Annotated in this window: 180 protein-coding genes, 4 tRNA genes and 7 pseudogenes (2 of these 191 running past the window's edge); 83 read left to right on the forward strand and 108 right to left on the reverse strand. The window is 65.0% G+C overall.

Annotated features, from left to right (window positions below; translation table 11 throughout):
• The 9 genes from AC1D02_RS12710 to AC1D02_RS12750 all read right to left on the reverse strand — a co-directional run.
• On the reverse strand, positions 1–129 hold the beginning of the coding sequence (locus tag AC1D02_RS12710; protein ID WP_477317340.1) for a peptide chain release factor 3. Its footprint begins 1,524 nt before the window's first position; the window shows 129 of its 1,653 coding nt (coding positions 1–129); its start codon is at positions 127–129; its stop codon lies off the left edge, out of view.
• A gap of 94 nt (positions 130–223) precedes the next feature.
• A complete protein-coding gene (locus AC1D02_RS12715) occupies positions 224–778 on the reverse strand; it encodes a GspH/FimT family pseudopilin (RefSeq protein WP_477317342.1) in 555 nt (184 codons plus the stop codon).
• Positions 775–3,852, reverse strand: a complete 3,078-nt coding sequence (locus tag AC1D02_RS12720) for a pilus assembly protein (protein ID WP_477317344.1) — start codon at positions 3,850–3,852, stop codon at positions 775–777. The genes AC1D02_RS12715 and AC1D02_RS12720 overlap by 4 nt, the downstream gene beginning before the upstream one ends.
• Before the next feature lie 17 nt (positions 3,853–3,869).
• A complete protein-coding gene (locus AC1D02_RS12725) occupies positions 3,870–4,409 on the reverse strand; it encodes a pilus assembly PilX family protein (RefSeq protein ID WP_477317346.1) in 540 nt (179 codons plus the stop codon).
• The gene (locus AC1D02_RS12730; protein WP_477317348.1) at positions 4,406–5,839 is read right to left on the reverse strand and encodes a PilW family protein; all 1,434 of its coding nucleotides are present in this window, start codon (positions 5,837–5,839) and stop codon (positions 4,406–4,408) included. Before AC1D02_RS12730 ends, AC1D02_RS12725 begins: the two co-directional genes overlap by 4 nt.
• Positions 5,836–6,402, reverse strand: coding sequence for a type IV pilus modification protein PilV (gene pilV / locus AC1D02_RS12735; RefSeq protein ID WP_477317350.1), 567 nt, complete (start codon positions 6,400–6,402; stop codon positions 5,836–5,838). Before pilV ends, AC1D02_RS12730 begins: the two co-directional genes overlap by 4 nt.
• Before the next feature lie 2 nt (positions 6,403–6,404).
• Entirely contained in the window at positions 6,405–6,806 is a 402-nt protein-coding gene (locus tag AC1D02_RS12740) for a type IV pilin protein (protein ID WP_477317352.1), read from the reverse strand.
• Between the two features lie 152 nt (positions 6,807–6,958).
• Positions 6,959–8,299 (reverse strand): sensor histidine kinase, encoded by a 1,341-nt coding sequence (locus tag AC1D02_RS12745; protein WP_477317354.1) that lies wholly within the window; start codon positions 8,297–8,299, stop codon positions 6,959–6,961.
• A complete protein-coding gene (locus AC1D02_RS12750; protein WP_477317356.1) occupies positions 8,296–8,961 on the reverse strand; it encodes a response regulator transcription factor in 666 nt (221 codons plus the stop codon). Before AC1D02_RS12750 ends, AC1D02_RS12745 begins: the two co-directional genes overlap by 4 nt.
• A gap of 257 nt (positions 8,962–9,218) precedes the next feature.
• Here AC1D02_RS12750 and AC1D02_RS12755 point away from each other — a divergent pair, with 257 nt between their 5' ends.
• Positions 9,219–10,028: a Crp/Fnr family transcriptional regulator gene (locus AC1D02_RS12755; protein ID WP_477317358.1), complete on the forward strand. Its 810-nt coding sequence runs from the start codon at positions 9,219–9,221 to the stop codon at positions 10,026–10,028.
• Here AC1D02_RS12755 and AC1D02_RS12760 read toward each other — a convergent pair.
• The 11 genes from AC1D02_RS12760 to AC1D02_RS12810 all read right to left on the reverse strand — a co-directional run bounded on the left by AC1D02_RS12760 (position 9,925) and on the right by AC1D02_RS12810 (position 20,386).
• The gene (locus tag AC1D02_RS12760; protein WP_477317360.1) at positions 9,925–11,457 is read right to left on the reverse strand and encodes a sensor histidine kinase; all 1,533 of its coding nucleotides are present in this window, start codon (positions 11,455–11,457) and stop codon (positions 9,925–9,927) included. The genes AC1D02_RS12755 and AC1D02_RS12760 overlap by 104 nt on opposite strands.
• A gap of 101 nt (positions 11,458–11,558) precedes the next feature.
• Positions 11,559–12,194: a response regulator gene (locus AC1D02_RS12765; RefSeq protein ID WP_305511621.1), complete on the reverse strand. Its 636-nt coding sequence runs from the start codon at positions 12,192–12,194 to the stop codon at positions 11,559–11,561.
• Between the two features lie 145 nt (positions 12,195–12,339).
• Entirely contained in the window at positions 12,340–12,744 is a 405-nt protein-coding gene (locus AC1D02_RS12770) for a MerR family transcriptional regulator (protein ID WP_477317363.1), read from the reverse strand.
• 6 nt (positions 12,745–12,750) lie between these two features.
• A complete protein-coding gene (locus tag AC1D02_RS12775) occupies positions 12,751–13,098 on the reverse strand; it encodes an integration host factor subunit alpha (RefSeq protein ID WP_477317365.1) in 348 nt (115 codons plus the stop codon).
• Positions 13,099–13,217: 119 nt separating this feature from the next.
• Positions 13,218–15,644 carry a phenylalanine--tRNA ligase subunit beta gene (gene pheT / locus AC1D02_RS12780; RefSeq protein WP_477317367.1) on the reverse strand — a complete coding sequence of 809 codons (2,427 nt, stop codon included), beginning with the start codon at positions 15,642–15,644 and terminating at the stop codon, positions 13,218–13,220.
• A gap of 27 nt (positions 15,645–15,671) precedes the next feature.
• Entirely contained in the window at positions 15,672–16,688 is a 1,017-nt protein-coding gene (gene pheS, locus AC1D02_RS12785; RefSeq protein WP_477317369.1) for a phenylalanine--tRNA ligase subunit alpha, read from the reverse strand.
• 126 nt (positions 16,689–16,814) lie between these two features.
• Positions 16,815–17,174, reverse strand: coding sequence for a 50S ribosomal protein L20 (gene rplT / locus AC1D02_RS12790; RefSeq protein ID WP_305511629.1), 360 nt, complete (start codon positions 17,172–17,174; stop codon positions 16,815–16,817).
• A gap of 26 nt (positions 17,175–17,200) precedes the next feature.
• Positions 17,201–17,398 (reverse strand): 50S ribosomal protein L35, encoded by a 198-nt coding sequence (gene rpmI, locus AC1D02_RS12795; RefSeq protein ID WP_099416965.1) that lies wholly within the window; start codon positions 17,396–17,398, stop codon positions 17,201–17,203.
• 237 nt (positions 17,399–17,635) lie between these two features.
• Positions 17,636–18,160: a translation initiation factor IF-3 gene (gene infC, locus AC1D02_RS12800; protein ID WP_477317895.1), complete on the reverse strand. Its 525-nt coding sequence runs from the start codon at positions 18,158–18,160 to the stop codon at positions 17,636–17,638.
• Positions 18,161–18,200: 40 nt separating this feature from the next.
• Entirely contained in the window at positions 18,201–20,108 is a 1,908-nt protein-coding gene (gene thrS, locus AC1D02_RS12805) for a threonine--tRNA ligase (protein WP_477317372.1), read from the reverse strand.
• A 201-nt stretch (positions 20,109–20,309) separates the two neighbouring features.
• Positions 20,310–20,386: transfer RNA gene (locus AC1D02_RS12810), tRNA-Val, on the reverse strand.
• 201 nt (positions 20,387–20,587) lie between these two features.
• Here AC1D02_RS12810 and AC1D02_RS12815 point away from each other — a divergent pair.
• Both AC1D02_RS12815 and AC1D02_RS12820 read left to right on the forward strand, forming a co-directional pair.
• On the forward strand, positions 20,588–21,517 hold the full coding sequence (locus AC1D02_RS12815) for an NAD(P)/FAD-dependent oxidoreductase (RefSeq protein ID WP_477317374.1): 930 nt from the start codon (positions 20,588–20,590) through the stop codon (positions 21,515–21,517).
• A 5-nt stretch (positions 21,518–21,522) separates the two neighbouring features.
• Positions 21,523–22,029: a DUF6265 family protein gene (locus tag AC1D02_RS12820; protein WP_477317376.1), complete on the forward strand. Its 507-nt coding sequence runs from the start codon at positions 21,523–21,525 to the stop codon at positions 22,027–22,029.
• Here the strand turns inward: AC1D02_RS12820 and AC1D02_RS12825 are convergent.
• The 7 genes from AC1D02_RS12825 to AC1D02_RS12855 all read right to left on the reverse strand — a co-directional run bounded on the left by AC1D02_RS12825 (position 22,016) and on the right by AC1D02_RS12855 (position 28,435).
• Positions 22,016–22,393, reverse strand: a complete 378-nt coding sequence (locus tag AC1D02_RS12825; RefSeq protein ID WP_477317378.1) for a GYD domain-containing protein — start codon at positions 22,391–22,393, stop codon at positions 22,016–22,018. The two genes, AC1D02_RS12820 and AC1D02_RS12825, sit on opposite strands and share 14 nt — an antisense overlap.
• Positions 22,394–22,451: 58 nt before the next feature.
• A complete protein-coding gene (locus AC1D02_RS12830) occupies positions 22,452–23,084 on the reverse strand; it encodes a hypothetical protein (protein WP_477317380.1) in 633 nt (210 codons plus the stop codon).
• Positions 23,081–24,010: an MlaD family protein gene (locus AC1D02_RS12835; RefSeq protein WP_477317382.1), complete on the reverse strand. Its 930-nt coding sequence runs from the start codon at positions 24,008–24,010 to the stop codon at positions 23,081–23,083. The genes AC1D02_RS12830 and AC1D02_RS12835 overlap by 4 nt, the downstream gene beginning before the upstream one ends.
• A gap of 9 nt (positions 24,011–24,019) precedes the next feature.
• Positions 24,020–24,811, reverse strand: a complete 792-nt coding sequence (locus AC1D02_RS12840) for an MlaE family ABC transporter permease (RefSeq protein WP_477317384.1) — start codon at positions 24,809–24,811, stop codon at positions 24,020–24,022.
• 110 nt (positions 24,812–24,921) lie between these two features.
• Positions 24,922–27,177, reverse strand: coding sequence for a RelA/SpoT family protein (locus tag AC1D02_RS12845; protein WP_477317386.1), 2,256 nt, complete (start codon positions 27,175–27,177; stop codon positions 24,922–24,924).
• Positions 27,178–27,183: 6 nt separating this feature from the next.
• Complete coding sequence (locus AC1D02_RS12850) at positions 27,184–27,534, reverse strand: RidA family protein (protein WP_477317388.1); 351 nt, start codon at positions 27,532–27,534, stop codon at positions 27,184–27,186.
• 22 nt (positions 27,535–27,556) lie between these two features.
• Complete coding sequence (locus AC1D02_RS12855; RefSeq protein ID WP_477317390.1) at positions 27,557–28,435, reverse strand: alpha/beta fold hydrolase; 879 nt, start codon at positions 28,433–28,435, stop codon at positions 27,557–27,559.
• A 116-nt stretch (positions 28,436–28,551) separates the two neighbouring features.
• Between AC1D02_RS12855 and AC1D02_RS12860 the strand changes: the two genes are divergently transcribed.
• The 3 genes from AC1D02_RS12860 (at position 28,552) to AC1D02_RS12870 (ending at position 31,788) form a co-directional block, all read left to right on the forward strand.
• Complete coding sequence (locus tag AC1D02_RS12860) at positions 28,552–29,346, forward strand: 3-hydroxybutyrate dehydrogenase (RefSeq protein WP_477317392.1); 795 nt, start codon at positions 28,552–28,554, stop codon at positions 29,344–29,346.
• Between the two features lie 79 nt (positions 29,347–29,425).
• Positions 29,426–30,700 carry a metal-dependent hydrolase family protein gene (locus tag AC1D02_RS12865; protein WP_477317394.1) on the forward strand — a complete coding sequence of 425 codons (1,275 nt, stop codon included), beginning with the start codon at positions 29,426–29,428 and terminating at the stop codon, positions 30,698–30,700.
• Between the two features lie 2 nt (positions 30,701–30,702).
• Positions 30,703–31,788 (forward strand): hypothetical protein, encoded by a 1,086-nt coding sequence (locus AC1D02_RS12870; RefSeq protein ID WP_477317396.1) that lies wholly within the window; start codon positions 30,703–30,705, stop codon positions 31,786–31,788.
• Here AC1D02_RS12870 and AC1D02_RS12875 read toward each other — a convergent pair.
• The gene (locus AC1D02_RS12875) at positions 31,785–33,587 is read right to left on the reverse strand and encodes a serine/threonine protein kinase (protein WP_477317398.1); all 1,803 of its coding nucleotides are present in this window, start codon (positions 33,585–33,587) and stop codon (positions 31,785–31,787) included. The genes AC1D02_RS12870 and AC1D02_RS12875 overlap by 4 nt on opposite strands.
• A 195-nt stretch (positions 33,588–33,782) precedes the next feature.
• Between AC1D02_RS12875 and AC1D02_RS12880 the strand changes: the two genes are divergently transcribed.
• The gene (locus tag AC1D02_RS12880) at positions 33,783–35,084 is read left to right on the forward strand and encodes a dicarboxylate/amino acid:cation symporter (RefSeq protein ID WP_477317400.1); all 1,302 of its coding nucleotides are present in this window, start codon (positions 33,783–33,785) and stop codon (positions 35,082–35,084) included.
• 60 nt (positions 35,085–35,144) lie between these two features.
• Here AC1D02_RS12880 and AC1D02_RS12885 read toward each other — a convergent pair whose 3' ends face one another.
• Genes AC1D02_RS12885 through AC1D02_RS12895 form a run of 3 tightly spaced genes read right to left on the reverse strand, consistent with a single transcriptional unit; the run spans position 35,145 to position 42,392 of the window.
• Positions 35,145–36,608, reverse strand: coding sequence for a hypothetical protein (locus AC1D02_RS12885; RefSeq protein WP_477317402.1), 1,464 nt, complete (start codon positions 36,606–36,608; stop codon positions 35,145–35,147).
• Positions 36,609–36,627: 19 nt separating this feature from the next.
• Positions 36,628–39,219, reverse strand: a complete 2,592-nt coding sequence (locus AC1D02_RS12890) for a phospholipase D-like domain-containing protein (protein ID WP_477317404.1) — start codon at positions 39,217–39,219, stop codon at positions 36,628–36,630.
• A gap of 5 nt (positions 39,220–39,224) precedes the next feature.
• Positions 39,225–42,392, reverse strand: coding sequence for a type VI secretion system Vgr family protein (locus AC1D02_RS12895; protein WP_477317406.1), 3,168 nt, complete (start codon positions 42,390–42,392; stop codon positions 39,225–39,227).
• A gap of 163 nt (positions 42,393–42,555) precedes the next feature.
• Between AC1D02_RS12895 and AC1D02_RS12900 the strand changes: the two genes are divergently transcribed.
• Positions 42,556–43,092 carry a hypothetical protein gene (locus AC1D02_RS12900; protein ID WP_477317408.1) on the forward strand — a complete coding sequence of 179 codons (537 nt, stop codon included), beginning with the start codon at positions 42,556–42,558 and terminating at the stop codon, positions 43,090–43,092.
• A gap of 21 nt (positions 43,093–43,113) precedes the next feature.
• Here AC1D02_RS12900 and ligD read toward each other — a convergent pair whose 3' ends face one another.
• Positions 43,114–45,627, reverse strand: a complete 2,514-nt coding sequence (gene ligD, locus AC1D02_RS12905) for a DNA ligase D (RefSeq protein WP_477317410.1) — start codon at positions 45,625–45,627, stop codon at positions 43,114–43,116.
• A gap of 161 nt (positions 45,628–45,788) precedes the next feature.
• On the opposite strand from ligD, the gene AC1D02_RS12910 reads away from it, so the two are divergent.
• Complete coding sequence (locus tag AC1D02_RS12910) at positions 45,789–48,689, forward strand: VIT domain-containing protein (RefSeq protein ID WP_477317412.1); 2,901 nt, start codon at positions 45,789–45,791, stop codon at positions 48,687–48,689.
• On the opposite strand, the gene AC1D02_RS12915 is transcribed toward AC1D02_RS12910, so the two are convergent.
• The 7 genes from AC1D02_RS12915 to AC1D02_RS12945 all read right to left on the reverse strand — a co-directional run bounded on the left by AC1D02_RS12915 (position 48,670) and on the right by AC1D02_RS12945 (position 57,051).
• Positions 48,670–49,470: a hypothetical protein gene (locus tag AC1D02_RS12915; protein WP_477317414.1), complete on the reverse strand. Its 801-nt coding sequence runs from the start codon at positions 49,468–49,470 to the stop codon at positions 48,670–48,672. The two genes, AC1D02_RS12910 and AC1D02_RS12915, sit on opposite strands and share 20 nt — an antisense overlap.
• Entirely contained in the window at positions 49,467–50,066 is a 600-nt protein-coding gene (locus AC1D02_RS12920; protein ID WP_477317416.1) for a sigma-70 family RNA polymerase sigma factor, read from the reverse strand. Before AC1D02_RS12920 ends, AC1D02_RS12915 begins: the two co-directional genes overlap by 4 nt.
• A 58-nt stretch (positions 50,067–50,124) precedes the next feature.
• On the reverse strand, positions 50,125–51,528 hold the full coding sequence (locus tag AC1D02_RS12925; RefSeq protein ID WP_477317418.1) for an efflux transporter outer membrane subunit: 1,404 nt from the start codon (positions 51,526–51,528) through the stop codon (positions 50,125–50,127).
• Positions 51,528–54,704 (reverse strand): efflux RND transporter permease subunit, encoded by a 3,177-nt coding sequence (locus AC1D02_RS12930; protein WP_477317420.1) that lies wholly within the window; start codon positions 54,702–54,704, stop codon positions 51,528–51,530. Before AC1D02_RS12930 ends, AC1D02_RS12925 begins: the two co-directional genes overlap by 1 nt.
• Position 54,705: 1 nt before the next feature.
• The gene (locus tag AC1D02_RS12935; protein ID WP_477317422.1) at positions 54,706–55,884 is read right to left on the reverse strand and encodes an efflux RND transporter periplasmic adaptor subunit; all 1,179 of its coding nucleotides are present in this window, start codon (positions 55,882–55,884) and stop codon (positions 54,706–54,708) included.
• Positions 55,885–56,017: 133 nt separating this feature from the next.
• On the reverse strand, positions 56,018–56,857 hold the full coding sequence (locus tag AC1D02_RS12940) for an alpha/beta hydrolase (RefSeq protein ID WP_477317424.1): 840 nt from the start codon (positions 56,855–56,857) through the stop codon (positions 56,018–56,020).
• The gene (locus AC1D02_RS12945) at positions 56,854–57,051 is read right to left on the reverse strand and encodes a hypothetical protein (RefSeq protein WP_477317426.1); all 198 of its coding nucleotides are present in this window, start codon (positions 57,049–57,051) and stop codon (positions 56,854–56,856) included. The genes AC1D02_RS12940 and AC1D02_RS12945 overlap by 4 nt, the downstream gene beginning before the upstream one ends.
• A gap of 133 nt (positions 57,052–57,184) precedes the next feature.
• Between AC1D02_RS12945 and AC1D02_RS12950 the strand changes: the two genes are divergently transcribed.
• Both AC1D02_RS12950 and AC1D02_RS12955 read left to right on the forward strand, forming a co-directional pair.
• Positions 57,185–58,114 (forward strand): LysR family transcriptional regulator, encoded by a 930-nt coding sequence (locus AC1D02_RS12950; RefSeq protein ID WP_477317428.1) that lies wholly within the window; start codon positions 57,185–57,187, stop codon positions 58,112–58,114.
• A gap of 1 nt (position 58,115) precedes the next feature.
• Complete coding sequence (locus AC1D02_RS12955; protein ID WP_477317430.1) at positions 58,116–59,063, forward strand: D-2-hydroxyacid dehydrogenase; 948 nt, start codon at positions 58,116–58,118, stop codon at positions 59,061–59,063.
• Positions 59,064–59,105: 42 nt separating this feature from the next.
• Here AC1D02_RS12955 and AC1D02_RS12960 read toward each other — a convergent pair whose 3' ends face one another.
• The 3 genes from AC1D02_RS12960 to AC1D02_RS12970 form a co-directional block, all read right to left on the reverse strand.
• Positions 59,106–61,541, reverse strand: coding sequence for a TonB-dependent receptor domain-containing protein (locus tag AC1D02_RS12960; protein WP_477317432.1), 2,436 nt, complete (start codon positions 61,539–61,541; stop codon positions 59,106–59,108).
• 109 nt (positions 61,542–61,650) lie between these two features.
• On the reverse strand, positions 61,651–61,893 hold the full coding sequence (locus AC1D02_RS12965) for a DUF6582 domain-containing protein (RefSeq protein WP_477317434.1): 243 nt from the start codon (positions 61,891–61,893) through the stop codon (positions 61,651–61,653).
• A 190-nt stretch (positions 61,894–62,083) separates the two neighbouring features.
• Positions 62,084–63,229 (reverse strand): alpha-hydroxy acid oxidase, encoded by a 1,146-nt coding sequence (locus AC1D02_RS12970; protein ID WP_477317436.1) that lies wholly within the window; start codon positions 63,227–63,229, stop codon positions 62,084–62,086.
• 267 nt (positions 63,230–63,496) lie between these two features.
• On the opposite strand from AC1D02_RS12970, the gene AC1D02_RS12975 reads away from it, so the two are divergent.
• Positions 63,497–63,573, forward strand: a tRNA-Arg gene (locus AC1D02_RS12975).
• Between the two features lie 85 nt (positions 63,574–63,658).
• Here the strand turns inward: AC1D02_RS12975 and denD are convergent.
• From denD to AC1D02_RS13005, 6 genes are read right to left on the reverse strand one after another with little or no spacing between them, the layout of a single operon-like run.
• Positions 63,659–64,624 carry a D-erythronate dehydrogenase gene (gene denD, locus AC1D02_RS12980; RefSeq protein ID WP_477317438.1) on the reverse strand — a complete coding sequence of 322 codons (966 nt, stop codon included), beginning with the start codon at positions 64,622–64,624 and terminating at the stop codon, positions 63,659–63,661.
• The gene (gene otnI, locus AC1D02_RS12985; protein ID WP_477317440.1) at positions 64,621–65,412 is read right to left on the reverse strand and encodes a 2-oxo-tetronate isomerase; all 792 of its coding nucleotides are present in this window, start codon (positions 65,410–65,412) and stop codon (positions 64,621–64,623) included. Before otnI ends, denD begins: the two co-directional genes overlap by 4 nt.
• Positions 65,413–65,428: 16 nt before the next feature.
• Positions 65,429–66,067, reverse strand: coding sequence for a 3-oxo-tetronate 4-phosphate decarboxylase (gene otnC, locus AC1D02_RS12990; RefSeq protein ID WP_477317442.1), 639 nt, complete (start codon positions 66,065–66,067; stop codon positions 65,429–65,431).
• Positions 66,064–67,338, reverse strand: coding sequence for a 3-oxo-tetronate kinase (gene otnK / locus AC1D02_RS12995; protein WP_477317444.1), 1,275 nt, complete (start codon positions 67,336–67,338; stop codon positions 66,064–66,066). Before otnK ends, otnC begins: the two co-directional genes overlap by 4 nt.
• Positions 67,335–68,237 (reverse strand): L-threonate dehydrogenase, encoded by a 903-nt coding sequence (gene ltnD, locus AC1D02_RS13000; RefSeq protein WP_477317446.1) that lies wholly within the window; start codon positions 68,235–68,237, stop codon positions 67,335–67,337. Before ltnD ends, otnK begins: the two co-directional genes overlap by 4 nt.
• 12 nt (positions 68,238–68,249) lie before the next feature.
• A complete protein-coding gene (locus AC1D02_RS13005; protein WP_477317448.1) occupies positions 68,250–69,578 on the reverse strand; it encodes an MFS transporter in 1,329 nt (442 codons plus the stop codon).
• A 166-nt stretch (positions 69,579–69,744) separates the two neighbouring features.
• Here AC1D02_RS13005 and AC1D02_RS13010 point away from each other — a divergent pair, with 166 nt between their 5' ends.
• The 3 genes from AC1D02_RS13010 (at position 69,745) to AC1D02_RS13020 (ending at position 71,445) form a co-directional block, all read left to right on the forward strand.
• Positions 69,745–70,581, forward strand: coding sequence for a FadR/GntR family transcriptional regulator (locus AC1D02_RS13010; RefSeq protein WP_477317450.1), 837 nt, complete (start codon positions 69,745–69,747; stop codon positions 70,579–70,581).
• 47 nt (positions 70,582–70,628) lie between these two features.
• A tRNA-Arg gene (locus AC1D02_RS13015) sits at positions 70,629–70,705 on the forward strand.
• A 275-nt stretch (positions 70,706–70,980) separates the two neighbouring features.
• Positions 70,981–71,445: a KGG domain-containing protein gene (locus AC1D02_RS13020; RefSeq protein WP_477317452.1), complete on the forward strand. Its 465-nt coding sequence runs from the start codon at positions 70,981–70,983 to the stop codon at positions 71,443–71,445.
• Between the two features lie 71 nt (positions 71,446–71,516).
• Here AC1D02_RS13020 and AC1D02_RS13025 read toward each other — a convergent pair whose 3' ends face one another.
• The 4 genes from AC1D02_RS13025 to AC1D02_RS13040 all read right to left on the reverse strand — a co-directional run bounded on the left by AC1D02_RS13025 (position 71,517) and on the right by AC1D02_RS13040 (position 76,271).
• Positions 71,517–73,412 carry a sensor histidine kinase, YfiR-like protein-associated gene (locus AC1D02_RS13025; RefSeq protein WP_477317454.1) on the reverse strand — a complete coding sequence of 632 codons (1,896 nt, stop codon included), beginning with the start codon at positions 73,410–73,412 and terminating at the stop codon, positions 71,517–71,519.
• 2 nt (positions 73,413–73,414) lie between these two features.
• The gene (locus AC1D02_RS13030) at positions 73,415–73,954 is read right to left on the reverse strand and encodes a TOL_0243 family YfiR-like periplasmic protein (protein ID WP_477317456.1); all 540 of its coding nucleotides are present in this window, start codon (positions 73,952–73,954) and stop codon (positions 73,415–73,417) included.
• Between the two features lie 26 nt (positions 73,955–73,980).
• Positions 73,981–75,900 carry a TOL_0244 family TonB-dependent receptor gene (locus AC1D02_RS13035; RefSeq protein ID WP_477317458.1) on the reverse strand — a complete coding sequence of 640 codons (1,920 nt, stop codon included), beginning with the start codon at positions 75,898–75,900 and terminating at the stop codon, positions 73,981–73,983.
• A gap of 134 nt (positions 75,901–76,034) precedes the next feature.
• A complete protein-coding gene (locus AC1D02_RS13040) occupies positions 76,035–76,271 on the reverse strand; it encodes a hypothetical protein (RefSeq protein WP_477317460.1) in 237 nt (78 codons plus the stop codon).
• Positions 76,272–76,567: 296 nt separating this feature from the next.
• Here AC1D02_RS13040 and AC1D02_RS13045 point away from each other — a divergent pair, with 296 nt between their 5' ends.
• From AC1D02_RS13045 to AC1D02_RS13060, 4 genes are all read left to right on the forward strand, one after another.
• Positions 76,568–77,008 carry a hypothetical protein gene (locus tag AC1D02_RS13045; RefSeq protein WP_477317462.1) on the forward strand — a complete coding sequence of 147 codons (441 nt, stop codon included), beginning with the start codon at positions 76,568–76,570 and terminating at the stop codon, positions 77,006–77,008.
• 261 nt (positions 77,009–77,269) lie between these two features.
• Positions 77,270–78,100 (forward strand): response regulator, encoded by an 831-nt coding sequence (locus AC1D02_RS13050; protein WP_477317464.1) that lies wholly within the window; start codon positions 77,270–77,272, stop codon positions 78,098–78,100.
• 147 nt (positions 78,101–78,247) lie between these two features.
• A complete protein-coding gene (locus tag AC1D02_RS13055) occupies positions 78,248–81,043 on the forward strand; it encodes a hybrid sensor histidine kinase/response regulator (protein WP_477317466.1) in 2,796 nt (931 codons plus the stop codon).
• A gap of 147 nt (positions 81,044–81,190) precedes the next feature.
• Positions 81,191–82,168: a GGDEF domain-containing response regulator gene (locus tag AC1D02_RS13060; RefSeq protein ID WP_477317468.1), complete on the forward strand. Its 978-nt coding sequence runs from the start codon at positions 81,191–81,193 to the stop codon at positions 82,166–82,168.
• A gap of 71 nt (positions 82,169–82,239) precedes the next feature.
• On the opposite strand, the gene AC1D02_RS13065 is transcribed toward AC1D02_RS13060, so the two are convergent.
• The gene (locus tag AC1D02_RS13065; protein WP_477317470.1) at positions 82,240–82,641 is read right to left on the reverse strand and encodes a hypothetical protein; all 402 of its coding nucleotides are present in this window, start codon (positions 82,639–82,641) and stop codon (positions 82,240–82,242) included.
• A 284-nt stretch (positions 82,642–82,925) separates the two neighbouring features.
• On the opposite strand from AC1D02_RS13065, the gene AC1D02_RS13070 reads away from it, so the two are divergent.
• Complete coding sequence (locus tag AC1D02_RS13070) at positions 82,926–84,548, forward strand: response regulator (protein ID WP_477317472.1); 1,623 nt, start codon at positions 82,926–82,928, stop codon at positions 84,546–84,548.
• A 131-nt stretch (positions 84,549–84,679) separates the two neighbouring features.
• Here the strand turns inward: AC1D02_RS13070 and AC1D02_RS13075 are convergent, their stop codons facing one another.
• The gene (locus AC1D02_RS13075; protein WP_477317474.1) at positions 84,680–85,135 is read right to left on the reverse strand and encodes a hemerythrin domain-containing protein; all 456 of its coding nucleotides are present in this window, start codon (positions 85,133–85,135) and stop codon (positions 84,680–84,682) included.
• Positions 85,136–85,305: 170 nt separating this feature from the next.
• On the opposite strand from AC1D02_RS13075, the gene AC1D02_RS13080 reads away from it, so the two are divergent.
• A complete protein-coding gene (locus tag AC1D02_RS13080) occupies positions 85,306–86,046 on the forward strand; it encodes a sensor histidine kinase (RefSeq protein WP_477317476.1) in 741 nt (246 codons plus the stop codon).
• Here the strand turns inward: AC1D02_RS13080 and AC1D02_RS13085 are convergent.
• The 4 genes from AC1D02_RS13085 to AC1D02_RS13100 all read right to left on the reverse strand — a co-directional run bounded on the left by AC1D02_RS13085 (position 86,033) and on the right by AC1D02_RS13100 (position 90,259).
• Positions 86,033–87,331, reverse strand: coding sequence for an NAD(P)/FAD-dependent oxidoreductase (locus AC1D02_RS13085; RefSeq protein ID WP_477317478.1), 1,299 nt, complete (start codon positions 87,329–87,331; stop codon positions 86,033–86,035). The two genes, AC1D02_RS13080 and AC1D02_RS13085, sit on opposite strands and share 14 nt — an antisense overlap.
• 90 nt (positions 87,332–87,421) lie before the next feature.
• Positions 87,422–87,937, reverse strand: coding sequence for a hypothetical protein (locus AC1D02_RS13090; RefSeq protein WP_477317480.1), 516 nt, complete (start codon positions 87,935–87,937; stop codon positions 87,422–87,424).
• A gap of 325 nt (positions 87,938–88,262) precedes the next feature.
• Positions 88,263–89,030, reverse strand: a complete 768-nt coding sequence (locus tag AC1D02_RS13095; protein ID WP_477317482.1) for a LytR/AlgR family response regulator transcription factor — start codon at positions 89,028–89,030, stop codon at positions 88,263–88,265.
• Positions 89,030–90,259, reverse strand: a complete 1,230-nt coding sequence (locus AC1D02_RS13100) for a sensor histidine kinase (RefSeq protein ID WP_477317484.1) — start codon at positions 90,257–90,259, stop codon at positions 89,030–89,032. The genes AC1D02_RS13095 and AC1D02_RS13100 overlap by 1 nt, the downstream gene beginning before the upstream one ends.
• 232 nt (positions 90,260–90,491) lie before the next feature.
• Here AC1D02_RS13100 and AC1D02_RS13105 point away from each other — a divergent pair, with 232 nt between their 5' ends.
• The 10 genes from AC1D02_RS13105 to AC1D02_RS13150 all read left to right on the forward strand — a co-directional run bounded on the left by AC1D02_RS13105 (position 90,492) and on the right by AC1D02_RS13150 (position 100,752).
• Positions 90,492–91,028: a DUF4402 domain-containing protein gene (locus tag AC1D02_RS13105; RefSeq protein WP_477317486.1), complete on the forward strand. Its 537-nt coding sequence runs from the start codon at positions 90,492–90,494 to the stop codon at positions 91,026–91,028.
• A 14-nt stretch (positions 91,029–91,042) separates the two neighbouring features.
• The gene (locus AC1D02_RS13110) at positions 91,043–91,534 is read left to right on the forward strand and encodes a DUF4402 domain-containing protein (protein WP_477317488.1); all 492 of its coding nucleotides are present in this window, start codon (positions 91,043–91,045) and stop codon (positions 91,532–91,534) included.
• A gap of 10 nt (positions 91,535–91,544) precedes the next feature.
• Entirely contained in the window at positions 91,545–92,360 is an 816-nt protein-coding gene (locus tag AC1D02_RS13115; protein ID WP_477317490.1) for a fimbrial biogenesis chaperone, read from the forward strand.
• A gap of 10 nt (positions 92,361–92,370) precedes the next feature.
• Positions 92,371–94,956: an MSCRAMM family protein gene (locus tag AC1D02_RS13120; RefSeq protein ID WP_477317492.1), complete on the forward strand. Its 2,586-nt coding sequence runs from the start codon at positions 92,371–92,373 to the stop codon at positions 94,954–94,956.
• Positions 94,957–95,022: 66 nt separating this feature from the next.
• Positions 95,023–95,151, forward strand: coding sequence for a hypothetical protein (locus AC1D02_RS13125; protein WP_477317494.1), 129 nt, complete (start codon positions 95,023–95,025; stop codon positions 95,149–95,151).
• 92 nt (positions 95,152–95,243) lie between these two features.
• Positions 95,244–96,494: a DEAD/DEAH box helicase gene (locus AC1D02_RS13130; RefSeq protein WP_477317496.1), complete on the forward strand. Its 1,251-nt coding sequence runs from the start codon at positions 95,244–95,246 to the stop codon at positions 96,492–96,494.
• An 89-nt stretch (positions 96,495–96,583) separates the two neighbouring features.
• Entirely contained in the window at positions 96,584–97,351 is a 768-nt protein-coding gene (gene fnr / locus AC1D02_RS13135) for a fumarate/nitrate reduction transcriptional regulator Fnr (protein WP_477317498.1), read from the forward strand.
• 863 nt (positions 97,352–98,214) lie between these two features.
• Positions 98,215–99,447: a T6SS immunity protein Tli4 family protein gene (locus AC1D02_RS13140; protein ID WP_477317500.1), complete on the forward strand. Its 1,233-nt coding sequence runs from the start codon at positions 98,215–98,217 to the stop codon at positions 99,445–99,447.
• A complete protein-coding gene (locus AC1D02_RS13145) occupies positions 99,444–99,701 on the forward strand; it encodes a PAAR domain-containing protein (protein ID WP_477317502.1) in 258 nt (85 codons plus the stop codon). Before AC1D02_RS13140 ends, AC1D02_RS13145 begins: the two co-directional genes overlap by 4 nt.
• A gap of 88 nt (positions 99,702–99,789) precedes the next feature.
• Positions 99,790–100,752: a cation diffusion facilitator family transporter gene (locus AC1D02_RS13150; RefSeq protein ID WP_477317504.1), complete on the forward strand. Its 963-nt coding sequence runs from the start codon at positions 99,790–99,792 to the stop codon at positions 100,750–100,752.
• Between the two features lie 8 nt (positions 100,753–100,760).
• Here the strand turns inward: AC1D02_RS13150 and AC1D02_RS13155 are convergent, their stop codons facing one another.
• Together AC1D02_RS13155 and AC1D02_RS13160 are read right to left on the reverse strand one after the other, a co-directional pair.
• Positions 100,761–101,162, reverse strand: a complete 402-nt coding sequence (locus AC1D02_RS13155; RefSeq protein ID WP_477317506.1) for a hypothetical protein — start codon at positions 101,160–101,162, stop codon at positions 100,761–100,763.
• Positions 101,163–101,281: 119 nt separating this feature from the next.
• A complete protein-coding gene (locus AC1D02_RS13160; protein WP_477317508.1) occupies positions 101,282–103,789 on the reverse strand; it encodes a penicillin-binding protein 1A in 2,508 nt (835 codons plus the stop codon).
• Positions 103,790–103,924: 135 nt separating this feature from the next.
• Here AC1D02_RS13160 and AC1D02_RS13165 point away from each other — a divergent pair, with 135 nt between their 5' ends.
• Positions 103,925–105,337 (forward strand): metallophosphoesterase family protein, encoded by a 1,413-nt coding sequence (locus AC1D02_RS13165; protein WP_477317510.1) that lies wholly within the window; start codon positions 103,925–103,927, stop codon positions 105,335–105,337.
• Here AC1D02_RS13165 and AC1D02_RS13170 read toward each other — a convergent pair.
• Positions 105,311–107,455 carry a heavy metal translocating P-type ATPase gene (locus AC1D02_RS13170; RefSeq protein ID WP_477317512.1) on the reverse strand — a complete coding sequence of 715 codons (2,145 nt, stop codon included), beginning with the start codon at positions 107,453–107,455 and terminating at the stop codon, positions 105,311–105,313. The two genes, AC1D02_RS13165 and AC1D02_RS13170, sit on opposite strands and share 27 nt — an antisense overlap.
• A 124-nt stretch (positions 107,456–107,579) precedes the next feature.
• On the opposite strand from AC1D02_RS13170, the gene AC1D02_RS13175 reads away from it, so the two are divergent.
• A complete protein-coding gene (locus AC1D02_RS13175) occupies positions 107,580–108,785 on the forward strand; it encodes a pyridoxal phosphate-dependent aminotransferase (RefSeq protein WP_477317514.1) in 1,206 nt (401 codons plus the stop codon).
• Here AC1D02_RS13175 and AC1D02_RS13180 read toward each other — a convergent pair.
• A complete protein-coding gene (locus AC1D02_RS13180; RefSeq protein WP_477317516.1) occupies positions 108,782–109,252 on the reverse strand; it encodes an RrF2 family transcriptional regulator in 471 nt (156 codons plus the stop codon). The two genes, AC1D02_RS13175 and AC1D02_RS13180, sit on opposite strands and share 4 nt — an antisense overlap.
• Before the next feature lie 48 nt (positions 109,253–109,300).
• On the opposite strand from AC1D02_RS13180, the pseudogene AC1D02_RS13185 reads away from it, so the two are divergent.
• A pseudogene (locus AC1D02_RS13185) lies at positions 109,301–109,453 on the forward strand (SirB2 family protein); the annotation flags it as partial.
• A 28-nt stretch (positions 109,454–109,481) separates the two neighbouring features.
• Here the strand turns inward: AC1D02_RS13185 and AC1D02_RS13190 are convergent.
• Positions 109,482–110,069, reverse strand: a complete 588-nt coding sequence (locus AC1D02_RS13190) for an NAD(P)H-dependent oxidoreductase (protein ID WP_477317518.1) — start codon at positions 110,067–110,069, stop codon at positions 109,482–109,484.
• A 120-nt stretch (positions 110,070–110,189) separates the two neighbouring features.
• Between AC1D02_RS13190 and AC1D02_RS13195 the strand changes: the two genes are divergently transcribed.
• From AC1D02_RS13195 to AC1D02_RS13210, 4 genes are all read left to right on the forward strand, one after another.
• On the forward strand, positions 110,190–110,627 hold the full coding sequence (locus tag AC1D02_RS13195; RefSeq protein WP_477317520.1) for a universal stress protein: 438 nt from the start codon (positions 110,190–110,192) through the stop codon (positions 110,625–110,627).
• A 10-nt stretch (positions 110,628–110,637) separates the two neighbouring features.
• Positions 110,638–111,078 carry a universal stress protein gene (locus AC1D02_RS13200; protein WP_477317522.1) on the forward strand — a complete coding sequence of 147 codons (441 nt, stop codon included), beginning with the start codon at positions 110,638–110,640 and terminating at the stop codon, positions 111,076–111,078.
• A 122-nt stretch (positions 111,079–111,200) separates the two neighbouring features.
• Entirely contained in the window at positions 111,201–111,668 is a 468-nt protein-coding gene (locus AC1D02_RS13205; protein ID WP_477317524.1) for a hemerythrin domain-containing protein, read from the forward strand.
• Positions 111,661–112,140 (forward strand): universal stress protein, encoded by a 480-nt coding sequence (locus AC1D02_RS13210; protein WP_477317526.1) that lies wholly within the window; start codon positions 111,661–111,663, stop codon positions 112,138–112,140. Before AC1D02_RS13205 ends, AC1D02_RS13210 begins: the two co-directional genes overlap by 8 nt.
• On the opposite strand, the gene AC1D02_RS13215 is transcribed toward AC1D02_RS13210, so the two are convergent.
• Positions 112,137–112,586, reverse strand: a complete 450-nt coding sequence (locus AC1D02_RS13215) for a pyridoxamine 5'-phosphate oxidase family protein (RefSeq protein WP_477317528.1) — start codon at positions 112,584–112,586, stop codon at positions 112,137–112,139. The two genes, AC1D02_RS13210 and AC1D02_RS13215, sit on opposite strands and share 4 nt — an antisense overlap.
• A 126-nt stretch (positions 112,587–112,712) precedes the next feature.
• Between AC1D02_RS13215 and AC1D02_RS13220 the strand changes: the two genes are divergently transcribed.
• Positions 112,713–113,912 (forward strand): acetate/propionate family kinase, encoded by a 1,200-nt coding sequence (locus tag AC1D02_RS13220; RefSeq protein WP_477317530.1) that lies wholly within the window; start codon positions 112,713–112,715, stop codon positions 113,910–113,912.
• A 114-nt stretch (positions 113,913–114,026) separates the two neighbouring features.
• On the opposite strand, the gene AC1D02_RS13225 is transcribed toward AC1D02_RS13220, so the two are convergent.
• Positions 114,027–114,416, reverse strand: a complete 390-nt coding sequence (locus AC1D02_RS13225; RefSeq protein WP_477317532.1) for a TraR/DksA family transcriptional regulator — start codon at positions 114,414–114,416, stop codon at positions 114,027–114,029.
• A 66-nt stretch (positions 114,417–114,482) separates the two neighbouring features.
• Between AC1D02_RS13225 and AC1D02_RS13230 the strand changes: the two genes are divergently transcribed.
• A complete protein-coding gene (locus tag AC1D02_RS13230) occupies positions 114,483–115,217 on the forward strand; it encodes an SOS response-associated peptidase (RefSeq protein WP_477317534.1) in 735 nt (244 codons plus the stop codon).
• 211 nt (positions 115,218–115,428) lie between these two features.
• Complete coding sequence (locus AC1D02_RS13235) at positions 115,429–116,979, forward strand: sensor domain-containing diguanylate cyclase (RefSeq protein ID WP_477317536.1); 1,551 nt, start codon at positions 115,429–115,431, stop codon at positions 116,977–116,979.
• On the opposite strand, the gene AC1D02_RS13240 is transcribed toward AC1D02_RS13235, so the two are convergent.
• The 5 genes from AC1D02_RS13240 to AC1D02_RS13260 all read right to left on the reverse strand — a co-directional run bounded on the left by AC1D02_RS13240 (position 116,980) and on the right by AC1D02_RS13260 (position 124,570).
• A complete protein-coding gene (locus tag AC1D02_RS13240; RefSeq protein ID WP_477317538.1) occupies positions 116,980–119,352 on the reverse strand; it encodes a bifunctional diguanylate cyclase/phosphodiesterase in 2,373 nt (790 codons plus the stop codon).
• A gap of 17 nt (positions 119,353–119,369) precedes the next feature.
• Positions 119,370–119,657: a hypothetical protein gene (locus tag AC1D02_RS13245; RefSeq protein ID WP_477317541.1), complete on the reverse strand. Its 288-nt coding sequence runs from the start codon at positions 119,655–119,657 to the stop codon at positions 119,370–119,372.
• A gap of 144 nt (positions 119,658–119,801) precedes the next feature.
• The gene (locus AC1D02_RS13250; RefSeq protein ID WP_477317543.1) at positions 119,802–120,230 is read right to left on the reverse strand and encodes a hypothetical protein; all 429 of its coding nucleotides are present in this window, start codon (positions 120,228–120,230) and stop codon (positions 119,802–119,804) included.
• 216 nt (positions 120,231–120,446) lie between these two features.
• A complete protein-coding gene (locus AC1D02_RS13255) occupies positions 120,447–123,143 on the reverse strand; it encodes a bifunctional diguanylate cyclase/phosphodiesterase (RefSeq protein ID WP_477317545.1) in 2,697 nt (898 codons plus the stop codon).
• Between the two features lie 122 nt (positions 123,144–123,265).
• Complete coding sequence (locus AC1D02_RS13260; protein ID WP_477317547.1) at positions 123,266–124,570, reverse strand: NRAMP family divalent metal transporter; 1,305 nt, start codon at positions 124,568–124,570, stop codon at positions 123,266–123,268.
• Between the two features lie 169 nt (positions 124,571–124,739).
• Between AC1D02_RS13260 and AC1D02_RS13265 the strand changes: the two genes are divergently transcribed.
• The 4 genes from AC1D02_RS13265 to AC1D02_RS13280 all read left to right on the forward strand — a co-directional run bounded on the left by AC1D02_RS13265 (position 124,740) and on the right by AC1D02_RS13280 (position 129,866).
• Positions 124,740–125,933 (forward strand): aminotransferase class V-fold PLP-dependent enzyme, encoded by a 1,194-nt coding sequence (locus AC1D02_RS13265; protein WP_477317549.1) that lies wholly within the window; start codon positions 124,740–124,742, stop codon positions 125,931–125,933.
• 3 nt (positions 125,934–125,936) lie between these two features.
• Positions 125,937–126,488 carry an NAD(P)H-dependent oxidoreductase gene (locus AC1D02_RS13270; protein ID WP_477317551.1) on the forward strand — a complete coding sequence of 184 codons (552 nt, stop codon included), beginning with the start codon at positions 125,937–125,939 and terminating at the stop codon, positions 126,486–126,488.
• Positions 126,478–128,295: a glutathione-regulated potassium-efflux system protein KefC gene (gene kefC, locus AC1D02_RS13275; protein WP_477317553.1), complete on the forward strand. Its 1,818-nt coding sequence runs from the start codon at positions 126,478–126,480 to the stop codon at positions 128,293–128,295. The genes AC1D02_RS13270 and kefC overlap by 11 nt, the downstream gene beginning before the upstream one ends.
• A 179-nt stretch (positions 128,296–128,474) precedes the next feature.
• Positions 128,475–129,866 carry an FAD-binding oxidoreductase gene (locus tag AC1D02_RS13280; protein WP_477317555.1) on the forward strand — a complete coding sequence of 464 codons (1,392 nt, stop codon included), beginning with the start codon at positions 128,475–128,477 and terminating at the stop codon, positions 129,864–129,866.
• A 66-nt stretch (positions 129,867–129,932) separates the two neighbouring features.
• On the opposite strand, the gene AC1D02_RS13285 is transcribed toward AC1D02_RS13280, so the two are convergent.
• The 3 genes from AC1D02_RS13285 to AC1D02_RS13295 form a co-directional block, all read right to left on the reverse strand.
• Positions 129,933–131,060, reverse strand: a complete 1,128-nt coding sequence (locus AC1D02_RS13285) for an aminotransferase class V-fold PLP-dependent enzyme (protein WP_477317557.1) — start codon at positions 131,058–131,060, stop codon at positions 129,933–129,935.
• A gap of 21 nt (positions 131,061–131,081) precedes the next feature.
• Entirely contained in the window at positions 131,082–132,248 is a 1,167-nt protein-coding gene (locus AC1D02_RS13290) for a formyltransferase family protein (protein WP_477317559.1), read from the reverse strand.
• 61 nt (positions 132,249–132,309) lie between these two features.
• Positions 132,310–134,535 carry a hybrid sensor histidine kinase/response regulator gene (locus AC1D02_RS13295; RefSeq protein ID WP_477317561.1) on the reverse strand — a complete coding sequence of 742 codons (2,226 nt, stop codon included), beginning with the start codon at positions 134,533–134,535 and terminating at the stop codon, positions 132,310–132,312.
• A 126-nt stretch (positions 134,536–134,661) separates the two neighbouring features.
• Between AC1D02_RS13295 and gntR the strand changes: the two genes are divergently transcribed.
• The 9 genes and pseudogenes from gntR (at position 134,662) to AC1D02_RS13340 (ending at position 143,687) form a co-directional block, all read left to right on the forward strand.
• Positions 134,662–135,684 (forward strand): HTH-type transcriptional regulator GntR, encoded by a 1,023-nt coding sequence (gene gntR, locus AC1D02_RS13300; RefSeq protein WP_477317563.1) that lies wholly within the window; start codon positions 134,662–134,664, stop codon positions 135,682–135,684.
• A 141-nt stretch (positions 135,685–135,825) separates the two neighbouring features.
• Complete coding sequence (locus AC1D02_RS13305; protein ID WP_477317565.1) at positions 135,826–136,353, forward strand: gluconokinase; 528 nt, start codon at positions 135,826–135,828, stop codon at positions 136,351–136,353.
• Positions 136,354–136,387: 34 nt separating this feature from the next.
• A complete protein-coding gene (locus AC1D02_RS13310; RefSeq protein WP_477317567.1) occupies positions 136,388–137,704 on the forward strand; it encodes an MFS transporter in 1,317 nt (438 codons plus the stop codon).
• Between the two features lie 17 nt (positions 137,705–137,721).
• Complete coding sequence (locus AC1D02_RS13315; RefSeq protein ID WP_477317569.1) at positions 137,722–138,774, forward strand: porin; 1,053 nt, start codon at positions 137,722–137,724, stop codon at positions 138,772–138,774.
• A gap of 297 nt (positions 138,775–139,071) precedes the next feature.
• Positions 139,072–139,373, forward strand: a pseudogene (locus tag AC1D02_RS13320) (Rid family detoxifying hydrolase).
• Between the two features lie 158 nt (positions 139,374–139,531).
• Positions 139,532–140,227, forward strand: a complete 696-nt coding sequence (locus tag AC1D02_RS13325) for a winged helix-turn-helix domain-containing protein (RefSeq protein WP_477317571.1) — start codon at positions 139,532–139,534, stop codon at positions 140,225–140,227.
• Positions 140,220–141,620 carry a HAMP domain-containing sensor histidine kinase gene (locus tag AC1D02_RS13330; RefSeq protein ID WP_477317573.1) on the forward strand — a complete coding sequence of 467 codons (1,401 nt, stop codon included), beginning with the start codon at positions 140,220–140,222 and terminating at the stop codon, positions 141,618–141,620. The genes AC1D02_RS13325 and AC1D02_RS13330 overlap by 8 nt, the downstream gene beginning before the upstream one ends.
• A 53-nt stretch (positions 141,621–141,673) precedes the next feature.
• Positions 141,674–142,774 carry a branched-chain amino acid aminotransferase gene (locus AC1D02_RS13335; protein WP_477317575.1) on the forward strand — a complete coding sequence of 367 codons (1,101 nt, stop codon included), beginning with the start codon at positions 141,674–141,676 and terminating at the stop codon, positions 142,772–142,774.
• Positions 142,775–142,991: 217 nt separating this feature from the next.
• Positions 142,992–143,687: a hypothetical protein gene (locus AC1D02_RS13340; protein ID WP_477317577.1), complete on the forward strand. Its 696-nt coding sequence runs from the start codon at positions 142,992–142,994 to the stop codon at positions 143,685–143,687.
• Positions 143,688–143,747: 60 nt separating this feature from the next.
• Here AC1D02_RS13340 and AC1D02_RS13345 read toward each other — a convergent pair whose 3' ends face one another.
• Positions 143,748–145,859, reverse strand: a complete 2,112-nt coding sequence (locus tag AC1D02_RS13345; RefSeq protein WP_477317579.1) for a putative bifunctional diguanylate cyclase/phosphodiesterase — start codon at positions 145,857–145,859, stop codon at positions 143,748–143,750.
• Positions 145,860–146,141: 282 nt separating this feature from the next.
• On the opposite strand from AC1D02_RS13345, the gene AC1D02_RS13350 reads away from it, so the two are divergent.
• Positions 146,142–146,504 (forward strand): hypothetical protein, encoded by a 363-nt coding sequence (locus tag AC1D02_RS13350; protein ID WP_477317581.1) that lies wholly within the window; start codon positions 146,142–146,144, stop codon positions 146,502–146,504.
• 72 nt (positions 146,505–146,576) lie between these two features.
• On the opposite strand, the gene AC1D02_RS13355 is transcribed toward AC1D02_RS13350, so the two are convergent.
• Both AC1D02_RS13355 and AC1D02_RS13360 read right to left on the reverse strand, forming a co-directional pair.
• The gene (locus AC1D02_RS13355; protein WP_477317583.1) at positions 146,577–147,836 is read right to left on the reverse strand and encodes a glycerate kinase type-2 family protein; all 1,260 of its coding nucleotides are present in this window, start codon (positions 147,834–147,836) and stop codon (positions 146,577–146,579) included.
• A 16-nt stretch (positions 147,837–147,852) separates the two neighbouring features.
• Positions 147,853–148,128: pseudogene (locus AC1D02_RS13360) on the reverse strand (NAD-binding protein); the annotation flags it as partial.
• 351 nt (positions 148,129–148,479) lie between these two features.
• Between AC1D02_RS13360 and AC1D02_RS13365 the strand changes: the two are divergent.
• From AC1D02_RS13365 to AC1D02_RS13390, 6 genes are all read left to right on the forward strand, one after another.
• The gene (locus tag AC1D02_RS13365; protein WP_477317585.1) at positions 148,480–151,032 is read left to right on the forward strand and encodes a bifunctional diguanylate cyclase/phosphodiesterase; all 2,553 of its coding nucleotides are present in this window, start codon (positions 148,480–148,482) and stop codon (positions 151,030–151,032) included.
• Complete coding sequence (locus tag AC1D02_RS13370) at positions 151,029–152,432, forward strand: aminotransferase class I/II-fold pyridoxal phosphate-dependent enzyme (RefSeq protein ID WP_477317587.1); 1,404 nt, start codon at positions 151,029–151,031, stop codon at positions 152,430–152,432. Before AC1D02_RS13365 ends, AC1D02_RS13370 begins: the two co-directional genes overlap by 4 nt.
• A 19-nt stretch (positions 152,433–152,451) precedes the next feature.
• Entirely contained in the window at positions 152,452–156,300 is a 3,849-nt protein-coding gene (locus AC1D02_RS13375) for an AMP-binding protein (protein ID WP_477317589.1), read from the forward strand.
• Between the two features lie 25 nt (positions 156,301–156,325).
• Positions 156,326–156,904, forward strand: coding sequence for a hypothetical protein (locus tag AC1D02_RS13380; protein WP_477317591.1), 579 nt, complete (start codon positions 156,326–156,328; stop codon positions 156,902–156,904).
• A gap of 104 nt (positions 156,905–157,008) precedes the next feature.
• Positions 157,009–157,233 carry a hypothetical protein gene (locus AC1D02_RS13385; RefSeq protein ID WP_477317593.1) on the forward strand — a complete coding sequence of 75 codons (225 nt, stop codon included), beginning with the start codon at positions 157,009–157,011 and terminating at the stop codon, positions 157,231–157,233.
• 134 nt (positions 157,234–157,367) lie between these two features.
• Positions 157,368–159,968 carry a diguanylate cyclase gene (locus AC1D02_RS13390; RefSeq protein WP_477317595.1) on the forward strand — a complete coding sequence of 867 codons (2,601 nt, stop codon included), beginning with the start codon at positions 157,368–157,370 and terminating at the stop codon, positions 159,966–159,968.
• Between the two features lie 34 nt (positions 159,969–160,002).
• On the opposite strand, the gene AC1D02_RS13395 is transcribed toward AC1D02_RS13390, so the two are convergent.
• A complete protein-coding gene (locus AC1D02_RS13395; RefSeq protein WP_477317597.1) occupies positions 160,003–163,506 on the reverse strand; it encodes an indolepyruvate ferredoxin oxidoreductase family protein in 3,504 nt (1,167 codons plus the stop codon).
• A gap of 142 nt (positions 163,507–163,648) precedes the next feature.
• Here AC1D02_RS13395 and AC1D02_RS13400 point away from each other — a divergent pair, with 142 nt between their 5' ends.
• Positions 163,649–164,116: an Lrp/AsnC family transcriptional regulator gene (locus AC1D02_RS13400; protein ID WP_477317600.1), complete on the forward strand. Its 468-nt coding sequence runs from the start codon at positions 163,649–163,651 to the stop codon at positions 164,114–164,116.
• Positions 164,117–164,172: 56 nt separating this feature from the next.
• On the opposite strand, the gene paoC is transcribed toward AC1D02_RS13400, so the two are convergent.
• The 6 genes from paoC to AC1D02_RS13430 all read right to left on the reverse strand — a co-directional run bounded on the left by paoC (position 164,173) and on the right by AC1D02_RS13430 (position 170,428).
• A complete protein-coding gene (paoC, locus tag AC1D02_RS13405) occupies positions 164,173–166,362 on the reverse strand; it encodes an aldehyde oxidoreductase molybdenum-binding subunit PaoC (protein WP_477317602.1) in 2,190 nt (729 codons plus the stop codon).
• 4 nt (positions 166,363–166,366) lie between these two features.
• Positions 166,367–167,308 carry an FAD binding domain-containing protein gene (locus AC1D02_RS13410; protein ID WP_477317604.1) on the reverse strand — a complete coding sequence of 314 codons (942 nt, stop codon included), beginning with the start codon at positions 167,306–167,308 and terminating at the stop codon, positions 166,367–166,369.
• Positions 167,305–167,955 carry an aldehyde dehydrogenase iron-sulfur subunit PaoA gene (gene paoA / locus AC1D02_RS13415; protein ID WP_477317606.1) on the reverse strand — a complete coding sequence of 217 codons (651 nt, stop codon included), beginning with the start codon at positions 167,953–167,955 and terminating at the stop codon, positions 167,305–167,307. Before paoA ends, AC1D02_RS13410 begins: the two co-directional genes overlap by 4 nt.
• 211 nt (positions 167,956–168,166) lie before the next feature.
• Positions 168,167–168,451, reverse strand: coding sequence for a hypothetical protein (locus tag AC1D02_RS13420; RefSeq protein ID WP_477317608.1), 285 nt, complete (start codon positions 168,449–168,451; stop codon positions 168,167–168,169).
• Positions 168,452–168,515: 64 nt separating this feature from the next.
• Positions 168,516–169,955: an MFS transporter gene (locus AC1D02_RS13425; RefSeq protein WP_477317610.1), complete on the reverse strand. Its 1,440-nt coding sequence runs from the start codon at positions 169,953–169,955 to the stop codon at positions 168,516–168,518.
• Complete coding sequence (locus tag AC1D02_RS13430; protein WP_477317612.1) at positions 169,952–170,428, reverse strand: (R)-mandelonitrile lyase; 477 nt, start codon at positions 170,426–170,428, stop codon at positions 169,952–169,954. The genes AC1D02_RS13425 and AC1D02_RS13430 overlap by 4 nt, the downstream gene beginning before the upstream one ends.
• A 180-nt stretch (positions 170,429–170,608) precedes the next feature.
• On the opposite strand from AC1D02_RS13430, the gene AC1D02_RS13435 reads away from it, so the two are divergent.
• Together AC1D02_RS13435 and AC1D02_RS13440 are read left to right on the forward strand one after the other, a co-directional pair.
• Positions 170,609–171,502 (forward strand): LysR family transcriptional regulator, encoded by an 894-nt coding sequence (locus AC1D02_RS13435; protein WP_477317614.1) that lies wholly within the window; start codon positions 170,609–170,611, stop codon positions 171,500–171,502.
• A 2-nt stretch (positions 171,503–171,504) separates the two neighbouring features.
• Positions 171,505–171,873, forward strand: a complete 369-nt coding sequence (locus AC1D02_RS13440) for a c-type cytochrome (protein ID WP_477317616.1) — start codon at positions 171,505–171,507, stop codon at positions 171,871–171,873.
• 64 nt (positions 171,874–171,937) lie between these two features.
• On the opposite strand, the gene AC1D02_RS13445 is transcribed toward AC1D02_RS13440, so the two are convergent.
• Positions 171,938–174,802 carry an EAL domain-containing protein gene (locus tag AC1D02_RS13445; RefSeq protein ID WP_477317618.1) on the reverse strand — a complete coding sequence of 955 codons (2,865 nt, stop codon included), beginning with the start codon at positions 174,800–174,802 and terminating at the stop codon, positions 171,938–171,940.
• A 523-nt stretch (positions 174,803–175,325) separates the two neighbouring features.
• On the opposite strand from AC1D02_RS13445, the gene AC1D02_RS13450 reads away from it, so the two are divergent.
• The 5 genes from AC1D02_RS13450 to AC1D02_RS13470 all read left to right on the forward strand — a co-directional run bounded on the left by AC1D02_RS13450 (position 175,326) and on the right by AC1D02_RS13470 (position 184,738).
• Positions 175,326–177,521 carry a sensor domain-containing diguanylate cyclase gene (locus tag AC1D02_RS13450; RefSeq protein WP_477317621.1) on the forward strand — a complete coding sequence of 732 codons (2,196 nt, stop codon included), beginning with the start codon at positions 175,326–175,328 and terminating at the stop codon, positions 177,519–177,521.
• Positions 177,522–177,563: 42 nt separating this feature from the next.
• Entirely contained in the window at positions 177,564–178,292 is a 729-nt protein-coding gene (locus AC1D02_RS13455; protein WP_477317623.1) for a substrate-binding periplasmic protein, read from the forward strand.
• Between the two features lie 171 nt (positions 178,293–178,463).
• Positions 178,464–179,306 (forward strand): DUF1906 domain-containing protein, encoded by an 843-nt coding sequence (locus tag AC1D02_RS13460; protein ID WP_477317625.1) that lies wholly within the window; start codon positions 178,464–178,466, stop codon positions 179,304–179,306.
• A 53-nt stretch (positions 179,307–179,359) separates the two neighbouring features.
• Positions 179,360–180,283: a DUF4232 domain-containing protein gene (locus tag AC1D02_RS13465; RefSeq protein ID WP_477317627.1), complete on the forward strand. Its 924-nt coding sequence runs from the start codon at positions 179,360–179,362 to the stop codon at positions 180,281–180,283.
• A gap of 108 nt (positions 180,284–180,391) precedes the next feature.
• The gene (locus AC1D02_RS13470; RefSeq protein ID WP_477317629.1) at positions 180,392–184,738 is read left to right on the forward strand and encodes a DEAD/DEAH box helicase; all 4,347 of its coding nucleotides are present in this window, start codon (positions 180,392–180,394) and stop codon (positions 184,736–184,738) included.
• 60 nt (positions 184,739–184,798) lie between these two features.
• Here AC1D02_RS13470 and AC1D02_RS13475 read toward each other — a convergent pair whose 3' ends face one another.
• The 3 genes from AC1D02_RS13475 to AC1D02_RS13485 are packed head-to-tail and all read right to left on the reverse strand — an operon-like array spanning position 184,799 to position 188,782.
• Positions 184,799–185,203, reverse strand: coding sequence for a hypothetical protein (locus tag AC1D02_RS13475; protein ID WP_477317631.1), 405 nt, complete (start codon positions 185,201–185,203; stop codon positions 184,799–184,801).
• A gap of 11 nt (positions 185,204–185,214) precedes the next feature.
• Positions 185,215–185,859, reverse strand: a complete 645-nt coding sequence (locus tag AC1D02_RS13480) for a hypothetical protein (RefSeq protein WP_477317633.1) — start codon at positions 185,857–185,859, stop codon at positions 185,215–185,217.
• Positions 185,822–188,782, reverse strand: coding sequence for a hypothetical protein (locus tag AC1D02_RS13485; protein WP_477317635.1), 2,961 nt, complete (start codon positions 188,780–188,782; stop codon positions 185,822–185,824). Before AC1D02_RS13485 ends, AC1D02_RS13480 begins: the two co-directional genes overlap by 38 nt.
• A 327-nt stretch (positions 188,783–189,109) precedes the next feature.
• Here AC1D02_RS13485 and AC1D02_RS13490 point away from each other — a divergent pair, with 327 nt between their 5' ends.
• On the forward strand, positions 189,110–189,991 hold the full coding sequence (locus AC1D02_RS13490) for a cupin-like domain-containing protein (RefSeq protein ID WP_477317637.1): 882 nt from the start codon (positions 189,110–189,112) through the stop codon (positions 189,989–189,991).
• A gap of 278 nt (positions 189,992–190,269) precedes the next feature.
• Positions 190,270–192,591, forward strand: coding sequence for a molybdopterin oxidoreductase family protein (locus tag AC1D02_RS13495; protein ID WP_477317639.1), 2,322 nt, complete (start codon positions 190,270–190,272; stop codon positions 192,589–192,591).
• 63 nt (positions 192,592–192,654) lie between these two features.
• Here the strand turns inward: AC1D02_RS13495 and AC1D02_RS13500 are convergent, their stop codons facing one another.
• The 3 genes and pseudogenes from AC1D02_RS13500 to AC1D02_RS13510 all read right to left on the reverse strand — a co-directional run.
• Positions 192,655–192,855, reverse strand: coding sequence for a DUF2905 domain-containing protein (locus tag AC1D02_RS13500; RefSeq protein ID WP_477317641.1), 201 nt, complete (start codon positions 192,853–192,855; stop codon positions 192,655–192,657).
• Positions 192,856–192,964: 109 nt separating this feature from the next.
• Positions 192,965–193,321 (reverse strand): hypothetical protein, encoded by a 357-nt coding sequence (locus tag AC1D02_RS13505; protein WP_477317643.1) that lies wholly within the window; start codon positions 193,319–193,321, stop codon positions 192,965–192,967.
• A 213-nt stretch (positions 193,322–193,534) separates the two neighbouring features.
• Positions 193,535–193,804, reverse strand: a pseudogene (locus tag AC1D02_RS13510) (type II 3-dehydroquinate dehydratase); the annotation flags it as partial.
• Between the two features lie 83 nt (positions 193,805–193,887).
• Here AC1D02_RS13510 and AC1D02_RS13515 point away from each other — a divergent pair.
• On the forward strand, positions 193,888–195,039 hold the full coding sequence (locus AC1D02_RS13515) for a trans-sulfuration enzyme family protein (RefSeq protein WP_477317645.1): 1,152 nt from the start codon (positions 193,888–193,890) through the stop codon (positions 195,037–195,039).
• Positions 195,040–195,086: 47 nt separating this feature from the next.
• On the opposite strand, the gene AC1D02_RS13520 is transcribed toward AC1D02_RS13515, so the two are convergent.
• Genes AC1D02_RS13520 through AC1D02_RS13530 form a run of 3 tightly spaced genes read right to left on the reverse strand, consistent with a single transcriptional unit; the run spans position 195,087 to position 197,018 of the window.
• Entirely contained in the window at positions 195,087–195,512 is a 426-nt protein-coding gene (locus AC1D02_RS13520) for a DoxX family protein (RefSeq protein ID WP_477317647.1), read from the reverse strand.
• A 17-nt stretch (positions 195,513–195,529) separates the two neighbouring features.
• On the reverse strand, positions 195,530–196,222 hold the full coding sequence (locus tag AC1D02_RS13525; RefSeq protein WP_477317649.1) for an alpha/beta hydrolase: 693 nt from the start codon (positions 196,220–196,222) through the stop codon (positions 195,530–195,532).
• Between the two features lie 10 nt (positions 196,223–196,232).
• Positions 196,233–197,018 carry a dioxygenase family protein gene (locus AC1D02_RS13530; RefSeq protein ID WP_477317651.1) on the reverse strand — a complete coding sequence of 262 codons (786 nt, stop codon included), beginning with the start codon at positions 197,016–197,018 and terminating at the stop codon, positions 196,233–196,235.
• Positions 197,019–197,123: 105 nt separating this feature from the next.
• On the opposite strand from AC1D02_RS13530, the gene AC1D02_RS13535 reads away from it, so the two are divergent.
• Positions 197,124–198,008 (forward strand): LysR family transcriptional regulator, encoded by an 885-nt coding sequence (locus AC1D02_RS13535; protein ID WP_477317653.1) that lies wholly within the window; start codon positions 197,124–197,126, stop codon positions 198,006–198,008.
• Positions 198,009–198,017: 9 nt separating this feature from the next.
• Here AC1D02_RS13535 and AC1D02_RS13540 read toward each other — a convergent pair whose 3' ends face one another.
• From AC1D02_RS13540 to AC1D02_RS13550, 3 genes are all read right to left on the reverse strand, one after another.
• A complete protein-coding gene (locus AC1D02_RS13540; RefSeq protein WP_477317655.1) occupies positions 198,018–198,704 on the reverse strand; it encodes a pentapeptide repeat-containing protein in 687 nt (228 codons plus the stop codon).
• A gap of 165 nt (positions 198,705–198,869) precedes the next feature.
• The gene (locus AC1D02_RS13545; RefSeq protein ID WP_477317657.1) at positions 198,870–199,397 is read right to left on the reverse strand and encodes a lipocalin family protein; all 528 of its coding nucleotides are present in this window, start codon (positions 199,395–199,397) and stop codon (positions 198,870–198,872) included.
• A 120-nt stretch (positions 199,398–199,517) separates the two neighbouring features.
• A complete protein-coding gene (locus AC1D02_RS13550) occupies positions 199,518–200,942 on the reverse strand; it encodes an MATE family efflux transporter (RefSeq protein WP_477317659.1) in 1,425 nt (474 codons plus the stop codon).
• Between the two features lie 168 nt (positions 200,943–201,110).
• Between AC1D02_RS13550 and AC1D02_RS13555 the strand changes: the two genes are divergently transcribed.
• The 4 genes from AC1D02_RS13555 to AC1D02_RS13570 all read left to right on the forward strand — a co-directional run bounded on the left by AC1D02_RS13555 (position 201,111) and on the right by AC1D02_RS13570 (position 205,863).
• Positions 201,111–201,596, forward strand: a complete 486-nt coding sequence (locus AC1D02_RS13555) for an SRPBCC family protein (RefSeq protein WP_477317661.1) — start codon at positions 201,111–201,113, stop codon at positions 201,594–201,596.
• Positions 201,597–202,103: 507 nt separating this feature from the next.
• Positions 202,104–203,027, forward strand: coding sequence for a hypothetical protein (locus AC1D02_RS13560; RefSeq protein WP_477317663.1), 924 nt, complete (start codon positions 202,104–202,106; stop codon positions 203,025–203,027).
• A 197-nt stretch (positions 203,028–203,224) separates the two neighbouring features.
• Positions 203,225–203,770 (forward strand): hypothetical protein, encoded by a 546-nt coding sequence (locus AC1D02_RS13565; protein ID WP_477317665.1) that lies wholly within the window; start codon positions 203,225–203,227, stop codon positions 203,768–203,770.
• 263 nt (positions 203,771–204,033) lie between these two features.
• Complete coding sequence (locus AC1D02_RS13570) at positions 204,034–205,863, forward strand: DUF885 domain-containing protein (protein WP_477317667.1); 1,830 nt, start codon at positions 204,034–204,036, stop codon at positions 205,861–205,863.
• 464 nt (positions 205,864–206,327) lie between these two features.
• Here the strand turns inward: AC1D02_RS13570 and AC1D02_RS13575 are convergent.
• From AC1D02_RS13575 to AC1D02_RS13590, 4 genes and pseudogenes are all read right to left on the reverse strand, one after another.
• Positions 206,328–206,828: pseudogene (locus tag AC1D02_RS13575) on the reverse strand (IS21 family transposase); the annotation flags it as partial.
• On the reverse strand, positions 206,750–207,088 hold the full coding sequence (locus AC1D02_RS13580) for a hypothetical protein (RefSeq protein WP_477317669.1): 339 nt from the start codon (positions 207,086–207,088) through the stop codon (positions 206,750–206,752). The pseudogene AC1D02_RS13575 and the gene AC1D02_RS13580, both read right to left, overlap by 79 nt.
• 219 nt (positions 207,089–207,307) lie before the next feature.
• Positions 207,308–209,464 carry an ATP-binding protein gene (locus AC1D02_RS13585; protein WP_477317671.1) on the reverse strand — a complete coding sequence of 719 codons (2,157 nt, stop codon included), beginning with the start codon at positions 209,462–209,464 and terminating at the stop codon, positions 207,308–207,310.
• Between the two features lie 87 nt (positions 209,465–209,551).
• Positions 209,552–210,721, reverse strand: a complete 1,170-nt coding sequence (locus tag AC1D02_RS13590; protein ID WP_477317673.1) for a pyridoxal phosphate-dependent aminotransferase — start codon at positions 210,719–210,721, stop codon at positions 209,552–209,554.
• Between the two features lie 396 nt (positions 210,722–211,117).
• Between AC1D02_RS13590 and AC1D02_RS13595 the strand changes: the two genes are divergently transcribed.
• Positions 211,118–212,290, forward strand: coding sequence for an FIST signal transduction protein (locus tag AC1D02_RS13595; protein WP_477317675.1), 1,173 nt, complete (start codon positions 211,118–211,120; stop codon positions 212,288–212,290).
• Positions 212,291–212,296: 6 nt separating this feature from the next.
• A complete protein-coding gene (locus tag AC1D02_RS13600) occupies positions 212,297–213,985 on the forward strand; it encodes a hybrid sensor histidine kinase/response regulator (RefSeq protein ID WP_477317677.1) in 1,689 nt (562 codons plus the stop codon).
• Positions 213,986–214,088: 103 nt separating this feature from the next.
• Here the strand turns inward: AC1D02_RS13600 and AC1D02_RS13605 are convergent.
• From AC1D02_RS13605 to AC1D02_RS13615, 3 genes and pseudogenes are all read right to left on the reverse strand, one after another.
• Positions 214,089–214,175: pseudogene (locus tag AC1D02_RS13605) on the reverse strand (hypothetical protein); the annotation flags it as partial.
• Positions 214,176–214,473: 298 nt separating this feature from the next.
• Positions 214,474–214,644: pseudogene (locus AC1D02_RS13610) on the reverse strand (Arm DNA-binding domain-containing protein); the annotation flags it as partial.
• A gap of 1,573 nt (positions 214,645–216,217) precedes the next feature.
• A complete protein-coding gene (locus AC1D02_RS13615) occupies positions 216,218–217,252 on the reverse strand; it encodes a hypothetical protein (RefSeq protein WP_477317679.1) in 1,035 nt (344 codons plus the stop codon).
• Positions 217,253–217,388: 136 nt separating this feature from the next.
• Here AC1D02_RS13615 and AC1D02_RS13620 point away from each other — a divergent pair, with 136 nt between their 5' ends.
• The 4 genes from AC1D02_RS13620 (at position 217,389) to AC1D02_RS13635 (ending at position 225,900) form a co-directional block, all read left to right on the forward strand.
• On the forward strand, positions 217,389–218,000 hold the full coding sequence (locus AC1D02_RS13620) for a hypothetical protein (protein WP_477317681.1): 612 nt from the start codon (positions 217,389–217,391) through the stop codon (positions 217,998–218,000).
• Between the two features lie 526 nt (positions 218,001–218,526).
• Positions 218,527–219,753 carry a Shedu immune nuclease family protein gene (locus AC1D02_RS13625; RefSeq protein WP_477317683.1) on the forward strand — a complete coding sequence of 409 codons (1,227 nt, stop codon included), beginning with the start codon at positions 218,527–218,529 and terminating at the stop codon, positions 219,751–219,753.
• Positions 219,734–220,564, forward strand: coding sequence for an abortive infection family protein (locus AC1D02_RS13630; RefSeq protein WP_477317685.1), 831 nt, complete (start codon positions 219,734–219,736; stop codon positions 220,562–220,564). The genes AC1D02_RS13625 and AC1D02_RS13630 overlap by 20 nt, the downstream gene beginning before the upstream one ends.
• Before the next feature lie 47 nt (positions 220,565–220,611).
• Positions 220,612–225,900 (forward strand): sacsin N-terminal ATP-binding-like domain-containing protein, encoded by a 5,289-nt coding sequence (locus AC1D02_RS13635; RefSeq protein WP_477317687.1) that lies wholly within the window; start codon positions 220,612–220,614, stop codon positions 225,898–225,900.
• 290 nt (positions 225,901–226,190) lie between these two features.
• Here the strand turns inward: AC1D02_RS13635 and AC1D02_RS13640 are convergent, their stop codons facing one another.
• The 5 genes from AC1D02_RS13640 to tilS all read right to left on the reverse strand — a co-directional run.
• The gene (locus AC1D02_RS13640; protein ID WP_477317689.1) at positions 226,191–226,727 is read right to left on the reverse strand and encodes a hypothetical protein; all 537 of its coding nucleotides are present in this window, start codon (positions 226,725–226,727) and stop codon (positions 226,191–226,193) included.
• A 333-nt stretch (positions 226,728–227,060) separates the two neighbouring features.
• Entirely contained in the window at positions 227,061–228,281 is a 1,221-nt protein-coding gene (locus tag AC1D02_RS13645) for a tyrosine-type recombinase/integrase (protein WP_477317691.1), read from the reverse strand.
• A 141-nt stretch (positions 228,282–228,422) separates the two neighbouring features.
• Positions 228,423–228,515, reverse strand: a tRNA-Ser gene (locus AC1D02_RS13650).
• A 98-nt stretch (positions 228,516–228,613) separates the two neighbouring features.
• Positions 228,614–229,861, reverse strand: coding sequence for an aspartate kinase (locus AC1D02_RS13655; protein WP_477317693.1), 1,248 nt, complete (start codon positions 229,859–229,861; stop codon positions 228,614–228,616).
• A 121-nt stretch (positions 229,862–229,982) separates the two neighbouring features.
• On the reverse strand, positions 229,983–230,686 hold the 3' portion of the coding sequence (gene tilS / locus AC1D02_RS13660; protein WP_477317897.1) for a tRNA lysidine(34) synthetase TilS. It continues 613 nt past the right edge of the window; 704 of the gene's 1,317 nt are visible here — the last part of the coding sequence; its start codon lies off the right edge, out of view; it ends in the stop codon at positions 229,983–229,985.

The following is a 230,686-nucleotide window of genomic DNA, read 5'->3' on the forward strand; positions in this document are numbered from 1 at the left end:
GCCCGCGTCGGGGTGCGAGATGATGCCAAATGTGCGGCGACGTTCGACTTCGCGGGCGATGGTCGCGGCGGATTTGGGAGTAGGTGTGTCGGAGAAGTCCGGCGTTGTCAGATCAGAATCGGTGGCCATAATCGAGCCCATCAAATGGCCCTTGCGAGAAAACCCTCAATTTTACCGATTTCGGCGCGCACCGGGTTAACTGATTGCCCCCGCCGGGGCAAAATCAGCCGCAAGTCGAGGCGGTGGTCTTGCTCAGCTGGGGACGGCCGGTCGCGCTGATGCGTACCTGGCGCTGCTTGGTCACCACCGACGGGGTCGCGCGGCACAGCGTCAGCAGCGCCGCGGCGGCGCTGCTGCCCGAGGGATCGAAGGCGATCGCGGCCTGGCCGGCCGCCTCGGTCGCCTTGTAGCCGCCGGCAATCGGGCCCTGGGCCTGGATCACCAGGGTGCCGGCGCCGGCCGGGTCGCAGTAGGCCAGGTCGGTCGAGCGGCACATCACCAGCCAGCCCTGTTCCCAGCCGCCGGTGCCGCAGCTGGTGCCGTTCGACGACACGCACATCGTCACCACGGCGTTGCGCTTGATCGCTTCGGCGCGCGCGACCATTGCACTGGACATCAGGCTGCTGGCGTAGTTCGACAGCCTGGTCGAGACGATCAGTTCCTTGAAACCAGGCGCGGCCATGCTGGCCAGCACGCCGGCGATCGTCAGCGCGACCAGCATCTCGATCAGCGTGAAGCCTGTTTGCCGGGCGCGGCCGGCTGCGCGCAGCGTGCTCATTTCTGAATGTACCAGTAGACCCGGCGCTTGGCGTTCTGATTGATCAGGCTCGACGGCACGCCGTTCTCCCGCGCCTGGATCGACGATTCGGTGCCGCAGCCGATGCACACCGATTTCTTCACGCTGCAGTCGCCGTTCATGCACACGTCGATTTTTTCAGGGGGCGGCGGCAGGCCGCCGCCCATCACGACGGCGTTGCAGGTGCCGTCGATCGGGCGCGCGGTCGCCACGCTCAGGTTGTACACGTGCGTGGTTCCCAGGTTGGAGGTGCAGGCGCCGGGCGTCGGCACCGCCGGCATGTGGGTCGAGAAGGTCGTCACGCCAAAGCGCGTGGCGGCCGGGGTGACCACCTTCTCGCCGCTGCGCAGGGCCAGGTACCAGCCCTTGCCGGCCGGCGCCGCGCCGCTGGCGCCGCACACCCCGTCGACCGCGCCGACCGGCGCCAGCGAGGCCAGGCAGATCAGCGACTGCCCGGGGCAGTTGGTGGCCGCCTCCGAGGCGAGCCAGGTCGCATCGGCCGGCTTGTCCTTGATCTTGAAGAAGAAGTTGGCCACCGTCGCCGTTTGCGGGAAATAGGCGGCGCCCAGCGGCTTTTCGCGGTCGCCCGATCCGATATAGATGCTGACGCTGCCGTCCGACTCGACGATCACGCTGGGGGCGAACATGAACTTGCGGTTGTTGGCGCAGCTCGTCGCGGTGGCGCAGCCGAGCGCGGCAACCTTGGTAATGGTCCAGTCGGCCGGCGCCGCCGATTCGATGTTGACGCGGTATACATTGCCGCCCAGGTCGGAGGCATACGCGTATTTGGCCAGCCCATTGGCGCCGGGCACGATCTTGACGTCGCCGACGACGCCGCGGTCGGTATTGAGCGAGGTCAGCACCGTGCCGGTGGCGGCGTCGAGCACGAAGATCTTGTGGCCCTTGCTGCCGTTGGTGCAGGTGTTGGTGTCGGCGTCTTCGCATTCATCGTAGCCGCCGCCGGTGATCAGCATCGGCGTGACGCCGGCGAAATAGCCGGCCGCGCGCACCGGCTGCGGCGACGACCAGGTCTGGCCCATGCCGCTGGTGCCGCTGGTGCATGAGCTGTCGGTGGTGGTGTTGCAGCCGGCTTTCCATTTCAGCGCCGGCGCCGTCGCATCGCTGACATCGAAGGCGTACAGCGCGCGGCCGCCGCGCCGCATCGCGGCGAACAGCCAGGTCGTGGTGGTCGAGCCCGCGGTGGTCTTGTAGGCCGACAGCGGCCCGTCGATCGCGTACGGCTTGGCGGCGCCGCTGACCGTGCCGCCCACCTGGGGCGTCACGCTGACCAGCTGGGTATTCGAACGCAGGCGCTTGATGTTGCCGAAGAATTCAGGCGGCATGAAGGCCCACAATTCGGCGCCCGCCGCCGTGCTGCCGTAAGCGGCGCTGCGGTTGCCGTTGACGGCGTGCAGCATGCCGTCGTTGCTGCTGTAGAACACCACGACGTCCGAGCCGTAGCTCAGCGCCAGCGGGTTAGAATGGATGACGTCCCCGTGCGCCGATGGCCGCATCTCGGTCGCCGGCTTGGACAGTTCGCCGTCGACGTTCTGGCCCTTGGACCAGCTGATCAGCGCATCGCGCTCGGTGGCGTCGGCCGCGCCCAGCAAGGCGGTGGTGGCGACCGCGCTGTCGAAGTTGACCAGCGCGTTGCAGTTCGACGCCGAACAGCTTTTGACCACGCGCGAGGCCGGCGTTCCGGCGCGCAGCATGTAGGCCTGGGCGCCCTTCTCGACGATGTTGCCGTCGGGCGTGTTGGAGTTGGCGTACAGGTCGGTGGCCGAGCCGGGCGGAATGCACTTGCCCTTCGGATCGTTGATCCAGTAGGTATCGGTGGCCGTTTTGACGGGCGTCCAGAAGCTGCGCGCGCATTCGGCCACGAAGCCGGTCTGCGCATTGATCGCGCTGGCGTCGTCGGCGTCGACCAGGTTGTAGGTGCCGCCCAGCTTGTACTGTTTCAGGTTGCCCATCCAGCGCGGCTTCGAGTCCGGATCGGGACGAAACATGCCGACGAACAACTGGTTCAGGTAGGCGCCCTGCACGTTCGCGCTGGCCGGCAAGCTGACCGCGGCAAACACGCTGTTGACCGACTGGATCTTCGACAGCGCGTTGTTGATCGCCTCTTCGATCTTGCCGGTGCCGGTGACGTCGGTGACGGCCGTGTAGTTGCTGATGCCCGACATGCTTTTGAGCAGCGCGGTCCAGCCCGGCCCCTGGCCGGAGCTGCCGGGAAGCACGTCGATCGAGTACGTAACGATGCCCTGCGGGCTGCTGCGCATGAAGCGGGCCCACTCGTCGGCGGGATTGGACTGCGAACCGCTGGGCGACAGGTTGATGGTGCGGATAGCCGCTGTGCCCGCCGCTCCGCCGCCGGCGGCGGCGGCCAGCAGGTTGTTCGCCACCGTGTCCTGCGAGTTGCTTTCCTGGTTGGCGCCGTTACTGATGTAGATGATGTAATTCTTGCCGCAGCTGCCGCTGGCGATCGGCGACTGGTAAGTGGTGGCGTTCATCGACGCCAGCGCATTGCCTGGCAGCGCGTAGATGGCCTTGCTCTGGCTGGTGCCGGCGACGTTGGCCAGGTAGTCGGTCTTGACCTTCTGGTTGCCCGAGTACGGCGCGCGGCCGGCAAAATACGCATACGCCTCGGCCATGGTCACGCCGGACGCGCCGCCGTTGCCCTTGTCGGCCAGCTGGTCCAGGTTGCGCACCAGCGCTTCGTACTTGGTCTTGTTGTCCTCGGTCATGGTACGGATCGCCGCCCGCACATAGCCGCCGTCCATGCCGGAGTTGCCGGTACCCGATTCGGTCGACAGCATGATGCCAATGTTGAACTTGTTCGCCGGGAGATTGTGCAGGGTGTTGGCGATCGCCGCCCGCTCGATGCTGAAAGCGGTGTTCCAGTTCGCGGTGTTGTCGATGATGAACAGCACGTTCGGCAGGTCGGCCGCGTTGGTGCTGCCGATGTTGGTATAGAGGTCGAGGTCGGTCGCGGGTGCGGTCAGCTGGACACCCAGCAGGCCAGCGGCGATGATGCTCTTGGTGATCACGCGTTTCATGGAATTCCTCTGTAAGATCAGGCGCACGGCGTGCCGGCCGCTGGTGGACAAGCGACATCGCACTGCGCTTGCGAGATCGTCCGGCTGATGCCCTGGTGCAAGCGCACTTGCGTGCCCTTGCCGGTGGACGAGGCGGCCACGTCCCATACCACCGAGTACACCTTGGTCACCGCGGTGCTGGCGCAGACGGTCGAGCCGTCGAGGTTGGTGACGCAGTCGCTGCCGGCGTCGCCCGACGCGGTGGTCGCGGTGGCCTTGATGCAGACCGGCGCCGCCACTTCGACCGTGTAATCGGTGACGCCGTTGTTGTCGATGTCGACGTCGATATGGTCGGGCGTCGGCGTACTGCTGAAGTCCCACGAGCCGACCACCTGTTCGAGCGCCTTGTTGCCGGCCGCCAGCGCCTCGTTGCGCGACTGCATATTGCCCACCGCCTTCAGGTTCGAGGTGCTGAAGCGAAAGGCCATCGTGACGGTCAGCGTGATGAGCACCAGCATGATCATGCCGACGATCAGCACCGCGCCGTGCTGGTCGGCGGGCTTGCGGATGGTCTTCATTGCGAGGTCTCCCGGCGCCCTGAAATCGTGGTCAGGCGCACTGTGTTGGCGAACAGATGGCGTTTGTAATGGTCGTTAAACGGGCCCAGCACGCTGGGACAGGTGCCGTCGCTCTGCACCGAGGCCATGCAGTAGGTCTTGGTGTCGGTGAAGCCAGGCGTCGCTTCGGTATTACGTACCAATACGTAGAACTTGGCCGCGACCGCGTTCGCCAGCTGGTCCGCCGTGCAAGGCGACGCCGTGGTGCAGCGCACGTACAGGTCGGGATTGCCGTCGCCGCGGTTGGTCGGCAGCGTGTTGCGCACAGGATCGGTGTTCGCCGCGCAGGTGGCCGGGTCGACCTTGGTCACCGCCGCGCCAAGCGCGACCGCGGTATTCAGGCCGCAGCGCGTGACCTTGTTGTCGATGCCGATTTCCACGGCGAAGCCTTCGACGCCTTCGACCAGTGCTTCGGCCGGCTGGTGCGACAGCGCGACCGTCGCGCCCGGGTCGAACGAGGACCGCACCAGGGTCGGAATGCCGTCGCCGCTGGCGTTGGACCAGGTCCGCACGTAGTACATGGTGGAGACGAATTTGCGCTTGTCCGCCGTCGCGGCGGTCGAGCAGTCGGCGCCGCGATTGTGCAGCGTGAAGCCGCTGGTGCCCAGCACGTCCTCGGCGATCGCGTAGGTCGAGGTCGAGTCCGGCAGCGGACTCCACGAAGCGGAGACGGTGGCGACACCGGTGGCGCCGTTGTAGGCGCTGATGGTGCGGCTCTGGCCCGCCCCCGCGCCGGACACGATGCGCACCGTCATGCCGACATAGGCGTTGTTGGAGGCCGAGGTGGTGTTCGAAGGAGCCGCCGGCGCCAGCGCAATCGTCAGTGCGGTATTGCCGGCCGGCTGGACTTGGCCAGCGGCCGCGCTGGTGCACAGCGAGGACTGGAAATACATCTTGCCGCTGACGTCGGTGTCGCAGCCGCTCGTGCCGGTCACGCAGGTGGAGGCGTGGCGCACCACCAGCACGTCGGTCGAGGCCTTCTTGTCGGTCAGCGTGCAGGTGCCCGGGGCGGCGTCGCTGCTTTGCAGGGGGATGCCGATCAGGGCGTTGAGGTAATCGCCGGTCCAGTTGGAAGCGCTGTACGCCAGGCAGGGATCGGGCGGCGCCGACGGCGTGTCGCCGGGGGTGCCGCCCCAGTTGACGTCGTCGAACTGCGGCACGAAGGTGCCCCAGAAACCGGCGTGCACGAGGTCGCTTTCGAGCAGCTGGATGGCGAAGCGGCCGTTCTCGATCTGGCTGTTCGATTTCGCCATCTCGTTGTTGGAGCCGGAGATATTGACGAACATCGCCGACAGCGCGACCAGGATCAGCAGGCCGATGGTGATCGAGATCATCAGTTCGACCACCGAGAAGCCGCGCTGCAGGCGGCGTGCGAAGGAGTGGCGGGTCATAGCGGAGCGATGCGGACGATGGTGGTGACGGCGCGGCGGCAGCGGTCGCTGACGCAGCTCGAGCCGGCGGCGCCGTTGTAGGCGTCCTTGCCGCATGCGACGCTGGCCGGCGGCGCCGACACGGCGGCCATGCCCTGCCAGGCGACGGTGACGAGGTATTCGTTGCTGTTGATCGATTCGATGCAGCCGCGCCCGCCGATCATGTTGCCGACCTTGTTGGTGTTGAGTTTTTCGGCGGCGCCCTGCAGCGCGCTGCACCATTCGCGCGCGTCGTTCTGCTGCAGCGTGGCCGTGGCCGACGGGCAGCTCATGCCGGCGCCGAGGGCGCTGGTGGCGCCGGTGACGTAATCGGCGGCGAAATTGCGGTTGGCTGACAGCCGGTTGGCCATGTCGTCGAGCAGGATCATGGCCTGGGCGCGCTGGTAGGCTTCCATCTCGGACAAGTGCAGGCGCGCCTGCAGCCCGGCCAGGCCCAGCAGGCCGACGGCCAGCACGACGATGGTGACCAGCACCTCGATCATCGAGGTACCGCGCTGGCGCGCCGGAGGATGGAGCGTCATCATGGCTACCAGTTGGCCGCCGGCGTGCGGGCGCCGGTGCTCGACAGGGTCAGGACGCCGTCGGCGGCCTGGCCGCCGGTGCCGGTGAAAGTGATCAGGTAGGTCGGCGCCGGATCGGTGGCGATGGTCACATCGTAGCTGTAATTGGCCGCGACCCGCGCCGGCAGCGCCCAGCCGTTCGCCACCAGGGTGGCCTTGTCGGCGTACACCCGGTTGGCGAGCAGGAACTGCTCCTCGCGGTTGGCGATGTCGAGCATGACGGCCTGGGCCTCGGCGCGCTTGGCGCGCACCACGTACCTGCCGTAGGCCGGCAGCGCCACCGCCGCCAGGATGCCGATAATGGCCACGGTGACCATCACCTCGATCAGGGTGAAACCGCGCGCTGGCTTGAATAGGGTTCGCTTCATTGCGTGCTTTCCGTTGAAAACAAGCGGCGTGCCGGCGCCGGATTGTCGTGCGGGTTAATATTTCTTTAGCGCAATAATAGACGAGAAAGCTGACGCGATCCTGAGTAATTCCTGACAAAATGCTGACAATGATGTTTTAGGGCAACAAGAGCCTAGGCGACGGGCGGAAAGCGCACCAGGAACTGTGCGCCGCCGCCGGGACGCTCGTCGATCGCCACCCGGGCGCCGTGGGCGGTGGCGATGTCGCGCACGATCGCCAGGCCCAGGCCGCTGCCTTCGGTCTGGACGTCGAGCCGCACGTGGCGCGCGAATACCCGCTCGCGGCTGGCGGCCGGAATCCCGGGGCCGGAATCCTCGACCACCAGCCAGCCCTTGCCGGGCCGGCCGCCGTCATGGCCGCAGCTGACCGTCACCGCGCCGCCGGCCGGCGTGTAGCGCAGCGCGTTGTCGATCAGGTTGTCGACCAGGTCGCGCAGCAGGAAGCGGTCGCCCTTGACCGGTGCGCTGCCCAGCTCGAAGCCGAGGTCGATGGACTTTGCCCCCGCCTGTTCGACGAAATGCTGGACCGATTCCTGCACCAGCTGCGCCAGGTCGATGGTTTCGAGGCGCTTGCGCTCGAAGCGGCTCGGCTCGGCCCGGGCCAGCGACAGCAGCTGGTTGGTCTGGCGAATCATGCGCGCCGTCGCCAGCTGCATCAGGCTTAGCGAGCGCGCCGATTCCGGGTCGGCGCCATGGCGCGCGGCCATCCACTCGAGCTGCAGCTGGATGCCGGCCAGCGGCGTGCGCAGCTGGTGGGCAACGTCGGCCAGGAAGTCGTGCTCGGCGCGCGCGCCCGCCTCCACCTTGCCGAGCAGTCCGTTGAAGGAGTTCACCACCGGGGCCAGTTCGTACGGCACGTCGGCGTCGATCGGGGTCAGGTCCTGGCCGTCGCGCCCATTCAGGTTGCTGCGCATGCGCCGCAGCGGCAATAATGCGCGGCTGGCCGAGAACCAGGCCAGGCCGACCAGCGCGGCGGTAAACAGCAGCGCCAGCGGCACCATCGCGCGCACCGTGGCCGCGCGCATCAGGCGGCGCTGGCGCACGGTCTTGGCCACCGCCACCTGCACCGTCTCGGCGCCCACGCGCGCGCTGCGCTGGGCCACCCGCACCGCTTCGCCGCGCATGGCGGCGTCGAAGGTCCCGGCCGCCAGCGCCGGGAAATCGGCGTCGCCCGCGACCAGCCGGCCGTCGGCGCCCCGCACCACAAAATAGAGGGCGTCGTTGGGGTCGGCCCGCAGCAATTGCTCGGCCGGCTGCGGCAGGTCGAGCGTCACGCCGCCGGGGCCGGCGACCAGGCGCGCGGCCAGCGCCGCGGCGGCGTCGCCGATGGCCTGGTCGAACGCCTGCTGGGCGGGAATCCAGGCCAGCAGGTAAGCCAGGCTGGCGCCGGCCAGGTTGAGCACCAGGATCGGGCCGATCAGCCATTGCAGCAGGCGCACCCGGATACTGGTCATGCGCCCTGCTCGACCATGTAGCCGAAGCCGCGGATGGTGCGGATGGTGACGCCGGCGTCGGCGATCTTCAGGCGCAGCCGCGAGATATACACCTCGACCGCGTTCAGGGTGACGTCTTCGCCCCACGGCAGGATCGCGTCGATGATCTGCTGCTTCGACACCACGCGGCCGGCGTGCTGCAGCAGGTATTCGAGCACCGCCCATTCGCGCACCGACAGGTCGATGATGCGTTCGCCGATGCGCGCGCGGCGCGCTCCCGTGTCGAGGCGAAGCGCGCCGAACGCCAGCAGCGCCGGCGGCGGCGCGTTGCGGCGCGCCAGCGCCTTGATGCGCGCCACCAGTTCGGCGGTGGCGAAGGGCTTGACCAGGTAGTCGTCGGCGCCGGTCTCGAGGCCGCGCACGCGGTCTTCGACGGCGTCGCGCGCGGTCAGCAGGAGCACCGGCAAAGCGCTGCCGCGCTCGCGCAGGCGCCGCACCACTTCGAAACCGTCGATGCCGGGCAGGCCGATGTCGAGCACGGCGACTGCCGCCTCGGTCGCCTGCAGCGCGGCGTCGGCGTAGAGGCCGTTGCCGAGCACCTCGACGCGCATGCCGTGGGCTTGCAGGGTACGGGACAGCCCGTCGGCCAGGACCGCGTCGTCTTCGACCAGGAGAACGTGCATGGGCGCTATATAAGAGGTGGCATGAAAGCGCTCATTATGCGGCATAACCGTTCTCGTTCCCAACTCTTCCCCGGGGGAAGGCTGGGCTGCTCTAGTAGGACTGGGCTTACAACGCGTTATGCTGCCAGCCTACACAGGGGCGACTGCTAATCTTATGTTCGCCAACAGACCAAACCTTTAATCTTCTTACATCGCGATCGGCAAACAAAACAGCGCCAGAATCGTCCTGAAGTAATGAAGAGATAAAGAGGATAAAAATGAACAGCACTCAACTTGGTACCGCTCAGAAGGCACAATCGGTAAACCAGATTCCTGGCGCCACGCCGGAATTCAAAGTTGGGTCGAAACCGGTGGTCAGCTATAGCGGCACGCAGCAGAACGAATTGCTCGCCGCACTGCCACGGCAAGACCTGGAAAAGCTGTTCGAGCACCTGGAACTGGTTGCCCTGCCGTTCGGCAAGGAGCTGTTCGAGTGCGGCAGCAAGCTGGAAAACGTCTACTTCCCGACCACCGCGATCGTCTCCCTGCTGTACGTGATGGAAGACGGCGCCACCACCGAAATCGCCGTGATCGGCCATGAAGGCGTCTGCGGCATGTCGCTGTTCATGGGCGAGCGCGCCACCTGCAGCGCCGTGGTCCAGAGCGCCGGCTACGGCTACCGCCTCAAGGCACAGTTCCTGCGCGACGCCTTCAACCAGGGCGGCGCCCTGCCCCAGCTCCTGATGCGCTACACGAACGCGCTGTTCGCCCAGATGGCCCAGAACGCCGTCGGCGGCCGCCACAGCTCGATCGAACAGAAGCTGTGCCGCTGGCTGCTCGACCGCCTGGACCGCTCGCCATCGAACGAACTGAAGGTCACGCAAGAGCTGATCTCGATCATGCTGGGCGTGCGCCGCGAAAGCATCACGGCAGCGGCCGGCAAGCTGCAGGAAGACGGCCTGATCACCTACCGCCGCGGCAACATCACCGTAATTGACCGTCAAGGTCTTGAGGAATATGCGGGCGAGTGCTACAAGGTAGCGAAGACGGAATATGACCGCCTGCTGGAAGATGTGGCGGCGCGTTAATTGATTCAGGCGGCGCCGGCAAGTCCGGCGCCGTGTAAGGCATCGTCGTTCCCGGATCGGCCAGCGGTATCGTCGCTTCCACGCAAGTGCCGACGTCGTTGACGCCGCGCTTGACGCACAAACTTCCCCCCAGCAGCAAGGCGCGCTCGCGCATCCCCAGCAAGCCATGCGACTTCGGTTCCCGCGCCGCGTCCTGCGAAATCCCCACCCCGTCGTCGATCACTTCGAGCAGCAGTCCGTCGCCTTCGCGCACCAGGTGCACGATCACGTGGCGCGCACCGGCGTATTTGGCCACGTTGTTCAAGGCTTCCTGGACGATGCGGAACACCGCGATCGACTGCATCGGGCCCGCGGCATCGACCTCGCCGTCGACCAGCGCCTCGCAATCGAGCCCGGTCAGCTGCGCGTATTCGACGCAATAACTGTGCAGCGCGGCCGCCAGACCCAGGTGGTCGAGCAGGCTGGGACGCAGGTTCTCGACGATGCGGCGTTTCAGCTGCACCGTGTCGACCAGCGTCGCGCGGGCGCGCTCGAGCATCGCCGCCAGCGGCGCGTGTTCCGGCTTGAGCCGCTCGGCGACGGCGTTGATGTCGATGCTGATGGCGGTCAGGTTCGCGCCCATCTCGTCGTGCAGTTCGCGCGCGAGGCGCGCCTTCTCGTCTTCCGACACGCTGATCAGGTGGCGCGACAGCACCGACAGCTGCTCGGTGCGCAGCGCCACCATCGATTCGAGCGTGTCGTTGGCGTTCTGCAGGGCGCGCTGCGCCACCACGCGCGAAAAAAAGCTGCGGCGGATCAGGCGGTAAAACAGCAGGATCACGAGGATCGCAACCAGGTTGATGCCGATGCCGAGCACCACCGCGTTCTGGTACTCCTTGTAGAAGGCGGCGCCGCGCGCGGCCAGCAGGTCGTGCTGTTCGCGCGCGATGATCATCACCTGCAGGCGGATCTCGTCCATCATCGACTTGCTGTCGGCCGTCTCGGCGATCTTGACGATGTCGGCCAGGCCGCCGACCTTGTACACGGCCAGGGTCTGGTCCATGCCGGCCAGCTTGCGGTTGACCAGCGTGCGCAATTGTTCGAGGTTCTTCAGCTGCGCCGGGCTGTCGGCCAGCAGCGCGCGCAACTGGCTGAACTGGGCGTCGATCTCTGCGCGCGCGGTGCGCATCGGGCCGAGGTAGCTTTCGGAGCCGGACAGGAAATAGCCGCGCAGGCTGTTTTCGGCATCCATCACGAGCACGTTGAGGTACTGGACTTTTTCGCCGACGCGCGCGCTCTGGCTCTGCATCTCGTTGGCGCCCTTGAGGGACTGGAGGTTGTGCGCGAGGCTGAACCCGTTGACGATCAGGACCAGCACGCAGACGAGGCAAAGCATCGTCTTGTAGAACGGCAGGCCGGGTTTCAGTGCGGAATCGGTGGTGAAGTACATCCTCGGAGTCCTTTCACGCGGCAGAGCCTCTCTGCTGGCATTATAGACCGAGGAATCGGCGCGTGCGCGGCCAGATTGGCCGGCAGCGCCGTCTCGCCTGCTTAGTCGAGCAGGTTGTTTTTCATGGCGTAATAGGTCAGGTCGCTGTTCGACTGCAGGCCCATCTTTTCCATGATGCGGGTGCGGTAAGTCGACACCGTCTTGATCGACAGCGACAGCGCCACGCCGATGTCCGACACGGTCGCGCCCTTGGCAAGGCGCAGGAACACCTGGAACTCGCGGTCCGACAGTTCGGTGTGCAAGGCGGTGTTCGGATCGCGATCGAAACTTTGCGCCAGCAGTTCGCCGACGGTCGAGGAGACGTAGCGACGGCCCTGGTACACGGTGCGCACGGCGGTCTTGAGTTCGTCGGCTTCGCATTCCTTGTTCAGGTAGCCGTTGGCGCCCATCTTGAACAGGTTCAGTGCGTACTGCTGCGCCGGATAGCCGGACAGGATCAGCACCGGCAGGTTCGGCTGGCCCTGGCGGATGGTGCGCAGGATGTCGATGCCGCTCTGGTCGGGCATGGCGATATCGAGCAACAGCACGTCGCAAATCTCGCGGCGCGCGATGTCGAGCGCCTCGCGCCCCGTTGCGCCTTCGGCGACGACGGTGAAATCATCGCCCGAGGTCGAAAAAATCTGCTTGAAACCTGCTCTTACAATCTGGTGGTCGTCACAAATGGCAACGCGTATCATTGTCTTCCCTTAATTTTTCCTGAGCCAGGAAAGAGTCCGGTGCGTTCTTAAGGCCCGGTACTTCGCATGCGTTGGGTCAGCAACACTACAATAACAATATTCTATCACCCCGTGGGCAAGTGTAACAGCCGCTTGCGCGACCCGCTTACACGCCCCGTTCGAGCAGCGCCAGCAGCGCGACCAGCTCGGCGCGGATCAGGCCGGTGTCGGCGTCCGGCGCGGCGCCGTCGAAGCGCTCGTCCGCCTCGTCGCTGAAGGACGGCTCGGCGGCGCCACGGCTGTCGAGCTTGTTGCGCGCGCCGCTGATGGTGAAGCCCTGCTCGTACAGCAGCTCGCGGATGCGGCGGATCAGCAGCACTTCATGGTGCTGGTAGTAGCGCCGGTTGCCGCGCCGTTTGACCGGCTTTAGCTGGGTGAATTCCTGTTCCCAATAGCGCAGCACGTGCGGCTTCACGCCGCACAGTTCGCTCACTTCGCCGATGGTGAAGTAGCGCTTGGCCGGAATCGGCGGCAGCACGGCGAGATCGGTCTTGCTCAAGCGATCGTTCATGGATTATCAGGCGGCCTTGGCGAGCGGACTGGTCGCTTCGACCATGCCCTTGAGTTTCTGGCTCGCGTGGAAGGTGACGACGCGGCGCGCGGTGATTGGAATCTCCTCGCCGGTCTTCGGATTGCGGCCCGGCCGCTGCGGCTTGTCGCGCAGCTGGAAGTTGCCGAAGCCCGACAGCTTGACCGCCTCGCCGCGCTCGAGCGCATTGCGGATCTCGTCGAAGAAAGTCTCGACCATGTCCTTGGCTTCGCGCTTGTTCAGCCCGACCTGCTCGAACAGCAGCTCGGCCAGCTCGGCCTTGGTGAGGGTCGGCAAGTCCTTCTCGGCTTCCTGGCGGGACTTCGCGACCAGCATTGCCCTATGCAGGTCGGCCGCCAGTGCCGATTGAAGTACCGCCGAATCAACGTCGTTGTTATTAATTTTCCAGCCCTGCCTTATATCTAGCGAATGTGTTGGCGATTGCTCTTTGGCAATCAGCCGCGCATCGTTGCGTTGTGTTTTTGCTTTGCGGTGTCGGCCATCGCCGCCATCAGCGCGTCGACGACATCGTCCTGCAAGGTGCTTTGAGTATCTTGCAAGCTAAAGCGGAAAGCAAGACTTTTTTCGTCCGCCTCCAGCCCTTTGCCGCGATATTCATCAAACAAAACAATGGCTTGCACGATGTTTCCGGCTGGATTTACCTGCTTCTCGGCAATAAATGCGTCGATCAGATCCTGCGCGGCGACATTGTTTTTGACCACCATCGCGAGGTCGCGGGTCGCGCCAGGGAACTTCGAAATATCGGCGTGCTTCGGGACTGGGCGTTGCTGAAGCGCAACCACATCGACCTCGAACAGCACCGGCGCCTGCGCCAGCTCGTACTTCTGCAGCCATTTCGGATGCAGCTCGCCGATGAAGCCGACGGCCTTGCCGTCGAGCTCGACCGCGGCCGAGCGGCCCGGGTGCAGCGCCGGATGCTCGATTTTCACGAAGCGCAGCGGCACCGGGGCGAACATCGCTTCCAGGTCGGCCTTGACGTCGAAGTAGTCGACCGGGCGCGCGGCCATGCCCCACTGCTCGTCGAACGCCGGGCCGTAGGCCATCGCGGCCAGGCGCTTCGGCTGGTCGAAGCCGGCGATCGACAGCGCGCCGTCGACCGCGTACGGATTGCGCTGGAACACGGCGCCGATTTCGAACATGCGCACCCTGCCCGCCTTGCGGTTCAGGTTGTAGCGCACGTTGGCCACCAGGCTGCCGATCAGCGACGAGCGCATCACGCTCATCTGGCTGGCGATCGGGTTCTGCAGCTTGATCTGGTCGTCGTTTCCGGAGAAGTCGGTTTCCCACTGCGATTCGACGAAGCTCATGTTGACCACTTCCTGGTAGCCCAGGTCGGCCATGCGATGGCGCAGCGCGAACAGCGAGCGGGTATGCTCCGGCGCGATGATCATTTCGCTGGCCGCGACCGGCGGCCTGGCCGGGATGTTCTCGAAGCCGTACACGCGCGCGACTTCCTCGATCAGGTCTTCCTCGATCTCGATGTCGAAGCGGTACGACGGCGCCTTCACCGCGAACTGGCCCGGCTCTTGCGTGAACGCGAGGCCGAGGCGACGGAAGATGTCGGCGATGACGTCGTCGGTCAGGGGCACGCCGATCACCTTCTGGGCGCGCGCGGTGCGCAGCACCACGGGCGAGCGCACCGGCAGGTTGACCGACTGGTCATCGACCGGGCCGACCACCGTCGATTGCGTGCCGCAGATCTCGACGATCAGCGCGGTGATGCGCTCGATGTGCTCGACCGTGGTGGCGTAGTCGACCCCGCGCTCGAAGCGGTGCGCCGCATCGGTCGAAAAGTTATAGCGCCGTGCGCGGCCCTGGATCGCGTTCGGCCACCAGAAGGCCGCTTCCAGGTAGATGTTGGTGGTGTCGAGCGTGACGGCGGTGGCGTCGCCGCCCATGATGCCGGCCAGCGATTCGATCTGGTTGTTATCGGCGATCACGCCGACCCAGTCGTCCACCGACACCGTGTTCCCGTTCAGGAGCTTCAGCGTCTCGCCCTTGATGCCCCAGCGGATATCGAGGCCGCCGTGGATCTTGTCGAGGTCGAACACGTGCGACGGACGGCCCACTTCGAGCATCACGTAGTTCGAGATGTCGACCAGCGCCGACACCGAGCGCTGGCCGCTGCGCTCGAGGCGCTGCACCATCCACGCCGGCGTTTTTGCTTTCGCGTTCAGGCCGCGAATGACGCGTCCGGTGAAGCGGCCGCACAGATCCGGCGCGCTGATTTTCACCGGCAGCACTTCGTCGCCGTTGACCGGCACGATGCGCGTTGCCGGCAAGGTCATCGGAGTGCCGGTCAGCGCCGACACTTCGCGCGCCACGCCCAGCACCGACAGGCAGTCGGCCTTGTTCGGGGTCAGCTTGATGGTGAATTTGAGGTCGTTCAACGACAGGTAGTCGCGGATGTTCTGGCCGACCGGCGCATCGGCCGGGAGTTCCATCAGGCCGCTGCTCTCTTCCGACAGCTTCAGCTCCTTGGCGGAGCACATCATGCCCTGCGACTCGACGCCGCGCAGCTCGCCGACCTTGATCTCGAACGGCTTGCCGTCCGCGCCGGGCGGCAGCACCGCGCCGGCCATCGCGCAGATCGCCTTCATCCCGGCGCGCACATTGGGCGCGCCGCAGACGATGTTGAGCATGGTGCCGGTGCCGACGTCGACCTGGCAGACGTTCAGGCGATCGGCGTTCGGGTGCTTGGCCACTTCCAGCACTTCGGCCACAACCACGTTCGAGAACGGCGGCGCGACGGCTTCGACTTCTTCGACTTCCAGGCCCGACATGGTGAGCATGTGGGACAGTTCATCCGACGTCATCGCCGGATTGACCATGGTGCGGAGCCACTTTTCGGAAAATTGCATATGCGTGCCTTGCTGCGAAAAAGGTTATTAGTTGAACTGCTTCAGGAAACGCAAGTCGCCTTCGTAGAACAGGCGCAGGTCGTTGATCCCGTAGCGCAGCATCGTCAGGCGCTCGAGGCCGGAGCCGAACGCGAAGCCGATGAATTTCTCAGGGTCGAGGCCGAAGTTTTTCACGACGGTCGGATGCACCTGGCCGGCGCCCGACACTTCGAGCCAGCGGCCCTTGAGCGGACCGGAGCCGAACGCGATGTCGATTTCGGCCGACGGCTCGGTGAACGGGAAGTAGGACGGACGGAAACGCACCTGCAGGTCGTCGGTCTCGAAGAAGGCCTTGACGAAGTTCAGGTACACGCCCTTCAAGTCGGCGAACGAGATGTCCTCGGCGATCCACAGGCCTTCGACCTGGTGGAACATCGGCGAGTGGGTAGCATCGCTGTCGACGCGGTAGGTGCGGCCGGGCGCGATCACCTTGATCGGCGGCGTGTGCGTGCGCGCGTAGCGCACCTGCATCGGGCTGGTGTGCGTGCGCAGCAGCAGCGGCTTGCCGGTGCTGTCGTTGCCCTCGATGTAGAAGGTGTCCTGCATCGAACGCGCCGGATGGTTCTCGGGGCTGTTCAAGGCGGTGAAATTGGTCCAGTCGTTTTCGATCTCGGGGCCGTCGGCCACGTCGAAACCGATCGAGCGGAAGATCTCCTCGACGCGCTCCCAGGTGCGCATCACCGGATGGATGCCGCCGAGCGAACGGCCGCGGCCCGGCAGCGTGACATCGATGGCTTCGGCGTTCAGGCGCTGCTCGAGCTGGGCGTTGGCCAGCGCGTCGCGGCGCGCGGTGAGCGCGGTTTCGATCCGCACCTTGGCGGCGTTGATCAGGGCGCCCTGCGCCTTCTTCTGATCCGGGTCGAGCTTGCCCAGGCCCTTCATCTGTTCGGTGATCTGGCCGGTCTTGCCCAGATATTTGGCCTTGGCGTTTTCCAGTGCTGCAGCGTCTTCGGCGGCGATAAAGTCAGCCTGCGCGGTGACGACGAGTTGTTCCAGGGAGTCCATGCGTTGTTTTTTCCTGTCTGGCGCGGCGCGAAAGGTGCGCCACAATCAAAAACGGGGCACAGGTTTGAACCTTTGCCCCGCTCTTTTCACGCCGTCCGAAGACGGCGCTGCTGACAACGACCGTGCTTACGCGGCGATCTTTGCCTTGACGGCGTTGACAATCGCGGCGAAGGCCGGCTTGTCCATCACTGCCATATCGGCCAGGACTTTACGGTCCAGTTCGATAGCTGCCTTCTTCAGGCCGTTCATGAATACGCTGTACGTCACGCCATGCTCACGGGAAGCGGCGTTGATACGGGCGATCCACAGGCGGCGGAAGACGCGTTTCTTGTTGCGGCGATCGCGGTAAGCGTATTGGCCAGCGCGCATGACTGCTTGCTTGGCAACGCGGTATACCTTGCTGCGGCGACCACGGTAGCCTTTAGCTTGTACAAGAATTTTTTTATGGCGGGCACGAGCTGTAACCCCACGTTTTACTCTAGGCATAGTAACTCCTTAGTTTGTAAGTGAGATTAAGCGGTTGGCATCATACGCATGACGGACTTGACATCCGCGGCGTCGACGTTCGTGATTCCGCGCAACTGGCGCTTGCTCTTGGTCGTTTTCTTGGTCAGGATGTGACGTTTGAAAGCGTGGCCCGATTTAACGGTTCCACCTGGACGCACGCGAAAACGCTTCTTCGCGGAGCTTTTGGTCTTCATTTTAGGCATTGTAGTTCTGTCCTTGCGGACAGCTCCAGTAGAGGATTGCAGGTGGCAGCAACGCGCTGCGCTTAGATGCCTGCTTTCACATAATTCCTTCCGGTGAGGGAGGGAAGCCGGTGATTGTAGCACGATTTGCCGGACAGTTGGCAAGGGCCACAATGACAAAGGCGAGTGAGAGACTCACCCGCCTTCGCTGTTACGATACAGTTTTTTACCGGCAAGCCAGAAAAATGTATCGCAATCTTAGATCTTTTTCTTCTTCGGCGACAGGATCATGATCATCTGGCGGCCTTCCATCTTCGGAAACTGCTCGACCTGGCCGTACGGCTCGAGGTCGGCCTTCAGGCGTTCGAGCATGCGGAAGCCGATGTCCTGGTGCGCCATCTCGCGGCCGCGGAAACGCAGCGTGATCTTGGTCTTGTCGCCTTCGTCCAGGAACTTGATCAGGTTGCGCAGCTTGATGCCGTAGTCGCCATCGTCGGTGCCCGGGCGGAACTTGACTTCCTTGACCTGGATGATCTTCTGCTTCAGCTTCGCTTCGTGCGCCTTCTTCTGCTCCGAATACTTGAACTTGCCGTAGTCCATCAGGCGGCAAACTGGTGGCTGCGCGGTCGGCGCAATCTCCACCAGGTCGACGTTGGCTTCTTCGGCCAGACGAAATGCTTCGGCCAGGCTCACAATGCCGAGCGGCTCGTTTTCCACCCCGGAGAGACGCATTTCGGGAGCGGTGATTTCGCCATTGATGCGATGCGACTTGTCAGTAGCTATGGTGTTTCCTTTAAAAGTCTGATGATTCGGCCGCGCTGAATCAAGCTTTGGATGCGATCTCTTGCTTGAGACGCTCCACGAGGGCATCGACGGACATTACGCCCAGGTCGACATTGCCACGTGCTCGCACGGCCACAGTGTTGGCATCCCGCTCCTTGTCGCCTATCACCAGGATATACGGCAGTTTTTGGACGGAATGTTCACGTATTTTATAGGTTATTTTCTCGTTCCGCAAATCAGCGTGAACGCGGAATCCCGCTTTGCGCAACTGGTCCGCGACATTTTGCGTGAATTCGGCCTGCGCGTCCGAGATGTTCAGCACTGCAATCTGCACCGGCGCCAGCCACAGCGGCATCGCGCCGGCATGGTGCTCGATCAGCATGCCGATGAAGCGCTCCATCGAGCCGACGATCGCGCGGTGCAGCATCACCGGCACCTTGCGCGAGTTATCGATCGCGACGTATTCGGCGCCCAGGCGGCCCGGCATCGAGAAGTCGACCTGCATCGTGCCGACCTGCCATGGGCGGCCGATGCTGTCCTTCAGGTGGTACTCGATCTTCGGGCCGTAGAAGGCGCCCTCGCCCGGCAGCTCGGTCCACTTGACGTCGCACGAACGCAGCGCGGCGCGCAGCGCTTCTTCGGCCTCGTCCCACACCTCATCGGAGCCGATCCGGTTGTCCGGTCGCAGCGCGATCTTCACGTCGATGTTCTCGAAGCCGAAGTCCTTGTACACCTCCATCGCCTGCGCGTGGAAGGCGATCACTTCCGGCGCGATCTGTTCTTCGGTGCAGAAGATGTGGCCGTCGTCCTGCGTGAAGCCGCGCACGCGCATGATGCCGTGCAGCGCGCCGGACGGCTCGTTGCGGTGGCACTGGCCGAACTCGCCGAAGCGCAGCGGCAGGTCGCGGTAGCTCTTCATGCCGGCGTTGTAAATTTGCACATGGCCCGGGCAGTTCATCGGCTTCAGCGCATACGAGCGGTTTTCCGACTCGGTCGAGAACATGTTGTCGCGGTAGTTCTCCCAGTGACCCGTCTTCTCCCACAGCGTGCGGTCGAGGATCTGCGGCGCCTTCACTTCCTGGTAGCCGTTGACCTGGTACTTGGTGCGCATGTACTGCTCGACCTGCTGCCAGATCGTCCAGCCTTTCGGATGCCAGAACACCAGGCCCGGCGCCTCGTCCTGGAAGTGGAACAGGTCGAGCTGCTTGCCCAGCTTGCGGTGGTCGCGCTTTTCCGCCTCTTCCAGGTTGTGCAGGTAGAGTTCCTGGTCTTCTTTTTTGGCCCAGGCAGTGCCATACACGCGCTGCAGCATCTCGTTCTTCGAGTCGCCGCGCCAGTAGGCTCCGGCCAGCTTCATCAGCTTGAACACTTTCAGCTTGCCCGTGGACGGCACGTGCGGGCCGCGGCACAGGTCCGTGAAGCCGCCTTCGGCGTACAGCGAGACGTCCTCGCCGGCAGGGATCGACGCGATGATCTCGGCCTTGTAGGCTTCGCCGATCGACTTGAAGTAGTCGACCGCCTCATCGCGCGGCAGCACGCGGCGCGTCACCGGCTCGTCCTTCTTCGCCAGTTCGGTCATCTTCTTTTCGATGGCGGCCAGGTCGTCCGGCGTGAACGGGCGCTTGTACGAGAAGTCGTAGTAGAAGCCATTCTCGATCACCGGGCCGATGGTGACCTGCGCGTCAGGGAACAGCGACTTGACGGCGTAGGCCAGCAAGTGCGCCGTCGAGTGGCGGATCACGTCGAGGCCTTCCGGGTCCTTGTCGGTGATGATGGCCAGGTCGGCGTTCTGCTCGATCAGGAAGGAGGTATCGACCACCTTGCCGTCGACCTTGCCGGCCAGCGCGGCCTTGGCAAGGCCGGCGCCAATGCTGGCGGCGACCTGGGCGACCGTGACCGGGCCGTCGAATTCACGGGCGGAACCATCGGGAAGGCGGACTGAAACCATGCTGTTCTCCATGTGGCGCCTGGCGCCGAAATTACTGACAATTATGAGGGTAACAAAAATGCAGACGAAAAAAAACGCGGACTAGCCGCGTTTTTTCTTTTCAAAGAGCGAAAGAATCCACCTCGACTAGCGTCGCTGGAACAACTCCGTCGTAGTTCGCGGTGTCATAACCATGGTGCCTTTCTCGCTCTTGCTAAATTCTGGTGGGCGGTGAGGAATTCGAATCCCCGACCCCTTGGATGTCGACCAAGTATTCTAACCAGCTGAACTAACCGCCCGAAGACCAGCATTATAGAGAGGCCGAACGATTATGACAAGGGGTTTTATGTCTGTCGCTCCCGAAGAGGCGCGAAGCCATGCTGAACCAGCAGGGACGCGCCGCGTTTTTCGGACGCTCACCAGGGGTTCCCGCCTCCGCGGGAACGACTGGCAATAGCAGCAGCGCGACGCGACGGCCAACGCTCCATTATTATTTAGCAATGACTCCTACCACTCCTTCCCCAGACGTCCATGACACCCTCATCATCGGCGGCGGCCCTGGCGGCTTGACCGCGGCGATCTACCTGCGCCGCTTCACCCGCAAGGTTGCCGTCTTCGACAAGGGCGGAAGCCGCCTCAGCCTGATCCCCGTCTCGCACAACTATCCCGGCTTCCCGGAAGGCGTGGCCGGCGCCGAACTGCTGGCCAGCCTGCGCGAGCAGCTGCAGCGCTACGGCGGCGCCGTCACCAATGCGGAAATCCATAGCCTGCGCATCGAGGACGGCACCTTCGTCGGCGAATACGAGGGCGGCGAGGTGCGCGCGCTGACCGTGCTGATCGCCACCGGCATCGTCGACACCGGCCTGCCGATCGAGAACTGGCGCGAAGCGGTCGCCTGCGGCGCCGTGCGCCTGTGTCCCGTGTGCGACGGCTACGACGTGATCGACAAGCGCATCGCCGTGGTCTCGTCCGAAAAGAACCCGATCGGCCACGCCATGTTCATGCGCAGCTTCAGCGAAGACGTGACCCTGTTCGACCGCAGCGAAGGCTCGATCATCAGCGATGAGGAATGCCAGCAGCTGGAAGCGGCCGGCGTGACCTACGTGCGTTCGCCGGTGCGCAAAGTGGCCATGAGCGGCGACATGAAGCCGATCCTCAACACCGGCGACGGCAAGGTTCACGAGTTCGACGTGATGTATCCGATGCTGGGCGAGACCGCGCAATCGGATCTTGCAGCGGCGCTGGGCGCGGAGACGGCCGATTGCGGCGATCTGGTGGTCGACGATTTTCAGTGCACCACCGTGCCGGGCATGTATGCTGTGGGCGACGTGGTGCGCGGCCTGAACCAGATCAGCGTGGCAGCCGGCCAGGCGGCGGTTGCCGCTACGCGCATCCACAACACGCTGCCGTGGACACTCCGCCAGAAATGAGCGCGATGAAAAAGACCGTCCTCTGCATCCTGCTGTTCGCCGCGGCCGGCGCGGGCGCCCAGAACAAACTCGACCAGCTTTCCTGGCTGGCCGGCTGCTGGATGCAGGAAGGCGCCGAAGCGGGCACCGCCGAACAGTGGATGGCGCCGGCCGGCGCCACCATGGTCGGCATGGCGCGCACGGTCAAAGCCGGCAAGACGGTCGAATTCGAATTCATGCGCATCCACACGGCGCCGGACGGCAAGCTGCAATTCACCGCCCTTCCCTCCGGCCAGAAGGAAGCGACCTTCACCGAGATCCGCCAGGACGACGCGGGCGTCGTCTTCGAGAACCTGGCCCATGATTTCCCCCACCGCGTGATCTACCGCCACGAGAACAACAAGCTTATGGCCAGCATTGAAGGCGTGCGCAAAGGCGCCGCGAAAACCATCGCCTTCCCGATGCGGCGCGTCGCCTGCGAGCGCTTAGTAGTGGAAGCGGACAGCTTACCCGAACCGGTCAACTCTGTTTGAGATGCCCGCCCTCGCCTTCCCAGTTCACTTCTTCGGGAGGCAGGTCGTGGCCAGGCGGACGGTAGCGGCTCGATTTCTTGATCGCGACATCGATTTCCGCGGTCGTCATCAGCACGACGATCCTGCAGGCGGCGGCGCCGGCGGCGTTGACCTTCATCGACAGCGCGGCGGCGGAGCTGTTGTCGGGCAGTTCGCCGATGATGAAGACATCCTGGTCGCCGAACGCGTAATGCATCGACTCGACTTCGCCGCCGAGTGAGCTGAACAGTTCGTCGACAGCCGCGCGGCGCCCCGTGCCACCCTCCTTGAGCAGGCCGGCGATGCCTTCGGCACGGTAGCTCGCTTCGATCAGATATTTGGCCATGGCAACCCCCTTCCGCATTCGAGAGAAGATGGCCTATTCTGGCACTCTTTTCAAACGGTCAGCGCGGCGTTGCCAGTGCGATGCGGCGCTCGATGCGCGCCAGTTCCGCCGCGTCGCCCGCTGCCCTGGCGCGCTGCGAGGCTATGCCCAGCCAGGTCAGCAAAGGCCGGCGCCAGCCCTGCGCCGACGCGGTCTCGGTCGCGGTAGCGATGTCGCCCGGCGCGATGCGGCCGGCCTGCAGCATCGCACCCGCCGCGACCAGCCGCGCCAGCGGATCGGCAATCGCGGCCAGCGATCCGGCGCCGCGCGCGATGGCCTGGTGCTGCGGCGGCAGCAGCGCCGTATCGAGCCCCTGCCAGCGGCCGGCCAGGTAGGCCGCGTACGCGCGCTCGGCCGGCGTGGCGTCCGCCGCCAGCGGCGCGAAGCCTTCGCATTCGCCGACCACCACGCTGGCGGTGTAGACCGCGCAGCGCACCAGCTCAGCGTGCGCGACCAGGTCGGCGCGCCCGGTGCTGGCCATCTCGGTGCGGGCCCGGGCGAAGTCGTTGGCCGCGAGGGCGCTGTTCCCCTTCAGGTATTCGTCGGTGAAGTTCTTCAGCGAGTCGGCGGCGTTGGTGCGCCAGGACGGCTCGACAGGCTTGCTCGCGCATCCGGCCAGCGCCAGTGCAGCGCACATCAGGATCGTCTTCATGGCAGTTTCAGCTCCGTCTTTTTGGCGAATGGCCACTTGCGGTTGATTTCATCGACCAGGCGCGTGACCTTGTGCAGGCTGGCGTCGACTTCGGCCCGCAGCGCGCCCAGGTCCTCGGTCGCCACGCGCGCGTTCTTGCCCACCGCCTGCGCCTCGACCAGCACCGCATCGACTTTCTTCAGCGTCACGCTGGCGTCCTTCAGCAGCACGTGCAGCTGTTCGACGGCCGCTTCGGTGTCGTCCATGACACCCCTTTTGCCGAATACGCGCTGGTCGGCCTTCGCCAGCAGCGCGTTGACGCGATCGAGCGTGAGCATCAGTTTCTTTGCCTCCTCGTCGCTGCCGAGCGCGCCGCCGAGCAGCCCGTACTTGCCGGCCAGGCGCCCGGTTGCGGTCTGCACATTGGCCAGGCTGGCGTTCAGCGCAGAGTCGCTGCGCGTCATCGCGTCGAGGTTTTCCAGCAGCGCGCGGGCGCTGGCCACCAGCCGCGGGATTTCAGCGGCGGTGTCGCCGCGCAGCACGGTGCGCGTGGCGCCTTCCTCCAGCGGCGGATCGGTGAGGATGCCGCTGAACGCCTTGAGCCGGGTCTCGCCCACCAGCCCGCGCTCGAGGGTAAACACGCTGGACACGCGCAGCCACTTGGCGTCCTTCCTGGGCACGTCGACCAGGATGCGCGCCTTGCCGTCCGGCGCCAGCTCGACCTGGCGCACGCGCCCGACCGGGAAACCGGCAAAGGTAATGTCCATGCCGGGGATGACGCCTTCCGAATCTTCCGACACCAGCACCAGGCGCTGGGTCGGCTCGAACACGCCGCGCGCGTACATCACGTACAGCAGGAAGGCCGCGATCAGCGACACCATCAGGATCAGCAGGATCACCGCCTTCACTTCGACGTGAGGCAGCGCCTCGGGATTCGGCTCGGTCATGCGCGCTCCTTAAAAGTATTTGACGGCCAGCGACGCCGCTTCGATCACGAACAGAACGAACAGCAGGCGCACGGCGCCCGGCTGCATGGTGGAGCGGTCGGCGCGGCCGGTACGCTGGATCTCCAGGATCGCCGCCGCTGGAATCACGGCCACCGCGAGGCCGAACATGATGGTCTTGAGCGCGAAGCCGATCGACACGGTCGGCTCGAACACCCGGCCGACGGTGCGGGTGTAGTCGTCGACGCCCCATGGCGACAGGCCGTAGACGTTCAGGTAGGCCAGCACCAGCACCAGCATGCTGCTCACCAGGGCCAGCGTCAGCACCGCGCAGGCGTTGCCGGAGACTTCGGCGACCAGGTCGCGCCGCAGCCGCCAGGTCGTGCCCGGCGACTGGTCGGCGGCCAGCGGTTCCAGCGCGGTGGCGTTGAATGCGAGGCCGGCGCGCAGCGCGACGAACAGCGCGGCCGACAAGGGAATCAGTTCGAGCACCAGCACGCGCACCACCATTTCGAGCGCGAAGCGCGACAAGCCGTAGCTGACGGCGGTGACCAGGACGATGCGGATGATGACCAGGCTGACCAGCGCCGACAGCGCGCTGAACCACGGCAGCACCTGCCAGGCGCCGAGGTAGATCTGGCGCGCGGTGGCGGCTCGGTGCGCGCGCGTGTAGGTGGAGGGTGTGAAGGCCAGCACCAGCGCGATGGCGCCGAGCAGGAACATGCGCCACCAGCTGGCCGCCCAATGCGCGGCGAAGCCGAACCAGTGGCTTGGCTTGACGTAGAGGAGGCGGATCAGGCGCATCCGCCTATGATACAGCCCGCACCGTCGTTCCAGCGAAGGCTGGAACCCATGCTGAACATGAATTCGAAGTCAGCATAGGTTCCTGCCTCCGCAGGAACGACGTTCCTTGTTCAATTGCGCCGGGCTTCCTGCACGCCGCCCACTTCCATGATCGCCGCGAGCGCCTTCTGCAGCTGCGAGGTCGACCCGATTTCGGCGGTGAAGGTCATGCGCGCCTGGCCCTTGGCGCTTTGCGTGTTCACGCCGGTGACGTTGATCTTCTCGCGCGAGAACACCTCGGAGATGTCGCGCAGCAGTCCCTGGCGGTCGGCGGCGAGGATGAACAGGTCGACCGGATACACGGTGTCCTGGCCGGCGCGGCCCCAGTCGGTGTGGATCACGCGTTCGGGCGCCTTGGCGCGCATCTCGGCAAAGTTCTTGCAGTTGGCGCGGTGGATCGACACGCCCTTGCCGCGCGTGACGAAGCCGACGATGCTGTCCGGCGGCGCCGGCTTGCAGCACTTGGCCAGCTGCGTCATCAGGCCCTCGGTGCCGACCACCAGCACGCCCGACTTGGCGCCCTGGTCGACGCTCGATGCGCGGCTGGTGCGCACCACCACTGCATCTTCCGGCTCGGCCGGCTCGCCCGTGTCGTGCAGCGCCTGCTCGACGTGGCGCAGGCTGAACTCTTCCTTGCCGACGGAGACGAACAAGTCGTCGACCTTGTTGAAGCCCAGCTTCTGCGCCAGCGCTTCCAGGTTGACCGCGGTCTTGCCTTCGCGCTGGAGCGATTTTTCGACCATCGCGCGGCCATGCGCGAGCGTCTCTTCCAGGTCGATCGCGTGGAACCATGCGCGCACCTTGGCGCGGGTTCGGGTGCTGACCGTGTAGCCGGGACTGAGCCAGTCGCGCGACGGGCCGGCCGTGCCGGGAGCGCCTTTGGCGGTGATGATCTCGCAGGTCTGGCCATTGCGCAGCGGGGTATTCAGCGGCACCATCACGCCGTCGACGCGCGCACCGCGGCAGCGATGACCGACTTCGCTGTGCAGGTGGTAGGCGAAGTCGATCGGCGTGGCGCCGGCCGGCAGTTCGAGCACGCGCGCCTGCGGGGTCAGCACGAAGATGCGGTCGTCCAGGTTGGTCGACTTGAGCTTTTCGACCAGTTCTTTTTTCTGCGCGTCCTCCTGGCCGACCACGGCATCGGCGACGTCGGTCTTCCAGGCCAGCAGCTGGCGCAGCCAGGCGATCTTCTCGTCGTACTTCTGCCCCTTGAAGTTGGAGCCGCCCTCCTCCTTGTAGCGCCAGTGCGCGGCGATGCCGTACTCGGCGAAGTTGTGCATCTCCTGCGTGCGGATCTGCACTTCCAGCGGGCGCCCGTCGTCCGCCGTGACCACCGTGTGCAGCGAGCGGTAGCCGTTCGGTTTGGGCCGCGCGATATAGTCGTCGAATTCGCTCGGGATCGGGGTCCAGATGTCGTGCACCAGGCCGAGCACCGCATAGCAGGTTTTCTCGTCCTCGACGATCACGCGGAACGCGCGCACGTCGTACAGCGCAGTAAAATCGAGCTCCTTGCCGCGCATCTTGTTCCAGATGCTGTAGATGTGCTTCGGCCGGCCGAACACCTCGGCCTTGATGCCGGCCGCGGCCAGTTCGTCTTCGAGGCGCTTGATGGCCGACTGCACGAAGCCTTCGCGCAGCATGCGCTTCTCTTCGAGCATTTTGGCGATCTGCTTGTACGTTTCGGGCTCGAGGAAGCGGAACGACAGGTCCTCCAGCTCCCACTTCAGCTGCCAGATACCGAGCCGGTTGGCCAGCGGCGCGTACAGGTCCATCGTCTCGCGCCCGTAGGCGTGGGTCATCTCGTTGAACAGCTTGATCTCGGCGAAGTAGCGCAGCGTGGTCACGCAGGACGCGAGCCGCATCAGCACCACGCGCATGTCGGTGGCCATCGCCAGCAGCATCTTGCGCAGCGTCTCGATCTGCGCCACGGCCTGCTGGGCGGCGCCCTTGCCGCGACCGGCCGGCGCCTGGCCGGCCTGCTGGCCGACGGTCAGGTCGCGCAAGCGGATAAGCTGCCGCAGGCCGGACACCAGGTCGGTCACTTCCTTGCCGAAGCGCGTTTCCAGTCCCGCCGCGGCGGCCGGATCGATCACGGTCAGCTCGAACAGCAGTCCGGCGATGCGGGTTTCGGCGTCGCTGCGCAGGAAGGCCAGCGTGCTGGCGACGCCGATCGAGAATTCCAGCGCGGCCTGGCCGGAGCTGCACAACTTGTCGTCGTAAGCCTCGCCGGCATAGGCTAGCGCCGCTTCGACGCGCGCGCCGTCCTCCGGGCCGAGGCCCTGGATCAGTTCAGCGGTAGCGCTGCCCAGCGCGGCGATTGCAACCATGTCGGATCAGCGCAATGCCGCGGTGACGCAGATCTCGACCAGGCAGGCGGGATTGGCCAGCTTCGCTTCGACGGTGGCGCGCGGAGGCGTGTGGCCGCTGGCGACCCATTCGTCCCACACTTCGTTCATCGCCGGGAAGAGCGCCATGTCGGCGATGAAGATCTGGCACATCAGGATGCAGGTCTTGTCGCTGCCCGCTTCGGTCAGCAGGCGGTCGACGTGGCCCAGCACTTCGCGGGTCTGGCCGCCGATGTCCTGGGCGGTGTCCTCGGCGATCTGGCCGGCCAGGTACACGGTGCCGTTGTGGATCGCTACTTCGGACAGGCGTTTGCCTACGTGCAGTCGGGTGATTTCCATATTCTTCTGTTCCTTTATTGATTTAACCGACCAGGAACTTGCGAGCGATCGCAATCTGATCGGCGTTGATGAAAGTCGGCGCGTGGCCGGTGTTGGGGATTTCGACCAGCTGCGGCTTCGGGCCGCGCGTGAGCATCTTCAGCGCGGTTTCGTGCGACAGCAGGTCCGACTGGGCGCCGCGCACCAGCAAGGTCGGGCAGCGGATCGCATCGTAGGCGGCCCACAGCGCCGCCTCGTCGGCCTTGGCTTTCTCGGGCGTCGAGCCGCGCAGCGGTTCGGCCAGGCCCATGTCGTAGTGGCGCACCCATTCGCCGGCGTCGTTCTGGCGCAGCACGTCGGCCGCCAGCTTGTGCCATTGTTCGTCGGTGTGGGCGCCGAATGAAGCCGACACTTCGCGCACGAATTTGGCGCCTTCGTCGAAGGTCTTGAAGCGCAGGTCCTGGGCGATGTAGTCGCCGATGCGCTTCAGCGCCGCGGGGTCGAGGATCGGGCCGATGTCGTTCAATACCAGCCTGGCGATCGGGGTGTCCGGCAGCGAGGCCAGGCCCATGCCGATCAGTCCGCCCATCGAGGTGCCGAACCAGTCGACCGTGCCGCCGTCCGAGTTGGCGGTGATTCGGGCGACCAGGGTGACCATGTCGGCGACGTATTGCGGGATCTGGTAAAGCATCGGATTGCGCAGGCGTCCCGAGCGGCCGCGGCCCACCACGTCGGGGCACACCACGCGGTAGTGGTCCGACAGCGCGGCGGCGAGCGAATCGAAATCGTCGCCCACGCGGGTGACGCCGTGGACGCAGACCAGCACCTTCTGGTTATCCGGATCGCCCCACTCCTTGTAGGCCATGCGGTGCAGGCCGGCCGGCGAGAGGCACTGGACTGATTTGATTCTTGCTGCGGTCATGCATTCTCCCGTCGTCGAAGGACAGCTTCAATTTTGTCCACATCCGACATTTTACCGGTCGTTGCGATTAAAATCTTGCTCACACCCTTAGTCCAGCCATTTTTATAGAGGAAATCATGAAAAGTAGCATGTTGAGCGGCAAGACAGCCTTGGTCACAGGCTCCACATCGGGCATCGGATTGGGGATCGCGCGCGCGCTGGCCGAGCAAGGCGCCAACGTCCTGTTCAACGGCTTCGGCGACGCGAAGGAGATCGAAGCGCTGCACACCGGCGTGGCCGCCGAATTCGGCGTGAAGACGGCGCATCACAACGCTGACATGTCCAAGCCGGCGGAGATCGAGGCGATGATGGCGTTCGCGGCGGAGAAGTTCGGCGGCGTCGATGTGCTGGTCAATAACGCCGGCATCCAGCACGTGGCGAACATCGAGGACTTCCCGACCGAGAAATGGGACGCGATCATCGCGATCAACCTGACTTCGGCCTTCCACACCTCGCGCCTGGCACTGCCCGGCATGAAGCAGAAGAACTGGGGCCGCATCATCAACCTGGCGTCGGTGCACGGACTGGTGGGATCGGCGCAGAAGTCGGCGTATGTCGCGGCCAAGCATGGCCTGGTGGGCTTCACCAAGGTGACGGCGCTTGAGACGGCGCATACCGGCGTGACCTGCAATGCGATCTGCCCGGGATTCGTGCTCACGCCGCTGGTGCAGAAGCAGGTCGACGACCGCGCGGCCAGGGAAGGCATCAGCAACGAAGCGGCCAAGAAGGCGCTGCTGTCGGAGAAACAGCCGTCGGGCGAATTCGTCACGCCGGCGGAACTGGGCGCGCTGGCGGTATTCTTCTGCAGCGCGGCCGCCGACCAGGTGCGCGGCGTGGCGTGGAATATGGATGGCGGCTGGACCGCGCAGTGATGTAAAGGGTCTGACCCGCGGGGACTAGGCGTCCCCGTCAAGACCCAGGTGTACCACTAACCCACCACCGAAAGCCTAAATGCGGATCCTGTTTCTAATCGCGCTTGCCACCCTATCCCTCGCCGCTCACGCGGCCGATCCCCGCCCCACCCTGCTCACCGCCGATCGCGTCTGGACCGGTGAAGGCGCCGCCCACACCGGCTGGGCCGTGCTGGTCGCGCAAGGCCGCATCCAGGCCGTCGGCCCCATCTCCGCGATCATCGCGCCAGCCGACGCCGAACGCATCGACCTGCCAGGCAAGACGCTGATCCCGGGCCTGATGGACCTGCATTCGCACGTGCTGCTCCATCCCTACAACGAAACCAGCTGGGACGACCAGGTGATGAAGGAGCCGGTCGCCTACCGCACCCTGATGGCCGGCCGGCATGCGGCCGCGACCCTGCAAGCCGGCTTCACCACGCTGCGCGACCTCGGCACCGAGGGCGCCGGCTACGCCGACGTGTCCATCAAACGCGCGATCGACGAAGGCATGATTCCGGGCCCGCGGCTGTACATCGCCACGCTGGCCATCGTCGCCAGCAGCAGCTATGGGCCGGCTGCGCGCAACTACCGTGGCGACATGGAGATGCCGCAGGGCGCACAGGAAGCGACCGGCGTGGACGGCGTCACGCGCGCGGTGCGCGAGCAGTCTTCGCGCGGCGCCGACTGGATCAAGTTCTACGCCGATTACCGCACCGGCATCGACGGCACCGCGCGCCCGACTTTCACGTCCGAGGAAATGAAGGCGATGGTGCAGGCGGCGCACGTCACCGGCCGCAAGGTCGCGGTGCACGCCAGCACCGACGAAGCCACGCGCATGGCGGTGCTGGCCGGCGCCGACACCATCGAACACGGTTACGGCATCAGCGAGGCCACCTTTCGCCTGATGGCCGAACGCGGCACCGCCTACATCCCGACGCTGGCCGCGCCGGAAGCGATCGGCGAATATTTTCAGAAGCATGTGCGCGGCGGCGCGCCGACGGCCGGCATGACGCAAGCGGCGCAGGCGTTCCGGCTGGCGCGCAAGGCCGGCGTCATCATCGGCAACGGCAGCGACGTCGGCGTGTTCGCGCACGGGACCAATGCGCGCGAGCTGGAATGGATGGTGCGGCTCGGGATGACGCCGACCGAAGCGCTGCGCGCGGCCACCTCGGTCGGCGCCGCCATTCTCGGCAAGTCGAAGGAGCTGGGCCAGCTCAAGCCGGGCATGCTGGCCGACGTGGTGGCTGTTGATGGCGACCCGACCGCCGACATCGCGGCGGTGCGCAAGGTCGGCTTCGTGATGAAGGGCGGCGCCGTCTACCGCCGGCCGTAACGATGGGATTGCTGACGCAACTGCGGGCAAACCGGCGCGCGGCGGGGCTGGTGGCCGAGCGTCTTGCCGCGCGCGGCCACGGCCGATGGGACGTGATCCTGCGCCTCGCGCCGCAAGCGGCGGCCCTGCGCGCCTGGCGAAAGCTGGCGTATGCGGTGAACGACGGCGTGCTCCAGCGCTCGATAACGCCTTTGCGCTTCCGGCGCTTCGTCGCCGCGCACGGCAAAGAACTGGACGGCAGCTTCTTCGTCATCGTGATGCCGGACACCCTGCACTTCCTGCTGCCTTGCCTGCGGCTGGCCGCTCCGGACGCGCGTATTGTGCTGCTGTTGAACGGCGCGCGCCAATGGGAAGCGGACCTGCTGCGCGAGCGCTTTCCGCATATGCCGCAGTTCCGCGTGGCGGCGCTGCCCAATTCGAGCGTCGGGCACGGCGCGATGATCAATCTGCTGCTGCAGTGCTGCGAGCATGACTTCGGCCTGCTCGACCACGACCTGTATTTGTTCGATCCGTCGATCTTCGCGCAACTGCGCTTCGAAGAGGACGAATTCCTGCTTTGCCTGTTCAAGGCCGCCAGCGAAGATGGCCGATGGAATTACCCGCTCACGCATTTCCTGTATTTCCGGATCGGGATGTTCAAGCGGCTGATGGAACAATATGGGGTGGGAGCGCAGGCCTATCGCACGGCGCCGGCGTCGGCGCGCAGCCGGCTCGCGAGCCTGGGACTGGGCGACGGCGAGACGATGAAGAGCTATCACGAGTTCTACGACACGCTGCATGTCCTGCTGGCTCTTGCGTATGCCGACGGCCTGGCCTTCGCGCAGGTCGAGCCGGGCATCGCCGACAGCGTCTATCACATCGGCGGCACCAGCATCGGCACCCATCACACCAAGGACCTGATCCAGCTGTACACCCACCTGCGCTTCGTCGAATTGTCCGGCGAGCCGCTGCTGCGGCGGAACTACGCGCGGCTCGCGGCGCCGTTTACGTCAGCCGACGAAGTGCATCGCAAGCTGCAGGGCACGGCGCACGACTTCCAGCAGGTCGCGCTGGTCGACCGGCTGGTGGCGAAGCTGCAAGGCGCCTAGACGCAGGACTTGCGCAGTTCCTGCACCTGCGCCTGGCGCAGCTTGTCGATCGCAATCAGGCTGTTGGAGGCGGCGAATTCCTCGTAGCGTTTGGCGGCCAGCCCGAGATAGCGGCAGGCGGCCCCGGTCTGATTGGCGCGCAGCGCCACTTCGGCGGCGCTTTGCCAGGCCTGGGCGCTTTTCCGCAGCTTCGCGATGTCGTTCGGATCTCCCTCGTACTGCGCGAGCAGTTCCGCCAGCGCCGGTTCGGCGGCGGCGAATGCCTGCGCCGCGGTGCCGCGCGGCTGGATGTGCGCTTCGAGCAGCGTGATGCGCGCGTCGCGGGCGTCGCCTTCGAGCTTGTGCAGGGCCGCCAGCGTCTGCACGGCGTCGCGGCCGTGGCGCTGCAGGTTCTGCACGTGCGCGCGCGCCAGGTCGATCTCGATCAGGCCGGCCTTCAACGCGGCGTTGGCTGGATCGGCTTGCAATTGGGCGGCGTAGGTCTTGCGCGCCGCCGCGTACTCGATTTCGGCGCCGGGGTAGTCGGTGGCGGCCGTCAGGGCGTTGCCGATCGCGGTATGGGCGTCGGCGACGCCCAGCGCATCCTGCGCGCTGCCTGCATTTTTGGCGGCGATCATTTCGCGCATGGCCAATTCCTTGCGCAGCGCGGTCAGCCCGTCCTGCGGCTCTGCCGGGGCTGCCGCCGGCAGCGCGGCCGGAGCTGGTGATTTGGCCGCGGCCAGCACCGCCGCCGCGCGCTGCTCGGCCGCGACGCGCGTCTTGTCCGATTCGAGCGCATGCCAGACCGAGGCGCCCGTGAGCCCGACCAGGGCGACGGCGGCGATGGCCATCAGCGCGCCACCTAGCGGACTGCGTTTCTGCCCGCGGCGGCGATCGACGCCCAAGGGCGCCGCTTCCACCTGCTCATTTGCGACGAAGCGTTCGAGGTCGACGGCCAGGGCGTCTGCCGATGCATAGCGGCGCGCGGGGTCGGCGTCGAGCGCCTTAAGGAGGATGTCGTCGATGTCGCCGCGCAGTTGCGCCGCCAGCTTCGCATCGGGCTTGAGAAGATCGTCGGGAGCCAACTCCGGCAGCGGCGGGTAGTGGCGCTCGGCCGCCTGGGCGACCGCGTCGGACGCGCGCATCAGGGCCGGACGCCCCTTGGCTGGAATGATGCCGGCCGCCTCCGCCGCGTTGGGCGAGCGGCCGCTCAGCAAGCCGTACAGGATCGCGCCAAGCGAATAGATGTCGGAACTGGTGGTCAGCGGCAGTCCGGCCAGCTGCTCCGGGCTGGCGAACAGCGGCGCGACAGTCCATGAGGTGGCGTCGCCGGCGTCGGCCAATATCACCTCGCCATCGGGGCGAACCAGGATATGGCCAGGCTTCAGGTCGCGGTGGATGTGCAGGTGCTGGTGCGCGTGGTGCATCGCGCGGCAGGCCTTCGCGAACAGCGCGGCGCGCTGCTTCAGGTCGAGCTTCATCTCGGCGCAGTAACGGTCGATCGGGACGCCGTCGCCGCGATCGGTCGCGAAGAACGGGATGGCGTCGGCGACGCTGGCAGGGTCTGCGACCGGGGCCACGGAAGGTTCGACCTGGCGCGGGAGCTCGTCGGCTTCATCGGTGCGGCCTTCCACCAGCTCGAGCGGCGCTTCGAGGAATTCGTCCAGCTGTTCGATGCGGGCCAATAGTTCTCGCACCAGCGCGAGCAGTTCGGGTTCGCCGGCGCACGCGTCGGCGATGAATTGCTGGCGTTCCGCAGGCGGCAGGTCGAGCGCCCGGTACAGCAGCGCGTTGGCGGGTTCATGCAAGTGTTTGATCATGGAATGGTCGCCGTTCGGGTTGCAGGACAGATGCAAGGAATCAATTTTCGTTAGCGTTGAGTATATTTTGACAATTCGAACTGCACAACCGATTTCCGCGCTGGGGGGGTGCGTTCTTGTGGAAATCCACAATTGCCGGTCGTGGCGAATTGGGTAATCATGCATACACTACTAAAACACCCACGCGAGACAGCCATGAAAAAACCGTTCTACAAAATCCTGTACGTCCAGGTCCTGTTCGCCATCCTGTGCGGCGTCCTGCTCGGCGTGTTCTATCCGAAGCTCGCCGTCGACATGAAGCCGCTTGGCGACGGCTTCATCAAGCTGATCAAGATGATCATCGCGCCGGTGATTTTCTGCACCGTCGTTGCGGGCATCGCCGGCATGCAAGACATGAAGAAGGTCGGGCGCGTGGGCGGCAAGGCGCTGCTGTATTTCGAGGTGGTGTCGACGTTCGCGCTGGCGATCGGCCTGGTCGTGGCCAACCTGATCCGTCCGGGCGCCGGCTTCAACGCCGATCCGGCCACCCTGGACACCAAATCGATCGCCGAGTTCACCGCCAAGGCCAAGGCGCAGAGCACGACGGACTTCCTGCTGAACATCATTCCGAACACCTTCGTCGACGCATTTGCCAAGGGCGAGATCCTGCAGGTGCTGCTGATCGCGATCCTGTTCGGCGTGTCGCTGTCGCTGCTGGGCGAGCGGGGCAAGCCTGTCACCAAATTCATCGACGACTTGTCGCACGCGATTTTCGGCGTGGTGGGCATCATCATGAAGGTGGCGCCGATCGGCGCGTTCGGCGCGATGGCCTTCACCATCGGCAAGTTCGGCATCTCGTCGCTGCTGCCGCTGATGAAGCTGATGGGTTCTTTCTACCTGACCTGCGGCCTGTTCGTGGTGGTGGTGCTTGGCGCGATCGCCTGGTGGACCGGTTTCTCCATCTTCCGCTTCATTTCCTACATTAAGGAAGAGCTGCTGATCGTGCTGGGCACCAGTTCGTCGGAAAGCGCCTTGCCGGCCTTGATGCGCAAGCTCGAGAAGCTCGGCTGCTCGAAGTCGGTGGTGGGCCTGGTCGTTCCGACCGGCTACTCGTTCAACCTGGACGGCACCAACATCTACATGACGATGGCGGCGCTGTTCGTGGCGCAGGCAACCAACACCGAGCTGACCATCTGGCAGGAGCTCACGATCCTGGGCGTGGCGATGCTGACGTCGAAGGGCGCGTCGGGCATTACCGGCGCCGGCTTCATCACGCTGGCGGCGACCCTGGCGGTGGTGCCGACCATTCCGGTGGCCGGCATGGCGCTGATCCTGGGCATCGACCGCTTCATGAGCGAGTGCCGCGCGCTGACCAACTTCATCGGCAACGGCGTGGCGACGATCGTCGTGTCGAAGTGGGAGCGCGAGCTCGACCACGACCAGTTGGCGGCGGAACTGAAGCATCCGTCGCATCTGGAAGAAGACAAGGAAATGTTCCCGGTGCGGGAAGCAGCTTAAGATTTTTCGCCGCTGTATGCGAAGGTGGGGTCAGGTTCGGCGAACCTGACCCCATATTTTTTATGGTTTTTTCTTCTGTTCTTCGGGGAAGACGTGGGACGCGTGCGCGCTGGTGTTGAAAGCCTTCTCGAACTCCGCTTCCGTCTTCCAGCGTTCCTTGCCGTCTGGCGTCCCGTACACCAAATCGGCATAGTCAATTGGCACCTTTCCCTTAATCAGTCTGTTTGCCCGATTCCAGCTGACTGCGACCAGCACTGGTTTGCCGGTTGTATCGATATCGTAGACCCGGTGAAACACCTGATGCGCTAGCAACGCGACATGGTGCGTGCTAAGCAGGTTGTCATCCACATCGGGCTTCGGTCCCGGGCGCGGCTGGCGCCAGTCTTCGATCGTGATGACGCGCACTACCTTTCCCTTGGAATCCACCTGTTCGTGCCGCAGCACGAATCCGTCAAGCATGTAATACCGATGACGTGAGATGTTCTCGTTTGGCCTGAAAAACTCGAATAGCTTGATGATGTGGCTGTCGACATAGGTTTGGCGCCGTCGTTCGTACTTGTAAATTAGATCCGGGTTGTCCAACACTGCTAATGGAACCGGGGGATTTGTGAACGTGTAGGTCGAACCCCGCCAATGGCCGAATGAATCCACGACTGTGTTTGCCGAATTATTCTCCCATTTCCCCAAGTTGGACCCAAAAATTACAGTGACCCCGTTTTTTGAGTCCACATCGGCATTCCCTAAAGGATCGTCGGGGCCTGGGCCCAGCCGAAACGGGCTATATTTCTCCACCCATGACCCGTCCGCTGCTCCTGAATGCCCAAGCGCCAGCAGCGTCGTCGAGTCACCCATGTAATCCGCATATTTGTATCTCCGCCAACTGTCTCGAATGTCCGGCGCGCCTTCAGGACACACTTTTGTAACGTTCGGAGCAACTGCCATAATGACCCGATTCTTCTCATCGTACCGCCGACACATCAAATCAACCGCAGCCTGGTTCGGCCGGTCGAAGAAGGCCTCGGATAAGCGCTCGAATCGCCCTTTAGCGTCGTAGAAATACATTCTAACTGCGAACACGACACTGCCAGGCGGGAATCGTGAGAGTAATTCGTGTGTTGCGATGTATTCCTTGGTGACCGGTTTAAGCCTGGCGACTATGTCCGGATCTCCTGAGCCTGGCGCCCACCAACTTTCAACACGGCACACCCGGAAATTGCCTTTGCCATCCGGCTCGTAATATGAGACTGAGTTGGTTGTCTGCGAGTCAAAGCGCACCGTCCCAGTTTTTTTCAAAAGATCGAGAGGCAAAGGGACTGGATACGCAGGATCATGCCCAATTGTCCTCCCTTCAAAATCTATTTGCTTTACCTGCGTGTATCCAACCAGAACTTTTACCTCTCGGCCCGGCGGTCGAAGCCAATGCTGCAAATCGTTGCACTCTGCCAGTGCAGGTTGCGCCGTGGAGGCTGTGATCAATGCGCAAATATCTCGAATCGCGCGGCAGGTATTGGGGAAGGTTTTCATTCGTCGTCTGTAAATTAAATTAGCCTATATCAACCGAAACCGCAGTGGCTTTGCTGGGGTCGCCACTCACGGAAGCATCCCTCCCCCAATGCAGGGGAGCTGCGACAAAAAATCCGACAACCAACCTACTTAGATGATCTATCGCCGATGCCACGTCATGCACAGTCCCATCAGCGTAAAGTTGCTGTCGCATTGCGTAACTGCGCTCGTCCAACGCGGACAATTGATGCTGGAGTAACTTCTTAGTCATAAAAGCTGGTTGTAGGGCGGGGGGAATCACGCCTCCGGCGCTTTTCCCCGACGGACTTTTCAAGTCACCTACTGGCGACCGTATTCGTTCCCTTACCCGCTTTTGGTAAGTAGCATTAGCCTTAACAGATTCCTCCCTGGTTCCCCTTGACAAGGTGTACTCGTCACGATGGAAGTTTTCCACCGACTGCGTCCACAGTTGGGTGTCCCCGACGCTATAAAGGGGCGGGTATGGCAAGGTATAGAATTTCCGGGACGCGACCTCCTCGAACTTGGTCATATGATTACGCGGCGTATGGCTAAAAACAGCCTCGTAAGCCTTCGAATTATCGAGAGCAATCTTTTGAATCGCCTTCACCACGACCGGATCGCAGGGTCGCTCGAGAATCTTTATCCAGCTAACTTGACCTGCCCTTGCTATCTTTTCCTGATCCATGATCACTCGGGGAGGGTGTGTGATGGGAGTCGGCACTAGTTTCTTCGCCCGCACTGCACGAGTAGTCGAATCGAAATAACCGGTCGCCCCCTGCTCCCCGCTGTCGACCAAGAATCCAAAATGTTTTCGCCACAGTTGCTGCCGCAACTCCCGTGCGAATTTTCGCGTTTGTACTTTGAGACCCGGCGCCCCCAAGTCCCGCAGCTCCACGCCTTCTGTGTCGACTACGACCGCCGCAATCTCGGTGTCGCCATTTCCCGTCAAGCTGCGATCGTTTGTATTCGCCGAGCCGACAATCGCTACCGCGTCGTCGACGATGATCAATTTTGAGTGAATGTAAATCTGTTCGGTGACCACATATCGTCCGATCTCCCTGGCAAAGTCCTCATCGAACGTTTTTGGATCCCGAGCATAAAGGACCGTCGCTCCGTAATTGCGCATGTTAAGGACGGTCAGATACTGAATCCACTCCTCTGGGTCACGCTTCTTTGCTTGAAGTGAACGTTTGATCCGGTTGATCAGACTTTCGCTGCCGTGCATAATTGTGGCCATCGCCAGCCAGTGCTGCTTCCACACCGCTTCCTCGCTCATCATGCCTTCCGGGTGTGTGGGAATCACGAGGTAGACATGGAAGGGGTTTGCAGGCTGAGCGCGAATATGCTGGTCAATCCGTTTCCACAATTCGTCGACGATAGCGTTCTTGAAACCGTCGTCTTCATTCCCAATCTTGCGCGAGTCGACCTTTCCGACCCGCCCAAAATTCGAGATAAAGAATTGTGTTTCGATGTAGATGTAGTTATCCGCGCTACGAATGCAGTTGACGACCGCCTCGTGGATGTTCGACTGGTGTGAATCGCACCAAGTTTTCAGTTGCGCCTGCCAGATATGACGATCGCGCCTATCCGGGTGCAACGATAGATCTTCCGGCGTGTGCCCCTCCATTCGCAAATGTGCCGAGGAAACCGAGCGGACGATCTGTACTTGGGCGCCCCCCTCCCGGCACGTTTGTGCCGCCGCCAAACGGTTCCAACCACCAATTTCATTGAGCCATTTTTCGGTAATTCGATATCGAACCAATTCGCCACGCCATTGTTGGCCGATTTCATTCAGGCGCGAATTCCAGCGCCTCACAAAATTCCGATGGATGTCCACCACGGAAGGCCCATCGATCTTCACGTGCACATCTTGCCATGGCATTCGCGGCTGACAGCCCTCGTCAAGAAGGAATTTTCCGTATGGGCTTACGAGCTCATATTTTTCGATCTTCTTACTCTCAATGGTAGTGACCTCACGCAGCTTGACCTGACACGGGTTGTACATATCGTTGAGGGCGTGACGCTCAGGATCGATGACGACATCGAACTCGGGAGTTTCCCAACGCCCGTAGCTTAAGTCGATTCCTCCAAGGAAGCCAACGCGGCCATCGACGACTACGAACTTTTGGTGGTGCGAATACTCGTGACTATCATTTTGGGCGGACGTAGAAGGCTGCGCGACAACATGTACGGACCCGGGATATTCGACTCTGTTCAAGGCATTGAGCCGATTCATCACCAAGGAGTCATAGGTGCCTGGCACGGAGTCCTTGATGGACATGTAAAGGAGAATCCGAATATGCACTTTCTTCGTGCTGATGATGTATCGGATGACATTGTGCAGACGGCCAGGGTAATCCTTAGCGCCTCGGCTGGCTAACTCGACATCGCATGCCATCTGCCAGTCTGCGATCCAGATGAAGCTCTCAGCGGCAAGCATTGCCGCGTGGATCTGTTCCATCGCCTCGCTTCCGCACGACAGCATTGATACTTTGTTGCCAGCACGCGGAATCGAAAATGGTCTTTGATAGCAGAAGTAGTGTCCGGTATCGAAGAGCTTGGTTTCGTCGTGCAAGGAAAGAAGAGATTCCGGTGGAAGCATCAGTGTCATAGTCGTCACGCCTTCGTGGCATCGCAAGGTTTTGAATCAATATGAGAGTCGAAATCGTGCTGGGCCCGTTGAGTGAAGGATTTAAGGTGTTCGTCGTCCAACTCTGACGCGGAATGAGCGTAGTTGAGTGAGTCCAGAATCCGACGCTGCCTTTTCTCTGCATCGTTCGCGGTCACACTTGTAAACGTCAGCTGAGTGGCATTCGGACCGCTCACGAGCCACACATCCCGAGGATGCTGCATGACTTCCGTCCAAATAGCCTTCTTTTGCTCGACGGTTAGCACGCAGTTTCCTTCGGCGTCGCTTGTGCCTTTCGCCAGCACCCTGCGCCAACGCTTCTCGTTCAAAACGTCCTTTTCCCTCGATCGGGTCAGTACGATGCTCCACGGTCTATCGGCTAGGGCTTTACCATGCGCCCCGGGAATGTCGGACAGCACCAGCGCGAAATTTATCTTGGCAATCGGTGGCGTGCTGTTCGGAAGAGTCGGCAGCCGGTAGCTCATCTTCGCGGGATCGTTGAATTTCTTCATGCCGGCGTGGACGGTGATTTTTCCGGGACACTGCACCGTGATGTTTCCGCCGGCGATGGTGATGTTCGCTCCGCCCGCTGTCGACAAGCTGATGCTCTTCGCGGCCGCCCAGTCGATGTGCGAGTTCGCGCTGATCACGTTGATTTCTTCGCGCGCCTGCAGCTTGAGCTGGTCCGACTGCGCCTGGTAATCGACTGCTTCCTTCGCCGCGATCAGCTGCAGTCCGACGCTGCCCTCGCCTGCTGCCACGGCGCCGGCCAGCACGCCGAGCGCCTGGCCGCACTGCGCCCGCATCTGCCCGCCCGACAGATATTGCGCATCGGCGCCGCTCATGATCGTCACCGTCTCGCCATTGGCCAGCTGGACATCCTGCCCGGCAACCAGGCCGAGCCCTGCTCGAGCGGCAATGCCGATCAGCGATGCGTTCGGGTGGGGCACGCCGCCGCCCGGAAGTTCGTGGGTGGCGGCGAACGCCGACGACATCGCCTTCAACGGCGCCGCGGCATCATCGAGCGCACTGGCATTCGGCTTGGCGGCACCCAGGTGGCCGGCAAGTTCAACCGTCAGGTGCGACTTGGCTGCTGCACTGAAACTCGCCGCAACCTTCGTCGCGTGTTGCAGCAGCGAGTTCGCCGCCGCGTTCTCTCCCGCCGGCTCGCGCGCATCGCGCGAGTGACTGATCTTGTAGCTCGAAACGAGCAGCCCGGCCCCCGCCCGCACCGCACCGTAAGCATCAGTCCGAAGTTCGGCCCCGCTGCCACGGAAGCTGCCGCGATAGTTGTCCACGCCATGGATCAGGTGTCCCAGATTGAGTTCGCTCGCGGCCTGCGTGCTCTTGAGCTGCACCCGGCCATAGCCGTCGGTGTCGTCGAACAGCAGCTGGTTGTAGCCACGACCGCCCAACTCCTTGCTGCGAATGCCCCACTGCGCCGACGGATTTCGATGCCCCGCGCTGTCGGACGAGGCGCCGTGCCACACCGGGCTGTTGCCGCCGGCGAGGTTTCCCTGCCCACCTCTGAAATGATCGTGGGCCTTTGCAAACACGCCGACGTCGCTGTTACGATCCACCTTGCCGCCGGGCGTCGGCAGCACGCCGCCTTCGCCTTGCCCGTTGTACAGCGCGCCGACGATCACCGGACGGTCGATGTCGCCCTCGATGAACTTGACCAGGACCTCCTGGCCGATGCGCGGCAGGAACTGGCTGCCTGTGCGCGGACCGGCACTACGCTGCGCGACGCGCACCCAGCAACTGACGTTCTCCTGCTGCCAGTGAAACCGAACGCGCACTCGCCCGAGGCGATCGCAATAGATTTCATCCGCGCCGTTCGGTTCATCGGATCCGTCGGCGCCGACCACAATCGCGCTCTGGCTGCCCTGCGCGGTGGGACCGAGGGAAGTCGCCGGCCGCCAGGGCCGCTCCGCCGCGATCGCCTCGAAGCAGTTGGCATAACCACTGCGCTGCGCTTGGTCGACGGCCTTGTCGAACTCGGCGAGGCCCACAGCACTCAACGATTCGGCCAGCAATTCCGCCACGCCGCCGAACAGCTTCTGCAGTCCAGTCTTCGCAGTAACCGGCAGATTATTCACCCCGAAGCTCGCGACCCGCAGCACCACGACTTCAACGCCGTCGCGATATTGCTTGATCGGGACGCCGCTGATCCCGAGCCGCGTTCCCGCGCGCAGCGTGCGCACCGTCGAGCGGCCCTGCCACATCAGGCCGCGCGCCTCGTGCGCCTCCATCGACATTTCCGCATAGCGCCGCGCCAGGTGCGAGTTCGGATAGGCGGATTCGCCGGGACAATCAAAGCTCTCGACGGCCTGCGCCTTCTTGCCGCCGATCGGGAACTTGGTCGGCACGCTGATGGCGACGGATTGCCTGGTCTTGTAGTGGTAGCTGAGCGTGGTGACAAGGGCCGGCCCGAGCGTGCGATCGACCTGAAGATACTGGATGCTGTCGCTCTTTTCCAGCGCACTCGCGGCGTGATAGCGCACCGGGCCGCTGGCGTCCCGGGGAACCGCGCACTCGCGGCTGCTGTCGGAAAACAGCACCATCCGCTCACTGCCCTCGTGCGATTCGAAACGCCACGAAATTCCCTCGGCGGCCAGCAATCGGCTGACGAAATCGAAATCGGTCTCGCGGTACTGGGCGCAATAGCTGCGCGGCATGGCGTCGGCGATGAAGCGGCCCACTTCCACGCTCCATCGCCAAGACGCGTGCGGTTGATACTTGGCGAACACCGAGTCGATGATCTCGACCACAGTGCGGTCCGCCCAGGCACGGCTGTTGGTGACCTGGCTGAGCAGCCAGATCCAGGGCGCCAGCCGCAGCCGATGGCGCGACAGCCCGCCGTCGCTTCCCAGCGTCGCCACCTGGCAGATGTGCCCGCCGAATGCAACGCGCGTGCCATCGGCCAGGCTGATTTCCAGGCTGGCCTGCCTGCCGAGCAGCGCTGGGGCGTCGAGTTTTCCGCGGGTGGACAACGCGATCACGTCGCGGAATCCGATCCCGTTCAGCGGATCGTCAGCCGCGAACGCTTCGACGAGCAGGCTGGAACGGTCGGGCAGCTTGAGTTCGTACAAGCGCGTCCGGCTGGTGAATTCGGACAACGCGGCAAGCACTTCGCCTGCAAGGGAAGAACGCATCTGGGGGAGCCTTCGCGGGTAGCGGTTCGGACAAAAAATGCCTGCCAGAAAATACTAAGCTCGGCCCCACGGCGCTGCTTGCGGGAAATCATACTTCGACGTGATTTCAGCAGGGTGATATCCTCGCATCCAGTCCGGTGAACTCATTGCTATAGGAAAACGAATGAAACGAGGAATCGACATTCAGCGACTTGCCTGTGCGTGCGCCATCGCGTTCTCAGCAATGGGAATTGATCGGCCAGCGCGAGCCACGGAGCCGTCCAACGATATTTCCAAGGCCATCAGCGATGTGCGCAGCGTCATCAGTTCGGCCGATGTCTACCTCATCTCCCGTGGCAGCATTCGCGCCTACGAGGAGAGCGATGTTGTCCGCTCCGGGTGCCGGTACGTCATCACCAACGGGACGGACTTGACCAGTCTGATCGACGTACTTGCAAGTGCTCGACTGGAAAAGGTACCAGCCAGCCAAGACGGCTATGACGCCCGGATCGTCATCCGCCTTTACCAAGGTGATTCTCGAGTTCACGCCCTCATTCTCGGACCCGACTACTCCAACGCGAACTCCAACGGCGAATATCGGTTTTCAGTCGGCGCCACCCACAGTGCGATCCCCGTCGAGGCAAAGAACGGCATCGAACGGGACCTGCGCTTCTGGGTCGCACAGCATCGGTCATTCGCGTCGAAAGCCTGCGGCCGATAGGCTTTTGATCGAACTCCCGCATCAATCCTTTTGTTTCGGATCGAACTCCAGCTTCTTCATCGCCGCATCGAGGCTGCGCGCGCTCTTGGCGTACGCCGACCAGGGCTCGTTGCCCTTGTCGAGCCGCGTATGCGCGTTGCGCACGTTCCACTGGTCGCCGGCCTTGACCGACTCCAGCTCCTCCCACGCCAGCGGCACCGAAATGCCCAGCCCCGGCCGCGTCCGCGCCGACCACGCGCAGGCGGTCGTCGCGCCGCGCCCGTTGCGCAGGTAGTCGATGAATATCTTGCCGACCCGGTTGCGCGGCCCGCTCTTGAACGCAAACCGGTCTGGCAAGGTCATCGCCATGTGGCTGACGATCTCCTGCGAGAAGTCCTTGACCGTGTCCCAGTCGTATTGAGGCTTGACCGGCACCACCACATGCAGCCCCTTGCCGCCGCTGGTCTTGAGGAAAGCCGGCAGCCCGAGCTCGTCCAGGAACGCCTTCATCAGCTGCGCCGCTTCCTGCATCGTCTTCCACTCGACGCCGTCGCCCGGGTCGAGGTCGAATACCATCCGGTTCGGCCGCTCGTAGTCCTTGCCGGTCGCGTTCTGGGTATGGATCTCGACCACGTTCCATTGCGCCGCCGACAGCAGACCGTTGGCGTTGCCGATTTCCAGCATCTCCGGATGATCCGGGTCGAGCGCCCGGTCCATCTGCTTGACGCCAGGCAGCTTGCCCACGTCCGCATGCTTCTGAAAGAACAGCTCGCCGCCCACGCCCGCCGGCGCGCGCACCAGCGACACCGGCCGCCCCTTCAGGTGCTCCATCATCAAGGAGCCGATCAGCGCGTAATAGCGAATCATGTCGAGCTTGGTCGTACCGCTCTGCTTGTCGATGACGCGGTCGCCGTTGGTCACTTTCAGGCTCGCCGGCAAAGTGCCGTGCGGCGCTTCGGGTTCGGTCTGCTGGTCCACAACTTCCTCCACATGTTTCGGCAATTCGCGCGTGATGACCTTGGCCGGCTTGTCGTCGCGCAGTCCCTGGAACACCGCGTGGCGCACCGAGCCCGACGCGGTCCACTCGGCGAAGCTCACTTCGGCGATCAGTTTGGGTTCGACCCAGTGATGCTTGCGGCCGGCCACCGCTTTCGGCGGGAACGGGCTGACATCGGTGTCGAGCTTGCTTAGTTTGGCCTTCAGGTCGCGCAGGCTCGCTTCGTTGAAGCCGCTGCCGACGTTGCCGGCATACTGCAGCACGCCGTCCTTGTCGTAGGTGCCGAGCAGCAGCGCGCCGATCCCGGTGCGCGAGCCTTGCGGATCGGTGTAGCCGCCGATCACGAATTCCTGCCGCTGCCCGCACTTGAGCTTGATCCAGTCCGGCGAACGCCGCTGCACGTAGCGCGACTCGCGCCGCTTGCCGATCACGCCTTCGAGACCCATCTTGCAGGCCGCGGCCACCAGCCCTTCCGGATCGTCGCCGAATTCCTCGCTGAAGCGCACGATGTCGGAGCCAGTATTGTCCAGGACGTTCTTCAGCGCAGCGCGGCGGTCGTCAAGGCGCACCTCGCGCAAGTCGTAGCCGTGCAGGTAGGGAACGTCGAACAGGAAATACACGATCTGGGCGGTGTCGCTGCCGTCGAACGCCAGCTGCAACTTGCCGAAGTTGGGGCGGCCGTGCTCGTCGTGGACAACGATCTCGCCGTCGTACCAGCCGTCCGGAAGCTGCATCCGCAACAGTTCCTTCTGCAGCGGCCCCAGCTTGCGGGTCCAGTCGTTGCCGTTGCGGGTGAACAGCGTGACGTCCTTGCCTTCCACGCGCGCCAGCATCCGGTAGCCGTCGAACTTGATCTCGAACACCCAGTCGTCCGGCGTGTGCGGCGGCTTGTCGACCAGCGTGGCCAACTCGGGGGCCAGCGTCTCCGGCAGGTCGGCCTTGACCGCTTGCGCCGGCGGCTGGCCGGGTTGCGCGGCGGCGGCCTTGGCCTTCTTGACCGGCGCAGGCGGCGTCTTCAGGTCCTTCACGCTGTCGGGCATTTCATCGACGAGGGAGAATTCGGCGGCGGGACGGGCGTAATCGTCCTTTTCCTTGATCAGTAGCCAGGGCTCCTGCTTCTCGCCCTTGCCCTTCATGCGGATCAGCGCCCACCTGCCGTGCATCTTGTGGCCGTGCAGCTCGAACTTCAGGTTGCCGGCGGCATAACCCTTGTGCGGATCGTCGAGCGGCTGCCAGGTGCCCTTGTCCCAGATGATCACCTTGCCGGCGCCATACTGCTTCTCCGGAATCGTGCCCTCGAAACTCGAATACGAAATGGGGTGATCCTCGACGTGCACCGCCATGCGCTTGTCGTGGGTGTCGTAGCTCGGTCCCTTGGGCACGGCCCAGCTCTTCATGGTGCCGTCGAGTTCCAGCCGGAAATCGTAATGCAGCCGGCTGGCCCAGTGCTTCTGGATCACGAACGACAGCGCGTCGGGACTTTGCTGGCCGCCTTCCGCCGGCTCGGACGTGATATCGAAGTTGCGTTTGGCCTTGTAGGCTTTGAGTGCGTCGGACATGGGCTGGCATCCTGGGACTGTAGCAGTACCGTCGAGTGTAGAGCGCGCCCCGGCGCCAGACTGTACGCCAGCTAACCATTTTTCAGCGAATTTAACCCCATTTCCGCGGCGGCAACGTTTCATCAGTAACGCCGGTCCCGTCCGGCACCCTGGAGAATCCCATGTTGATCCGCTGCCTGATCCTGCTTGGCGCCTTTCTGAGCGCGCCCGCGTTCGCTACCCGTACCACCGTTCAACCGGTCCTCGTGCAGGTAGGCCCCGGCGCCGAGCCGATCGAACTGCGCCGCCTGGCCATCCATGCCGACATCAGCGGCGGCATGGCCGAAACCACCGTGCGCATTGAGTTCTTCAATCCGAACCGGCGCGTCCTGGAAGGGACGCTGCAGTTTCCGCTGCTCGACGGCCAGCAGGTCACCGCCTTCGCGCTCGACATCGATGGCCGTATACGGTCCGCGGTCCCGGTGGAGAAGGCCAAGGGGCGCGAGGTATTCGAGGCGATCGAACGGCGCGGCGTCGATCCGGCGCTGCTCGAGACCACGCAGGGCAACAACTTCAAGCTGCGCATCTATCCGATCGCCGCCGGCGGCACCCGCACCGTGGAGCTGAAATACGCCGAAGCGCTCGTGCGCCATGCGCGCCAGTGGGCCTACCGCCTGCCGCTCGACTACGGCAAGGTGCAGGAGTTCGCGCTCGACATGAAGGTCAACGGCAAGGACGGCGCGGCGCCGGCGATCCGCGGCGGCCTGGCGGACCTGCGTTTCGAACGCGGCGTCGCCGATTACCGCGCCAGCATCACCCGCCAGCAGTTCACGCCGGAAGGCACGCTCGATATCGCGATCGAAGCGCGCGACCAGCCGCAGGTGTTCCGCCAGACCGTCGATGGCGCGACCTACTTTGTCGCCGAGATTCCGATCGACGCAGCGCCGACCCGCCGTCCCGCGCCGCGCACCATCGGGCTGCTGTGGGACAGCTCCGGCTCCGGCGCGAAACGCGCCCTCGATGCCGAACTGGCGGAGCTGGATGCTTACTTCAAGGCGCTCGGCAAGGTGGGAGTGCGCCTGGTCCGCCTGCGCGACCGGGCCGAAGCGCCTGTCGCATACCATGTCCGCAACGGCGACTGGAGTGTGCTGCGCCGCGCGCTGGAAGCGACCGTGTACGACGGCGCCAGCGCGCTGAACGACTGGAAGCCGCAGGCCGAGGTCGACCAGTACCTGCTGGTGTCCGATGGCCTTGCAAATTACGGCGCCGCGCAGGCGCCCACGCTGGGCGCGCACCAGCGCCTGTTCGCGATGAATTCGGCGGTGTCGGCCGACAGCGCGCGCCTGTCGGCGCTGGCCGAACTTAATCGCGGCGCGCTGGTGAACGTCGATCCGCAACGGCCGGGCGAAGCGGCGCGCGCGCTTCTGCTCCAGCAAGCGGGCATCGAACAAATGCGCGGGCGCGGCGTCGGCGAGCTGGTGGCGCAATCGCGCGCCGCGAAGGACGGCATGCTGCGCGTGGCCGGCCGGCTGCTGACCACACCCGGCCAGCAGCTGGTACTGACCATGTCGAACGGCGCCGAAATCGTCGTGCCGCTCGATGGCGCCGTCGCCGAACATCCGCTGGCAGGCATGCTGTGGGCAAGCTGGCGCCTGCGCCTGCTCGAAGCAGACCCGGAAGCCCATCGCGCCGAGATGGGCCGGATCGGGCGCCAGTTCCGCATTCCGACGCGCGAGACATCGCTGATCGTGCTGGACCGGATCGACGACTACCTGCGCTACGACATCGAGCCGCCAGCCGAACTGAAGCCGGCCTACGACAGCCTGAAGACGCTGCGCGGCCAGACCGCGGCGCTGGCGCGCAACAAACATTTCGACAGCGTCCTGCGACTTTTCGAACAGCGCGTAAGATGGTGGAACACCGACTTTCCGAAACTGCCGCCGAAGAAGTCCGAGCAGCAAGTGCGCACTGGCGAAACGGTCGACGCCATGACGATTGTGGAAGCGCCGGCCAGGGCACAGCGGTCGTCCAATCAGGGAATGCCGCCGCCCCCGCCCGAGTTTGCGCCCGCGCCCGCGCCCGCGCCGGCCACTGTCAGCGCCCGCGTTGACGTATCCGGCAGCAGAAGCAGAACGACAGCTTACGCAGCGACCGCCGCGCAAGCCGGCATCGCCCTGAAAAAATGGGTGGCCAATGCCCCGTACATCGAGCGTTTGCGCTCTGCACCGGCCGACAGGGTGTACGCGCTGTATCTCGATGAAAAGCCGGGGTACGCCAACAGCAGCGCGTTCTACCTCGATGTCGCGGACATCCTGATCGACAAGGGCAACCGAGACCTGGCGCTGCGCGTGCTCTCTAACCTGGCCGAGATGGATCTGGAAAACCGCGCCCTGCTTCGCATCCTCGGCTACCGCCTGTTGCAGGCCGGCGCGCCGCAACTGGCGTTGCCGGTATTCGAGAAAGTAGCGCGGCTGGCGAAGGAGGAACCGCAATCGTACCGCGACCTGGGCCTCGCGCACGCCGCGGCCGGCCATCCGCAACAGGCGATCGACACCCTGTACGAAGTGGTTGTGCGGCCGTGGGATGGCCGCTTCCCGGAGATCGAAACAATCGTCCTCGCCGAGATCAACGCGATCGTCGCCGGCGCGCGGACGCCGCTCGACACAAGCCGTATCGATCCGCGCGTGCTGAAAAACCTGCCGCTCGATCTGCGCGTCGTGATGACGTGGGATGCGGACAACGCCGACATGGACCTGTGGGTGACGGATCCGAACGGCGAGCGCTGCTACTTCGGCCACGCGCTGACATCGCTCGGCGGGCGCATGTCGCGCGATTTCACGCAGGGTTACGGGCCGGAAGAATTTTCGCTGCGACGCGCCACACCGGGCAAGTACAAGATCGAGGCGAACTATTATGGCAACCGCCAACAAGTGCTGGCCGGCGCCACGACCTTGCAGGTCAAGCTGTTCAGCGGCTTCGGCACCGCGCGCCAGAAGGAGCAGGTAATCACGCTGCGCCTGAAGGACCGGGGCGAAACGATCTACGTCGGAGAGTTCGACATGCCTAGTTCCGCAGCGCGTTGATCTTCTCGGTGGTCTCCGCCGGCACCGGGTAATCAGGGTAGGCGGCGCGGAACTTTTCCCACTCTTCGAGGGAGTCGCGCCGCAGACCCGCCTTCATCAGTTCGTCGATTGCGGCCAGCCAGGCTTTCGGGTCGGGCGAAATGGCGCTGCTGGCCGGATCGACCCGGCTGCGCCGGCCAGTCACAGTGACAGCGCGCGAAAGCTCGCCGTACGGGGCGGCCGATGCAGGCGCGGGAGCAGCCGGTGCCGGTGCGGGAGCAGCGGGCGCTGGAACCACCTGATTTGCTGCCGGCGCTACGTCCGCCACGGAAGCCGCGACCGCCACTTCGGACTTCGCTGGCGCCGCAACGCGCGCCTGGCGCGGCAACGATTTTGCGGGCGGACCCCGTCGCGTTGCCGGCTCAGACGGTGGCGGTGGCGGCGCCAGTTCTTCTATTTGCGCCGGGATGGCCGCCGGCGCGGGTGCGGGAACTGCCGCAGCCTGCTCCATCGCCGTGCGCTCCTGCCAGGCCTGGTGCGCCAGCACGCAGGCCAGAACGCTGGCAGCAATCCCTGCCGGCGCGCGCCAGCGCCACCCCAGCGGATGCATCGACGGCGCCCCTGTGCCTGGATCGTTTGCAGCGGGCGTTCGCAGTATCTGTTCCTGCGCACGCTTCAGAATCGCCGCATCCAGTTCGCTCGACGGGGACGGCTGCGGCAGCGCTTTCAGGCGGCGCGACAGATCGTCCTCGCCCTTGAGACAGGCCTCGAATTCAGCGTCGTTCATGTCTTCACTGTTCAAGCTTGCTCTCCTTGCGTTGCGTCGGCCGGCGCCAGGTGCTGACGCAGCTTCCGCATCGCGTAGCGCAGCCGGCTCTTGACCGTTTCGGCCGGCGCCGCCACCAGCGCCGCAATTTCATCGATGCTCATGCCGCTGAACTGCTGCAGCACCAGCGCCTCGCGCTGATCGCCGGGCAGCAGTGCGATGGCGCCGTGCAGGCCGTCCGCGCGGCGCCGGCTTTCCAGCGCGGCGTCGGGAGCCATTACATCCTGCGCCGCATCGGCCAGGGCGTCAAATACATCGCGGCCATCGGCGCCGGCGCCCAACTCGGCCGCCAGCACCGGCTGACTCTGGCGCAGCAGGTCGAGCAGGCGATTGCGGGCGATCTGGTAAAGGTAGGTTCGAAACGTGGCGTCGGGACGATAGACGGAGCGCGCGGAATGCAGGCTGGCCCACGCATCCTGCACGATCTCGTCGACCCATTCGGCGCGCGGCGAGCGCCACGCGATAAAGCGATACAAACCGAGTCGATGGCGTCCATACAGCTCGCGGAAAGCGAGCAGGTCGCCTTCGCGGTATCGGAGCATCAGTTGTTCATCGGTGTAAGGGGCGGCCATGTGCGGCCATTGTATTGCCAGCCCCGGCAATGCGCAATCGCCAGGGCTGGCCGACGACTTAAATGCTCCAGCCTCCGCCCAGGGAGCGGATCAGGGCCACCGTCGTCACCGCCTGGTTGCCGCGCAATTGCGCAGCGTTGCGTTCGACCAGCGCCAGGTTGCGCTGCGCATCGAGCAGGTCCAGGTAGCTCGAGCGCCCCGCCTGATAAAGCTTCCGGGCCAGGTCGGCCGAACGGCGCGCCAGCACGACGCCCGACTCCACCTGCTCCGCCTGTCCCGCCAGGATGCGCAGGCCGGCCAGGTTGTCTTCCACCTCGGCGAACGCCACCAGCACGTTCTGGCGATACGCCGCCACCGACTCTTCCAGCACCGCTTCGCTGCGCGCGACGTTTGCCTTGTTGCGGCCGCCGTCGATGATCGGCATCGACAGCAGCGCGCCCAGCATCCACGAGCGGCCACTGAGTTTCAGGATGCTCGACAGCGCCGTCGATTCGCCGCCTCCGGCAGCTGACAGGCCGAGAGCCGGAAACATCGCCGCCCGCGCCTCACCGATGCGCGCATTCGATGCGACCAGCGCGCGCTGCGCCGCGGTCACGTCGGGACGCCGCTCCAGCAGCTGCGACGGCAGCCCCGCCGGAATCACCGGCAGCAGCGTCGTCTCGAGCAGCGGGTTGGCTTGCGCGGAGAACGCGGCGGCCGGCTTGCCGAGCAAGACCGCCAGCGCGTGCTCCAGCTGCACGCGCTGCCGCTGCAGCCCGATCGCTTCGGCCCGCGCCGCAGCCAGGTCGGCCTTGGCACGCACCAGGTCGAATTCGCCGATGTCTCCGTTGTCGAAGCGGCTCTGGTTGACCTTCACGCTCTGGGCGCGCAGGTCGACGTTCCTGGCCAGCGTCGCCAGTTCCGCATCGGTCGAACGAAGCCGGAAGTAGGTCTGCGCCACATCCGCCTGCAGGGACAGCAGCACGGACTTGTAGGTCGCCTCGGACCCGGCCGCATCCGCCTGCGCCGCGCTGACGCCGGCGCCGATGCGGCCGAACAGGTCGACCTCATAGCTGGCGGTCAGCCTGGCCTGGTAGCTGCTTGCCTGCGCAACGGTCGGACTTGCGCCGCGCTGCGCGCCGACACCGGCCCCCACCTGGATGCTCCGATCCGCTTCGGCGATGCCGGCCAGCGCCCTCGCCTGCCTGACCCGCGCCGCGGCGACGGCCAGGCTGGCATTCGCTTCGGTGGCCTGGCCGATCAATCCTGTCAGCTCGGGATCGTGAAACGCGAGCCACCACTGGCCGCGCGGCTGCGACTCGGCCGGCCGCGCCACTTTCCATTGGGTGCCGTCGGGCGCCACCAGCGGCTGCTGCGATTCCTTGAACGCCGCAGGCATCGGCAGCGCCGGCACCTTCAGCTCCGGGACGGACGAACACGCGGCCAGCAGCAGCGCCGCCAGCAAAGGTGCGATCTTGATCATCAGTGGACTCCTTCAACTTGCGCGGCTACTGCCACGCTGGATTTCTTTTCAAAGCGTTTTGCAAACGTACGCAGGAGTACGTAGAACACCGGCGTCAGGAACAGGCCGAAGAAGGTCACGCCCAGCATGCCGGCGAATACCGCCACACCCATCGCATGACGCATCTCGGCGCCGGCGCCATGCGAGAACACCAGCGGCACCACGCCCATGATGAACGCGATCGACGTCATCAGGATCGGACGCAGGCGCTGGCGGCAGGCTTCGAGCGCCGCCTGCACCACGGTGCGGCCATGGTCTTCCAGTTCGCGCGCAAATTCCACGATCAGGATCGCGTTCTTGGACGCCAGTCCCACCAGCACGAACAGCGCGATCTGCGTGAAGATGTTGTTGTCGCCACCGGTCAGCTTGACGCCGACCAGCGCGCACAGGATCGACATCGGCACGATCAGGATCACCGCCAGCGGCAGGGTCCAGCTCTCGTACTGCGCTGCCAGCACCAGGAACACCAGCAGCACGCATAGCGGGAACACATAGATCATCGTGTTACCAGACAGGATGTCCTGGTAGGTCAGCTCGGTCCACTCGAAGCTCACGCCTTTCGGCAGCACTTCGCGGGCGATTTTCTCGATCGCGGCCTGCGCCTGGCCCGAAGAGACGCCCGGCGCCGGGCCGCCGTTGATATCGGCCGACATGTAGGCGTTGTAGCGCTGCACGCGATCCGGGCCATAGCTGTCCTTCACGCGCATCAGCGACGACAGGGGAATCATCTCGCCCTTGTCGTTGCGGACCTTCAGCTGCGAGATGTCTTCCGGCTTGGAGCGGAACGGCGCATCGGCCTGCACGCGCACCTGGTAGGTACGGCCGAACTGGTTGAAATCGTTCACGTACAGCGAGCCGAGGTTGATCTGCAAAGTCTGGTAGATCGTCGCCAGCGGCACGCCAAGCTGCTTGGCCTTGGTGCGGTCGACGTCGGCGAACAGCTGCGGCACATTGATCTGGAAGCTGGAGAACACGCCGGCCAGGTTCTTGTCGGCCCACGCCTTGCCCTGCAGCGCCTGCACCGCCTTGTACATCTCGTCGTAGCCGACGTTGGCGCGGTCCTCGACCATCATCTTGAAGCCGCCCGTCGTGCCGAGGCCATTGACCGGCGGCGGCGGGAACACCATGATGAAGGCGTCCTGGATCGTGCCGAGGCGCTTGTTGATCTCCGCCGCGATGGCGGCGCCGCTCTGGTCCTTGCTGGTGCGCTGGTCGAACGGTTTCAGCGTGGTGAACACGATACCGGCGTTCGGCGCGTTGGTGAAGCCGTTGATCGACAGGCCAGGGAACGCCACCGACGATTCCACGCCGGGCACCTTGGAGGCGATGTCGGACATGCGGCGGATCACGGCGTCGGTGCGGTCCAGCGAAGCGGCGTCAGGCAGCTGCGCGAAGCCCACCAGGTATTGCTTGTCCTGCGCCGGCACGAAGCCGTTCGGCACCACCTTGAACATGAACACCGCGCAGATTGCCAGCATGGCGTACACGCCCAGCGCCGCTGTCTTGCGCTTCAGGACGCCGTTGACGCCATTCTCGTAGCGCGTCGAAGTGCGGCCGAAGAAGCGGTTGAACCAGCCGAAGAAGCCGCCGAAGATCTTGTCCATTCCGCGCGTCAGCTTGTCTTTCGGCGCATGGTGAGGCTTGAGCAGCGCCGCGGCCAAGGCCGGCGACAGGGTCAGCGACGAGAACGCCGAGATCACGGTCGAAATCGCAATCGTCAGCGCGAACTGGCGGTAGAACTGGCCGGACAGGCCGGATACGAAGGCGATCGGCACAAACACCGCGCACAGCACCAGCGCAATGGCGATGATCGGGCCGCTGACTTCTTTCATGGCCTGTACCGTGGCGTCGCGCGGCGAGAGGCCGGCCTCGATATTGCGCTCGACGTTCTCCACCACCACGATGGCGTCATCGACCACGATGCCGATCGCCAGCACGAGCCCGAACAGCGAGAGCGTGTTGATCGAGAAGCCGAAGCCGAGCATCACCGCGAAGGTGCCGATGATCGACACCGGAACCGCCACCAGCGGGATGATCGATGCGCGCCAGGTTTGCAGGAACACGATCACCACCAGCACCACCAGCGCAACCGCTTCGAGCAGCGTGTGCATCACGGCCTTGATCGATTCGCGCACGAACTGGGTCGGGTCGTAGACCACGCTGAAGTCGACGCCTTCCGGGAAGTCCTTCTTCAGTTCGGCCATCTTGGCGCGAACGTCGGCGGACAGCTGAAGCGCGTTGGAGCCTGGCGCTTCGAAAATGGCAATCGCCGCCGCCGACTTGTTGTTCAGCAGCGAGCGCAGTGCGTAAGAGTTGGAGCCGAGTTCGAGGCGCGCGACGTCTTTCAGCTGCGTGATCGCGCCGTCTGCGCCGGTGCGCACGATGATGGCGCCGAATTCCTCGATCGAGGACAGGCGGCCCTGGGTGTTCACGGTCATCTGGAACTCGGCGCCTTTCGATGGCGACGCGCCGACCACGCCGGCGGCGACCTGCACGTTCTGCTCGCGGATCGCCGCGACGACGTCTGCCGCTGTCATGCCGCGCGCCGCCACCTTCTGCGGATCGAGCCAGACGCGCATGGCGTAGTCGCCGGCGCCGAACAGCTGCACGTCGCCCATGCCGTTGATGCGCGCCAGCTGGTCCTTCACGTTCAGCACCGCGTAGTTGCGCAGGTAGACGTCGTCATAGCGCCCGGTCGGCGAAACCAGGTGCACCACCATCGTCAGGTTGGGCGAGCTTTTCACGGCGGTGACGCCGATCTGGCGCACTTCTTCCGGCAGGCGTGGCAAGGCGCGCTGGATGCGGTTCTGCACCTGCGACTCGGCCTGCTCGACGTCGGTGCCGACCTTGAACGTGACGGTCAGCGCGAGCGAACCGTCAGAGGTCGATTGCGACGACATGTACAGCATGCCGTCGGTGCCGTTGATCTGCTCTTCCAGCGGCGCCGCGACGGTTTCGGCGATCACCTTGGGGTTGGCGCCCGGGTACTGCGCGCGCACCACCACCGACGGCGGCACCACGTCCGGATATTCCGAGATCGGCAGCTTGAAGATCGACAGCAGGCCGGCCACGAAAATGATGATCGACAGGACGGCCGCGAAAATCGGCCGGTCGATGAAGAATTTGGAGAAGTTCATATTATTTGTCCTTGCGGTCGGCCGTTGCCGCGGCCAGTTTGATGTCGCCGGCGCCGTCCATCGCCACCAGCTGCGCCGTCACCGGCGCGCCCGGATGCACGCGTTGCAGGCCGTTGACGACGATTTTCTCGCCCGGCTTCAGGCCCTCGCGCACCACGCGCAGGCCGTCGGCGATCGGGCCGAGCGTGACGGCGCGGTATTCGGCGGTGTTGTCGGCCTTGACGACGTAGACGAACTTGCGGTTCTGGTCGGTGCCGATGGCGCGCTCGCTGATGACGGCGGCGGTGGCCTTGGCGTGCGGGTCGCCCGACAGCTGGACCCGCGCGAACAGGCCCGGCACCAGCGTATTGTCTTCGTTGGCGAAGGTGGCGCGCATGCGCACGCTGCCGGTCGCCGCGTCGAGGCGGTTGTCGACGAATTCGAGCTTGCCCTCGTGCGGGAAGCCCTGCTCGTTGGCCAGGCCGACCTTCACCACCACCGGCGCGCCCTGTTGCGATACGCGGGCGACGCGCAGATAGGTGTCTTCGTCGCCGTCGAAGGTCGCGTAGATGTCCTTGTTCGACACCACCGACGTGAGGATCGCGGCGCCATCGACCAGGTTGCCGGTCGTGATTTCGGCTTTCGACACGCGGCCCGAGATTGGCGCCGTGACTTTGGTGTAGGCCAGGTTCAGGCGCGCCGCTTCGAGCGATGCCTGGGCGGCGCGTACGTTGGCGTCGAGCTCCTTCAGGCTGGATTGCTTCTCGTCGACCTCGCGCTGCGCGATGGCCTTGTCGGCCAGCAGGCGCTGCGAGCGGTCCAGCTCGAGGCGGGCCAGGTCGGCCTTGGCGCGCGCCGACACTGCGGCCGCTTCGGCGCGGTTGGCTTCGGCCTGGAACGGGCGCGAGTCGATGGTAAACAGCACGTCGCCCTTCTTCACCAGGCTGCCCGGCTTGAAATTGACTGCGGTGATGAAGCCGCCGACGCGGGCGCGGATGTCGACCCGCTCCACCGCTTCCAGGCGGCCGGAGAATTCCTGGGTCTCGTTGACCGGCTTTTCGAGCACCACCGCGGCGGTGACGGGCGGGCCGCCCGCTGGCGCGGCCGGAGCCGCGCTGTTGGCGGGGCCGCAGCCGTAAAGGCTGATGGCGGCCACTGCGGCGGCGATCGTGAGCATGGTGAAGTGGCGGGTGGTTTTCATGTTTTATCCCTATGAAGTGGCGATACGGTGCCCGGGGTCAGGTCCACAGGACCTGACCTCCAAGGCGAAAAAGGTAAAGCGATCCCCCGGCGCCCGGTGGGGGCGCCTGGTTCAGCGTGAGATTGGTAGACTTTTACGTGCCGGGAGATTCCAGCATCTTGAGGAATCGGGTTATCTCGGTGAGCGCGGCGGCCTTGCACGCACACTCGTTGCGCGCGCCCTCGTCCTGCAGCGGCGCCGGCTCCATCCGCTTGAGCGTGGTCGACACGCCGGCCGCGGACAGCTTGGCGGCGTACTGTTCGGCCTCGTCGCGCAATGGATCGTCTTCAGCCGACAGGATCAGCGCCGGCGGCAGGTTCTTCAGGCGGCTCGACTGCAGCGGCGACGCATACGGATGCATCCGGTCCGCGGGGTTCGGCAGGTAGCCGCGGTAGCTGGCGGCGCAGGTGTCGGCCACTTCGGCCATGCTGTCGTCCAGCTTCACGTCGCGCATCGAGCAGGTGGTGAGACCCGGGTCGAGCATCGGCATGATCAGGATCTGGCCGGCCAGCTCGGGGCCGCCGCGGTCGCGCGACATCAGCGCGCACACCGCCGCGAGGTTGGCGCCGGCTTCGATGCCCGCCACCACCAGGCGCTTGCCGCTCCAGCCAAGCTTCGCCTTGTTCTTCTTCGCCCAGGCCAGCACCGCGTGCGCATCTTCGACGGCGGCGGGGAATGGCCTGGTCGTCGCCAGCGTGTAGCACGACGCCAGCACCAGCTGGTTGGCGGCGCCGCAGGACATATGGCGCAGGAACTGGTCGGCGTCATCGAGACCGCCGCCGACGAAACCGCCGCCGTGGAAGAACACCACCAGGCTGTCCTTTTTGGAGCGCGCCGCGTCGGCCATGTACAGGCGCGCCACCAGCGGACCCTCGGCGCCGGCCACTTCGAGTTCGCGGATGTTCATCAGCGGCAGGTCGACTGCGATGTTCATTGCGCGCTTCCTTCGGCCGGCTGGTCGGCGCACGCAAGCTTCGAACCGTTGAACAGGTCATGTGCGAGTGCGTCAAAACCGAGGCTTTCGACCTGGGCGGCCTGCTGGTACGGATCGGTATAGGTCATGCCGGTCAAGACAGCGAGGCTGGCTACCAGTGCTATTACCGTAATGATGGCGTCCTTATATCGCATGACTTCCTCCCAACCGCTTCCGAAAATTGCCGGATCTCTTGATCCAGTACATGCAGTGTAATCTTGATCTACAATCTGATAAAGATGCCATTAGCGAATTGATTGTTCAGATTTCGGAACAATGCGAGGATAAATGAATAAATTGCAGGCGATGGAAGTGTTCGTACAGGTGGTCGACTGCGGCAGTTTCACCAAGGCCGCCGACCAGCTGAACCTGCCCAAGGCGACGGTGTCGACCATGCTGCAGTCGCTGGAGAAGGCGCTGTCGGTCAAGCTGCTGCATCGCACCACGCGGCACGTCAGCGTGACGTCCGACGGCGCCGCCTATTATGAGCGCTGCCTGCGTATCCTGTCGGACGTGCGCGAAGCCGAGGAGTCCCTGTCTCGCAACCGGGCCAGCCCGAGCGGACGCCTGCGCGTCGACGTGTCGACCGGCACCGCCAACGACATCATCATTCCTGCGCTGCCGGATTTCTTCGCGCGCTATCCGGACATCGCGCTCGAACTGGGTTGCGGCGACCGGCCGGTGGACCTGATCGAGGAAGGGGTCGATTGCGCGATTCGCGCCGGCACCCTGCCCGACTCCAACCTGATTGCGCGCCGCATTGGCGTGCTCAATTTCGTCACCTGCGCGACGCCGGCCTATCTGAAAGAGTTTGGACGGCCGATTCATCCGCGCGACCTGGCGGACCATCGCTGCGTGAACTATTTTTCGCAGAAGACGGGCAAGGTGTTCGACTGGGACTTCGTGCGCGGCGACGAAGAGGTCAGCATTCCGCTGCCGTCGAACCTGGCGGTGAACGACTCCACCGCTTACGTCACCGCGGGCCTGAGCGGACTCGGCGTCATCCAGATGCCGACGTACTCACTCGAACCCTACATCGGCACCGGCGAACTGGTGCAGATCCTCGAAGACTGGGGCAGCCCTGCATTGCCGGTCAATGTGGTATATCCTCAAAATCGCCATCTTTCTGCCAAGGTGCGCGTGTTCGTCGAGTGGATCGCCGATTTGTACGTCACTCACCCGCGCTTCCAGATAAAAACCGCACAACAAAAGGCCTGACATGCAAAAGATCGTTTTCCTCGACCGCGACAGCCTGCTGGCCAATGTACGCGCACCTTCGTTCGAGCACCAGTGGCGCGACTATCCGGCGACGCAGCCGGGCGAGGTGGCCGAGCGGCTGGCCGGCGCGACGATCGCCATCACCAACAAGGTGCCGGTGCGGGCGGCGGACATCGCCCGCCTGCCCGACCTGAAGATGATCGCGGTGGCGGCGACCGGCACCGACAACGTGGACCTGGCGGCGTGCAGGGAGCGCGGCATCGTGGTGTCGAACATCCGTAATTATTCGGTGGTGGCGGTGCCGGAGCACTGCTTCGCGCTGATCCTGGCGCTGCGCCGCAACCTGCTGGCGTACGGCGCCGACGTCAACGCGGGGCTGTGGCAGAAGTCGAGCACCTTCTGCCTGTTCAATCATCCGATCGGCGACCTGGCCGGCAGCCGGCTGGGCATCATCGGCTACGGCGCGCTGGGACACAAGGTGGCGCAGCTCGGACGTGCGTTCGGCATGCAGGTATGCGTGGCGACGCGCACGCCGGTCGAAGATCCGCAGGTCACCAACCTGCCGCTCGAGGAACTGCTGCGAACCTGCGACGTGATCACGCTGCACCTGCCGCTGAACGACCAGACGCGCAGCATGATCGGGGCGCGCGAGCTGGGGATGATGAAGAAGACCGCGCTGCTGATTAATACGGCGCGCGGCGGGCTGGTGGACGAGGCGGCGCTGGCGCAGGCACTGAAGGACGGCGTGATCGGCGGCGCGGGCTTCGACGTGTTGAGCAAGGAGCCGCCGGTGCCGGACAATCCGCTGCTGTCGGTGAATCAGCCGAACTTCATCCTGACCCCGCATGTGGCGTGGGCCAGCACGGGGGCGATGCAGACGCTGGCCGATATGCTGGTGGATAACGTCGAGGCGTTTGTGGCCGGGAAGCCGATTAACGTCATGGGCTAGGTCAAGATGGGGTCAGGTCCGGCGGACCTGACCCCATTAACGTTACTCCGGCGTCGGCGCCGGCGCTGGCTTCGGCTGCGGCTGCGGCTGCGTCGGCTGGGCCCCCTGTATCATCTTCATCGCTTCGCGCGCCTGCGGGCTGTCCGGATTGAGCCCAGCCGACTGCAGCGCGTTGCGGACCGCATCGTTGCCCGTCACGCCGCCGAAGGTGTAGCGGAAGCCGGCATAAAGGCGGCGCTGGTGCACGGTGGTGTCGGTGCGGTCGTGCACGATGTCGGTGTCGACGCGGAACTTCTGGCCGGTCGAATTGAGCACGTCGTTGGCGCGCATGTTGAACGACAGGCGCGGAGTCACCTTGTGTTCGTACGACAGGCTCAGCATGCCGAACGGCTCGCGGTAGCCTTCACCCGACAGCAGCTTGCCCTGGTGGAAAGCCATCAAGGTCACCACATTGGTCGGATTGATTTGCCACTGGCCGCCGCCTTGCAGCTGCAGCGATGGCGACGAGCGCTTCTCGCCGGTCAGCCCGAGTGCGCCGATCCGGTCCTGCTCGATAAAGCCCCAGTTACCGTTGAACATGAAGCGCAGATTCGGCAGCGTCACGCCGCCAATTTTCATATTCGGCGGAATCATGCCCATGACGGAAAATTCGACACCGCCGGAGCGGCGGTCGCCAAGGTTGTCCTTGGTGGTCAGCAGCGTGTTATCGCTGAGGAACACGCGGCGGTCGGTGATCACGTCCGATTCGCGCCGCAGATAGCCGCGCAGGCTGACCGGCATCAGGCCCTTGACCTTGGTTTCGTAGCCCAGTTCCAGCGAATGCAGTTTCACCGGATGCAGGCGCGGGTTACCCGAGCTGACGTAGTAATCGCTGGAGTAATTGATGAACGGATTCAGGTCGCCCGAGCTCGGACGCGAGATGCGGTCGGCGTAGGAAAAGCGCAGGTTCGTGTTCGGGTCCAGCTTGTAGGTCAGGAACAGGCTCGGCAGGTAGTTCGTGTAACGGTTTTCGGCCTGGATGTCGGTCGTGACCTGGTCCAGGTCGAGGTCGGTATGTTCGATGCGCAGGCCGCCCTTGAAGGACCACAGCTTGTTGATCGGCATTTCATACGTGCTGTAGGCGGCCAGCACGTCCTGGTCTAGCTTGAACAGGTTGCTGCGCCTGGTGTCGAGCACGCTGCCGGCGAGGAAGGTATAGCGATTGTCGGCCGACTGGCCGGTGCGCTGCCAGCGTCCGCCCGCGGTCAGGAAGCCCGGCCCGAACTTGCCGCTGTAGTCGCTGCTGAGGTCGGTCAGGCGGACCCGCGTCGTCGCATCCTGAGCGTAATCGCGGAGCACGGGCGCGCCGACGGCGGGCATCACCAGCGGCTCGTAGAGAACGGTGGAGTCGATGTTGTTCACGTTCGACGAGTGGCGCAGATCGACCTTGAGCGTGCTGCCCTCGGTGCCGAAGCGGCGCTCGAAACCGGTGACGAACTCGTGATTCAGGGCGTCGCCTTCGGTCGTGCGGCGCGTGCGGTAATCGACCACCGGAACCAGTCCGGTCCGCAAATCGCTCAGGTGTTCGTTCTGGCTGGAATCGTTGCCGCGCTTGTTCAGCGAGATCTGGGCGGTGACGGTATCGCGCTCATTGAAATTGTAGCGCCCGCCCACGCCGCCCTGGATGAAGTTAGTGAGACCGCGGCGCGCGACGTTCTGGTGCAGCCGGCTGATGGCGCCCGTGGCCGGATCGATGCGCTCGCGTGATTGTTCGGTTTCCGTCTCGTTGCCGTCGCGCCGCACATTGAGCGTGCCGTTCACCGACGCATAGCCGGCGCTGTAACTGCCGTTGGCGAAGGCGTTGCGGCGTCCGCCGGGGCCGATGTTGCCGGCCACGCTGCCATTGCCGCCCGGCTTGGTATAGCGGCGCGAAATCAGGTTGAGGATGGGACCGCCGCCTGCTTCGTTGCCGAACTCGGCGCCGGGATTATTGATCACCTGCACCGATTCGTAGTTTTCGGCCGGCAGCGCATTGATGGCGGCGGCCCGGTTCTCGCCCTGCAACTGCGCGGTGGGCTTGCCATCGACCAGCACGGTCACCCGCTCGCTGCCGCGCAGGCGCACGGTGCCGTTGGGATCGACGTTCACCGAAGGCACATTGTTGAGCACGTCACCGATCGACGAGCCGGCGGTGCTCGCATCGTTCTTGATGTCGTAGACCTGGCGGTCGACCCGGTTGGTCTCGCGTTCCTTGATCACGTTGACGACCTGGACCGGGCCGGTCGGCGCCGGCACTGTCTCCGGCGACGTTGCGCCTGCGGCCGGCTTGCCGTCGTTCTTGGTTGCCGGCTTCGCGGGGGCGGTCGCAGCAGCCGCGGGTGCGGTGGTGGCGGTGTTCTGTGCGGCGGCTTGCAGGCTGAAAGTGAGCAGGAATACGGCGGCGGCAATCGGGTTGCGGGACGCGAGTGCGCCCGGCGCGGGGGCGCGGAACATATGCATGTGAATGTTTTTAATTTGAAAGTTTAACTTTTAAGAAAGTACCACCTTTCTTTCCTGGCCGCCAGTCCCCCGACTCCGCCGTCGCCATTCCGCACCTGTGCCTGCGCTGCTATCCGTTCCCCACCACGCGCCAGTCGCCCTCGCTCATTTCAACGTTGAACTTGCGCGCGGCGGCGCGAATGCGGTCCCATGCCTCGTCGCGCTCGCTGTCCGATACCCCTTCGACCTGTTTGAAACGGGCGATGGCGTTGCGTACGTGGCTCGCGTCTTCCAACGGTTCCTTGCGCTGCTTCGGAAACGCGAAGTGTTTGGCGGAGATGTCGTTCCTGTCGTCCTGATCCAGCTTGCTCATGATGCCTCCTCGTTTTCGGTTTTTACTGGAGCGTCGCGCCCACCTTGCATTCACGACGCGGTCCTCTGCTGAACCGGAATTATGAGCTTTCAAGCGAGGGGTCGGCGCAAGGTTAAGTCGAGGCGCCTGTTGGCTGCAAGTCTTGGCCGATTTCAGTCCCGTAACCGCCTCATCGGGCGAAGGATACGATTCAGTAGGTCCCTGGCAGCAGGATGTTCTTGTCGACCTGGTTCACGTCGCGCAGGCCGCAGAACGCCATCGTCAGGTCGAGCTCGTTGCGGATGATCTCCAGGCACTTGGTCACGCCCGCCTCGCCGCCGGCCCCCAGGCCGTACAGGAACGGGCGGCCGATATACACGCCCTTCGCGCCCAGCGCCAGCGCTCGGATCACGTCCTGCCCCGAGCGGATGCCGCCGTCCATGTGCACTTCGATCTGCTTGCCCACCGCTTCGACGATCGCCGGCAGCGCGCCGATACTGGATTGCGCGCCATCGAGCTGGCGCCCGCCGTGGTTCGACACGATCAGCGCATCGGCGCCGCTCGCCGCGGCCAGCTTGGCGTCTTCGACGTCCATGATGCCCTTGATGATCAGCTTGCCGCCCCAGAGCTTCTTGACCCATGCCACGTCGTCCCACGACATGCGCGGATCGAACTGCTCGGAAGTCCACGACGACAGTGAGGACATGTCCGACACCGCGCTCGCGTGGCCGACGATATTGCCGAAGAAGCGGCGCCTGGTGCCCAGCATGCCCAGGCACCACGCCGGCTTGGTCATCAGGTTGGCGATGTTCGCGATGGTCATCTTGGGCGGAGCGGTCATGCCGTTGCGGATGTCCTTGTGGCGCTGGCCCAGCACCTGCAGGTCGAGCGTGAGCACCAGCGCCGAACACTTGGCGGCGCGCGCGCGCTCGATCAGGCGCTCGATGAAGGGGCGGTCCTTCATCACGTACATCTGGAACCAGAATGGCTTCGTGGTGTTGGCGGCGACGTCCTCGATCGAGCAGATGCTCATGGTCGACAAGGTAAACGGCACGCCGAAGCGCTCGGCCGCGCGCGCCGCGAGGATCTCGCCGTCCGCGTGCTGCATGCCGGTCAGGCCGGTCGGCGCCAGTGCCACCGGCATCGACACGTCCTGGCCGATCATCTTGGTGCGCAAGGTGCGGTCGGCCAGGTCGACCGCCACGCGCTGGCGGAACTTGATCTTGCCGAAGTCCGCCTCGTTTGCGCGGTAGGTCGATTCGGTCCACGAGCCGGCATCCGCGTAATCGTAGAACATGCGCGGCACCCGTTTCTTTGCGAGCTCGCGCAGGTCTTCGATGGTCGTGATGATGGTCATGAAGCGATCCTCGTTTGTTATGAAGTTGTGAAGTAGTAATCTACCAGAAGACGGGTGTCGGGAAAAAACTTTGCTCGGCCGGGCGATGGCTCTGGACAAGCGCGCCCCGCTTCATTACAATGCTGCTTCTTCGGAGGGCAAGCCCTCCGGTTCCAAAGCGAACCGACAACGGTAGAGCAACGGAACACCAGGCAAAGAAGTTTGCTTTCGGTTTGGCAAGTTAGCCCTTCCGGAAACAAAATGAAACTGCTAAAATGCTTGCACTGCGCGGCTGTAGCTCAGCTGGATAGAGTACTTGGCTACGAACCAAGGGGTCGTGGGTTCAATTCCTGCCAGCCGCACCAAAATTCGTAAGACGAAAGGCCTGAAGAGAAATCTTCAGGCCTTTTTTCTTTTGGGGTCAGGTCCGGCGGACCTGACCCAACCCCGTCATTCGTCGGCGATAAAGGCGCGGATGATGCTCTCGAAGTCTCGATCGGCCACCAGCCCCAGCGCCTTCGCGCGCGATGTGTCCCACGCGCCCGGCCAGCTGTTGACGATGCGCTCGATCGCCGGATCGGGCGCGAACGTGATGCGCGCGACCACTTCCGGCCCCGCCACCTTTTCCAGCGCCGCCACCATCTCGCCCACGCTCACCGAAATGCCCGGCAGGTTGATGGTGCGGCTCAGACCCAGCGCAGGGCCATCGAGCTCGTGCCCCGCGATCAGCGATTCGATCGCGCCGCGCGGCGACAGCAGCCACAAACGCAAATCAGGCGACACCGGGCAGACCGCCGCTTCGCCGGCCAGCGGCTCGCGGATGATGCCGCTGGCGAACGAGGACGCGGCCTTGTTCGGCTTGCCGGGACGCACGCTGATGGTCGGCAGGCGCAGCACGCGGCCATCGACGAAGCCGCGCCGGCTGTAGTCGTTCAGCAGCAGCTCGCCGATCGCTTTTTGCGCGCCGTACGACGATTGCGGATTGAGCGCGGTGTCGTCCCTGACCAGCGCCGGCAGCTTGCCGCCGTAGACCGCCACCGAACTGGTGAACACCACCTTGGGCCGGTGCCCGCGCAGGCGGCAGGCGTCGAGCAAGGCCCGTGAGGCGTCGAGGTTGATGCGCATGCCGAGGTCGAAGTCCGCTTCCGCCGCGCCGCTGACGATCGCCGCCAGGTGAAAGATCGATTGGGTGCGCTCGTCGACCAGGTCGCGCAGCAGCGCGGCGTCGGAGATATCGCCCGTCACCACGCGCACGCGCGGGTCGCCGAAGTCGTTGCCGGCGACGACGTCGACCAGCACCAGTTCGTCGATGGTGCGCGGCTGGCCGGAGCTGTCGCTCAGTTGGCCGCGCTTGAGCAAGGCGCGCGCCAGGCGCTGGCCCAGAAAGCCGGCGCCGCCGGTGATCAGCACTTTCATTGCGCGCCTCCCTTCGACACGGCGGCGAACCAGCCGAGGCCATCCTCGGTGCGTCCGCGCGGACGGTATTCGCAGCCGATCCAGCCGTCGTACCCCAATTCTTCCAGCACGCGATACAGGTATGGATAATTGACTTCGCCGTCGTCCGGCTCGTTGCGCGCGGGGACGCTGGCGATCTGCACATGGCCGATGCCATCGAAGTGCTTGCGGAACGTCATCGCCAGGTCGCCCTCGACGATCTGCGCGTGATAGAAGTCCATCTGCACCTTGACGTTCGGTGCGCCCGACGACTCGCGCATCTCGTGCCCTTGCGCCTGCGTGACCAGGTAGTAGCCCGGCATGTCGCGGCCGTTGATCGGCTCGATGACTACCGTGATGCCGTGCGGCTCGAACACGCCGGCAGCATGGCGCAGGTTGGTGAGGTAGGTGGCGCGGCAGACCGCCAGGTCGGCGCCTTCTGGAATCAATCCCGCCATCATGTGGACCCGTTTGGTGCCGAGCGCCTTGGCGTATTCAAGGCCCTTCTGAACGCCGGCGCGGAACTCGTCCTCGCGGCCCGGCAGGCAGGCGATGCCGCGCTCGCCGGCTGCCCAGTCGCCCGGCGGCAGGTTGAACAGCGCGTTCTCCAGCTTGTTCTCGTCGAGCCACTGCGCCACTTCCTGCGGCGTGTGGTCGTACGGGAAGAGGAATTCGACGCCGCGAAAGCCGGCGGCGGCCGCGGCGGCAAAGCGCTGCGGGAACGGATGTTCGTTGAACATCATGGTGAGGTTGGCACAAAATTTCAACATGGGGCACCTTTTGAAATTAAATTTCAAGCTTGAATGTGGTCTTGAGGTCGTCGATTTGCGCCGCGTCAAGCGGCCGGGTCGGCACGTCGCGCAGCAGCAGGAATAGCTTGGCGGTCTCTTCCAGCTCCTCGGCGGCGTAGACAGCCGCTTCGAGCGAGGCGCCGGAGACGACCGGGCCATGATTGGCCAGCAGCACCGCGTTGTGTCTGGCGGCCAGCTTGCCGATCGCCGGCCCGAGTTCCGGATCGCCGGGACGGTGGTAAGGCACGAGCGGCAGGCGTCCGATCTTCATCACGAAGTACGGCGTCAGCGGCGGGATGCAGTCGTCGTGGTTCAGGCCGCACATGCACGACACGGCAGCCGAATGGGTCGAATGCAGGTGGACGATGGCGCCGGCCTGCTGGCGCGCCTGGTACATCGCGCGGTGCAGGAACGCTTCCTTCGACGGCGGCTCGCCGCTGACCAGGCGACCGTCCCAGTCGAGCTTGGAAATCGCCGCCGGATCGAGGCGGCCCAGGCTGGCGTTGGTCGGCGTGAGCAGCCAGCCATCCTCGACGCGCACGCTCAGGTTGCCGCTGCTGCCGGCCGTCAGCCCGCGCTCGAACAGCGAGCGGCCGAAGTCGACGATCTGTTCGCGCTGTCGGTTTTCGTTCATGCGAGCTTGCTCCAGGCCTTGAGGAAGAAATCCGGGCTGCCGAAATTGCCCGACTTGAGCGCCAGCGCCAGCGGTGCGCCGCCGCCCTCTGTCATCACCGTGGTCCAGGGCACGCCGGGGTCGATTTCGGGCCCGATGCGAAGGCCGGTCGCGCCGAGCGCCTTGACGACGGCGCCGGAAGTCTCGCCGCCCGCCACGATCAATTGTCCCACGCCGAGCTTGACCAGGCCGCGCGCAATGTCGGCCAGCGCGTTCTCGACCAGGCTGCCGGCGTGTTCGACGCCCAGGTGCGCCTGGACCGCTTTCACTTTATCCGGCGTCGAAGTGGCGTAAATCAGCACCGGCCCGCGCGAGATGCGGTCCGCGGCCCAGTCCAGCGCGGCGGCCACGACATCCTCGCCGCGCGCCAGTTGCAGCGGATCGACGACGAAGGCCGGCGCCTGCTCCTTCATCAGCGCGACCTGCGCGTTCGTCGCCACCGAGCAGCTGCCCGAGATCACCGCGCGCAGGCCGCCGGTGGCCGGCAGCGCGTCGGCTGCGCCATGGCTGGCCAGCAGGCCGCGGCGCCGGAAGTTCTCGGGAAGGCCGAGCGCGATGCCGGAGCCGCCGGTGATCAAGGGCATGTCCGCGCAAGCGGCGCCGATCTGTTCGAGGTCGGCATCGGTCAGCGCATCGACGATGGCGAACTTCGCGCCTTCGGCCTGCAGCGCCGCGAAGCGCGCCTTGATCGCATCGGCGCCCTGCCCCACCACCTTGTAATCGGCCAGGCCGACCTTGCCCGCCACCTGCCGCTGCAGCACCCGCACCAGGTTGGCGTCGGTCATCGGCGTCAGCGGATGGTTGCGCATGCCCGATTCGTTCAGCAGCTCGTCGCCGACGAACAGGTAGCCTTTGTAGATAGTGCGGTTATTCGCCGGGAACGCGGGACACGCTATGGTGAAACCGGTGTCCAGCGCGTCCATCAGCGCCTCGGCCACGGGGCCGATGTTGCCCTGCGCGGTCGAATCGAAGGTCGAGCAGTACTTGAACTGGAACTGGCTGCAGCCGGCCCGCTGCAGCCAGCGCAGCGCCGCCAGCGATTCTTCCACCGCTTCGGCCGCCGGGTTGGTGCGCGACTTGAGGGCGATGACGATCGCGTCGACGTCCCGCGGCGCCGGGCCGGTCGGCACGCCGATCAGCTGGACCGTGCGCATGCCGGCCTTGACCAGCATGCCGGCCAGGTCGGTGGCGCCGGTGAAGTCGTCGGCGATGCATCCGAGATGAACGGTCATGGGCGGCTCCCTGGCAAGGTAATGCCGGGGAAGGTCTTCACCACGGCCGAATCGTCCTCGCCGCCATAGCCCGCGGCCGACGCCTGCATGAACATCTGGTGCGCGGTGGCGGACAGCGGCAGCGGGAACACGCTCTTCTTCGCGTAGTCGAGCACGATGCCGAGGTCCTTGACGAAGATGTTCACTGCCGACAGCGGCGTGTAGTCGCCCTTGAGGATGTGCGGCACGCGGTTCTGGAACATCCACGAACTGCCGGCGCTGTTGGAAATCACTTCGTACAGCGCATCCGGATCGCAGCCCGCGCGCAGGCCCAGCGCCATCGCTTCGGCCGCCGCGGCGATATGCACGCCGGCCAGCAACTGGTTGATCATCTTGACCTTCGAACCCTGCCCCGGCTGGTCGCCGAGCCGATACAGCTTGGCGCAGATGGCGTCGAAGATGCGCGAGCAGGCGTCGAAAGTTTCCGGAGCGCCGGCCGCCATCACCGACATCTGGCCGGTCGCGGCCTTGGCGGCGCCGCCCGAGATCGGCGCGTCGATGAAGCGCAGGCCCATGCCAAGCAGGCGGGCGCCCAGCGCCTCGGCGAACTCCGGCGCCACGGTGGCGTTGGCGATCACCACCGACCCGGGCTTCAGCTGGAACGCGGCGCCATTTTCGCCGAACAGCACCTGCTCGGTCTGCGCCGCGTTGACCACCACGATCAGCATCGCATCGACCCTGCCGGCCAGTTCCGCCGGCGTCGCCGCGGCGTGGCCGCCCTGCGCCACCAGCGCCCGCACCGCCTCGTCGCGCACGTCGCAGGCATGCACTTCCAGCCCGGCGCGCAGCAGCGACTGGGCGATGCCCATCCCCATCGCGCCGAGGCCAACTACCCCGACGCGGTCGATTTGCTCTGCCATCTCCACCACTCCTTATCGATTGACCATTTTTGCCGGGATGTTCAGCACGATGACGGCGCCGCCCACCAACACGCCGGAAAGCACGTACAGCGCGATGTTGGTCGACTGCGTCATGTCCTTGATCCAGCCGATCAGGAACGGGCTGGCGAATCCGGCCAGGTTGCCGACCGAGTTGATGGCGGCGATGCCGGCTGCGGCGCCGACGCCGGAGAGGAAGGATGTCGGCAGCGCCCAGAACAGCGGCGCCGAGGACAGCACGCCGGCCGCGGCGATCGACAGCGCGACGATCGCGAGGCCCGTGTTGGTGGTGCCGGCCAGCGCGCTTCCCACCAGGCCGACGGCGCCGAGCAGCAGCGGGATCACCAGGTGCCAGCGGCGCTCCATGTGCTTGTCCGAGCTGCGGCCCAGGTACAGCATCGTGACGACCGCGGCGGCGTAAGGGATCGCCGTGAACATGCCGATGTTGAGCACGCCCTTGATGCCGGCGGTCTTGATCAGGGTCGGCAGCCAGAACGTCAGGCCGTACTGGCCGGTGACGCAGCAGAAGTAAATCAGCGCCATCAGCCAGACGCGCGGGTCGGCGAACACGGCGCGCAGCGACGGGTGCACCACCTTGCCCGAGGTTTCATGGCTGATCTTCTCTTCCAGGAGCTTCTTTTCAGGCTCGGTCAGCCACTTGGCCGAGCGGATGCCGTCGTCCAGGTAGAACAGCACCACCACGCCGAGCACGATCGCCGGAACGGCTTCGATGAAAAACATCCACTGCCAGCCGGCCATGCCCGACTTGCCGGCGAACGACTCCATGATCCAGCCCGACAGCGGGCCGCCGATCAGGCCGGCCAGCGGAATCGCCGTCATGAAGGTGCATACCATGCGCGAGCGGCGCTCGGCCGGGAACCAGTAGGTCAGGTACAGGATGATGCCGGGGAAGAAGCCCGCTTCGGCCAGGCCGAGCAGGAAGCGCATCACGTAGAACTGCAGCGGCGTGGAGACGAACATGAAGGCGCCGGAGATCAGCGCCCAGGTGATCATGATGCGGGCGATCCAGACGCGCGCGCCGACCTTGTGCAGGATGACGTTGCTGGGCACCTCGAACAGGAAGTAGCCGAAGAAGAACACGCCGGCGCCGAGGCCGTAGATGGTTTCGCTGAACTTCAGGTCGCTCAGCATCTGCAGCTTGGCGAAGCCGACGTTGACGCGGTCCAGATAGGCCACGATGTAGCACAGCATGAGAAATGGCACGATGCGCCATGTGACCTTGCGGTAGACCGATGCTTCGTCGGCTCCAGCGTTGGGTGATGCAGGCCGGTCCAGCCCTGGATGCGCTCCGGTAATCGCCATCTTTGTCTCCTGATATCGGTGAAGAAATCGGCCGCCTGGTTTTTTTGCCGCGGGATGCGGTTGGCGAGTTGTATAAAATCTGATTTGCTGTATATTATTTGTATGAAGTATGCCTGTCAAGCTGTATATTTGTATAATTCGTGGTGCATACGCAAAGGAAATAACGATGGAACGAATGATGGCGCTGCCCCCTGTTGGACCCGACTTCGAACGCAGTAGTTTCGAGAACGGCACCCTGGGCGAACGCACCGCGGCGCGGCTGCTGGCCAAGATCCGCGAGGATGGCCTGGCGCCAGGCACCCGGCTGCCGTCCGAGCAGGCGATGTCCGAGCATTTCGGCGTCAGCCGCACGGTGCTGCGCGAAGCGATCGGCCAGCTCAAGGCCGACGGCATCCTCAGCAGCCGCAAGGGCAGCGGCACCTTCATCTGCAGCGACGAGCCGCAGCCCTCCCCGCTCGAGGACGCCGCGACCGAGCAGTCGGTGCAGTCGCTGCTGAACCTGATCGAGGTGAGGCGCGGCCTGGAATCGGAAACGGCGGCGCTGGCCGCGCTGCGCCGCACGCCGGGGCAGCTGGCCGAGATCGAGCACGCGCTGCGGCGCATCGAGGAAGCCGTCGCCAGCGGCGTCAGCGGCGTCGAGGAAGACGTGCGCTTCCACCTCAGCATCGCCGAAGCGACCGGCAATCCCTACTGGGTCAGGTTCACCGAAATGTTCGCGCACCCGACCCGCGCGGCGGTGAAGGTCACCCGCGCCAACGAAGCGCGGCGCGCCGATTTCTCAAGCCAGGTGCGGCAGGAGCACGAGAAAATCGTCCAGGCGATTGCGGCCGGCGATCCCGAGCTGGCGCGCAAGGCGGCCGCGGAGCACATGTTCCATGCGGCCGAGCGGGTGCGGCTGGCCGACCGCGACTTCTGGCGCGGCGAAGGCGGCGCGATGGCCCGGGGACTGAACGAAGAAAGCGGCGCGATGGGACCGGCTGGGCAGGAACAAACTCCGGGCTAGCGACAGGCTTGGCGTTTTTGAAAACCCCTGCTATAATCTTGTTTTTCGCGGCTGTAGCTCAGCTGGATAGAGTACTTGGCTACGAACCAAGGGGTCGTGGGTTCAATTCCTGCCAGCCGCACCAAAATTCGTAAGACGAAAGGCCTGAAGAGCAATCTTCAGGCCTTTTTTCTTTGTCGCTGTTCGGCATCCAATTGCCGCCGCGGATTGTCCCCTGGCGCCTGGTGCCCTGGCCCGCTTCGCCGTCGCCGTTAGCGCCGGCGGAAATAATTTCAAACAGAGTGGGTCAATTCCTACGCCATCAAGAAAAAAAATCTGATTTGTACCATTCGATTCTTCTCCTAAGCTGGGCTTCATGGCGGCGCATGGCGCGTTGGCCGAAAATCAAAGGAGACAATCATGGCGACGAATCAGAATCAAGGCAGCGACGATCGAAACAACAAGCAGTCAGGCTCTCGCGACGATGACAGCAGTTCGCGCAGCGGCAATCGCGGAGGTACCGGATCATCCTCCGGCGGCAGCCAGCAAAGCGACACCAGCAACCGGGGATTCGCTTCGATGGACCCCGACAAGCAGCGTGAGATTGCGGCAGAAGGCGGACGGGCCGCACATGCGTCAGGCAACGCACACGAATTCACCTCTGAAGAAGCACGTGAGGCCGGCAGCATGAGCCACAAGAATCAGGCCAGCCAGCAAAGCGGATCGAGCGACAGCAGCAGCAGCCGCAGCGGCGGCGGCAGTGGCGGCAGCCAGCAATCGTCCGGTTCCGGCGGCGGCCGCAATGCCACGGGTTCGGGGTCCTCTGGGTCCTCTGGATCCTCGGACTCATCGAGCGGGTCGGGATCGCAGGGTCGGTCGAAATAACCGTCGCAGCAGCGACACAAGCCGTAGCGGGGGGCGCTGCCCCCTGCAGGCCTAAGGAACTCCCTGCAAGCTCAGGTGCGCATTTTCTTGACGATGGCGCGGTTGCTGAGGATTTCTTCGATCTGCTCGAAGCGCACCGGCTTGACCATGTGGTGGTCGAACCCGGCTTCGAACGCCAGCTGGCGGTCTTTCTCCTGTCCCCAGCCGGTGACGGCGATCAGCAGGGTCATCGGGCCGCACGAGAGCTTGCGGATGCCGCGCGCCAGGTCGTAGCCGGACATCTGCGGCAGGCCGATGTCGAGGAAGGCGAAGTCCGGGCAGAAGCGCGCGGCCGCCGTCAGCGCATCCGGGCCGTTGTGGGTGATCACCACACTGTGGCCCATCGCGGAGAGCAGCGCGCCGATGCTGTTGACGAAGTCGACGTTGTCGTCGGCCAGCAGGATGCGGTAGGTCTCGCTGCTGATGAAGGCCGCCGGCATGGTCTTGGTCGGCAGCTCAGGCTCCACCACGATCGGCAGGCGCACCGTGAATTCGCTGCCGCGGCCAATGCCGCCGCTGTGCACTTCGATGGTGCCGTGGTGCAGTTCGGCCAGGCGCCGCGCCAGCGACAGGCCGACGCCCAGGCCGGCGTTGGTGCGCTCGAGCGTCGAGTCGACCTGCACGAACATCTCGAACACGTTGGCCAGCATGTCCGGCGCGATGCCGATGCCGTTGTCGGCCACGCTGACGATCAGGTTCTTGTCCTCGACCCGCGCCGACAAGGTCACGCGGCCGCCGCGGTTGGTGTACTTGGCCGCGTTGTTCAGCAAATTCGACAGGATCTGCGCCAGGCGCGTGGCGTCGCCGTTGAGGAACACCGGGCGGTCCGGCAGGTCGATCACCAGTTCGTGGCCGTGCAGCTCGATGTACGATCGCACCACTTCGAGCGCATCGTTGACCACCGCCTTCAGCTCGACCCGGCCCATCTTGATGGCGAACTTGCCGGTGTTGATGCGCGAGACATCCAGCAGGTCGTCGACCAGGCGCACCATCTGGCGCAGCTGGCGTTCCATGATGTCGGTGGCGCGCTGGGTCGCCTGGGCGTCGCCGCTGCGCAGGCGCAGGATGTCCAGTCCGGTGCGGATCGGCGCCAGCGGATTGCGCAGCTCGTGCGCCAGCGTCGCCAGGAATTCGTCCTTGCGGCGGTCGGCCACCAGCAGGGCCTGCTCGGCGCGGTGGCGCACCTGCATTTCGTGTTCGAGCGTCAGGTTGGCTTCCTGGAGCGCGTGCGAACGGCGCCCGATCTCGGCCAGCATGTCGTTGAAGGCCGTGACCAGCACGCCGATCTCGCCGCTGTCGTTGCCCGGCACGCGCAAAGTGAAGTCGCGCCGCTGCATCACTTCGCGCGCCACGTTGGTGACGGCAAGCAGCGGCCGCGTAATGCTTTGCTGCAGGCGCGAGGCGACCAGCGCGGCGATCACCAGCGCGCCCAGCATCACGCCGCCGAGGATGGTGGCGTAGCTGATCAGGCGGTCGATCAGGCCGTAGCGCGAGCGCAGGTAGACGGTGCCGAGCAGCTCGCCGTTTTCGACGATGTTGTGCACCACGATCAGCTCGCCGTGCTCGATGCGGTAGCCGGGTTTGCCGGGCTTGACCGGAAACCCCAGGTCGGCCGACGACTGCTGCGCGTAGGAGGCGAAGCGCGCGCCGGCCGCGGTGTAGACGGCGCCCGACAGGATCTGCGGGCGCACCCGCAGCACTGCCAGGTTCTGCTGCGCCGACTTGGCGTCGTTGAAGGCCAGCGCCGGCGCGGTGACGCTGGCGATGATGTCGGCCTGGGTGGTCAGGTCGTCGACCCAGTACTGCTGGAAGGTGCGCAGGTCGTACAGCAGCATCGCGATCGCGGCCGACATCAGGGCGACGAAGGTGGTCGACACCGCCATGATGATCAGTTTGCTGCGGACGGAGCCGGTATCGTGCGTCGGCATAGTTATTGTGCTCCCTTGCTTACGTGGTTCGCTACCGTCAGCAGGCGCGAACTCAGTTTGATGTTGTTCCTGTCGGCCGCGTCGAGCGACACATCGAAGCGCACGCGCTCCTCGACAATCTTGAAATTGATGATGCTGCCGGCCTGCAGGCCGTTGCCGCATTCGGTCACCAGCAGGACCGGCACCGCGGGCGCCTGGCGCAGCATGCGCGCGGCGCGCGCGCAATCGGCGCCGGCCACGAACAGCAGCTGCACCGAGGCGACGCTGTCGCCTTCGCGGAACTGCCGGACCGCGAGCGGCCGACCGTTGATGCTGCGGCCGGACGCGATGCGGCCCAGTTCGCTGGCCATGTCGTCCGATCCGGCCACCCCGATCACCAGCGGCGCGGCCGCATCGGTGAAGGCGTTGGCCGGAAACTCAGTGTACCCGAGGAACTTGTAGATGAACGCCGCCTTGACGCTGCGCTCGAGCGCCGCGGCGCCGGGCTGCGCCTGGGCGGCGCAGGCCGCCAGCAGCGCCGCGCCCAACAGCAGGCGGCGCATCAATCGCAGGGGAAATGTCGGCGCCTTCAAAATCGCATCGCCAGTTTGAGGGACACGCTGCGCTCGATCAACTGGCGCGTGCCGCCCGGCCCGAATTCGGGATGGGAGCGGTGCAGCAGGTTCTGGCCTGCCAGCGCCAGCTCCAGGCCGGCGCGCGGTTGCCATGCGAGGCGCGCGTCGAGTTCGCTGTAGCCCGGGACCGCGGGGCGCGGCAGGCCGCCGACCGCGCGCAGCATGAAGTCGGCCTGCAGGTCGTCGGCCAGGTCGTGCGACGAGCGCAGCGACCAGTAATGATGCGGATCGTTGGTGGCCAGGCCGGTGCCGCCCGAACTGTCCTGGCTGCCCGGCGCGAGGCTGGTGCGGATGTCCTGAACCACCAGGCCGGCCGACAGGCGCCAGTCGCCGCGCACATGCCAGCGGCCCCAGGTCTCCAGGCCGCGCGCATTGCCGCGGCCGAAATTGCCGAAACGGGCGCCGCCGCCGGCCAGCGGCTCGAGCGTGCGCAGGCGGTCGTAATCGCTGTAGAACAGGGTCGCGGCGTAGCTGAGCGCCCCGCCCTGCTGGCCGCGGTAGCCAAGTTCCAGCACGCGCGCCGTTTCCGAGTCGAATTGCGGGCCGCCGGCAATCGTGTAGCGCGTCGCGCCGGGCGTTGAATTGCGCGTATCGACCAGCCACAGGTCGCGGTCGATGCGCGACGGCGTGCGCACCGTGCGCGAGGCGCCGGCCCAGACCAGCTGGTCTCCGGCCAGGCTCCACGCCAGGTGCACGTTGGGCAGCGCTTCCATGCCGGTGTAGGTGTTGTGCTCGAACTTCAGGCCCAGGGTCAGGCGCAGCGTGTCGCACAGGCGGATCTCGTCCTGGGCAAACACGTTGCCCCAGTGAAGGCCGCGCTCGGCCGGCGCGAACTGCAGCACCGGCCCGCCCTCCAGGCGATCGCGGCTGTAGCGATAGCCGCCGCCCCATACCAGCTTGTGGGCGGCGCCGTTGCGGGTGCCGTGCTGGATTTCGAGGTCGACCGTGTCGAGCAGCTGGGCGCCGCTGTTCTCCTGGTCGCGCTCGGTGTGGTCGAGGTAGGCCTGCATGCGCAGTTCGGAACCATCGGCCAGGCGGCTGTCGACCCGGGCCAGCAAGTTGCCGCCGGCGATGCGCACGTCCGGCGCCGCGCCGGCGCCCAGCGCGCCCTGGTAGGCGTCGCCGCTGACGGTGACGTCGTGCGCGGCGCCGCTCCAGTCGGCCCGAAAGCCCGCCTGCTGGCGGCGCCAGTCGTTGCCGCCCGGCGCGCCGGTTTCGCTGAAGGTCTGGGACGAATCGGTGTGCTGGGCATACACACGATAGTGCCCGCTGCCGCCGAACGGCAAGCCGTAGCGCGCCGTGGCGGAGCGCGATTTGGTGCCCACGGCCGCCGCCGCCAGGCCGCCCTGGGTGTCTGCGGCCGAGCGCGTAATGATGTTGATCACGCCGTTGACGGCGTTCGCGCCCCAGATCGTCGCGCCCGGGCCGCTGATGACCTCGATGCGCTCGATGTCTTCCATCACCACGTCCTGGGCTTCCCAGAACACGCCGGAGAACAGCGGCGAATACACGCTGCGCCCGTCGATCAGCACCAGCAGCTTGTTTTCGATGGTGGAGCTGAAGCCGCGCGCGGTGACCGCGTAGCTGCGCGCGTCGTTTTGCGCCACCTGCAGGTTGGGCGCCAGGCGCAGCGCCTCGGGGAGTGTGGCGGCGCCGGCGCGGCGGATGTCGGCCGCGCTGATCAGATAGATCGAGGCCGGCGCATCGGCCAGCCGGGTTTCCTGGCGCGACACCGAGGTGACCACGATGTCGGCCAGCTGTTCCAGCGAATAGTCCAGCAGCGAGCTGCCCACCTGCCCGGTCGCACCCGCGTCGCAATGCATCGCCGCGAAGGCGACGGCAAGCAGGGTGAACGGAAGTGGCGGTTTTAGCATGGTTTCAATGGTAAAACACTTTCGGTGATGCAGATAGGCGCGCACGATGATTGAACAAACGACAAGCCGCGCTACGGAGCGCAATCATAACTTGCCTGAGAGACATTCGGCGGGTTTTCCGCTACCGTGCGAGCCTATTCCGAGTCGAAACCGTATTCGGCGGCGGCCTTGGCGGCCCACAGGGCTTCGTTGTAGCTGCGGTAGGGGCGGTCGTAGCTGTCGATCGTGCCGTCGCGGCCGATGAAATGGGTCCACCATCCATCGGCCTGGGTGACGATGGCGATGTCGCCGGGCGCGCAGTGGGACGCGATCGGCTCGTCCGGGTCGAGCAGGACAATGTTGACCTTGCGATGCTGGACGACGGTGGCCATCGGTTCCGATCAGAATGCGCCGGAGCGGCGACTGGCAATCATGACGAGAAAGCCAGATATTTGCAACTATTCGCGAACCGGATAACTGTCATCACAAATGAAAATTGGCGAATTTTGGCGCAATGCAACAAACTACGCCTGTCTCCTCTATTCTCCTCCAAGAAAATAGATTCAGCCCGCTCCCGTAGCGGGCTTTTTTTTGCCTGCGCTGGCGCACGGATGAGCGATCACAATGTTCATCGCGATCACCCCACATATCGTTGAGCCCAATTTGACGATTGCTTTCGGGGGAATCCGTGACTGACTGGCATCTGGTGCATTTGTTCGTTCCGACACTTCTTCCATTGCTTTTTCTTTGTGTTCTACGCCTTTTCCCGTTGAACAAGGTTGAAAAAGCAAGGGCCAACCCGCTTGTCGCAGTCAAGGACGGCCAGCTGTCGTGGGCGGGCCTTGGGATGTGCGTGAACGCACTTTATGAATTCCGACACCCCGCCATTGGGACGGTCGTCTCCGAATTGTGGAACACTAACACCTTCTGGCTCACCATCACACTCTTGTTATCTCATGCCGTGATTGCAGCTTATGGGCCGGTATTTCCAACCCAAAAGTCGCGCAGCACTGGGCTTCGGCATGCGATTACGCATTATCGCGTCTTAGTGGCGTCTGCCTTGCTGACCTTTGCAACTGCGTGGCTTTTCTCCGTCATTCATTTCACTACGCAGGGGTACGCAGGATAGCGGTAGGAGTAAGATGAAAAGCAGGATCAAAAGTATGGGAGTCCGATCATGACCGAATGGTTAAACAAACTTCTCAGGGATGAGGAACGTGGCCGTAACATGATCGCGTCGTTTGGAATTTGGGTCGCCATCATTGTGTTCGTGCTGGCAATCCTTAACGACTTCTTTTTCAAGTAGGGCTTGCTCGAAGTACGCGACCGGATCCGCGGGCGTTTCCAGCTTTGGTGTACGATGTCCGCTTTTCCGGTCGGCCCAAGCAATATGACGAATGAAGCACCCAAGTTTTCCGGCCTCGCAGCCGACATCGACTGGTCGCGCACTGCGCTTGGCGAGCCGGCGCAATGGCCGCACGCGCTGCGCTTGACGCTCGACATCATCCTCAATTCGCCGTTCCCGATGCTTCTGTGCTGGGGTCCGCAACGCATCGTGGTGTTCAACGACGCCTACGCCGCTTTCGCCGGCCCGAAACACCCTCCAGCACCGAGCGCCAAAATCCCGTCGATGCTGCCGGCGCCGCTGGAGGCCGCGCACGACGCGTTCGAACAGGCGCTGGCAGGCCGCCCGGCGCACGCGGCGCGCCAGACGGTGACCTTCATCATCCCCGGCGGCCCGGAAACGCGCGACTGCGACCTGCAGTTCACGCCGATCCGCGACGAGCAGCAGCAAGTGCTTGGCGTGCTTTGCGCGTTGGCGCCGGCCACGGCGGCGCCAGCCAAGGCCGCCCCTGCGCCCGCGGCCGGACTGCACATCCTGGTGGTCGAAGACAACCTCGATTCGCAGTACCTGGTGTGCGAAATGCTGCGCGCATTCGGCCACGAAAACGATGGCGTCGCGCACGCCGAGGGCGCGCTGGAAATGCTCGCCGCGGGAAGCTACAACGTGCTGTTTACCGACGTCAGCCTGCCCGGCATGTCCGGGGTCGAGCTGGCGCGACGCGCGGTACAGGCCAACCCGAAACTAAAAGTCATCTTCGCTTCGGGCTACGGCGACGCCCTGCTGCGCCAGGTCGAATTCCCCCACAAATCGCTGCAAAAGCCGTACGAGATCGAGCAATTGCAGAAAGTACTGGCGGACGTCGGCGCAACCGTGTGAATACTGGCGCCTTGTGTGCGCTAGAATCGTCCCTTACCTGAGCATGGCGCCGCCTGGCGCCAGCGGCAACTACATGACGATCGCGACGCATTACATGAGCAACCCCTTACCGTACGCCCGCCCCGTTCTCCCCGACGGGCGAGAACGATGACCGGCAGCGGCGCCGACAGCGCGCGCATGGACGGCATGCTGGAGCACCTGGCCGACGGATTCTGCGCGGTCGACCGCGACGGCCGCATCGCTTACCTCAATCGCAGTGCGGCGCAATTACTGGCCTCCTCCGAATTTTCGCGCGCGGATCTGGTGGGCCACGTGCTGTGGGACCTGCCCGACCTCGACGCCTGCGACATCGGCGAACTGACGCAAGGCGCGCCGGCCGTGATCGAGTTCTTCCACCAGCGGCTGGAACGCTGGCTCGAATTGCGCTGCTCGCCGACGCCGGACGGATCGGCCTGCATCTTCCTCGACATCACCGCGCGCAAGGCCTGCGAACAGGCGATCGTCGACGGCGGCAAGCGCCTGCACGTCGCGCTGGAAGCGGGCCGCCTCGGCGACTGGCGCTGGGACGTCCGCACCGGCTTGTTCACGCTGGGCGCCCGCGCGGCAGGCCTGTTCGGACTCGAGCCGGAGACCCCGCTGGCCTGGGACCAGCTGCGCGAGCGCCTGCATCCCGCCGACCGGGACCCCGCGCGCGCCCAGTTCGTGCATGCGATGGCGCACCGCGAGGACCTGGACGTCGAATTCCGCGTCGAGGCGCCCGGCGCCGCGCCGCGCTGGCTCTCGGTGGTCGGGCGCGCCGATTACGTCGGCCGCGACCATCACCGCAGGGTGCTCGGCATGACCGGCGTGGCGCAGGACATCAGCGTGCGCAAGAACGCCGAAGATACGCTGCGCGAAAGCGAAGACGTGCTGCGCGCGCTGGCCAACTCGATTCCGCAGCTGGCCTGGATGGCCGCGGCCGACGGCCACATCGTCTGGTACAACCAGCGCTGGTACGAATACACCGGCAAGACGGCTGAAGACATGACGGGCTGGGGCTGGCAATCGGTGCACGATCCGGAGGTGCTGCCGCTGGTGCTGCAGCGCTGGAAGGAATCGATCCGCACCGGCAATCCGTTCGACATGGAGTTCCCGATCCGCGGCGCCGACGGCCAGTTCCGCTGGTTCCTCACACGCGTGAACGCGGTGCGCGACCGCCTCGGCAACGTGGTGCGCTGGTTCGGCACCAACACCGATGTCGACCAGGACAAGCGCGTGCAGCAGGCGCTGCGCGACGAGTCGAATGTCCTCGAACTGTTGAACAGCACCGGCAGCGCGCTGGCGCGCCAGCGCGACCTGCGCTCGCTGCTGCAGACCGTCGCCGACGCCGCCACCGGCATCAGCGGCGCGCGCTTCGGCGCCTTCGTCTATAACGGCGCCGACAGCGCCGGCGAGCCATTCACGCTGACCGCGCGGGCCGGCGCGGCAAACGGCGAATTTGACCAGTTCGCCGAATCCCCCACCCAGATCGACGGCGTGATCCGCTCCGACGACGCCGGAGCCCAGCACCCGCTGCGCAGCTTCCTGTCGGTGCCGGTGGTGGCGCGCTCCGGCGAAGTGCTGGGACGGCTGCTGTTCGCCCACCCTGAAGCGGGCGTCTTCAGCGAGCGCACCGAGCGCATCGTCGGCGGCATCGCCGCGCAGGCCGCGGTGGCGATCGACAATACCCGCCTGTACGAGGCGGCCCAGCGCGCCGCCGAGGAACGCAAGGAGCTGCTCGAAAGCGAACGGCTGGCGCGCGCCGAGGCCGAACGCACCAGCCAGATGAAGGACGAATTCCTCGCCACGCTGTCGCACGAGCTGCGCACGCCGCTGTCGGCGATCCTCGGCTGGGCCCAGGTCCTGCGACGCGGCACGCGCGACACCGCCGACCTGCAGCGCGGCCTGACCACCATCGAGCGCAACGCGCGCGCCCAGGCCCAGCTGATCGAAGACCTGCTCGACATGAGCCGCATCACCTCGGGCAAGGTCATGCTGGACATCCAGACGCTGGCGCCGGCGGTGTTCGTCGACGCCGCGATCGAGACCCTGCGTCCGGCCGCCGAAGCGAAGAACATTCGCCTCGAGAAGGACTACGACCCGGAAACCGGGATGATCGCCGGCGACCCGGCGCGCCTGCAGCAGGTGATCTGGAACCTGCTGTCGAACGCGATCAAGTTTACGCCGCGCGACGGCGTGGTGCGCATCGGCACCCGCCAGGACGGTGGCAGCGTCGAGATCTCGGTGGCCGACAGCGGTCCCGGCATCGCGCCCGAATTCATCACCCACGTGTTCGAGCGCTTCCGCCAGGGCGACTCCTCGACCACGCGCCAGCACGGCGGCCTCGGTCTCGGGCTGTCGATCGTCAAGCACCTGATCGAGCAGCACGGCGGCACGGTGCGGGTCGAAAGCGGCGGCGAGCTGCCCGGCGCAACGTTCACGGTCGAACTGCCGGCGGCCAGCGCCCAGGTGCTGGCGACGCGCTCGGACCGCGCGCCTTACAGCCCGCCGGCGCCGCTGACGCCGGACATCGTGGTGCGCGACCTGTCGAACCTGAAGGTGCTGGTGGTCGACGACGAGGCCGACGCGCGCGACCTGATCAAGCGCATCCTGTCCGACTGCCACGCCACCGTCGCGACGGCGGACAGCGCGCGCGCGGCGCTCGAGTGCTTCCGCGCGGCGCCGCCGGACGTGATGATCAGCGACCTTGGCATGCCGGAGATGGACGGCTTCGGCTTGCTGGCCGCGGTGCGCGCCCTTGACGGCGGCGCGCGCGTGCCGGCCATCGCGCTGACCGCGTTCGCCCGTTCGGAGGACCGCCTGCGCGCGCTGGAAGCTGGCTTTTCCGCCCACATTTCCAAGCCGGTCGAGCCGAGCCAGCTGATCGCCACGGTCGCGGACCTGATCGTCCGGCCGGCCCGCTGAGCGAGGAATGTTGTTCCTACCGTGCTACGAGTCACTGTCCTACAAGAAACAAACCGAAGTTTGCTACACTGTTGAGAATTACCTGGCGTGGCGCGCGAGCGCCTATGCCATCCGGGTAAAGAATTTGCTCCTTGACCGAGACCCCGCATGCCGAGCCGAGAAGATATCCTAAACGCAAAAATTTTAGTGGTGGACGACTCCCCCGACAATATCGAACTGATGGAAGAGATATTGCGGGCGGAAGGGTACACCAGCGTCAGCTCGACCATGCTGCCGGAGCAGGTGTGCCCCTTGCATCGCCAATACAATTACGACCTGATCCTGCTCGACCTGCAAATGCCGGGACTGAACGGCTTCCAGGTCATGAAGGGCCTGAAGGAGATCGAGCACGGCGGCTACCTGCCGGTGCTGGCCCTGACCGCCCAGCCGAGTTTCAAGATCGCCGCCCTCGAGGCCGGCGCGCGCGACTTCATCAGCAAGCCGTTCGACCTGCTCGAAGTGCACAAGCGCATCCACAACATGCTCGAAGTACGCCTGCTGTACCGCGAGCTGGCCCAGTACAGCCGCGCCCAGCAGGAACTGGCGCTGCACGACGCCCTGACCGGGCTGCCGAACCGGCGCCTGCTGGAAGACCGCATCGCCACCACCTTGCAGCACGCCAGCCGCAATCATCACAAGGCGGCGATCATGTACATCGACCTGGATGGATTCAAGGCGATCAACGACACCTACGGCCACGCTTACGGCGACGAGGTGCTGAAGACGATCTCCAAGCGCCTGCTGGAATGCTCGCGCAAGGAAGACACGGTGGCGCGCCTGGGCGGCGACGAATTCATGGTGGTGCTGGGCGAAGTGTCCGGCCTGGCCGATGCGCACGGACCGGCGGCCAAGCTGGTCGAAGCGGTGTCCGAGCCGATCTTCATCAACGACCTCACGCTGCAGCTGTCGACCAGTATCGGCATCAGCATCTATCCGGACGACGCCGAGACGGTCGATGCCCTGATCAGCATTGCCGACTACGCGCTGTACGAAGCCAAGCGCGGCGGCAAGAACCGCTTCTGCGCGACGTCGGCGCAGCCGGCCACGAAGCCGACGGTGCCGGCCGAACTGCTGCCGCGGAATTGATGGATCGGGGTCAGGTCCGTCGCACCTGACCTTCACAACAAAAAAGCCAGCTTCGCAGCTGGCTTTTTGTTTTACTTGGCGGCCTTGGCATTGGCGGCGAACTTTGCCGCGTTCTGGTGGTCGGCGGCCGCATCGACCTTCTCGGGCGGCACTTCGATCCGCGTGATGCCCGCGTCGACCGAAATCGGGTCGCTGGCCGGGAAGGTCATCTCGACCGCCTCGTCGAGCAGCGTCTCCTTGGCCTTCTGCGCCTGGGTGTCGGTCTCTTCCTCGGCCAGCGTCTTGATCGCGCAGGCCCACTTCACGAAGCGCAGGTCGGCCAGCTCGCCGATGGTGTTCACGCCGAACGCCTTGCTCATGGCGCGCGCGTCGGCCGGGCTCACGCCGCGCAAGGCGCTGATCGGCGCCTCGATCAGCTCGCGGAAGCATTTGTCCTTGAATTGGTCGTCTACGATCGTTTCGATATTCATCATTGTGTCCTTTCAGGGTGGGAAGCCGTTCGCCATTCGTGGGCGAACTAGACATAATTCCACTATGTCACAGCCCCGCGCGGGGGTATGTGCGGCAGCGAACAATCCACACCGTTAGAACGATTCGTCTGTTCCGTTTTGACACTGGACTGAGCCGGGACTATCATGGCTGCCACACTTTCTTTCCAGTACGTACGAAACGTGCGGGCTGGCAATATAGATTCTGCTATCCTGTCCGTCGGGCTGGAGAATGGCCCACTACCGTGACCCCGTAGCGCAGGAATGACGTGCCTAAAACAGAAAAACCGAAGATCCTGGTCGTCAACGACGATGCGGCAAGCCTGCTGGCACTGACCAGTCTGCTTGACCAATGGGCTACGCAAACCAATTACGAAGTGATGGCGGCGCGTTCCGGACAGGAGGCGCTGCGCCAGGTCCTGCTGCACGACTTCGCCGTGATCCTGCTCGACGTGAACATGCCCGGCATGGACGGCTTCGAGACGGCCGAGGCGATCCATCAGCGCGCCCGCTCGGCCGACATCCCGATCATCTTCGTCACCGCCTTCCTGGCCGATGAGATCGATCGCCTGAAGGCCTACCAGCGCGGGGCCGCCGATTTCCTGTTCACTCCCGTGATCCCGCAGATCCTGCACGCCAAGGTATCGGTGTTCGTGGCGCTGGCGATGAAGAACGAGGAACTGCGGCGCCAGACCCAGAAGCTGAGCCAGCGCACCACCGAGCTGACCGCCACCAACAAGCGCCTGACGCGCGAGATGGAAGAGCGCCAGGCGGCCGAGCGCAAGAACCACGCGAAAGACGAATTCCTCGCCATGCTGGGCCACGAGCTGCGCAACCCGCTGTCGGCCATCAGCAGCGCCGCCTCGCTGATCGGCCTGGCCGGCGCCGGCCCGGACGTGATCAGCCGCGCCAAGATGATCATCCAGCGCCAGAGCCAGCACCTGTCGCGCATCGTCGACGACCTGCTCGACCTGTCGCGCGCGATGTCGGGCAAGATCCTGCTGGCGCGCCAGCCGCTCGAGATGTCGGCGCTGGTATCGGCCTGCCTCGATACGTTCAAGGCCACCGGCCGCACCGGCAATTACACGATCGAGACCGACATGAGTGCGGGCTGGGTCGACGGCGACCCGACCCGCCTCGAGCAGATCGCCACCAACCTGATCGACAACGCGCTCAAGTACACGCCGCATGGCGGCAGCATCCATATCGCGATGCGCGACGACGAGGCCAACAACCAGGTCATGCTGACGGTGCGCGACACCGGCGTGGGCATTGCGCCGGACCTGCTGCCGCACGTGTTCGACGTGTTCGTGCAGGGATCGATCACGATCGACCGCTCGCAGGGCGGACTTGGCATCGGCCTGGCGCTGGTGCGCCGGCTAGTCGAGCTGCATGGCGGCAGCGTCAGCGCGGACAGCGCCGGCGCCGGCGAAGGCAGCACCTTCACCATCCGCCTGCCGCGCACCACGGCGAAGCCGGCCAGCGTGCCGCAGTCGGCGCAAGGCCTGGACGCCAGCAAGCCGACGGTGCTGCTGATCGAAGATAACGAAGATGGCCGCGAGATGATGGCGACCATGCTGGACGCCTACGGCTACTCGGTACAGCAGGCCGCCGACGGCGTGCAGGGCGTGCAGATGGCGCATGCCGGCGCGCCCGACGTCGCGCTGGTCGACATCGGCCTGCCCGGCATCGACGGCTACGAAGTGGCGCGGCGCCTGCGCGGCAGCGACACCACGCGCCGTATCAGGCTGATCGCGCTGACCGGCTACGGCCTGGCGGACGACCAGCGGCGCGTGCTGGAGGCGGGCTTTGACGTCCACCTGGTCAAGCCGGTCGACATCAACCACCTGCTCGCGGCGATCGGCTGCGCGCACGAAGTCGCCGCCAAATAGCAAGAAGGGTTATGGTCCTGCGGACCTGACCCCGATTTTGTCGACGCCAATGGAATAATTGTTCCGCTGATTTGGATGCCGCGCCGCGCAACCCCGGGGTCAGGTCCGCCGGACCTGACCCCAACCCCGCATCACATCGTCGCGGCCAGTTCTTCCTTGCGCGCGGCCATCTCGGCGCCCAGCGCAGCCATGTCCAGGCCCGCCTTCTTCGCTTTCGGGAACATCTCGCCCTCTTCCTCGCCCACGTGGTGTTCGACCTGCTCGCCCAGCACCTTCACCTTGGCGTCGTACAAGTCGTCTTCCGGATCCATTTCCTGGATCTGGGCGATCAGGTCCTTGGCGCCGGCATGCTCGACTTCCGCTTCGTCAAGCAGGTCGGCCGCTTCCTTGCTGGCAGCGCGCAGCGCCGGATAGAAAATTTCTTCTTCGATCGTCGCATGCAAAGTCAGCGCGGTGCAGATCTTGTCGGCCAGTTTCTGCTTGCTGGCGTTGGCGCGGTCGCCCAACCCTTCGTACTGCTCGAACATCCCCTTCACTTCCTTGTGGTCGGCGGTCAGCATCGCGATGGCGTCTTGTGGCTTATTCATGGGTTCCCCTGTTGTCGGTTGGAAATGATGGCGAAAATGCCATGACTGAAGAATGCCACGCCGGCGCCTCACCGACTGTACGTCACCTAACCTATGCGCGCGTCCCGACCATGGCGACACCCCCGTCCGCACCTGATGTATGATCTGGGAAACTTTTCACAGGCCTCCCCATGACAGTACCGACAGCCCCTTCTCCAGACACGCCATCGGACCGCATGGCGGCGGCGCGTCACGACGACCTGCGCGAACTGCTCGGCCACCTGACCACCCGCTGGGACGATGACCGGCGCCTGCTGGCGCGCAAGCTGCACGACAGCCTTGGCTCATCGATGACGGCGTTGACCATGCATCTGCACCTGCTCAACGCGCAAATGCCGAAGGAGCAGGCGCTGCTCGACCGCACCGCGCAGATGAAGCAGCTGCTGCAGACCCTGATCGAAACCAACCGCGAGATGCAACTGACGCTATGGAACGACAAGCTGGAGTTCCTCGGCATCCGTGCGGCGATCAGCGAGGCGGTCGACGAGTTTCGCGAGAAGCACCAGCTGGTCGCGCGCGTCAGCCTGCCCGAACACGACACCAGCTATCCGCGGCTGCAAGGCGTGGCGCTGCTGCGCTGCCTTGAGGAAGGCTTGCGCAATATCGCCGCGCACGCGCAGGCGACCGAAGTGGACGTGATCCTCGACGACGACGGCGAGCAGGTGATGCTGACGGTGCGCGACAACGGCGTGGGCATCGGCCCGGCTGCGCTCGCGGCAGGCGCCGGCGAGCGCCACGGCCTGCGCGCGCTCCGCGAGCGCGCCGCCTACCTGGGCGGGCGCCTGACCGCGGTGCAGGCGCCGCAAGGAACGGCGCTGACGCTGATCCTGCCGCGCGAAAACGCGGCCGGCGACGCCCTCAGTGCAGCTTGACCAGCGGCGTGGTGCGGCGAATCAGGAAGCGCGCCAGCGCCAGCAGGCAGGTACGCAAGGTCCCCAGCACCGCGCGGTGATGCATCAGGTGCAGGCTCACGTACATCATGCGCGCGAAGAAGCCCTCGACGAACCAGTTGAATCCCCGTAGCGCCCCCATCAGGCTGCCCACGGAGGTGGTGCTCCCGACCGACACCAGCGAACCGTAATCCGTGTAGGCGTAGCCCTGGCGCTGCTCCGGCTTGCCGGATGCCTGCAGCAGGAAAGCGTGGCGCAGGTAGTCGGCCTGCTGGTGCGCCGCCTGCGCGCGCGGGGGCACCGGCTTGCCGTTGCGGTCGACGCAGGCCGCGCAGTCGCCGAGCGCGTAAATGTGCTCGCTGCCTTTCACGCGCAGGCGGTCGTCCACTTCGAGCTGGCCGCCGCGGTTGGTCGCCAATCCCAGGTTCGACAGCAGCTGTGGCGCGCGGATGCCGGCGGCCCACACGCACAGGTCCGCGCGATAGGCATTGCCGGCGGCGTCCCGCACCCTGCCCGGCTCGATCGCCGTCACCTTGCACTCGGTGACCACCTTGATCGCGCGCTCCTTCAGCAGCGCCAGCGCCGCGGCCGACACGCGGTCCGGCAGCGGCGCCAGGATGCGCGGCGCGCCTTCGAGCAGCGTGATATGCACGTCGCGCTGCGCTTCCAGGTGCTCGAAGCCGTAGCTCGCGTACACCCCGCTCGCCTCGCGCAGTTCCGCCGCCAGTTCGACGCCGGTCGCGCCGCCGCCGATGATGACGATGTCGATCGCGGCCTGCTTGCCGTCGCTCTTGTCCTGGTCGGCCATCGCCAGCAGGCGCAGGAGCTTGAGGCGGAAGCGCTCGGCGTCCTCGGTCGCGTTCAGAGAAATGGTGTGTTCGGCCGCGCCACGCACGCCGAAGTAGTTGGAGGTGCTGCCGATCGCCAGCACCAGCGAAACGTAATCGACGCTGCGCTCGGGCAGGACTTCGTCGCCGCCGGCGGTGGCGACGGCGCCGACCCGGATACGGCGCTGGCCGGCGTCGAGGCCTTCGAGCGCGCCGTAGACGAAGGTGAAGCCGTTGTCGTGGGCGAGCATCTGGTAGGACAGGCCCTCCTGGTGGATGTCCAGGGTGCCGGCGGCGACTTCGTGCAGCGACGGCTTCCAGATATGGTACAGGCGACTGTCGACCAGCATCACCTTCGAGGGACCGAGCTTGCGTCCCAGTTTGCAGGCCAGCTCCAGGCCGCCCGCGCCACCTCCGACCACCACGATTTCGCTGCGCAATCGACTCTCCCGTCCAAAGAAAATGGCGTGCCCGATGTTATCGAACACGCCATAGTCTACTATGCGGCGGGAAACGCCGTGCGGCGCGGCTTAGTCGCCGTGCTTGTTGTGACCGTTGCCATGGCCGTTACCGTGGTCCTTGTCTTTACCGTGGCCCTTGCCGTGGCCGCGGTCGTCGTCGCGGTCGTCGCGGCGCTCATCACGACGGCCGTCGCGGTAAGCGTCACGGTAGACCTCCTCGCGCACCACGACCGGACGGGTGTCGCGGCTGTAGTGCTGCTCGCGGTAGCGCGGCGCGTAAGTATTGTTATACCAGCCGTCCTGCACGAAGAACACCTGCTGGCCGCAGGCGTTGTAGCGCGCGCAGTGCTTGTTCCAGTGCTTGCGGTGGCCTTCCGGCACGCGCAGGTAGACCGGCTGACCGACGTAGCGCACCTGGCGCTCGACGATGACCGGCTGCGGATAATAGACCGGCGGCGGCGGGTAGCCGCCGATATTCAACTGGCCATAGAAACCCGGCTGGCCGAGATTGATGTTGACGCTGGTCTGGGCCATTGCCGGTGCGGCGGCGGCAAAAATGGTGGCGGCGATGATCAGGCTTTTCACGGTGAACCTCTTCTCATTATGTGTGCGATGGGAGGTACTTTACCAGAAGCAACAGCCTCGTCTGTACGCCAGTGCACCGATCTTACTATTCTTACACCTGCTTACACCTGAACAACTTGAACACCCCGGGGTCAGACCCGCTTTAAATTCGCCCGATTGAAGGCTGCGCCCGCGAACAAACGGGTCTGACCCCGGGAGAATTCACATGCACCGAACGCCGCCACTAACGACTGGCTCGTCGCCTGGCAAGTCAGGGTCAGACCCGCTTTAAATTCGCCGGATCGACGCCCGCGCCCGAAAATAAACGGGTCTGACCCCGCGGGATTTACATGTTGCGGAATAAGGACATGAAGGGCTGGCTCACCGCCAGCGTCTCCGGCCGCGTTTTGAGCCGCACCAGGCCGCGGCCCATCTCGTCGCGGGCAATCGATGCGATCGCCTTCAGGTTGACGATCGTCGAGCGGTGGATCTGCTTGAAAATCGCCGGATCGAGCACGTCGAGCAGCTCGCGGATCGGCTTGCGCAGCAGCGCCTCGCCCTCGGCCGTCATCACCACCGTGTACTTGGTGTCGGACTGGAAGTAGGCAATGTCTTCGACCATGATCAGGCGCGTCTCGGTGCCGGCGCTCGCGGTCAGCCACACCAGCGGCGGCGCCCGGTCGGCGGCCGGCGCGGTCCCAAGCTGGCGCAGCATCGCCGCCAGCGCCGCCGCATCCGGCCCGGCGCCAGCAGCGCGCGCCTTCAGCCGCTTCACGGTCGCGGCCAGCCGCTCCGGCGCCACCGGCTTTTGCAGGTAGTCCACCGCGCCCCGGTCGAACGCGTCGATCGCGTACTGGTCGTAGGCCGTCACGAACACCACTTGCGTGCTTGGGCTGCAGTCGGCCAGCGCGGCGGCCACCTCGAGGCCCGACAGGCCAGGCATGCGGATGTCGAGGAAGGCGACGTCCGGCTGGCTGGATGCGATCGCCTCCAGCGCCGAGCCGCCGTCCTCGCACGCGGCGACCACCTCCAGCTCCGGCCACGCCTCGGCCAGCATCTGCAGCAGCGCCTCTCGCAGCAGCGTTTCGTCTTCGGCGATCACGCAGCTGGCCATTACACGCTCCGCGGCACGGTGATGGTGGCGGCCACGCCGGCCGGGAAATTGGCGACGATGGTGAAACCCGCCGCCGCGCCGTACGCCAGGCGCAGACGTTCGCGCACATTGCGCAGGCCGATGCCCGTGCCGCCGCCCTCGGCGCTGAAGCCGCGCCCGTCGTCGGCCACCGTCACCGCCACCGAAGTCTCGAGGTCGCGCGCCAGGATCCACACCGTGCCGCCGGCGGTCTGCGGCTCCAGACCGTGCTTGATCGCGTTCTCAACCAACGTCTGCAGCATCATGGTAGGAAACGCCACTTCGCGCAGGTGCTCGGGCACGTCGATCTGCAGCTGCAGGCGCGTACCCATGCGGATCTTCAGGATGTCGAGGTAGGCGCGCGCCCGCTCCAGTTCCTCGCCGATGGTCGACAGCGCGTCTTCGGTGCGCGGCAGCGAGTGGCGCAGGTAAGTGATCAGGTTGCCGAGCATCTGGTCGGCGCGCGCCGGGTCGCTGCGCGTCAGCAGCTGGGCGCTGGCCAGCGTGTTGTACAGAAAGTGCGGCTCGACCTGCGCATGCAGCAGCGACAGCTTGGCAACAGTCAGCTCCTTCTCCGTCGCGGTCTGGCGCGCCGTGACCTGCTCGGTGCGGCGCCGCTCGGCGACGCGGCGGGCAATCGCGCGGCCCAGCGCTTCGGCGTTTTCCAGGTTGGTGCCGTAGTCGATGAAGAACCAGTCGGTCCAGGCGGCGCGCTCCGGCTCGCAGATCAGCGTGACGCTGCCGGCGTCGCCGTTCGGCGTGACCGTCATCAAGATCTGGTTGCGCAGTGTGTGCAGCGTGGTGATGTGCTTCCACGAGACCGAGTCGCCCGGATAAGGATTGACGCGCTCGACGCGCGCCCGCACCTGCAGGCTGTCGCGCGCCGATTCGACGTTGCGCACGCCGGGCAGTTCGCGAATCGCGGCGTCGACCAGGTCGAATGCCTCGCCCGCTTCGAGCGGGATCTCGATCTGGCGGCGCTGGCGGCGCGACAGGCTGGAGGCATCGACGCCGCCGGCGATCAGGCGGACCCGCCGCACATGCGAAAACGCGCCGGTGATGGTGATCGCGGCCACCAGGAAACCGGTTAATACGATGATGCCGCCGTCGCTGTGGCGGAAAAAAGTCTCGTGCAGGGCGAGGGCCAGCGCGATATAGGCCGTCATCCATGCGACGGTCAGGCGGGTAACGAAGAATGTGCTCGAAATCATGATAGTTCCTGGTGGTTGGATGATCGCACGATAGCAATCGTCCCGCATCCCGGCCGTGATTATCCGATGAAAGCCGGGTTCCGGCGACTGAAACCCGGAATCCGCGGACCAAGTTTTCGTTACGGAAACCAACTAAATGATGATAAGCAACAAAACGGGCTGCGTCCACTGCTTGCACACTGGAAACCTGTCGAGCACTAGCCGACCGATACCCAACTACCAGGAGCCATTCGTGCAAAAGCAAATCCAGAATCAGCGCAGCATCCTTCGACTCGCCGTCTTCGCGGCCTGCGCGCTGGGCGCCTCCGGCAGCGCCTTAGCGGCCAACGCCACCGCAACTTCCAGCGCCACCGTGGTCAGCCCGATCGCGATCACCAAGGCAGCCGACCTGGCGTTCGGCAAATTTGCCGCGCCGGCCGCCGGCTCGGTGACCATCAGCACCAGCGGCGCGCGCACCATCGGCGGCGGCGTGGTGGGAGTCAGCGGCGGCACGCTTGCCGCGGCGCGCTTCGACGTCACCGGCGACACCGGCGCGACCTACAGCATCGCGCTGTCCGGCACGACGGTGCTGACCTCCGGCTCCGACACGATGGCATTCGCCACCGTCAGCGATCTCACGGGCGCAAACGCCATCACCGGCAACGTCGCCAGCGGCACGCTGACGGGCGGCGCCCAATCGGTCTACGTGGGCGGCATCCTGACGGTGGGCGCGAGCCAGCCGGCCGGCAGCTACACCGGCACCGTCATCGCGACGGTGGAGTACAACTAGCACCGCACGCCCCGATGAGCCAACGCGCCGGCCGCTTGCGGCCCGCCGCCTTCGCAGCGCTGCTGGCACTCGTGCCCGCGGCGCGCGAGGCGTCGGGCCAGTCGGCCATTGTGCTGTCGAACACCCGCGCCCTCGAATTCGGCCGCTTTGCCGCGGGCAGCGGCGGTGCCGTCACGATCGCTCCGGCCAGCGGCGCGCGCAACGGCAGCGGCGGCGTGCTGCTGCTCGCCTCTCCCACTGCGGGCCAGGCCAGCTTCAACGTGTCGAAAACCGCCGGCGCCACCAGCCAGGCCATTTCGATCTCCCTTCCCGCCGATCACTCGGTCACGCTGTCCGGCCCCGGCGGCCAGATGGCGGTCACCAGCTTCGCCGCGGCGCCGGCCGCCATCGCCCTCGTGCCCGACGCCGGCATGACGCTGTCGGTCGGCGCCACCCTGGTCGTGCCCGACCGCCAGCCGGGCGGCAGTTACGCTGGCGCCTTCAACATCACCGTCAACTACGAGTAAGGAATCGATCATGGCTATCCCATCCATCGTCCGCGCCGCCCTGCTGCTTTGCCTTCTGCTGGCCGGCCAGGCGCGCGCCGACCTGATGCTGTTTCCGACCCGCGTGGTGTTCGACAAGAACTTGCGCGCGGCCCAGGTGGAGCTGATCAACAACGGCAGCGAGCCGGCCACCTACCGCCTCAGCCTCGTGAACCGGCGCATGGGCGAAAACGGCGAATTCCACCCGGTCGACACGCCGGCCGCGGACGAACTGTTCGCCGAGCCGATGCTGCGCTTCTCGCCGCGCCAGGTCACCGTGCAGCCGGGCGCCTCGCAGACGGTGCGCCTGATGCTGCGCAAGCCGGCCGAACTGCTTGAGGGCGAATACCGTTCGCACCTGCAGTTCGACCGTCTGCCCGACGCCGCCGGCGGCGCCAGCATCGAGTCGAAGGCGGCCGCCGCGGACGGCATCGACGTGCAGCTGACCGCGCTGGTCGGCGCCTCGATGCCGGTGATCGTGCGGCACGGCGCCACCAGCGGCAGCGTGACCCTGTCCCACCTCGAGATGAGCGGCAAGACGCTGTCGATGCTGTTCGAGCGCAGCGGCAACGCCTCGGTCTACGGCGACCTGACGGTCAGCTTCACGCCGCACGGCCGGCGCGAACAGCAGCTCGGCAAGATGGGCGGGGTGGCCGTCTACGCGCCCAACAAGCAGCGCCGCGCCAGCCTGCCGCTGCAGATTCCGGCCGGCATGGCGCTGGCCGGCGGCACGCTGCAAGTGAGCTACCGCGAACGCCCCGACGCCGGCGGCGCCGTGCTGGCGCAAGCCAGCCTCGCCCTGCCCTGAGCTCGACGTCGTGGACAGCCGGCTCGCGCGTGCGCTGGGGCTCGCCGCGCTGCTGCTGCTGCTGCCCCTCGTCGCGTCGGCGGCCAAGCCCGACGACGGCGCCTCGATGCTGCTGCTCGAGGTGCGCCTCAAGCGCCACGTGCTGGCCGAATCGGTCACCGCCTGGCAGTATCCCGATGACGTGCGCCTGCCGCTGGGCGAACTGGCGCGCCTGCTGACGCTGGCCGTCAAGGTCGCGCCTGGCGAGGGCCGCGCCGCCGGCTACCTGCTGTCCGAGCAGCGCACGTTCAGCCTCGATGCGGCGCGCGGCGAAGTGCACATCGACGGCCGCACCCGGCATGTCGACCCCGCCGAACTGCGCATCGAATCCGACGACATCTACGTGCCGAGCCGCCTGCTGGCGCGCTGGCTGCCGGTGGACCTGAAGATCGACATGTCCAGCCTGGCCATCGAAGTCACGCCGCGCGAGCAGCTGCCGCTCGAGGCGGGGCTGGACCGGCGCCAGCGCGGCATACGCGCCGGCGGCCCCGCGCCTTACGTCGATCCCGGCTACCCGCGCCTCGCTTCGCCGTATGCAATGGCGAGCGTGCCGTTCATCGACCAGACCATCGCCGCCGACGTCGCGCGCTCACCAACCGGCCGCCGCGCCGACGGTTCGTACACCGCCTACCTGACCGCCGACCTGCTCGGAATGCAGGCCTCCTTGTTCGCGTCCCGGGGCCTGAGCAACGACGCCGGCGGCACTCTGCGCCTGACCGTCGGGCGGCGCGACCCGGACGGCGGCCTGCTCGGCCCCCTCGGCGCGCGCACCGCGCTGGCCGGCAGCATCGCCGTCCCGGGCATCGACAACGTCTCGCGCACCAGCGCCATCGGCAACGGCGCCGCCGTCAGCAACCGTCCGCTCGATCAGCCCACCCGCTTCGACCGCCACACCTTGCAGGGCGACCTGCCGCCCGGCTGGGACGTCGAACTGTATTACAACGAGGCGCTGGTCGGCTACCAGCAGTCGCGCGCCGACGGCAAATACGGTTTCGACGATCTGCCGCTCGCATACGGGAACAACGACTTCCGGCTGATGTTCCATGGTCCGCTGGGACAGGTACGCGTCGAGCGGCGCAGCTTCCTGCTGGAGCAGTCGGCGGTGGCGCCCCGCGCGCTGTATTACGACATTGCGGCGCATCGCGACGGCGACGGCGTCAATCGCGCGCTGGCGCGCTTCGACTGGGGCGTCGCCAGCTACCTCTCGGCCAACGGCGCCGTCACGCGCGTCGGCGAGCGCCAGTACCTGCAGGCCGGCCTGCACAGCTACTGGCGCGCCTTCATCCTGAGCGCCAATGCCGCCCGCGCGGACGACGGCGGCCGGCTCGGCCAGCTGACCCTGAAGACCCGGCTGGGCAACATGGCCATGAGCGCCAGCCGCGCGGTGCTCGACGACTTCACCAGCGAGACCTTCCCCGGCGGCGCCGGCCAGGTGCATGCGCGCGACGAGCTGCGCGCCGACGGCGCCCTGCTGCCGATGCTCCCGGCGTCGCTGCTGGCGCGGCGCGAGTCGCTGGCCTCGGGCGTGCGCAACCTCGACGCGCAGGGCCGCGTGTCCTGGATCCGCAACGGCATGGCGCTGACCAATTCGCTGCGCTGGCAGTCGCTGGCGGGCGCGCGCACGGCGGACGGCGCGATCCGCCTCAGCCGCCGCGTGGCCGGCATGGGCATCAGCGGCCAGGTCGATTTCGGCGTACTGCCGCTGCGCGCCCTGTCGGCGATTGCAATCGCGGCCGACCGCAACCTGGCCGACGGCTATCTCGCCAACATCGGCGTGACCCGCTCCTTCGTCGACCGCACGGTGCGCGTCACCGGCGGCATCAACAAGAGCCTTGGCAGCTACGGCCTTGGCGTCACCGCGTTCTGGTCGAGCCGCCGCGAGATGGGCGTCGGCGCGCGCCTGTTCGTCGCGCTTGGCCGCGAGCCGCGCCAGTCGCGCTGGCTGGCCGGCGCCCAGCCGATGGCCGGCAGCGGCACCGCCTCCGTGCGGGTCTTCCTCGACAAGAACCAGAACGGCGTGATGGACGCCGGCGACGAAGCGATCAAGGGCGCCGGCTTCACCGTCAATGGCGGCAACCACCTGGCGCGCACCGACGCCGCCGGCTTCGCGTGGCTGGACCGGCTGCCGCCCAACGTCAACGTCGACATCGGTTTCGACCCGAGCACGCTGGACGATCCACAATGGGTGGCGCGCGTCAAGGGAGTGCGCGTGGTGCCGCGGCCGGGCAAGGTGGCCGCGATCGACTTCGCCGTCAGCGTCAGCGGCGACGTCGACGGCACCACCTGGCTGCTTGAGAAAGGCGCCAAACGCGGCATCGGCGAGCTGCAGGTCGAGCTGGTCGACGCAGCCGGCAGCGTTGCGGCCGCTGTCCGGAGCAACGCGGACGGCTCGTACGTGATCCCGTACGTGCTGCCGGGTCGCTACCAGCTGCGCATCGCGCCGGCCCAGCTCGAACGCCTGCGCCTGGCGCAATCCGGCGCGCCGGCCGTGACCATCGGCCCGGACGGAAACTCGCTCAACGGCCGCGATATCGTCGTCAGCGCGGCGCCGCCCTAGCCGCCCGAGCGCGCGCCCCGGCCCGGCGGTTTTCAGTATCATGGCCGTTTCAAAGGGGACTTTGCGATGAAGCCATTCACGCTCCGATGCGCCGCCTTCGCCCTCGCCTGCCTGTGCGTGGCGGGCTGCAAGGACAAGCACGATCCGCTCAAGCCGACGGTCGCCACACCGGCCATCACGACGCCGGCCGCATAGCGCCAGGCCGGCCGCGCGCGCGTTTTTCGCCACTTGTCGGTGCGCGACAGGGTAAACTGTCGCCCGTTCCCTTCCATTAGCAGGTATTTTCCATGTCGTTTGACTCCCTTGGACTGATCGATCCGCTGGTCCGCACCCTGGCCGAACTTGGCTACCAAACGCCGACGCCGGTCCAGCTGCAGGGCATTCCCGCCGTGCTGGCGGGCCGCGACGTGATGGCCGCCGCCCAAACCGGCACCGGCAAGACCGCCGCGTTCGCGCTGCCGATCCTGCAGAAGCTGACGATGGAGGGGACCAGGGTCGCCGCCAATTCGGTGCGCGCGCTGGTGCTGGTGCCGACCCGCGAACTGGCCGAGCAGGTGCACCAGAGCTTCCTGGCCTACGGCGCCAGCCTGCCGCTGCGCACCCACGTCGCGTACGGCGGCGTCAGCATCAATCCCCAGATGATGAAGCTGCGCAAAGGCCTCGACCTGCTGGTCGCCACACCGGGGCGCCTCCTCGACCTGCACCGCCAGAACGCCGTCAAGTTCGACCAAGTGCAGGTGCTGGTGCTCGACGAAGCGGACCGCATGCTCGACCTGGGCTTTTCGCGCGAGCTCGATGCGGTGTTCGCCGCCCTTCCGGCGCGGCGCCAGACCTTGCTGTTCTCGGCCACCTTCTCCGACGAGATCCGTGCGATGGCCGGCAAGCTGCTGCGCGACCCGCTCGGCATCGAAGTCAGTCCGCGCAACACCACCGTCAAGGCGATCGCGCAGTGGATCGTCCCGGTCGACAAGAAGCGCAAGCCGGAACTGTTCATGCACCTGCTGAAGAAGAAGCGCTGGGGCCAGGTGCTGGTGTTCGTCAAGACCCGCAAGGGGGTCGACGCGCTGGTCGACACCTTGCAATCGCACGGCATCCCGGCCGACTCGATCCACGGCGACAAGCCGCAGCCGGCGCGCCTGCGCGCGCTGGAGCGCTTCAAGGCCGGCGACGCGCGCATCCTGGTCGCCACCGACGTCGCCGCGCGCGGCCTCGACATCGACGACTTGCCGCTGGTGGTCAACTTCGACCTGCCAATTGTGGCCGAAGACTACGTCCACCGCACCGGCCGCACCGGCCGCGCCGGCGCCTCGGGCGAAGCGGTGTCGCTGGTGTGCGCCGACGAAGTCACGCAGCTGGCCGCGATTGAAGTGCTGACGAAACAAACGCTGGAGCGGGTCGAGGAAGCGGGTTTCGAGCCCGATCATCGCGTGCCGGTCACGAACACCCGCGGCGAAGTGGTGAAGAAGCCGAAAAAGCCGAAGAAGCCCAAGGGCGACGCCAAGGTCACCGAGGTGGACGTGCGCTTCGCGCGGCGCTAGGGAAAAGCCCGGGCGGCGCTGGCAGTGTCCGCCCGTCAGCACTATAATGGAAGCGTCCCCCGCAGAACGGGAATCACGAGTCCGACCACGTGAACCATCCACGGCCCTTTGCCATCGCGCCGCCCTTCCGCGCGAATGGATTCAAGCCGAGCTGCGCAGCCTGTAGCTCGGATCAGCTGTGTTTGCCTTCAGGACTCGATGAGGACGACTTCAGTTTGCTCGACGCCGCTATCGGCCGCCGGCGGCGTGTGGCGCGCGACGAACGCCTGTACCAGATGGGCGAGCCGTTCCGTAATCTTTACGCCATCCGCTTCGGACACTTCAAGACCTCGCAGGTTAACGCCGCCGGTGAGCAGCAAATTACGGGCTTCCAGATGGCCGGCGAGCTGCTCGGCCTTGACGCGATTGGCGGCGGCCACCACCACTGCGACGCGGTGGCGCTGGAAGACAGCGAAGTGTGCGAAATCCCGTTCGACGAGCTCGAAGAGCTGTGCGGCCACCTGCCCGCGCTGCTGCACAACTTCCATCGTCTGATGAGCGACGAAATCACGCGCGAGCAGAACGTCATGCTCCTGCTGGGCAATATGCGCGCCGAGCAGCGCCTCGCAGTCTTCCTCGTCAACCTGTCGGCGAGGTACGCCGCGCGCGGCTATTCGGCCACCCACTTCCAGCTGCGCATGTCGCGCGAGGACATCGGCAACTACCTGGGACTGACGATCGAAAGCATCAGCCGGCTGCTGTCGCGCTTCAAACAGCTTGGCTTGCTGAAGGTCGACAAGCGCGACGTCACGCTGCTGCAGCCGGAACTGCTGCGCGCGATGGCGGCCGGCACAGGGCATTGCAGCCCGTTGTCGTGACCTCCTCCAGCGGAAGGACATAAGCGCATCGTTCGCTCCTTCGGCGCCAGCGCAACCTCGAAGCCGAAGCACTTCACCAGCCCGATCACCCGGGTATTCTGGGGCAGCGCCTCGCTGACGATCCCGCATCTTCCGCGAGTGCGGCAGTACGCGATCGGTGAAGCGCGCCAGATGTGACGGCGACCCCAGCTCGCGCACGCACACGAACAGCCGAAGCGCAGCTCGTAGCGTGAGCATCCTCCCAAGGCAAGCCCGAACCATACCGGCTTGGCCAACCCGTCCCGGCAACGTGCTCCAGCCCTATCGCGAATTTCGCCTAAGCATTTTTGCGATAACTCAAATCGAAAAACTGTTATAGGGAGCAAGATTTCCTTCGATCCAACCTTGGAACAGCAGCGCCGCTCAACGGAGATCGCGACATGACAGGCATCCCGCTTCCCAATCCGTTCGCTGGTCTTAGTGGAGCGAATCGTCCATTCGCCTGCGCTTCGCTACCGATCGTGGACTGGCCGAAAACCAGCTCCTGGTTAAGAATGTCAGCGGCGGCGAAGCGATTTGCGGAGGGATCGAGTACCGGCTGCTGTGTGTTTCGCTAGAAGCCGGGATGTCGCTGAAGCAGTTCACTGCATTGCCGGTTGAACTGCAATTTCTCACAGATCGAGGCAGCACAGCTACCAAGGCGCTAGCCCCCTTTGCTCCACGCTGTACTGCCTTGTGAAAATTGCACATTCCATGGTGTGGGCTGCAAAATGAGTTCTTCACGACAATCAACCAAAACCGTCGCTTTTACGGCACTGATTTTCTTCTCAACACCGTTTCTGAACGCCTGCGATCATCCAGTCCAGTCATCAAAGAGGCCCAGCATGACGGCTCTATCATCACGACTTGAACCACTCTTTAAAAGAACGAAAAAGATTTGCTTTGGGCAATTTATTGTTGAAATACCTTCGACTGCGAATGCGGTCTTCGGGCCTACAGATGTGGATTTCCCCATCGATTTCCACTCGGGTGAAGCACATACAATATCCACACGTATAAATGCTCAACTCGTAGAGATTGAAAAGAACCGAATATTTTTGAAGGGTAGCGCGCTCGCCGCTAGCGATTCTCTGTTCGGCAAAGTTATTGATGGCGCAGCTCCCGGCCAGAAATTAGTTTTTGGCTACAGAGACCAAGGATCTTACACAGTCGAATCTTTCATTCCCATTGGCGATGATCTATTTATTCAACACGGGGCATCCCATCCCAAGGACGACTCGGTTAACAGCTTAAACAAGACCGCGACATTACTACGGCTCCGCGCCGACGACGAGTCCCCTACGGAAACAGGTGTTTGCATAGAAGGCGGTTTCGTTGCTTTGCAACCCGAATTCGAACGTGCCTCGATCGGAGTAAGGTTGAAGGAGTTTCCAGATGTCCATTTTTCCGTCGCCGTCGTCAAGAACCAAGACTACCTCATTGAGTCAAGCGGATTGGAAAAACGTCTGGACGCCGCCGCGAAGGAAGGTGGCAGCTGGTATTCCCGGATAAAATTTTTCCGCCGTGGCCCGCGGCAGTTAGGCAACTGGAATGGTTTTGAAGTTCTTGCCCGCAAGCCGGCACAGGAACACACAACCGAATCGCACGAGTTCGCGTTTGTCAGCTTGGGCGCAGTGAGAGATTCGTTGTTGCCGGAACTGGATATCAAGCTGGACACCGGCGTCAAGGACGATCAGACAGCGAGCGTCGCGCCGAGTATCACGGATGAGGAAGCTGTGGCGTTGTGGGACAAACTCGTCAGCACCATTCGCGTGCGCCCCACCGGCGAGGCCGCTAAAAAAAATTCCGCGCCCAAAACCCCGCTAGGAGCCCATGCAGACAGTGGCAGTCCTTGTCCGGCGTCGGGTTGGTGGGAATGTCGAGATAATGGCTTGGTGATCGGCGGGCGACGCCGCCACGTCGTCGCGGGCGAGCCTATGCCCAACGCGGTTCTGCTCGACAAACGTGGCATATGGCAGAAGCTAAGCGGCGAACATCCGACTCGAGAGGTCGCATCGGTTTGGGAGTTGACAGAACACGACCCTCTTCCTCATTCGAGTGGATCGGAGGCCGGATGAACGTCATCCGGCTGCATGACAAGACCACCCACGGCGGTGAAGTCGCCAATGTGACAGCAACCTATTTCACTGTCGATGGCTTAGGTGTTGCTCGGGTCGGCGACTTGTGTTCTTGCCCTTTACACGGCCCGGGAACCATCGTCGAAGGCGACGAACGCCACACGATTGATGGCGTTGGCGTCGCCTATCACGGCCACAAGACTAGCTGTGGCGCCATGCTGATCGCAACCGATAACAACTACTCCCGCCCCTGACCCGGCGCGCACGGCTGAAACGCCGCCCCCGCCTCATCTCGGCAATTGCTACACTCATCGCTTGGCATCGATGAGAACAGGACCGGGAATGACGGCAGCACCGAAACAAGCATCAGCCGCAAGCGAAGACAAGAAGGCGGCGACGAAGAAAGTGATCTACGCGGCCGTCTTCGCCAACCTGGGCATTGCTGTCGCCAAGTTCATCGTCGCCGCCATCACCGGCAGCGCCGCGATGATGGCCGAGGGGATCCACTCCGCGGTCGACACCGGCAACGAGGTGCTGCTGCTGATCGGCGAGAAGAATGCCGCGCGCCCGCCCGACCAGGCCCACCCCTTCGGCTACGGCAAGGTGGTCTACTTCTGGGCGCTGATCGTCGCCCTGTCGGTGTTCTCGCTGGGCGGCGGCCTGTCGATCTACCGCGGCGTGCACGGCCTGATCGATCCCGAGCCGATCGAGAACGCGCTCTGGAGCTACGTGGTGCTGGCGGTTGCCTTCGCGTTCGAGGGCTACAGCTGGAACCTGTCGCGCCTGGGCCTCAACAAATACCGCAAGGACGGCGACAACCTGTGGCAGGCGGTCCGCGCCAGCAAGGACGCGGCGGTGTTCACCGTTTTCATCGAGGACACCGCGGCGCTGGCCGGCGTGGTGGTGGCGGCACTGGGCATCGGGCTTGGCCAGCTGTTCGACAACGAACTGTTCGACCCGGCCGCCTCGGTCGTCATCGGCCTGCTGCTGGTCGGCGCCGCCTGGACGCTGGCGCGCGAGACCGGCGCGCTGCTGGTCGGCGAGAGCATCGGCCGCGAGGAAACCGGAGAACTGCGCGACATCATCAATTCCGATCCCTCGATCGACAAGGTGGCGCGCGTGCTGACGATGCAAATGGGGCCGGACGAAGTGCTGCTGACGGCGTCGGTGCAGTTCAAGCGCGGGATGCGCATCGACGAGGTGGAACAGGCGATCGAGCGGCTGGAAAACGCCGTGCGCAAGCACAATCCGTCGGTGCGCACGCTGTACTTCGAGTCGGCCGCCCTGCGCTCGTCCTGGGTGTAAGGTGGTGGTCAGGTCCGCTGGACCTGAGCCCGAAGCTGGCCCGCGGCTTCCGCAAGGGGCAATGCCCGCAGCGCCGGCAGCTGGTGCCCCAGTTCGCGCACCACCGCGTGCGCCAGGCTGGCGCATTCCCCCTTGAACAGCACGGGGTCGACCGCGCCAACGGACATCGCGCGCAGCGCATCCGATTCCTCGATGTGGGCAACCTGCACCGCCGCCACCACACCGCGCCGCCGCACGATCGGCACACCAATGAAACGCAGACGCATTCGCCGGTCGAGAACGAAGGTGCCGGCCACCAGCGTGTGAATCCCGACATCGAAGATCACACGGTCAATCACCTCGACCGCGCGCCTGACGACGTGCGCCTGGCTCTTGGGCTTGGGTGCGAACAAGCGTTTCATCAGGCGCATGACAGCCTCATTGTGCGAAAATATAATTTCGACAACTTTATCCGAAGCTTGCGCGGCCATCCAGCACTAATTCACTTCACCGGCATTTATCCGTCCGGGTGAAGTGATTTCACAACAGATCAGGCGTCCGGCGAATCCGGCGGGCGCCGCTCCTGCTGGCGCTCCTGCTGGAACTGGCGCTCGATCTCCTGCCGCTGCTGGCGGTCGATCTCGCGCTGGCGGTCCTGCTGGATCTGGCGGTCGACCTCGGCGTCGCGGTTGCGGCGGCGCTCCTCCTGCTCCTGCGGCACTTCCGGCTCCTCGACGATCACCGGTTCCGGCGCGGGCGCAGGTGGCGGCACGCCGTCCTGCTGCATGTCGCCGCCTTCTTCGATCACTTCCATCTGCTGCTCGTCCGTCGGCGCCGGCGCGATCTTCGGCCCTCCCGGGAACTGCGCGGCTCGGTCGAGCTTGCCGCTGTCGAGGGCCGCCTTGAAGAAGTCGCCCACCAGCAGCACCGCATTATGCCCGCCCTGTCCCCAGTACGCGCTGCGCATGGCCACGCGGTTGTCGTTGAAGCCGACCCACGCGCCGGCCACCAGGTTCGGGTGCATCAGGATGAACCAGCCGTCGGCGTTGTTCTGGGTGGTGCCGGTCTTGCCGGCGACGTCGGCGGTGATGCCGAAGCGGCTGCGGATCGCGGTGCCGGTGCCGCGGTTGATCACGCCGCGCATCATGTCGATCAGCGTCACGGCCGACGCTTGCGACATCGCCCGGCGCGGCGCTTCGGCGCCGAAGCGCGCGATGATTTTGCCGTCGCGGTCCGTGATGTGGGTGACGAACACCGGCTTGCGGTAGTCGCCCTGCGCGGCGATGGTCGCATACGCGTTGACCATTTCCAGCAGGGTCACAGGGCTGGTGCCGAGCGCCAGCGACGGCACCGATTGCAGCTTGCTCTGGTTGATGCCCAGCGACCTGGCCAGGTTGATGATGTTCGGCAGGCCGACGTCCTGCATCACCTGCGCGGTGATCGTATTCTTCGAAAACACCAGGCCGTCGCGCATCGTCATGCGACCGCCCGTGGTGCCGGTCATGTCGGTCGGGCGCCACATGGTGCCGTCTCCGGCCTTGATGTTCATCACCGCGTCCACATACGGATGGTCCGGCGTCAGGCCCTTTTCCAGCGCGGCGCCATACACCACCGGCTTGAAGGTCGATCCCGGCTGGCGCGCCGCCTTGACCACGTGGTCGAACTGCTCGCGCTGGAAGTCGCGGCTGCCGACCCAGGCGCGCACTTCGCCGCTGGCCGGATCGAGCGCGACGAAGCCCGCTTCGAGGCGCGACTTCGCGGCGCGCAGGTTGGCGATGAACTTGCCGTCGGCCTTCAGGCGCTTGAGCGCCGCGCCCGGAGCCTCGCCGTCTTCGACCGCCTTGCGGTATTCGGCCGATTCGCGCACGAAGGCGTCGGCCAGCGCGCCGTGCGACTGCCAGAAATACTGGAACGGCTTGACCGACCCGCGCGCGGCGGCGTAGGCGCCGGTCGAACCGGAGGTGCTGATGCCGGGCTGGCTCCATTCGACGTCGGCCACCGCCTGCAGCGCGTTGGCCTGGCGGTCGACCGCCTGCAAGGCCGCCTTCTGCAGGTCGAAATCGAGCGTGGTATGCACCACCAGGCCATCGAGTTGCAGGTTGTAGTCGTTCTCGTCGGCCCAGTCGATCAGCCACTTGCGCACGTAGGCGGTGAAGTGGGTGTCGGTGCCGGGACGCTCGGCCTGGCGCGCGAAATGCACCCGCAGCGGCCGGCGAATCAACTGCCTGTAGCGCGCGTCGTTGATGATACCGGCCTTGACCATCTGCCCCAGCACCACGTTGCGGCGCTGGACCGAGCGCTCGGGATTGGTGACCGGGTTGTAGTAGTTGGTCCCCTTCAGCATTCCGACCAGGGTCGCGCTCTCGAGGATGTCGAGCTGCGCGGCCGGCTTGTCGAAATAGGTGCGCGCGGCCATCTCGATGCCGAAGGTGTTGTACAGGAAGGGCACAGTGTTCAGGTAGGCTTCCAGGATCTCGGTCTTGCTGTAAGTCGCCTCGATCTTCAGCGCGGTGATCAGCTCCTTGAGCTTGCGGTTCAGGTTGCGCGAGCGGCCGATCTCCTCGGGGAACATGTTGCGCGCGAGCTGCTGCGTGATGGTCGAGCCGCCCTGCGCGTCGCCCTTCAGGCTATAAAAAATCGCGCCGGCGGTGCGCTTGATGTCGATGCCGTGGTGATCGTAGAAGCGCTTGTCCTCGGTGGCGACCAGCGCGCCGACGACGTTCGGCGACACCTGGGCGAGCTTCACGCGCTCCTGCAAGCCCTGGTCGAAGCTGGCCAGCTCCTTGCCGTCGGCCGACACCATGGTCGACGCGCGCGCGGCGCGGGCCTGCTTGAGGTCCTTGATGCCGGGCGTGACCGGGATCAGGATCAGCACATAGGCCAGCAGCAGCGCGATCAGCGCCGCGAACGCCCACAGCGCGACCAGCGCGGCGCGCATCAGCGGCGAGTGACCCATCAGATAGCCCCGCGCGTGCAGGTAGCCGGAGTGCGCCCTGTCGCGGATGCCGCCAGCCAGCTGCTTCAGTCGTTCCTGCGCGCGTTTGCTCTGTTCGTTCACTATGTTCGTTCCGATTATTTGATCCCAGCGGGCAAGTATATCCGACGGGGCCGGATTCTCTGTTCGCTACCGAACAACGGATGGACGGCGCCGCAAGGATGGGTTAGATTGCTCGTTTTGCCCACCGGGTTCCCCATGTCCCTGTCTGTCCTCACGCCGATGCGCGCCGCCCTGCTTGCCGCTGCCCTTTCCCTGGCCGGCTGCGCCGCGCCGGCACGCCCGCCGATGCTGGCTTCCTTCGTCGTGATCGGTGAAGACGGCGCCGCCGTCGCCCGCGTCGTCACGCCAGCGCCGTCCTGCCCATCGATCCGCATCGACCAGCTCGATATCCCGATGGCGCTGCGCGCCCCAGCCGCCACGATCGCCCAGCGCGCCACCGAATCGGCGCCGCAGGATTCGAAACCGAGCGCATTCCCGGTGCTGACGTGCGAAGCGCCTATCCCGGCCGGCACCGCGCAGGCCTCGGTCGACGGCCGCGCGCTTGCGCTGCCGCGCGCGCACGTGGACCGCATCGTCGTCATCGGCGACACCGGCTGCCGCGTGAAGAAGAACAAGAGCGGCGGCGACTACCAGGACTGCAATCGCCCGGCCGCCTACCCGTTCGCGCGCATCGCCGCGCTGGCGGCGGACTGGCGCCCCGACCTGGTAGTGCACGTCGGCGACTATCACTACCGCGAAAACGCCTGCCCGCCCGACCGCACGGGCTGCGCCGGCAGTCCGTGGGGCTACGGCTGGGACACGTGGGACGCCGATTTCTTCACGCCCGGCCGCAAGCTGCTGGAAGCCGCGCCGTGGGTGGCCGCGCGCGGCAACCACGAATCGTGCACGCGCGGCGGGCAAGGATGGTGGCGCTTCCTCGATCCGCGTGCGCTGCTGGCGGGCCGCGACTGCAACGACGCGGCGAACGACATGCAGGGCAACTTCAGCGATCCGTACGCCGTGCCGCTGGGCGGCGGCGCGCAGCTGATCGTGCTCGACACCTCGGCCACCACGTTCCGGGGGCTGAAAGCGGACGACCCGCGCATGGCGAAATTCGGCGCCGACTACCGCAAGATGGAAGAGTTGTCGAGCAAGGCCCCATATAACATCGCAGTCGACCACCATCCGATTTTCGCGTTCGGCGCCACCCGCAACAATGAAGGCGAGGTGCGGCTGTTCAAGGGCGACAAGGGCCTGCAGGACGCTTACGGCGCACTCGATCCGCGCATGCTGCCCAAAGGCGTCAAGGCGGTGCTGTCCGGCCACGTGCACTTGTGGGAGCAGGTCAGCTTCAGCAGCGATCACCCGACCCAGTTCGTCAGCGGCTTCTCCGGCACCGCCGAAGACATCGTTCCGTTGCCGGAGACGCTGCCGCCAAACGAGTCGCCGGCGCCCGGCGCGGTGGTGGCCGGCATCAGCTCGTGGATCGACGGCTTCGGCTACATGACCATGGAGCGCGCCGGGGCCGACGCGTGGACCGTGAAAGTCTGGGACCTCGACGGCAAGGTGCGGAATACCTGCGCGGTCACGGGCAGCAAGTCGTTATGTGAGATTCCGCATATTCGCTGAAGGCTTCCAGCGCCGCAGCAGCAAGGCGTTGGTCACCACGCTGACGGAACTGAACGCCATCGCCGCGCCGGCGAACACCGGGTTCAGCATCCCCATTGCCGCCAGCGGTAATCCGAACACGTTGTAGACAAAGGCCCAGCCCAGGTTCTGGCGGATCTTGCGCCAGGTCCGGTCCGAGATCGCGATCGCATCGGCCACCAGCGCCGGATCGCCGCGCATCAGCGTGATGCCGGCCGTGTGCATCGCCACGTCCGTGCCGCCTGCCATGGCGATCCCAATGTCGGCCGCGGCCAGCGCCGGCGCGTCGTTGATGCCGTCGCCGACCATCGCCACCTTGCGCCCGGCGCGCTGCAATTCCTCGATCACCCTGCTCTTGTCGGCCGGCAGGACCTCGGCGCGGAAATCGGCGATGCCGACGGCGGCCGCCACCGCCGCGGCGCTGCCGGCGTTGTCCCCGGTGAGCATCACGCACTTCACGCCCATCGCCTCCAGCGCAGCCACCGCCGACCTTGCGGACGGCTTGACGGCGTCGCCGAACGCCAGCATCCCGATCAGGCGCGTGTCGCCCGGAACGCCGGCCGCCAGCCACGACACGGTGCGACCCGCTTCTTCTGCGCCGACTGCGACGCCCAGGTCGTCCATCAGGCGCCGGTTGCCGAGCCAGACCACGCGCTCGCCGACGACGGCCTTGACGCCGCGCCCCGGCAGCGCCTCGGCGCCGTGCGCCGCCGGCAGCGCCAGGTTGCGCGCCAGCGCCGCATCCGACACCGCCCTGGCCAGCGGATGGTCGCTGAACTGCTGAACCGCCCACGCCAGCGCCAGCGCTTCATCGCCGCCGTCGATCGCAACCAGCGCCGGCTTGCCTTCGGTGAGCGTGCCGGTCTTGTCGAACACGACGACGTCGACCGCTTGCGCCGTCTCCAGCGCCGCCGCGTCCTTGATCAGAATGCCGTGGCGGGCGGCGACGCCGGTGCCGGCCATGATCGATGCCGGCGTGGCCAGCCCGAGCGCGCACGGGCAGGCGATCACCAGCACCGAAATCGCGTTGAGCAGCGCCTGCTGCCAGTCGCCCGCCGCCATGCCCCAGCCGAGCAGCGTCACGGCGGCGATGACCAGAACCACCGGCACGAACACCGCGCTGACCTGGTCGACCAGCCGCTGGATCGGCGCCTTGACCGCCTGCGCGTCCTCGACCAGCTTGATGATCCGCGCCAGCATGGTGTCGGCGCCGACCGCGCCGGCGCGAACCACCAGCAGGCCGGAGCCGTTCACGGCGCCGCCGGTCACGCGGCTGCCGGGATGCTTAGTCACCGGCATGCTTTCGCCGGTGAGCAGCGATTCGTCAAGCTCGCTGGCGCCTACGACGACTTCGCCGTCGGCCGGCACGCGCGCGCCGGGACGCACCACCATCGTGTCGCCGACCCGCAGCGCGCCGATCGGCACCACGATGTCGCGCCCGTCGCGCCGCACCACCGCTTCCGGCGCGCGCAGCGATTCGAGAGCGCGGATCGCCGCGATCGCCTGGAACTTGGCGCGCGCCTCCAGCCATTTGCCGAGCAGGACCAGCGTGATCACCACCGCGGAGGATTCGAAGTAGAAGTGGCCGGCGCGATTGGCCAGCAGCAGGTACAGCGACAGGCCATAGGCCGCGCTGGTGCCGATCGCCACCAGCAGGTCCATGTTGCCGCTCCAGGCGCGCGCGGCGTGCCAGCCGGCCCGGTAGAAGCGCGCGCCGAGCCAGAACTGCACCGGCGTGGCCAGCGCCAGCTGCCACCAGCCGGGCAGCGCCCAGTGCACGCCCGCCAGCTGCAGCAGCATCGGCGCGGCCAGCGGCAGCGATAGCAGCGCCGATGCCGCAACGGGCCACCAGGCCGGCAGCTCGCGCGCCGGCGCCGGGGCCTCTTCGCGCATCTCGGCTGCCTTGTATCCCGCCTTTTCAACAGCCGCCACCAGGGTCGACGCGCTGACCTCATCCTTCAGGGCGACGGTTGCTTGTTCTGTCGCGAGGTTGACGCTAGCCGCGCCCACGCCCGGCACCTTCAGCAGCGCGCGTTCGACCCGCGCCGAGCATGACGCGCAGGTCATCCCGTCGATTTTGAATGTCAGTGAATTGTCCATGGCCAGAAGGATAAACCCTTCGCGGTTCTCTCGCTGGCCGGCGCGAAGGTCGCCGGCAACCGGTAACGAAAACTTCAGGCTTCGGATAAGATAGTGGTTTATCAAAGCAGCGATGAGGATCAGCATGACGGATGCAGTCGAAGCCAAAGCGGCGCACGCCTTGCAGGTGGCGCAGCGCGTCCACGCGATCGCGCCCTTCCACGTGATGGAAGTGGTCAAGGCGGCGGCCGAACTGGCCCGCTCCGGCGTCGACGTGATCAGCATGAGCGTCGGGGAGCCCGATTTCACCGCCACCGAGCGCGTCGCCCACGCCGCCGTCGAGGCGATCCGCGCCGGCTCGACCCAGTACACCGACGCGCTCGGCCTGATGCCGCTGCGCGAAGCCATCGCCGCTCACTACGCCAGCGCCTTCGGCCTGGCCGTCGATCCGCGCCGCGTCGTGATCACCGCGGGCGCCTCGGCCGGCCTGCTGCTGGCGTGCGCCGCGCTGGTCGGCGAAGGCGACGAGGTGCTGATGCCCGACCCCTGCTATCCGTGCAACCGCCACTTCGTCTCGGCCTTCGGCGGCAAGCCGGTGCTGGTGCCGTCCGACGCCGCCCAGCGCTACCAGCTGACCGCCGCCGACGTCGACCGGCGTTGGAGCGAGCGCGCGCGCGGCGTGATCGTCGCGTCGCCGTCGAACCCGACCGGCACCTCGATGACCGGCCCGCAGATGCAGCAGATGCTGGCGGCCGTGCGCGCGCGCGGCGGCTTTTCCATCGTCGATGAAATTTACCAGGGACTGTCGTTCGACCACGCGCCCCAAAGCGCGCTGGAATTCGATCCGGGCGTGGTCACCGTCAACAGCTTTTCGAAGTACTTCAACATGACCGGCTGGCGACTGGGCTGGCTGGTGGTGCCTGAAACGCTGGTGCCGGTGTTCGAGAAGCTGGCGCAGAACCTGTTCATCTGCCCGTCGGCGATCGCGCAGCACGCGGCACTGGCGTGCTTCCATCCCGAGTCGATCGCCACCTACGAAGAGCGCCGCCTTGAATTCAAGCGGCGCCGCGACTTCCTGGTGCCGGCGCTGCGCGAACTGGGCTTCCAGGTGCCGGTCATGCCGGACGGCGCCTTCTATGTGTATGCCGACATCAGCCAGGTCGCGCACAAGGATGCGGGCGACAGCGCGGCGTTCTGCATGGCGGTGCTGCGCGACACCGGCGTGGCGATCGTGCCGGGCGCCGATTTCGGTTTCGCGGCGCCCGAGCGGCATGTGCGGTTTTCCTACGCGACGAAGTATTCTCGCATCGAGGAAGCGGTGGAGCGCCTTGCGCGCCTGCTGGGACGCTAGAGGGTCACTGGCTCGCGCGGATAAATGACTACCGGGCTGGTCGCGCCGGGCCGCTCGCCGGTCTTGACGTTGACCAGCATGTCGGCTAGCGTCACGCCATCGAGCACCTTGAGGTAGGCCGCGGTGGCCGCGCTCAGCACCCCCTTCAGCGTGCAGGACGCCGAGTAGGCGCAGCCAACCTTGTCCGGGTCGAAGCATTCGGCCATGTAGAAATCGGTTTCGGTATTGCGCACCACGGCGCCGATGTTGATGTCGGCCGGCTCGCGCTTGAGGCGCAGGCCGCCGTTGCGGCCGCGCACCGTCTCGACCATCCCGCTGACGCCGAGCTGGTGCACCACCTTCATCAGGTGGTTCTTGGAGATGCCGTGCAAGTCCGCGATGTCCTGGATCGTGACCAGGCGGCCGCGGTTCAAGCCCAGGAAAATCAGGCTGCGCAAGGCGTAGTCGGTGTAGGAAGTCAGTCTCATCAGTAGGCTGGCCGGGATGTCAAGATTACACAGTATACAAGCATTTGGATGACCATCGATGGAATACCTGACCCTAAAACAGTTCAGGGATGGCTGACCGCCAGGATCGCGGCGCTCATTATATACATCGTCCAGGGCGCCATCGCCCTCGAGCGTGGATGCACCAAAATGGTGCGATTTTCGGTATTCGCGGGCGCGCTGGCGGTGGCAGCCGAATCCCTTCGGCTGATCACACCGCGCCGCGCCCGAGCGCCTGCAGGCGGTCGAGCCAGCGCGCGGCGATGCGCGGCTTCATGGCGCCGGTCCTGCCGATCAGCGTGTCGCCCACCGGCGCGATGCCGACGAAACCGAGCACGTTGCGGCGGAACGACTTGACGCTGTGCGCGCGGAAGTACACGCGGTAGACGAGCGCCGGCATCCCCATCGTCACGACCAGCCGCCCCGAGCGCCCCTTCAGCCCTTTCCTGGCGAACGGCGTTCTGCCGTCGGACGAAAACGCAAATCCTGGCCGGTTGATCTGCTCGAGGAAACCCTTCAGGATCGCCGGCATGTCGCCCAGCCAGAGCGGAAAGAAGATCACGATGTGCTGCGCCCACAGGATGTCTTCCTGCGCCTGTTGCAGCGCCGCCGGCAAGGCGCCGTTCTGCCAGTCTTCCTCGCTGCGCAGCAGCGGAAAATCGAGCGCGCCGACGTCGATGCGGCGCAGCGCGTGGCCGGCCTCGCGCACGCCGCGCGCGTAGGCCTCTTCCAGCGACCGGCACAAATGGCCGGGCGCCTGGTCGGGGTGCCCCTGTATCAACAAGACCCGTTTGCCCATCGACTATCCCCTGGACGCCGTCGTATCGTCCCGCAATCCTCCCCGAGGGCGCTTTGATGTGCATCAAGGACGCCGCCAGGGTCGGCGGCGAGACTGGGACTTCAGCAATGGGAGGTTGCCATGTTCAAACGCATACTCTTGCCCACGGACGGTTCCGAACAATCCGAGCGCGCGATCCTGGCCGGGATCCGCTTCGCCAAGGACCTGGGCGCCGAGGTGGTCGGGCTGACGGTGATCCCGAAATTCCATGCCTTCACCTACAAGACCGAGATGCTCGAGGACACCCAGTCCGAGTACGCGGTCGACAGCCGCAAGCACGCCGACGAGTACCTGAAGTTCATCAGCGGCGCCGCGCAGGAAGCGGGCGTGCCGTGCAGCACCGAGCAGGCGATCTCGGACGACCCGTACCAGATGATCATCTCGACCGCGCGCGACCGCCACTGCGACCTGATCGTGATGGGCTCGCACGGGCGCCGCGGCGTCAAGGGCGTGCTGCTGGGCAGCGAAACGCAAAAGGTGCTGGTGCACGGCAGCATCCCGGTGCTGGTGTACCGCTGAGGAGATTTGCATGTACAAGCGCATCCTGGTTCCCACCGACGGCTCGGCGCTGGCGGTGCAGGCCGCAGAAACGGCGGTGGCATTCGCGCGCGGCATCGGCGCGGAACTGGTCGCCGTGTCGATCGCCCAGCCCTTCCCCATCATGGCGGCCGAAGCGGCGGCGATCGCCGCGGTCAGCACCGAGGAACTGATGAACCAGGCGGCCGAGAACGTCGCCAGGGTGGCCGCGCTGGCCGCCGCGGCCGGCGTGCCTTGCCACGGCGTCACTTCACTCGCCTTCTTTCCGCACGAGGAGATCATCAAGACCGCGCGCGACCAGCAGTGCGACCTGGTCATGATGGCCTCGCACGGGCGCCACGGCCTGTCCCGGCTGATCGCCGGCAGCGTCACCCAAAAAGTGCTGCACGATTCCAGCATCCCGGTGCTGGTGCTGCGCCCCTCGGCGAGCTGAAGTACGAAATCCTTCGAGGCCGCGGCCATCTTTGATGTGCATCAAGGATGGCGTCGCCGGCGCGCGCCCACACTGGGAATGGAGGCCAGTTCCACGGCCTCTGTTTTGCGAAGGAAATCATCATGAATTTCAGTTCAACGCCCTGGCGAGCGCACAACGTCGCCGGGATGATGCGCGAAGCGCGCTGCGGCCTGTCCGATCGCATGGAGCGCCTGGCGCGCACCCCGGACGAGCGCTTCGCCGACGGCTTTACCGCGCTCATCGCCGAGCTCGAAGCGAGCTTCCGCGACGAGGAAGCGGCGATGGAAGCACTCAACTACCCGGCGCTGCGCGGCCACCGCGAGCAGCATGCGCGCACCTTGTCGGCCCTGCATCACGCCCAGCCGCAGGTCGAAGGCGGCGACGTCGCCCTCGGGCGCGAGGCGCTCGACCTGCTGCCGAAATGGCTGCTGCTGCACCGCTCGACGATGGACCTGGCGCTGGCCGGCGCCGTGACCCCGCGCGCGCCGCGCCACCGCCGCCACGACGACGTCCGGCTGGCGCCGCCGGCACCCCACGCGCGCCATCACCGGAGCCACCTCCATGTTTAAGCACATCCTGCTGCCGACCGACGGCTCGCCGGCCTCCGAGTCGGCGGTGCACGCCTGCATCCAGATGGCGAAGCAGCTCGGCGCGAGCATCACCGCGGTGCACGTGATGCCGATCCTGCACATGTTCACCTACGAGCCGGGCGTCACCGAGTCGGTGCATGAGCAGGTCAAGCGCGAACGCGAAAAGCACTCGCAGAAATATCTCGAGCTGGTCGAGCAGCGCGCCGCCGCGGCGGGCGTGAAATGCGACGTCGCGCTGGTCACCTCGGACTATCCGTACGAGGCGATCGTCGACACCGCGCGCGACCGCCATTGCGACCTGATCGCGATGGCGTCGCACGGGCGGCGCGGCGTCAAAGGGCTGCTGCTGGGCAGCGAAACCCAGCGCGTGCTGACCCACAGCGCGATCCCTGTGCTGGTCTACCGCAACGGCGTCAGCGAGCCCGGCATCCACGCCAGCTTCCTGAGCTAGGCGGCGACCTGCTCGGTGTGGCCGAAGCCCTTCGAGTAGTCGAGCATCGAGATCACCTGCGGCGTGATTTTCAGGAACGCCATCTCGCCGGCCATCGGCGCGTCGCTCCACTCGGCGATCTGCGGGAAGCGCTTGAGCAGGCAGGCCTTGGCGGTGGCGATGCCGGCGGCGTCCTCGACCACCTGCGCCAGCGCGCTCATCGACAGGCCCTTGATGTCGCGCCAGTCCTGGTACGGCAGGTTGATCGTCAGCGACACCTTGTTGTTGGCGCGCACATTGCCGGCCTTCTGGCTGCGCTTGCCGATGCCCACGTACAGGTTCAGGCCGTCATGCGCGTAGCTGACCGTGGTGGCCTGCGGAAAGCCATCCGGGCGCACCGTCGCCAGGGTCAGGTCGGTGGCGCCGTCGATCACCTGCAGCACGAAATCCTTGAAAATCTGGTCCATGTTTCCTCCCGGGTTTGCTTGACTCGAGCCCGATGATAGGAGCCGCACAGCACTGGCGACTTTGATCCACATCAAGGTATTTTCACGGTCCGGTCAATACACTGGTAAATCCAGGAGGAGCGCGCCATGCCCATTTCCTCGCCCGGCCAGCTGATCCTCGCGATCAATGCTGGCTCATCCAGCATCAAATTCGCCCTGTTCGACGCCGATCCCGAGCCGCAAAGCGTGCTCGAAGGCTGCGTCGACGGCATCGGCAGCGACCGCGGCTCGTTCAGCTGCCACGGCGTCAACCCGGCCGACAGCTTCGCGCGCCATTTCGGCATTCCCGAGCGGGTCAACGCCACCCAGGTGCTGGTGGACTGGCTCGGCGAGCGCATCGATCCCTCCGCGCTGGCGGCCATCGGCCACCGGGTCGTGCAGGGCGGGCCGGGTTACTCGGCGCCGCAGCCGCTGTCGGTGGCGATGCGCGACGACCTGCACCGGCACAGCGCCCTCGATCCCGAACACCTGTCGCTTGAACTGCTGCTGATCGACGCCCTGCACCTGCGCTTTCCCAGCGTGCCGCAGGTGGCCTGTTTCGACACCGCGTTCCACGACAGCATGCCGCGGGTGGCGCGCATCGTGCCGATCCCGCGCCGCTACGAAGCGCAAGGAGTGCGGCGCTACGGCTTTCACGGCCTGTCGTGCGCCTGGCTGATCGAAGAGCTGGAGCGCCAGGCCGGCGGCGCCGTCGCCAGCGGCCGCGTGATCCTGGCCCACCTGGGCGGCGGCGCCAGCGTCACGGCGGTGCGCGACGGCAGGAGCGTCGACACCAGCATGGGCCTGACGCCGGCCGGCGGCCTGGCGATGGCCAACCGCTCCGGCGACCTGGATCCCGGGTTGGCGTGGTTCCTGGCGCGCACCGAGCAGATGACGGCGGCCAAGTTCAGCCACATGGTCAACCACGACTCCGGGCTGCAGGGCATCTCCGAGACCAGCTGCGACATGCGGGTGCTGCTGGCCAGGCAGGACGACGACGTGCGGGCCGCCGAAGCGGTGGCGTACTTCTGCTACCAGGCGCGCAAGACGGTGTGCGCGATGGCCGGCGCGCTGGAAGGCATCGACACGCTGGTGTTCTCGGGCGGTATCGGTGAGCACTCGCCGGAGGTGCGCGCACGCATCTGCGACGGGCTCGGCTTCCTGGGCGTGCGGCTCGATGCGGAGCGCAACGCGCAGAACGCCGGCGTCATCTCGGCAGATGGCGGCGCGGTGGGCGTGCGGGTGATCCACACCGACGAGCAGCGCATGATCGCCGAGGAGGTGCGCCGGCTGCTGGCGCGCAGCTGAAGATGGGGTCGGGTCCGGCGGACCGACCCCGGTTTTGTCGCAGGCGGCGGCGCCATCACGAAGGCATTTGGAGCCGCGGCCCGGAACCTCGGGTCGGGTCCGGCGGACCCGACCCTACCGCGCGAACGCCGCAACCGTGCCCGCTTCGATTTTCTGCTGGCACTCCAGGCAGGTCTGCGACGCCGGCGCGGCGCGAAGGCGCGGCAGCGGGATTGGCGCGCCGCACACCACGCACATTCCGCCCGCGCCGAAGTCGATGCGCTTGAGCGCCGCATCGATCGCCTCGAGCTCGTCCAGCGAATGGCGCAGCAGCGCCCGCTCGGTCTCGCTCAGCTGCTCGGCGGCGGCGCGGCTGTCGCCGTCGGAAAAATAATTGATCAGCTCGCGCTGCTGGTCCTCGTCGCGGCCGGCCAGGTGCGCACGGATCGCCTCGAGCACGGTGGCGCGCTCGCGCCGCAGCTCGTTCTCGAGTTCCTCCACGTCGGAAGGCGTCAACTGTCTCATGGCTGTCCTTTGAAATCGGCGTCAAGCGCCAGCATCAAGTGTCGCGCCAGAACCGCCCGGGGGTCTTTGACGCATATCAAACAGGCGGCGGCCGGTCCGCCGAAAACGCGCTACCATATCGCCATGTGCGCCAACTACACCCCTACCCGCCTCGACGCGATCAGCCAGCACCATGGGCTGGAGCGCGCGCTCTTCAATTTTCCCGACGAAGCCTTTCCCGGCTACCTGGCGCCGATCATCCGCGAATCGCGCGAGGTCGCCGGCGCCATCGAATGCGTGCCGGCGATGTTCGGCATGGTGCCGCACTGGGCCGACACCAAGCTGGCGCGCCAGACCTATAACGCGCGCACCGAAACCGTGGCCACCAAGCCGTCGTTTCGCAACGCCTGGAAGCGCAATCAGTTCTGCATCGTCCCGGCCGACAATTTCTTCGAGCCTTGTTACGAAACCGGCAAGCCGGTGCGCTGGCGCATCTCGGCGGCCGCGCAAACGCCGCTGGGCATCGCCGGGATCTGGGAATGGCGCGCTTCCGGCCCGGACGGGCTGCCGCTGCTGTCGTTTTCGATGCTGACGATTAACGCCGACGGCCACCCGCTGATGGACCGCTTCCACAAGCCGGGCGACGAGAAGCGCATGCTGGTGTTGCTGGAACCGCAACAGTACCAGGGCTGGCTCGAGGGCGCGCTGGTCAACGAGGAAGAAGTCTATCGCCCGTGGGACGCCGACAAGCTGGTGGCGGTGGCCGACCCGATGCCGCCGCGCGGCAGCAAGGCGAAAGCGCCGGAGCCGGTCCTGTTCTGAACCCGGCTTGGCTGCCTGCCAACGTCGCATAATAACGTCAGGAAATGGAAATTTCCTCCTGGAATTTGTTTCACGCGGATTGAAGTGAGGTAACATCCGCTCACACGCCTAATCCTTGCGTCCCGAATCCATTCAGATCCGTTTCGCGTCGCGAGGAAATATTGAACATCCAGCCATTCCCCATTCCGTTTTTCAGCTTTGCTTGTTCGCCATGAAGCCCGCTTCATCGTCGCCGACCACTGCCGCACCGCCGCCGCGCAAGCGGCGCGCCTCCGCGGCCCGCATTGCCAGCTTGTTCCTGGCGCTGGTCTGCCTGTCGCTGCTGGCGGTGCTGGGCGGCAGCCTGTGGTCGGCCCGTGAAGTCTCGCTCGCCGAGGGCTACACCGATACTGTCAACATGGCGCGCGCGCTGGCCAATCACGCCGAAGGCGCGTTCGACCTGGTCGATACCATCCTGGCCGGCGTGGTCGAACAGGTCGACCACGACGCGCTGGCCCGCGAACCGGAACGCCTGCGCGCCTACCTGGCCGACATGGTACGGCGCACGCCTTCGCTGCAGGGCCTGTTCCTGTACGACGCCGGCGGCGAATGGCAGCTCAACTCGCTGGCGAACCAGCCGCGCGGCGTCAACAACGCCGACCGCGAATACTTCATCTACCACCGCACCCATCCGGACCTGTCCGCGCATATCGGCAACCCGGTGCGCAGCCGCTCCAGCGGCGTGTGGATCATTCCGGTATCGCGCCGCATCAATCGTCCCGACGGTTCGTTCGGCGGCGTCGCACTGGCCACCGTGCGGGTCGACTTCTTCCGGAAGTTCTACGAGAGTTTCGACATCGGCCCCAAAGGCACCATTTTCCTGGTCAGCGACGCCGGCCGCTTCCTGATGCGCCGTCCTTTCAGCGAGGCCGACCTCGGGCGCGACATCAGCAAGGGCCCGGTCTACAGGATGTGGCAGCAAACCGGCGACACCGGCAGCGCGATCCTGGTCTCGGCGGTCGACGGCGTCGAGCGCCTCTACACCTACCATCACGTGCGCGGCTATCCGCTGATGGTGGGGGTGGCGCTGTCGAAGGCCGAAGTGCTGGCCCGCTGGCGCACCACCGCCATCGCCAGCGTGGCCGGCACCCTGCTGCTGCTGGCGATGCTGCTGGGACTGGGCTCGCGCCTGATCCGCCAGCTGATCGTGCGCGACCGGCTGCAGAAGGAGCTGCGCGACGCCCAGACCGCGCTCGAAGCGACCAACGCCTCGCTGGAAAAGCTGGCCCTGTCCGATGGCCTGACCGGCCTGGCCAACCGGCGCCATTTCGACCAGCGCCTCGGCGCCGAGTTCAAGCGCGCGCAGCGCGACCAGTCGCAGGTCGCGCTCGTGATGATCGACGTCGACTACTTCAAGAAATTCAACGACCTGCACGGCCACGTCGAAGGCGACGCCTGCCTGCAGATGGTGGCCCACGCGGTGCAGTCGGGGCCGCGCCGTCCGGGCGACCTGGCCGCGCGCTTCGGCGGCGAAGAGTTCGCGATCCTGCTGCCCGACACCTCGCTGGAAGGCGCGATGGCGGTGGCGGAATCGGTGCGCGCCGCGATCGCGGCATTGAAATTCGCCCACGGCGCCAGCCCGTTCCGGGTGGTCTCGGTCAGCGCCGGCGTGGCGACGCTGACGCCGGCGCGCGGCCAGCATCCGCGCGCGCTGGTGGAAGCGGCCGACCGCGGCCTTTACCGCGCCAAGGCCGAAGGCCGCAACCGCGTCGCACGAGCCTGATTACGCGAACGCCAGGCGGTTCTGCGCAAACAGCGCCAGCGCCGCGTCGGCGTCGATCGGGCGGCTGAACAGGAAGCCCTGGTATTCGTCGCACGCCATCGCGCGCAGGATCGCCAGCTGCTCCGACGTTTCCACGCCCTCCGCCACCACGCCCAGTTTCAGGCCGTGCGCCAGGTTGACGATCGAGCGCACGATGGCGGCGCTGTCGGCGTCCTTGCCCAAGTCGCGGATGAAGGCGCGGTCGACCTTCAGGCGCTGCACCGGGAAGCGCTTCAAATAGGCCAGGCTGGAATAGCCGGTGCCGAAATCGTCGATCGACAGTTCGACGCCGAGCGCGCGGATCTCGCGCATCAGGCTGTCGACTTCCTGCTCGCGGCTCATCAGCGCATTCTCCGTGATCTCCAGCTCCAGGCTGCCCGGCCCGACCTCGCAGCGCTCGACGCACTGGCGGATCATCGGCAGCAGGTCCTTCTGCGAAAACTGGCGCGGCGACAGGTTGACCGCGACCTTGACCTCGACGCCGGCCCGGTTCCAGGCCTGCAGCTGGCGGCAGGCTTCCTGCAGCGCCCAGGCGCCGATCGGGATCACCAGGCCGGTGCGTTCGGCGATCGGGATGAAGCGCACCGGCGACACTTCGCCCAGCACGGGATTGGTCCAGCGCAGCAGCGCCTCGAAGCCGACGATGCGCCCGCCCGCGGCGTGCACCTTGGGCTGGTACAGCAGGTGGAATTCGTGGCGCTCGAGCGCGCGCCGCAGCTGCGCCTCGACCATCAGGCGCTCATCCAGGTCGGTCTGGGCGCGCTCCGAATAAAAATGAATGGTGTCGTCGATGTCGATGCCGGCGCGGTTCAGGGCGCTGTCGGCGCGCCGGAACAATTCGTCGGCGCTGTCGCCGTCCTCGGGAAAAATCGCCACGCCGATCACCGGTCCCAGGTAAAACTCGCGCCCGCCCACCTTCAGCGCGCCCGACAGCGTGCGGTGCAGCTCGATCGCGTACTGCTCGAGGAAGTCGCGCCCCTTCTCGGCCTCGATCACCACCGCGAACTCGTTGCTTTTGGTGCGCGCCACCGCGGCGGCGCCCGGCAGCAGGCCCTGGAACACGGCGCCTACCTGCTTGAGCGCTTCGTCGCCGGCCGCGTGGCCGAGCAGGTCGCTCACTTCCTGCACCCGCTCGAGCGCGACCACCAGCACGCCGACGCAGGTGTGGCGCGCCGCCGCGCCGGCCAGTTCCTGCTCGAGCATGCGGCCGAACTGGCCGCGGTTCGGCAGGCCGGTCAGCAAATCGTAGTTGGCCACGTAGGCCAGGCGCCGCTCGGCCTTCTGGCGCTCGGTGATGTCGGTCAGGACGCTGACGATCTGCTCCTGGCCGGCCGCGTCGACCAGTTTGGAGCTGAGCTGGATGACGGTGCGCTCATGTCCGCTGCCGTCGCGGATCTCGGCGATCGCCTCGCTGGTGCGGCCGGCGCGCAGTACGTCGCGGTAGCGCGCCTCGCGCGCGCGCGAGCCGCCCGGATCGAGCGTCTCGCCCTCGTGGCTGCCCACCAGCGCGGCGGCGGCGCGCCCGACGAAGCGGCTGAACGCCTCGTTGAGCATGACGATCTTGTGCTTGCTGTCCAACACCCAGATCGGCGTGCCGACCGAATTGAGGATGGCGGCCAGGTAGTCGGCGCTCTTCTTCTCGCGCGCCTCGCTGGCCGCCAGCTGGCCGATCAGCGTGAACTTGCGGGCCGCGTCGCGCGCCACCCGCCAGGCCAGGAAGATCACCGCCGCCGCAATCAGCAGCAGGGAAATGATCGCGGTCCACACGCGCCCGTACCACGACGCCAGCGCATCGGACTGGTCGGTGCCGGTGATGATCACCAGCGGATAGCCGCCCACGGCGTCGTAGCCGTACAGCCGCGGCTTGCCGTCGATCGGGCTCATGGCGGCGAAGGCGCCGCGGTCGCCGGCCGGCAGGTGGCGCGCGAACAGCGGCGTGTCGGTGAAGTACTGGCCTATCCCTTTCGGAAAATTCGGCCCGCGCACCAGCATCCTGCCGTCGCGGTTGAACAAGGTCACCGAGCCGCCCTTGCCCAGTTCGACCAGGCTGTAGATCCGTTCGAAGCGCTCGGAATCGGCTTGCGCGACGATCAGGCCGGTGCGCTTGCCCGCCGCATCCACGGTGGGCCGGGTGAAGTTGACGATGCCGCGCCCGGTGACCGGGTCGATGTTGGTGATGGTGATCCGCAGCGCGTCTTTGGTGGAGCCGAGGTCCATGCGCACCTGCTCGGGCGTGGGTGCCGGCACCAGGGTCGGCTTGCTGGTCACCGCGTCGGCGATCAGCTTGCCGTCGGGGTCGTACAGGTAAATGCCCAGCAGGTACTCCTGGGCCATCGGGTTGTCGGAGAAGTTCAGCAGCGGGTTCGGCGCATGGCCGGGCGCCTCGCGTACGCGCGCTCGGCCTGCAGCATGACGTTGTCGACCCCCTGCGCCACGCTGAAGGTCTGCGCGGCGAACGCGATCGACAGGTTGCGAAGGTTGGTCATCTCCTGGCGCAGGGTGTCGCGGTAGCTGACCAGCAGCACCGCCGCGGTGGCGCCGATCAGGACGACGATGAGCGTCGCGGTGGCGAGCACCATCCGGGCCAGCGGATAGGGCCGAATCGTCGAATTCGCTGGCGGGACGCGGGACAAGGGCATGGCTGACGTTGGGCGCACATCGTTTGACAAGGAATGATATCTATCTTACACCCTTGTAATGCGCACCCCGGCACGGCTGCGCCCGTCCAGCCCACCGCGTCCATGACAGACTGCTCAGTTCGGCCTGCCGGCGCAGCCCGTCCCTTACCGCTGGGCCAGGGAGGCCCTGACGACGATGAACTCGGCCACGGTGGCGTCCGGCCGGTAGCGCATGACCATGTCGTTCTGGTCGACGCCCAGGTTGAATTCCATCGCCACGTTGCCGTCGGCGGAGATGAACTTGTCGGGCGACAGCGGCAGCATCTCGATCTTGCCGCGGCCGTTGATGTCGGCGTACACCTTGCGCCAGTCGGGGGTGACGTCCAGCGTCCAGCCGTTCGACAGTTCATACAGCCCGCGCACCTTGCGCGCCTCGTTGATCTTGATCGGATATTTCGGCATGGCCGAAACCACCTGGATTTCCGGCAGCACGCTTTGGCCAGGCGCTGCCGGCAAGTCCTGGGCGCCGGCGCCGCTGGCGGCGCACAGCATGACGAGGGAAGAAACGGAAATCAGAAATGATGAGTTACGCATGACGGGCTCCTGGCTGAATCGGCCGCAATCGCCGCGCCCGCCATGGCGCGCACAGCACTAGCCACAGTGCGCATGTGCGCCGTGACCCGCGCCAGTTGCCGGTCGACTGACGCTGGTTTCAGTCTAGTCCGCTCCCGCCCGGCGGCAAGCGGCCATCGCCTTCATGACAAAAATGTCCTCGCGGCCGCCGTCTAGGACAAAGATGCAATGACGGGGTCACACCGCCGGCGACAGCAGCAGGCTTTGCGACGGCGCCGCCGCCTGCGGGAAGGAAATGAAATAGCCCTGCACTTCGTCGCAGGCGAGCGCGCGCAGGATCGCCAGCTGGCTGCCGGTCTCGACGCCTTCGGCCACCACCCGCATGCCCAGCGCGTGGGCCATCGTGATGATGGCGGTAAACAGGATCTTGCCCTGCTCGGTTTGTTCGATGCGGCTGGTGAAGGCCTTGTCGACTTTGAGGATGTCGAAGTCGAGCAGCTGCAGCTGGGCCAGCGACGAGTAGCCGGTGCCGAAGTCGTCGACCAGCAGCTTGATGCCGAGGTCGCGGATCTTCGACAGCGATTCGAGCACGTGGCTGCTGCCGCCCATCATCGATGACTCGGTCAGCTCGATCTCGAGCAGGTTCGCGGGAATGTTGTGGCGCGCCATCGCGCTCGAGAAGATGCGCGCGATGTCGGTCTCGTTGAACTGGCGCGAGGAGATGTTCACCGACACCGGCACCACGCCCTCTTCCTTGGCCACCCACTGCGCCAGCTGCTCGCACACCTTCACCAGCACCAGCTCGCCCAAACGCACGATCATGCCGGTCTTCTCGGCCAGCGGAATGAAGTCCTTCGGCTCGAGCAGGCCGCGGGTCGGATGCTGCCAGCGCACCAGCGCCTCCATGCTGGTGGTGCGGTTGCTGGCCAGGTCCATGCGCGGCTGGTAGTGGATGACGAATTCGTCGCTCTCGATCGCCATCCGCAGCTCCTGCTCGTATTCCAGCTCGCGCCGCAGCGCCTCATAGAACTCCGGATCGAAGAAGCGGAAGCTGCCCTTGCCGCTGGTCTTGACCGAGTACATCGCCACGTCGGCGTTCTGCAGCAGGCTGGCAGCGTCGTCGCCGTCGCTGGGAAAGCTGCTGATGCCGATCGAGGTGCCCAGCACCGCGGTGCCGCCGATCAGCTTGAACTTCGGCTTGAACGCGGCGATCACGCGCTTGGCGACGATCGCCGCGTCCTCCACCCGCAGGTTGTTTTCGAGGATGACGACGAATTCGTCGCCGCCGATGCGGATCACGTTGTCGTGCGGGCGCACCGCCTCCTTCAGCCGGTGCGCCGCGTGGCGCAGCAGTTCGTCGCCGGCCGCGTGGCCCATGGTGTCGTTGGCGGCCTTGAAGCCGTCCAGGTCGATGAACAGCAGCGCCAGCGTCTGGCGGCTGTCGCGCGCGCGCACGATCGCCTGCGGCAGGTACCACTGCAGCCAGTGACGGTTCGGCAGGCCGGTGAGCGCGTCGTGGTTGCTGCGGTGCTCGAGCGCGGCCACGTGCGCCTTCGATTCGGTGATGTCGCGCAGCGTGATGGCCAGCTTGCCGTCCGAGCGCACCGCCTTCAGCTTCATCCAGCTCGACCGGTCGGATCCCTCGGGCTGGAATTCCAGCTCGCCGTCGTAGGAGCCGGTATCGACGGCGATGCGCAGCACCTCCATCACGCGCGAAAAAGTGTCGTCGCGGTACAGGCCGGAGAAGCGCCGCCCGATCAGCGTCTCGCGGCGCTGGTGGCAGATCGCCGCGCCGTGCTGGTTGCAGTCGATCACCTCGAAGTCGTCGACCGAGCCGGCGCCGTTGTACATGGTCGCCAGAATGAAGAAACCGTCGCTCGATCCCTCGGTGGCCATGCGATAGGTTTCGCCCGTGCGCTGGCTTTCACGCTTGCGCCAGGTCAGGCGCAGCAGGAAGCCGGTCAGCACCGTCGCCAGGCCGAACAGGACCGCCGTGGCAGCGGCGGACTGCGCGATGGCCTGCCTGACCGCCGCATCGAACGGCGCCATCGTGCGCGCCTGGTCGAGTCCCACGAAGGCCACCAGCGGGTATGGGCCGGCCCGGTGCCAGCCGAGGTAGCGCGGGCGCGCGTCGGCGAACCAGCCGGCGCCGGCCAGCATGGCGCCTTCGTTGCCGGACAAGAAGCTGTCGTTGCTGCCCGCCAGCGCCGGCAGCATGATCGGCCTGGCGCCGCGTGGCTCGGCCGCGGCCACCAGCAGCGGTCCGCCGACCGCCGACAGGCCCAGCACGCCCCCGGGAACGAAGCGGTGCAGGAAGAAGTTGACGGTCAGCTCGTCGGCGTCCACCTGCAGCAGCGCGACGCCGTCGAACTGGCCGTCGCTGTCGCGCAGCGGCCGCGAGAATTGCATGCCGGCGCCCTCGCTGGAGCCGTTGCCGGTGCGGCTGACCACCAGCCGGTCGGCCGGCGACTGTGCGTGCGCGCGAAAAAAAGCGCTGCCGGCAACGTTCGCGTGCAGGCGCTCGGGCCGGATGGCGGTAATCAGCTTGCCGTCCCGGTCGAAAATGGCCAGGTTCGAGAGAGCGGCATCGCGGTACATGGTCGCCGCCGCGGGCGAGTCGAGCTTCAGCGCGAAGCCCGACAGGGTCCAGCCGTAGCGTAATTGGCGCAGCACCAGGTCGTGCGAGTTGATGGCGCGGGCAGCCTGTTCGGAATAGGCGCGCGCCATGGTCGACGCTTGCTGCATGGAATAGCGCACGCCCTGCTCGCGTTCGGCCCTTGCGCTGCCTAGAAGAAATCCCCAGGTGAGCAGGCTGAGGAACAGCGCCGCCAGCATGCAGGCGGCCACGATGCCCGCGTTCGCAACGATGCTCCCGACCAGGCCCGAGAAAGCCTGGAGGGCACCCTGCTTGACGACGCCACGCTGGGATCGCATCCGGAAACACCCGACAAGAATATGGAACGGTGATCCGCCTTTCGCAGGCGAACAATGCAAACCATGTAATTATCAGTATAAAAACTTTACCGGAATCGCGGCGCACGCCGCGGGCGGCCGGCCTAGGCCAGGTTGGTGACGAACATCGCCGTCACGGCGGCCGCCATCACCGCCGTGCAGGTCCAGCCGAGCACTTTCAGGCGCCGCGTGATCACCAGCCGGCCCATCACGTCGACCCGCGAAGCCATCAGCATCATCACGGCCATGACCGGGATCGAGATCACCCCGTTGATTACCGCGCTCCAGTACAGCGCCTTGATCGGATCGATCGGCGCGAACACCAGGCCGACGCCGGCCAGGGTCGCCACCACGATGATGCCGTAGAACTTGGGCGCCACTTTCGGTTCGTGCTCGAGGCTGTTCTTCCATTTGAAGGCGCCGGCCATCGCGTACGCGGCCGATCCGGCCAGCACGGGAATGGCGAGCATGCCGGTGCCGATGATCCCGAGCGCAAACAGCATGAAGGCGAACTCGCCGGCGATCGGGCGCAGCGCCGTCGCCGCCTGGGCTGAAGTCTCGATCTCGGTCGCGCCGTGCATGTGCAGGGTCACCGCAGTGGTCAGCATGATGAAGAAAGCGACCAGGTTGGAGAAGCCCATGCCGATGAAGGTGTCGAGCTTGATCCGGTTGAAGCCGGCGCGGGCCTCGCGCGGCGCCTTCTTCAGCGGCTGCGCATTGTCGTCGGCACGCAACTCCTCGACTTCCTGCGAGGCCTGCCAGAAGAACAGGTAGGGGCTGATGGTGGTGCCGAACACCGCGACGATGGTGGTGATGAAGGCCGGCTTCCACGGCAGAGCCGGCAGCACGATGGCCTCCCTCGCCACCCGCTCCCACGGGATGTGGACGACGAATACGGTGGCGACGTAGGCCAGCAGGGCCAGCGTCAGCCATTTCAGCACACCGACGTAGCGCGAGTACGGGATGAATACCTGCAGCAGCACCGAGATCAGGCCGAAGCCGACCGCGTACAGCTGCGCCGGGCCGCCGGCCACCAGTTTCATCGCGTCGCCCATCGCGGCAACGTCGGCCGCGATGTTGATGGTGTTGGCCAGCAGCAGCAGGCCGACCAGCGGGTACAGCAGCCAGGCCGGGTAGTGGCGCCGGATGTTGGTGGCCAGGCCATGGCCGGTGACCCGGCCGATGCGCGCGCTGACGATCTGGATGCCGACCATCAGTGGATACGTGATCACCAGCGTCCACAGCATGCCGAAGCCGAACTGCGCGCCGGCCTGCGAATAGGTGGCGATGCCGCTCGGATCGTCGTCGGCGGCGCCGGCAATCAGGCCGGGGCCGAGCTTGCTGACCCAGTTCTCTTCCGCGGCCGGCTCCTGCGACGGTTCGGGTTCGGTGATCTTTTCCGCGTGCATGGTGCTCCAGTGAATAATTAGGCGTCACGCGACACCTTAGCCAGATGTACCGCACTCGACTGTGCGCTTCCTAACCAACTCTCAAATCACGGCGCCGCAGGCAATTGCCGCCGCCCGCGCCGAATTGGCATTATTATTTGTCATCCCATCACCGCCACAGGAGCCGAACTTGCCGCTGTCCCCTGCCCCGATCGCCCCCGACGACGAAGCCCGCTGGGCCGCGGTGCGCGCCCAATACGCGGTGTCGCCCGATTTCATCAACCTCGAAAACGGCTTCTTCGGCGTGCAGGCGACGCCGGTGCACCAGGCGTTCCAGCGCTACGAGGCCGAGCTGAATCGCGAGAACTCGTACTTCATGCGGGTCCGGTTTCCGGACCGGCTTGCGCACGTCATGCGGCTGCTGGCCGATTTCACCGGCGCCGCGCCGGAAGAACTGCTCATCACGCGCAACCTGATGGAGTCGTTCAACATCCTGCTCCAGGGCTATCCGTTTGCCGCGGGCGACGCCGTGCTGATGGCGGACGACGATTACGATTACGTCATCGACACGCTGGAGATGGTCGCGGCGCGCAAGCAGCTTGCGCTTACCCGCGTCGATCTGCCGCTGGACCCGGACAGCGACGAACAGATCGTCGCGCTCTACGAGCAGGCGATCACGCCGCGCACGCGCGTGCTGCTGGTGACGCACATGCATCATCGCACCGGCCAGGTGATGCCGGTGCAGAAAATCGCCGCGATGGCGCGCCGCCACGGCGTGGACGCGATGGTCGATGCGGCGCACTCGTTCGCGCATCTCGATTACCGGCTCGCCGAACTCGGTGCGGACTTCGTCGGCGTCAACCTGCACAAATGGCTCGGCGCCCCGCTCGGGGTCGGGCTGTTGTATGTACGCCGCGAGCGCATCGCCGATATCGCGCCGCTGTTCGGCGACGTGCGGCACGCGGCGAGCGACATCGGCAAGCTTGGTCACGTCGGCACGGTGCCGCCCGGGCCGATCCTGGCCATCGAGGACGCCCTCGCCTTCCATCGCTCGGTCGGCGCGCGCAACAAGGAAGAACGCCTGCGCTACCTGAGCCAATACTGGCAGGATCGCCTGCGCGGCCTGCCCGGCGTGCGGATTCTGACGCCGCGCGACCCGCGGCGTTCGTGCGGGATCGGCGCCTTCGCCATTGACGGCATCGCCGCGGCGCAGGTGGTCGAACAGCTGATGGCGCGCCACCGCATCTTCACCGTCGTGCGCGACATCGCCGGCGCCGGACAGGCGGTGCGCGTGACGCCGCATCTTTACACCAGCATCGGCGAACTCGATGCGCTGGTGGCGGCGATCGGCGACATGGCCTTGCCCGGCCGACGCGCGGCGTAACACATGAACCCCAACCGCGTGCTGGTCCTGTTCGCGCACCCGGCGCCTCACCTGTCGCGCGTGAACCGCAGGCTGGCGGAGGCGGCGCGGCTGGTCGAAGGCGTCTACCTGCACGACCTGTACGAAACCTATCCCGACTTCTACATCGACCCGGCGCGCGAACACGCCTTGCTGGCGCAGGCCGATACGCTGGTGTTCCTGTTCCCGCTGCGGTGGTTCGGCATGCCGGCGCTGCTGAAGGAATGGGTCGACGTGGTGCTGCGCGATGCCTGGTCCGGCGCGCCGGCGGCTTCCGGCCGGCGCTTCTGGCTGGCCACCAGCACCGGCGCCGGCGCCGCCGACTTCGCGCCAGGCGGGCGCCAGGGATACGCCGACTTCCTCGCGCCGTTCCGGCAGATGTCATCCGCCTGCGGCATGGAATGGATCGCGCCGCTGGTCCTGCATGGCGCGCACGACGTCGCCCCCCTTGCGGTAGATGCGCATGTAGAGCAGTTCGGCGCGAGCCTGCGGCAATTGGCCGGCCATCCTTTTGCGATAGGCGCCGATGGAACATAGCCTCCTGATCAACGCGCTGGTGTATCTGACCGCGGCAGTGATCGCGGTGCCGCTCGCCAAGCGCTTCGGCATGGGCGCGGTGCTCGGCTACCTGCTGGCCGGCGTCGCCATCGGCCCGTGGGGCCTGCGCCTGGTGGTCGAAGTCGAGGACATCCTGCATTTCTCCGAATTCGGCGTGGTGCTGCTGCTGTTCATGATTGGCCTCGAACTCGAGCCGAAGCGCCTGTGGTCGCTGCGGCGCCCGATCTTCGGCTGGGGAGGCGCCCAGGTCGCGGGCGTGGCGGCGGCGCTGGCCGGCGCCGCACTGCTGCTCGGGGTCGACTGGAAAGTGGCGCTGATCGCCGCGCTCGGACTGTCGCTGTCGTCCACCGCGATCGCACTCGCCACGCTCGACGAGCGCAACCTGCGCAACACGCCGACCGGCTCGGCCGCCTTCTCGATCCTGCTGTTCCAGGACATCGCCGCGATCCCGATGATCGCCATCGTCCCGGTTCTGGGCGTGGCGGCGGCCGAGGGCAGCGAGAAAGGCTGGCTGGGCGGCGCGCGCATTGCCGTCACCCTGGTCGCGCTGGTGCTGGGCGGGCGCTACCTGCTGCGCCCGATCCTGCGCACCATCGCCAGGACCGGCATGCGCGAGATCTTCACCGCGTTCGCGCTGCTGCTGGTGATCTCGATCGCGCTGCTGATGCAGTGGATCGGCATGTCGATGGCGCTGGGCGCCTTCATGGCCGGCGTGCTGCTGGCCGATTCCGAGTATCGCCACGCGCTCGAATCGGACCTCGAACCGTTCAAGGGCCTGCTGCTTGGGCTGTTCTTCATCGCGGTCGGCATGTCGGTGGACTTCGGCGTCTTCCTCGCGCGGCCCGGCCTGGTCCTGATGCTGGTGGCAGGCTTCCTGGCGATCAAGATCGCGGTGCTGTATGGGCTGGGCAAACTGTTTGCAGTTCCGCGCAGCCAGCAGGCGCTGTTCGCGTTCGTGCTGTCGCAAGGCGGCGAGTTCGCCTTCGTCGTATTCGGCGCGGCGGAGACGGCCAAGGTGTTCAGCGCCGAAGTGGCGGCGATACTGGTGGTCGTGGTCGCGCTGTCGATGGTGGCCACGCCGCTGCTGCTGCTGCTGCACGACCGCCTGCTGGCGCCGCGCTGGCGCGAAGCGAAGAAGCGGCCGGCCGACGTCATCGAAACGCAGGAAGACCACGTGATCATCGCCGGCTTCGGGCGCTTCGGCCAGATCGTCGGGCGCCTGCTGCGCGCCAACCAGATTCCGCTCACGGTGCTGGACCACGACCCGGACCAGATCGAGTTCCTGCGCAAGTTCGGCATGAAGGTGTTCTACGGCGACGCGACGCGGGTCGACCTGCTGCAGGCGGCCGGCGCGGGCAAGGCGCGCGCGCTGATCGTCGCGGTCGACAGCATCGAGGACAGCCTGGCGCTGGTGGACGCGGTGCGGCGCAACTTCCCCGACCTGAAGATCATGGCGCGGGCGCGCAACGTGTCGCACCTGTACGACCTGATGGACCGCGGGGTGTCGGTAATCGAGCGCGAAACGTTCGAGTCGGCGCTGCAGCTTGGCCAGAGCGTGCTGCGCCACCTCGGCTTCGGCGCCTACCGCGCACGCCAGGCCGCGCAGAAATTCAAGCTGCACAACATCCAGAGCCTGCACGCGGTGTATCCGTATTACAAGGACCAGGAGCAATTCATCTCGATGGCGCGCCAGTCGCGCGATGAGCTCAACGAAATGTTCGCGCGCGACCTCGCGGCGCTGGAAGAAGAGAAAAGCAACTGGAACGACGGCGACAAGCTGCAGTAGCAATTAGCCTGTCGTACCTGCGCAGGCAGGTGCCTATACTGAACACGCCTCCACCTACCTCTCGCTCAGCATGGGTACCTGCCTGCGCAGGTACGACAAGCGATGGGTCCCATCTCCCTTGTATCCGCGTTTTCGCTCACTATGATTAAAAGAGTGAGCCAAAAATGGGGAGGTGCGTGATGGACACCGTGACGTCGGACCAGGTCAAGGACTTTCGAACCAAGCTGCGCGGCAGCGTCCTGTCGCCGGGCGATGAAGGATACGACTCGGCAAGACAAATCTGGAATGCAATGATCGACAAGCGCCCCGCCATGATCGTGCGCTGCGCAGGTGCGGCCGATGTGCTGGCAGCGGTCAATTTTGCGCGGGACAGCAAAATGCCGCTGGCGGTGCGCGGCGGCGGTCACAACATCGCCGGCAGCGCCTTGTGCGACGACGGCCTGGTGATCGACCTGTCGGCGATGCGCTCGGTGCAGATCGAGCCCACGAAGCGCCGCGCCTACGTGGAAGGCGGCGCCACCTTGCGCGACTTCGACCACGAGGCGCAGGCGTATGGCCTGGCCACGCCGCTCGGCATCAACTCCACCACCGGCGTCGCTGGCCTGACCCTCGGTGGCGGCTTCGGCTGGCTGAGCCGGATGCACGGCCTGGCCATCGACAATTTGATTTCGGCCGACATCGTCACCGCCGACGGCCGGCGCCTGCACATCAGCGAGTCGCGCGAGCCCGACCTGTTCTGGGCGATCCGCGGCGGCGGCGGCAATTTCGGCGTGGTGACCAACTTCGAATTCGAGCTGCATCCGGTCGGTCCGGAAGTGACGGCTGGCCTGATCGTGTTCCCGCTTGCGCAGGCAAAGTCGGTGCTGGCGCAGTATCGCGAACTGGTCGACACGATGGGCAACGACATCGCCATCTGGGGCGTGCTGCGCAAGGCGCCGCCGCTGCCCTTCCTGCCGACGGAGTGGCACGAAAAGGAAATCCTCGCGCTCGCGCTGTTCTCGCCCAGGAAGCCTGACGAACTGCAGGACGTGATCTCCAGGGTGCGCGGCTTCGGCCAGCCGGTCGGCGAGCACGTCGGCGCCGTGCCCTACACCGCCTGGCAGCAGGCCTTCGATCCCTTGCTGGCGCCGGGCGCGCGCAATTACTGGAAGTCGCACAACTTCGATGTGCTGACCGACGATGCGATCGACGTGATTGTCGACTATGCCGGCAGGCTGCCGTCGCCGCAGTGCGAGATTTTCCTCGGGCTGATCGGCGGGCAGGCCAGCGTGCTGTCGGCGACCGCCACCGCGTATCCGAACCGCAGCGCGCTGTGGGCGATGAACGTGCACACGCGCTGGGAGAATCCGGCGGAAGACTCCACCTGCATCGCCTGGGCGCGCGAGTTCTTCAAGATGTCGGCGCCGTATGCGTCGGGCAGTGTGTACATCAACTTCCTGACCGCCGATGAATCGGACCGCATCGCCGATGCATATGGTCCGAACTATGGGCGGCTGGAAGCGATCAAGGCGAAGTACGATCCGCAGAACCTGTTCCGCGCGAACCAGAATATTCGTCCTGCGGCGCATTAGCGTCGGCGTCAACTTCGGGGTCAGGTCCGCCGGACCTGACCCCAGCCCTTGGGCAGCGACCCGTGATTACTCCACTTTCTCGAGCGCCTCGGCGAACGTCGCCACGGTGCGCTCGATGTTGTGCAGCTTGTCGAGCCCGAACAGCCCGATGCGGAAGGTCTTGAAGTCGGCCGGCTCGTCGCATTGCAGCGGCACGCCGGCGCCGATCTGCACGCCCGCCTGCACGAACTTCTTGGCCGACTGGATGCCGTCGTCGTCGGTGTAGCTGACCACCACGCCGGGCGCCTCGAACCCCTTGGCCGCGACGCTGCGGAATCCCTTCTGCGCCAGCAGCGCGCGGATCCGGTCGCCCAGTTCCTGCTGCTCCGCGCGCACCTTGTCGAAGCCGTAGTCCTCGGTCTCCTTCATCACGTCGCGCAGCGTCGCCAGCGCATCGGTCGGCATGGTCGCGTGGTAAGCGAATCCGCCGCCTTCGTAGGCTTCCATGATCTGCAGCCACTTGCGCAGGTCGCAGGCGAAACTGGTGCTGGTCGTGCTGTCGATGCGGTCGCGCGCATGTGTGCTGAGCATGACGAGCGCGCAGCATGGCGAACCGCTCCAGCCTTTTTGCGGCGCGCTGATCAGCACATCGACGCCGGTCGCTTCCATGTCGACCCAGATCGTGCCCGATGCGATGCAATCGAGGACGAACAGGCCGCCCGCGGCGTGCGTGGCGTCGGCGACCTTGCGCAGGTAGTCGTCCGGCAGGATGATGCCCGACGATGTCTCGACGTGCGGGGCGAACACCGCCGCCGGCCGGTGCTTCGCAATCGACGCCACTACTTCATCGATCGGCGGCGGCGCGAACGCGGCCTGCGTGCCCTGCTCCACCGGCCGCGCCTTCAGCACCGTGCAGCCGGAAGGAATGCTGCCCATGTCGAAAATCTGGGTCCAGCGGTAGCTGAACCAGCCGTTGCGGATCACCAGGCACTCTTTGCCGGTGGCGAACTGGCGCGCCACCGCTTCCATGCCGAAGGTGCCGCTGCCGGGAACCACGATCGCCGACTGCGCCTTGTAGACTTGCTTGAGCGTGCGCGAGATATCGCGCATCACGCCCTGGAACGATTGCGACATGTGGTTGACGGCGCGGTCGGAATAGACCACGGAATATTCGAGCAATCCATCGGGATCGACGTCGGGAAGGAGTCCTGGCATTTTTCGCCTCTTGTTGGTGAGTTAGGGTTGGCGCACGCCGGCCGCGCGCCGTTCGTCCAGCGCGATATCGACCATCATTTCGCTGGCCAGCACGCCCAGTTCAGCGCGCAGGCCGTCCACCGGCAAGCCGGCCGGCACCAGCAGGTGCGCGCCGATCCGGAATGTCTGTTTGCCCGAGACGCCGCTACGCAGGATCTCGGTATGCAGGTTTTCGATGCTGATGCCGCGTTCGGCCAGCATCCGTGTCAGGCGGCTGACGATGCCGACGCGGTCTTCGCCGACCAGTTCCAGCTCGAAGCCGCGCAGGGCATCGGGCACGATGGCGCCGGCGCTGCTGGCAACCACCACCTTCAGGCCGCTCGATTCGAGCTGGCGCAGCGATTCGGCCAGCGCATCGGCGTGCTCGCGCGGCACCTCGAAATGCACGGTGCCGGCGAATTCGCCGGCAAGGCGCGTCATGCGGCTGGCCGCCCAGTTGGCGCTGTAGCGCTGCGCGCGGTCGGCCAGCAGGTTGACGATGCCGTGCCGGTCGGGGCCCACCACGGTCACCACCAGCGACGCGTGCGCCGGCGTTTCCTCCGGCGTCAGCACGACCGAGCGCTTGATCATCATCGCCTTGGTGGCGAAGCGCGGATCCTGCGGGAAGGCCGGCACGGCGCCTTCGATGCGTGCCTGGTGCACCACTTTCGACAGCAGCGCGATGCCCATCGGCGCGAGCGCGCGCTCCCACAGTTCGCGCGCCGTTTCGCCCTTCAGCACGAAGCACCAGTCCTGGGCGGCGATGGCGCCGGCGTCCCAGCCGTCGGCCAGGTGGTAAATCGAGCCGCCGGCAACCGGGTCCCCTTCGAGGATGGTCCATTCGACGGCGGCGATGCCGCGGTGGCGCGGGAGCAGCGAAGGGTGATAGCCGATGCCGCCAAGGCGCGCGCGCGCCAGGGCGCCGTCGCTCACGCGCGCGTGGGTGTGGGCGGCGAGAATCAGGTCGGTGCCTTCGGCGATGGCTTCGGCGGGAACGATGCGCGGGTTGGCGAGAATGTGGACGGGGATGCCGGCGGCGCGCGCCGCCACGGCGAGGCGGTCATCCTCGGCCGGAGCGACGATGCTGGTGAATTCGATGCCCTCTTGCTTGCGCAGCGCCTCGAACACCGACGCGGCAAAGAAACGGGAGCCTACCAAAGCGCATTTCATTCTTGGTGATCCTTGAACTGGTCGATTGTCAAGGATACCAGAATGGGAGTCGAGCCGCGGCCTAAGATCCGGGGACAGGTCCGGCGGACCTGAGCGCGACGCTGGCGCCGGCGTCGAGCGCAAGCTGCAGCTGCTCGATATCCACAGGCTTGGTAAGGTGCCGGTCGAAGCCCGCGTCCCTGGCGCGCTGCTTGTCGCGCTCCTGCCCGTAGCCGGTCAGCGCCAGCAGCGTGCCGTCGAAGCCGAGCCGCCGTACCGTGCGCCCCAGCTCGAAGCCGTCGATGTCCGGCAATCCGATATCCAGGATCGCCACGTCCGGCTGCATCCGCCCCAGCAGCGCCAGCGCCGACTTGCCGTCGTGCGCGACGCCGACCTCATGCCCCAGCACCTCCAGCAGTTCGGCGGTGGTCTTGGCCGCATCGAGGTTGTCGTCGACGATCATGATCTTGCGCGCACCCGCATTCGCACCCGGCGCCGGCGCCGGCAAGGCCATCGCCGGCCCGTCGATGGCCGGCAGCGTCACTTCGAAGCTGCTGCCCTGCCCCAGCCCCGGGGACGAGGCGCGCACCGTCCCGCCGAGCAGTTCGACGATGCTGTACACGATCGTCAGGCCCAGCCCAAGCCCGCCGGAAGAGCGCGCGAGCGGCTGCGGCGCCTGCCAGAACGGCTGGAAAATGCGCGCCGCGGTGGCCGGCTCCATGCCGACGCCGGCGTCGCTGACCGCCAGCACCGCACTGGCGCCAATGCGCCGCACCGACACCTGCACGTCGCCGGCGCCGCCATAGCGCAGCGCGTTGGCCAGCAGGTTGGTCGCCACCTGCACCAGCCGCGTCTCGTCGCCCATCACCCAGACCTCGTCGACCGCTTCGACGAATCGGCGTCCCGCCGCGGCCATCGCCGGGCGCACCGTGTCGGCGGCCTGCAGCACAGCGGCCGACAGGCACACCGGCTCGCAGGCCATCGCCAGCTTGCCCTGGGTGATGCGCGAGACGTCGAGCAGGTCGTCGACCAGGCGCCGCATGTGATTCACCTGGCGCCGCATCGTATCGCGCTCGCGCAGGTTTTCGCTGGCGCCGCGCATGTCCATCAGGTCGAGCGCCATGACGATCGGCGCCAGCGGATTGCGCAGCTCGTGCCCGAGCACGGCGAGAAAGTTGTCCTTGGTGGCGGCGGCCTGCTCGGCGCGCGCCAGCGCTTCCTTCAGCGACGCCACCAGCGCTTCGCGTTCGCGCTCGCCCTGCACCAGTTCGGCCGACGCCGCGGTCAGGCTGTCGCCGATTTCGTTGACCTCGCGGATCCGGCTGCGCAGCAGGCGCACCGGACGCTTGTGCCCGAGCCGCGCGGTCTGCTCCTTGAGGTGCTCGATCGACAGCATCAGCCGCTGCGACAGGAACATCGCCAGCGCGACGTACAGCGCCAGCGAGGCGACGATGGCTACCGCGTAAGCCGCCAGTGTGCGCCTCAGGACGTCGGTGACCCGCGCCGTCGGCGCGCCGACCGCCACCGACCATTTGTGGCGCGGCAGCATGCTGAAACTGGTCATTACCTCGGCGCCCTCGGACGTGGTGCTGATGCCGCTGCCTTCCGGGCGCCCCTCCAGCCGCAGCCGCGTGAGCGTGGCCGACGTCGGCGTTGCGACCGTATTTTCCTGGTCCTTCGAACGCGCCACCCGCAGCCCGCTCGCGTCGGCCACCGCGACCACCCAGTCCTGCGGCACCTTCTGGTTTTTCAGGATGCGCAGCATGCGGTCCGGCGCCAGCGCGATGGTGACGATGTAGCGCAGCCGGCCATCGTCCAGCACCGGCACCCGGATCGGCACCGCGGCCCGGCCGCGCGGTCCCTTGGCCACCGAGCCGATGACCGGCTGGCGCGTGGCCGCGACCTCTGCCAGGCTGGCGGGATCGATCACTTTGTGGGTCGTGGCGCCGAACGGCTCGGATGTCTTGAACAGCACCGTCCCGCCGGCGTCGGTCAGGATCAGACTGCGCCAGTCGGGCTGCGCCTGCACGGCGCGCTTGGCGATGGCATAGAACGCGGCGAGGTCGCCGCGCGCCAGCGCCGGGTCGGCCGACAGCGCGCGCGCATTTTCCAGCGTGGCGTCGAGTTCCGAGTCGACCGCGCTGGCCAGTGCGCGCGACAGCGCCTGCATCGACCGTTCGAGCTCGGCCTGCTGCTCGTTGACCGAGGTGTTGATGCCCCAGGCGCCGATCAGGGCGATCGGCAGCAGGCCAAGGCCGGTGAGCAGGATCAGCAGTTGCCGCAGAGTCAGTGAGGTGTTGCGAAACATCGGGTATCGAATCAAAAGTAGTGCCGCCACTATACTCCGGTCCGCCCTGAAATTTCCAATACACAATGCATCAAATTGTTGCGGTGTTGGGCTATGATAACGTTATCAAAACCAAGGTCCTTTTCGATGACAAGAGTTCAAAAGACGCGCGCCAGCGGCCGGGTCACGCTGGCCCAGGTGGCGGCGCTGGCCGGGGTGGCGACGATGACCGCCTCGCGCGCGATCAGCCATCCGGACATGGTGTCGGCGGCCCTGCGCGAGCGGGTCGATCGGGCCGTGGCGGAACTGGGCTACGTGCCGAATGCCGCCGCGCGCGCACTCGCCTCGGCGCACTCGAACGTCATCGTGGTGCTGGTGCCGTCGCTGTCGAACCTGGTGTTCACCGCGGTGCTGGCCGGGATCCAGGACGCGCTGGACGCCTACGACTACCAGATCCTGATCGGCAATACGCGCTATTCGGACGCCGAGGAGGAAAAGCTGCTGCGCACTTACCTGCAGTCGCACCCCGACGGCATCCTGCTGTCCGGGCTGACGCACAGCCCGAAGGTGCAGCACATGCTCGACACCTCGCAGGTGCCGGTGGTGTGGATGATGGACCTCGCCACGGAACCGAACCAGCTGTCGGTCGGCTTCTCCCAGCTGCAGGCCGGCTACACGATGACCCGCTACCTGATCGACAAGGGCCACAAGCGGATCGGCTTCATGGGCGCGCAACTCGACGAGCGCACGCTCAAGCGCGCCGAGGGCTACCGCAAGGCGATGCACGAGGCCGGGCTGTACGACGAGGCGCTGGAAACCATGGTGGCCGATCCGTCGACGCTGGCGCTGGGCGCCGAACTGCTCGGACGGATGCTGGCGGCCGAGCCGGCGCTGGACGCGATCTTCTGCTGCAATGACGACCTGGCGCATGGCGCAATCTACCAGTGCCAGCGGCGCGGGATCGCGGTGCCGGGGCAGCTGGCGATCTGCGGGTTCAACGATTTGCCGGCGTCGGCGTGGATGAATCCCTCGCTGACGACGATCGCGACGCCGCGCTACAAGGTCGGCTTCGAAGCGGCGTCGCTGCTGCGCGCGATGATCAAGGGCGAGCGGCCGGCCAGGAACCGCATCGACCTGGGCTTCACCCTGATGGCGCGCGAGAGCGCCTAGCGGAGCGCCGGCGACTGTCGTTTTTCGCGCCACACCAAAAAATCTGCTTTACAAAATATCGGACCGGTGTAGACTTTAGTGCAAATGTTAGCGCTATCAAACAAGGCGCAACGAGACAACTTCCGAACCGGTATCGACACCATGACCCAATCAGACAACACCGCCGCCGCCCCCACCCGCTGGGTCGTGATGGGCGTTTGCGGCTGCGGCAAGAGCGAAATCGGCCGCCGCCTGGCCGACTCCCTGCACGCCGGATTTCTCGAGGGCGACGCTTTCCATTCCGCCGCCAACGTCGCCAAGATGGCCGCCGGCACCCCGCTCGACGACACCGACCGCGCCGACTGGCTGGCGCGCCTGCAGTCGGAGATCGCCGCCGCCACTGCCCGCGGCGAGCCGCTGGTGCTGTCCTGCTCGGCCCTGAAGCGGCGCTACCGCGACCTGCTGCGCCAGGCCGATTCCGCGCTGCGCTTCGCCCACCTGCATGGCGAGCGCGCGCTGATCGAGCAGCGCATGAAGGCGCGTACCGCCCACTACATGCCCACCTCGCTGCTCGACAGCCAGCTGCGCGACCTCGAGCCGCTGGCGCCCGACGAAGCCGGCGTGCGCCTCGATATCGCCAGCCCGCCCGCCGCGATCGTCGACCGGATCCTGCAATCCCAGGGCCAATAGAGCCCGTTAAAACCAACCTGAAGGAGACAGCAACATGGCCATCCCCACCAACACTGGCGTCGGCAAAAGGCGCTGGGGCATCGGCGCCCTGCTCGGCGTCGGCGTCCTGATCAACTACATCGACCGCATCGGCCTGTCCGTCGCGGCCCCGCAAATCAAGGACATGTTCCAGCTCACGCCAGTCGAACTGGGCCTGCTGTTCTCCGCCTTCGCCTGGTCCTATTCGCTGCTGCAGATCCCGGTCGGCATGGTCATCGACCGCTTCGGCCCGACCAAAGTGGGCCGCTGGGGCGCCTTCCTATGGGGCGTGGCCTCGGTGATCACCGCCTTCTCGAGCGGCTTCGCCGGCATCTTTTTCGCCCGCATCTTGCTCGGCGTGGCCGAAGCGCCGGCCTTCCCGGTCAGTTCGAAGGCGACCGGCTACTGGTTCCCGCGCCACGAGCGCGGCCTGGCCACCGCAATCTTCGACGCCGCCGCCAAGTTTTCCAACGTGATCGGCGTGCCGCTGGTGGCGGTCACCATCGTGGCCTTCGGCTGGCGCTGGGGTTTCGGCCTGACCGCATTCCTCAGCTTCAGCTACTTCATCGCGTTCTATTGCCTGTACCGCGATCCGACCGCGCACGAAAAGCTGTCGAAGCAGGAGCTGAACTACATCCAGCAAAACGGCGGCGCGCCCGAAGGCAAGTCCGACGCCGGCGCCATGAACATGCTGGGCTACCTGCTGACCAGGTCCAAGGTGTGGGGCCTGACCATCGGCTTCGCCGCCTACGGCTACACCTTCTACTTGTTCCTGACCTGGCTGCCCGGCTACCTGGTCCAGACCATGCACATGAGTATCCTGAAGTCGGCTGGCTATGCGGCGATTCCCTGGGCGTTCGCCACCCTGACCGACCTGTTCGTCGGCGGCTGGCTGATCGACCATCTGGTCAAGCGCGGCTGGGACGATTCGAAAGTGCGCAAGGGCGTGCTGGTGACCGGCATGCTGTTCGGCCTGGCCGTGTTCGGCGCGACCCAGACCACCGACCCGGCCTGGGCCATCTTCTGGATCTCGATCGCGCTGGGCGGCCTGGCCTCGGCGGCGCCGGTCGGCTGGTCGCTGCCGTCGCTGATCGCGCCGAAAGGCGGCGCCGGCACCATCGGCGGCATCATGAACTTCGCCAACAACCTGATGGGCGCGGCGGCCCCGATCGTCACCGGCTTCATCGTCGGCGCCACCAACTCCTTCGCCAACGCCTTCATGGTGGCCGGCGTGATCCTGGTGATCGGCATCGTCTCGTTCGTGTTCGTGCTCGGCAAGATCGAGCCGATTCCGGACCCGCACCCGGCCGGCGCGCCGCTGCCCGCGGTCTGATCATGGAGACGACGACCATGAAAAAATCCATCTTTACGCTCGCGCTGCTGGCCAGCGGCGCCGCGTCGGCGCAAACCGGCGTCGCCTTCTACGGTGTGCTCGACCTGGGCATTTCGCAGGACCGCGGCGGCGTCGCCGGAACCTCGACCCGCGTCACCAGCGGCATGGCGACGCAGAGCCGCTGGGGCTTCAAGGGCAGCGAAGAGCTGGGCGCAGGCCTCGGCGCCTTCTTCGTCATCGAAGGCGGCATCCACGCCGACACCGGCACCTCGACCCAGAACAACACGCTGTTCGGCCGCACCAGCATCGTCGGACTGCGCAGCAACGTTGGCTCCGTCTCGATCGGTCTGCAGGACACGCCCCTGTTCACCACGCTCAACACCGTGGTCGATCCGCTGCGCAACGGCATCATCCGCTCGAACAACCTGATGGCGCCGACCGGTTTTCGCGCCAGCAACTCGGTGCTGTACCGGTCGAATGTCGTCGACGGCTTCAGCGGCGAGCTGATGTATGTGGCGGGCGAAGTCGCCGGCGACGCCCAGGCTTCGCGCGCGGTCGGCGGCTCGTTCGGCTACAGCAAGGGTCCGCTCAACGCGCGCCTGGCCTACCATCGCAGGAACAACGACACCGCCTTACTGAAAAACACCGACGATGCGCGCAACACCCTGCTCGGCGCCAATTACGATTTCGGCCCGGCCCGGGGCTATGTCGGCTACGGGATCAACCAGGGCCTGAACAGCGCGCCGCTGAACAATACCGCGGCTACGTTCGGCGGCGCGGCGCCCGTCGCCTCGACCAACAGCGCCGACCTGCTGCTGGGCGTGGCGGTGCCGTTCGGCGCGAGCACGGTGGTCGCCAGTTACGTGCGCAAAAACGACAAGACGGTGCGCGACCAGGATGCGCAGCAGTTCGGCGTGGCGTACATGTATGCATTCTCCAGGCGCACCGACCTCTACACCTCGTATGCGGTAATCCGTAACCGCAACGGCGCCGCCTACACCGAAGGCAACAGCGAGGAACCGGGCACCGGCAACAAGCAGTTCACCGCCGGCCTGCGCCACCGGTTCTAAAGCGTCAGAAGGGACGCCTGGTCCAGTGACTTTATCGTCGAGATCCGTATTGACATCCCATCCTCCCGAACTAGACTGAACGGTTGCGGCGCTCAGCGGCGCCCGCAACCGGGGTGTACGTCATTCGTTTCCACACAATAAAGGCAAACAATCATGAAAACCATCATGTTGGCGGCAGCCATGCTGGCAGCCGCAGTCACGCTTCCGGCGTCGGCCGGCGCATTCAAGGAAATCATCGCCACCAAGGACGCACCGGCCGCGATCGGCCCATATTCGCAGGCGGTGCGCGCCGGCGGCATGCTGTTCATCGCCGGCCAGCTTCCGATCGATCCGAAAACCGGCCAGCTCAATACCGGCACCGACGAGGAACAGGTCGCGCAGGTGCTCAGAACATCAAGGGCATCCTGGCCGCCGACGGCATGACCATGGACAACGTCGTCTCGACCACGGTGTTCGTGCGCGACCTGAACAATTTTTCCAAGCTCAACACGGTCTACGGCAGTTACTTCAAGGACAAGCCGCCCGCCCGCGCCACCGTCCAGGCCGCACGCCTGCCGCGCGACGTGGCGGTCGAGATTTCAGCCATCGCGGTGAAGTAAGGGTCTCACCGACTGGGTCAGACCCAGGCGCGATATCACATTGCACATTGGTAATAATCAATCCACATTTGCGCAATCGCGCGCTGCTACCATCCGGGGCAGCGCGCGATTGCGCTATTCTATGAGTACCCCATGTCGGAAACACCTGGAGAAATCCCTTGCGCTGCCTGGTAATTGAAGATTCGGTCGAAACCTCCCGCTACATCTGCAAGGGCCTGAAGGAAGCCGGCTATCGCCCGACGGCCTGCTTCACCGGCGACGACGGCCTGGTCCACGCGATCAACGAGCGCTGGGACGTCATCATCGTCGACCGCATGCTGGCGGGTAACCTGGACGGCCTGGCCCTGATCGGTAAACTGCGCGCGATGGGCTCGGCCACGCCGGTGATCATCGTCAGCGCGCTGACCAGCATCGACGAACGCGTGATCGGCCTGCGCGGCGGCGCCGACGACTACCTTGCCAAGCCGTTCGCGTTTTCCGAACTGCTGGCGCGCATCGAGGCGGTGCTGCGCCGCGCCGGTCAGGGCCAGCAATCGCTGCACCTTCAGGTGGCCGACCTGACGCTCGACGTGCGCACCATGCGCGTCACGCGCGGCGCCCAGTCGATCACCTTGCAGCTGCGCGAATTCCGCCTGCTCGAATACCTGATGCGCCACGAAGGCCAGGTGGTCACCCGCACCATGCTGCTCGAAGGCGTGTGGGACTACCAGTTCGACCCGCAGACCAACGTCATCGACGTGCAGATCAGCCGCCTGCGCAACAAGATCGACAAGGACTTCTCCCCCGCCCTGATCCAGACCGTGCGCGGCGTCGGCTACCGGCTCGCCGCCACGCCCGCCACCGCCGATGTTTAGCCTGCGCGGCTCGATCGCCGCGCGCCTGGTCCTCAGTTACGGGGTGCTCGGCATCGCCTCGATGGTAGTGGTGTCCGGCGTGTTCTACTTCGGCACCATCGGGGTGCTCGACGAGAACATCAACACGAAAATGCGCGCGCAGTCGCAACGCCTGGCCGAACGCGTGCGTTCCGGCTCGGCCGAGCAGGTGGCCGACGACGTGCGGCGCCAGCTCGGCGACGGCATCGACAGCGACCGCGAAATCTACCTGGTGACGAACCGCGACGGCGCCGTTTTGGCCGGCAACCTGGCCGGCTGGCCGCGCGCCGATGCCGCCGCCGACGGCGTGCTCGCGCGCGACGTGGTCCGCAGCGGCCGCACCACCCACGCGCGCCTGCTGGTGCACCAGTTGCCGCAAGGCGGCGCGCTGGTGATCGGCTACGACCTGTCAGAGCGCGAATCGATCCGCCAGCTGGTGTGGCGCTCGCTGGCCGAGGGCGCGGCGCTGTCGCTGATCCTGACGGTGCTCGGCGCGGTGCTTTTCCGGCGCCAGATCGAGCGCCGCATCGGCGACATCCGGCGCGCCGCCAGCGACATCGGCGCCGGAGACCTGAGCCGCCGCATCGCGGTCCACAGCCGCGACGAATTCGGCCTGCTGAACCGCGACATCAACACCATGCTGGACCGCATCGAGCAGCTGATGGACGGCATCCGCAACGTCTCCAACGCCATCGCCCACGACCTGCGCACGCCGCTCACGCGCATCCGCGCCAAGCTGGACGACGCCGTGCGCCACGAGCTCAGTGTCGACGTGCTGGCCAGCGCCGCGCACGGTGCGATCGACGACATCGACGATCTGATCCGCCTGTTCGAACGCCTGCTCCAGATCGCCCAGGCGGAATCGGGCGTGGGCGCGCGCGCCTTCGAGACCATCGACCTGCAGCGCATCGCCGCCGACATGGCCGAGATGTACGACGCCTCCGCCGAGGACCGCCAGGTGCGCCTCGCCGCGCATGCGGGAGCGCCGCTGCCGGTGCAGGCCGACCGCAACCTGGTCGCCACCGCGGTGGCCAGCCTGATCGACAACGCGATCAAGCACGCCGGCGCCGGCGCCGAGGTGGAAGTGTCCACCGCGCTGCACGCGGGCATGGCCGAGATCATGGTGCGCGACAACGGCCCCGGCATCCCGGCCGGCGAGCGCGCCAAGGTGACCCAGCGCTTCTACCGCCTCGACAAGAGCCGCGGCATCCCCGGCAACGGGCTGGGGCTGTCGATCGTCAAGGCCATCGCCACCCTGCACGGCGGCGACCTGGAGCTGGACGACGCCGCGCCCGGCCTGGTGGCCCGCCTGCGCTTTCCTGCCGGCGCGCGCGGACGCGCGGGGCCAGGTCCCGCCGAGCTGACCCCACCTTAGTCGGCGCCGCGCTACAATTGAGGCCTGAACCACTGACCCTCCCGGGAATCCTCATGAGCACATCACAGCCTCGCCTGACCGTCACGCCATCCGCCACCGCCCTGTCCGAATCTGACCGCGCCGAGCGCATGGCCAGCCTCAGTTTCGGGCGCACCTTCACCGACCACATGGTGCTGATCCCCTACAAAGACGGCGCCTGGCAGCATGGCGAGATCAAGGCCTACGGCCCGCTCGAACTCGACCCGTCCTGCTCGTCGCTGCACTACGGCCAGGCCATCTTCGAAGGCTTCAAGGCGTTTGCGCAGCCGGACGGCGGCGTCAAGACCTTCCGTCCGCAATCGAACGCCGAGCGCTTCAACCGCAGCGCGCGCCGCCTCGCGATGCCGGACCTGCCGCCCGACCTGTTCATGGAAGCGGCCGACGCCTTCATCGCGCTCGACCGCAAATGGGTGCCGCAGCAGGTCGGCGAAAGCCTGTACCTGCGCCCGCTGATGATCGCCACCGACCCGTTCCTCGGCGTGCGTCCATCGCGCGAATACCTGTTCGTGCTGTTCGGCTCCCCGGCCGGCGCCTACTTCCCGAAAGGCGTCAAGCCGGTCACCGTCTGGATCAGCGAAGACTACGTGCGCGCCGCGCCGGGCGGCACCGGCGAAGCGAAATGCGCCGGCAACTACGCCGCCAGCCTGGTAGCCCAGGCGCAGGCCGAGCAAAAGGGCTGCGACCAGGTGGTCTGGCTCGACGCGGTCGAACGCCAGTACGTCGAAGAGATGGGCGGCATGAACCTGTTCTTCGTCTACCAGGAAAGCGGCAAGACCACGGTGGTCACGCCGCAGCTGACCGGAACCCTCCTGCCGGGCATCACCCGCGACAGTCTGCTGCAGCTGGCGCGCGACCTCGGCTACGAATCCGAAGAGCGCAAGCTCTCCGTGCAGCAGTGGCGCGACGACATCGCCGCCGGCCGCATGACCGAAGTCTTCGCCTGCGGCACCGCCGCCGTCATCACGCCGGTCGGCTACGTCAAGGCCAACGGCTTCGAGATGACCATCAACCGCGGCGAGAATGGCCCGGTGACGATGGCGCTGCGCGACGCGCTGCTGGCGATCCAGCATGGCACCGCGCCGGACACGCACGGCTGGATGCACTCCGTCTGCTAAACCGCTGCTCCGTTGTCAAAAAGTGACAGGGGCGCCGCCTTTTTTCGCGGCGCCCCGATCACCCGTTCTCACTCTGCGCCGGCTGCGTCGCGCGCCGCGGAATGTTCAATTCTGAACATCTCATCGCCGTTTGTATAAATACGAACTGTGCGCGGTTTGCGCGGCGTCCGGATGATCCGTACACTCGTTTTTCCGGAAACGCGCACAGGAACCGTCGATGCAAACGCAATCCCGCAACAAGCTTCTGATTACTGTCTCCCTGTGCGTCAGCGCCGCCACGATGGCGGCCACCTGGTACTGGATGGGCGCCCAAACTGCCGCCCCGGCCGACGCGCCGGCGCCGCAAACGGCGGCCTGGGACGGGCCGATCGGCCCCGGCCAGGTGCGCGCCGAAGCGCCGGAGGCTGCCGCGCCGGCCACGATCGCGGGCACGGGACTGACGGTCGACGCCGGCGGCCGGCTGGTGTCCGACCGCGCCTTGCTCGCGCTGATCGACGGCGCGGTGCTGCGCAGCGACGGCTCCGCCGCCGCGGTGGACGAACTGCGCACATTGTTCAAGACGCGCCTGCCGGACAAGGCGGCGCAGGACGCCCAGCGCATCCTCAACGATTATCTCCAGTACCTGCGGATGCGCCAGGGCGCCCGCGCACGCCTTGCACCGCTCGAGGGCGGCGGCCTGACCGACGCCGACGCCGCCACCCTGCTCGCATGGCAATCGGAGCAGGCGCTGCTGCGCGAACGCATGCTCGGCGCCGCGCTGAGCAAGGCCTGGTTCGGCCAGTCGGACAGCCGCTGCGCCAACGAGCTGCGCGAACTGCGCCAGCGCGGCGCGGGGCGCGACCTGGTCCGCGACGCCGAGGCGCAGTCGTGCGCCGACCAGCTGATGGCGACGTTTCCCCAGCTCGGCCAATGACGGCGCGCTTCGCGTTGGCGGCGGCGCGTACCTGACCCCGCCTTTGCCGGCGCCGCAGCCCTAAGCGGGGAACAGGTATTTGCGGGCCAGCAGCGCCGGCACCGCGTCTGCCGCCATGGGCCGGGACACGTAGAATCCCTGCAGCTCGTCGCAGCCGAGCGACTGCAGGATGTCGAGCTGTTCGCGGGTTTCCACCCCCTCGGCGATGACGCGCATCGACAGGCCGTGCGCCATCGAGACGATCGCGCCGAACAGCACCGCGCTCTCGGCGGTGATTCCCAGTTTGCTGGTGAAGGCGCGGTCTACCTTCAGCACGTCGAGCTGAAGGCGCTGCAGCAGCGCCAGCGACGAATAGCCGGTGCCGAAATCGTCGACGTGCAGCTTCACGCCGAGCCCGGCGATCCGCTCCAGTTCGCCCAGGATCTCCTCGCTCTCGTCCATCATGGCCGATTCGGTCAGCTCGACCTCGACCAGGCTGGCGGAGACGGTCCACTCTTCCAGGCACTTCGACAGCGCCTCGTGCACTTCGCTGTGGTTGATCTGGCGCGCCGAGACGTTGATCGCAACGGGGACCAGGTCCAGGCCCTCGAGCTGCCACGCGTGCAGCTGCGCGCATACCTTGCTGATCACCAGGCGCCCGAGCCGCGAAATCAGCTCGGACGATTCGGCGATGGCGATGAATTCGCAGGGCTGCACCAGTCCGCGCTGGGGATGCTGCCATCGGACCAGCGCCTCCAGGCCGACCAGCCGGCCGCTGTGCGCTTCGACGCGCGGCTGGTAATGCATCAGGAGCTCGTCCCGCTCGATCGCCAGGCGCAGCTCGCGTTCGGTCTCGAGCCGGTTCTGGCGCGATTCGTGCAGCACCTTGTTGTAGAAGCAGTAGCGGCTTTTTTCGATCTTGGCGGAGTACATCGCCAGGTCGGCGTTGAGCAGCAGCGTCTCGCCGCTGTCCGCGTCGTCCGGAAACAGCGCGACGCCGATCGAGGTGCCGACGTAATTGTTGTGGGTCTTGATGCAGAACGGCGCCTTGAATGCGTCGACGATGCGCTGCGCCAGTTCGTCCACGTGCGCGGCATCGACGATCGGGTTCACCAGCACGGTGAATTCGTCGCCGCCCAGCCGCACCACCGAATCGCACGGCCGCACCAGCGCCATCAGGCGTTCGGCGGCGCCGCGCAGCAGGTCGTCGCCGGTGGCGTGGCCGTGGGTGTCGTTGACCTTTTTGAAGTCGTCCAGGTCGATGAACAGCAGGCCGACGCGCCGGCCCTCGGCGGCCGACCTGGCGAGGATCGCCGGCAGGTTGACGGTGAGCCAGTGGCGATTCAGCAGGCCGGTCAGCACGTCCTGGTTGGCCATCCGCGCCATCGCCAGCGCATGTTCGCGCAGCTCGCTCATGTCGCGCAGCGTGACGGCGACGCAGTCGCGCGTGCGCACCATCTTGCGGTGGAACCAGCTGCCCTTGAGCACACTGTTCGGCGGCGGCTCGAAGTCGTCTTCGTAGAGATTGGCGTCGAAGGCCTGGCGCTGCAGCTCGATCATCTTGTCGCCGTAGGCGCCGGGATACAGGTCGGTGTAGCGGCGCCCGATCAATTCGTCTTTCGTCATGCCGCAAAAGGCGGCGCCGCGCAGGTTGCAGTCGACCAGTTCGAAATCGGCGATCTCGCCGTTGGCGTCCCAGACGCTGCGCCAGAGGTAGAATCCTTCGCGGCCGCCTTCGGTGGCGACCCGGTAGGCCTGGCGCAGTTCGTCCTCCTCGCCCTCGCGTACGACCATCCGCGCGGACAACGCGGTGGCGCCAAGCGTCAGCAGGGCGATCACCAGCGTGCCGCCCCACGCCAGCTCGCGGTAGGCGCCTTCGATCTTGGCGACCACGCGAACCGATTCGCGCGCGGCGAATTCGGCCATCTGGCGCTGTCCTGATTCGGCCAGTCCCTGCGAAGCCTGAACCAGCTCGCCATGCGCGGAACGCTGCTCGTTGCGCATCATGCCCAGCACGCCGGCCCACAGCACCACGGCCAGCACGCAGCCGCCCACCGGCCAGACGATCACCCGGCCCATGCGGCGCCGTATCAGCGCGCCGGCGCGGCGCCCCTGGCGGCCCAGCTTCCGCGTCGTCGCTTGGAGCGTCGTCGACGATTTTCCAGATAAGACCGGTGAGGTGAGGAGTTTCATTGTCAGGGAAAAGGTGATGCAAGGCGCGCCCGGCACAGATCATAAACGATGCCGGCATAAACGGCAGCTATGAAATCATGGGAATGAGGCTTAATTTCCACGAATTAAAGCGCGCGCGATATCGGCCCGCATCGACGTCAGAGCAGCTGCGCCACCGCGAGCGGGCCGCCCGGCCGTGGATCCATGGACAAACACTGCGTTCGTTACCGCACGGAAGTTAGCTCATCAGCGAGTGTACCCTCAGCTCATGGGGCAATTCGACCCCAGTCTTAGGAGACTCACGTGGAACCACTCTTGATGCTAAAAACTTCCTGCGTGCTGTTTGCGCTGGCCGCGGCAGGCGGGATCGTGATGGCGCTGATTCGTTTTGGCGGCAGGCCCCATCCGCCGTCGTGGCTGGCCATGCTGCACGGACTGCTGGCGGCGGCCGGATTGACCTTGCTGGCGTATGCCTCGGCGACGACGGCCGTCCCGAGCCTTGCGATCATCGCGCTGGCGCTGTTCGCCGGCGCGGCGCTGGGCGGCATCGTGCTCAATCTTGCGTACCACCTGCGCGGAATCGCATTGCCGATCTGGCTGGTCGTGGCGCACGCACTGGTGGCGGTGGCAGGATTTGGCGCCTTGTTCATGGCAAGCTTCCGGTAGCGCCATCGATCGCCACTGTCAGGCGATCGGCGCCGGCCGCTGGTGTCAGGGCCGCCGGACCCGACACCATCGTCATTCAATATAAATGGCGCGGAAGTCGTTCACGTTGGTGAGCGTCGGCCCGCAAATCACCGAATCCCCCAGCGCCTGGAAGAAGCCGTGCCCGTCGTTGTTGGCCAGGCTGTCCCTCGGCTTGATTCCGCGCTCCCACGCGCGCGCCAGCGTGTCCGGCGCCAGCAAGGCGCCCGCGATTTCTTCCTGGCCGTCGACGCCATCGGTGTCGCAGGCAATCGCATGCACGCCGGCCAGTCCGTTGAGCGTCACGCCCAGCGACAGCAGGAACTCCACGTTGCGCCCGCCGCGCCCGGTGCCGCGCACCGTCACCGTGGTCTCGCCGCCCGACAGCAGGATGCACGGCCGCGCAAACGGCTGCCCATGCGTCGCCACCTGGCGCGCAATCCCCGCCATCACGATGCCGACGTCGCGCGCTTCGCCTTCGATGCTGTCGCCCAGGATGTGCACAGCGACCCCGGCGCCGCGCGCCACTTCGGCCGCCGCCTCCAGCGCCATCTGCGGCGTGGTGATCATGCGCGTTTCGCTGTTGGCCAGGCGCGGATCGCCCGGTTTGACCGACTCGCCCGCCCCGCTCTCCAACAGCGCCCGCACCTTGTCCGGCATCGCGATGCCGTATCGGCGCAGGATCGCCAGCGCATCGGCGCAGGTTGTACGGTCTGCCGTGGTCGGGCCGCTGGCGATGTCTGCCGGATCGTCGCCCGGCACGTCGGAGATCAGCAACGTCACTACCTTCGCCGGATGGCACGCCGCTGCCAGCCTGCCGCCCTTGATGGCCGACAGGTGGCGCCGCACGCAGTTCATTTCGCCGATCGTGGCGCCGCTCTTGAGCAGCGCCTTGTTGATCTCCTGCTTGTCCGCCAGCTCCAGGTCGTCGCCCGGCAGCACCAGCAGCGACGAGCCGCCGCCCGAGATCAGGCAGATCACCAGGTCGTCCTCCGTCAGCCCGCCGGCCAGCGCGAGGATGCGGCGCGCCGCGTCCATGCCCGCCTGGTCCGGCACCGGATGCGAGGCCTCGACGATCTCGATGCGTTCGCACGGCACCGCGTAGCCGTAGCGCGTGACGACCAGGCCAGTCAGCTCGCCCGGCCAGTGCTGCTCGACCACGCGCGCCATCTCGGCCGACGCTTTGCCGGCGCCGAGCACCAGCGTGCGTCCGCGCGGCGGCGCCGGCAGGTGCGGCGGCAGGCAGTGCGACGATTGCGCCGCTTCGACAGCGGCGTCGAACATCTGCCGCAACAGCTTACGTGGTTCGGTCATGCGCAACTCCCGTGCTTTATTGAGGAACAGGCGCGCCGATCTCGAAGTTGGCCATCAGTTCCAGCGCGCGCACCATTGCTGAATGATCCCACGCTTTGCCGCCGTGTGCAGCGCAGCTGTTGAACAATTCCTGGGCCGTCGCGGTATTCGGCAGCGAGATGCCCAGCGCCCGGGCGCGCGCCAGCGCCAGGTTCAGGTCCTTCTGGTGCAGCTCGATCCGACAGCCCGGCTCGAAGCTGCGCTTGATCATGCGTCCACCGTGCACCACGAGGATGCGCGACGCCATGATGCCCCGGCCGATAAACCCGATTTTGCTCATGTCGATGCTCCTTGTGTGAACTGGGCGGCCAGCGCAGGCGCGCCGGCGCGATGCAAGACTAACAATTTTCGTCCGCACTGCGCTAAAAAAACCCGCCGCATAGACGCGTCCCGGTCGCTCCGCTTTAGCGATAAATGGTCGAAAAATTCACATTTCACCAAGTTTTTGTTGCTCAGACGCCATAAATTTCTTAGTTTCTTTGTCCACATCAAGCGCCAATAGGTTACCATGGGGTAACAAATTCAAGGCCCGAGCATGCCGTAAACGGCGTGTCGCGGTCTTGCCCCTATCGGTACCGGCACCAAGTTGCAAAAAAATATAAACATGACGACGTTGGCAGCGCGCGGGATCGCCAGGTACATCGCGGCGATTCACTGGTTCATCCCCCTTGCGGCCCAAAATGAGGCTGCGGTGCTCACGCGCGCGCAAAACGTCATCAACGCGGTGGTGATGGCCGCGCTGTCCGGGCCGTTCTATGCGGCCGCCTATTACGCCCTCGGATTCACCGCCGCCGCGCAGGAAATCCTGATGTGCTGCACCTTCATGTTCATCGCCCCGTTCCTGATGCGCGCCACCGGCAGCATCGTGCTGGCGCGCGAAGTGTTCCTGTGCGCGGTGTTTTTCAACTTCACCTGGCTCACGTTCAACCTCGGCGGGGTCAATGCGCCTACTGTCGGCTGGCTGATCACCGGCCCGGTGGTGGCGATGTTCCTCGGCGGTGTCGGCACCGCGGTATTCTGGCTGGGCATGAGCTGCGCGGCGGTCGGCGTGATCTACTGCCTGCCCTTCATCGGCATCGCCCTGCCCGAGCATCCGGTCAAGGACATGGCGCTGCTGTACCTGCTCTGCGATCTAGGCCTCTATATAGTGGTGGTGGTGTTCGTGCTGCTGTTCGAACTGACCAAGACGCAGGGCTTCATCAAGCTCGAACAGGCCCTGAAGATCATCAACGAGCTGGCGATTCGCGACGAGCTGACCGGCAGCCATAACCGGCGCCACCTGATCAAGCTGATCGAAGGCGAAAAGGACCGCACCGCCCGCCTCGGCAGCCTGTTCTGCCTGTGCCTGCTCGATATCGACTTCTTCAAGCGCATCAACGATACCTACGGCCACACCGCGGGCGACACGGTACTCAAGGAATTCGCCGCGACGGTGCAGCGCCAGATCCGCGAAAGCGATTCGTTCGGCCGCTACGGCGGCGAAGAATTCCTGCTGATGCTGCCCCAGACCTCGCTCGACGAAGCGATCGTGCTGACCGAACGGGTGCGCGTGAGCATCGAGAAAATGGTCTTCCCCGACATCGCCCGCGACCTGAAAGTGACCGTGTCGCTTGGCGTGGCGGAGTTCCGCTTCGGCGAATCGATCGGCCAGACCGTCGCCCGCGCCGACGAGGCGCTGTACCAGGCCAAGGCAAGCGGCCGCAATCGCGTGGTCAGCTATGGCCAGCACACGGAAGCGGCGCCCCCTCTTCCCGCCGGCACCGCCGAGCGCGGCGTCCCGGGCACGCTGCCGGCGCTGCGCCTGTTCCAGGCCGCGCAGGCCGATCCGCTGACGGGCGCGCTGAACCGCGGCATGCTGCGCGACCGCCTGAGCCACGCGATGGAGCGGGCCATCCGCAACGATCGCCTGGTCGCGCTGATGCTGCTGAACGTGAACAAATTCAAGGAAATCAACGACGCTTTCGGCTACGAGGCGGGCGACGCGATCCTGGTGCGCGCCGCCGCGATGGTGCGCGCATCGCTGCGCGAGTCCGACACCATCGCGCGCTGGGGCGGCGACGAATTCGTCGTGGTGCTGGAAGACTTGGCCGCGCAATCGGACGCCCAGCAGGTGGCCGAAAAGATCCTCGACCAGTTCTCGCTGCCGTTCCAGGTCGGCGACAGCGAGTGCTTCGTTACCCTCTCCATCGGCATCGCCACCTTCCCCGGCGAAGACTGCGACATGGACACGCTGCTCAAGCGCGCCGACGTTGCCATGGTCGGCGCCAAGGCCTGGGGCGAAAACCAGGTGCAGGTCTACACGCTGGCCGCCAACGCCGCGCCGAACGAGCGCCTGGCCCTGAAGAACGGTTTGCGCGAAGCGCTCGGCGCCGGCCAGCTGTTCCTCGAATACCAGCCGCAAGTGGACCTGGCGACCCAGCAGATCATCGGCGTCGAAGCCCTGGTGCGCTGGCAGCATCCGGTCTACGGACGCGTGGAGCCGACGCGTTTCATCGCGCTGGCCGAGGAAACCGGCATGATCGTGCCGATCGGCGAATGGGTGCTGCGCACCGCCTGCGCCCAGAACCGGCTGTGGCGCGACGCCGGCCTGGCGCCGATCAAGACGGCGGTCAACCTGTCGGCGCGCCAGCTCAGGGAGCCGGACCTGATCGACCGCGTCATGGCGATCGTCGGCGAGACCGGCATCGAACCGGCCTGCCTCGACCTCGAAATCACCGAAGGCATCCTGATCGACAACCTCGAACTGAATCACGCCACGATGACGCGCCTGCGCGCGCACGGCGTGCAGATTTCGATCGACGACTTCGGCACCGGCTACTCCAGCCTGAACTACCTCGCCGAGCTGCCGGCCGACGTGCTGAAGATGGACGGCTCGTTCATCAAGCGGCTCGGCCAGGCTGCCGGCGGCGCGCGCTCGTATGCGATCGCCGAAGCGATCGTCGAAATCGCCCATCGGCTGCAGCTGACGGTGATCGCCGAAGCGGTCGAAACCGCCGAACAGCTGGCCGACCTGCAGCGCATGGGCTGCGACGCCGCGCAAGGATACTTCTTCAACCGTTCGCTGCACCCGGACAAGGTGACGGCGCTGCTGGCGCTGCAGGCAGAGCGCCCGCCAGGCGCGCCCTCGTCCGCCGTGCAATGCAAGGAAAACACATGATGCAAAACGACTCGCAAAGCGCCGGCACGGCGGATCAGGCCGACCTCGACGCCGACCGTGCATGGGAAGCGGAAATCGACGCCATGCTCGCCAGCGGCGCGCTGGCCGGCACGGCGGCCCAGTTCGCCCAGCCGCGCGGCGCCAACCTGCTCGACCGGATGGACCAGCTCGAGGCCTGGCATGCACGCCGCAGCGCCCATGGCGTCTGGCAGTATTCGCGCGCACTGGACGGCGCGCCCCATCCGATCGCCAGCATCCAGGACGAAGCGGGCGTCAGCGCGCGCGGCATCAATTTCGCCTCGCAGGATTACCTGTCGCTGGCCTCGCACCCGGTGGTGGCCGAAGCGGCCGCGCGGGCGCTGCAGGACGCCGGCCCGCACAGCGCCGGCTCGGCGGTCCTGCTGGGTAACACCAAAACTTCGCTGGCGCTCGAGAAGGCGATCGGAGAACTGGTGCAGACCGAGCACGTCACCCTGTTTCCGACCGGCTGGGGCGCCGCGTTCGGCGCCATCACCGCGCTGGTGCAGGCGCAGGACCACATCATCATCGACCAGTTCGCGCACGCCTCGCTGCGCCAGGGCGCCAGCGCGGCCACCACCAACATCGCCATCAACCGCCACCTCGACGTCGCCCACGTGCGCGAACTGCTGGCGGGCATTCGCGCGCGCGACACCGAACACGCGATCCTGGTGGTGACCGAAGGCCTGTTCAGCATGGACTCCGATTCGCCCGACCTGGCGACGCTGCAGGCGAGCTGCCATGAATACAACGCCACGCTGATGGTCGACGTCGCGCACGACCTCGGTTCGCTCGGCCCGGACGGCGGCGGCTGCATCGCCATCCAGGGCATGCTGGGCAAGATCGACCTGGTCATGGGCGCGTTTTCCAAGACCTTCTCGTCGAACGGCGGCTTCGTCGCCACCAAGTCGCGCGCCGCCAAGCGCCACCTGCAGCTGTACGCGGGCCCGCACATGTTCTCCAACGCGCTCTCGCCGGTGCAGGCGGCCGTCATCCTGCAATGCGTGGAGATCGTCCGCGCCGACGAAGGCAGGATGCTGCGCGCGGACCTGATGCGCAACGTCGACGCGCTGCGCAAGCTGCTCACGGCCGACGGGCTGCACTGCATGGGTATTCCATCGGCCATCGTGCCGGTGCTGATCGGCAGCGAGACCGTGTCGCGGCTGGTGGGAAAAATGCTGTTCAAGCATTCGGTGTTCGTCAACCAGGTCGAATTCCCCGGCGTGCCGATCGGGTCCTCGCGGCTGCGCCTTCAGTTGATGGCCAACCATAATATTCAACAGATCAAACGGGCCGCGGCGGTGATCGCCGGGACCGTCGAACGTGCGACCACGGCCATCGAAGCCGGCGAGGCGCGCCTGCAAATACGAAAGGTGGGTTAGTTTGGATAACAAAGACAATATGAACGGCGCCACCGCCGAACAGCCATTCCTGATCACCGAGCGCCTGCGCAGCCACGCGCGCGACACGCCCGACCGCCTGGCCTACACCTTCCTGCGCGACGACGGCAAGATCGATGAAATCACCTACGGCGAACTGGAACAGCGTTCGCGCGCATTGGCCGCCACGCTGGCGCGCCGCGCTCCCGTGGGCGAGCGCGCGCTGCTGCTGTATCCGGCCGGCCTCGAATTCATCATGGTGTACTTCGCCTGCCTGTTCGCCGGCCTGGTCGCCGTTCCGGCCACCATCCCGCACAAGACGCGCGCCTCGCGCCGCCTCAAGGGACTGCTGGACGACGCCGATCCCGCCCTGATCCTCACGCGCAGCGATTGCGAAACGGCGATCCGCGCCAGCCTGTCGCTGGTCGGCGCCGACGCCCGCACCTGCCTGTCGACCGACGTGCTGGCGGCCAGCGACGACTTGTCCGGCCTGCCCGACATCGACGAATCGATGCTGGCCTTCCTGCAGTACACCTCCGGGTCGACCGCAATGCCCAAGGGCGTGGAGATCACCCACCGCAACATCGCCAGCAACGCCGAGTCCATCCGCCTGGGATTCGGCTTCACCCAGGCCACCGTGATGGTCAGCTGGCTGCCGCTGTTCCATGACATGGGCCTGATCGGCAGCGTCGTCTCGCCGATGTACGCCGGCTTCCATTGCGTGCTGATGGCGCCGGCAGCGTTCCTGAAAAATCCGGTGATGTGGCTCGAAGCGATTTCGAAGTACCGCGGCACCTGCGCCGGCGCGCCCAATTTCGGCTGGGACTATTGCGCCAAGAAGATCACCGACGAGCAGAAAGTGCACCTCGACCTGTCGCACCTGGACGTGGCCTACAACGGCTCCGAACCGGTGCGCGCATCGACGCTGCGCAATTTCATCGCGGCGTTCAGCCGTTGCGGCATGCGCCCGGCCGCCCTGTTCCCCTGCTACGGCATGGCCGAGACCACGCTGTTCGTCTCGGGCGGTCCGCTCGGCACCGAGCCGCAGGTGCGCACCGTCAGCAAGTCGCTGCTGGAAGGGAACCAGATTCGCGACGTCGCTCCCGGCGGCGACGACGCCCGCGACATCGTCAGCTCCGGCACGATCGCCTCGTCGACGTCGGTCGTCATCGTCGATCCGGAAACCTGCCTGCCGGTGTCGAGCCAGCGCGTCGGCGAAGTCTGGGTATCCGGGCCGGGCGTCGCGCGCGGCTACTGGAACAAGCCGGAGGAAACCGCGGCCGCCTTCGGCGCCTGCCTGGCCAGCACCGGCGCCGGCCCCTACCTGCGCACCGGCGACCTCGCCTTCATGCGCGACGGTGAACTGTTCATCACCGGCCGCCTGAAAGACCTGATCATCATCAACGGGCGCAACGTCTACCCGCAGGACGTCGAGGAAGTGATCGAGCGCTCGATCGATTTCATCGAGCCGAACATGTGCGCCGCGTTTTCGGTGGAGATCGATTTCCAGGAACGCCTGGCGATCGTCGCCGAAGCCAATCGCAGCCTGGTGCGCGCCGCGCAGCAGCTCGCGGCCAGGGATCCGGACAACAAGGCCGAGCAATTGCGCGCCAAGGACGACTACCTCGGCAAGATCGAGGCGATGGCGCACAACATCTGCAAGGTGATCGGCCAGCAGTTCGACGTGTCGGTGTCGTCGATCGTGTTCGTCAAGCCGGGCACCTTCCCGCGCACCACCAGCGGCAAGGTCCAGCGCACGCGCTGCCGCGACATGGCGCTGCAGGGCCAGCTCGAAGTTGTCTACGTCATGCCGGGTTCGATCTTCGACCGGCGCGGTACGCGCGAAGTCGCGGCGCTGCCGTTCCGGCCGGAAGCGCCTGCCGCGCCGGCCTACCTGCCGCAATCGCCAGTCGCTGTCCAGGCCAAGCCCGCGGCGGCCGGCAACAGCGCCGAAACCGCCGACGCGATGATCGCCTGGTTCCGCGATTACGCCGCCAAGCGCCTGAATTCGCGCATCATCGACGAGCGCCGCACGATTCCGCCGTACGTGGTGCTGGACCTGGGCAACCAGGGATTCTTCGGCCTGCAGATTCCGGCCCGCTTCGGCGGCAAGGAACTCGACACGGTCGACCTGATGCGCGTGCTCGAACAACTGGCCGCGGTCGACCTGACCATCGCCACGCTGGTCGGCGTGCACAACGGCCTGGGCGTGCGGCCGATCCTGCATGCCGCGTCCCCGGCGATTCGCGAACAGCTGCTGCCGTCCCTCGCCAGCGGGCGCCAGCTCGCGGCCTTCGCGCTGACCGAGCCGGATGCCGGATCGAACCCGCTGGCGATCCGGGCGCAAGCCACGCGCACCGCCGGCGGCTGGAACGTCACCGGCGAGAAGCAGTGGATCGGCCTCGGTTCCTGGGCCGGCGTGACCACGGTGTTCGCCAAGGCGGTCGACCCGGCCGGCGGCCCGCTTGGCATCACCGCCCTGCTCGTCACCGCCGACAATGCCGGCCTGTCGCACGGTCCCGAATCGCTGACGATGGGCATGCGCGGCATGGTGCAGAACACCGTGCTGCTGCACGACGCCTTCGTCCCCGACGAGCAAGTGCTGCTCAGCCCCGGCGAAGGCATGGAAGTGGGCCGCGACGCCATGCTGTTCAGCCGCCTCGGCATCGGCGCGATGTGCGTCGGCGCGATGAAGCGCTGCGTGCAGCTGATGGGACGCTACGCCTCGCGCCGCACCATCGCCAGCGGCCTGCTGGCCGAGCACGGCGTGACGGTGGCGCGCCTGCATGAACTGACCTCGGCGATCGGCGCCTGCGAAGCGCTGGTGTACGCCATCGCGCGCCGCCTCGACGCCGGCGAAGCGGTGCCGGTCGAGGCCTACCTCGCCTGCAAGACCACTACCACCGAACTGCTTGGCCAGTCGGCCGACTGGCTGGTGCAGATGCTGGGCGGCCGCGGCTACATCGAATCGAACGGCGCGCCGCAGATCCTGCGCGACGCGCGCGTGCTGCGCATCCTCGAAGGGCCGACCGAAACGCTGTACTCGCACCTGGGCGCCTCGCTGGCGCACAAGCAGTCGCCGGCGATCGGCTTCCTGGGCGAGGCGCTGGGACGACCGGAACTGGCGGCCGAACTGCGCGACACCGTCGCGCGCCTGCAGGCCGCCGTGGCGCAGCGTGCCGGCCTGTTCGCCGGCGCCGCCCAGTCGGCGCAATGGCTGGAATACCGTGTCGGCGAACTGGCCGCCCAGGCGTTCCTGCTGGCGGCGGCCGAAAGCCGCGGCGCGGCATCGGACGCGGCATGGGCGCGCCAGCGTTTCGACAGCGCGGCGCAGTCGATTTTCGCCGACATCGACGGTCCGGTCGCGCACGGCGCCGGCGCCGCCCTGCTCGAACAGATCGGCCGGTATACCGAGGCGATCGGCGACATCGACCAGCAGCTGCCGGGCGAATTGCAGCGCACCGACGTGCTGCTGCAACGTGTCCCGGACAGCGCGGCAGCGCCGGCGCCGGTGCGCCAGGCTGTTGTCGCGGAGCCCGCGGCGCCCGCCGAAGCCAGCTACAACGCGCCGGTCACCGAGATGCAAGGCATCGTCCACGATTGCGTGCTGAAGTGGCTGCTGAGCGAGAACCCGCGCGCCGCGCAGCAGATCGGCATCGACACGCCGTTCACGTCGCTGGGCATGGATTCGCTGGCGACGGCGTCGATCTCGTTCGAGCTGGAGCAGCGCATCGGCTTTGCCATCATCCCGGAACTCATTTACGACAACCAGACCATCGGCCAGCTGGCGGCATTCATCGAGAACCGCCTGCAGTCGCAGCCGGGCGACACGACCGCGCCCGCGGCGCTGGCCGCCGATTTGCTGACATGACCGCCTTCCCATCAGGAGCCACCCAATGAACGCACTTGCCTTCCCGGTCCCGCACGCGCTGGCTTTCTTCGACCGCTTCATTCCGGCCGAGGTGCTGGCCGATGACGCCCATCGACGCGCAGCGCGCCACCTGACCCTGCTGGCCGCGATCACCGCCATGTGCGTGCCGCTGCTGACGGGGATGTACCACTGGCTCGGCTACGACGCCGCCGGCATGGTGGTGCTTACCGGCGGCATTGCGATGATGGTGGCGCCGTTCGCGATGAACGCGGGCCTCGGACTTGCGGTCGCGCGCGACGTCTTCATCGGCGCGCTGTTCCTGCTCAAGGTGTGGCTGGCGGTTCACCTCGGCGGCACCAGCGCGCCCACCGTCCCGTGGTTCGTCCTGTGTCCGCTCGTCGCGGTGCTGGTCGGCGGCGTCCGGCCCGGCGCCATATGGGCGGTCGTGGTCACCCTGACCGTGGGCGCGCTGTTCGCCATCGAGCAGGCCGGCGGACCGCTCATCGCCCATCCGGTCAGCCATCCGCTGGTGCTGCAACTGGTCAGTCACATCGGACTGTTCGCGCTGGCGACGATCATTGCCTGGTGTTTCAAATCCAATTAAAAAACATGCCTTGTGACAATTAGTTAGAATCTGCCACTTTTTCCCAGTTATGCTAATTGCATCGCGACGTTCCCACGATGTTCTTATTTTGACCAGGAGAAACCATGGCGATGTACAAGCGAAGCGAACTGGTGCGCCAAAACCAATCCTCTGCATTCGATGCCTTGCATCCACCGCGCGCGCCGACGCCATTTTCCGGCATCTACCGCTGCGAAGGCTGCGGCTTCGAAATTGTCTCCGCCGAGGATCACCCGCTCCCGGTGCTGATGCATCGCCAGCATCCCTCGGACCAGCCGATCCAGTGGCGCCTGGTCGTGTACGCGAACTAAGTCGCCGACTTGTTTCATCGGCAAATGAATCGTTAAATTCTGTTGTTTTCGGATCAATACCACGCGAAATGGATAGAGATTTGAGAATTCCGCAGAGTAATATTTAGTTACGGCAATTCAGAAAGTGAACCACCATGCGTACTGTCCTGAAACTTTTAGGTTCGCTTTCCACCAGCATCGAAACGCTGCTGCTGGCATGGCACCGCGGGGTCGGGGCATCATGGATTGCCCGCTACATTGCTGCCATACATTGGTTCATTCCCGCGTCAGCCCAGGACGCCTCGACCCTGACGCGCGCCCAGAACGTCATCAACGCCGTGGTCATGGCGGCGCTGGCGGGACCGTTTTACGCCGCCGCTTACTACGGCCTCGGATTCACGCTGGCGGCGCAGGAGATCCTGCTGTGCTGCGCCTTCATGTTCCTGGCGCCGTTCGTGATGCGCGCGACCGGCAGCATCTTCCTGGCGCGCGAGCTGTTCCTGTGCGCGGTGTTCTTCAACTTCACCTGGCTCACCTTCAACCTGGGCGGCGTCGACGCGCCCACCGCCGGCTGGCTGATCACCGGCCCGGTCGTGGCGATGTTCCTGGGCGGCGTCGGCACGGCGCTGTTCTGGCTCATGATGAGCGTGGCCGCGGTGGCCGTGATCTACGCTTTGCCCCGCTACGGCGTGGCGCTGCCGCCGCACCCGGTCAGCGACATGGCGCTGCTGCACCTGATCTGCGACATCGGCCTGTACGTGGTCGTGGTGGTGTTCGTGCTGCTGTTCGAACTGACCAAGACGCAGGGCTTCATCAAGCTCGAACAGGCGCTGAAAATCATCAATGAGCTGGCGATCCGCGACGAGCTGACCGGCAGCCATAACCGGCGTCACCTGATCGAACTGATCGAGCATGAAAAGGACCGCACCGCGCGCCTGGGCAGCCTGTTCTGCCTTTGCCTGCTCGACATCGACTTCTTCAAGCGCATCAACGACACCTACGGCCACTCTGCCGGCGACGCGGTGCTGCGCGAATTTGCCGCGACCGTCCAGCGCCAGATCCGCGACAGCGATTCGTTCGGGCGCTACGGCGGCGAGGAGTTCCTGCTGATGCTGCCGGAAACGTCGCTGCCGGAAGCGATCACCCTGGCCGAGCGTGTGCGCCTCAGCATCGAGAAGCTGGCCTTCCCCGCCATTTCCGTCGAGCTGGGCGTCACCGTATCGATCGGCGTCGCCGAATTCCTCGCCGGCGAGTCGATTGCGCAGACGGTGGCGCGCGCCGACGAGGCCCTGTACCTCGCCAAATCGAGCGGCAGGAACCGCATCGTCTGCTACGGGCAGGAGGTCGAAACCAGCGTGGCGCCGCTGGCCGACCATCGCAGCCTTCCTTCGCTCACCCAGACCATCCCGGCGCTGCGCGTGTTCGAGGCCCCGCAGGCCGATCCATTGACCGGCCTCCTGAACCGGCGCATGCTGCGCGACCGCCTGAGCCACGCGATGGAACGGGCCGCGCGCAACAACCGCATGGTGTCGCTGATGCTGCTCAACGTGAACAAGTTCAAGGAGTTCAACGACGCCCTGGGCTACGAAGCGGGCGACGCGATCCTGGTGCAGACGGCCGACAACGTGCGCTCCTGCCTGCGCGAATCGGACACCATCGCGCGCTGGGGCGGCGACGAATTCGTCGTCATCCTCGAAGACGTGTCGCAGGAGTCCGACGCGCAGCAGGTCGCCGAGAAAATCCTCAACCAGTTCGCCATGCCTTTCCAGGTGCAGTCGCGCGAATGCTTCGTCACCCTCAGCATCGGCATCGCCGTGGCGCCGGGCGTCGATTCGGACATGGACGAACTGCTCAAACGCGCCGACATTGCGATGGTGCGCGCCAAATCCTGGGGCGAGAACATGCTGCAGGTGTACTCGGCCGAATCGACCATGCCGCCTAGCGAGCGCCTGGCGCTGAAGAACGGCTTGCGCGAAGCCCTCGGCGGCGGCCAGCTGTTCCTCGAATACCAGCCGCAGGTCGAACTGGCGACCCAGCGCATCGTCGGCGTCGAAGCCCTGATCCGCTGGCAGCATCCGACGCTGGGCCGCATCGAGCCGTCCCGCTTCATTCCACTGGCCGAGGAAACCGGCATGATCGTGCCGATCGGCGACTGGGTGCTGCGCACCGCCTGCGCGCAGAACCGCGCCTGGGTCGATGCGGGCCTGCCGCCGATCAAGACGGCGGTCAACCTGTCGGCACGCCAGCTCAAGCAGCCGGACCTGGTGGAAAAAGTCCTGGAAATCGTCCGAACGAGCGGGATCGAACCGCATTGCCTCGACCTCGAGATCACCGAAGGCATCCTGATCGAAAACCTCGACCTGAACCAGGTCACCATGACGCGCCTGCGCGACGCCGGACTGCAGATCTCGATCGACGATTTCGGCACTGGATATTCGAGCCTGAACTATCTGAGCGAGCTGCCGGCCGACATCCTGAAAATCGACGGTTCGTTCGTGCGCCGCCTGGGCAAGACCGGCGAACGCAGCAAGTCATATGAAATCGCCGAATCGATCGTCGACATGGCGCACCGCCTGAAGCTGAAAGTCATCGCCGAGGCGGTCGAGACCCCGCTGCAGCTGGCCGACCTGAAGGCGATGAAATGCGACGAGGCGCAAGGATGGCTGTTCAACGCATCGCTGCACCCGGACAAGATCGCGGTGCTGCTCGAGTGCGAAAACGCCGGGGCGCGTCCGCGCCTGAAGGTCGCCGTCTGACGCGGCGTACCTGCCCAGGCAGGTACGCCGATCCTTATGCGCGCTTGCTTGCCGCCTGAGGCGCCGCCTCGAGCTGCGCCCGCAGCGACAACGCTTCGGCCTGTGCCTTCTTCACGTTCGCCAGCTTGACGTGGCCGTAGCCGCGGATCTGCTCGGGTACCTGCGCCAGTTTCAGCATCACACCCTTATTGTCGGCAGTGAGTTCGCGCGCGATCCGCCCGGCCAGCGCGAAATACTCGTCGCGCAGCGAGCGCTCCAGGCGGCGTTCGGCGGTGTAGCCGAAGATATCGAGCGGCGTGCCGCGCAAGCCCTTGAGCGGCGCCAGCACGCGGAACGCCGTCTGCATCCAGCTGCCCAAACGCATCTTGGCCGGCACATCGGAGCCGGGACGCTTGCGCGCCAGCAGCGGCGGCGCCAGGTGGTACTCCAGCTTGAAGTCGCCCTCGAACTGCTCGCCGATCTGCTTGAGGAACTCCCGATCGGAGTGCATGCGCGCCACTTCGTATTCGTCCTTGTACGCCATCAGCTTGTACAGGCTGCGCGCGACCGCCTTGGTCACCGGCGTCTTCGGATCGATCGCCAGTTCGCGCTGGCGCACCATTTCAACCGCATCGCGGAAACGCTTCGCATAGCCCTCGTCCTGGTACTTCACCAGAAGGTCGCTGCGCAGCGCGACGCTGTCGTCGAGCGACGGCGGCATCGCAAACTGGATCACCTGCGCCTTCGGATTGGCCAGGCGCGCGAGGGCGTCCTTGTCGGCCGCGGCCAGGCGCCCCAGGCTGAAGGCGCGCTTGTTCATGTCGACTGCGACCTTGTTCAACTCGATCGCCCGCATCAGCGCCGGCAGGCCGACCGGCACCAGCCCGCGCTGCCATGCAAAGCCCATCAGCAGGATGTTCGCGCCGATCGGATCGCCCAGCAGCTGCGCGGCGACCTGGTGGGCGTTGAGCGTGGCGACGTTGTCGGCGCCGGCCGATGCGGCCAGCTTGGCCAGCAGGTCGTCCTTGCGGATCGACGCATCCGGATTGCGGGTGAACTCCGCGGTCTGGATTTCCTGTTCGTTGGCGACCACCTTCGTGTGCTCGCGCTGCATCACCGCCAGCGCGTCGGGCATCGCCGCGACCACCATGTCGCAGGCCAGCAAGGCGTCGGCCTGCTGCAGGTCGATGCGCACCTGGTTCAGCTGCTCCGGCGAGGAGCCGATGCGCACGTGCGACATCACCGCGCCGCCCTTCTGCGCGAAGCCCATGAAGTCGAGCGTCGAGGCGCCCTTGCCTTCGAGGTGGGCCGCCATCGTGATCAGCGCGCCGACCGTCACGATACCGGTGCCGCCCACGCCGGCCACCAGCATCTCGAAAGGCTTGTCGAAGCCGTAGGGGCGCGGTTTCGGCAATGCGGCGAGCATGCCGTCGAGGCGCGCCAGGTCGACCTGCTCGACCTTCGGCTTTTTCAGGCTGCCACCCATCACCGACACGAAGCTGGGGCAGAAGCCTTCGACGCAAGAGTAGTCCTTGTTGCAGGACGACTGCTCGATCTGCCGCTTGCGGCCCAGCGGCGTTTCCAGCGGCAGGATCGACAGGCAGTTGGACTGCACGCCGCAGTCGCCGCAGCCTTCGCACACGGCGGGATTGATCACCATGCGGCGCTGCGGATCGGGGAACGTGCCCTTCTTGCGGCGACGGCGCTTCTCGGCCGCGCAGGTCTGGTCGTACACCAGCACGGTCACGCCGGCGATCTCGCGCAGATCGCGCTGGATCACATCGAGCTCGCCGCGGTGGTGCACGGTGACGCCGTCGGCCAGCTTCACGCCGTCGTAGTTCTCCGGCTCGTCGGTCACCACGACGACTTTGACGGCGCCTTCGGACAGCACCTGTTGCACGATCTGCGGCACGCTCAGTTTTCCATCGACAGGCTGGCCGCCGGTCATCGCGACCGCGTCGTTATACAGGATCTTGTAGGTGATATTGGTGCGCGCGGCGATGGCCTGGCGGATCGCCAGCAGGCCCGAATGGTAGTAGGTGCCGTCGCCCAGGTTCTGGAACACGTGCTTCTCGTTGGTGAAGCGCGAGGCGCCGACCCAGGGCACGCCTTCGCCGCCCATCTGGGTCAGGTTGAAGGTGCTGCGATCCATCCAGGTCGCCATGAAGTGGCAGCCGATGCCGGCCAGCGCGCGACTGCCCTCGGGGACCTTGGTCGACGTGTTGTGCGGGCAGCCGGAGCAGAAGTACGGCGTGCGCTTGACGGCGTCGGCGCCGTTCGACAGCAGGTCGGCGGCGCAGAAAGCCGGGCGATACTGTTCCAGGCCGAGGGCCGGGAAATGCGGCGCCAGCCAGCGGATCAGCGACGGCGCGATGCGCGACGGGCGCAGTTCGCCCAGCGCCGACAGCAAGGCGCCGCCATCGACGTCGGTCTTGCCCAGCAGGCGCGGACGCGAGCCTTCCGGCTGGTTGTACAGCAGCGTTTTCAGCTGGTCTTCGATGACCGGGCCCTTCTCTTCGACCACCAGCACTTCCGAAAGGCCCGCCGCGAATTCGGCGATGCGGGTTTTTTCGAGCGGGAAGGTCAGGCCCGGCTTGTACAGGCGCACGCCGAGTTCTTCGAGGCGCGCGATGCCGATGCCCATGCGGCCCAGCGCTTCGAGCAGGTCGAGGTAGGCCTTGCCGGCGCTGATGATGCCCAGTTTCGCGCCGGGCGCGGCGACCACCATGCGGTCGATCGAATTATGCTTGGCGAAGGCCTGCACCGCATCGAGCTTGGCGGCGACGCGCACTTCGAGGCCGAGGCCAGGCAGGTCGGGCCAGCGGATATGCAGGCCGCCGGCCGGCGCGACGTAATCGGCGGGCGCTTCGTAAGTGCGCGGCGCGGGGATGTCGATGACGGCGCCGCCTTCGACCGTTTCCGAAATCGCCTTGAAGCCGACCCAGGTTCCCGAGAAGCGCGACAGCGCCCAGGCGTAGGGGCCGAATTCCAGGTACTCCTGGATGTTCGACGGGTTCACCACCGGCATGCTCCATGCCATCAGCGCCTGCTCGCTCTGGTGCGGCATCGACGACGACACGCAACCGTGGTCGTCGCCCAGCACCACCAGCACGCCGCCGTGCGGCGACGAGCCGTAGGCGTTGCCGTGCTTGAGCGCGTCGCCGGAGCGGTCCACGCCAGGGCCCTTCCCGTACCACATGGCGAACACGCCGTCGACCTTGCGGTTGGCGGCGTCGTTCTCGACCTGCTGCGTGCCCAGCACCGCGCTGGCGGCCAGGTCTTCATTGATCGCGGGGAGGAATTCGATGCCGTTCGCTTCGAGCAGCCTGGCGGCGCGCCAGACTTCCTGGTCGACGGCGCCGAGCGGCGAGCCGCGGTAGCCGCTGATGAAGCCCGCGGTGTTCAGGCCGCGCGCGGCGTCGGCGTCCTTCTGGTCGATCAACAGGCGCACCAGCGCCTGGGTGCCGGTGATGAAAATCCGGCCGGACTTGCGCTGCAAATTGTCCTGCAGCTGGTAGTCGGGATCGACCAATGTGCCTTGCTGAACTGCTTGATCCACGGGGTCTCCTCGTCGGCGTCCCTGCGATGGGGACGCATGTTATCTGAATGAGAAAATTTTATAGGCTGGACGAGGAAATTTATTCTTGTTTTGTTCTAGAATGGAACTCTATCGGTAAAAAATACCCCAAAATTGCCAAAATATGAAAAAACATACCCTTGACGCCACGGACCGCAAGATCCTCGCGCTACTGCAGGAGAACGGCCGCATGTCGAACGCCGAGCTGGCCGACGCGATCGGCATGTCGGCCACGCCGTGCTGGCGGCGTCACAAGGAGCTGGAAGACTCGGGCTACATCGACGGATACGTCGCGATGGTGAACCGGCGCGCGGCCGGCCTGCCGCTGTGCTGCATGCTGCACGTCTCGCTGACGCGGCACACCGAGGGCGCGGTCGAGACGTTCGAGAACGCGATGCTGGTGCGGCCGGAAGTGATGGAGTGCTACGAGGTGACGGGGGCGTTCGACTACATCGTCAAGCTGCTGGTGGCGGACATGGACGCGTACCACGATTTCCTGCACAACGTGATGGTCAAGCTGCCTGGCGTGTCGCAGGTGAACACCAGCGTGGCGCTGCGCGAAGTGAAGTACGAGACCGCGCTGCCGCTGTAACAAAGATGGGGGTCAGGTCCGCCGGACCTGACCCCGACTTCGGTACGACGATCGGGCTAGACGTACGCGGGCATCTTGGCCAGCAGCTTGTCCAGCGTGACCGGATACTCGCGCACCCGCACGCCGGTCGCGTTGTAGATGGCATTCGCCACCGCCGCGCCCACGCCGCAAATCCCCAGCTCGCCCACTCCCTTGGCCTTCATCGGCGACGAAATCGGATCGGTCTCGTCTAGGAAGATCACTTCCTGGTGCGGGATGTCCGCATGCACCGGCACCTCATAGCTCGCCAGGTCGTGGTTGACGAAGAAGCCGGTGCGCTGATCGACCACCAGCTCCTCCATCAGCGCCGCGCCCACGCCCATCGTCATCGCACCGATCACCTGGCTGCGCGCCGACTTCGGATTCAGGATGCGGCCCGCCGCGCACACGGCCAGCATGCGCCGCACCCGCGTCTCGCCGGTCGCCGCGTCCACCGCGACTTCGACGAAATGCGCGCCGAACGTCGACTGCTGGTACTTCTTGTCCAGGTCGCCGTATTCCATGAAGTCTTCCGCCACGATCTCGCCGCCGGCCGCCGCCTGCTTCAGCGGCACCGACCGTCCGCCCGCGATGACCATGCCGTCGCTGAACTGCGCATCGGTCATGCCGAGCTTCTGGCCGACCGCCTCGCGCAGCTTGACGCAGGCCGCGTACACGCCGGCCGTGGAGCTGTTGCCGCCCCACTGCCCGCCCGACCCGGACGACACCGGGAAGGTCGAGTCGCCCAGCTTGACCATCACGCGATCGAGCCCGACGCCCATCATCTCCGCCGCGGTCTGCGCAATGATGGTGTAGCTGCCGGTGCCGATGTCGGTCATGTCGGTTTCGACCGTCACCAGGCCGGTGGGATCGAGGCGCACGCGCGCCGCCGATTTGGTCACGAGGTTGTTGCGGAAGGCCGCGGCCACGCCCATGCCGATCAGCCAGCGGCCTTCGCGCATCTTGCCCGGCGTCGCGTTGCGCTGGCTCCAGCCGAAGCGCTCGGCCCCGGTCTTCAGGGTTTCCACCAATTGGCGCTGCGAGAACTGGCGCTGGCGCTTGGCCGGATCGACCTTGATGTCGTTGATGATGCGGAATTCGATCGGGTCGATCTTCAGCTTCTCGGCCATTTCGTCCATCGCGATTTCCAGCGCCATCAGGCCCGGCGCCTCGCCCGGCGCGCGCATCGCGTTGCCTTCGGGGAGATCGAGTTCGGCCAGCCGCATCGCTGTCATGCGATTCACGCCGGCATACAGCAACTGGGTCTGCTCGACCGCCGTTTCGGGCTTCCCGCCAGGCAGGTCGCCCGACCAGCTTTCGTGGCCGATCGCGCTGATACGGCAGTCGCGCGTGCAGCCGATGCGGATGCGCTGGATCGTCGCCGGGCGGTGTGTGGTGTTGTTCATCATCAGCGGCCGGTGCAGCGCGACCTTGACCGGTCGCCTGGCCTCGCGCGCGCCCAGCGCCGCCAGCACCGCCTCGGCGCGGATAAACAGCTTGCCGCCGAAGCCGCCGCCGATGAAGGGCGAAATCAGGCGCACGTTGTCCTTCGGGATGCCGAGCGTCCTGGCAATGTCGCCGCGGCTCCAGTCGATCATCTGGTTCGAGGTCCACAGGGTCAGCTTGTCGCCTTCCCACGCCGCGATGGTGGCATGCGGCTCCATCATCGCGTGCGACTGGTCCGGCGTGGTGTAGGTTGCGTCCAGCTTGACCGGCGACGATGCGAACGCGCCTTCGAAGTCGCCCACCTTGTGGTCCGGCTTGCCCTTGGCAGGCTTCGCGCCCGCCTTCGCGTTGGCGAGGCTGTAGGCGCCCTTGGCGCTGTCGTACTTCACGCGCACCAGCTGCGCCGCGGCGCGCGCCTGCTCGAACGTTTCGGCCACCACCAGCGCCACGGCCTGGTGGTAATGCTGGATCTCGGGTCCGCCCAGCAGCTTCGCGGTGTTGAAGCGGCCCTTGTCGAGCTTGCCCGCGTTGTCGGCGGTGACGATCGCGATCACGCCGGGCGCGCGCTTCGCTTCGGCCACGTCGATGGAGACGATGCGGCCCTTGGCGATGGCGGCGCCCAGCACGTGGCCATAGGCGGCGCGCGGCGCGGCCTGATTCTGTTCGTAGGCGTACGGCGCGCTGCCGGTGGTCTTCAGCGGGCCGTCGATGCGGTCGGTGGCGCGGCCGACGACCTTGAGCTGGTCGATCGGATTGGTGGTGGCGGGAGTGTCGAATTTCATGAGGTCAGCCTTTCTTCGCTTCGGCCATCACCGCGGCGAGCGTGCGTTGAACCAGGGTTACCTTGAACGCGTTGTCGTGCGTCGTCTTCGCGCCGGCCAGCAGCTTGCCGGCGATCGACTTCATGTCGCGCTCCCCCGCTTCGACCCGCCACGGCTTGTGCGCAACGCCGCCGAGGGCGACCCGCCCGGTGCCGTCGGGCCCGACGATCGCGGCCACCGACACCAGCGCAAACGCATACGACGAGCGGTCGCGCACCTTGCGGTAGATGTGGACGCCGCCGACCGGCTTGGGCAGGGTTACCGCGGTAATCAGCTCGCCGGGCGCGAGCGCGTGCTCGATGTGCGGCGTGTTGCCGGGCAGCCGGTGGAAGTCGGCGATCGGGATTACGCGCGCGGAGCCGTCCGGCCGCACCGTCTCGATTCGCGCGTCGAGCACGCGCATGGCCACCGCCATGTCGCTCGGATGCGTGGCGATGCAGGCGTCGCTGGCGCCGAGTATGGCGTGATGGCGCGTGAAGCCGCCGATGGCGGAGCAGCCGCTGCCCGGCACGCGCTTGTTGCACGCCTGGTTAGTGTCGTAGAAATACGGGCAGCGGGTGCGCTGCAGCAGGTTGCCCGAGGTCGTCGCCTTGTTGCGCAGCTGCGCCGAGGCGCCGGCCAGCAAGGCGCGCGACAGCACGCCGTAGTCGCGGCGCACGCGCGCATCGGAGGCCAGATCGGTGTTGCGCACCAGCGCGCCGATGCGCAGGCCGCCGTCCTGCAGCGCCTCGATCTTGTCGAGCTTCAGGCCGTTCACGTCGATCAGGTGTGACGGCGTCTCGATGTCGAGCTTCATCAGGTCCAGCAGGTTGGTGCCGCCGGCGATGAATTTGGCGCCCGGATTGCGCATGGCCGCCACCGCGGCTTCGGCCGGCGTGGCGACGCGCTGATAGGTAAAGGCCCTCATGCTTTTGCTCCGGCGACTTCGGTGATGGCGTCGATGATGTTCGAGTAGGCGCCGCAGCGGCAGATGTTGCCGCTCATGCGCTCGCGGATTTCCTCGGCCGACAGCAGCGGCTTCGCGGTCAGGTTCGCGGTGACGTGGCTCGGGATACCCTGCCGGATCTCGTCGAGCACGGACACCGCGGAGCAGATCTGGCCAGGCGTGCAGTAGCCGCACTGGTAGCCGTCGTGCTTGACGAAGGCGGCCTGCATCGGATGCAGCTTGCTCGGATTGCCGAGGCCCTCGATGGTGGTCACGCTGGCGCCGTCATGCATCACCGCGAGCGTCAGGCAGGAGTTGATGCGGCGGCCGTCGACGATGACGGTGCAGGCGCCGCACTGGCCGTGGTCGCAGCCCTTCTTGGTGCCGGTCAGCTGCAGGTGCTCGCGCAGCGCGTCGAGCAAGGTGGTGCGGGTGTCGGCTTCGAGCGTGCGCGTCTGGCCGTTCACCTTCAGCGAGGTCTTCGCCATCACCGGCGGCTGGCTTGGCGCGGGGGCTGGCGCCGATGACTGGGCGCCGGCCAGCGACGGCACCGCGGACGCCGTGGCGGACACCGCGCCGGCAATCAGCACATCGCGCCGGGTCATTTTCAAGTCGCAGAAATCGTCCATTTGTTCGCATCCTTTTGGCGGGAGTATTTACGGCGCGCGCGACCAAGCCGTCGGCGCGACTGTGTAAATTAATATACTAATTGCATTAACGGCGCATGATTAGCCGGCGCTTTCCGCATGGGCCTATGCAAACGATTCATGAATTGCCGGGCAACAAAAAGGGCGACCAATGTCGCCCCATGTCACCGCTGAAACGGTGGATCGGAATTGCTTAACGGGATTTGTCGTCAGGCCCCTTCGAATTTTCCCGCGAAGGCGAAGGCGATCCCGAACCTGGAGCGCCCGACTGGCGCGACGCGTCGTCCTTCTGACCCTGGCGTCCGATATCGGTTTCCTGGTCGCGGGTGCCGCTTTGCTTGCCGGACCCCATGCCGCCGCCCTGCGAGCCGGATTGGCGCGACTGGTCGTCCTGCATGCCGCCTTTGCTGCCCTGGCCAGCTTGATTTCCTTGATTGCCTTGATTGCCTTGACTACCTTGATTGCCTTGGGTTGCCATGATCTGTCTCCTGTTCGTTATTTCTCGGAGGCCAAGCCAGGTCGGCTTTTGCGCTACCGGAAGTTCATCGTAGGTCGCGCTCAGGCATTGTTAAATCGGACTTACTCCTAGATCCCTGTAGGACAAGGGAGCACGCGTCCTTTTGCATAAATACAAGCGCGAGCAGCAATGCGAGCGCCAGCATCCCGGCTGAGCTCGTCAATGCCATCGTCACGCGGTGCGCCAGCAGCGGCGCTCCGGACAAGCCGTTCGTCCCGATGGCGGACACAGAAACCAGCACGGCCAGGCCGAGCGAGTTGCCCAACTGATGCGCGACATTGACCACGCCCGACGCCGCGCCCGCATCGCTTGCGCCAACGCCGGCGATGCCAGCGGTGGTCAGTGGGCCCAGCGCCATACCCTGGCCGGCGCCGATCAGCATCATCGGCAGCGCGATGCCGGTGATGTAGTCCGAGTCGATCGATACGCCGCTCAGCCAGACGAAGCCCGAGAGGCACGTCGCGAGCCCGGCCGCCAGCAAGGCCGCATTGCCGACGCGGCGCGTGAGCCGAGGCACCGCCATCGCGACCGCAAAATTCACCAGCGTCATCGGGAGGAAAGCCAGGCCAGTGGCCGACGGCGGGAAGTGGACGACCTCCTGCAGGAACTGCGTGGTGAAGAAGAAAAAGCCGATCATCGCGCCGAGGAACAGCGCGCGGGCAGCGTAGGCCGCGCAGCGCTCGCGGCTGGTGAACAGGCGCAGCGGCATGATCGGCTGCGGCGCGTTGCGTTCGATGCGGATGAAGGCGGCCAGCAGCGCCAGCGCGAGAGCCAGCGCGCCGATAGTGACGGCGTCGCTCCAGCCGGCGCCGGCCGAACGGATGAAAGCGTACACCAGCGCGCTCATGCCGACCGTGGAAGCGATGGCGCCGGCGACGTCGAAGCGGGCCGCGCCGGGCGCGCTCTCGGCGATGTGGCGGCGCGCACCGACGATCATGGCCATACCGATCGGCAGGTTGATGAAGAAGCCCACGCGCCACGACAGGTATTCGGTCAGCACGCCGCCCAGCACCAGGCCGACGCTGGCGGCGATGCCGGCGACCGCGCTGTACAGCGACACCGCGCGGGTGCGCTCGCTGCCTTCGGCGAAGGTGGCCTGCAGCAGCGCGAGCGTCGACGGGGCCAGGATCGCGGCGCCGACGCCCTGCACCGCCCGCGCCGCGATCATCCAGGCGGCCGACTGCGCCAGGCCGATCGCCATCGACGCGGCGGTGAACAGGGCCAGGCCGACGACAAGCATGCGGCGCCGGCCCAGGATGTCGCCGGCGCGCGCGGCCAGCAGCAGGAACCCGCCGAAGGTCAGCGTGTAGGCGCTCTGCACCCATGCCAGTTCGTTGTCGCTGAACCCAAGCTGCTGGTGAATCTTCGGCAGCCCGGTGAGCACCACCGAGGTGTCCAGCACGATCATCACGTAGCTGACCAGGATGATCGCGAGGATCGCGGTCTTGTTCGCGCGGGTGGTCATGGAAGCTTTCCGTATTGGTCGTCGCCGACCTTCTCCAGCCAGTCAACGACTTTGCCGCTCAGGTTTTCGGCGATGGCGATGTGCGACATGGCGGTGGCGGGCGCGGCGCCGTGCCAGTGCTTGACGTTCGGCGGGATCCACACGATGTCGCCGGACCTGATTTCCTGGACCGGGCCGTTCCAGTGCTGGACGCGGCCGGCGCCGGCGGTGACGATCAGGGTCTGGCCGAGCGGATGCGTGTGCCACGCGGTGCGTGCGCCCGGCTCGAACGTGACGGTGGCGCCGCCGGTGCGGCCTGGGGCCGCAGCCTGGAACGGCGCGTCGACGCGCACCGTGCCGGTGAAATGGGATGCCGGGCCGGCGGCGGACGCCTGGCTGCCGATGCGGGTGACTTTGATGGCCGGCGCGTCTTCGGCGGCGACGGCCGACGCGAGCGAGCACATTAATACTGCGGCTGCTGGAAATTTCTGCATGATGACTCCTCTTCTGATTTGGCATGCGGCGTCGACGAGCCCGGGGGCTAGGCGCTCCCGTCGCTCCGGCGGACCTGCCCCCCGGCCTTGGTCCGCGGCTGGGATGAAACCAGTGTAGGTGCGGCGCCACTCGGTGATAAGACGGTAAAATCGGGATGTCCTTATGAGTGGAGTTCATGAATGGCCCGCGAAAATTTTAACGACCTGCTCGCTTTCATCGCCGTGGCGCGCGCCGGCAGCTTCACCCGCGCCGCCGCGCAGCTTGGCGTTTCGCAATCCGCGCTGAGCCACACGATCCGCAATTTCGAAGCACGCATCGGCATCCGCCTGCTGACCCGCACCACCCGCAGCGTCGCCCCCACCGAAGCCGGCGAACGGCTGATGCTCACGGTCGCGCCGCGCTTCGACGAAATCGAAACCGAAATGGCCTCGCTCACCGCCCTGCGCGACAAGCCGGCCGGCACGATCCGCATCACCACCGCGGAACACGCCGCCATCAGCGTGATCTGGCCGAAGCTGGAGGGGTTCCTGCCCAACTACCCGGACATCAAGGTGGAAGTGACGGTCGATTACGGCCTGACCGATATCGTCGCCGACCGCTACGACCTCGGCGTGCGCCTGGGCGACCAGGTGGCCAAGGACATGATCGCCGTGCGCATCGGCCCCGAGATGCGCATGGCCGTGGTGGGCGCGCCGTCGTACTTCGCGAAAAAGCCGGCGCCGGCCACGCCGCATGAATTGACCAATCACGACTGCATCAACCTGCGCCTGCCGACCCACGGCGGCATCTACGCCTGGGAATTCGAAAAGGACGGGCATCCGCTGAAGGTGCGGGTGGACGGCCAGCTGGTGTTCAACAGCAGCACGCCGCGGGTGCGCGCGGCCGTCGCCGGCTTCGGCCTGGCGTTCGTGCCGGAGGACATGGCGACCGAGCACATCGCCGCAGGCCGCCTGCTGCGCGTGCTGGAGGACTGGTGCGAGCCATTCCCCGGTTATCATGTTTATTTTCCGAGCAGGCGGCAATCCTCGCCGGCGCTAGCGCTGCTGGTTGCCGCCTTGCGCTACGAAGGATAAGCATGCATCCGTCGAAGCCGTTCACCGCCCTCGCCTTCGCCCTGCTGGCGCAAGGCGCCGCCGCCGCCGATATCGAAGCCGGCCGGCGCTCGTTCGCCAAATGCGCCTCGTGCCACCAGGTCGGGCCGTCGGCGCGCGGAGGCTTCGCGCCTCAGCTTAACGGCATCGTTGGCCGCATGGCCGGATCGACCGCGGACTTCAAGTATTCCGCGGCGATGAAGAACGCGCGCTTCGTCTGGACCGAACCGAAGCTGGCGGCCTTCATGCGCGCCCCCGGCGACGTGGTGCCGGGAACCAGCATGCGATTCTGGGGCATCGGCGACGAGCGCCAGGTCGCCAACCTGCTCGCCTATATGCGCACGTTGAAATAGTCCGGCACAGCAAGGGCCGGCGTGCAAAGGCGGGGTCAGGTCCGCCAGACCTGACCCATGCCGGCTAGGCGACCTTCGCGGCGCGCTTGCGCGCGTATGCGCGGAACGCCTCGTCGACCACCTGTTTCAGCTCAGCCGGGTCGTCCGACTTCTCGATGAACTTGTAAACCGCGCCGATATTGATCGCCCGGCGCGTGATGGCCGAATCGTCGTAGGCGCTGAGCATGACGCGCATGGTGGCGGGGTACATGCGGCGCACACGCCCGATGAATTCGATGCCGTCCATCGCCGGCATGCGCTGGTCGCACAGGACCACCGCCACATCGTGGCACGCCAGCAGCTCCAGCGCATGCGCCGGATCGGTCGTCGCGTGCACCACATACCCTTCGTTGCGCAGCACCAGCGCCAGGTATTCGACCATGTGCGGGTCGTCGTCCAGCACCAGCACCGCGGGCGCCTCGGGAGCGCGCGAGATCAGCTGGGGCGGCAGGCGGCGGTCCTCGCGCAGCAGGGCTTCCAGCTGCGCCGCCGGCAGCGGCCTGCTGAAAAAATAGCCCTGGACGATGTCGCATTGGCGGCTGGCCAGCAAGGCCAGCTGGGCCTCTGTCTCCACGCCTTCGGCCACCACTTCCAAGTGCAGGCTGTGCGACATGGCGATGATGGCGTCGGCGATCGCCAGGCTGCCGGCGTCGGTGGTGATCTCGCGCACGAACGACAGGTCGAGCTTGAGCCGGTCGATCGGGAAGCGCCGCAGGTAGCTCATGTTCGAATAGCCGGTGCCGAAATCGTCGATCGACAGCTCGACCCCGATCCGTTTCATGTTCTCCATCATCGGCACGCTCTGTTCGGGATCGGCCATCGAGATGCTCTCGGTTAGCTCGAGTTCGAGGCAGTGCGGCGCCAGGCCGCTGCGCTCCAAGGCGCGCCGCACGACGTCGGCCAGGTCCGATTGCGCGCACTGCTTGGCCGAGATGTTGACCGCCACCGGCAGCGGCGCCACGCCCGCGTCCTGCCACGCCTTGTTCTGCGCGCAGGCGCGGTTCAGCACCCATTCGCCGATCGGGATGATCAGGCCGGTCTCTTCGGCGAAGGCGATGAAATGCCCGGGACCGACCAGGCCAAGCTGCGGATGGTTCCAGCGCAGCAGCGCCTCGACGCCCACCACTTTGCCGCTGCGCAGGCTCACCTGCGGCTGGTAATACAGTTCGAATTCGTCGCGCGCCAGCGCCTGGCGCAGGCTCGCCCCAAGCTGCAGCTGCTCGCTGGCGCGCTCCTGCAGCGCCGCCGTGAAGAACTGGAAGCCATTGCGCCCGAGTTCCTTGGCGCGGTACATCGCGGTGTCGGCATGCTTGATCAGGGTGTCGGCGTCCTGCCCGTCCTGCGGATAGAACGCCAGGCCGATGCTGCAGCCGACCGTGACCGTGCGCCCGCCCAGCTCGACCGGCGCGGCGATCGTGTCGATCAGCTTGCGCATCTGCTCGGCGGCCTGCGATTCGGCGTAGGGCTTTGCCAGCGCGCCCTGGTTCAGCAGCAGCACGAATTCGTCGCCGCCGAAGCGCGCCACGGTGTCGCTGGCGCGCACGCTGGCGCCGAGGCGCGCCGCAACCTGCTTGAGCAGTTCGTCGCCCATTTCGTGTCCCAGGCTGTCGTTGACCAGCTTGAAGCCATCGAGGTCGAGGAAGGCCACCAGCACGCTGTCGCCGCCCCGCTTCGCGCCCGCGATGGCCTGCGTCAGGCGGTCGGTCAGCACGGTGCGATTGGCCAGCCCGGTGAGCGCGTCGAACCGGGCCTGGCGCGCCAGCTGGTCGGCATCGTTGCGCGCTTCGGTGATGTCGTTGAACACCCCGACGAAATGCTCGGCGTCGCCATCTTCGTTGCGCACCGGGGCCACATACACTTCGTTCCAGAACGGCGTGCCGTCCTTTCGGTAGCTGCGCACCACGGCGCGCGCCTCGCGGCGGTCGCGCAGCGCGGCGCGCAGCTGCAGCAGCGCCGGCTGGTCGACGTCGGCGCCGACCAGGAAGTCCGCGCTCATTCCAAGCGCCTCGGCGGCACTGTAGCCGGTGATCCGTTCGAAGGCCGGATTGACGTAGTCGACCGTCAGGTGCGGCGGCGTCAACCGGGCGATGATGATCGCGTTGAAGCTCGACTCGATCGCGCGCTCGCGCAGGTGCAGCGCCTGATTGGCCAGCTGCAGCTGGTCGGCGCGGTATTCGAGCGTCGCTTCCGACGCGCGCAGCGCCGCGCTCATGGTGTTGAACACCGACGCCAGCTCGCCGATCTCGTCGCGCGAGCTGGCCATCACGGTGACGTCGCGCCGGCCCTGCGCCAGCTGAAAGGCCGCCTCGGTGAGCTGCCCCAGCGGCGCGATGACCCGGCGCGACAGCCACGCGGCGAAGCCCAGCGCGAGCACCAGGCACACCGCTGCGACAACGCCGATGTTCTTCAGGGAGCGCTCGGCCTGGCTGACCAGTTCCGTATGCAGCGGTGTGTATTCGTAGACCAGCGCGCCGATCACGGTTTGCTGCGCGTCGCGGATCGGCACCGTCACCTGGCGGATATCGGCGGCGCCGCTGCGGGGCTTTTCGATCATCAGGCGCGGCACGCCGTCGCGCAGCGTGAGGGCGAGGACCGCGCGGCGATCCGGGTCGACCGGGTGGCCGATGTCTTCCTGGTCGGCGTCGGCGACGATGACCAGGTCCGGGCCGACGATTTCGAGATCGCGCTTCTCGCGCGCCGTCATCGCGGCGATGAAGTCCTGGAACTGTGCGGGACGCGCGTCGACGGCGACGCCGGCAACCTGGTGCGACGCCATCGCCGCCATGGTGGTGGCGAGGTTGCGCGCCTCCGACTCCACCGCCTGCTGGACGATTCCGCGCAGGCCGCCCAGCGACAGCGCGCCAACCGCGCCGACCGAAAGGAATACCACCAGGACAACAGAGGTGAGTTTTGTCGATATCCGCACAAATACCTTGATACTAATGGGAGTTTCCCTATGGTATCTCAAGCGCGCGCGCTTCGCAGTGCCCGCTTTCTACCACGACGGCCTGCAAAACCCCGCCGCCGCGGGCGCGGCGCGCCGGCGCCCGGCCCGTACTGTCGCAATTTTCGCGACAAAAAAGTGATCACCAGTTGCGCATCGACGACAGCGGCGCCAGAAAAGGTCGACAAACAGCGACCAACTAACGGTTTTACTTGCGCTACGGCAATATTCAGCGTATATTGCGGGCAAGCGTCACGATCCGCCCGTTTGCCGCCCCACACCTCGACCGACCACCGCCGTATTCCGGCACCGGCCCCCTCCCCGCCGAAACACGGTCCGCGGACAGACCCAGCACCACCCGATTCCGTTGTCTCACACGACCGCGCCGCGCGACCGGCGCCTTTCCACTTTCCCAATGGCGAACCACATACCATCATCCGTCCGGCAATTTGCCCCATCCGTTATCGTCATGCTCGTGTGCGCGCTGCTGACCTTCGGCGCGTTCGGCCTGCAGCAGCAGCTGATGCGCGAAAAGGTCTCGCTGCACGCCGGCGCCGACGCGGTCCAGTACCAGCGGACCCTCGAGCAAGGTATCCGCTCGTACGTTCAGCTGAGCCGCGACCTGGCCGGTTTTATCGTCGCCTCCGAGCACCTGACGGCAGCCAATTTCGACGCCTACGTGCGCAGCACCGACGTGCTGCGCGAGCATCCCGGACTGCGCTACATCGGCTACGTGCCGCGCATCGCGCGCGCCGCGCAGGGAGGCGGCGCCGATCCCGCTCACGCCTACCCCTACCTGTATGCGTATCCGCATGACGCCCGCACCGCCGCGGCCCAGGGAATGGATTTCTCCGCCATTCCCGAACGCTGGAGCGCGATGCAGCAGGCGCGCGACTCCGGCACATCGGCCGTCACGTCCCGGCATTTCTACGTCCACCCGATGGCGGCCGACGCTGCCCGCGTGCCGATCGTCGTCGTGTTCACCCCGATCTACGCCCTGGGCATGCCGGCGTCGAACGTGGCCGAGCGCCGCGCTGCCTTGCGCGGCTTCGTGTTTTCGATTTACGAAATCGAGCAAATGATCGATCGCGTCATGGGCCCGAGATTCGACGAGCTGTTCGACCTCGAAGTCTACGACGGCGACGCGGGCCGGCGTTCCCTCCTTTACGATGCCGACAAGCGGCCGCACGTCGTCATGAAGGACGCGGATTTCCCCGTCTCCCACCGCGCCGACCTCACGATCGGCGACCACACCTGGCAGATGTATTTTTTCTCGAAGCCGGCCTACGCCATGCGCTACGCCACCCGAGACGGCGCGACCATCCTCGTGCTCGGCCTGTTCCTCACTGCCGCCATGGGCTACGGCACGCGCAAGGCGATCGTCAATCTGCGTTCGCGCTCGCAGCGGCAGGCCGACGCACACCGCTTCGACGAAGTGTTCCAGAACCATCCGTCGGCGGTCTACGCGCTCGACCTGCAGCGCCGCTTCGTCAACGCCAATGCCCACGCGCTCAAGGAATTCAACATGGCGAAGGAAGACCTGATCGGAAAATCCGTCTCCGACCTGGTGGTTCCCGAAAACGAGGCGCGCGGGCGCGAGCTGTTCGAGGAGGTCGTGCGCGGCAATACCGTCTCCTTCGATTCGGCCCTGATCGACGGCGCCGGCGCGCGCATCGACGTGTGCGTCATCATGATCCCGGTGAGGCAGGACGGCCGCGTCACCAGCGTGCTTGGCATCGCCGAAAACGTCACCGAAAGGAAGCTGGCCGAATGGCGCCTGACGGAGTCGAAGCGCATGCTGCAGCTGGTGATCGACCACCTTCCGCAGCGCGTGTTCTGGAAGGATACCGATCTCAGGTTTCTTGGCTGTAATGAGGCCTTGTGCCGCGATGCCGGGCTGACGCATCCCGACCAGATCGTCGGCAAGACCGACTTCGAGCTGGCCTGGCGCGCCAACGCCGAGGCCTATCGGAGCGACGACCGGGCCACCCTGGCCAGCAACGTGGCCAAGATCAATTACGAGGAGCCGCAGGATCGCGAGGATGGCAGCCAGAGCTGGCTTCGCACCAGCAAGATCCCGCTGACCGACATCCAGGGACGCACCGTCGCCGTGCTCGGCTTGTACGAGGACATCACGGAACGCAAGATGATGGAACGGCGGCTGCAGGAAATGGCCCATACCGACAGCCTGACCGGGCTGGCCAACCGCGCCTACTTCCATCATCAGCTCGAGCGCACCGTCGCCCGGGCCCGGCGCAACGGTGCGACGTTCGCGCTGATGTACCTGGACCTCGACAAGTTCAAGGCGGTGAACGACACGCACGGTCACGAAGTAGGCGACCGGCTGCTGAAGGGGTTCGCGCAGCGGATCAAGGGCGTGCTGCGCGAAACGGACATCGTGGCGCGGCTCGGCGGCGATGAGTTTGCCCTGACCATCGAAGACCTGGCCGCCCGCGCCGCGGCCCATGGCATTGCCGCCAAACTGGTCGCGGCCATGCAGGCGCCGTTCGTATTCGACGGCATCGAGATCGCTGTCGGCACCAGCATCGGCGTGGCGTTCTCCGCGCCGGATGTCAGCGCCAAGGAGCTGGTGCGGCGCGCCGACCAGGCCATGTACCGGGCCAAGCACGGCGGGCGCAATCGCTTCGAGGTCGACGCCAACTGACAAGCGACGTTAGAATATGGAGGAACCACGACGAGGACCTACTTGCGCATTGTTGACCTGACCCGCCTGTGCTTGCTGGCCGCCTGTGCGGCCGTATCCACTCACGCCGCCGCCACGGTGAAAATCCTGGTGGACGCCAGCACCGCCATGCCGATGGCGCAATTCCACGACGCCCGTCTGACTGGCGGCATCCACCGCGACCTCGGCATCGAGCTCGCGCGCGAACTGGGCGAGCCGGCGAGCTTCCTGGTGATGCCGAGGAAGCGCATCCCGGTCGCGCTGCAACGGGGCGACGGCGACCTGGCGTGTCATTTCCTGCCCGAGTGGCTGCCCGGTGATTTCGCCTGGACCGAACCGTTCCTGCCCAACGCCCTGCTGCTCCTGAGCGATGCGCGCACCGCTCCGGTCGGCCAGCTCCAGGATCTGCGCGGCCAGCCGATCGGCACGGTGCTGGGTTTCGCCTACCCGGACGTGGAACGCGAACTGGGCGCCGGTTTCGTTCGCGACGACGCCGGCGACGCCACGCAAAACCTGACGAAGTTCGCGATCGGACGCTCGCGCCACATCCTGACCGGCGAGGTGTTCCTGAACTACCAGCACCGCGTCCACGGGGCTGCGCTCCCCGCGCACGAGCCGCTGGTGGTGCGCCGCTACAAGGCCGCCTGCGCGGTGTCGCGCAAAAGCCGCTTCACGGTCGAGGCGATCAACCGGGCCATCCGGCGGATCCAGAAAGACCACCGGCTCGCGGCGATCTACGACAAATATCGCTGACGCGCAATTTCGCGCCCCGTGTAAATTTCCTATGGTAAATTCTTTTCCGCAACACAAAAAATGCGGGAGCTGAATTTGCACACGGAACGGCCGTGAGGCGGGTCCGAGGGTTTCGTTGGTGGGTGCGCGTGCGGCTCCTGAAGTAGTTAATGACAAAAGGAGACGTCAACGATGCAAGCCTTGTCCCGTTCACCGGCAGCCTCCCTGCTGCCGTCCGTATTACTCGCTTCCTGCGCCCTGTTCGCGGCCCTGCCGGCCCACGCCTATCCCGGCGGCGGCGCGGCCTTCAACGGCAAGGGCTTCGACACCTGCGCCGCGCCCTCGACCGCGCAGATGCAGTCCTGGTGGACCAGCACGCCGTGGAGTTTCGTCGGCATTTACGTCGGCGGCAACACGCGCGCCTGTTCGCAGCCCAACCTGACCTCGGCGTGGATGAACACCACCAATACCCAGGGCTGGCGCCACCAGATGATCTGGGTCGGCCCTCAGGCGCCCTGCACTACCTTCGCCAACCGCATCAGCCTCAACACGACGACCGCCTACCAGCAGGGCGTGGCCGAGGCGAACAGCGCGTATACGGCCCTGATCAACCTGGGCATCACCAACAGCGCGGCCGGCACGCCGATCGTGTACGACATGGAAGGCTACACCAACGACGCCGGCTGCCGCGCGGCGGTCAAGTCCTTCATGCTGGGCTGGACCGACCAGCTGGCGGTGGCGCCGGCGCAGGTGGCCGGCGTGTACGGCTCGGCGTGCAATTCCTACCTGAGCGACCTGGCCACCATCGCGCGGCCGCCGGCCTACATCTGGGCCGCGAACTGGGACCTCAATCCATCGACGGCGACCATGTCCTGCATCAGCGGAACGATCTTCTCGAACCACCAGCGCCTGAAGCAGTACCAGGGCGACCATAACGAAACCTGGGGCGGCGTGACGCTCAATATCGACAGCAATTGCGCCAACGGCCCGATGGCGCCGACCGGCGGCTTGAACGGCGCCAGCGTATGCAACTAGCGCGCCTTCAACCTCGAAATCCCGTCATGATCCCATTCTCAGGAGCGCCATCAATGTCAACTCGTTCGAAATTCGCCGGCGGCCTGTCCGCCATGTCCGTTCTCATGCTGTCGCTGGCCGGCCAGGCGCATGCCGCGCAGCCGGTGCCCTGGCTGAACCAGCCGGCGGCGCCCAAGGCCGCGGCGACGCCCGCCGCGCCCGGCTTCACCCATCCCTGCTCCGGCGCCGACCTGGCTGTCGCCGCGGGACCTGCGGGCGCGTATCGCGGCCACGCCACGCAGGAGATCCGCCTCACCAATACCGGCGCCAGCGCCTGCCACCTGCCCGGCTTCCCGAGCGCGCAATTGCAGCCGGTGGGCGAAGCGCCGCAGACGGTCGGCGCCAGCGACATCGCGCCGCAGCTGCAGACCGAGCGCGTCGAGCTGGCGCCCGGCGAATCGGCGCTGATGCTGATGGGGACCCCGGGTTCGTGCGACGCGGCGGCCAAGCCGCAGCGCAAGGTCAGCAGGCAAATGCAGCTGGCCTTGCCGGGCGGCGGCGTGAAGGTGCTGAACGGCGTCCATGTCGATACCCTGTGCGGTCGCGCGTCGGTGATCCGCTTCCACCACGTGCAGAACGACGGCGCGGCGAAAGCGGCAGCGCCGGCCGGGCAGCTGGCCGGCGCCCTGAGCGCGGGCGACGACGCGGTACGGGGAGGCACGCTGGCGTACACGGTGACCTTGTCGAATCCGACCGCCGCGCCGGTGTCGCTGGCGTCCTGCCCGTCGTACACGCAGTCGCTGTCGGCCGACGGCAAGGCTGCCGCCACCACGCTGCGGCTCAATTGCGGCGCGGCCGGCGGTCAGATCCCGGCCAAATCGAGCGTCAGCTTCGAGATGCAGGCGCAGGTGCCGGCAGACTTCGCGGCCGGCAGCATGAAACTGAGCTGGAAGCTGGAAGACGGCCCGGGCGTGGGCAAAATCCTCAACCTGCGCTAACCACAGCTGCAAATGGGGTCAGGTCCGCCGGACCTGACCCCATGTTTCCCGCCGCTTGCGACATAATGGTAGCCTTGCCCTTTGCCCGGCCGCCCCCATTTGCAAGCCATGAACAAGCGCGTTCCCGTCGACAGCGTCTGGCGGAACTTCCACCCTGCCGTCGCCGCCTGGTTCGGTGCGACCTTTCCGGCCGCGACCGAGGCGCAGTTGCGCGCGTGGCCGCTGATCCAGGCCGGCCGCACCACCCTGGTGGCCGCGCCGACCGGCTCCGGCAAGACCCTGACCGCCTTCCTCGCCGCGATCGACGCGCTGGTGCGCGAAAGCAGCGAGGCGCCGCTGCCCGACGAAACCCAGGTGCTGTACGTGTCGCCGCTCAAGGCGCTCTCCAACGACATCCGCGTCAACCTGCAAGGTCCGCTCGAAGGCATCGGCCGCCAGCTCGCCGCGATGGGCCTGCCGGAACACGGCATCCGCACCGCCGTGCGCACCGGCGACACCACCACGGCCGAACGCAACGCGATGCGCAAGCGCGCGCCGCACATCCTGGTCTCCACGCCCGAATCGCTGTACGTCCTGCTCGGCTCGGACAGCGGCCGCGCCATGCTGTCGACCGTGCGCACCGTGATCGTCGACGAAATCCACGCCGTCGCCAGCAGCAAGCGAGGCAGCCATCTCGCGCTCAGCCTGGAACGGCTGGCCGCGCTGTGCCCGCGCCCGCCGGTGCGGATCGGCCTGTCGGCCACGCAGAAGCCCCTGTCGCTGGTGGCCGACTTCCTGCGCGGCGGCGGCGCCGGCTGCGACGTGGTCGACGTCGGCCACGTGTGCGCGCGCGACCTCGCGCTCGAACTGCCGCCGGTGCCGCTCGAAGCGATCATGCCCAACGAAGTGTGGGAGCGCGTCTACGACCGCATGGCCGAACTGGTGGTGCTGCACCGGACCACCCTCATCTTCGTCAATACGCGACGCATGGCCGAACGCCTGGCGCGCCACCTCGGCGACCGGCTCGGCGCCGAACACGTGGCCGCGCACCATGGCAGCCTGGCCAAGGAATACCGGCTGGTGGCCGAACAGCGACTGAAGGCCGGCGACCTGCAGGTCCTGATCGCCACCGCATCGCTGGAGCTGGGCATCGACATCGGCGACGTCGACCTGGTCTGCCAGGTCGGCTCGCCGCGCAACATCGCCTCGCTGCTGCAGCGCGTGGGCAGGTCCGGCCACCAGGTCGGCGGCATGCCCAAGGGCCGCCTGTTCCCGACCTCGCGCGACGACCTGATCGAATGCGCCGCGCTGCTCGACTGCGTGCGCCGCGGCGAGCTTGACGCGCTGCGCATTCCGCAGGCGCCGCTGGACGTGATGGCGCAGCAGATCGTCGCCGAAGTGGCCAACCGCGAATGGGGCGAGGACGAGCTGTTCGAATTGATTCGCCGCGCGCATCCCTACAATCAGCTCGAACGCGCGAACTACGACGCCGTGCTGCGCATGCTGGCCGAGGGCTACACCACCCGCAACGGTGTGCGCGGCGCCTACCTGCACCGCGACGCCGCCACCCGTTCGCTGCGCGGCAGGCGCGGCGGCAAGCTCGCAGCGGTTACCTCGGGCGGCACCATCCCGGACAACGCCGACTACACCGTGCTGCTCGAGCCGCAGGGCCAGTCGGTCGGCACCGTCAACGAAGACTTCGCCGTCGAGAGCCTGGCCGGCGACGTATTCCAGCTCGGGAACACCTCGTACCGCATCATGCGCGTCGAAGCGGGCAAGGTGCGGGTCGAGGACGCGCACGGCGCCGCGCCCAACATCCCGTTCTGGCTGGGCGAGGCGCCGGGACGCAGCGACGAGCTGTCGGCCGGCGTGGCCCGGCTGCGCGGCGAGATCGACCATCAGCTGGCCGACGGCCCCGATGGCGAAGCGGCGCTGGACCGCGCCGTCGCGTGGCTCGACGAGCACCTAGGCCTGAACGAGGACGCCGCGCGCCAGATCGTCGACTACCTGGCCCGCTCGCGCGCCGCGCTGGGCGCGCTGCCGACCCAGGACACGCTGGTGATGGAGCGCTTCTTCGACGAGTCGGGCGGCATGCAGCTGGTGCTGCACACGCCGTTCGGCAGCCGCATCAACCGCGCCTGGGGCCTGGCGCTGCGCAAGCGCTTCTGCCGCAGCTTCAATTTCGAGCTGCAGGCCGCGGCCACCGAAGACGCGATCATCCTGTCGCTGTCGACCGCCCACAGCTTCCCGCTCGATGAAGTGTGGCGCTACCTGCGCGCGGCCAGCGCCGAACACATTTTGGTACAGGCCCTGCTCGACGCGCCGCTGTTCAATGTGCGATGGCGCTGGAACGCCACCACCGCGCTGGCCCTGCCGCGCTTCACCGGCGGACGAAAGGTCGCGCCCCAGCTGCAGCGCATGAAGAGCGACGACCTGCTGGCCGCGGTATTCCCCGACCAGGCCGCGTGCCTTGAAAACGTGGTCGGCGAGCGCGAGCTGCCAAGCCATCCGCTGGTCGACCAGACCATCGACGACTGCCTGCATGAGGCGATGGACAGCGAAGGCTGGCTGGCCCTGCTGCGCCGCATCGAGGCCGGCGAAATCCGGCTGCTGGCGCGCGACCTGCCCACGCCGTCGCCGCTGGCGATGGAAATCCTCAACGCGCGGCCGTACGCCTTCCTCGACGACGCGCCGCTGGAAGAGCGCCGCACCCAGGCCGTCATGAGCCGGCGCTGGAGCGATCCCGCATCGACCGACGACATGGGCGCGCTCGATGCGGACGCCATCGCCGGCGTGGCCGACGAAGCGTGGCCGCAGCCGCGCGGCATCGACGAAATGCAGGAAGCGCTGGTGGCGCTGTCCTGCGTGACCAGCGAAGAAGCGGTTCGCAACGAAGGCTGGGCGGCGTGGCTCGATGCGCTGGCCAGGAGCGGCCGCGCCACCCGCCTGCGCGGCGCGGCCGCCGACCTGTGGGTGCCGCTGGAACGGCTGGACTGCCTGCAGGCCGCCTATCCGGACGCGGTTGCATCGCCCGCGCTGGACATCCCCGACAGCCATCGCGGCAACGGCGACGAAGCATGGACGCGCGACGCCGCGCTGGTGGAAATCCTGCGCGCGCGCCTGACCGGCTTCGGGCCGCAGCCGCTGGGCGCGATCGCCGCGAGCCTGGCGCTGCCGGAATCCACGGCGACCATCGCGCTGACCCAGCTGGAGAGCGAAGGCTACGTCATGCGCGGCCGCTTCACGCCCGGCGCCGCGGACGAGGAATGGTGCGAGCGGCACCTGCTGGCGCGCATCCACCGCTACACCATCAAGCGGCTGCGGCGCGAGATCGAACCAGTCGAGCGGCAGGATTTCATGCGCTTCCTGTTCGACTGGCAGCACCTGTCGGAAGGCACGCAATGGCACGGCGACGACGCGCTGCCTCAGGTGCTGGCGCAGCTCGAAGGCTACGAAGCGGCGGCCGGCGCGTGGGAAAGCGACCTGCTGGCGCTGCGGCTGCGCGACTATTCGATTCTCGGGCTGGACGACTTGTGCCGCGCGGGGAAGCTGGTGTGGACGCGCGTCGGCGCGCCGCGTTCGGCCGCCGGCGGTCCGGTGCGCAGCACGCCGATCGTGCTGCTGCCGCGCCGCCAGACCGCGCTGTGGCATTCGCTGCCCGGCCCGAACGGCCCGCCGGAGATTTCGCCGCGCGCCACCTTCGTGCTGGAAGCGCTGCGGCGCGACGGGGCGATGTTTTTCGACGAACTGCAGCAGGACACGCGGCTGCTGCCGGTGGAACTGGAAAACGCGCTGGGCGAACTGGTATCGACCGGCGTGGTGAACGCCGACAGCTTCGCCGGCATGCGCGCGATGCTGCTCCCCGCGAGCAAGCGCGCCAGCAACGACAAGCGCAAGCGGCGCGGCGCCGGCCCCACGATGGAGGAAGCGGGACGCTGGGCGCTGGTGCGGCGCGGCGACGCCGAAGCAGTGCCCGAACCGGTGGCGGGCAAGCCCGCCCGCAAGCCGCGCACCGCGCCCGAAACGCTGGAATACGTCGCCATGACGCTGCTGCGCCGGTATGGCGTGATGTTCTGGCGCCTGCTCGAACGAGAAGCGGCGTGGCTGCCATCGTGGCGCGAACTGCTGCCGGTCTACCATCGCCTCGAAGCGCGCGGCGAAATCCGCGGCGGGCGCTTCGTCGCCGGCTTCTCCGGCGAACAGTTCGCGCTGCCCGAGGCGATTCCGCTGCTGCGCGAAGTGCGGCGGCGCGCGCATGACGGCGGCCTGGTGTGCATCTCCGGCGTCGACCCGCTCAACCTGTGCGGCACGCTGCTACCGGGCGACAAGGTGCCGGCCATCGCCGGCAACCGCGTGCTGTTCCGCGACGGGGTGCCGGTGGCGACCATCGTCGCCGGCAAGATCAACTATCTCGAGGACCCCGGCGCCGAGCGCGAACTGCTGCACGCGCACCTGGTAGGACGCCCGCACCGGTGACGCGGGCAGTCCGCCAAACCTGCCCCCATTTTGTGACGGATGGGCGCAAAGAATCGCTGCTCACTTTTGCAGTTGTTTCAGTAATTCCATCAGCACGATCTGCAGCTGGTCTGGCGATAACCGTCGCGATAGCGTAGCGACCGTATCGATACGCACCTTGTTCTTCCACTCGCTCGACAGCAAAACAATCAATCCCCCCTGGGTAACGCCGCCGGCACCCAGAACCGTAGCGATGCCGCCCATTTCTGCTCGAAGATGAATGGCGATTCCGAACGTCAGCAGAAACACGACGATCAGCAGCGCCCAATACATCCTGAAATAATACTCATTCGTCTGCTGAACTTTCTCCAGATCACGGTGAGCCAATTCGCTCACAGGACTCGACGAAGCGCCGGGCTCCTCCGCCCCCAATACTGGCCTGGCGCTGTATTTTTGCAGAAATTGGACCAGCTTCATTTTCTCCATCACGCCTCCTGTTATGCCACCGTGTCGATGAGCTGTCCCGCCTCGAGCAGGCCACGCCATAGAGGAATTTTCCTGGTCGCCATTAACTTGATCGCAGCGTCCAGTTTCGCTAGCGCCAAGCCAGCCATGACGGTGCCCACACTGCAGATACACATCGCGGCCGGATGCTGCCGGCGGACAACCTCAGTCAGAATATGGGACGTGCACACCGCGAGGTAGATCGTTCCGTTGAAGTCTGCGGGCAACAACTGGGAGAGCTCCTCCGCCGAGAGCATTGCATCCCACGTCTCCAGTCGATTGTCGGGCAGATCGTGATCCGAGGCCAACGCCGTGTCCCCTTTCCAATGCGCCAGCACGACGACGTCGCGGTGTCCTAAGGCCGCTTGTGCAATATCAGATGCCGTAGCCCGGCGGGTAACAGACAAGCCGCGTTGGGAAAAACTGCTCAGCTTTCGCTCGATGAACTCTGCCTCCCTGGCAAAGACAGACCATGCGGCCTGCGCATTGCCCGCGAACTTCTTCTCGACCGTCATTCGCACAAAATCGCCACATTGACGCTGCGCCAAGCGCTCGTGCCAGTCCTGCTCTGACAAGGGGAGGCAACAAAGTACTGCGAGATCAGGCTGCATCGCGCCGTCTTTCAGATAGCTCGCCAATGAGCACATCATGAACTTTGTGAGTCGGGTCGCTATCGATCTCCATCATCAGTGCGTCGATGTTGAGGTCATGCAGATCCTGTTTTAATTGCTGGCGGATCAGAATATTGGCGTCGGCTATCGAAAGCGGGCCTTTAATCGCCGCCAAAACGGTACTCAACCTGGTCAGGAAAGCTTGTAAGGCCGCATTGGATATACTCTTGCAGTAAATTACCAGCCTCACATGCCAGGGCTGTGCTGCCTTGATCAGCACCGGAACTTCGACCCGGGTGAATCCTTCGTATATTCCGGTCGTAACCTTCGACACTTTGACCCCACTGCGGTCGATTTCCAATCCGTTATGCGCAATCTTCGCGTTGACAAACCGGGCGCGTTCCGTCTGTGCGGCGAAATCGCCGCGGCCTGTCAGCACATGGTCGACCGAATCCTTGGATCGGCGCCGCAGCGAGGCCTGGACAAAGCTGAGCATGGCCTCGGCTTTTTCGGGTGGCACTCCGTTGACAAGGACAGAAACCGGACCGCGTCCACCCGCGTTCGCGATGAGTCCATTGGCCAAGGCATCGGTTGCAGCGACTAGGTCAGGCAGTTGTAGCGCCTCTGTCGACCCAGTACGACTCAGAACAAATTGACCGTCGCCCAATTGCTCCATCACGATCGCATCGCGATCGGCCGCCGCCAATTCGCCAAGCACCTTTTGCTGGCTGTGCGATAAAGCCTGTGCCTTGTTTCCGGCTTCCGTCAAACGTGTCGGCTTGAACTCGGAGGCATGACCGGTGACCTGGCGCAGCGCCGCCATCTTGACTGGGGCTTGCGGCGGCAGGGTTTGCAAAATCTTCGCCAACTCGGCCTGAATCTGGTTTGCATCCAGAGTGCGGCGCGTACCCACTTCCCGCGTGATGGTCGCAAGGCGGTTGTCATCGGCCGGATTATGTCTGACCAGCCAACCGCCGTCGCTATCGCGGGTCAGTGCGACGGTTCCCTTGGGAACGGAGGCATCGCTACTGTATTTCGTGACTGCCGCATCCAGGTTATGACCGCCAGTCGCCCCGGAGAGCTGCCCGATCCCCCGCGATTCGACCACATAAGCCGTATGATTGGCCAATCTGCCGGAATCGCGGATGCCCCCCAACGTCTTCCATCCGCCGGTCTTCTCCATCGCAATCTGGATCAGGCCGCTTTGGGTGAGCGTGCCTGTGAATGGCCTTAACAAGCGCATCATCTCAATTTCCGGATACTGCCGCGACAGCATCTCAAATGTTCGCTGAACACGGCGTTGATCGTCGGATGTGGACTTCGATCGTTGACGATGAAACGCGGCCACGTCGGCCAGCGCATTGGCTATCTCGGTGACGCGAGATTTCGGTACATTGCGCAATGCTCGCGCGGTCGACATCACTTCAGCAATTATCCGCTCGATTGTCGCCTCATCGATTTTACCTTCCGAAGTTTGACTTCTGGAAGCGTTCTCCTTCAGCGCCTTCTGGCGCCAGAGTTGACGCAAGGCCCGCTCCAATTCGGAATCACTGATCTCGTCCAATAGATACTTGAATTGACGTCGGGTGACAGCGTCGATATTTTGCGAGAACTGCTGATAGCGCGGGCTGATCGGCGGCGCCTCCGCCGTCACTTTGAATTGCCGGAAGATCTGGTACACCAGCGTGTACTGCACAACACGCGCCAGCGTGGTATCGCCCGAACGGGCGAAATAGTCGTACGCGACGTCTTCCAGATCGCGGGGGCGATCGCGGGGATCACCATAAATCACCGACAGCGCACCGGAGCGCTGCGGGACGATGATGTCCAGCCCAGCAATTTTTTGCCGATAGGCCGCGCCATCAGTGTTCCAGTTGTACAGAAAAGTGTCGCGCCCCGGATGAACCAGCCGGGCCGGGACTTTTCCGAACGGATAGGTTTTTGGTGGAGGATAAGCAAATTGGTTGTACTTAATCGTTCCAGCCCGCGACCACCCTTTCAGTAACTGGTCTGCCACGTTGAGCAGGGTGCCAAACTCAGTATCCACCAATTGGGGACTTAGAAGGATAGGTGCGCGGTCGATGCCATCTGTGCCGGACCCGGCGATGATATCGGTACGCTCATACGACTGAGCGAGCTCTTGCTCGGGGCTTCCCGCCAACAGCAACACCGTTTCGCTGCGCAGTGGCGGCAAATGCGCCAACGGTTCGAGCCTGCCGCGCCCGACCAGGATAACGACATTCTCGTTCGCCACCCCGCCGAGTATCAAGTCGCTTGCCATGCTAAAACGCCGAATGTCTGCGCCCGCGCCATCGATCGGCCTGCGCCGGTCGAATGCCCAAATGACCAGTGCACGATCCTGGCTGGAAAACACGCCGCGCACGCCTCGCTTGAGAATCTCGTTCATCTTCACGATGGGCGCAATCGCATTGCTGCGGAACGGCTGATCGGACGCGATGAGCCAGTTGTACAGGTCGCGCGCACCGAAACGCACATCCAGGTTATGCGCGATCATGATACGGGGAGGCACAGGCAAGGCGACAACCGACATGCCATCGGTAGATCCGAACGCGGCAAGCTGGATCTGCGCCAGGACGGCGGGCCAGCCGTCCCTATCGGTATTTTGCACGCTGCATACCAAATCGCGCACGGTTCCGCCCGCCATCACCGTCCATTCGCGAGTTTCGCAAGCGATGGCATGCTTGCCCAACACCGACAGAAGCCGTTCCGCGGTGATTGCCGGAGAAGGCTCCGAGACGATCAAGGTGCGTTTCTGGGATCCGGACTCCTGCGTCAGCGCTACGACCTGAATTTGAAACGGTTGTGCCGTTCGAAATTTTTTCCAGGTCTGACCTGCAGCGGATTCGCCGGACACCGGCGCGCCCGCTCTACCGAACGCTGGCGCCGCATTCCCCAACAGGCATCCAACAGCCAGGTAGCACAGCATCATGGCACGGCCCCGCATGGCGACCTCCCTTATAACTGAGACTGGAGAACTTGGCGCGCCACCAGATCGCGGCAGGCCAAAGCCGGTGACTTCTCAATATTGCGCCGTTCTATTGGTCGATTCTATCGAATGGAAGCGATTGAGCCTCCCTATCACTTTTAATAGGCGGCTAGCCGAGTTGCGCCACGGATCGCGGCGTAGTCGCTTTAGCTTGTTTGGTAAGATCACGGTATTAGCGATCAAGAAAAGGGCGAGGGATGAGGTTCGTATCGAGAAGGAATTTTGGTGACTGTTGATCGCGAGCGAGGTCAATCGTGGGCATCGCAGCGTTTGCCACCGCTAGCGGCATCGCGGCCCGCGTCTCCCGACGACGCGGCCGCGCGGAAGCAGGCGCGCGAAGCACGCGACGCGCGGGTGCGCGGCGTCACCTCGATCGATGAAATGCGCGAGGCGATCAAGCTTTCCGCGCGCGATCTGCCGGCGATGACCGAGGTGCCGCGCCTGGGCAAGCTCGATGCCGCGGCGTTTCGCGCGCGCGCGGCCGAGGGTTTGCCGTTCCTCATCTCCGGCGTGGTGGACCGCTGGCCGCTGGCCGCCCTCACGCCGGCATCGCTGCGCGAGCGCTTCTCTCACCTGCCCGTGCGCGCGCGCGTGGGCGATTACATCAACACCGCGTTCGCGCCGGATCGCGCGATGCAGGACATGTCGATGCTGGAGTATCTCGACCTGGTGACCGCGGGCGAGCGGGACCTGCCGCCGTACCTGGGCAACCTGGAACTGCGCGAATTGAACCGGCTATGCCACTGGCCGACGTTTTTCGACAAAATGGGGCCGCCGCGCTTCTGGGTCGGCCCGGCTGGCACGGTGACGCCGCTGCATTGCGACTACGACGACAACATCTTCGCGCAGGTGTGGGGCACCAAGCGCATCTTCCTGGCGCCGCCGCACCACGACGAATTCCTGTATCCGAGCGAGGCGAACGCCATCCTGTTCGGCTCCCCGGTCAACCCCGAGGCGCCGGATTTCGACCAGTTCCCCCTGGCGCGCGAAGCGTCACTGGTCGAAGTCATCGTCAATCCGGGCGACATGCTGTACGTGCCGGCGGGGTGGTATCACTACGTGCGCGCACTGACGTTTTCGCTGTCCTCGAATCGCTGGGCGCGGGCCATGCCGATCGTGCTGAATGGCGCGCCTTCGTTGCAGCGCAAATAGGCGGCGAGCATTCGATGTAAGTCCAATTGGACCGAATCGCAATTTGAAATAACGCCGTTCCTCGGACGGGAAGCCTCTTGAGGCTTAGACTTGAATCTTGCCCGCGCGCGCCCGGAGAAACGGTCGAGCGTCTGCCGGTGCTGCGCCGAGGAATGCAGCGCTGACATTACAAATTTCGCATGATCGCAGGCGGCGGCGCGCAGCGTTAGCAAACGCACAGTCGCCGTCGCGGCAAATGGATAGATTGGTGCCAATCCATTAACTGCGGAGGGGCCGCCATGCAATCCAGGACCGACAGCAATCTCGAATGCGAGGGGGAACCGGACCGCTGGGTGCATTCGGCCTGCCTGCTCTGCTCGAACGGTTGCGGGATGGACATCGCCGTCAAGGACGGGCGCATCGTCGGGGTGCGGGGCATCGCCGATCATCCGGTCAACTTCGGCCACCTTGGTCCGAAAGGCCGACACGCCTGGGTCGCCAACAACAGTGCGCGGCGCGGCACAGTGCCGATGATCCGGCGCCACAAGGGCGGCGAGCTGGAAGCGGTCGGCTGGCCCGAAGCGATGGACTTTTTCGTCGAAAAATTCAAGGCCACCTGGAGCCTGGGCCACGAGGCGCTTTCCTGCTATAACTCCGGCCAGTTAACGCTCGAGGAGTTCTACACGCTGGCCAAGCTATGGCGCGGCGGTCTGCAGTCCTCCAACATCGACGGCAACACACGCCTTTGCACGGCCACCTCGGCGACGGGTCTGATGGCCAATTTCGGCGCGGACGGTCCGGTCGCTTCGTACGCCGACATCGACCAGGCCGACCTGCTTTGCCTGTACGGCCATAACGTCGCCGAAACGCAGACCGTGCTGTGGGAGCGCATGCTGGCGGCGAAGGAGCGCAACAAGGGCCGCATCATCGTGGTCGATCCGCGCAAGACGCCGACGGTGCGGCAAGGCGCCGACCTGCACCTGCAAATCCGTGCCGGCACCAACGTCGCCCTGATGAACGGCATCATCCACCTGCTCATCGAAAAGGGCTGGGTCGACCAGGAGTTCGTGGCGGCGCACACGGTGGGCTTCGACGCGATGAAGGCCGTCGTGCGGGACTATCCGCCCGAGCGGGTGGCGGAGATCTGCGGGATTCCGCGGCAGCAGCTGGAAACCGCGGCCGAGTGGATCGGCACTACGCCGCGCAAGGTCTCGACGGTGCTGCAGGGCTTCTACCAAAGCGTCGAAGCGACGGCGGCCTCCTCCCTGGTCAACTCGGTGCACCTGTTGACCGGGGCGATCGGCAAGCCTGGCGCCGGCCCGTTGCTGATGGCGGGCCAGCCCTCGGCCATGTCGAACCGCGAAGCCGGCGCCGACGGGTCATACCCGGGCTACCGCAATCCCCACAACGAGCAGCACATGAAGGAACTGTGCGCGCTGTGGAACATCGATCACGACAAATTCCATCCCGAGGTCCCGCAGGACATCGTGTCGATGCTGGAAATCGCCGAGCGCGGAGAGATCGAATTCATGTGGGTGATCGGGACCAACCCGATCGTCAGCCTGCCCGACCAGAACCGCACCCGCAAGATCCTCGACAAGCTGTTCGTCGTGGTCCAGGATCCCTTCGTCGACACCGAGTCCGTGGCGCTGGCCGACATCTACTTCCCGGCCGCCATGTGGGGCGAGAAGACCGGCTGCGTGACGAATGCCGAACGGATGGTCAACCTGCTTCAAAAGGCGGTGGAGCCGCCGGGTCAGGCGCGTTCGGACTTCGACATTTTCGTCGAGGTCGCGCAGCGCCTCGGCTTCAAGGACAAGGACGGCGCGCCGCTGGTCGATTTCAAGTCGCCGCGGGACGCCTTCGAGGAGTGGCGCAAGGTGTCGAAGGGCCGCCCCTGCGACTACTCGGGGATGACCTACGAGCTGATTCTTGAAAAAGGCGCGGTGCGCTGGCCCTGCAACGACGCGCATCCGGAAGGCGCGGAGCGGCTGTACGAGGACCTGCATTTCTGGACCGGTATCGACGACTGCGAAAGCTACGGCGCGGATTTCCTGACCGGGAACAAGCACACGCGCTCGGACTACGCGCACATCGATCCGAAGGGGAAGGCATTCCTGAAGCCGGCCAAGTGGCGGCGCCAGCCCAACCCGACCAGCGACGAGTTTCCGTTCGTGCTGAATACAGGCCGGCTGGTGTACCACTTCCATACGCGGACCAAGACGGGGCGCTCGGACGCGCTGAATTCACGTGCGCCGCACGCCTACGTCGAGATCGGACCGGCGGATGCGGCCCGGCTGGAAATCGCCACCGGCGACCTGGTCGAGGTGCGTTCGCCGCTCGGACGATGGGAAGGCGGCGCGATGGTGGTCGACACCATGCGCGAGGGCGAATTGTTCATGCCCTTCCACTATGGGCGCGGCGCGCAGTCGGCCAATCAGCACACGTCGTACGCGCGCGATGCCGTCAGCAAGCAGCCGCAATTCAAGTCGTCGCCCGTGTCGCTGCGGCGGCTCAGCTTCGGCGCGCCCGAACCCTGGCTGCTGGCGCGCCTGGCCGAATTGAATGGCGAGGTCAACGAGCCGTTCGCGGCACGCGCCCTGGAAGGCGACCGGCATTGATCGGCATCGCGCGATCCAGGGCGAAATGGAATCACTGGCGCGGAACCGGTATCGTTGGCCCGATCAACGCCGGAAGAACCAGATCAGCAATGAGACCAGCACCGAGATGACGATGCACGTCACGATCGGGAAGTGAAAGCTGAACCCTTCCCTGACGATGTGGATGTCGCCGGGCAGGCGCCCGAGCGGGAGCCGGCGCAGCCAGGGCCATGCCAAGCCGGCGGCGATGGCCGCGATGCCGAGAACGAGCAACAGGCGCTGCATTTGAAGAATCCCCACGACTACCCAACATCGCCGATCGTTCGCGGCGAAATCGACACGGGGTCAGGTCGGCGAGACAAGACCCCGGTCCTGCAAGGCCGAGCGAATCGACTTATCGGCTGCCGTCCGAGACTGGAAGCGAAGAGTTCGGCGTGGTGCCCTGGGTCTCGCCGGTATTGTTGCGAACCGCCGGCTTGGCGCCCGGCGTGGCGTCGCCCGTGCCCGCACCGGTCATGCCGGCGTTGCTCGAACCGGTCGAGGTGTTGCCCGCGTTGGCGCCATTTGCCGCCGGAGTGTAGTTGTCCTTCGCCGGCTTGGCGGCCGTGTGCGCCGTCGTGGTAACTGGCGTTACGGTGGTTGCGGCGGTGTCTGCCGGCGCAGTGGTAGTGGTCTGCTTGCATCCCACCGCAGCGGCGGCGATGGCGCCGAGCACGATGACGGTTTTTGCCGCGGAAATAATGTTCTTCATATTTTGCCCCTCAATGGTCTGAAATGGTCGGTTGAGCCGTCGGAAGAATTCCACGGCGTAGGCGCAGTGTGCCGACCATAGGAAGGTTCGTCTGTTAGTTCCCTATCAGAACGAGAGGAAATATTGGCACCCGGACAACTTGAAAAAGTGCGGGCAAATAGCGGCTGAGCCCGGGCGCGCAGCCGCTGCGGCGATGGGGCGACGCGCTAGGTCCTACACCGCATGGACGGCCGACACCGCGGCATGCAGCGCCAGCAGGTAGCTGCCGACGCCGAAGCCGCAGATCTGTCCCCTGACGACGTCGGCCAGCACCGAGACGTGGCGAAACGGCTCGCGCGCGTGGACATTCGACATGTGCAGTTCGATGATGGGGACCGTCAGGATGGCCAGCGCGTCGCGGATGCCGTAGCTGTAGTGCGTCCAGGCGCCGGCGTTAATCAGAACCGCGTCGAAATCTTCAGCGCAGGCAGCGTGAATGCGTTCGATTGTTCGGCGTCGTGGAAAGTGTAGAAGAAGTGTCCCCGATGTGCCAGAATCTGCGCAGAAGATTTTTTACAAGGAAAAGCATGGACATCAAGAAGGTGAAGCCGGAAAGTATCGCCGCCCAGGGACTGGGCTGGATCGACGAAGCGACCAGGGCGATCTCGCCGGCGATTCACACCGCCACGACGTATTTGCGCGATGAAGACAACCAGTATCGGTCCGGCCGTATTTACTCGCGCGACCAGAACCCGACCTACGACCAGGCGGAGGCGGTGCTGACCGCGCTCGAAGGCGGCCACCAGACGCTGCTGTTCGCGTCCGGCATGGCTGCGGCGACCGCGGTGTTCCAGGCGCTGGCGCCGGGCGACCATGTGCTGGCGCCGAAGGTGATGTACTGGTCGCTGCGCAACTGGCTGAAGAATTTTGCCACCCGCTGGGGCCTGCGCATCGATTTCATCGAGATGGATTCGCCGGAGGCTGTGCAGGCCGCGATCGAGCCGGGCAAGACCAAGCTGGTGTGGATCGAGACGCCGGCCAATCCGCTGTGGACCATCACCGATATCGAAGCCACGTGCCGGATCGCGCATGCAGCCGGCGCGCTGGTGGCGGTGGATTCGACGGTCGGCACGCCAGTATTGACGCAGCCCTTGAAGCTGGGCGCGGACATCGTCATGCACGCCGCGACCAAATACCTGAACGGGCACTCGGACGTCATCGCGGGCAGCCTGACCGTGAATTCCGACTCGCCGTTCTGGCAGCGCATTCGCAGCATCCGCGCGCAGATCGGGGGCGTGCTCGGGCCGTTCGAGGCCTGGCTGCTGACGCGCGGAATGCGCACGCTGTATCCGCGCGTGCGCACCGCCTGCGTGTCGGCGCAGCGCATCGCCGAGCATTTCGAAGGGCATCCGCTGGTCGCCGAAGTGCTGTATCCGGGACTGCCGTCGTTTGCCGGCCACGAGGTGGCTGCGAAGCAGATGACGGGCGGCTTCGGCGGCATGCTGTCGATCCGCGCAAAAGGCGGCGAAGCGGCGGCGATCGCCGTCGCGGCCAAGGTGCAGCTGTGGAAGCGCGCGACCTCGCTGGGCGGCGTCGAGAGCCTGATCGAGCATCGCGCCAGTGTCGAAGGTCCTGGCACGCCCGCGCCTGCCGACCTGCTGCGGTTGTCGGTCGGGATCGAAGATACAGGCGACCTGATTGCCGACCTCGAAGCGGCGCTCAAGCTGGCGCACGCCTAGCATGCGGTAAATGGAGCCAGGTCCGAAGGAGCCGGCTCCATACAGCATTAGTTGTAGCGGCCGGTCGCGCCGCCAAGGCTGTAGCGGCCCGCGCCCAGCAGCGCAACGGCAACCGCGGCGAAGAAGTACATGCCCTGCAATTCGAGCGCCCAGCCGCCCGTCTTGTTGATCGTGAAGAATTCACCGGTATGCACCATCAGCACGGCGACGATCATGTTGACGACGACCACCAGCGCGGCGGGACGGGTGAAGATACCGGCCAGGATCATCAGCGGGGCGATCACCTCGCCGACGTAGACCAGGTAGCCAAGTGCGGACGGCAAGCCGGCCTTTGCCAGCATGCCGGCAATGAAGCCGACTCCGCCGATCAGCTTTGCGTAACCGTGGAACAGCAGCATGACGGCCAGGGCGACGCGCAGTACGAGTTTGCCGGTGTCGTCGGAATTGGTATAAACGGTAGTATTGGTTTGCATGGTTTTTTCCTTTTCTTTTAAATTTTCGAAGCCGCGCATTGGTCGAGCTGACCACCCAGCCATTGTTTGAAGTCGTCCACCATCGCGGTGTTCAGCGCGTGGCCGGCTTCGTACTCGTGATACTGCAAAGGCACATCGAGTCCGTCGAGCACGTCCTTTGCGTTGCGGGCGAAATGAACACCCAGCGTCCGGTCCTGCAGGCCGTGGCTGACAAACGCCCGCACCGCCCCATGCTTCACGAGCGGCAGCACTTCCGGCAGGATGCGGCCGCTCAGGATGCCGAAACCAGCCACCTTCTCCGGCGCCGAGAGTCCGACGCTGGCGCTCATGATGCCGCCCTGGCTGAAGCCGGCCATCCAGATGCGCCCGGGATCGACGTCATGCGCTTGCGGCAGCTGCCCGATGAAGTTCACCAGCTTCTGGCGTGCCAGCTCGGCCTGCGCGGCATTGATCGCAGGGCCGGCCGGCGTGAAGCTCACCTGGAACCAGCCGAATTGCATCGGTCCGAATTCCAGCGGGCCGCGCGCCACCACCACCACCAGGCGCGGATCGAGGCGGCGCGCCAGTTCGATAAATCCGGATTCGTTCGCGCCCACGCCGTGCAGCAGGATCAGGCATGGCGCCTTGCCCTGCCCGCTGCGTGCCGCTTGTACGCGGTAGAGTAACCCGGAAACCGGTTCGACCAGCGTCTGGTTCAGTGTGTCGGTCATTTTGAGGTCCTTAGTTAAATGCGTAGGCGTCCATCGCCAGCACGCCGTGTTCGAAACTCGAATGCAGCAGTTGCGCCTTCGAGCCTGCGCCGGCCGCGCCCATCGCCACGAACAGCGGCAACAGGTGCTCCTCGCTTGGATGATTCTGTTCGGCCGATGGCGCGCGGTTGCGGTAGTCCAGCAGCGCCTCGGAATCGTTCGCTTCCAGCCGATCGCGCATCCAGGCTTCGAATTCGCTGACCCAATGCGGCGCGGGGGCATCGACCGCCTGGCCTCGGAACTCGTACAGGTTGTGCGTCAGCGAACCGGAACCGATCACCAGCACGCCTTCGTGGCGCAACTGCGCCAGCGCCTGGCCGAGTTGCCGGTGCGCCGAAGGAGAGGCGCCGCGAACCAGCGAAATCTGCATCACAGGGATATCGGCGCCGGGGTACATCAGGCTCAACGGAACCCATGCGCCGTGGTCCAGGCCGCGATTGGCGCTGCGTCCAACCGGGATGCCGGCGGATTCGAACATCGCCGCGGCCTGCCCGGCCAGTTCCGGCGCGCCAGGCGCCTGGTAACGGATGTCGAACAGCGCCTGCGGAAAGCCGCCGAAGTCGTGGATCGTTTCCGGCTGCTTCGCCAGCGATACCGCCGGGGCGCCGGCCGTTTCCCAATGCGCGGAGACGACGACGATCGCTTTCGGGCGCGGCAAGCTCTGTCCCAGTCCTTGCAGGAAGCGGCGCGCAGGGCTGTCCTGCAGCGCCAGCATGGGCGAACCGTGTGAAACGAAGATGGTAGGCAGTGGAGACATGGTGCACCTCGTTTGGAGAAGTCACCATCGTATATATGTTTAAACGGTTGATAAAGACGCTGTCAGTGGCTAGACTGTTTCCATCTGATTGACAATGGTGGTTGCATGGACTTGTTTGCTTCGATGAGGATGTACCTGGCCGTGGTGGACGGCGGCAGCTTTGCGGCGGCTGCCGACAAGCTGGACGTGTCGCGGGCGATGGTGTCGAAGCAGGTGCAGAAGCTGGAGGAGCATCTCGGCACGCGGCTGCTGAACCGAACGACGCGCCGGCTTAGCCTGACCGAGACCGGGCGCGAATTCTACGAGCGCAGCATGCAGATCGTCAGCGATGTCGAGGAGGCGGAGCAGATTGCGGGCCAGATGACGCGCATGCCGCAGGGCGTGCTGCGGGTGACGATCCCGCTGTCGTACGGACAGCACCGGCTGGCCGGCATCATCGGCGACTACACGCAAGCCTATCCGCAGGTGCAGCTGGATATCTCGCTCAGCGACCGCAAGGTCGACCTGATCGACGAAGGCTTCGACCTGGCGATCCGGATCGGCGCGATGCCGCAGTCGGACCTGGTGGCCCGCAAGATCGGCGGCGTGCGCAGCATTGTGTGCGCCGCTCCCTCGTACCTGAAAAAGCACGGGGCGCCGCAGGCTCCGACGGACTTGGCCGCGCACGCCTGCCTCGGCTACACGCTGACCGGCACCGGAACGGAGTGGCGTCTCGAAGGACCGGACGGCACGTTGGCGATTCCTATCTCCGGGCCGATCAAGGCAGACAACGGCGACATCATCCGGCTTGCGGCGCTGCGTGGCGCCGGCATCGTGTTCCAGCCCCAGTTCATCATCGGCGACGACGTCGACGCGGGAAGGCTGGTGCGCGTGCTGCCGGACTGGCAGTCCGCCGAACTCGGCGTGTACGCGGTCTACCCGAGCCGCAAACACCTGTCGGCGAAGGTGCGCACCTTCGTCGACTTCCTGGTCGATGCGCTGGGGGCCTAGCCGCCTCGATCATGCCACGACGAGGCCCAGTTCCAGCATCATCTCGGCGGCCTGGCGGTTCGAGATGATGGCGCCCTTGAACATCGCGGCGTTGCCCAGCTTGATGCCGGCGATGTCGGCGCCGCGCAGGTCGGCGCCGTCGAATTTGGTGTCCTTCAGGTGGGCGTGGCGCAGGCTGCAGTCTTCGAACACGGCCTGGCGAAAGTCGCAGCCGGACAAGTCGGCGTCCTGAAAATCGAGGCCGGCCAGCCACGCTTTGCGAAACGAGAAGCGGCGCAGGTCCGCGCCGACCAGCCGGCACTGCTCGAACGTTAATCCCAGGTGGCTAGCTTCTTCGAAATTGGCGCCGGTCAGTTTGCACTCCGCGAACGTGGCCGACGCCAGGCGCGCCCGGCGCCACTTCGTGTTGTTGAGGTCGCAGGCGTCGAAGCGCGCGTCCACCGCTTCGGCGGCTTCAAAATCGGCCTGGCCGCCGCGGCAACGGCGCCACTTGCTGCGCGACAGGTTCGCTGCGTAAAACGACGTTTCGACCAGCGAACAGGCGACGAATTCGGCGTTCTGGAAATCGAGCCGGGAGAAATCCGCGCCGTCCAGGTCGCAGTTGTCGAAGACCCGCGGCGCGCCGCCTCTCGCGAGTAGTTCGATCATTTGGGCGCGGTTCAGGCTGACGCCGGAAATGGTGGCGGGAGTTTGCATGGGAATGAGTTTGAGGAGATGCGCCATTTTACTGGCCGCGCGGGAAACGGGCTCAGGTCCGCAGGACCAGACCCCGGAGCCGACAGTTGATGGATGCGGGCCAACTGCACGCAGATCGGGCCGAGCTGGATCGCGCCAAAAGTCGTCAAATACCCCCCGGCATAGCTACTCCTGCCGGGTCGACACCAGTTTGCTTACGTCAAATCCCTGGCCTTCGAGTCGCGTCAACAGCGCCTGGTAGATTGCCTTGTCGACCTTCGGCGTGCGCGAAAGGATCCACAGGTATTCACGCCTCGGTTCGCTCACTGCAGCCAGCTGGTAGCCGGCGTCGAGGTCGATTACCCAATAGTCGCCCCACACCATTGGCAGGAATGACAGGATCGCCGGGGCGAAGCGCACTTTCAGCCGGGGCGAATCGGGCGCACCGACCTGGCGCGCGGCGCCGATGGCCTCGTCCGTTTCGCCCTTGCCGGTCCGGCAGCGGTTGCGCACTTGCAGCGAGCCGTCTGCCAGGGCGGAATAAGTCGCCACGGTGAATCCGACGCATTTCTTCTGGAACCGGTTCGGAAACTTCGCAATCTCATACCACGTGCCCATGTAGCGCGGGACGTCGAGCGATGCAACGCTGGCGAGCGGCCGCACCGCAGCCGCCGGCGGCGCATCGGCGGCCAATGCGTTCAAGCTGATCATCATCAGGAGCGCTGCAATTTTCATAGATCGTAATGTAGGCGCGCACCGGGCGCGCCATTGTCCGTTCGTCGAGCACACAAGCGTATAGCAAATGCGCTTGGCCTGCTCGGAGGCCGCCTCCGGCTACCGCAGGCTGCCCTCTTCGATCACCGCCTCGCGCGTCACCTCCGCGACCTGGACGTCGTCTTCGGTGAGGCGCGCGCTCTTCCAGCTGCCGCGCGCGAACCACGCCACCGACACCAGCGCCACCGCGATGTTCGTGACCGGGAACGACCACCACAGTCCGTCCGTGTGCAGCGTGGTGTGCTTGGCCAGCACGTAGGCGAGCGGGAACTGGATCATCCACTGCGACACCATCGCGATGATCATCGCGCTGAGCATGTTGCCGGTGGCGCGGAAGGCGGACACGATGCACAACTGGATCCCCATGCCGCCCCACGCCAGGCACATGATGCGCACGAAGTGGGCGCCGCCGGCGATCACCTCCGGATCGTTGGGGATGAAGAAGCTGACCAGCCACGGCGCGCACAGCCAGGCGATGGCGCCGAGCAGCGTCAGCGTGGCGAAGCTGACCACCGCGCCGAGCCAGGTGATGCGCTCGGCGCGCCCGGTGTTACCGGCGCCGATGTTCTGGCCGACCAGGGTCGCGACCGCCATCGCCACGCCCATCACGGGGATGGTGACCACTTGCAGGATGCTCGAACCGACACCGTAGACGGCAATCGCCAGCGTGCCGAAGCTCGACACCAGGAAGGACATCACCATCAGGCCGAGCGCGCGGGTCGACAGTTCGACCGAACCCGGCACGCCGAGGAAGAACGCGCGCTTCAGGTAGACCGGATCGGGCTTGAAGCCGCTCCAGCTGAGCGCAATGCCATGCTGCCCGCGCAGGAAGATGACCATGCCCATCGCCGCGGCCAGCGCCTGCGTGATCAGGGTGGCGTAGGCGGCGCCCATCACGCCCTGCGCGGGGACCGGGCCCCAACCGAAGATGAACAGCGGGTCAAGCAGGAAGTTCAGCAGCACCGTGCCGGCGACGATCATCAGCGGCGTTCTGGTTTGGCCGACGCCGCGCATCAAGGCCTGGAACATCGCGTACATGAACACGAAGATGATGCCGACGAAGGAAACGCGCAGGAAACCGAGCGCGCCCTGGTAGACGTCGGGCGCCGCGCCGAGCAAGTGAAGCAGCGATGGCGCCAGCACGAAGCCGATCGCGCCGAATATGACCGAGGTGATCATCACCATCAGCATGGTTTGCGCGGCGACGTGGTTGACCATGTCCTGGCGGCCCGCGCCCATGTATTGCGCGGCCATCGTGGCGCCGGCCATGGCCAGGCCGGAACCCAGCGCGATGACGAGGAAGGTCACCGGAAAGCTGACCGAGATCGCCGCCACCGCCGCTGCGCCAAGCCGGCCGACCCAGAATGCGTCAGTCAGCTGATAGCCGGTTTGCAGCAGGTTGGCCAGGATGATGGGGACGGCCAGCGTCAGCAAGGCGCGCGGGATGGAGCCTTCGAGGAAGAGCGTCTTGCGGTCGGTCGCCATCGATGTCGGTTGTCGGAAAAATGTGTCTGAACGAATCGATTTTATGACATATCAAAATTTCATGATTTTCGCAAAGAATGCCTGATCGATCGCCGGCATTGCTCTGCTTGCATTTCGGCATCATACTGGCGCGGAAACAACCCGCCAGTGAAGCCCAGGAGGAGCGCCATGCTCGTTGAAGTTCAGGTCACCATCGCCGGATCGAAGGACGCAGTCTGGTCCGCCATCACCAACATCGAAGGCGCCGCGGAGATCATCAGCGGCATCGACAAGATCGAAATCCTCGACAAGCCGGCGAGCGGGCTCGTGGGCCTGAGATGGCGCGAGACCCGCATGTTGTTCGGCAAGCCCGCGACCGCGGACAAGTGGATCACGGAAGCGGTCGAGAACGAGTTCTACAAGACCCGCGCCGAGAGCGACGGGTTCATATTCCTGTCGACGTTGAGCATGGCGGAGAGCAGCGGCGGGATTAACTTGACCAGCATTCACGACTCCCAGCCGCAGAGCATCGGGGCGCGCATCATGTCGGTGCCGATGTCGCTGTTCTTCAAGGGCGTGGCAAAGAAGGCGCTGCTGCAAGACCTGAACGATATCAAGTCGCGCGTCGAAGACGAAAAATCGCTCGCGGGTGCCGGCGCTGTACAAGCGATCTAGTGATGCGGCGGCCTGCGATTTTGTCGAACAGGGCGCATCCAGGAGCAGCGTCACGGGGCAGCCCTACCCGGCTGCTGCAGGAACTAACGCCGCTTTCGCAAAGAGCCGCTCCGAAACCTTCAGCGAATGCCATGTTTTCGGCTCAGCAGATTTCAAAAAAGTATAAAAATAAATATTCATTTTACGATACCGATCAGTAGTAGACTGAACCTGTCTTCCCTGTCTTCGCGCCTGGTTCATCATGAAACCGAACCTATTGCAATCGTCGTCGAGCTGCCGTGCTTTTCTGGCGCGGCGCACCACTGTCCCATCCCTCGACTCGCTTCACCACGAGCATTCCCGCCGCACCGATTTGCCCCCAGGCGTTTCCGGGAGGCGACGACGACCGTTTGCGTCGGCGTCCGCGCGCCCGGGCTGGTAGACCCAGCGCGCGGCGGTTGAAATGGGAGAGGCTGCCGCTGTATCGGCGGCCGCAAATCGGCAAAGCAAACTTCGTTGGGAGGCGCTATGAATACCCGGCATGTGGTGACGCGGGCAAACGGCATGGTTTTTCTGATCGCGGCGATGTGGGCGTCGACCGCCCCGGCTGCGGGGCAACCGCGCGCACCGAGCAATTACGCGCCGCAAAACAGCGTCGCCCTGAAAGATGGGGGCGCGATTGAATTTTGCGAGGAAGGCGCGGAATGCATAACCGTCAGGCATCCGATCGCAGCCGGCAAGGTGCGGCAGATCGTGACGGGTGACTTCATCAACACGGCCCCGGCCAGCTGGCTCGCAGTGAGCGACCGCACCGTCAACCTGTGCTATCTCGGGTCGTCCACGTCGGTCACGTGCACACCGGTACCGAACGGGCGGGAACTGGCCAAAGGCACTCAGATCACTTACGTCGACCTGGATGACGGCACGTACACCCTTAAATTTACCAACAAAGGAGGCGACAAGGCGGCGTGGGAAGCGAACTTCGATCCCTATCCCTTCATGTCCGGCGTGAGCGCCGCGGCCGAGGTTTTGCAGAAGCACGCGGCGCGGCATCGGGGAAATAATGCCACCTACGCCAACACGCTTCGAAGCGGCGGCAACGGCGATGTCTGCGCCCTCATCGATGGCGCCGCCGCGTGCACCAGCGCAGGCGGAGACGCTCCGCGCGAGGACGTCCGCGCCACCGCTTCCCGCGCAAGTCCGGCGCCCGCCGCACTCCACGCCCGTGCGCGGGCCGCGGATCCGTATGCGGTCGCAACAGTGAACACAGGCAGGAACGAGCGGCCAAGCTTCCAGGCCTGCACCAACTCCGTAATCGCGCAGATGAAGGAGTGCAACGCCCCGCGCAACGGCATGAACGAAGAGGCGCATCGGGCCTGCGTCGAGAACGCCGATGCGAACCTGCAGGAATGCATGGAGGACGTTCGGTACAAGAACAATGCGAATCGATAGCATGCAGGCGCTGCCGCCGGCGGGCGGTCCGCTCTCCGTCGGCAGCAGCTTTTGCCAGCGCGAACGGACCGCGTGATCCGACTAGTATCCGGCGAGCGGCAAGCTATGCTGATAGTAGGTGAGCCACCGACGTGAACTGCAATAAGCTGCAGTGGCGAAACCATGCGGATCGATTTTAGATAAAAAAGGTGGCAATCATGGCGACCGTTCATTCAGCTCACTGGTTCAACCAGCCGTCTCCGCAAGTCGATGCATGCATCCGAAAGACCCCCGCCACCGCGGTCATTTCCAGCGTGCTGGGCGCGATCGTGTTCGTGTCGGCGCACGGGGCCGCCATGGCCCAAATGGCTTCGCGCACAATTCCGCGCAACGACATCGCCGCCCAAAACATCTGGTACGCCAGCGTCGACGACTATAAACGCGACGCCGCGAAGCACGTGGTTCGCAAGAACAAAGCCAATACGTTCACCGGCAGGCTGCCACCCATGTTGCCGGCAGTGGTGGTCCTCACTATCACGGTCGATGAGAGCGGAAGAACCATCGAGGTGTCGGCGCAACGCTCACGGGACGACGAGGCAACCGCCGTCGCGATTGCGTCTATCTACCACGCGGGAAGTTTGCCGAGTCCGCGCAACCTTGTCGCCGGGCCCGAACGGTCGCTGACCTTTTCGGAGACGTTCCTTTTCGACGCCGATTACCGCTTCCAGCTTCGCACGCTCGCGCCAAGGCAAAGTAGTGACTGAACGGAAGGCTAGCCGTCGCAGAACAAGTGACGCCGCGTCTGGGCTACGTTGCCCGGGAGTTGTTGTGGTTCAAAGCGAAGTTCGCGCATTTGCCCCAGCTACCCAATAAAGATTCACGCCTGAATCGCGCTGCTCCATGCCTGGCTCTATACCGCGGGTTACCGGACCAGGCGATATATCCCCACGCACATTTTTCCGGCTTCAAGTACTCATCGGTCCCGCTGGCTATGATAAATTGCTGGGTCAACAACAGAGGGACGTCCATGAATACAATCCGCCAGCGTGCCACGCGTACCGCAATATCAGCCCTTTTTGTGCCGCTGATATTGGCCGCGGCACTGCCGCAAACCGCGCTGGCGTCGCCTGCGACGCATGCCCGGGCGGTCAAGACCGATGCCACTTTCAACGCGTGGGCCGACAAGTTTGCAGAGGACTGGGTACGCCTGGAGCCCCAACTGGCAACGGCAACCCAGTATTTTGCAGGCGCCGAACAGAATGCACTGGACCGGCAGCTCACGCCGGTGACCGACGCGCAGCGCGCGCGAACGCTTGCGCTTGCGCGCGCCGGTGTGCAGAAGCTGGATAAATATCTGGCTGGTCCGCTTGACGAGGACCAGCGCATCTCCGCCGGCACCATGCGCTGGTCGCTGGCCAAGAAAATTGAAGGCGCGAAGTTCGAGGATCACAGGTTCGTGTTTGCACAAACGACCGGCGTGCATATCGGGCTCGTCAGTTTCATGACCCAGACCCACCCGATACGCAACGCCTCCGACGTCGACAACTACCTGGCGCGCCTGGACCAGGTGGCCACCCGGATCGATGAAGCGGTCGCGCGCGGCCGCGCAGCGGCGGTGCGCAAGCTGCTGCCGCCGCGCGTCATCCTCGACCGAGCGCAGGATCAGGTCGACAGCTTCCTTAAGGCCGGGGCTGCGGACAACGTATTCGTGAGCTCGCTTGCGAAACGCAGCGAACCGCTATCGGACCTGAGTCCCGAATCGCGCATGAATGCGATTGCGCGCGCGACCCAGATCGTCAACGACAAAATCATTCCTGCATACGGCCGCGTGAGGGATTTCATGGCCGAAATCCACCCGCGCACCCGCGCCCTGGTCGGCTTATCGAACCTGCCTGATGGTGTAGCCGCGTACGCCCATGACCTGTCCAACTTCACCAGCACCGCATTCACCGCGGAGCAAATTCACGCGATCGGACTGCGCGAGGTGGCGCGCATCGAAGGCGAGATGGACAAACACCTGCGCGCGCTCGGGTACGCCGACGGCCCGGTCAAGGATCGCCTGGCGAAGCTCGACGCGACACTTCAACCCAAAGGAGATGCAGACCCGCGGCCGGCGCTGCTGGCCCGATATACCGAGTACGTAAGGGACGGCGAAGCGCGCAGCAGCACGCTGTTCAATCTCAAGCCACGCGCGCCGATCGAAGTGCGGCGCGAGGCGCCGCTGACTGAGAAGGCCGCGTCGGCGCACTACACGCTGCCGGCGCGGGATGGCAGCCGGCCGGGCGTGTTCTGGGCGCCGCTGCCCGGGCCGACGTACGAAATCGTAAGAATGCGCGGCACCGCATATCACGAGGCGGTACCGGGCCACCACTTCCAGCTCGCGATTCAGCAAGAACAAACCAGCTTGCCGAAGTTCCGCGCCAACCGCATCTTCAGCGGGGGTAGCGCGCACAGCGAAGGCTGGGGCCTGTATGCCGAACGCCTCGCGCTGGACAATGGCTGGTATGAGGGCGACGTGCCGGGCCTGCTCGGCGCGCTCGACCTGCAGCTGTTTCGCGCGCGGCGGCTGGTGGTCGACACCGGCATGCACGCCAAAGGCTGGAGGCGCGAGCAGGCGATCGACTACGGCCTGACTTCGCACGAAGTGGAACGTTACATTTCCGTGCCGGGACAGGCGACTTCCTACATGATCGGCATGCTGCGCATCCTGCAGCTGCGCGAGAAGGCGAAGACCGAGCTGGGGCCGAAGTTCTCGCTGCCTGCATTCCACGATGTGGTGTTGCGCAGCGGCTCGGTACCGCTGGATGTGCTGACAGAGGTGATCGATCGGTGGATTGCGCAGCAGAAGCGGTCCTGATTGATTTCAGTCCCGGAGCCGCGTCTCCTCGCTCCGTGGCCGCTACGATGGGCCCGAAGTTGCTGTCGCAGTATCCGTGGCGGCCGGGATTCTGGCGAACGCTGTAGGACGCCGGCGGGCCACGTTTTTTGATTTCCGTATATAAAGAGGCGAAAAAAAGCTCCCGTGGAGGGAGCTTCTTTCTTAATGCTGGTGGAGACGGTGGGATTCCTATTAGCTTCTGAAACCCGCATGAATGCTGTCTTCCACCGATACCGTTTTTTTAACATGCCCTCACCCATACCCTTAATATCCCGTGCAATAACTATGTGCCCCCAAATCTAATTCTACGCCGCTCTTACTATGTTTTTTGGGTGCCTCACGGGCCTTCGAACAGGTAACACTTTCGACTGACAACGCCTGGGGTCGGGGTTGCTCGATGGAGGTTGCCTACGAAAGCAAGGAGCATTAAAGTTATTTCATACCAACTCGCACGGCACCGAATAGCGGTTCCGGCTGACGGTCACCAGGCAGGTGCCGGAGACCCGCGCTGGCTTTTCAACATAGCCATCAAAGGCAATCGGCATCGGCATCATCTGCTATTGCTCCGCTCCAGGACGTCGGCGACGCTCAGCTCCGCGTACTCGGGATGACGCATGTCGGTCCACAGAGCCCGGCAACGTTGGCCGAGCAACGCGTTCAGTTCCGCGAAGGACGCGAACTTGCGGGTCTGCGCCTCGATCCAGATGCGCCAGCGCCTGTCGTGCACATTCTTTCGACCAGGCCTTTCTCCCGGCCTGAAGCCGCGTTGCGGAAATCGGCATCGAACAGGTAATGGGTACACATTACGGCGAAGCGGGCATTGACGGTTCGGTCTTGCTTTTGTTGCCCTTGTCCACAGCCGTCTTCATATTGTCGTAGATGCCCCGGCGCCGGACGCCGCCCAGTGCCGCAAAGGGACGGGTATGAGCATCAAATGGCATTTCGCGAGCAAATGTTGCAACGCCATCAGCGCTTTGTGGTTTTCCAGAGCGGCGCCCTCCGCGACCGAGGCCAAGAGCACCTTCTTCGACGCGAGGTCTTCGTCAATGTATGCTGCCGTGCTGGACACCAATGCGTATTGCTGATTCTCCACGCGCTCGCTCAATTTACGTTCGACGACCCAGTAGGAAAAGCAGGCCACAAGCGCCACCTGCCACAAACGGTCAGCACGCGTGAAGCCTCGCCGCAGAACAAGTGTACGCATGAGCTAGTGGAATTGAACATGGCAAAGTGGATTTCCTCAGGTACTGCTCAACTTCGGTAATCATGCCGGGTCTTCATACTTCGGTGGTTGCGCTTGCTCTCGAAACGACGTCCCGCTAGTCTGGCGCCGGCCTCGCAGCGCTAGGACGGACATCTGCCAAGCCTCTAGCCTTTCGCATGCCTGCTTACTCACCTCTTGTACGCACACCGCGATGCAGCGTTATGGATACGTTGAAGTGCGCTGCGTTTCCGCAGGCTGTGGCACAAGATTCGTAAGGACTGCGCTAAGCAGAGCCGTGTCAAAAGGCTTGACGAAATAATGGTCAAATCCAGCCGAAAGCGCTATTTCTCGGTCTTCCTTGCGCCCGTATCCCGTCACGGCGATCATGATCGCGTCCTTCGCCCCGCTCTGACGCCGCAACATTCGGACAAGTTCGATACCACTGAAATCCGGCAGACCTATATCGAGGAGACAGACATCGGGACGACACCGCTCCGCCGCCGCAACTGCTGCGGCACCACTGTGCGCGACGTGTGCTTGATGGCCGGACACTTCAAGGAAAAGCGCCAGCGTCTGCGCCGCATCGACGTTATCGTCTACCACCAGGCATTGCCTACACGAAGGGTGAACGGAATCGATTCGGGTGGGCGTTGCCGCGGGATTGGGGCCTTGCGCCCTCGGAAGCGCAACCGTAAATGTACTGCCCAGGCCGAGACCGGGACTTTCCGCCTTTGCCGTGCCGCCGTGCAGCTGGACAAGGTTCTTGACCAGCGCAAGTCCGATACCAAGCCCGCCTTGGGAGCGATCCGATGCCCGTTCCGCTTGTGTGAATAAATCGAATACCTGCGGGACCAATTCCGGATCCATTCCGATGCCATCATCCGATACCCGCAGTACGACCTGATGTGACTCCAATAGAAGCACCACCCGAATTTCACCTTCGTCGGATGTGTACTTTGCCGCGTTGTTGAGCAGGTTGGTCGCTATCTGAACCATTCTTTTGTGATCACCCAAGATGTAACCGGGCTTTCCCGGCAACTCAACCGATATTTGCTGACGCTTTTTGCGCAATAGCGGACTGACCTGCTCGATCGCGTCATTGACGATGGAACGCATGTCGACGACGCGGCTATCCAGACTAACCAGGCCGCGCGTCACCCGTGATACGTCGAGAAGGTCGTCAACAAGCCCGGTCATGTGCGCGACTTGCCTGGCAATTATTGTTGCAGTGCGCGTGACTAGAGGGTTGGAATTCTGCGTCTGAAGCAAGATTTGCGAACCCGCGCTGATCGGTGCAAGGGGATTTCGCAACTCGTGCGCCAGCATCGCCAGAAATTCGTCCTTGCGCTGATCTGCGGCGACCAGTCGCGCCACCGCGTCATCACGCTCGACTTGCCTCGCCTCAAGCGAACGCGCCATCTCATCCAGCGCTCGAGCCAGGTCGCCGATCTCTTCGTGGCCGTATCGAATTCCACTTCTCGTCGAAAGCGCCCCGGAAGCGATGTCGTTGGCGGTGCTTGCAAGCCGACGCACGCGCCGGACGATGAGCAGATCACCGCCCCACCACGCGGCCAGCCCCGCGAGCACCAGTGTGGTGAGCAAACCTAGTACCGCAAACCGTTGGTCGCGGCGAGCGTCGGCAAGAATCCCCGATTCCGGTACGCCAATAAGTACACGATAGTTCGATAGTGTCGACGGCCCTACCGGGGCCGACGCATACAGCCGTTCCACGCCGTCCGGATCCATTCGCACCGTTGGCTGGGCTCGCGTGCTTGCAACCAGATCCTGGGCAGGAGGCGCTGGTTTCCCAAGCCAATCGGCGGAGTGGGGACGGCGGGAAATTACGGTACCTGCTTCGTCCAGCGTCCACAGAACCGAGTCGGTCGGAAGTCGAATATCGTCCACGAATTTGTCGAGCTCGGCCAGATTGAGCGCGGCAAACATCACCGCCAGGACGTTGCCATCCTTTATGATTGGATAGGTTAGATTGACTGTGTGCTTTTGCACCACGCGACCAAAAACATAATTGCCGGCGATGAAGCGCCGTTCCGAAACAGCACGCTTAAAGTGGGCCCGGTCGCCGAGGTTGACTTTGCGGGTTGCGTCAACAGCCGAGCAATTTACCTCGCCGTTTCTCGCAATCACGCCGAAATTGACGTAGTCCGTATTCTTGGCAAGAATATCGGCCAACAGGGCATGACATTCGCGTTCACCTTCGAGAACCGTGGGCACGCTCGACAAGTCCCGCAAGATCTGCCGTGCCTGCTCGATCGACTGGGCTTCATTCGCCGCGGCCAAGTTCGCGAGTCGCTGAAGATTCGACCGGGCGCTAGTCAACGCGTGTTCGCGCTCCCGTACACCGACAGCGATAGTCATTGCAATCAGCGGGGTTATAGCGAGGGCAACGAGTAAAAGAAGTCGCCATCGCAGACCAAGTAAATGAAATCGCCCCATTCTTCCGGCCTACCTGGCAGCGATTCCGACCGACCGGTTTGCGACGCTGTCGCCAAATCGAATCACCGCCTCGATCCCCCGGCGCAGTGTTCCGATATCGTCAGCGATAAACCCGATCCGAATGTAGCCCGGTTCGCCAAGTGCGTCGCCGGGCATGATCGCAACACGATAGGCGCTCAACAGTTTTTCCGCAAACCCGATGGTGTCGCACCCCAAGGCGCTCACGTCGCACCACAGATAGGGTCCTGAATCAGGCGGGATCACTGCGGCCCAGGATACCGATGCAAACATCGACACGATGAGGTCGCGTCTGGCGCGGTAGTCGGTCACCAGCTCATGCGATTCCGCCGAATCGAACGCGGCGCCGAGCGCGGCCTGGGTAAGCGCCGAAGGCGCCGCGGTAATGGGCCCCTGCAGCGCTTCCATCGCCGCGATGACGCGCTCCGGCGCTACCGCGAAACCCGCTCGCCATCCCATCATTGCGTAGCTTTGAGAGGCGGAGAAAATAGTCACGATTCCCAAATCCCGCCAGTCCATTGAGGCAGCCAAACTACTGTGCTCTCCGGCAAACACCAGCTTCTCGTAACTTTCATCCACGATGCACCCGGCACCGTTTGTGTGCAGCCATTCGCCAAGTGCGCCAAGCTCCATTTCCGACCACACTTTGCCAGTAGGATTGTGGGGATTGTTCAGAATGACAAGTTTAGCTGCAGGCAGCCTGGAAACGAATTCTGCGCTCAGTGTCTTCGGCAAATCGACAAGAATGACATCCAGCTGCAACAGCTGAGCTGTCGCGACATAGGCCGGCCAGTAGGGCCGGAAGATGATTATCTTGTCACCAGGATCGGTCAGTACGTAGAGCGATTCGTAAAGCGCCTGCTTGGCACCGTTCGTCACTATGATTTCGCTCGGAGTTGCGTCGATTCGGTTCTCGCGCGCCACCTTGGCGGCGAGTTGCGTTCGCAACGCCCGGCCGCCTCCAACGGCCGTATATGCCAAATTTTCCGACATAGCTAGCGCCGCTGCGGCTTGCCGCACCGATTCAGGCGCGGCAAAGTGAGAAATGGCGATGGAAAAATCGACCACCTTTTCTCCCGCTTCGCGAAGTGCTTCGACGCGTGCATGCATTGCGGTAGTGGCCAGCGGCCGCGCATTGGCGATGCGCTGGGAAATCTGCATTAAGTGCGCTCCTGTGGGTGAGGTAAGGGTTCGGCGAGGACCGCGTCACGGACGATGCAACCTGCGCGGTCCGGATTTTCTGTCAATCATCCCACAGAATGATTCCGCAAGCCAACGCCACACAAGTTCTACGAGTCACGCCCGATTAAATTTCGGGAATAGGCACGGCCGCGACGCGCTGAACGCGACATGTAGCTTGGCAGACAAATGCTGAACCGTTCGCATTTGTCCCCAGCCGTTGATCGTTCGGTGTCCGCCGCGCAGCGGACTGTCAAGGTGCGCGGTGAAAGATTATTAGATATCCAACCATTGCCGCACGGAAACGACTTGCGCATTTGTCCATGATCATCTATGGTTCAGGGCCAACAGTTCTCGCCCCCTACCATAGGCGCCTTTATGTCAATCAACCAGGTGGTAGTGAGCCACACTACGCTGAGTAGCGAATCCGAAGCCGCTAAGTTTCTTGCGGGCGAAGTTCTGACTAAACTCGGCGGCAATAGCCCAGATGTCCTCATTCTGTTCGCTTCGCCTGAATTCGATTACGTTACTCTGCTGGAGGCGATCGAGCAAGGCTGTAGCCCGAAGATCTTGGTCGGCTGTTCCTCTGCCGGGGAATTTTCGGGCTGCAAAGACAACAACGCATCGGTTTCCTTGATGGCAATCCGTAGCGAAGATATCCTGTTCAACGCTGTGCTTGGGACTGGTCTTCGTGGCGCTCCTGCGGCCGCGGTGGACCAGATCATGCCAGTTTTCACCGGGTCCGTACACAGAGATTTTCCGTACCGCTGCGCGCTCGTACTGACCGATGCGCTGGCAGGCTATACCGACGAAATGATTCACGAGCTGACGGTGCGCACGGGCGGAACCTATCAGCTCTTCGGTGGCGGCGCGGCGGACGACGCCCGTTTCCAGAAAACGCACGTTTTCATGGGCACCGCGGCGTACGACGACGCCGTCGTGGTGCTCGAAATGTTGTCGAAGCGCCCGATGGGCCTGGGGGTGCGCCACGGCTGGGAGCCAGCTGGCGCCCCGCTGCGGGTGACCGAAGCGAACGGCAATCAGATCATTAGCCTGAACGCCATGGCCGCCAGCGACGTGTTTGCCGCGCACGCCGAGCAAACAGGCCAAGTATTCGATCCAGAAGACCCGCTGCCGTTCTTCCTGCATAACGTGATCGGGATCGATACGGGCGACGGCTTCAAGCTGCGAGTGCCGCTGTCGCTCAATGAGAATGGTGCGGTAATGTGCGCCGCCGCCGTGCCTGTTGGTGCGACGGTGCGCATGATGGTTGCCAGCGCGCGCTCGGCGCGCGAAGCGGCCAGCCAGGCGTCACGCGCGGCGTTGGACGGCTTGCACGGCGGGCGCCACGCCGGCTCGCTATTGTTCGATTGCGCCGCCACCCGGCTGCGTCTGGGCCGCGCTTTTGGCGAGGAGCTGAAAGCCGTGGCTGACGCCTTGGGTTCCGACAATTTCGCAGGTTGCAATACGTACGGTCAAATCGCACGTGCCGAAGGCCAGTTTTCAGGATTTCACAACTGCACCGCAATCGTTTGCGCCATCCCCGAATAGCGCCCGATGATTTCATATGAGCTGGTGGCCATTTTCACGCAGTTGCAATCTCCGGAGACTCGTGTTGAAGGCGCAGCGAGGTTAGCAGCGTACTTTGGGGTCGCCCGGATTATGCTATTTGGTAAGGACAATGAAATCGGTCTGTTCCTGCCCGCGCAAGGCTTGCCCCAGACCTTGCCCCGAGGCGCTCCATGGAATTCTTTCCTGAGCGACTGCGCGCTGTATGGGACGTCCCGGGGAATCATGCAGGATGAAAACGGAGCGCAAACGAATGCGTTTGGCTTGACCGACGCGCAGGCGCTTGCGGCCATAGTATTTCTCGGCGAGGCCGCCGAACCTGCGGAATTGAGTCAGGTTCGTGCCTTGCTGCCCGCGCTAGGCGCAAAGCTTGCGGTAGAAAGATCAGTCTTGGCAGCGGATGGTCACGCCGAGGCGGCGCGCGAAAGCAGCCGACTAGCCGGCGCGCTTAACAAGGCGCTCGATGTCAATCGGCGCGAACTGCAAGAAGCCTATCAGCGGGTCGAACGCGAGCTTGCATTTCGCAGCATCGCAGAGAGCAAGTTGCGGGAAGCCGACCGGCGCAAGGACGAATTTCTCGCCATGCTGGCACACGAGCTGCGCAATCCACTTGCGCCCATCGGTATGGCGGCCCAGATGCTGAAAATCGGCGCGGTAAGTCCGGCTCGCCTGCAGCAGACCTGCGAGATTATCGACCGGCACGTTTCACACATGACATGCTTGCTCGATGACCTGCTTGACGTCTCGCGCGTTACCGGTGGCTTGGTCGTTCTGTCACAAGATCTGCACGACATGCGCGCCATTGTGAATGATGCGTTGGAACAGGCGCGTCCCTTGATCGACGCGCGAAAGCATGGACTCACGCTAAAGCTGCCCAATTGCGACGCAGCAGTCTACGGCGATGAAACGCGCCTGGTACAAATTGTCGCCAATCTGCTAAATAATTCCGCGAAATATACTTCTCCCGGCGGCGAGATCGTCGTGACTCTGGATCTACATGAGGAAGCAGTCGTGTTGACGGTGCGGGATAATGGTAATGGCATCGATTCGAGCTTGCTTCCTCACGTATTTGGCTTGTTCACGCAAGGAGAGCGCTCGTCCGACCGCAGCCAGGGCGGCCTGGGCCTTGGCTTGGCGCTGGTGCGCAGCTTGGTCGAGCGCCACGGCGGTGCCGTGCAAGGGCGTAGCGCAGGCCGCGGGATGGGCAGTGAATTTGAGGTCACGCTGCCACGCGCACGGCGACAACAGGATCCGGCGAACAACGAATCACTTCCGGGTGATGTCAATGGGGACCCATTGAGCATTATGGTCGTCGACGACAACGAAGATGCGGCGCAAATGTTATCGCTGTTCCTCGAAGCCCATGGGCACCGGGTACGCATCGCGCTACGCGGCGATTCCGCGTTAGCAATGGCAGCTGTCGAAGCCCCGCAATTAATGCTTCTCGATATCGGGCTCCCTGACATGGACGGGTATGAGCTTGCGCGCCGCCTGCGAGCTTTAACCGCTACGCGCGAAAGCACGTACGTCGCCTTAACCGGATACGGTCGGCCGGAAGATCGTGCCTCCTCGCTAGAAGCTGGGTTCGCCCACCACCTGACGAAACCGGTCAATCCCGCCGAACTTATTCAAATAATTGGGTCACTTCCGACTGGATTTGACGCTACCAACCGCTAGCCTGCGGTGCCGTTCGGAACACTCACAGACTGTCACGATCGACAGCAACTGACCGGTTCGAGACGTTCGGCTATCGCCGCGTTTCCCGGACCACCTGTCGAAATTAGTCTTTTATAAGAAATTTTTCATGGTTCTCGCCTGGCCAGCGGGGTTGGCGTCCGCGCCCCGGCCAAGTTTCGCCGTTGGGTCCTCGGTACTTAGCTCCTAGTGAGCCACGACCCCAACTAGTAGCCCCGCCCTTCCTTTACCATCCCATCGAAACCCGCACACAGGGCGGCGCCGAATTCCTAAAGTTGCGCAGCCATCTTTTCACATGGCGTTTCAATCAGTTCGCTGGTTCGGACAAACGTCAGCATCGGCAGTCGACCAGGAATTGGCCTTGAGGTCATGCCATTCCGTGGCGACTTGCCGAAACGTATTTCCCGAGGCCTCCGCGCTTTGCCGTCGCACTTGGTTGCAGAACTGAACAGGATCGCTTCCGTCCATCACTAGGCGGCGCGCCTCCCTGCATTTGCGCCTTGCGTCCGCATGAAGAGTTCAGGGTACGAGCCGAACGCGATCGAAGTTTCCTTGCCGTAGGGCTGCCGGTAGCGATAGCGCCAGAACCAGGATCCAGCCGGAAGGATTTCCAGGTACAAGCCCTGTCTTCCGTATAACTTGAGCGGTTTCGCGCCTTCACGCGCGACTGATCTGCGTGCCGCTCAGCGGTTTTGCTAGCTTTGGCATATCTCCTCCTGCCAAGGAAGCGGGACGATGCAAGGGGCAAAGGCGTACGGCGGGGGTTTTGAGGGTATAAGTTGCAAGTCCCTTCCGGAGCATACCCGCAAAATCGTCGGATCTTCTATGCGCACCAAGGAGCACGCCGGAGAACAAAAAACCCCCGTTCTCACTATGAGAGACGGGGGTTTCAGGACGTTGCGGTACATCAGCGAACGTTAATCTGGCGGAGACGGTGACTGCAGAGCTCTCCTATGAAAATAGACGCCTAAACTGCTCTGTCCCACGCCCTGCCCCATGTTTGCCCAATATCCCCATTTTCGAACTAGGAACCTCGGCCAAAGGACCGCTTCGCAGCGGAAGCGGCCCTTACTAACGGTCGGCAATCGCCCCTTTTCGAAGAATCGCCGGCGTCCGAAAGAGTCGGCTCACCAGGAAAAGGCGACTGCGATGGTGAAGCGGCGCCAGAGTTTAGGGACGTGGGGAGTTTTCGTGTCGGAGTCATCGCCGATTGCGTTAAAGCGTCTCTATTCTTCTGACATCCAGTAGACCTCACCATCGTATTCGTCCTCATCCCAGTCACGGGTTCGCGGGTTCCCAAGACGTTCAACAGACACGAGAGTGCCATCTCCATACATTCGTCGCCCCACTTTCGGGAACTCCACGACCGCGATAACGTGCACCGCTAGCGACGTTTCCTCTTTGTAAGCGCGGACTTCACCATGGACGTCAAATAGCAGGAAATCCGGCACTTCATCTTCCTTGGAATGACAGTGGCTCGACGTAGCCCGGTGGCCATTCGGAAAACCGATTTCGCGTTTGATTCATGAACCCTGGAATCAAAGGAATCTTCGAACGTTAATCGAGCGGCACTATCCATGCCCGACAAGACCGTCAGCCAGAATGGTGTGATACCACTCGGACTAAGTGCCGGGGTGACTTCTCTCCACTGCGTCTCCGTCAGGGGAAGCCCGAGGGCTGTCGCTCGCGCGAGCCCTGCGCCTGCGTCGAAGAGAACGTAGCTCGGCTGCTGATTCAGAATCTCAAGATCCGAAACGCGGAGTGACGCATAGGTTCGATGGCCTAAACACGCAGCTAATAGCTGATGCACCTGGCCTAGCTTGATTTTCGGTGTATGCGTAGAAAGGAGGGAGTGCGCAATGCCACTTCAGCGGGAAAACTGGTCCATGATTGTCTCTCAATGCGCGGGAAACGTTGAGCGTTTAGCGTCTTCTGCGTTGAGAATCATGCGACACGGAAGCAAGCGATAAATTCGAACCAGTTTAAGCCGCTCAAAACTTGGGCTTGGAGCCCAGGCGAGTCACGCCCAACAAGATTCTGCCATTGAAACAAGTGAAATGCAAATCATTACTTGCGTTCAGCTCGCCGCCAGTTGCCTGCGGAAGTGGCCTACTGTTTTTGATGGACTCGCGCGTGCCCCGTTAGCTCCTGACGGCCCATACCGGCCCTATTTTCACAAACATACCCACCAGCGATGTTGGGTATGTCAGATCATCATGACGCGTGAGCCCTGATCTTTTCGAGGACGTCAGTTACGTGCTTCGGATACCCACCGCTGAAGTATTCGAAGGTTAGCGGATTAGCAGTATAGAAGTGGCAGCACAACTCAACCCAGTCTTGCGTTTTCAACGGACCATTGATCTTGAAGACCTTGCTCGATCTAGCCTTGATGTGTGCATGGTTCTTCATCGTCATATTGAAGTCGGCATCCCGTCTTTGAAAATATTCTTCTTCTGTGAAAAGCTGGATCGCACCGTCGAAGTGTCGGAAACAGTTGCGAACGAGATCGAACTCGGCATGCAGATAGCGCGCGGGGAAGTACTGTTCCCCCCCAATCTCAATCCTAATGTCCTCCGTCTTCATTTCTAAGGCCTGAAACGACTTGATACTATCCAACTCACTCCACTTAATGTCTAGACAGTACGCGTCGGCGAAGAAGAAAGAGACATGCCCCAGTTCGAGGTCCAGAGGCGGGCGCAGCTTGACGATCCCGTTTTTGATATTTCGTATGTCTTCGTCGAAGGGAGCGCCATACCAAGTGTCTGCCTCGAAATAGCCAAGCCCGTCGACGTCGATTCGGACCCGGTCCTCGTCGAGGGCAATGTATCGCTCGATGCTGGGCTCTCGGAGCTGCCAGAACAGGTCTATAAACCGCGGAGCCCAGTTGTTGATTGGATGCATTCGACGCCGGTAACAGGGGTGGGCCATCAAGATAAAGTCGGGACCGGTAAAGAATCCTTCGGCAGGGCCAGGAGAAAATCGGCTCGCAATCTCGTCGAATGGCAGCAGTCCGTCGCGCTCGGCCCTTATTGGTCCCAACAGCGTCTTTGCGATGCCCTGTGCCTTGGCGACGATGCCAGTTGTTTGGATGTATTCGAATGAGTCGGCGTTGAGGATAACCCCCTTCGATGCAGCGATATCCGTAAACTTCGCCATCAGATCAGCTGCTTCGGCCAGCCTTTTGCGGGACTCGTTTTCCAGATCCGAGATGTAACGGGCCATCATCTCGTCGAATTTTGGGTCAGCCATTACGGTACTCCAGCAGGTAGAAGAGTCACGCCACTATACAACAGCAGTCGTTGCGACTGAACGACTGCCCGTAAAATGGGCCTCCCCTCTCAATACTATTAAAATTAGAGCTTATCCCGCTAAATTTGGAGATTAAATGCGACCGTCTTTGGCTATCGTTTACGAGACTGGCTTTCCTGCAGATGCATTTGAAGAGTTCTCAGAAACACTGCGGAACGATCACTTGTCCGTACATCTGGAGGAGCGACAACCGCTGGGGCCTTTAGCTGGGGTTGCCTGGATGATGTTTACTGCCGCTTTTGTGTACATTGGAAAGTCGTACTTTGACGGCTTTTTGAAGGAGATTGGTAAGGAGCATTACCAAATCTTGAAGAGTAAATTAGCTGAGCTCACTAAGAAAACGATGGAGATTCCGAGGGTCGAGCCGATCTTGATGAGCACGGCTGGCAAGGTCGAAAAAGACGATCCCTTCTCGATGGCCTTTTCGGTCTACGTCGAGATGCGGGATGGGAGCCGCATTAAGCTGTTAATGCCTAAAAAATCGGATAGCGTGAACTATTCCGCCACCACCGGTGCTTTCCTGGATTTTGTCATGCGATGCTATGATGAGGGAGAATCCGTGCTTGAAGAAGTTGGCGCAAAACCTCCAGGACGTCCTGGCTTCAATCCAATTACCGTTGCCTACAATCCTGACACTGGAAAGATCGAGTTTGCAGACCCGAGGCCCAAACAGTTTAGGCAGGAATAAGCACCGGAGGCCGATTTCCAGTTAACTGATGCTGGATCGATCCGCTCAAAAGCTCGCTCTTCGAAAGCGAACGCCTGCCATTGGCCGAAACCAGTCTATCACTGAGCGTCTGCTATCGACTGCCCAAGGCAGACGGTCGCAACCGCGACCGCTTAGGACGTCTTTTCGGATTCAAACGCCTTGGAGCGGACGCTACAGCTGGACCGGCTCACAGTCAACACCAGCGGTGAGGGTCCATTCATCAGACACGCACTGTAAGCCATGCAGCTCGACGTTGAAGACAAAATCTTGCCAAGTGCAGGACAGGTCGCGGATAGAGTGAAATCCCTGGTTAGTTGACTGCCACTCCCGCATACCCCTACGAGGCCGACATGGTTTGCCAAGGTCTGCAAGGAACGCTTGAAGTCCAGTGCGGAACAACAAATTTAGGAGCAGCAACTCATGAGCAGATTAAAAACATATAATTAACTAATATATATTAAAGTTTTTTCGATTTCGCCGTTTTACGCACGCGTGTGGAGACCTTATGGACGAGGGTGATTACGACTTCAATAAGAGGCCGGACAAGACCTATATAAGCCCCAGCCTTCCAGATTTGGATGGCGGCGGGCGAAGGATTCGCATCGCCACGAAGACTTTCGCCGCCACGACTGAACCGGAATTCGCCACGGTGAAAGGGGAGCTGGTCGTTAGGCACAAAGAAGGCCAGAAGCGCGTCGTCACGGCGAAGTTTTTTGAGGACAACCGCGACGTCAAAGTGTTGAGTCTGCAAGCCTACACGGCGGCGACCGGGTCTGCCCACAAGAACGGGTTTTCCCTCGTTGGACGCGAGATCGCGACATTTTTGGAATTTGCGAAACACATCCAAGAGCATATTTTCAAGCACGACCACCCTGTCAACATCGAAGACGAAGAGTTGCGTCGCTTTATCTTGTCCGAACGCCAGGCCGTTCAGATCCTCGCCGAGTATCCAGAGGCCTTGGCTGAGGCTGTGCGCACACAGGTGACGAAAAAAGACCTTGTCGCGGTCGCTTATCGACGCAAGCAACTTGAGACGTTCGAGCGCCTTTTAAAAGAGTCAGATTACTTTTCGAACCTGAAAACCCGCAAAGGTTGCACTGACGAGGGCCTCTGGCAAAAATTCTTCGAAAAGAACACCTGGATCTTCGGCTATGGATTGGGTTACTTATTTCTTTCATCGCTGGATGACCAAAAACTGGAATCCGCCGTGCAGGGGCATTCGATCGTGTCCCATGGCAAGCGAGCCGACGCCTTGATGAAGACCCGCGGTTTAATTTCAAGCCTCTGCTTCGTCGAGATCAAGATTCACACAACCAAGCTCCTCGCGTCGACGAAGGCTCCGTACCGCGCCGGATGCTGGGCGCCCTCGCCTGAACTGGTCGGAGCCGTCGCCCAAGCTCAAGGGACGGTTCACGCCGCAGTCAAAAACATCGGCGAGAAATATTCGGGATACGACAAGTTCGGGGCACCCACTGGCGAGGCGGCGTTCAATGTACAACCGAGATCTTTCTTGGTAATCGGCAGCTTAGACGAATTCATGGGTGCGAACGGCGTAAACGAGGAGCAGTACAGGTCATTCGAGCTCTACCGCCGCAACACGGCCTGGCCTGAAATCATAACGTTCGACGAACTGTATGAACGGGCGAGCTATATCGTTAACCACGCCGGCGCTTTGGATAGCGAAGTTGTAGACGAAAAAGACGGAGACGGCCATGGCGCTTCCCATCAATGACACGATCGTCGCGGCCGTGGCTCAGCTCATCGACGACTCAAAGTCGAACGGCCAATACCGTGACCCCACCCACTCGGATATCGATTTCTACGTCAATCAGGCCGGCCTTGCGGCATTCGACCCCAAAGGTCAAGGGCAAACTGTCGGGAAAGCCAAGAGGCTTCGCGCGATCTTGCATGAGGCGCTCGAAAAAAATCTGTCCGGCGGACCCACATTGATTGCCTCGATCTTGTCGAAGGTGAAAGCATGTGGCGGTTTTCGAGACAGCTCCCCCAACTTTGTCGGAGCCGAAGCCATCGCGAACGCACAAGCCGCTTTCGACGCGGAAGGTTATGTGCTATCCGTTGACGGAACGATCTGCCCGAAAGTGCTCGATTCGCTTCGAGGCGCGGAGCTCACGGCCGCCTTGCGGGCATATGCCGAACGGGCGCAAAAAGGCTCGCAAGATGCAGCGCTGTTAACGGGTACAGGCAAAGATCTGTTGGAGGCGACTGCGGCGCATGTGCTGCAAACCATTAACGGAAGCTATCCTGCCGGCGCGCATTTTCATCCGTTGCTCGGCATGGCTTTTATGGCCTTGAACTTGGCGGTTCCGGAGATCCCTGAACAACAAGGGGAGTCGCCAATAAAAGGCATGGAGCGAGGCATGTTTACTTCCGCCATCGCCGTCAACCGCTTGCGCAATAAGCAAGGAACCGGACACGGGCGTCCTTTTCTACCTTCGGTGACGGCCGACGAGGCCAAGGCCGCGATCGAGATCATGGGCGCTGTGGCGAGCTACCTGCTTGCAAAACTAGCTGCGAAGCGCTAACGATTGATCCGCGAGTTCAAACGATGAGGCCAGGTATGGAGGAAGCGGTGATACAAATTGACGACGGCTACGCCGAGAATGTGATGCTTACATCTGCGACGCAGTTCACGGCGGCCGCGGCGCTCATTGATAGCGTCACGCGCTCGCAGCTTGAGCACGCTTTAGACGGGCAGCGGCGCAGCCTTAAGGTGTACGAAAGCCTGAGGAGCCTGAATGAGATCATCGGAACGCAGTACGGCGATCGCGTTCTTTTCGAGCTACTGCAGAACGCGCACGACGCGCACGCCGCCGGCGAGCCGGGCGATGTTGCCATCCGCTTGGTAGTCTCTAAGGACGAAACGGGCATACTGCTCGTTGCCAACAAGGGGCGCCCCTTCACACACTCGAACTTTGAGGCGATCCGCAACATCGGAACGAGCGATAAGGAAATAGGCGAAGGGATCGGAAACAAGGGCCTTGGCTTTCGAAGTGTCGAGGCGCTCACTAACGACGTCCATATCTTTTCCGCTGGCGGTCAAATACCGTCTCCCAACTTCAACGGCTACTGCTTCCGGTTCGCATCGACCGGAGAGATTGGGGAGCTCTTGGAAGAGATTGGTGCTTCTCCTGAGGTGGCTGCTAAGGTCGCCGCCGACATTCCACGTTACCTCGTCCCCGTCGCCGTTTTTGAGCAGTCGGACGAAGTGCGCCGCCTCGCCTTGCTTGGATACTCGACGGTTGTCTGCCTGCCATTGGCTTCGTCGCGCGAGGTCGAACTCGCAGAGAAGCAGGTGGCAGCGCTGACCAGCGCGGCCGCGCCAGTCCAGCTCTTTCTCGATCGTCTCGCGTCGCTGGAGGTCTCGGTCGTTCGAGCAGGGGTCGAGGTCAAAAAGACGACGCTGTCCCGCGCAGTCGAACCACTCTTGCGGGACGCGTCGTCGAGTATTCGAATGCAACGCGTCACGCTGAGCGACGGGAGCGCGTTTCTCCTTGTCAGACAGACGATAAATAAGGAGGCCGTGCTCATGGCGGTCGCGAAGAGCATTCCGGCGGCGCCACCACTTAAGCGCTGGCTCAACTGGAAAGGCGACGCTGTCGTTTCGATCGCCGTGTGCCTCGATAAGGCAGTCGAGCCGCGCCTATACAATTTTCTTCCGATGGACGACCACGCAATTTCGCCGATGGCCGGCCACATCGACGCGCCGTTTTTTGCGGACATCGACCGGCGTACCATCAAACCCGAGCTACCGCTGAACAAGTTGCTAATCGAAGTTGCGGCCGACACCGCGGCGAAGGCCTGCTTAGCGATCGTCGACGAGGGTTTGGCCATACCACCTAGCGCAGTTGTCGACATGGCCGCTTGGGGGGGGGCAAGGACGATGACGATCATCGAAGCGTTTAAGGCGCTTGGACGGCCAATCACAGACGCCGCGATTTGGCCTGCTACTTCTAGCGCAAGTGTCAAATGGGCGCCGCTAAGGCAGCTCTACGCATGGCCGGACGTCCGGACCAGGCAGATGACACCGTCACGGCTCGAGTCGATCGCCAATGCCCACATCCTTACCAGCGTGTCCGACGCTCAGCTTTTCCGGATCAGGGCGCTCGCGTCCGTCCTGCTCTTGCCGCTCGATCTGCACGAGGAACTGCTGTGTGAGTGGGTCGAGGCGACGGCGGAGTATCTCTCGTCGAAGAAGAAAAAGGCCGTCGCATCCGCCTGGCGCGACTTCTACCATGACGTGCTCTCGATCTTCGTCGCGGCGAAGCTCGACCTGGCCGCGTTGGCGGGCAAGAAGGTTCTTCTTGGGGAGAACAACAAGCTTCTCGTCGCAACTGCGGACGGACTGGACGACGCCCCCCCCGTGTTTGCGCGTTTGATTGGCACGCGCGGCAAGCGCACCCAGGGGCCTCCCAATCCCCCTTCAGCCATTGCGCGCAAATTTCGGTTCCTGAACCCGCATGTCGAAGTCGCCCAAGACATCATCAACAAATTCGAGAAGGCAGGCCTCCTTCGACACTACGACCCCGTCGAAGCGCTGGGGGCCCTTAAGGGGGCGCTGGAGTTTGCAACGGACCACCAGCGACAGGAAGCCCTGACGTGGGCCTTTCGCGTGTGGATCGCCACAGGAGACAAGTCAGTGGAGACCGCGCTGCGTCAGGCCGATCTGTGTGTGCCTTGCTTGGGCGGGTGGATCCGCGCCGAAGATGCCTTCATGTCCTCGTCTTGGAGCGCCCTCGGACGAACGCTCGAGCAGTATTTCGACGAAGCCGCACCTGTTTCCAAGGACTGCAAGACGCAGCGCAACCGTCTCCTAATCGCCTTCTCACAATGGCCGCGCACGCGCGCGGAAGATAAGCGCGAGGACTGGACCCGGTTCTTGCAGATTCTCAGAGTCGCAGACGGACTAGAACCCATAGCGGCCGACCTGCGTCGTGCGGGCACGCCGAACGGCTACTGGACCCCGTTACTGCACACTGGCAACCCTAATCTAGGGTTCGACAAGACTTGGACTAAGTACGGCTCGACGCACAAGCTACACTACCCTCAGACCGAATACAGCATGCACGAAGAGGCGTGGAGAGTGCCGGGCCAGCTCGAGCATGATTGCCTTCCGAACTCCGCAAAGGAGGCGCTTTCGAACCTGCTGGTCGCATATCTGAAAGCCCACGGGCAAAGGCACTTCGAGTTTCATATTCGGTCGTGGCACGGGCACGAGTCCGTCACTCTTCCGACGCCCTTGTACGTATTCCTACGACATGGCCGGTGGCCGGCGAGCGCTCGCTCCGACGAAGTCATCTTCGCGCAGCCTTGCGACAGCTGGTCCACGACTATGGCACGCCAGCATCCTCCGCGCTTCGTAGCTCGGTTTAAGTCCGAACCCGGCACCCGCGAGGAACTTCCCCAGATCATCTTCGGCCCTAAGATCGGTCTTCGCGACTGGTCTGCCCCGGCTAGTGCGCCCTGCCGGTTAGCGTCGCTCGCTGAGGTGCTCCCAGATCTTTCGGCCGCCGAAAGGCGCGACCTGCGCGACCAAATCCGCCGCGCGTGGACCGACGTCGTAGCGCTTCGCAGTGCGCTGCCTGCATCGCTTCAACTGGTAGTGGAGCGGGCGGGAAGTCTCGAACTTCTGCATGGGCGCGAGCAGGACCCGCCAGTCATCTACGTAACAAACGAGCCTCAGGCCTTCGCCGCCCGCGCCCTGAACGACGCAGGGGAAGCAGTGCTCGACGTGGGGGAGACCGATGCCCCTATGATCTGCGAACTGCTCGAGGCGACCGGCCGCTTTTCTCCGCGGCTAACGGACTCCGGCGAAGTGCAGCTAGTCGTCGACGGCGCTCCGTTCGAGGGGTCGCACGACGCCCCCCCGCTGGTGGCCGGGGAGCTTTCATGGCTCAGCGATGTCGCCGTCCTGGCGCACGAGCACCTTGGCGATCCTCTGGAAACTCGAACGCTGCCCACGGACGAGCTCGACCGCCGGCTTCGCGCGATACGCGTCAGACGCTGCGACGAATTCGCCCTCACCATTTCGGGACGCGAGATACAGGTGCGCGGCAAGGAGCGAGTCCACGCCGTACAACATGCCCGCATTCCGACGCTGCTCGTGAGGACTGACGGTCTCATCGACCTACCGCTACTGCTCGAAGCGTCGCAGGCGCTCACGAAGCTGCTCGGGTCACGGAGAAACACGCTCGAACTGCTGTTGGGCAGGTTGCAGCGCGACGGTTACGTCGGCGGGGCAACGGGGCCGTCCGAGGACATGCTGGCCAGGGCCATTGGCAGAGACGTCAGCGTCGTGCGTGAGCACTTCGCCGCGACGAAGGGGGGTGTGCAGCGCCGCGTTGATGCGGTATTGCCGGCGGTGGCCTTCTTCAAGGACATCGAGGCGGCGGAGCGCCTTCGGGAGAGGCATGCCCAGTTAGGCCCCGCCCTCCAGCTGCGCGCCTGGCTAGTGGATGAACTTCAAGCGGAGTTGGTCGAGCGGTTGCTCGAGGTCGTCGCCGAGACTGAAGACCAGAGGGCGATCTGTGCGCGGCTTGACCTCGACTTCTCCGCCTTCGGCCGCACGCTCGCCGAGCTCGGCTACCCGCCGATGAACGACGAGGCAGACTTCCGCCGCCTCTTCAGCGTATACCTCGCCGAGTCGGCCCCCTTGATACGTGCTCGACTGAGGCGAGCCTTTCTGCCTGTTTGGCAGGCCAATGCGCCGCTCGACGACTACGTGATCTTTCGAACGCTTGAATTTATCAAGTTTGATCCGCAGTGGCTGCTGCAACTGGAGCAGCTCGATCAAGCCCGTGTTGTCGCCCACGCGGATTTAGCGGTGGAGGCAAGGCTCGGGATCGACGACCCCGCCGTCAAACTCGAGGCCTTGGAAGTCGTTACCGCGGCCAACCGAAAGCACGTGACGTCGCGGCACGCGGACCTAACGAATCTCGTACGCGCTTGGTGCCGGAAGAACGGCACCCAGCCACCGACCGACGCGGCCGATGCCCAACAGCTCGTGCGCGAATTGGACCAAGCGGGCCTGTTGGACTTCGAAGGGATTGCGCCGGGCGCCTTGCCGGCACTACTGCGGCGCGCCGGCTGGTGGCCGGCGAACATGCCAACCACCGAAGCCCTGGATGACCTTGACCTAACGGCGGAGGACTTGAAACACGAGGAGCAAGAGGCTCGCGAACTCAGGCTGAAGGTCGAGGTGACGCGCCGCAGCATCCTTTTTGCCGGACGCTCGCTGGACACCGGGAGCCCTAAGTTCATCCTGGAGTTCGAGAACCTCGCGGACGCGGCTATCGCCCAAAGCGACGAGTGGTTCACCCACAGTCGCGTCGCTCGTCTGCTTCAGCAGCAGGAAGCAGGCAAACCGCGGTTGGGATCCAGCGGTGGCGGTGGGGGCAAGGGCGGAAACTGGCGAAACCAACCGTCCGACGCAACCCGGACGGCGATGGGCATGGCGAGCGAGTGGCTGGTGTGGAAGCTGCTCTTCCGCCGCCATCCGAAGGAGATGTCGGACGAGTGCTGGGTGTCCTCAAACCGCGAAAAGTTCTGTACCGGCCCTGCAGGCGACGACTCATTGGGCTACGACTTTAGGGTCGTGACCGCCCGCCACGAATATCTCTACGAGGTCAAGTCGGCGCTTGATGCAGGCGGCGAGTTCGAACTAACGGCCCGAGAACTTGAAGTCGCCGGCAGTGCAAGAGAGGACAGAAAGCGCAGGTATCGCATCCTGTACGTGCCATTCGTGTTCGACCCGACCCGCTGGATGGTGATGACCCTGCCGAACCCGGCCGGCACCAAAACGCGCGACCAGTTTCGTGTCGTGCGAAGCGGCTCCGTTCGGTACCGCTTTGAGCAGCGCTAGAGCCAGCGCTGCGGTGGACACGTCCTGCATAGTGGGCTTCCATTGACCCGGCGCCGAAAGCGCAAGCCAAATGATCGAGTGACGATCATTCCTGGCCCACCGACCTGCTAGACGTGGGCGTCGAAATCTGGAGCGTCGCGTGGCTGTATCTGCGCTTGTGAAATCGATGCAGCGTACGAAGAAAAGGCGAGTGCGTCGTCAAACTTTAATATCGAGTTGGGCCTCGCTGAGTCGTAAACAAACTACAGATGCGCGACATAATGCCGACCCACGATAACTTCCGCCGCGCTTCAAATCGCACGCCACCGCGCGGAGTTCCTTGTGATTACGGCCGCAACATATTCGGCATGTCGCAACACGGCAGTGCGAAGTGCTTCGATGATGTCAGCACCACCAGCTCTGGTGATTGACACGCCAGCGTTCGCCGCGCGCGCCAGCTGATTCAAGTTGCGTCCGATCGCGAGCATTTGCAGATTAGAACGCGCAAGCATCTCAAATTCCCGCTGTCCCAGTTGCGGGTTACCGGAAAGCCGGGCGTTGATCAAGGCGACGATCCATCGAGTCAACGAAAAGCCCTCACGATGAGCTATCTCACTCGCTGTCGCGACCTCCCCTTTCGTGAGTCGCAGCTCAACGCGCACTTTCTTCGAAACCAAGTCCTGGGCCACTGGTTGCTCCGCCGTTATGCCTCCGCGCGTGAGCTTAGCAACGATTTGACGAAACGCCGCGCTGGGTGTGACGCGGTGCGCCTTGCAATAATCCAGCCACGCCTGCTTATAGTTCTGTAGATCGATGTTGATGCGGTTGGGGCGCTGGGTTGAGTTCATGATGGTCTTGAGATGGGCGCGGTGAACGATGCGTCAATCATGGTAAAACGCGCATGGAGCACGTTGACCGGCGCCAGCCTATCCTGCATTAGTGGCGACTCACCGTTTTTCTTTAAAATTTAAAGGGCCCGCGCTCAAACAGTCACCCCAACGCCAAGAACAGCACCAGCAAACGCTAACACGCGCGCGATGCTTTCGTCGGGCCACGGAGTTGGCCGCAAGCGGCCAAGGCCTACCGGCCCGGCTCCTACCGCCGAACTTCGCCTGCGGCGAAGACCGCGACATCGCGCTCCATTGCACTATCGCTTCGCATGCGTTCTGCCGTCTTCAACACTAGGAATCCACCTCGACGGCGTGGCTGATTTTCGACGTGCAGAAATCTGCCCAGGCCTGCATCAGGAGGATCCGCTTATCAAGCAAATCGCCACGGCGGTATGCGGCCTCGACTCGATCAGGGAGACTATGCGCGAGCGCGTGCTCGCAGACCTCGCGAGGGAACGAATTGCCTGCAGCCTCCGCGGACCAGTCTCTGAAAGTCGAGCGAAATCCATGGACCGTGATATCTCCCCGCGCCATACGCCGAAGCACGCCGGTCAAACTCATGTCCGATAGTTGTGCGTTGCGGCCCTTGCCCGGAAAAACTGTCTCGCCTTCGTGAGGCAATTCACGAAGTACCGTGATGGCAGCGGAAGACAAAGGAACGCGATGCTCCTTACCTGCCTTCATGCGTGCAGCGGGGATCGTCCACAGCTTCGCTTCAAGGTCGATCTCGGACCAGGCGGCGCCGCGTACTTCGCCAGACCGGCAGGCTGTAAGGATCGCGAACTGTGTAGCGCGTGCGGCCACGCCTTCTCGCTTGACCAATTGCGCCATGAAATCGGGAAGCTCAGGCCAAGGGAGCGCCGGCCGGTTTTGGACTGGAGATATCTTGCGAGGTTGCGCAAGCAGGTGATCAAGGTGACCTCGCCATCGGGCCGGGTTTTCGCCGTGGCGGTATTTGCTGACGGTGGCCCAATCCAAAATGGTCTCAATCCTTCCACGCAGTCGCGTCGCGGTTTCCGTCTTGGTGTTCCAAAGTGGTTGCAGTACCCTAACCACAAGATCGGTATCGACTTCGCCGACCGGTGTGCTGCCAAAGATTGGTGACGCGTAAGTTGCGATGGTGGCTTCCCATTGCGCGGCGTGCTTCTCGCTTTTCCAAGCGCCGCGATGGGACTTGATATAGGCCGCGGCGCACTGGTCGAACGTTTTCGTCCGGGCAAGGCTGAGAGACTCCTTAGTGCGGGATGCTTTGCGCGCAACGATCGGATCTTGCCCTTCGGTCAGCAACCGGCGGCACTGTAGCGCTTTCTCTCGGGCCATTGCCAGGCTGATTGTATGCACCGCCCCCAATCCCATCTCGCGCCGCTTCTTATCGAGCGCGAATCGGAACACCCAGCTTTTCGAACCGGTCTTGGAAATGCGCAACAGCAAGCCGCCGCCGTCGCCGTAGTATCCGGGCGAGCTCAGCTTGTTGACCGATATGGCGGAGAGTTTGTTGATGCTGCGGGCCATGATCGCCGTCCCATGTTTCGTCCCACCACCGATGGTGGGATTCTGGCGAACAGTGTAGGACGCCGGCGAACGACCTTTTTTGATTTTTCCCTATGAAGAGGCGAAAAAAAAGCTCCCGGGGGGAGCTTTCTTTCTGCAACTTGGCGGAGACGGTGGGATTCGAACCCACGATACAGGTATAAGCCGTATGCATCCTTAGCAGGGATGTGCCTTCGGCCACTCGGCCACGTCTCCTTTCCCATCCAGTCAAACTTCACCAGATCAGAAGTCCGCAATGGTACCGGTTGAGACCGGGTTTGGTCAATGGAACCGGCCCACTTTTTCGAAAAAAGTTACTCTTTTTCCAGATCGAAGGCCTTGTGCAGCGCGCGCACCGCCAACTCCATGTATTTTTCGTCGATCAGCACCGAAATCTTGATCTCGGAGGTCGAGATCATCAGGATGTTGATGCCCTCTTCCGACAGCGTGCGGAACATCTGCGACGCCACGCCGACGTGGCTGCGCATGCCCACGCCCACCACCGACACCTTCGACACCTTGGCGTCGCCCGTCACGCTGGCCGCGCCGATGTCATTCTTCACGCCTTCCAGCACGCCCATGGCTTTCTGGTACTCGCCGCGCGAGACGGTGAAGGTGAAGTCGGTCTTGCCGTCCACCGATTGGTTCTGGATGATCATGTCGACTTCGATGTTGGCATCGGCGACCGGTCCCAGGATGTGGTACGCCACGCCCGGCTTGTCGGGCACGCCCAGGATCGTGATCTTGGCTTCATCGCGGTTGAACGCGATGCCGGAAATGACGGCTTGTTCCATATTTGTATCTTCCTCAAACGAAATCAGGGTGCCCGAGTTGGCTTCTTCTTCAAGCGGCATCAGGGGATCGGTCAGCGACGACAGCACGCGCGTCGGCACGCGGTAATTGCCAGCGAATTCGACCGAACGGCTTTGCAGGACTTTCGATCCCAGCGAGGCCATTTCCAGCATCTCTTCGAACGTCACCGTCTTCAGGCGGCGCGCTTCCGACACTACGCGCGGATCGGTCGTGTACACGCCGTCAACGTCTGTGTAAATCAGGCATTCGTCGGCCTTCATCGCGGCGGCGATCGCCACGGCGGAGGTGTCCGAGCCGCCGCGGCCCAAGGTCGAGATGTTGCCGTCGTCGTCCACGCCCTGGAAGCCGGTGATGATGACGATCTTGCCCGAATCGAGGTCGGCGCGCACCTTGGCGTCGTCGATCGACTGGATGCGCGCCTTGGTGAACGAGGAGTCGGTCTTGATCGCCACCTGCCAGCCGGCGTACGACACCGCGTCCTTGCCGATCGCCAGCAGCGCCATCGCCAGCAGGCCCACCGACACCTGTTCGCCGGTCGAGCAGATCATGTCCAGCTCGCGCGGATCGGGCTGGCCCATGATTTCCTTGGCGAGGCCGATCAGGCGGTTGGTTTCGCCGGACATCGCCGACGGCACCACGACAATCTTGTGGCCGGCGTCGTGCCACTTGGCGACCCGGGCCGCGACATTCTTGATGCGCTCCGTCGATCCCATCGACGTACCGCCGTATTTGTGGACAATTAAAGCCATATGGACGCTGTTTCCGCTCTGAGATGAATAAAAAAAGAGGGCTTTACTCTACATGCCGCGATGTAAAAGAACAAGCCAAAACCTATACCTTATTGGTATATGGTAATGCGGTTTTCGAATGTTAGCTGGAGAGGTCGCTTTTCCAGCGGAAGGCGATGCCGGCGCCGGCCGCAAGATGATGGCAGTCCATGCCGATGCCGGCGGCGAACAGCAAATCCTTGCCGGCGCTGACGACCGGCAGCCGCGGACGCTCCCACGCCGGCACGTCGCAGGCCTGGTAGTGATATTTCAGGCTGCGCGTCGGACGGTTTTCCGCCAGCTTGAGCTTTTCGCCGCCCTTGCGGAAGTCGATCGTCAAGGCCTGGGCGCGCAGCCACGCCGGATCGACGCCCTGCTCCGCCTCATCGAAATACAGCGTGCCGCCGTAGTCGGGAAACGCGATCTCGCTTTCGCCCTGCCAGCGGAACGCTTGCGCGTGACGCACGATCACGCCCTCGTCGTCGGGGTCGCGCATGCCGGCGAGGTCGTTCAGCTTCGGGGTGATGTGCAGGCGGTCGCGGTGGCGCCGGATGTGGCAGTCGGGGTGCGTGACGAGCAATTGCGCGTCCGGCCGCGCCTCGACCAGCTGGGTCACCATTTCGGCCAGCCGGGCGGTCGACGGCATGCGCAGGCCGCGCGTATGGAACCAGTGGCGCAGCAGGTTCTGCACGCGGTCGATGCTCATCGCACGCAGCTTGGCGACGTCGACGGTGTCGTCGATCAGGCAGCCGGCCAGGTCTTGCGCCGCCAGCTCGGTCAGCATACGTTGGGCCGACTGCGCGTGCG

The sequence above is a fragment of the Massilia sp. P1_C10 genome (assembly GCF_056406475.1).

Excerpts from the sequence above, each read along its gene's own strand:
- AC1D02_RS12715 (WP_477317342.1), bottom strand. The coding sequence starts at position 778 with ATGAGCACGCTGCGCGCAGCCGGCCGCGCCCGGCAAACAGGCTTCACG.
- AC1D02_RS12720 (WP_477317344.1), bottom strand. The coding sequence starts at position 3,852 with ATGAAACGCGTGATCACCAAGAGCATCATCGCCGCTGGCCTGCTGGGT.
- AC1D02_RS12725 (WP_477317346.1), bottom strand. The coding sequence starts at position 4,409 with ATGAAGACCATCCGCAAGCCCGCCGACCAGCACGGCGCGGTGCTGATC.
- AC1D02_RS12730 (WP_477317348.1), bottom strand. The coding sequence starts at position 5,839 with ATGACCCGCCACTCCTTCGCACGCCGCCTGCAGCGCGGCTTCTCGGTG.
- pilV (WP_477317350.1), bottom strand. The coding sequence starts at position 6,402 with ATGATGACGCTCCATCCTCCGGCGCGCCAGCGCGGTACCTCGATGATC.
- AC1D02_RS12740 (WP_477317352.1), bottom strand. The coding sequence starts at position 6,806 with ATGAAGCGAACCCTATTCAAGCCAGCGCGCGGTTTCACCCTGATCGAG.
- AC1D02_RS12745 (WP_477317354.1), bottom strand. The coding sequence starts at position 8,299 with ATGACCAGTATCCGGGTGCGCCTGCTGCAATGGCTGATCGGCCCGATC.
- AC1D02_RS12750 (WP_477317356.1), bottom strand. The coding sequence starts at position 8,961 with ATGCACGTTCTCCTGGTCGAAGACGACGCGGTCCTGGCCGACGGGCTG.
- AC1D02_RS12755 (WP_477317358.1), top strand. The coding sequence starts at position 9,219 with ATGAACAGCACTCAACTTGGTACCGCTCAGAAGGCACAATCGGTAAAC.
- AC1D02_RS12760 (WP_477317360.1), bottom strand. The coding sequence starts at position 11,457 with ATGTACTTCACCACCGATTCCGCACTGAAACCCGGCCTGCCGTTCTAC.
- AC1D02_RS12765 (WP_305511621.1), bottom strand. The coding sequence starts at position 12,194 with ATGATACGCGTTGCCATTTGTGACGACCACCAGATTGTAAGAGCAGGT.
- AC1D02_RS12770 (WP_477317363.1), bottom strand. The coding sequence starts at position 12,744 with ATGAACGATCGCTTGAGCAAGACCGATCTCGCCGTGCTGCCGCCGATT.
- AC1D02_RS12775 (WP_477317365.1), bottom strand. The coding sequence starts at position 13,098 with ATGCTGGTCGCGAAGTCCCGCCAGGAAGCCGAGAAGGACTTGCCGACC.
- pheT (WP_477317367.1), bottom strand. The coding sequence starts at position 15,644 with ATGCAATTTTCCGAAAAGTGGCTCCGCACCATGGTCAATCCGGCGATG.
- pheS (WP_477317369.1), bottom strand. The coding sequence starts at position 16,688 with ATGGACTCCCTGGAACAACTCGTCGTCACCGCGCAGGCTGACTTTATC.
- rplT (WP_305511629.1), bottom strand. The coding sequence starts at position 17,174 with ATGCCTAGAGTAAAACGTGGGGTTACAGCTCGTGCCCGCCATAAAAAA.
- rpmI (WP_099416965.1), bottom strand. The coding sequence starts at position 17,398 with ATGCCTAAAATGAAGACCAAAAGCTCCGCGAAGAAGCGTTTTCGCGTG.
- thrS (WP_477317372.1), bottom strand. The coding sequence starts at position 20,108 with ATGGTTTCAGTCCGCCTTCCCGATGGTTCCGCCCGTGAATTCGACGGC.
- AC1D02_RS12815 (WP_477317374.1), top strand. The coding sequence starts at position 20,588 with ATGACTCCTACCACTCCTTCCCCAGACGTCCATGACACCCTCATCATC.
- AC1D02_RS12820 (WP_477317376.1), top strand. The coding sequence starts at position 21,523 with ATGAAAAAGACCGTCCTCTGCATCCTGCTGTTCGCCGCGGCCGGCGCG.
- AC1D02_RS12825 (WP_477317378.1), bottom strand. The coding sequence starts at position 22,393 with ATGGCCAAATATCTGATCGAAGCGAGCTACCGTGCCGAAGGCATCGCC.
- AC1D02_RS12830 (WP_477317380.1), bottom strand. The coding sequence starts at position 23,084 with ATGAAGACGATCCTGATGTGCGCTGCACTGGCGCTGGCCGGATGCGCG.
- AC1D02_RS12835 (WP_477317382.1), bottom strand. The coding sequence starts at position 24,010 with ATGACCGAGCCGAATCCCGAGGCGCTGCCTCACGTCGAAGTGAAGGCG.
- AC1D02_RS12840 (WP_477317384.1), bottom strand. The coding sequence starts at position 24,811 with ATGCGCCTGATCCGCCTCCTCTACGTCAAGCCAAGCCACTGGTTCGGC.
- AC1D02_RS12845 (WP_477317386.1), bottom strand. The coding sequence starts at position 27,177 with ATGGTTGCAATCGCCGCGCTGGGCAGCGCTACCGCTGAACTGATCCAG.
- AC1D02_RS12850 (WP_477317388.1), bottom strand. The coding sequence starts at position 27,534 with ATGGAAATCACCCGACTGCACGTAGGCAAACGCCTGTCCGAAGTAGCG.
- AC1D02_RS12855 (WP_477317390.1), bottom strand. The coding sequence starts at position 28,435 with ATGACCGCAGCAAGAATCAAATCAGTCCAGTGCCTCTCGCCGGCCGGC.
- AC1D02_RS12860 (WP_477317392.1), top strand. The coding sequence starts at position 28,552 with ATGAAAAGTAGCATGTTGAGCGGCAAGACAGCCTTGGTCACAGGCTCC.
- AC1D02_RS12865 (WP_477317394.1), top strand. The coding sequence starts at position 29,426 with ATGCGGATCCTGTTTCTAATCGCGCTTGCCACCCTATCCCTCGCCGCT.
- AC1D02_RS12870 (WP_477317396.1), top strand. The coding sequence starts at position 30,703 with ATGGGATTGCTGACGCAACTGCGGGCAAACCGGCGCGCGGCGGGGCTG.
- AC1D02_RS12875 (WP_477317398.1), bottom strand. The coding sequence starts at position 33,587 with ATGATCAAACACTTGCATGAACCCGCCAACGCGCTGCTGTACCGGGCG.
- AC1D02_RS12880 (WP_477317400.1), top strand. The coding sequence starts at position 33,783 with ATGAAAAAACCGTTCTACAAAATCCTGTACGTCCAGGTCCTGTTCGCC.
- AC1D02_RS12885 (WP_477317402.1), bottom strand. The coding sequence starts at position 36,608 with ATGAAAACCTTCCCCAATACCTGCCGCGCGATTCGAGATATTTGCGCA.
- AC1D02_RS12890 (WP_477317404.1), bottom strand. The coding sequence starts at position 39,219 with ATGACACTGATGCTTCCACCGGAATCTCTTCTTTCCTTGCACGACGAA.
- AC1D02_RS12895 (WP_477317406.1), bottom strand. The coding sequence starts at position 42,392 with ATGCGTTCTTCCCTTGCAGGCGAAGTGCTTGCCGCGTTGTCCGAATTC.
- AC1D02_RS12900 (WP_477317408.1), top strand. The coding sequence starts at position 42,556 with ATGAAACGAGGAATCGACATTCAGCGACTTGCCTGTGCGTGCGCCATC.
- ligD (WP_477317410.1), bottom strand. The coding sequence starts at position 45,627 with ATGTCCGACGCACTCAAAGCCTACAAGGCCAAACGCAACTTCGATATC.
- AC1D02_RS12910 (WP_477317412.1), top strand. The coding sequence starts at position 45,789 with ATGTTGATCCGCTGCCTGATCCTGCTTGGCGCCTTTCTGAGCGCGCCC.
- AC1D02_RS12920 (WP_477317416.1), bottom strand. The coding sequence starts at position 50,066 with ATGGCCGCCCCTTACACCGATGAACAACTGATGCTCCGATACCGCGAA.
- AC1D02_RS12925 (WP_477317418.1), bottom strand. The coding sequence starts at position 51,528 with ATGATCAAGATCGCACCTTTGCTGGCGGCGCTGCTGCTGGCCGCGTGT.
- AC1D02_RS12930 (WP_477317420.1), bottom strand. The coding sequence starts at position 54,704 with ATGAACTTCTCCAAATTCTTCATCGACCGGCCGATTTTCGCGGCCGTC.
- AC1D02_RS12935 (WP_477317422.1), bottom strand. The coding sequence starts at position 55,884 with ATGAAAACCACCCGCCACTTCACCATGCTCACGATCGCCGCCGCAGTG.
- AC1D02_RS12940 (WP_477317424.1), bottom strand. The coding sequence starts at position 56,857 with ATGAACATCGCAGTCGACCTGCCGCTGATGAACATCCGCGAACTCGAA.
- AC1D02_RS12945 (WP_477317426.1), bottom strand. The coding sequence starts at position 57,051 with ATGCGATATAAGGACGCCATCATTACGGTAATAGCACTGGTAGCCAGC.
- AC1D02_RS12950 (WP_477317428.1), top strand. The coding sequence starts at position 57,185 with ATGAATAAATTGCAGGCGATGGAAGTGTTCGTACAGGTGGTCGACTGC.
- AC1D02_RS12955 (WP_477317430.1), top strand. The coding sequence starts at position 58,116 with ATGCAAAAGATCGTTTTCCTCGACCGCGACAGCCTGCTGGCCAATGTA.
- AC1D02_RS12960 (WP_477317432.1), bottom strand. The coding sequence starts at position 61,541 with ATGCATATGTTCCGCGCCCCCGCGCCGGGCGCACTCGCGTCCCGCAAC.
- AC1D02_RS12965 (WP_477317434.1), bottom strand. The coding sequence starts at position 61,893 with ATGAGCAAGCTGGATCAGGACGACAGGAACGACATCTCCGCCAAACAC.
- AC1D02_RS12970 (WP_477317436.1), bottom strand. The coding sequence starts at position 63,229 with ATGACCATCATCACGACCATCGAAGACCTGCGCGAGCTCGCAAAGAAA.
- denD (WP_477317438.1), bottom strand. The coding sequence starts at position 64,624 with ATGAAAGTGCTGATCACCGGCGGCGCCGGCTTTCTGGGCCAGCGCCTG.
- otnI (WP_477317440.1), bottom strand. The coding sequence starts at position 65,412 with ATGTTGAAATTTTGTGCCAACCTCACCATGATGTTCAACGAACATCCG.
- otnC (WP_477317442.1), bottom strand. The coding sequence starts at position 66,067 with ATGAACGAAAACCGACAGCGCGAACAGATCGTCGACTTCGGCCGCTCG.
- otnK (WP_477317444.1), bottom strand. The coding sequence starts at position 67,338 with ATGACCGTTCATCTCGGATGCATCGCCGACGACTTCACCGGCGCCACC.
- ltnD (WP_477317446.1), bottom strand. The coding sequence starts at position 68,237 with ATGGCAGAGCAAATCGACCGCGTCGGGGTAGTTGGCCTCGGCGCGATG.
- AC1D02_RS13005 (WP_477317448.1), bottom strand. The coding sequence starts at position 69,578 with ATGGCGATTACCGGAGCGCATCCAGGGCTGGACCGGCCTGCATCACCC.
- AC1D02_RS13010 (WP_477317450.1), top strand. The coding sequence starts at position 69,745 with ATGGAACGAATGATGGCGCTGCCCCCTGTTGGACCCGACTTCGAACGC.
- AC1D02_RS13020 (WP_477317452.1), top strand. The coding sequence starts at position 70,981 with ATGGCGACGAATCAGAATCAAGGCAGCGACGATCGAAACAACAAGCAG.
- AC1D02_RS13025 (WP_477317454.1), bottom strand. The coding sequence starts at position 73,412 with ATGCCGACGCACGATACCGGCTCCGTCCGCAGCAAACTGATCATCATG.
- AC1D02_RS13030 (WP_477317456.1), bottom strand. The coding sequence starts at position 73,954 with ATGCGCCGCCTGCTGTTGGGCGCGGCGCTGCTGGCGGCCTGCGCCGCC.
- AC1D02_RS13035 (WP_477317458.1), bottom strand. The coding sequence starts at position 75,900 with ATGCTAAAACCGCCACTTCCGTTCACCCTGCTTGCCGTCGCCTTCGCG.
- AC1D02_RS13040 (WP_477317460.1), bottom strand. The coding sequence starts at position 76,271 with ATGGCCACCGTCGTCCAGCATCGCAAGGTCAACATTGTCCTGCTCGAC.
- AC1D02_RS13050 (WP_477317464.1), top strand. The coding sequence starts at position 77,270 with ATGACGAATGAAGCACCCAAGTTTTCCGGCCTCGCAGCCGACATCGAC.
- AC1D02_RS13055 (WP_477317466.1), top strand. The coding sequence starts at position 78,248 with ATGACCGGCAGCGGCGCCGACAGCGCGCGCATGGACGGCATGCTGGAG.
- AC1D02_RS13060 (WP_477317468.1), top strand. The coding sequence starts at position 81,191 with ATGCCGAGCCGAGAAGATATCCTAAACGCAAAAATTTTAGTGGTGGAC.
- AC1D02_RS13065 (WP_477317470.1), bottom strand. The coding sequence starts at position 82,641 with ATGATGAATATCGAAACGATCGTAGACGACCAATTCAAGGACAAATGC.
- AC1D02_RS13075 (WP_477317474.1), bottom strand. The coding sequence starts at position 85,135 with ATGAATAAGCCACAAGACGCCATCGCGATGCTGACCGCCGACCACAAG.
- AC1D02_RS13080 (WP_477317476.1), top strand. The coding sequence starts at position 85,306 with ATGACAGTACCGACAGCCCCTTCTCCAGACACGCCATCGGACCGCATG.
- AC1D02_RS13095 (WP_477317482.1), bottom strand. The coding sequence starts at position 89,030 with ATGGCCAGCTGCGTGATCGCCGAAGACGAAACGCTGCTGCGAGAGGCG.
- AC1D02_RS13100 (WP_477317484.1), bottom strand. The coding sequence starts at position 90,259 with ATGATTTCGAGCACATTCTTCGTTACCCGCCTGACCGTCGCATGGATG.
- AC1D02_RS13110 (WP_477317488.1), top strand. The coding sequence starts at position 91,043 with ATGAGCCAACGCGCCGGCCGCTTGCGGCCCGCCGCCTTCGCAGCGCTG.
- AC1D02_RS13115 (WP_477317490.1), top strand. The coding sequence starts at position 91,545 with ATGGCTATCCCATCCATCGTCCGCGCCGCCCTGCTGCTTTGCCTTCTG.
- AC1D02_RS13125 (WP_477317494.1), top strand. The coding sequence starts at position 95,023 with ATGAAGCCATTCACGCTCCGATGCGCCGCCTTCGCCCTCGCCTGCCTG.
- AC1D02_RS13130 (WP_477317496.1), top strand. The coding sequence starts at position 95,244 with ATGTCGTTTGACTCCCTTGGACTGATCGATCCGCTGGTCCGCACCCTG.
- AC1D02_RS13140 (WP_477317500.1), top strand. The coding sequence starts at position 98,215 with ATGACGGCTCTATCATCACGACTTGAACCACTCTTTAAAAGAACGAAA.
- AC1D02_RS13145 (WP_477317502.1), top strand. The coding sequence starts at position 99,444 with ATGAACGTCATCCGGCTGCATGACAAGACCACCCACGGCGGTGAAGTC.
- AC1D02_RS13150 (WP_477317504.1), top strand. The coding sequence starts at position 99,790 with ATGACGGCAGCACCGAAACAAGCATCAGCCGCAAGCGAAGACAAGAAG.
- AC1D02_RS13155 (WP_477317506.1), bottom strand. The coding sequence starts at position 101,162 with ATGCGCCTGATGAAACGCTTGTTCGCACCCAAGCCCAAGAGCCAGGCG.
- AC1D02_RS13165 (WP_477317510.1), top strand. The coding sequence starts at position 103,925 with ATGTCCCTGTCTGTCCTCACGCCGATGCGCGCCGCCCTGCTTGCCGCT.
- AC1D02_RS13170 (WP_477317512.1), bottom strand. The coding sequence starts at position 107,455 with ATGGACAATTCACTGACATTCAAAATCGACGGGATGACCTGCGCGTCA.
- AC1D02_RS13175 (WP_477317514.1), top strand. The coding sequence starts at position 107,580 with ATGACGGATGCAGTCGAAGCCAAAGCGGCGCACGCCTTGCAGGTGGCG.
- AC1D02_RS13180 (WP_477317516.1), bottom strand. The coding sequence starts at position 109,252 with ATGAGACTGACTTCCTACACCGACTACGCCTTGCGCAGCCTGATTTTC.
- AC1D02_RS13190 (WP_477317518.1), bottom strand. The coding sequence starts at position 110,069 with ATGGGCAAACGGGTCTTGTTGATACAGGGGCACCCCGACCAGGCGCCC.
- AC1D02_RS13195 (WP_477317520.1), top strand. The coding sequence starts at position 110,190 with ATGTTCAAACGCATACTCTTGCCCACGGACGGTTCCGAACAATCCGAG.
- AC1D02_RS13200 (WP_477317522.1), top strand. The coding sequence starts at position 110,638 with ATGTACAAGCGCATCCTGGTTCCCACCGACGGCTCGGCGCTGGCGGTG.
- AC1D02_RS13205 (WP_477317524.1), top strand. The coding sequence starts at position 111,201 with ATGAATTTCAGTTCAACGCCCTGGCGAGCGCACAACGTCGCCGGGATG.
- AC1D02_RS13210 (WP_477317526.1), top strand. The coding sequence starts at position 111,661 with ATGTTTAAGCACATCCTGCTGCCGACCGACGGCTCGCCGGCCTCCGAG.
- AC1D02_RS13215 (WP_477317528.1), bottom strand. The coding sequence starts at position 112,586 with ATGGACCAGATTTTCAAGGATTTCGTGCTGCAGGTGATCGACGGCGCC.
- AC1D02_RS13220 (WP_477317530.1), top strand. The coding sequence starts at position 112,713 with ATGCCCATTTCCTCGCCCGGCCAGCTGATCCTCGCGATCAATGCTGGC.
- AC1D02_RS13225 (WP_477317532.1), bottom strand. The coding sequence starts at position 114,416 with ATGAGACAGTTGACGCCTTCCGACGTGGAGGAACTCGAGAACGAGCTG.
- AC1D02_RS13235 (WP_477317536.1), top strand. The coding sequence starts at position 115,429 with ATGAAGCCCGCTTCATCGTCGCCGACCACTGCCGCACCGCCGCCGCGC.
- AC1D02_RS13240 (WP_477317538.1), bottom strand. The coding sequence starts at position 119,352 with ATGGCCCAGGAGTACCTGCTGGGCATTTACCTGTACGACCCCGACGGC.
- AC1D02_RS13245 (WP_477317541.1), bottom strand. The coding sequence starts at position 119,657 with ATGCCCTTGTCCCGCGTCCCGCCAGCGAATTCGACGATTCGGCCCTAT.
- AC1D02_RS13250 (WP_477317543.1), bottom strand. The coding sequence starts at position 120,230 with ATGCGTAACTCATCATTTCTGATTTCCGTTTCTTCCCTCGTCATGCTG.
- AC1D02_RS13255 (WP_477317545.1), bottom strand. The coding sequence starts at position 123,143 with ATGCGATCCCAGCGTGGCGTCGTCAAGCAGGGTGCCCTCCAGGCTTTC.
- AC1D02_RS13260 (WP_477317547.1), bottom strand. The coding sequence starts at position 124,570 with ATGCACGCGGAAAAGATCACCGAACCCGAACCGTCGCAGGAGCCGGCC.
- AC1D02_RS13270 (WP_477317551.1), top strand. The coding sequence starts at position 125,937 with ATGAACCCCAACCGCGTGCTGGTCCTGTTCGCGCACCCGGCGCCTCAC.
- kefC (WP_477317553.1), top strand. The coding sequence starts at position 126,478 with ATGGAACATAGCCTCCTGATCAACGCGCTGGTGTATCTGACCGCGGCA.
- AC1D02_RS13280 (WP_477317555.1), top strand. The coding sequence starts at position 128,475 with ATGGACACCGTGACGTCGGACCAGGTCAAGGACTTTCGAACCAAGCTG.
- AC1D02_RS13285 (WP_477317557.1), bottom strand. The coding sequence starts at position 131,060 with ATGCCAGGACTCCTTCCCGACGTCGATCCCGATGGATTGCTCGAATAT.
- AC1D02_RS13290 (WP_477317559.1), bottom strand. The coding sequence starts at position 132,248 with ATGAAATGCGCTTTGGTAGGCTCCCGTTTCTTTGCCGCGTCGGTGTTC.
- AC1D02_RS13295 (WP_477317561.1), bottom strand. The coding sequence starts at position 134,535 with ATGTTTCGCAACACCTCACTGACTCTGCGGCAACTGCTGATCCTGCTC.
- gntR (WP_477317563.1), top strand. The coding sequence starts at position 134,662 with ATGACAAGAGTTCAAAAGACGCGCGCCAGCGGCCGGGTCACGCTGGCC.
- AC1D02_RS13305 (WP_477317565.1), top strand. The coding sequence starts at position 135,826 with ATGACCCAATCAGACAACACCGCCGCCGCCCCCACCCGCTGGGTCGTG.
- AC1D02_RS13310 (WP_477317567.1), top strand. The coding sequence starts at position 136,388 with ATGGCCATCCCCACCAACACTGGCGTCGGCAAAAGGCGCTGGGGCATC.
- AC1D02_RS13315 (WP_477317569.1), top strand. The coding sequence starts at position 137,722 with ATGAAAAAATCCATCTTTACGCTCGCGCTGCTGGCCAGCGGCGCCGCG.
- AC1D02_RS13330 (WP_477317573.1), top strand. The coding sequence starts at position 140,220 with ATGTTTAGCCTGCGCGGCTCGATCGCCGCGCGCCTGGTCCTCAGTTAC.
- AC1D02_RS13335 (WP_477317575.1), top strand. The coding sequence starts at position 141,674 with ATGAGCACATCACAGCCTCGCCTGACCGTCACGCCATCCGCCACCGCC.
- AC1D02_RS13340 (WP_477317577.1), top strand. The coding sequence starts at position 142,992 with ATGCAAACGCAATCCCGCAACAAGCTTCTGATTACTGTCTCCCTGTGC.
- AC1D02_RS13345 (WP_477317579.1), bottom strand. The coding sequence starts at position 145,859 with ATGAAACTCCTCACCTCACCGGTCTTATCTGGAAAATCGTCGACGACG.
- AC1D02_RS13355 (WP_477317583.1), bottom strand. The coding sequence starts at position 147,836 with ATGACCGAACCACGTAAGCTGTTGCGGCAGATGTTCGACGCCGCTGTC.
- AC1D02_RS13365 (WP_477317585.1), top strand. The coding sequence starts at position 148,480 with ATGACGACGTTGGCAGCGCGCGGGATCGCCAGGTACATCGCGGCGATT.
- AC1D02_RS13370 (WP_477317587.1), top strand. The coding sequence starts at position 151,029 with ATGATGCAAAACGACTCGCAAAGCGCCGGCACGGCGGATCAGGCCGAC.
- AC1D02_RS13375 (WP_477317589.1), top strand. The coding sequence starts at position 152,452 with ATGAACGGCGCCACCGCCGAACAGCCATTCCTGATCACCGAGCGCCTG.
- AC1D02_RS13380 (WP_477317591.1), top strand. The coding sequence starts at position 156,326 with ATGAACGCACTTGCCTTCCCGGTCCCGCACGCGCTGGCTTTCTTCGAC.
- AC1D02_RS13385 (WP_477317593.1), top strand. The coding sequence starts at position 157,009 with ATGGCGATGTACAAGCGAAGCGAACTGGTGCGCCAAAACCAATCCTCT.
- AC1D02_RS13390 (WP_477317595.1), top strand. The coding sequence starts at position 157,368 with ATGCGTACTGTCCTGAAACTTTTAGGTTCGCTTTCCACCAGCATCGAA.
- AC1D02_RS13400 (WP_477317600.1), top strand. The coding sequence starts at position 163,649 with ATGAAAAAACATACCCTTGACGCCACGGACCGCAAGATCCTCGCGCTA.
- paoC (WP_477317602.1), bottom strand. The coding sequence starts at position 166,362 with ATGAAATTCGACACTCCCGCCACCACCAATCCGATCGACCAGCTCAAG.
- AC1D02_RS13410 (WP_477317604.1), bottom strand. The coding sequence starts at position 167,308 with ATGAGGGCCTTTACCTATCAGCGCGTCGCCACGCCGGCCGAAGCCGCG.
- paoA (WP_477317606.1), bottom strand. The coding sequence starts at position 167,955 with ATGGACGATTTCTGCGACTTGAAAATGACCCGGCGCGATGTGCTGATT.
- AC1D02_RS13420 (WP_477317608.1), bottom strand. The coding sequence starts at position 168,451 with ATGGCAACCCAAGGCAATCAAGGTAGTCAAGGCAATCAAGGCAATCAA.
- AC1D02_RS13425 (WP_477317610.1), bottom strand. The coding sequence starts at position 169,955 with ATGACCACCCGCGCGAACAAGACCGCGATCCTCGCGATCATCCTGGTC.
- AC1D02_RS13430 (WP_477317612.1), bottom strand. The coding sequence starts at position 170,428 with ATGCAGAAATTTCCAGCAGCCGCAGTATTAATGTGCTCGCTCGCGTCG.
- AC1D02_RS13435 (WP_477317614.1), top strand. The coding sequence starts at position 170,609 with ATGGCCCGCGAAAATTTTAACGACCTGCTCGCTTTCATCGCCGTGGCG.
- AC1D02_RS13440 (WP_477317616.1), top strand. The coding sequence starts at position 171,505 with ATGCATCCGTCGAAGCCGTTCACCGCCCTCGCCTTCGCCCTGCTGGCG.
- AC1D02_RS13450 (WP_477317621.1), top strand. The coding sequence starts at position 175,326 with ATGCTCGTGTGCGCGCTGCTGACCTTCGGCGCGTTCGGCCTGCAGCAG.
- AC1D02_RS13460 (WP_477317625.1), top strand. The coding sequence starts at position 178,464 with ATGCAAGCCTTGTCCCGTTCACCGGCAGCCTCCCTGCTGCCGTCCGTA.
- AC1D02_RS13465 (WP_477317627.1), top strand. The coding sequence starts at position 179,360 with ATGTCAACTCGTTCGAAATTCGCCGGCGGCCTGTCCGCCATGTCCGTT.
- AC1D02_RS13470 (WP_477317629.1), top strand. The coding sequence starts at position 180,392 with ATGAACAAGCGCGTTCCCGTCGACAGCGTCTGGCGGAACTTCCACCCT.
- AC1D02_RS13475 (WP_477317631.1), bottom strand. The coding sequence starts at position 185,203 with ATGGAGAAAATGAAGCTGGTCCAATTTCTGCAAAAATACAGCGCCAGG.
- AC1D02_RS13485 (WP_477317635.1), bottom strand. The coding sequence starts at position 188,782 with ATGATGCTGTGCTACCTGGCTGTTGGATGCCTGTTGGGGAATGCGGCG.
- AC1D02_RS13495 (WP_477317639.1), top strand. The coding sequence starts at position 190,270 with ATGCAATCCAGGACCGACAGCAATCTCGAATGCGAGGGGGAACCGGAC.
- AC1D02_RS13500 (WP_477317641.1), bottom strand. The coding sequence starts at position 192,855 with ATGCAGCGCCTGTTGCTCGTTCTCGGCATCGCGGCCATCGCCGCCGGC.
- AC1D02_RS13505 (WP_477317643.1), bottom strand. The coding sequence starts at position 193,321 with ATGAAGAACATTATTTCCGCGGCAAAAACCGTCATCGTGCTCGGCGCC.
- AC1D02_RS13515 (WP_477317645.1), top strand. The coding sequence starts at position 193,888 with ATGGACATCAAGAAGGTGAAGCCGGAAAGTATCGCCGCCCAGGGACTG.
- AC1D02_RS13520 (WP_477317647.1), bottom strand. The coding sequence starts at position 195,512 with ATGCAAACCAATACTACCGTTTATACCAATTCCGACGACACCGGCAAA.
- AC1D02_RS13525 (WP_477317649.1), bottom strand. The coding sequence starts at position 196,222 with ATGACCGACACACTGAACCAGACGCTGGTCGAACCGGTTTCCGGGTTA.
- AC1D02_RS13530 (WP_477317651.1), bottom strand. The coding sequence starts at position 197,018 with ATGTCTCCACTGCCTACCATCTTCGTTTCACACGGTTCGCCCATGCTG.
- AC1D02_RS13535 (WP_477317653.1), top strand. The coding sequence starts at position 197,124 with ATGGACTTGTTTGCTTCGATGAGGATGTACCTGGCCGTGGTGGACGGC.
- AC1D02_RS13540 (WP_477317655.1), bottom strand. The coding sequence starts at position 198,704 with ATGCAAACTCCCGCCACCATTTCCGGCGTCAGCCTGAACCGCGCCCAA.
- AC1D02_RS13545 (WP_477317657.1), bottom strand. The coding sequence starts at position 199,397 with ATGATGATCAGCTTGAACGCATTGGCCGCCGATGCGCCGCCGGCGGCT.
- AC1D02_RS13550 (WP_477317659.1), bottom strand. The coding sequence starts at position 200,942 with ATGGCGACCGACCGCAAGACGCTCTTCCTCGAAGGCTCCATCCCGCGC.
- AC1D02_RS13555 (WP_477317661.1), top strand. The coding sequence starts at position 201,111 with ATGCTCGTTGAAGTTCAGGTCACCATCGCCGGATCGAAGGACGCAGTC.
- AC1D02_RS13560 (WP_477317663.1), top strand. The coding sequence starts at position 202,104 with ATGAATACCCGGCATGTGGTGACGCGGGCAAACGGCATGGTTTTTCTG.
- AC1D02_RS13565 (WP_477317665.1), top strand. The coding sequence starts at position 203,225 with ATGGCGACCGTTCATTCAGCTCACTGGTTCAACCAGCCGTCTCCGCAA.
- AC1D02_RS13570 (WP_477317667.1), top strand. The coding sequence starts at position 204,034 with ATGAATACAATCCGCCAGCGTGCCACGCGTACCGCAATATCAGCCCTT.
- AC1D02_RS13580 (WP_477317669.1), bottom strand. The coding sequence starts at position 207,088 with ATGCGTACACTTGTTCTGCGGCGAGGCTTCACGCGTGCTGACCGTTTG.
- AC1D02_RS13585 (WP_477317671.1), bottom strand. The coding sequence starts at position 209,464 with ATGACTATCGCTGTCGGTGTACGGGAGCGCGAACACGCGTTGACTAGC.
- AC1D02_RS13590 (WP_477317673.1), bottom strand. The coding sequence starts at position 210,721 with ATGCAGATTTCCCAGCGCATCGCCAATGCGCGGCCGCTGGCCACTACC.
- AC1D02_RS13595 (WP_477317675.1), top strand. The coding sequence starts at position 211,118 with ATGTCAATCAACCAGGTGGTAGTGAGCCACACTACGCTGAGTAGCGAA.
- AC1D02_RS13600 (WP_477317677.1), top strand. The coding sequence starts at position 212,297 with ATGATTTCATATGAGCTGGTGGCCATTTTCACGCAGTTGCAATCTCCG.
- AC1D02_RS13615 (WP_477317679.1), bottom strand. The coding sequence starts at position 217,252 with ATGGCTGACCCAAAATTCGACGAGATGATGGCCCGTTACATCTCGGAT.
- AC1D02_RS13620 (WP_477317681.1), top strand. The coding sequence starts at position 217,389 with ATGCGACCGTCTTTGGCTATCGTTTACGAGACTGGCTTTCCTGCAGAT.
- AC1D02_RS13625 (WP_477317683.1), top strand. The coding sequence starts at position 218,527 with ATGGACGAGGGTGATTACGACTTCAATAAGAGGCCGGACAAGACCTAT.
- AC1D02_RS13630 (WP_477317685.1), top strand. The coding sequence starts at position 219,734 with ATGGCGCTTCCCATCAATGACACGATCGTCGCGGCCGTGGCTCAGCTC.
- AC1D02_RS13640 (WP_477317689.1), bottom strand. The coding sequence starts at position 226,727 with ATGAACTCAACCCAGCGCCCCAACCGCATCAACATCGATCTACAGAAC.
- AC1D02_RS13645 (WP_477317691.1), bottom strand. The coding sequence starts at position 228,281 with ATGGCCCGCAGCATCAACAAACTCTCCGCCATATCGGTCAACAAGCTG.
- AC1D02_RS13655 (WP_477317693.1), bottom strand. The coding sequence starts at position 229,861 with ATGGCTTTAATTGTCCACAAATACGGCGGTACGTCGATGGGATCGACG.